Source organism: Streptomyces achromogenes (assembly GCF_030816715.1).
Classification (GTDB): domain Bacteria; phylum Actinomycetota; class Actinomycetes; order Streptomycetales; family Streptomycetaceae; genus Streptomyces; species Streptomyces achromogenes_A.
Genome location: NZ_JAUSYH010000001.1, coordinates 2,743,226 through 2,973,911, shown reverse-complemented (window position 1 = coordinate 2,973,911; position 230,686 = coordinate 2,743,226). Strand labels below are relative to the sequence as shown.

186 protein-coding genes, 4 tRNA genes and 12 pseudogenes (2 of these 202 cut by a window edge) are annotated in these 230,686 nt (G+C 70.3%); 98 read left to right on the top strand and 104 right to left on the bottom strand.

Annotated features, from left to right (window positions below; genetic code table 11):
- Nucleotides 1–137, top strand: partial view of an oxidoreductase gene (locus QF032_RS13415; RefSeq protein WP_307056079.1) — the end only. The gene continues 802 nt to the left of window position 1, outside the view; the window shows 137 of its 939 coding nt (coding positions 803–939); its start codon lies off the left edge, out of view; the stop codon is at nucleotides 135–137.
- A 175-nt stretch (nucleotides 138–312) separates the two neighbouring features.
- Here the strand turns inward: QF032_RS13415 and nirD are convergent, their stop codons facing one another.
- The 6 genes from nirD to QF032_RS13385 all read right to left on the bottom strand — a co-directional run bounded on the left by nirD (nucleotide 313) and on the right by QF032_RS13385 (nucleotide 6,714).
- Nucleotides 313–672 (bottom strand): nitrite reductase small subunit NirD, encoded by a 360-nt coding sequence (gene nirD / locus QF032_RS13410; RefSeq protein WP_306952410.1) that lies wholly within the window; start codon nucleotides 670–672, stop codon nucleotides 313–315.
- Nucleotides 669–3,275 (bottom strand): nitrite reductase large subunit NirB, encoded by a 2,607-nt coding sequence (gene nirB / locus QF032_RS13405; protein WP_307056078.1) that lies wholly within the window; start codon nucleotides 3,273–3,275, stop codon nucleotides 669–671. The genes nirD and nirB overlap by 4 nt, the downstream gene beginning before the upstream one ends.
- Nucleotides 3,275–4,486: an NAD(P)/FAD-dependent oxidoreductase gene (locus QF032_RS13400; protein ID WP_306952412.1), complete on the bottom strand. Its 1,212-nt coding sequence runs from the start codon at nucleotides 4,484–4,486 to the stop codon at nucleotides 3,275–3,277. The genes nirB and QF032_RS13400 overlap by 1 nt, the downstream gene beginning before the upstream one ends.
- Before the next feature lie 149 nt (nucleotides 4,487–4,635).
- The gene (locus QF032_RS13395) at nucleotides 4,636–5,262 is read right to left on the bottom strand and encodes a class F sortase (RefSeq protein ID WP_307042757.1); all 627 of its coding nucleotides are present in this window, start codon (nucleotides 5,260–5,262) and stop codon (nucleotides 4,636–4,638) included.
- 243 nt (nucleotides 5,263–5,505) lie between these two features.
- Entirely contained in the window at nucleotides 5,506–6,066 is a 561-nt protein-coding gene (locus tag QF032_RS13390) for a hypothetical protein (protein ID WP_307056077.1), read from the bottom strand.
- 216 nt (nucleotides 6,067–6,282) lie between these two features.
- Nucleotides 6,283–6,714, bottom strand: coding sequence for a gamma-glutamylcyclotransferase family protein (locus tag QF032_RS13385; protein ID WP_307042754.1), 432 nt, complete (start codon nucleotides 6,712–6,714; stop codon nucleotides 6,283–6,285).
- A gap of 153 nt (nucleotides 6,715–6,867) precedes the next feature.
- Between QF032_RS13385 and QF032_RS13380 the strand changes: the two genes are divergently transcribed.
- Together QF032_RS13380 and QF032_RS13375 are read left to right on the top strand one after the other, a co-directional pair.
- Nucleotides 6,868–8,514, top strand: coding sequence for a M4 family metallopeptidase (locus QF032_RS13380; protein WP_307056076.1), 1,647 nt, complete (start codon nucleotides 6,868–6,870; stop codon nucleotides 8,512–8,514).
- A gap of 166 nt (nucleotides 8,515–8,680) precedes the next feature.
- Nucleotides 8,681–9,382 (top strand): DUF6215 domain-containing protein, encoded by a 702-nt coding sequence (locus QF032_RS13375; protein ID WP_307042750.1) that lies wholly within the window; start codon nucleotides 8,681–8,683, stop codon nucleotides 9,380–9,382.
- Between the two features lie 203 nt (nucleotides 9,383–9,585).
- On the opposite strand, the gene QF032_RS13370 is transcribed toward QF032_RS13375, so the two are convergent.
- Entirely contained in the window at nucleotides 9,586–11,091 is a 1,506-nt protein-coding gene (locus QF032_RS13370) for an MFS transporter (RefSeq protein ID WP_307056075.1), read from the bottom strand.
- Nucleotides 11,092–11,291: 200 nt separating this feature from the next.
- Between QF032_RS13370 and QF032_RS13365 the strand changes: the two genes are divergently transcribed.
- Nucleotides 11,292–12,044, top strand: coding sequence for a TetR/AcrR family transcriptional regulator (locus QF032_RS13365; RefSeq protein WP_307042748.1), 753 nt, complete (start codon nucleotides 11,292–11,294; stop codon nucleotides 12,042–12,044).
- A gap of 151 nt (nucleotides 12,045–12,195) precedes the next feature.
- Here the strand turns inward: QF032_RS13365 and QF032_RS13360 are convergent, their stop codons facing one another.
- Entirely contained in the window at nucleotides 12,196–14,331 is a 2,136-nt protein-coding gene (locus QF032_RS13360; RefSeq protein ID WP_307042746.1) for a molybdopterin oxidoreductase family protein, read from the bottom strand.
- A 434-nt stretch (nucleotides 14,332–14,765) separates the two neighbouring features.
- On the opposite strand from QF032_RS13360, the gene QF032_RS13355 reads away from it, so the two are divergent.
- From QF032_RS13355 to QF032_RS13345, 3 genes are all read left to right on the top strand, one after another.
- A complete protein-coding gene (locus QF032_RS13355; RefSeq protein ID WP_306952421.1) occupies nucleotides 14,766–16,283 on the top strand; it encodes an amino acid adenylation domain-containing protein in 1,518 nt (505 codons plus the stop codon).
- Nucleotides 16,280–17,617 carry a hypothetical protein gene (locus QF032_RS13350; protein ID WP_307056074.1) on the top strand — a complete coding sequence of 446 codons (1,338 nt, stop codon included), beginning with the start codon at nucleotides 16,280–16,282 and terminating at the stop codon, nucleotides 17,615–17,617. The genes QF032_RS13355 and QF032_RS13350 overlap by 4 nt, the downstream gene beginning before the upstream one ends.
- Before the next feature lie 80 nt (nucleotides 17,618–17,697).
- Nucleotides 17,698–18,465, top strand: coding sequence for an enoyl-CoA hydratase-related protein (locus QF032_RS13345; protein WP_306952422.1), 768 nt, complete (start codon nucleotides 17,698–17,700; stop codon nucleotides 18,463–18,465).
- Nucleotides 18,466–18,557: 92 nt separating this feature from the next.
- Here QF032_RS13345 and QF032_RS13340 read toward each other — a convergent pair whose 3' ends face one another.
- Nucleotides 18,558–19,235: a SanA/YdcF family protein gene (locus tag QF032_RS13340; RefSeq protein ID WP_307056073.1), complete on the bottom strand. Its 678-nt coding sequence runs from the start codon at nucleotides 19,233–19,235 to the stop codon at nucleotides 18,558–18,560.
- 180 nt (nucleotides 19,236–19,415) lie between these two features.
- Between QF032_RS13340 and QF032_RS13335 the strand changes: the two genes are divergently transcribed.
- The 5 genes from QF032_RS13335 (at nucleotide 19,416) to QF032_RS13315 (ending at nucleotide 26,340) form a co-directional block, all read left to right on the top strand.
- Nucleotides 19,416–20,195 carry a sirohydrochlorin chelatase gene (locus tag QF032_RS13335; RefSeq protein ID WP_307042736.1) on the top strand — a complete coding sequence of 260 codons (780 nt, stop codon included), beginning with the start codon at nucleotides 19,416–19,418 and terminating at the stop codon, nucleotides 20,193–20,195.
- Between the two features lie 160 nt (nucleotides 20,196–20,355).
- Complete coding sequence (locus tag QF032_RS13330) at nucleotides 20,356–21,639, top strand: deoxyguanosinetriphosphate triphosphohydrolase (RefSeq protein ID WP_307056072.1); 1,284 nt, start codon at nucleotides 20,356–20,358, stop codon at nucleotides 21,637–21,639.
- Nucleotides 21,640–21,782: 143 nt separating this feature from the next.
- Nucleotides 21,783–23,048, top strand: coding sequence for an NAD(P)/FAD-dependent oxidoreductase (locus QF032_RS13325; RefSeq protein WP_307042732.1), 1,266 nt, complete (start codon nucleotides 21,783–21,785; stop codon nucleotides 23,046–23,048).
- A gap of 29 nt (nucleotides 23,049–23,077) precedes the next feature.
- Nucleotides 23,078–24,976 (top strand): DNA primase, encoded by a 1,899-nt coding sequence (dnaG, locus tag QF032_RS13320; RefSeq protein ID WP_306952427.1) that lies wholly within the window; start codon nucleotides 23,078–23,080, stop codon nucleotides 24,974–24,976.
- 56 nt (nucleotides 24,977–25,032) lie between these two features.
- Nucleotides 25,033–26,340 carry an RNA polymerase sigma factor gene (locus QF032_RS13315; RefSeq protein ID WP_373430332.1) on the top strand — a complete coding sequence of 436 codons (1,308 nt, stop codon included), beginning with the start codon at nucleotides 25,033–25,035 and terminating at the stop codon, nucleotides 26,338–26,340.
- A gap of 106 nt (nucleotides 26,341–26,446) precedes the next feature.
- On the opposite strand, the gene QF032_RS13310 is transcribed toward QF032_RS13315, so the two are convergent.
- The 4 genes from QF032_RS13310 to QF032_RS13295 form a co-directional block, all read right to left on the bottom strand.
- Entirely contained in the window at nucleotides 26,447–28,375 is a 1,929-nt protein-coding gene (locus tag QF032_RS13310) for an ABC transporter ATP-binding protein (protein ID WP_307042728.1), read from the bottom strand.
- Nucleotides 28,375–30,108 carry an ABC transporter ATP-binding protein gene (locus tag QF032_RS13305; RefSeq protein WP_306952430.1) on the bottom strand — a complete coding sequence of 578 codons (1,734 nt, stop codon included), beginning with the start codon at nucleotides 30,106–30,108 and terminating at the stop codon, nucleotides 28,375–28,377. The genes QF032_RS13310 and QF032_RS13305 overlap by 1 nt, the downstream gene beginning before the upstream one ends.
- A gap of 163 nt (nucleotides 30,109–30,271) precedes the next feature.
- Nucleotides 30,272–31,726 (bottom strand): xylulokinase, encoded by a 1,455-nt coding sequence (locus QF032_RS13300; RefSeq protein WP_307056070.1) that lies wholly within the window; start codon nucleotides 31,724–31,726, stop codon nucleotides 30,272–30,274.
- A 104-nt stretch (nucleotides 31,727–31,830) separates the two neighbouring features.
- Nucleotides 31,831–32,136 (bottom strand): hypothetical protein, encoded by a 306-nt coding sequence (locus tag QF032_RS13295; protein ID WP_057574869.1) that lies wholly within the window; start codon nucleotides 32,134–32,136, stop codon nucleotides 31,831–31,833.
- Nucleotides 32,137–32,293: 157 nt separating this feature from the next.
- On the opposite strand from QF032_RS13295, the gene QF032_RS13290 reads away from it, so the two are divergent.
- From QF032_RS13290 to QF032_RS13270, 4 genes and pseudogenes are all read left to right on the top strand, one after another.
- Nucleotides 32,294–32,366 (top strand) — tRNA-Asn (locus tag QF032_RS13290).
- A gap of 5 nt (nucleotides 32,367–32,371) precedes the next feature.
- Nucleotides 32,372–32,444 (top strand) — tRNA-Asn (locus QF032_RS13285).
- Nucleotides 32,445–32,611: 167 nt separating this feature from the next.
- Nucleotides 32,612–32,685 (top strand) — tRNA-Ile (locus QF032_RS13280).
- A 949-nt stretch (nucleotides 32,686–33,634) separates the two neighbouring features.
- Nucleotides 33,635–33,906 (top strand): annotated as a pseudogene (locus tag QF032_RS13270) (transposase); the annotation flags it as partial.
- A 73-nt stretch (nucleotides 33,907–33,979) separates the two neighbouring features.
- Here the strand turns inward: QF032_RS13270 and QF032_RS13265 are convergent.
- Complete coding sequence (locus tag QF032_RS13265; RefSeq protein ID WP_307060571.1) at nucleotides 33,980–34,810, bottom strand: hypothetical protein; 831 nt, start codon at nucleotides 34,808–34,810, stop codon at nucleotides 33,980–33,982.
- Between the two features lie 1,071 nt (nucleotides 34,811–35,881).
- Between QF032_RS13265 and QF032_RS13260 the strand changes: the two genes are divergently transcribed.
- Nucleotides 35,882–38,779 (top strand): NACHT domain-containing protein, encoded by a 2,898-nt coding sequence (locus QF032_RS13260; protein ID WP_307056069.1) that lies wholly within the window; start codon nucleotides 35,882–35,884, stop codon nucleotides 38,777–38,779.
- Nucleotides 38,780–39,641: 862 nt separating this feature from the next.
- On the opposite strand, the gene QF032_RS13255 is transcribed toward QF032_RS13260, so the two are convergent.
- The 10 genes and pseudogenes from QF032_RS13255 to QF032_RS13210 all read right to left on the bottom strand — a co-directional run bounded on the left by QF032_RS13255 (nucleotide 39,642) and on the right by QF032_RS13210 (nucleotide 48,098).
- The gene (locus QF032_RS13255) at nucleotides 39,642–39,854 is read right to left on the bottom strand and encodes an LUD domain-containing protein (protein ID WP_307056068.1); all 213 of its coding nucleotides are present in this window, start codon (nucleotides 39,852–39,854) and stop codon (nucleotides 39,642–39,644) included.
- Between the two features lie 254 nt (nucleotides 39,855–40,108).
- Nucleotides 40,109–40,835, bottom strand: a pseudogene (locus QF032_RS13250) ((Fe-S)-binding protein); the annotation flags it as partial.
- The gene (locus QF032_RS13245) at nucleotides 40,826–41,737 is read right to left on the bottom strand and encodes an amidohydrolase family protein (RefSeq protein WP_307060242.1); all 912 of its coding nucleotides are present in this window, start codon (nucleotides 41,735–41,737) and stop codon (nucleotides 40,826–40,828) included. The gene QF032_RS13245 and the pseudogene QF032_RS13250, both read right to left, overlap by 10 nt.
- Nucleotides 41,709–42,776, bottom strand: a complete 1,068-nt coding sequence (locus QF032_RS13240; RefSeq protein WP_307056067.1) for an aldo/keto reductase — start codon at nucleotides 42,774–42,776, stop codon at nucleotides 41,709–41,711. The genes QF032_RS13245 and QF032_RS13240 overlap by 29 nt, the downstream gene beginning before the upstream one ends.
- A gap of 59 nt (nucleotides 42,777–42,835) precedes the next feature.
- A pseudogene (locus QF032_RS13235) lies at nucleotides 42,836–43,126 on the bottom strand (fumarylacetoacetate hydrolase family protein); the annotation flags it as partial.
- Nucleotides 43,127–43,193: 67 nt separating this feature from the next.
- Complete coding sequence (locus QF032_RS13230; RefSeq protein ID WP_307056066.1) at nucleotides 43,194–43,532, bottom strand: L-rhamnose mutarotase; 339 nt, start codon at nucleotides 43,530–43,532, stop codon at nucleotides 43,194–43,196.
- A 95-nt stretch (nucleotides 43,533–43,627) separates the two neighbouring features.
- Entirely contained in the window at nucleotides 43,628–44,512 is an 885-nt protein-coding gene (locus QF032_RS13225) for a carbohydrate ABC transporter permease (protein ID WP_307060240.1), read from the bottom strand.
- A 77-nt stretch (nucleotides 44,513–44,589) separates the two neighbouring features.
- A complete protein-coding gene (locus QF032_RS13220) occupies nucleotides 44,590–45,510 on the bottom strand; it encodes a carbohydrate ABC transporter permease (protein WP_307056065.1) in 921 nt (306 codons plus the stop codon).
- A 12-nt stretch (nucleotides 45,511–45,522) separates the two neighbouring features.
- Nucleotides 45,523–46,887: an ABC transporter substrate-binding protein gene (locus QF032_RS13215; RefSeq protein ID WP_307056064.1), complete on the bottom strand. Its 1,365-nt coding sequence runs from the start codon at nucleotides 46,885–46,887 to the stop codon at nucleotides 45,523–45,525.
- A gap of 95 nt (nucleotides 46,888–46,982) precedes the next feature.
- Nucleotides 46,983–48,098 (bottom strand): enolase C-terminal domain-like protein, encoded by a 1,116-nt coding sequence (locus tag QF032_RS13210; protein ID WP_307056063.1) that lies wholly within the window; start codon nucleotides 48,096–48,098, stop codon nucleotides 46,983–46,985.
- Between the two features lie 128 nt (nucleotides 48,099–48,226).
- On the opposite strand from QF032_RS13210, the gene QF032_RS13205 reads away from it, so the two are divergent.
- From QF032_RS13205 to QF032_RS13195, 3 genes are all read left to right on the top strand, one after another.
- Nucleotides 48,227–48,994: a FadR/GntR family transcriptional regulator gene (locus tag QF032_RS13205; protein WP_307056062.1), complete on the top strand. Its 768-nt coding sequence runs from the start codon at nucleotides 48,227–48,229 to the stop codon at nucleotides 48,992–48,994.
- 212 nt (nucleotides 48,995–49,206) lie between these two features.
- Entirely contained in the window at nucleotides 49,207–52,350 is a 3,144-nt protein-coding gene (locus tag QF032_RS13200; protein ID WP_307056061.1) for a right-handed parallel beta-helix repeat-containing protein, read from the top strand.
- A 392-nt stretch (nucleotides 52,351–52,742) separates the two neighbouring features.
- Nucleotides 52,743–55,835: a DUF1349 domain-containing protein gene (locus tag QF032_RS13195; RefSeq protein WP_307056060.1), complete on the top strand. Its 3,093-nt coding sequence runs from the start codon at nucleotides 52,743–52,745 to the stop codon at nucleotides 55,833–55,835.
- A gap of 156 nt (nucleotides 55,836–55,991) precedes the next feature.
- On the opposite strand, the gene QF032_RS13190 is transcribed toward QF032_RS13195, so the two are convergent.
- Nucleotides 55,992–56,873: an SPL family radical SAM protein gene (locus tag QF032_RS13190; protein ID WP_307056059.1), complete on the bottom strand. Its 882-nt coding sequence runs from the start codon at nucleotides 56,871–56,873 to the stop codon at nucleotides 55,992–55,994.
- Nucleotides 56,874–57,399: 526 nt separating this feature from the next.
- Between QF032_RS13190 and QF032_RS13185 the strand changes: the two genes are divergently transcribed.
- Together QF032_RS13185 and QF032_RS13180 are read left to right on the top strand one after the other, a co-directional pair.
- Nucleotides 57,400–58,059, top strand: a complete 660-nt coding sequence (locus QF032_RS13185; RefSeq protein ID WP_307060238.1) for a response regulator — start codon at nucleotides 57,400–57,402, stop codon at nucleotides 58,057–58,059.
- A complete protein-coding gene (locus QF032_RS13180) occupies nucleotides 58,056–59,168 on the top strand; it encodes a sensor histidine kinase (protein WP_307056058.1) in 1,113 nt (370 codons plus the stop codon). Before QF032_RS13185 ends, QF032_RS13180 begins: the two co-directional genes overlap by 4 nt.
- A 372-nt stretch (nucleotides 59,169–59,540) precedes the next feature.
- Here the strand turns inward: QF032_RS13180 and QF032_RS13175 are convergent.
- Nucleotides 59,541–60,035: pseudogene (locus tag QF032_RS13175) on the bottom strand (ATP-binding cassette domain-containing protein); the annotation flags it as partial.
- A 104-nt stretch (nucleotides 60,036–60,139) separates the two neighbouring features.
- Here QF032_RS13175 and QF032_RS13170 point away from each other — a divergent pair.
- Nucleotides 60,140–61,402 (top strand): DUF418 domain-containing protein, encoded by a 1,263-nt coding sequence (locus QF032_RS13170; RefSeq protein ID WP_307056057.1) that lies wholly within the window; start codon nucleotides 60,140–60,142, stop codon nucleotides 61,400–61,402.
- A gap of 257 nt (nucleotides 61,403–61,659) precedes the next feature.
- Here the strand turns inward: QF032_RS13170 and QF032_RS13165 are convergent, their stop codons facing one another.
- The 5 genes from QF032_RS13165 to QF032_RS13145 form a co-directional block, all read right to left on the bottom strand.
- On the bottom strand, nucleotides 61,660–62,175 hold the full coding sequence (locus QF032_RS13165; protein WP_307042537.1) for a MarR family winged helix-turn-helix transcriptional regulator: 516 nt from the start codon (nucleotides 62,173–62,175) through the stop codon (nucleotides 61,660–61,662).
- A 125-nt stretch (nucleotides 62,176–62,300) separates the two neighbouring features.
- Nucleotides 62,301–63,497 carry a N(5)-(carboxyethyl)ornithine synthase gene (locus QF032_RS13160; RefSeq protein WP_307056056.1) on the bottom strand — a complete coding sequence of 399 codons (1,197 nt, stop codon included), beginning with the start codon at nucleotides 63,495–63,497 and terminating at the stop codon, nucleotides 62,301–62,303.
- Nucleotides 63,498–63,589: 92 nt separating this feature from the next.
- Entirely contained in the window at nucleotides 63,590–63,862 is a 273-nt protein-coding gene (locus QF032_RS13155; protein ID WP_307042534.1) for a hypothetical protein, read from the bottom strand.
- A gap of 401 nt (nucleotides 63,863–64,263) precedes the next feature.
- Nucleotides 64,264–67,290 (bottom strand): MGH1-like glycoside hydrolase domain-containing protein, encoded by a 3,027-nt coding sequence (locus tag QF032_RS13150; RefSeq protein ID WP_307042532.1) that lies wholly within the window; start codon nucleotides 67,288–67,290, stop codon nucleotides 64,264–64,266.
- A 94-nt stretch (nucleotides 67,291–67,384) separates the two neighbouring features.
- Entirely contained in the window at nucleotides 67,385–68,815 is a 1,431-nt protein-coding gene (locus QF032_RS13145) for a glycoside hydrolase family 43 protein (RefSeq protein ID WP_307042530.1), read from the bottom strand.
- A gap of 1,151 nt (nucleotides 68,816–69,966) precedes the next feature.
- Here QF032_RS13145 and QF032_RS13140 point away from each other — a divergent pair.
- Nucleotides 69,967–71,451, top strand: a complete 1,485-nt coding sequence (locus tag QF032_RS13140; protein ID WP_307042528.1) for a ricin-type beta-trefoil lectin domain protein — start codon at nucleotides 69,967–69,969, stop codon at nucleotides 71,449–71,451.
- A 37-nt stretch (nucleotides 71,452–71,488) separates the two neighbouring features.
- Here the strand turns inward: QF032_RS13140 and QF032_RS13135 are convergent, their stop codons facing one another.
- From QF032_RS13135 to QF032_RS13095, 9 genes and pseudogenes are all read right to left on the bottom strand, one after another.
- On the bottom strand, nucleotides 71,489–72,550 hold the full coding sequence (locus QF032_RS13135; protein WP_306952659.1) for a LacI family DNA-binding transcriptional regulator: 1,062 nt from the start codon (nucleotides 72,548–72,550) through the stop codon (nucleotides 71,489–71,491).
- A 48-nt stretch (nucleotides 72,551–72,598) separates the two neighbouring features.
- Nucleotides 72,599–73,021 (bottom strand): FAD-dependent oxidoreductase, encoded by a 423-nt coding sequence (locus QF032_RS40605; protein WP_373430331.1) that lies wholly within the window; start codon nucleotides 73,019–73,021, stop codon nucleotides 72,599–72,601.
- A gap of 167 nt (nucleotides 73,022–73,188) precedes the next feature.
- Entirely contained in the window at nucleotides 73,189–74,037 is an 849-nt protein-coding gene (locus QF032_RS13125) for an LLM class flavin-dependent oxidoreductase (RefSeq protein WP_307050065.1), read from the bottom strand.
- Nucleotides 74,038–74,254: 217 nt separating this feature from the next.
- Nucleotides 74,255–75,335: pseudogene (locus QF032_RS13120) on the bottom strand (glycoside hydrolase family 5 protein).
- 278 nt (nucleotides 75,336–75,613) lie between these two features.
- Nucleotides 75,614–76,651 carry a rod shape-determining protein gene (locus tag QF032_RS13115; protein WP_256912005.1) on the bottom strand — a complete coding sequence of 346 codons (1,038 nt, stop codon included), beginning with the start codon at nucleotides 76,649–76,651 and terminating at the stop codon, nucleotides 75,614–75,616.
- A gap of 442 nt (nucleotides 76,652–77,093) precedes the next feature.
- Nucleotides 77,094–78,599 carry an FAD-binding protein gene (locus tag QF032_RS13110; RefSeq protein ID WP_307056055.1) on the bottom strand — a complete coding sequence of 502 codons (1,506 nt, stop codon included), beginning with the start codon at nucleotides 78,597–78,599 and terminating at the stop codon, nucleotides 77,094–77,096.
- A gap of 266 nt (nucleotides 78,600–78,865) precedes the next feature.
- Nucleotides 78,866–79,192 (bottom strand): CU044_2847 family protein, encoded by a 327-nt coding sequence (locus tag QF032_RS13105; protein ID WP_307042522.1) that lies wholly within the window; start codon nucleotides 79,190–79,192, stop codon nucleotides 78,866–78,868.
- Between the two features lie 107 nt (nucleotides 79,193–79,299).
- Nucleotides 79,300–80,688 carry a carboxyl transferase domain-containing protein gene (locus QF032_RS13100; protein ID WP_307042520.1) on the bottom strand — a complete coding sequence of 463 codons (1,389 nt, stop codon included), beginning with the start codon at nucleotides 80,686–80,688 and terminating at the stop codon, nucleotides 79,300–79,302.
- Nucleotides 80,685–82,226 (bottom strand): acyl-CoA synthetase, encoded by a 1,542-nt coding sequence (locus QF032_RS13095; RefSeq protein WP_307056054.1) that lies wholly within the window; start codon nucleotides 82,224–82,226, stop codon nucleotides 80,685–80,687. The genes QF032_RS13100 and QF032_RS13095 overlap by 4 nt, the downstream gene beginning before the upstream one ends.
- A 188-nt stretch (nucleotides 82,227–82,414) precedes the next feature.
- Between QF032_RS13095 and QF032_RS13090 the strand changes: the two genes are divergently transcribed.
- Nucleotides 82,415–83,371 carry an ATP-grasp domain-containing protein gene (locus QF032_RS13090; RefSeq protein WP_307056053.1) on the top strand — a complete coding sequence of 319 codons (957 nt, stop codon included), beginning with the start codon at nucleotides 82,415–82,417 and terminating at the stop codon, nucleotides 83,369–83,371.
- Here QF032_RS13090 and QF032_RS13085 read toward each other — a convergent pair.
- Nucleotides 83,361–83,960, bottom strand: a complete 600-nt coding sequence (locus QF032_RS13085) for a hypothetical protein (protein ID WP_307042514.1) — start codon at nucleotides 83,958–83,960, stop codon at nucleotides 83,361–83,363. The genes QF032_RS13090 and QF032_RS13085 overlap by 11 nt on opposite strands.
- Before the next feature lie 132 nt (nucleotides 83,961–84,092).
- Between QF032_RS13085 and QF032_RS13080 the strand changes: the two genes are divergently transcribed.
- Nucleotides 84,093–84,866, top strand: coding sequence for an IclR family transcriptional regulator (locus QF032_RS13080; RefSeq protein ID WP_306952674.1), 774 nt, complete (start codon nucleotides 84,093–84,095; stop codon nucleotides 84,864–84,866).
- Nucleotides 84,863–85,714, top strand: coding sequence for an SMP-30/gluconolactonase/LRE family protein (locus tag QF032_RS13075; protein ID WP_306952675.1), 852 nt, complete (start codon nucleotides 84,863–84,865; stop codon nucleotides 85,712–85,714). The genes QF032_RS13080 and QF032_RS13075 overlap by 4 nt, the downstream gene beginning before the upstream one ends.
- Nucleotides 85,715–85,774: 60 nt before the next feature.
- On the opposite strand, the gene QF032_RS13070 is transcribed toward QF032_RS13075, so the two are convergent.
- The 3 genes from QF032_RS13070 to QF032_RS13060 are packed head-to-tail and all read right to left on the bottom strand — an operon-like array spanning nucleotide 85,775 to nucleotide 89,218.
- Nucleotides 85,775–87,115: an NAD(P)/FAD-dependent oxidoreductase gene (locus tag QF032_RS13070; RefSeq protein ID WP_307056052.1), complete on the bottom strand. Its 1,341-nt coding sequence runs from the start codon at nucleotides 87,113–87,115 to the stop codon at nucleotides 85,775–85,777.
- 52 nt (nucleotides 87,116–87,167) lie between these two features.
- Nucleotides 87,168–88,601: an MAB_1171c family putative transporter gene (locus QF032_RS13065; protein WP_307042510.1), complete on the bottom strand. Its 1,434-nt coding sequence runs from the start codon at nucleotides 88,599–88,601 to the stop codon at nucleotides 87,168–87,170.
- The gene (locus QF032_RS13060) at nucleotides 88,598–89,218 is read right to left on the bottom strand and encodes a toxin-antitoxin system, toxin component family protein (protein WP_306952678.1); all 621 of its coding nucleotides are present in this window, start codon (nucleotides 89,216–89,218) and stop codon (nucleotides 88,598–88,600) included. Before QF032_RS13060 ends, QF032_RS13065 begins: the two co-directional genes overlap by 4 nt.
- A gap of 292 nt (nucleotides 89,219–89,510) precedes the next feature.
- On the opposite strand from QF032_RS13060, the gene arfA reads away from it, so the two are divergent.
- From arfA to QF032_RS13045, 3 genes are all read left to right on the top strand, one after another.
- Nucleotides 89,511–91,025, top strand: a complete 1,515-nt coding sequence (gene arfA, locus QF032_RS13055; protein ID WP_307042509.1) for an arabinosylfuranosidase ArfA — start codon at nucleotides 89,511–89,513, stop codon at nucleotides 91,023–91,025.
- A gap of 65 nt (nucleotides 91,026–91,090) precedes the next feature.
- A complete protein-coding gene (locus QF032_RS13050; protein ID WP_107444117.1) occupies nucleotides 91,091–91,549 on the top strand; it encodes an RrF2 family transcriptional regulator in 459 nt (152 codons plus the stop codon).
- A gap of 261 nt (nucleotides 91,550–91,810) precedes the next feature.
- Nucleotides 91,811–92,461, top strand: a complete 651-nt coding sequence (locus QF032_RS13045; protein WP_306952681.1) for a DUF4360 domain-containing protein — start codon at nucleotides 91,811–91,813, stop codon at nucleotides 92,459–92,461.
- Nucleotides 92,462–92,480: 19 nt separating this feature from the next.
- Here QF032_RS13045 and QF032_RS13040 read toward each other — a convergent pair.
- Together QF032_RS13040 and QF032_RS13035 are read right to left on the bottom strand one after the other, a co-directional pair.
- Nucleotides 92,481–92,661 (bottom strand): annotated as a pseudogene (locus QF032_RS13040) (DUF397 domain-containing protein).
- 216 nt (nucleotides 92,662–92,877) lie between these two features.
- Complete coding sequence (locus QF032_RS13035) at nucleotides 92,878–94,995, bottom strand: protein kinase domain-containing protein (protein ID WP_307056051.1); 2,118 nt, start codon at nucleotides 94,993–94,995, stop codon at nucleotides 92,878–92,880.
- 127 nt (nucleotides 94,996–95,122) lie between these two features.
- Here QF032_RS13035 and QF032_RS13030 point away from each other — a divergent pair.
- Nucleotides 95,123–95,362 (top strand): annotated as a pseudogene (locus tag QF032_RS13030) (DUF4360 domain-containing protein); the annotation flags it as partial.
- A gap of 48 nt (nucleotides 95,363–95,410) precedes the next feature.
- On the opposite strand, the gene QF032_RS13025 reads toward QF032_RS13030, so the two are convergent.
- Nucleotides 95,411–95,689, bottom strand: a complete 279-nt coding sequence (locus tag QF032_RS13025) for a DUF397 domain-containing protein (RefSeq protein ID WP_307056050.1) — start codon at nucleotides 95,687–95,689, stop codon at nucleotides 95,411–95,413.
- Nucleotides 95,690–95,732: 43 nt separating this feature from the next.
- Between QF032_RS13025 and QF032_RS13020 the strand changes: the two genes are divergently transcribed.
- Nucleotides 95,733–96,863 carry an FAD-dependent monooxygenase gene (locus tag QF032_RS13020; protein WP_307056049.1) on the top strand — a complete coding sequence of 377 codons (1,131 nt, stop codon included), beginning with the start codon at nucleotides 95,733–95,735 and terminating at the stop codon, nucleotides 96,861–96,863.
- Nucleotides 96,864–96,897: 34 nt separating this feature from the next.
- Here the strand turns inward: QF032_RS13020 and QF032_RS13015 are convergent, their stop codons facing one another.
- Nucleotides 96,898–97,665 carry an intradiol ring-cleavage dioxygenase gene (locus QF032_RS13015; protein WP_307056048.1) on the bottom strand — a complete coding sequence of 256 codons (768 nt, stop codon included), beginning with the start codon at nucleotides 97,663–97,665 and terminating at the stop codon, nucleotides 96,898–96,900.
- Between the two features lie 404 nt (nucleotides 97,666–98,069).
- Between QF032_RS13015 and QF032_RS13010 the strand changes: the two genes are divergently transcribed.
- A complete protein-coding gene (locus QF032_RS13010; protein WP_373430330.1) occupies nucleotides 98,070–99,005 on the top strand; it encodes an arabinan endo-1,5-alpha-L-arabinosidase in 936 nt (311 codons plus the stop codon).
- Nucleotides 98,987–100,420, top strand: a complete 1,434-nt coding sequence (locus QF032_RS13005; RefSeq protein WP_307056047.1) for a family 43 glycosylhydrolase — start codon at nucleotides 98,987–98,989, stop codon at nucleotides 100,418–100,420. Before QF032_RS13010 ends, QF032_RS13005 begins: the two co-directional genes overlap by 19 nt.
- Nucleotides 100,421–100,472: 52 nt before the next feature.
- Here QF032_RS13005 and QF032_RS13000 read toward each other — a convergent pair whose 3' ends face one another.
- The 8 genes from QF032_RS13000 to QF032_RS12965 form a co-directional block, all read right to left on the bottom strand.
- Nucleotides 100,473–102,338 carry a pyridoxal phosphate-dependent aminotransferase gene (locus QF032_RS13000; RefSeq protein WP_307056046.1) on the bottom strand — a complete coding sequence of 622 codons (1,866 nt, stop codon included), beginning with the start codon at nucleotides 102,336–102,338 and terminating at the stop codon, nucleotides 100,473–100,475.
- A gap of 187 nt (nucleotides 102,339–102,525) precedes the next feature.
- Nucleotides 102,526–103,575 carry an aldose epimerase family protein gene (locus QF032_RS12995; protein WP_306952690.1) on the bottom strand — a complete coding sequence of 350 codons (1,050 nt, stop codon included), beginning with the start codon at nucleotides 103,573–103,575 and terminating at the stop codon, nucleotides 102,526–102,528.
- Between the two features lie 85 nt (nucleotides 103,576–103,660).
- Nucleotides 103,661–104,908 (bottom strand): multiple monosaccharide ABC transporter permease, encoded by a 1,248-nt coding sequence (gene mmsB, locus QF032_RS12990; protein ID WP_306952691.1) that lies wholly within the window; start codon nucleotides 104,906–104,908, stop codon nucleotides 103,661–103,663.
- Nucleotides 104,905–106,458 carry a multiple monosaccharide ABC transporter ATP-binding protein gene (gene mmsA, locus QF032_RS12985; RefSeq protein ID WP_306952692.1) on the bottom strand — a complete coding sequence of 518 codons (1,554 nt, stop codon included), beginning with the start codon at nucleotides 106,456–106,458 and terminating at the stop codon, nucleotides 104,905–104,907. Before mmsA ends, mmsB begins: the two co-directional genes overlap by 4 nt.
- A gap of 32 nt (nucleotides 106,459–106,490) precedes the next feature.
- Nucleotides 106,491–107,597, bottom strand: a complete 1,107-nt coding sequence (chvE, locus tag QF032_RS12980) for a multiple monosaccharide ABC transporter substrate-binding protein (RefSeq protein WP_306952693.1) — start codon at nucleotides 107,595–107,597, stop codon at nucleotides 106,491–106,493.
- A 141-nt stretch (nucleotides 107,598–107,738) separates the two neighbouring features.
- Nucleotides 107,739–108,710 (bottom strand): hypothetical protein, encoded by a 972-nt coding sequence (locus QF032_RS12975; protein WP_307042492.1) that lies wholly within the window; start codon nucleotides 108,708–108,710, stop codon nucleotides 107,739–107,741.
- Nucleotides 108,711–108,831: 121 nt separating this feature from the next.
- Complete coding sequence (locus QF032_RS12970) at nucleotides 108,832–109,836, bottom strand: zinc-dependent alcohol dehydrogenase (RefSeq protein WP_307056045.1); 1,005 nt, start codon at nucleotides 109,834–109,836, stop codon at nucleotides 108,832–108,834.
- Entirely contained in the window at nucleotides 109,833–110,993 is a 1,161-nt protein-coding gene (locus QF032_RS12965) for a mandelate racemase/muconate lactonizing enzyme family protein (protein WP_307042489.1), read from the bottom strand. Before QF032_RS12965 ends, QF032_RS12970 begins: the two co-directional genes overlap by 4 nt.
- Before the next feature lie 257 nt (nucleotides 110,994–111,250).
- On the opposite strand from QF032_RS12965, the gene QF032_RS12960 reads away from it, so the two are divergent.
- The 6 genes and pseudogenes from QF032_RS12960 (at nucleotide 111,251) to yjfF (ending at nucleotide 118,546) form a co-directional block, all read left to right on the top strand.
- Nucleotides 111,251–112,084 carry an SCO2400 family protein gene (locus QF032_RS12960; protein WP_307042487.1) on the top strand — a complete coding sequence of 278 codons (834 nt, stop codon included), beginning with the start codon at nucleotides 111,251–111,253 and terminating at the stop codon, nucleotides 112,082–112,084.
- 509 nt (nucleotides 112,085–112,593) lie between these two features.
- Nucleotides 112,594–113,641, top strand: a pseudogene (locus tag QF032_RS12955) (LacI family DNA-binding transcriptional regulator).
- Nucleotides 113,642–113,774: 133 nt separating this feature from the next.
- Nucleotides 113,775–114,779, top strand: a complete 1,005-nt coding sequence (locus tag QF032_RS12950; protein ID WP_307042484.1) for an ABC transporter substrate-binding protein — start codon at nucleotides 113,775–113,777, stop codon at nucleotides 114,777–114,779.
- A gap of 94 nt (nucleotides 114,780–114,873) precedes the next feature.
- Nucleotides 114,874–116,406 (top strand): sugar ABC transporter ATP-binding protein, encoded by a 1,533-nt coding sequence (locus QF032_RS12945; RefSeq protein ID WP_306952704.1) that lies wholly within the window; start codon nucleotides 114,874–114,876, stop codon nucleotides 116,404–116,406.
- A complete protein-coding gene (locus QF032_RS12940; RefSeq protein ID WP_307042482.1) occupies nucleotides 116,403–117,524 on the top strand; it encodes an ABC transporter permease in 1,122 nt (373 codons plus the stop codon). Before QF032_RS12945 ends, QF032_RS12940 begins: the two co-directional genes overlap by 4 nt.
- Nucleotides 117,524–118,546: a galactofuranose ABC transporter, permease protein YjfF gene (gene yjfF / locus QF032_RS12935; protein ID WP_306952707.1), complete on the top strand. Its 1,023-nt coding sequence runs from the start codon at nucleotides 117,524–117,526 to the stop codon at nucleotides 118,544–118,546. Before QF032_RS12940 ends, yjfF begins: the two co-directional genes overlap by 1 nt.
- Nucleotides 118,547–118,641: 95 nt before the next feature.
- Here the strand turns inward: yjfF and QF032_RS12930 are convergent, their stop codons facing one another.
- Entirely contained in the window at nucleotides 118,642–119,064 is a 423-nt protein-coding gene (locus QF032_RS12930) for an ATP-binding protein (RefSeq protein ID WP_307042480.1), read from the bottom strand.
- Between the two features lie 182 nt (nucleotides 119,065–119,246).
- On the opposite strand from QF032_RS12930, the gene QF032_RS12925 reads away from it, so the two are divergent.
- Nucleotides 119,247–119,789 carry a UTRA domain-containing protein gene (locus tag QF032_RS12925; RefSeq protein ID WP_306952711.1) on the top strand — a complete coding sequence of 181 codons (543 nt, stop codon included), beginning with the start codon at nucleotides 119,247–119,249 and terminating at the stop codon, nucleotides 119,787–119,789.
- Nucleotides 119,786–120,598 (top strand): GntR family transcriptional regulator, encoded by an 813-nt coding sequence (locus tag QF032_RS12920; RefSeq protein WP_307056044.1) that lies wholly within the window; start codon nucleotides 119,786–119,788, stop codon nucleotides 120,596–120,598. The genes QF032_RS12925 and QF032_RS12920 overlap by 4 nt, the downstream gene beginning before the upstream one ends.
- 95 nt (nucleotides 120,599–120,693) lie before the next feature.
- Here the strand turns inward: QF032_RS12920 and QF032_RS12915 are convergent, their stop codons facing one another.
- Nucleotides 120,694–121,167: a MarR family winged helix-turn-helix transcriptional regulator gene (locus QF032_RS12915; protein ID WP_306952714.1), complete on the bottom strand. Its 474-nt coding sequence runs from the start codon at nucleotides 121,165–121,167 to the stop codon at nucleotides 120,694–120,696.
- Nucleotides 121,168–121,301: 134 nt separating this feature from the next.
- Between QF032_RS12915 and QF032_RS12910 the strand changes: the two genes are divergently transcribed.
- Nucleotides 121,302–122,321, top strand: a complete 1,020-nt coding sequence (locus QF032_RS12910; protein WP_307056043.1) for an NADP-dependent oxidoreductase — start codon at nucleotides 121,302–121,304, stop codon at nucleotides 122,319–122,321.
- A gap of 262 nt (nucleotides 122,322–122,583) precedes the next feature.
- Here the strand turns inward: QF032_RS12910 and QF032_RS12905 are convergent, their stop codons facing one another.
- Nucleotides 122,584–123,759, bottom strand: a complete 1,176-nt coding sequence (locus QF032_RS12905; RefSeq protein WP_307042472.1) for a serine hydrolase domain-containing protein — start codon at nucleotides 123,757–123,759, stop codon at nucleotides 122,584–122,586.
- A gap of 254 nt (nucleotides 123,760–124,013) precedes the next feature.
- On the opposite strand from QF032_RS12905, the gene QF032_RS12900 reads away from it, so the two are divergent.
- Entirely contained in the window at nucleotides 124,014–124,874 is an 861-nt protein-coding gene (locus QF032_RS12900; RefSeq protein WP_307042470.1) for an EI24 domain-containing protein, read from the top strand.
- On the top strand, nucleotides 124,871–125,203 hold the full coding sequence (locus tag QF032_RS12895; RefSeq protein WP_307042468.1) for a YrdB family protein: 333 nt from the start codon (nucleotides 124,871–124,873) through the stop codon (nucleotides 125,201–125,203). Before QF032_RS12900 ends, QF032_RS12895 begins: the two co-directional genes overlap by 4 nt.
- Before the next feature lie 275 nt (nucleotides 125,204–125,478).
- Here QF032_RS12895 and QF032_RS12890 read toward each other — a convergent pair whose 3' ends face one another.
- Entirely contained in the window at nucleotides 125,479–126,456 is a 978-nt protein-coding gene (locus QF032_RS12890) for an aldose epimerase family protein (protein ID WP_307042467.1), read from the bottom strand.
- A gap of 99 nt (nucleotides 126,457–126,555) precedes the next feature.
- A complete protein-coding gene (locus tag QF032_RS12885; RefSeq protein WP_307042465.1) occupies nucleotides 126,556–127,449 on the bottom strand; it encodes an SGNH/GDSL hydrolase family protein in 894 nt (297 codons plus the stop codon).
- A 280-nt stretch (nucleotides 127,450–127,729) separates the two neighbouring features.
- Here QF032_RS12885 and QF032_RS12880 point away from each other — a divergent pair, with 280 nt between their 5' ends.
- The gene (locus tag QF032_RS12880; RefSeq protein WP_306952724.1) at nucleotides 127,730–128,224 is read left to right on the top strand and encodes a DUF3145 domain-containing protein; all 495 of its coding nucleotides are present in this window, start codon (nucleotides 127,730–127,732) and stop codon (nucleotides 128,222–128,224) included.
- 133 nt (nucleotides 128,225–128,357) lie between these two features.
- Here the strand turns inward: QF032_RS12880 and QF032_RS12875 are convergent, their stop codons facing one another.
- The 5 genes from QF032_RS12875 to QF032_RS12855 all read right to left on the bottom strand — a co-directional run bounded on the left by QF032_RS12875 (nucleotide 128,358) and on the right by QF032_RS12855 (nucleotide 133,324).
- Complete coding sequence (locus tag QF032_RS12875; protein WP_306952725.1) at nucleotides 128,358–129,638, bottom strand: beta-ketoacyl-[acyl-carrier-protein] synthase family protein; 1,281 nt, start codon at nucleotides 129,636–129,638, stop codon at nucleotides 128,358–128,360.
- A 102-nt stretch (nucleotides 129,639–129,740) separates the two neighbouring features.
- Nucleotides 129,741–129,989, bottom strand: a complete 249-nt coding sequence (locus QF032_RS12870) for an acyl carrier protein (protein WP_057583001.1) — start codon at nucleotides 129,987–129,989, stop codon at nucleotides 129,741–129,743.
- An 81-nt stretch (nucleotides 129,990–130,070) separates the two neighbouring features.
- Nucleotides 130,071–131,102 (bottom strand): ketoacyl-ACP synthase III, encoded by a 1,032-nt coding sequence (locus QF032_RS12865; protein ID WP_306952731.1) that lies wholly within the window; start codon nucleotides 131,100–131,102, stop codon nucleotides 130,071–130,073.
- A gap of 9 nt (nucleotides 131,103–131,111) precedes the next feature.
- Nucleotides 131,112–132,029, bottom strand: a complete 918-nt coding sequence (locus tag QF032_RS12860; protein WP_307042462.1) for an ACP S-malonyltransferase — start codon at nucleotides 132,027–132,029, stop codon at nucleotides 131,112–131,114.
- A gap of 89 nt (nucleotides 132,030–132,118) precedes the next feature.
- Nucleotides 132,119–133,324 carry a PucR family transcriptional regulator gene (locus QF032_RS12855; RefSeq protein WP_057583007.1) on the bottom strand — a complete coding sequence of 402 codons (1,206 nt, stop codon included), beginning with the start codon at nucleotides 133,322–133,324 and terminating at the stop codon, nucleotides 132,119–132,121.
- 168 nt (nucleotides 133,325–133,492) lie between these two features.
- On the opposite strand from QF032_RS12855, the gene QF032_RS12850 reads away from it, so the two are divergent.
- From QF032_RS12850 to QF032_RS12825, 6 genes are all read left to right on the top strand, one after another.
- Nucleotides 133,493–134,149 (top strand): pirin family protein, encoded by a 657-nt coding sequence (locus QF032_RS12850; RefSeq protein ID WP_307060234.1) that lies wholly within the window; start codon nucleotides 133,493–133,495, stop codon nucleotides 134,147–134,149.
- Between the two features lie 95 nt (nucleotides 134,150–134,244).
- The gene (hsdR, locus tag QF032_RS12845; RefSeq protein WP_307056042.1) at nucleotides 134,245–136,743 is read left to right on the top strand and encodes an EcoAI/FtnUII family type I restriction enzme subunit R; all 2,499 of its coding nucleotides are present in this window, start codon (nucleotides 134,245–134,247) and stop codon (nucleotides 136,741–136,743) included.
- Between the two features lie 113 nt (nucleotides 136,744–136,856).
- Nucleotides 136,857–137,456 (top strand): type IV toxin-antitoxin system AbiEi family antitoxin domain-containing protein, encoded by a 600-nt coding sequence (locus QF032_RS12840; protein ID WP_307056041.1) that lies wholly within the window; start codon nucleotides 136,857–136,859, stop codon nucleotides 137,454–137,456.
- Complete coding sequence (locus QF032_RS12835; RefSeq protein WP_307056040.1) at nucleotides 137,453–138,334, top strand: nucleotidyl transferase AbiEii/AbiGii toxin family protein; 882 nt, start codon at nucleotides 137,453–137,455, stop codon at nucleotides 138,332–138,334. Before QF032_RS12840 ends, QF032_RS12835 begins: the two co-directional genes overlap by 4 nt.
- Before the next feature lie 46 nt (nucleotides 138,335–138,380).
- Nucleotides 138,381–139,889 (top strand): class I SAM-dependent DNA methyltransferase, encoded by a 1,509-nt coding sequence (locus tag QF032_RS12830; RefSeq protein WP_307056039.1) that lies wholly within the window; start codon nucleotides 138,381–138,383, stop codon nucleotides 139,887–139,889.
- On the top strand, nucleotides 139,886–141,025 hold the full coding sequence (locus QF032_RS12825; RefSeq protein ID WP_307056038.1) for a restriction endonuclease subunit S: 1,140 nt from the start codon (nucleotides 139,886–139,888) through the stop codon (nucleotides 141,023–141,025). The genes QF032_RS12830 and QF032_RS12825 overlap by 4 nt, the downstream gene beginning before the upstream one ends.
- Nucleotides 141,026–141,038: 13 nt before the next feature.
- On the opposite strand, the gene QF032_RS12820 is transcribed toward QF032_RS12825, so the two are convergent.
- The 4 genes from QF032_RS12820 to QF032_RS12805 all read right to left on the bottom strand — a co-directional run bounded on the left by QF032_RS12820 (nucleotide 141,039) and on the right by QF032_RS12805 (nucleotide 144,521).
- Complete coding sequence (locus QF032_RS12820) at nucleotides 141,039–141,701, bottom strand: JAB domain-containing protein (protein WP_307056037.1); 663 nt, start codon at nucleotides 141,699–141,701, stop codon at nucleotides 141,039–141,041.
- 22 nt (nucleotides 141,702–141,723) lie between these two features.
- A complete protein-coding gene (locus tag QF032_RS12815) occupies nucleotides 141,724–143,427 on the bottom strand; it encodes a DUF262 domain-containing protein (RefSeq protein ID WP_307056036.1) in 1,704 nt (567 codons plus the stop codon).
- A 91-nt stretch (nucleotides 143,428–143,518) separates the two neighbouring features.
- A complete protein-coding gene (locus tag QF032_RS12810; protein WP_307056035.1) occupies nucleotides 143,519–143,713 on the bottom strand; it encodes a DUF397 domain-containing protein in 195 nt (64 codons plus the stop codon).
- Nucleotides 143,697–144,521: a helix-turn-helix domain-containing protein gene (locus QF032_RS12805; protein ID WP_307056034.1), complete on the bottom strand. Its 825-nt coding sequence runs from the start codon at nucleotides 144,519–144,521 to the stop codon at nucleotides 143,697–143,699. Before QF032_RS12805 ends, QF032_RS12810 begins: the two co-directional genes overlap by 17 nt.
- 83 nt (nucleotides 144,522–144,604) lie before the next feature.
- Here QF032_RS12805 and QF032_RS12800 point away from each other — a divergent pair, with 83 nt between their 5' ends.
- Nucleotides 144,605–145,066: an ATP-binding protein gene (locus QF032_RS12800; protein ID WP_307056033.1), complete on the top strand. Its 462-nt coding sequence runs from the start codon at nucleotides 144,605–144,607 to the stop codon at nucleotides 145,064–145,066.
- Nucleotides 145,067–145,167: 101 nt separating this feature from the next.
- Here QF032_RS12800 and QF032_RS40885 read toward each other — a convergent pair whose 3' ends face one another.
- From QF032_RS40885 to QF032_RS12790, 3 genes are all read right to left on the bottom strand, one after another.
- Nucleotides 145,168–145,431, bottom strand: coding sequence for a hypothetical protein (locus QF032_RS40885; RefSeq protein WP_444875847.1), 264 nt, complete (start codon nucleotides 145,429–145,431; stop codon nucleotides 145,168–145,170).
- Entirely contained in the window at nucleotides 145,398–146,876 is a 1,479-nt protein-coding gene (locus QF032_RS12795) for a serine/threonine-protein kinase (RefSeq protein WP_444875846.1), read from the bottom strand. Before QF032_RS12795 ends, QF032_RS40885 begins: the two co-directional genes overlap by 34 nt.
- A 114-nt stretch (nucleotides 146,877–146,990) precedes the next feature.
- The gene (locus QF032_RS12790; protein WP_307056032.1) at nucleotides 146,991–147,821 is read right to left on the bottom strand and encodes a serine hydrolase domain-containing protein; all 831 of its coding nucleotides are present in this window, start codon (nucleotides 147,819–147,821) and stop codon (nucleotides 146,991–146,993) included.
- Nucleotides 147,822–147,996: 175 nt separating this feature from the next.
- Here QF032_RS12790 and QF032_RS12785 point away from each other — a divergent pair, with 175 nt between their 5' ends.
- On the top strand, nucleotides 147,997–148,485 hold the full coding sequence (locus QF032_RS12785) for a MerR family transcriptional regulator (protein WP_057583016.1): 489 nt from the start codon (nucleotides 147,997–147,999) through the stop codon (nucleotides 148,483–148,485).
- Entirely contained in the window at nucleotides 148,482–149,498 is a 1,017-nt protein-coding gene (locus tag QF032_RS12780) for an aldo/keto reductase (RefSeq protein WP_306952734.1), read from the top strand. Before QF032_RS12785 ends, QF032_RS12780 begins: the two co-directional genes overlap by 4 nt.
- On the opposite strand, the gene QF032_RS12775 is transcribed toward QF032_RS12780, so the two are convergent.
- The 3 genes from QF032_RS12775 to QF032_RS12765 all read right to left on the bottom strand — a co-directional run bounded on the left by QF032_RS12775 (nucleotide 149,499) and on the right by QF032_RS12765 (nucleotide 152,372).
- Nucleotides 149,499–150,350, bottom strand: a complete 852-nt coding sequence (locus tag QF032_RS12775) for a DUF4429 domain-containing protein (protein ID WP_306956122.1) — start codon at nucleotides 150,348–150,350, stop codon at nucleotides 149,499–149,501.
- A 58-nt stretch (nucleotides 150,351–150,408) separates the two neighbouring features.
- Nucleotides 150,409–151,626 (bottom strand): alpha/beta hydrolase, encoded by a 1,218-nt coding sequence (locus QF032_RS12770; protein WP_307042457.1) that lies wholly within the window; start codon nucleotides 151,624–151,626, stop codon nucleotides 150,409–150,411.
- A gap of 116 nt (nucleotides 151,627–151,742) precedes the next feature.
- Complete coding sequence (locus tag QF032_RS12765) at nucleotides 151,743–152,372, bottom strand: TetR family transcriptional regulator (protein ID WP_306952737.1); 630 nt, start codon at nucleotides 152,370–152,372, stop codon at nucleotides 151,743–151,745.
- 66 nt (nucleotides 152,373–152,438) lie between these two features.
- Between QF032_RS12765 and QF032_RS12760 the strand changes: the two genes are divergently transcribed.
- Nucleotides 152,439–154,058: an MFS transporter gene (locus tag QF032_RS12760; protein ID WP_307056031.1), complete on the top strand. Its 1,620-nt coding sequence runs from the start codon at nucleotides 152,439–152,441 to the stop codon at nucleotides 154,056–154,058.
- 231 nt (nucleotides 154,059–154,289) lie between these two features.
- Nucleotides 154,290–154,595 (top strand): small hydrophobic protein, encoded by a 306-nt coding sequence (locus QF032_RS12755; RefSeq protein ID WP_306952740.1) that lies wholly within the window; start codon nucleotides 154,290–154,292, stop codon nucleotides 154,593–154,595.
- A 167-nt stretch (nucleotides 154,596–154,762) separates the two neighbouring features.
- Here the strand turns inward: QF032_RS12755 and QF032_RS12750 are convergent, their stop codons facing one another.
- Both QF032_RS12750 and aceE read right to left on the bottom strand, forming a co-directional pair.
- Nucleotides 154,763–155,548: a potassium channel family protein gene (locus QF032_RS12750; protein WP_306952742.1), complete on the bottom strand. Its 786-nt coding sequence runs from the start codon at nucleotides 155,546–155,548 to the stop codon at nucleotides 154,763–154,765.
- A gap of 96 nt (nucleotides 155,549–155,644) precedes the next feature.
- Nucleotides 155,645–158,392: a pyruvate dehydrogenase (acetyl-transferring), homodimeric type gene (aceE, locus tag QF032_RS12745; protein ID WP_306952743.1), complete on the bottom strand. Its 2,748-nt coding sequence runs from the start codon at nucleotides 158,390–158,392 to the stop codon at nucleotides 155,645–155,647.
- Between the two features lie 449 nt (nucleotides 158,393–158,841).
- Here aceE and QF032_RS12740 point away from each other — a divergent pair, with 449 nt between their 5' ends.
- The 6 genes from QF032_RS12740 to QF032_RS12715 all read left to right on the top strand — a co-directional run bounded on the left by QF032_RS12740 (nucleotide 158,842) and on the right by QF032_RS12715 (nucleotide 163,427).
- A complete protein-coding gene (locus QF032_RS12740) occupies nucleotides 158,842–159,279 on the top strand; it encodes a DUF3052 domain-containing protein (protein ID WP_057583034.1) in 438 nt (145 codons plus the stop codon).
- 111 nt (nucleotides 159,280–159,390) lie between these two features.
- Nucleotides 159,391–159,849 carry a peroxiredoxin gene (locus tag QF032_RS12735; RefSeq protein ID WP_107444157.1) on the top strand — a complete coding sequence of 153 codons (459 nt, stop codon included), beginning with the start codon at nucleotides 159,391–159,393 and terminating at the stop codon, nucleotides 159,847–159,849.
- A 113-nt stretch (nucleotides 159,850–159,962) separates the two neighbouring features.
- Complete coding sequence (locus tag QF032_RS12730; RefSeq protein WP_057583419.1) at nucleotides 159,963–160,538, top strand: TerD family protein; 576 nt, start codon at nucleotides 159,963–159,965, stop codon at nucleotides 160,536–160,538.
- 143 nt (nucleotides 160,539–160,681) lie between these two features.
- Complete coding sequence (locus QF032_RS12725; RefSeq protein WP_306952748.1) at nucleotides 160,682–161,257, top strand: TerD family protein; 576 nt, start codon at nucleotides 160,682–160,684, stop codon at nucleotides 161,255–161,257.
- 183 nt (nucleotides 161,258–161,440) lie between these two features.
- On the top strand, nucleotides 161,441–162,589 hold the full coding sequence (locus QF032_RS12720) for a DUF475 domain-containing protein (protein ID WP_307042453.1): 1,149 nt from the start codon (nucleotides 161,441–161,443) through the stop codon (nucleotides 162,587–162,589).
- 100 nt (nucleotides 162,590–162,689) lie between these two features.
- Complete coding sequence (locus QF032_RS12715; protein WP_306952751.1) at nucleotides 162,690–163,427, top strand: TerD family protein; 738 nt, start codon at nucleotides 162,690–162,692, stop codon at nucleotides 163,425–163,427.
- A 66-nt stretch (nucleotides 163,428–163,493) separates the two neighbouring features.
- On the opposite strand, the gene QF032_RS12710 is transcribed toward QF032_RS12715, so the two are convergent.
- Nucleotides 163,494–164,240 carry a TerD family protein gene (locus tag QF032_RS12710; protein ID WP_307042451.1) on the bottom strand — a complete coding sequence of 249 codons (747 nt, stop codon included), beginning with the start codon at nucleotides 164,238–164,240 and terminating at the stop codon, nucleotides 163,494–163,496.
- Nucleotides 164,241–164,415: 175 nt separating this feature from the next.
- On the opposite strand from QF032_RS12710, the gene QF032_RS12705 reads away from it, so the two are divergent.
- The 3 genes from QF032_RS12705 (at nucleotide 164,416) to QF032_RS12695 (ending at nucleotide 169,067) form a co-directional block, all read left to right on the top strand.
- Nucleotides 164,416–165,582 carry an HpcH/HpaI aldolase/citrate lyase family protein gene (locus QF032_RS12705; protein WP_307042449.1) on the top strand — a complete coding sequence of 389 codons (1,167 nt, stop codon included), beginning with the start codon at nucleotides 164,416–164,418 and terminating at the stop codon, nucleotides 165,580–165,582.
- 81 nt (nucleotides 165,583–165,663) lie between these two features.
- Complete coding sequence (locus tag QF032_RS12700; RefSeq protein ID WP_307056030.1) at nucleotides 165,664–168,249, top strand: phosphoribosyltransferase; 2,586 nt, start codon at nucleotides 165,664–165,666, stop codon at nucleotides 168,247–168,249.
- Nucleotides 168,249–169,067, top strand: a complete 819-nt coding sequence (locus QF032_RS12695) for a hypothetical protein (protein WP_057583051.1) — start codon at nucleotides 168,249–168,251, stop codon at nucleotides 169,065–169,067. Before QF032_RS12700 ends, QF032_RS12695 begins: the two co-directional genes overlap by 1 nt.
- A gap of 51 nt (nucleotides 169,068–169,118) precedes the next feature.
- On the opposite strand, the gene QF032_RS12690 is transcribed toward QF032_RS12695, so the two are convergent.
- Nucleotides 169,119–169,337, bottom strand: a complete 219-nt coding sequence (locus QF032_RS12690) for an FmdB family zinc ribbon protein (protein ID WP_079041556.1) — start codon at nucleotides 169,335–169,337, stop codon at nucleotides 169,119–169,121.
- Nucleotides 169,338–169,622: 285 nt separating this feature from the next.
- On the opposite strand from QF032_RS12690, the gene QF032_RS12685 reads away from it, so the two are divergent.
- The 3 genes from QF032_RS12685 (at nucleotide 169,623) to QF032_RS12675 (ending at nucleotide 174,432) form a co-directional block, all read left to right on the top strand.
- Complete coding sequence (locus QF032_RS12685) at nucleotides 169,623–171,800, top strand: transglycosylase domain-containing protein (RefSeq protein ID WP_307050061.1); 2,178 nt, start codon at nucleotides 169,623–169,625, stop codon at nucleotides 171,798–171,800.
- Nucleotides 171,801–171,849: 49 nt separating this feature from the next.
- Nucleotides 171,850–173,136 carry a hypothetical protein gene (locus tag QF032_RS12680; protein WP_306952760.1) on the top strand — a complete coding sequence of 429 codons (1,287 nt, stop codon included), beginning with the start codon at nucleotides 171,850–171,852 and terminating at the stop codon, nucleotides 173,134–173,136.
- 138 nt (nucleotides 173,137–173,274) lie between these two features.
- Nucleotides 173,275–174,432, top strand: a complete 1,158-nt coding sequence (locus QF032_RS12675) for an amidase domain-containing protein (RefSeq protein WP_307056029.1) — start codon at nucleotides 173,275–173,277, stop codon at nucleotides 174,430–174,432.
- Here QF032_RS12675 and QF032_RS12670 read toward each other — a convergent pair.
- The 3 genes from QF032_RS12670 to QF032_RS12660 form a co-directional block, all read right to left on the bottom strand.
- On the bottom strand, nucleotides 174,420–174,998 hold the full coding sequence (locus QF032_RS12670) for a DUF4383 domain-containing protein (RefSeq protein WP_307042439.1): 579 nt from the start codon (nucleotides 174,996–174,998) through the stop codon (nucleotides 174,420–174,422). The two genes, QF032_RS12675 and QF032_RS12670, sit on opposite strands and share 13 nt — an antisense overlap.
- Nucleotides 174,999–175,120: 122 nt before the next feature.
- Nucleotides 175,121–176,503: a hypothetical protein gene (locus QF032_RS12665; RefSeq protein WP_307042436.1), complete on the bottom strand. Its 1,383-nt coding sequence runs from the start codon at nucleotides 176,501–176,503 to the stop codon at nucleotides 175,121–175,123.
- 74 nt (nucleotides 176,504–176,577) lie between these two features.
- Nucleotides 176,578–177,351: a DUF4097 family beta strand repeat-containing protein gene (locus QF032_RS12660; RefSeq protein ID WP_307042434.1), complete on the bottom strand. Its 774-nt coding sequence runs from the start codon at nucleotides 177,349–177,351 to the stop codon at nucleotides 176,578–176,580.
- 169 nt (nucleotides 177,352–177,520) lie between these two features.
- Between QF032_RS12660 and QF032_RS12655 the strand changes: the two genes are divergently transcribed.
- Nucleotides 177,521–177,595 (top strand) — tRNA-Val (locus tag QF032_RS12655).
- Between the two features lie 74 nt (nucleotides 177,596–177,669).
- Here QF032_RS12655 and QF032_RS12650 read toward each other — a convergent pair.
- A complete protein-coding gene (locus QF032_RS12650) occupies nucleotides 177,670–178,035 on the bottom strand; it encodes a hypothetical protein (protein ID WP_307056028.1) in 366 nt (121 codons plus the stop codon).
- 72 nt (nucleotides 178,036–178,107) lie between these two features.
- Nucleotides 178,108–178,992: a serine hydrolase domain-containing protein gene (locus QF032_RS12645; protein WP_307056027.1), complete on the bottom strand. Its 885-nt coding sequence runs from the start codon at nucleotides 178,990–178,992 to the stop codon at nucleotides 178,108–178,110.
- A gap of 127 nt (nucleotides 178,993–179,119) precedes the next feature.
- Between QF032_RS12645 and QF032_RS12640 the strand changes: the two genes are divergently transcribed.
- On the top strand, nucleotides 179,120–179,662 hold the full coding sequence (locus tag QF032_RS12640; RefSeq protein ID WP_307056026.1) for a GNAT family N-acetyltransferase: 543 nt from the start codon (nucleotides 179,120–179,122) through the stop codon (nucleotides 179,660–179,662).
- Here QF032_RS12640 and QF032_RS12635 read toward each other — a convergent pair.
- Nucleotides 179,637–180,587 (bottom strand): ketopantoate reductase family protein, encoded by a 951-nt coding sequence (locus QF032_RS12635; protein WP_307050059.1) that lies wholly within the window; start codon nucleotides 180,585–180,587, stop codon nucleotides 179,637–179,639. The genes QF032_RS12640 and QF032_RS12635 overlap by 26 nt on opposite strands.
- A gap of 98 nt (nucleotides 180,588–180,685) precedes the next feature.
- Between QF032_RS12635 and QF032_RS40600 the strand changes: the two genes are divergently transcribed.
- Nucleotides 180,686–180,985, top strand: coding sequence for a DUF2277 family protein (locus QF032_RS40600; protein ID WP_373430329.1), 300 nt, complete (start codon nucleotides 180,686–180,688; stop codon nucleotides 180,983–180,985).
- 2 nt (nucleotides 180,986–180,987) lie between these two features.
- Nucleotides 180,988–181,227: a DUF2277 domain-containing protein gene (locus tag QF032_RS12625; RefSeq protein ID WP_307042429.1), complete on the top strand. Its 240-nt coding sequence runs from the start codon at nucleotides 180,988–180,990 to the stop codon at nucleotides 181,225–181,227.
- 214 nt (nucleotides 181,228–181,441) lie between these two features.
- On the opposite strand, the gene QF032_RS12620 is transcribed toward QF032_RS12625, so the two are convergent.
- The 4 genes from QF032_RS12620 to QF032_RS12605 all read right to left on the bottom strand — a co-directional run bounded on the left by QF032_RS12620 (nucleotide 181,442) and on the right by QF032_RS12605 (nucleotide 185,382).
- Nucleotides 181,442–182,053 (bottom strand): DedA family protein, encoded by a 612-nt coding sequence (locus tag QF032_RS12620; protein ID WP_307056025.1) that lies wholly within the window; start codon nucleotides 182,051–182,053, stop codon nucleotides 181,442–181,444.
- A gap of 243 nt (nucleotides 182,054–182,296) precedes the next feature.
- Nucleotides 182,297–182,746: a DoxX family protein gene (locus QF032_RS12615; protein ID WP_307042424.1), complete on the bottom strand. Its 450-nt coding sequence runs from the start codon at nucleotides 182,744–182,746 to the stop codon at nucleotides 182,297–182,299.
- A gap of 230 nt (nucleotides 182,747–182,976) precedes the next feature.
- Nucleotides 182,977–184,659 (bottom strand): alkaline phosphatase D family protein, encoded by a 1,683-nt coding sequence (locus QF032_RS12610; RefSeq protein WP_307056024.1) that lies wholly within the window; start codon nucleotides 184,657–184,659, stop codon nucleotides 182,977–182,979.
- Between the two features lie 78 nt (nucleotides 184,660–184,737).
- Nucleotides 184,738–185,382: an HNH endonuclease family protein gene (locus QF032_RS12605; RefSeq protein ID WP_307042419.1), complete on the bottom strand. Its 645-nt coding sequence runs from the start codon at nucleotides 185,380–185,382 to the stop codon at nucleotides 184,738–184,740.
- A gap of 386 nt (nucleotides 185,383–185,768) precedes the next feature.
- Here QF032_RS12605 and QF032_RS12600 point away from each other — a divergent pair, with 386 nt between their 5' ends.
- Nucleotides 185,769–186,350 carry a TMEM165/GDT1 family protein gene (locus QF032_RS12600; RefSeq protein WP_307042417.1) on the top strand — a complete coding sequence of 194 codons (582 nt, stop codon included), beginning with the start codon at nucleotides 185,769–185,771 and terminating at the stop codon, nucleotides 186,348–186,350.
- 268 nt (nucleotides 186,351–186,618) lie between these two features.
- Entirely contained in the window at nucleotides 186,619–187,275 is a 657-nt protein-coding gene (locus QF032_RS12595) for an HAD-IA family hydrolase (protein WP_307056023.1), read from the top strand.
- Between the two features lie 86 nt (nucleotides 187,276–187,361).
- Here QF032_RS12595 and QF032_RS12590 read toward each other — a convergent pair whose 3' ends face one another.
- Nucleotides 187,362–188,468: a peptidoglycan-binding domain-containing protein gene (locus QF032_RS12590; protein WP_307056022.1), complete on the bottom strand. Its 1,107-nt coding sequence runs from the start codon at nucleotides 188,466–188,468 to the stop codon at nucleotides 187,362–187,364.
- Nucleotides 188,469–188,638: 170 nt separating this feature from the next.
- On the opposite strand from QF032_RS12590, the gene QF032_RS12585 reads away from it, so the two are divergent.
- Nucleotides 188,639–190,678, top strand: coding sequence for an MFS transporter (locus tag QF032_RS12585; protein ID WP_307056021.1), 2,040 nt, complete (start codon nucleotides 188,639–188,641; stop codon nucleotides 190,676–190,678).
- Here the strand turns inward: QF032_RS12585 and QF032_RS12580 are convergent.
- On the bottom strand, nucleotides 190,671–191,252 hold the full coding sequence (locus QF032_RS12580; RefSeq protein ID WP_307056020.1) for a GNAT family N-acetyltransferase: 582 nt from the start codon (nucleotides 191,250–191,252) through the stop codon (nucleotides 190,671–190,673). The genes QF032_RS12585 and QF032_RS12580 overlap by 8 nt on opposite strands.
- A gap of 280 nt (nucleotides 191,253–191,532) precedes the next feature.
- Here QF032_RS12580 and QF032_RS12575 point away from each other — a divergent pair, with 280 nt between their 5' ends.
- On the top strand, nucleotides 191,533–192,243 hold the full coding sequence (locus QF032_RS12575; RefSeq protein ID WP_306952790.1) for a hypothetical protein: 711 nt from the start codon (nucleotides 191,533–191,535) through the stop codon (nucleotides 192,241–192,243).
- A gap of 5 nt (nucleotides 192,244–192,248) precedes the next feature.
- Nucleotides 192,249–193,085, top strand: a complete 837-nt coding sequence (locus QF032_RS12570; RefSeq protein WP_307056019.1) for a hypothetical protein — start codon at nucleotides 192,249–192,251, stop codon at nucleotides 193,083–193,085.
- A gap of 40 nt (nucleotides 193,086–193,125) precedes the next feature.
- Here QF032_RS12570 and QF032_RS12565 read toward each other — a convergent pair whose 3' ends face one another.
- The gene (locus tag QF032_RS12565) at nucleotides 193,126–193,551 is read right to left on the bottom strand and encodes a DnaJ family domain-containing protein (RefSeq protein WP_307042406.1); all 426 of its coding nucleotides are present in this window, start codon (nucleotides 193,549–193,551) and stop codon (nucleotides 193,126–193,128) included.
- Nucleotides 193,552–193,668: 117 nt separating this feature from the next.
- Here QF032_RS12565 and QF032_RS12560 point away from each other — a divergent pair, with 117 nt between their 5' ends.
- On the top strand, nucleotides 193,669–194,055 hold the full coding sequence (locus tag QF032_RS12560; protein ID WP_307056018.1) for a hypothetical protein: 387 nt from the start codon (nucleotides 193,669–193,671) through the stop codon (nucleotides 194,053–194,055).
- Nucleotides 194,056–194,117: 62 nt separating this feature from the next.
- On the opposite strand, the gene QF032_RS12555 is transcribed toward QF032_RS12560, so the two are convergent.
- Nucleotides 194,118–194,789 carry an O-methyltransferase gene (locus QF032_RS12555; RefSeq protein ID WP_307042402.1) on the bottom strand — a complete coding sequence of 224 codons (672 nt, stop codon included), beginning with the start codon at nucleotides 194,787–194,789 and terminating at the stop codon, nucleotides 194,118–194,120.
- A 672-nt stretch (nucleotides 194,790–195,461) separates the two neighbouring features.
- Here QF032_RS12555 and QF032_RS12550 point away from each other — a divergent pair.
- The 6 genes from QF032_RS12550 (at nucleotide 195,462) to QF032_RS12525 (ending at nucleotide 201,597) form a co-directional block, all read left to right on the top strand.
- Complete coding sequence (locus QF032_RS12550) at nucleotides 195,462–197,576, top strand: bifunctional glycosyltransferase 87/phosphatase PAP2 family protein (protein ID WP_373430328.1); 2,115 nt, start codon at nucleotides 195,462–195,464, stop codon at nucleotides 197,574–197,576.
- Nucleotides 197,577–197,656: 80 nt separating this feature from the next.
- Nucleotides 197,657–199,696 (top strand): CHAT domain-containing protein, encoded by a 2,040-nt coding sequence (locus QF032_RS12545; protein WP_307056017.1) that lies wholly within the window; start codon nucleotides 197,657–197,659, stop codon nucleotides 199,694–199,696.
- An 11-nt stretch (nucleotides 199,697–199,707) separates the two neighbouring features.
- On the top strand, nucleotides 199,708–200,139 hold the full coding sequence (locus tag QF032_RS12540) for a hypothetical protein (RefSeq protein WP_307042398.1): 432 nt from the start codon (nucleotides 199,708–199,710) through the stop codon (nucleotides 200,137–200,139).
- 31 nt (nucleotides 200,140–200,170) lie between these two features.
- Nucleotides 200,171–200,563, top strand: a complete 393-nt coding sequence (locus QF032_RS12535) for a CD225/dispanin family protein (protein WP_307042397.1) — start codon at nucleotides 200,171–200,173, stop codon at nucleotides 200,561–200,563.
- Nucleotides 200,560–200,955, top strand: a complete 396-nt coding sequence (locus QF032_RS12530; RefSeq protein WP_306952804.1) for a DUF2752 domain-containing protein — start codon at nucleotides 200,560–200,562, stop codon at nucleotides 200,953–200,955. Before QF032_RS12535 ends, QF032_RS12530 begins: the two co-directional genes overlap by 4 nt.
- 195 nt (nucleotides 200,956–201,150) lie before the next feature.
- On the top strand, nucleotides 201,151–201,597 hold the full coding sequence (locus QF032_RS12525) for a hypothetical protein (RefSeq protein WP_307056016.1): 447 nt from the start codon (nucleotides 201,151–201,153) through the stop codon (nucleotides 201,595–201,597).
- Between the two features lie 6 nt (nucleotides 201,598–201,603).
- Here QF032_RS12525 and QF032_RS12520 read toward each other — a convergent pair whose 3' ends face one another.
- On the bottom strand, nucleotides 201,604–202,731 hold the full coding sequence (locus tag QF032_RS12520) for an acyltransferase family protein (RefSeq protein WP_307056015.1): 1,128 nt from the start codon (nucleotides 202,729–202,731) through the stop codon (nucleotides 201,604–201,606).
- 348 nt (nucleotides 202,732–203,079) lie between these two features.
- Here QF032_RS12520 and QF032_RS12515 point away from each other — a divergent pair, with 348 nt between their 5' ends.
- From QF032_RS12515 to QF032_RS12500, 4 genes are all read left to right on the top strand, one after another.
- Nucleotides 203,080–206,772 (top strand): LamG domain-containing protein, encoded by a 3,693-nt coding sequence (locus QF032_RS12515; protein ID WP_307042391.1) that lies wholly within the window; start codon nucleotides 203,080–203,082, stop codon nucleotides 206,770–206,772.
- 178 nt (nucleotides 206,773–206,950) lie between these two features.
- Complete coding sequence (locus QF032_RS12510) at nucleotides 206,951–213,862, top strand: toxin C-terminal domain-containing protein (RefSeq protein ID WP_444875861.1); 6,912 nt, start codon at nucleotides 206,951–206,953, stop codon at nucleotides 213,860–213,862.
- A gap of 104 nt (nucleotides 213,863–213,966) precedes the next feature.
- A complete protein-coding gene (locus tag QF032_RS12505; protein WP_307056013.1) occupies nucleotides 213,967–214,722 on the top strand; it encodes a hypothetical protein in 756 nt (251 codons plus the stop codon).
- A gap of 160 nt (nucleotides 214,723–214,882) precedes the next feature.
- Nucleotides 214,883–215,209: a hypothetical protein gene (locus QF032_RS12500; protein WP_307056012.1), complete on the top strand. Its 327-nt coding sequence runs from the start codon at nucleotides 214,883–214,885 to the stop codon at nucleotides 215,207–215,209.
- Nucleotides 215,210–215,296: 87 nt separating this feature from the next.
- On the opposite strand, the gene QF032_RS12495 is transcribed toward QF032_RS12500, so the two are convergent.
- The 7 genes and pseudogenes from QF032_RS12495 to QF032_RS12465 all read right to left on the bottom strand — a co-directional run bounded on the left by QF032_RS12495 (nucleotide 215,297) and on the right by QF032_RS12465 (nucleotide 221,113).
- Entirely contained in the window at nucleotides 215,297–216,604 is a 1,308-nt protein-coding gene (locus QF032_RS12495) for a tyrosine-type recombinase/integrase (protein WP_307056011.1), read from the bottom strand.
- Nucleotides 216,604–216,828, bottom strand: coding sequence for a helix-turn-helix domain-containing protein (locus tag QF032_RS12490; RefSeq protein WP_298555313.1), 225 nt, complete (start codon nucleotides 216,826–216,828; stop codon nucleotides 216,604–216,606). Before QF032_RS12490 ends, QF032_RS12495 begins: the two co-directional genes overlap by 1 nt.
- Nucleotides 216,828–218,258, bottom strand: a pseudogene (locus QF032_RS12485) (replication initiator). Before QF032_RS12485 ends, QF032_RS12490 begins: the two are co-directional and overlap by 1 nt.
- Nucleotides 218,259–218,410: 152 nt before the next feature.
- Nucleotides 218,411–219,145: a DUF2637 domain-containing protein gene (locus QF032_RS12480; protein ID WP_307056010.1), complete on the bottom strand. Its 735-nt coding sequence runs from the start codon at nucleotides 219,143–219,145 to the stop codon at nucleotides 218,411–218,413.
- A gap of 36 nt (nucleotides 219,146–219,181) precedes the next feature.
- Nucleotides 219,182–220,573 (bottom strand): cell division protein FtsK, encoded by a 1,392-nt coding sequence (locus tag QF032_RS12475; protein ID WP_307056009.1) that lies wholly within the window; start codon nucleotides 220,571–220,573, stop codon nucleotides 219,182–219,184.
- A gap of 1 nt (nucleotide 220,574) precedes the next feature.
- Entirely contained in the window at nucleotides 220,575–220,763 is a 189-nt protein-coding gene (locus QF032_RS12470; RefSeq protein ID WP_307056008.1) for a hypothetical protein, read from the bottom strand.
- Complete coding sequence (locus tag QF032_RS12465; RefSeq protein WP_307056007.1) at nucleotides 220,760–221,113, bottom strand: SCO3933 family regulatory protein; 354 nt, start codon at nucleotides 221,111–221,113, stop codon at nucleotides 220,760–220,762. The genes QF032_RS12470 and QF032_RS12465 overlap by 4 nt, the downstream gene beginning before the upstream one ends.
- 164 nt (nucleotides 221,114–221,277) lie before the next feature.
- Between QF032_RS12465 and QF032_RS12460 the strand changes: the two genes are divergently transcribed.
- Nucleotides 221,278–222,156 carry a GntR family transcriptional regulator gene (locus QF032_RS12460; protein WP_307056006.1) on the top strand — a complete coding sequence of 293 codons (879 nt, stop codon included), beginning with the start codon at nucleotides 221,278–221,280 and terminating at the stop codon, nucleotides 222,154–222,156.
- A gap of 100 nt (nucleotides 222,157–222,256) precedes the next feature.
- Here QF032_RS12460 and QF032_RS12455 read toward each other — a convergent pair whose 3' ends face one another.
- Nucleotides 222,257–224,065 carry an IS481 family transposase gene (locus QF032_RS12455; RefSeq protein ID WP_373430469.1) on the bottom strand — a complete coding sequence of 603 codons (1,809 nt, stop codon included), beginning with the start codon at nucleotides 224,063–224,065 and terminating at the stop codon, nucleotides 222,257–222,259.
- Between the two features lie 764 nt (nucleotides 224,066–224,829).
- On the opposite strand from QF032_RS12455, the gene QF032_RS12450 reads away from it, so the two are divergent.
- The 7 genes and pseudogenes from QF032_RS12450 (at nucleotide 224,830) to QF032_RS12420 (ending at nucleotide 228,981) form a co-directional block, all read left to right on the top strand.
- Nucleotides 224,830–225,213 carry a type II toxin-antitoxin system RelE/ParE family toxin gene (locus QF032_RS12450; RefSeq protein WP_215034078.1) on the top strand — a complete coding sequence of 128 codons (384 nt, stop codon included), beginning with the start codon at nucleotides 224,830–224,832 and terminating at the stop codon, nucleotides 225,211–225,213.
- Complete coding sequence (locus QF032_RS12445) at nucleotides 225,210–225,548, top strand: helix-turn-helix domain-containing protein (RefSeq protein WP_307042381.1); 339 nt, start codon at nucleotides 225,210–225,212, stop codon at nucleotides 225,546–225,548. Before QF032_RS12450 ends, QF032_RS12445 begins: the two co-directional genes overlap by 4 nt.
- Nucleotides 225,549–225,583: 35 nt before the next feature.
- A pseudogene (locus QF032_RS12440) lies at nucleotides 225,584–225,799 on the top strand (helix-turn-helix domain-containing protein); the annotation flags it as partial.
- 539 nt (nucleotides 225,800–226,338) lie between these two features.
- Nucleotides 226,339–226,617 carry a DUF6959 family protein gene (locus tag QF032_RS12435; RefSeq protein ID WP_306952809.1) on the top strand — a complete coding sequence of 93 codons (279 nt, stop codon included), beginning with the start codon at nucleotides 226,339–226,341 and terminating at the stop codon, nucleotides 226,615–226,617.
- 285 nt (nucleotides 226,618–226,902) lie between these two features.
- Nucleotides 226,903–228,437, top strand: a pseudogene (locus QF032_RS12430) (ISL3 family transposase).
- 36 nt (nucleotides 228,438–228,473) lie between these two features.
- Nucleotides 228,474–228,770, top strand: a pseudogene (locus QF032_RS12425) (DUF5753 domain-containing protein); the annotation flags it as partial.
- Between the two features lie 16 nt (nucleotides 228,771–228,786).
- Nucleotides 228,787–228,981 (top strand): DUF397 domain-containing protein, encoded by a 195-nt coding sequence (locus tag QF032_RS12420; protein ID WP_307042379.1) that lies wholly within the window; start codon nucleotides 228,787–228,789, stop codon nucleotides 228,979–228,981.
- On the opposite strand, the gene QF032_RS12415 is transcribed toward QF032_RS12420, so the two are convergent.
- Nucleotides 228,965–230,134: a steroid 3-ketoacyl-CoA thiolase gene (locus QF032_RS12415; protein ID WP_307042377.1), complete on the bottom strand. Its 1,170-nt coding sequence runs from the start codon at nucleotides 230,132–230,134 to the stop codon at nucleotides 228,965–228,967. The genes QF032_RS12420 and QF032_RS12415 overlap by 17 nt on opposite strands.
- Nucleotides 230,135–230,327: 193 nt before the next feature.
- On the opposite strand from QF032_RS12415, the gene QF032_RS12410 reads away from it, so the two are divergent.
- Nucleotides 230,328–230,686: the beginning of a cytochrome P450 gene (locus tag QF032_RS12410; RefSeq protein WP_307042376.1), read on the top strand. It continues 880 nt past the right edge of the window; only the first 359 of its 1,239 coding nucleotides appear in the window; the start codon lies at nucleotides 230,328–230,330; the stop codon falls past the right edge of the window.

Sequence of the window (230,686 nt, the reverse complement as noted above, 5' to 3'; positions counted from 1 at the left end):
CGTCCGTCGCGATGTGGCGCGGCGCTCCAGGACGCTCGTGGCGCGCGCCCTGGACCCTCGACGACCGGGTGGCGGCACGGCTGTGGACCGCCTCCGAGGAACTGACCGGGGTGTCGTACGACGCCCTGAAGGTCTGATGCGTCGATGGCCGGACGTCCTGAGCGCTCCAGGGGCCGGAACCCCGTTCGGGTGCCGTTGCCGGTGTCGCTGCCGGGCTGCTCGGTGTCCGAGGCCGCCCCCGCCTTCGGCGGCGGTCCGGTGAGTCACCGGACCGGTCGGCATCCGTGCCGCCGGCCGGGCCGGACCGCTTCCTCAGGCCGTGCGGACCTGGTACGTGTGGATGCGTACCGTCTCGTCGTCCAGGCAATCGCCGCTGGTCAGGTCGAAGCGCTGCTTGAGCAGGGGGGAGGCGACGAACGGGCGGCCCTGGTGGGTGCCGGTGAGACCGCGGGAGAGGACGGCCGCGCCGCTGAACGGGTCGCGATTGTCGACGGCGTACAGCTCGCCGGCGCGGTCGCGGAACAGGGCGACCTGGCGGCCGTCCGGCAGCAGGGCGGCCACGCCCCGGCCGGGGACGAGCAGGCTCAGGTCGCAGACCGTGAACCACTCGTCCGCGTGCTGCGCCAGCCGGAGTTGAACCTTCAGGTCGGTGGTCTCGGGCGCCAGGGTCATCGCTGGGCACTCCCTTCCAGGGGTCGGTGGCCGATGGTCAGCAGCGGCAGGTCGGGCTTGATCTGGTCGCGCTCGGGGACGAAGCCGACGACCGGGTCGGGGGTGTCCGGCGCGTTCACGAAGGACACGAACCGGGCCAGCTTCTCGGGGTCGTTGATGGTGGTCGCCCACTCGTCGGCGTAGTGCGCGACGTGCGCCGTCATCAGGGACTCCAGCTCCTCGCAGATGCCGAGCGAGTCCTCCACCACCACGTCCCGCACGTGGTCGAGGCCGCCGGGGATGCGCTCCAGCCAGGTCGAGGTGCGCTCCAGGCGGTCGGCGGTGCGGATGTAGAACATCAGGAACCGGTCGATCAGCCGGACGAGTTCGGCGTCCGACAGGTCCTGGGCGAGCAGGTCGGCGTGGCGCGGGGTGGCGCCGCCGTTGCCGCCGACGTAGAGGTTCCAGCCGTTGGAGGTGGCGATGACGCCGAAGTCCTTCGACTGGGCCTCGGCGCACTCGCGGGCACAGCCCGACACCGCCGACTTGAGCTTGTGCGGCGACCTGAGCCCCCGGTAGCGCAGCTCCAGGTCGATCGCCATGCGGACGGAGTCCTGGACGCCGTAGCGGCACCAGGTCTGGCCGACGCAGGACTTCACGGTGCGCAGGGACTTGCCGTAGGCGTGGCCGGACTCGAAGCCGGCGTCGACCAACCGGGTCCAGATCAGCGGGAGCTGCTCGACGCGGGCGCCGAACATGTCGATCCGCTGACCTCCGGTGATCTTGGTGTAGAGGCCGAAGTCGCGGGCGATCTCACCGATCACGATGAGGCCCTCGGGGGTGATCTCGCCGCCGGGGATGCGCGGGACGACCGAGTAGGAGCCGTTCTTCTGCAGGTTGGCCAGGAAGTGGTCGTTGGTCTCCTGCAGCGCCGCCTGCTCGCCGTCCAGGACGTAGCCGCTCGCACCGATGGTCGGGGCGAGGGACGCGATGATCGAGCCGATCGCGGGCTTGCAGACGTCGCAGCCGTCGCCACCCCGGGCGCCGTCGCGGCCGTAGCGGTCCAGGAGGCCCTGGTAGGTGTTGATGCGCAGGGCGAGGACGATCTCGTACAGCTCCTCGCGGGTCTGCGAGAAGCAGCCGCACAGGCCCTTGTCGACCTCGACGCCGCTGGCCTCCAGCTCGGCGGTGACCAGCTGGCCGAGCACCTTGACGCAGCTGCCGCAGCCGGTGCCGGCCTTGGTGCACTTCTTGACCTCGGGCACGGTCGTGCAGGAGTGCTCCGTCACCGCGCCCCGGATGGCGCCCTTGGACACGTTGTGGCAGGAGCAGATGATCGCCTCGTCGGGCAGCGCGGACGGGCCGAGCTGGACGGCCTCTCCGGAACCGGCCGGCAGGACCAGCGACTCGGGGGAGACGGGCGGCACGGACCCGGTGAACGCCCGCAGGGTGCCGTAGGCCTCCGCGTCGCCGACCAGGATGCCGCCGAGCAGGGTGCCGTCACGGCCGATGACCAGCTTCTTGTACAGGCCGGAGCGGGAGTCGGAGTAGACGACGTCCAGGCAGTCCTCGGCGGTGCCGTGCGCGTCGCCGAAGGACGCCACGTCCACGCCGAGCAGCTTCAGCTTGGTCGACAGGTCGGCGCCGGTGAAACTGGCCTCGTCGGCCGCGATCGTCGCGGCCGCGGTCTCGGCCTGCTCGTAGCCCGGCGCGACCAGGCCGTACACCCGGCCGTCGGCGGCCAGCGCGCACTCGCCGATCGCGAAGACGTGCGGGTCGGCGACGGTGCGGCACTGCTCGTCGACGGTGATGCCGCCGCGCTCGCCGACCGTCAGTCCGCAGTCGCGGGCGAGCTGGTCGCGGGGGCGCACACCGGCGCTGAACACCACCATGTCGGCGGCGAGTTCGGAGCCGTCGGAGAGCTTCATGCCGGTGACGGCGCCGTCCTCGCCGACCAGGATCTCCTGGGTGCCGACGCCCGTGTGCACGGACAGGCCCATGTCCTCGATGGTGCGCAGCAGGGCCGCGCCGCCGCCCGCGTCGACCTGGACGGGCATCAGCCGGGGCGCGAACTCCACGATGTGGGAGGTGAGTCCGAGGCCCTTGAGGGCGCCCGCCGCCTCCAGTCCGAGGAGCCCGCCGCCGACGACGGCGCCGGTCGTGGCGCGCGTCCTCGCGTACTCCTCGATGGCGAGGAGGTCGTCGATCGTGCGGTAGACGAAGCAGCCCTCGGCGTCCTTGCCGGGCACCGGCGGGACGAACGGGTAGGAGCCGGTGGCCAGCACGAGGACGTCGTAGTCGACGACCAGTCCCGAGCGGGCGGTCACCCGGCGGGCCTCGCGGTCGACGGTCTGCGCGGGGTCCCCGACGTGCAGCTCGATGCCGTGCGCGGCGATGAACTCCAGGTCGGTCAGGGACAGGTCCTCGGGCGTCTTCCCCGAGAAGTACGAGGTGAGGGCGACGCGGTCGTAGGCGGGACGCGGCTCCTCACAGAGCACGACCACGCGGTGGGTGGCGGTCAGGCCGCGTTCGGCGAGCGCCTCGAGGAAACGCTGGCCGACCATGCCGTGGCCGACGAGCACGATCGTGGGGGTGGCCTCCGTGGCCTCCGGGGTGGCGGTCATCAGGAGCCTCCATCGTTGGTGAGCAGGTGGAGCAGGGGGCCGCCGTCGGAGGGCAGCGGCTCTGCTCCCTCCCAGGCGCGGGCGAGCGCGCCGACGGTGCCGAGTTCGCCGACGAGGACCCCGCCGACCAGGCGGTCGTCGCGGACGACGACCTTGCGGTAGGTGCCTCGGGTGGCGTCGGCGAGCTGCACGACGTCGTCGCCGGGGAGCGGCTCGGTCTCGCCGAAGGCGGCGAGGTCGAAGGCGCTGTTGCCGGCGAGGGTGAGCCGGGTGAGGACGCGGGTGCCGGTGTAGCGGGACGGCCGTCCGGCGAGCGACTCGGCCAGCGCGTCGGCCTGTTCCAGGGCGGGCGCGGCGAGGCCGTACACGGTCCCGTCGTGCTGTGCGCAGTCGCCGATCGCGCGGATGTGGGGGTCGGAGGTGCGCAGCTCGTCGTCGACGAGGACGCCCTTGTGGACGGCGAGTCCCGCGTCCTTGGCGAGACCGGCGCGCGGCGAGACGCCGCAGGCCAGCACCACCAGGTCGGCGTCGAGGGCGTAGCCGTCGGCCATCTCCACCGAGCGGACGGCGCCGCCCAGGCAGCGCACGTCGCGCACCCGGCACTCGGTGTGGACCTCGACGCCGAGGTCCTTCAGGTGCCGCAGGACCAGCCGGGAGGCGTTCGGGTCGAGCTGGCGTTCCATCAGGCGCTCGGCCTGCTGGGCGAGGACGACCTGCGCGCCGCGCACGGCGAGCGCACGGGCCGCCGAGACGCCGAGCAGCCCGCCGCCGATGACGACCGCCCGCACACCCGGCCGGACCGCCTTGGACAGGCCGAGGCAGTCGTCCATGGTCCGGAAGGCGTGGACGCCCTCGGGCAGGACGTGGTCGGGGGTGAACAGGCCGCGCAGCGGCGGCAGCACCGGGTTGGAGCCGGTAGCCAGGACGAGCGTGCCGTACGCGATCTCGGAGCCGTCCGCGCAGGACACGGTCCGCCGGTCGCGGTCGATGCCGGTCACCCGGGCCCGGACCAGTCCGGCGGGCGCGGGCAGCGCGATCACCTCGGGGGCGTACCGGCCGGCCAGCACCTCCGCGAGCAGGACCCGGTTGTACGGCCGGTGCTCCTCCTCGCCGACGAGCAGTGCGGGCGTGCCCAGCTCGCCGAGCCGGCGGGCGAGTCGGGCGCCCGCGAGGCCGGCGCCGATCACCACCACACGCGAATTCGAGGTCATGTCCAGGAGCGTGCGGTGCCGACGTTACCCGTCCGCATCACGGTTGTTTCCCGCGAGGAACGCTGCCCTCAGCGGGGCCCGGGGCGCGGTGTGAGGGTTCCGGCGGCCCGGCGGCTCCCGGGGGTGAGGGCCCCCGGGGCGGGCGGCGGTCAGCCGCGTGCGGACGTCAGATGGGCGAAGACGACCACGTTGCCCTGGTAGCCGGTGGCCTTCGAGTAGCCCCCGCCGCAGGTGATCACCCGCAGCTCGGGCCTGCTCGCCGCCCCGTAGACCTTCTCGTCGGGGAAGTCGCGGGCCGGGTAGACCTCGACGGCGTCCACGGTGAACACGGCCACGCCGCCGTCACGCCGGTCCACCTCGATGGCGCTGCCCCTGCGCAGCGCGCCGAGGTCGTAGAAGACGGCGGGACCGTCGGCGTTGTCGACGTGGCCGGCGACGATCGCGGTGCCCCTTTCGCCGGGGGTGGTGCCGGCCTCGTACCAGCCGGCGAGGTTCTCCTTCTCGGCGGGCGGGACGTCGAGGCTGCCGGACGGGGTGAGGGCGAGGCCCGTCAGGGGGGCGTCCACATGGATCGCGGGGATGCGGATGCGGTCGGGTGGGGAGGGTGGCAGCACCGGGGCGGACCTGGCCGGGGCGTCCGGGCCGGCCGTGTGGGCCTGGGCGGCGGACGGCTGCGGCGGGGCGTGCGTCTCGGCGCCGCTGTGCAGCAGCCACGCGCCGCTGCACAGGGCGGCCGCGGTGACGGCGGATATGGCGGTGTTGCCGACCCTGCGCATCGGGAGACCCCGTTTCTGTGACGTCCGGCGTGGTGATGTCCGGCGTATGGCGTCCGGCTTGGTGACGTCCGGCTTGGTGACGTCCGATGTGGTGATGTCCCGCGTGGTGGCGGCCGCCGTGGTGGCGGCGGGCGTGCGGGAGCGTGCGGGAACTCCCGTGTCCCCCTCCGGGCCGCGAGGGGCGTCGGACCCGGAGGGGGAGGGGACATGCGGTACCGGCGGACGGACAGCGGAGGGTGTCCGTCAGATCCCGTCGCCTCTCGCCCGGCGATGCAGGAGCCAGGTACCGCCCGCGGCGGCGACGGCGAGACCCGTCACACCGGCCGCGGTCTGTACGGGGTCGGGGCCCAGTGCGCCGCCGACCCCCGTCTTCACACTTCCTCGCGGATGGGTCTGCTGCCGGTCCGAGGCCAGCACGACCACCAGGTCACCGGTGATCCGCCGGCCGTCCGCGGCGCACTCCGCGACGATCTCGTACGTGCCCGGCTGCGCGCTCGGCGGCACCCCGAACCGTCCGGCCGCCTCGCCCTCGTGGGCGACGGGCGCGAGCGGGAAGCGGCCGGCGCCCACGGCTCCGGCGTCGCCGGCCGCCGCGCCCGCCCCGCAGTCCGCCGTGTTCACCGAGACCTGTCCGCCCGGCACCGCGGTGGCCGGGTACACCTCCAGGTGTCCCGCGTCGGTACCGGTGCTACTGCTGCCGGCGACGGCGTGCGCGGGCGCGGCGAAGGCGGCCGCGGCGGTGACGGCGAGCGCGGTACCGGTCAGCAGACGGGCGGTCAGCAGACGGGCGGTCCGTCGTCGCATCGATGCTCCTTCGAGCTCGCTCCTCGAGATTCCCTGCCCTTCCGAGGTAAGTCGCAGCGGGGCGGACGCGCTTGCTGATGATGCGTCAGGAATGGGTTGAACGGGTGTCAGATGTGCTGCGGCCGGGGTGGTCCGCGGTCACGTTTCGCCAGGTCACGTGCGTGTGGCGGGAGTCGCGCGGAAAACCGTCCGCAGGGCGTGTGAACGGGTGACCGGTCAGTGCCGGGTGAGCCAGTCGCCGCCCTCGATCGGCTTTCCGCGCACCCGCAGACCGGCGGCGACGGCGGGTGCGGCCACGTACACCCAGGCGCGGACGGGAGTGGCGCCGGCCGGCCTCGTCACCTCGCGCGCGACGCGCTCGTAGAGGTTGCGCGGGTCGCCGGGTGAGTACTCCTCCAGCCGGTCGAGGTCGGCGAGCAGCCGGGCGTACGTCTCGGGGCGGGCCGTCACGAGGTCCCCGGCGACGGTCGCGCCGGCTTCGCCCGGGGCCTCGACCGCGTAGGGATATCCGGGCCCGTCGTACAGCACCGCGCCCGGCAGCCGGGCCGGCTCCTCGCGCAGGGTGCGGCCGTGCAGGAAGAGGTCGTGGTTGACCTGGCCCGGGCGCAGGGTGCCGTAGACGAAGAAGGGGAGTGCGGGTGCGGTCACGGAACCGATTCTCTCCCCTCACCGCCCCTGCACCGGTCCCTCGCGTCGATGCTATGGACATGACATGTCGAGGCCTCTTAAATGCCAGGACGACGTCAGCGCCATCCCCACGCGCGCCCCCACGGCGCCTTCCTGAGGAGACCGAAGAGACTGATGAGTCGGATACGGCAGCACGTCCGAGGTTCCCGTCTCACCACCACCGGCATCGCCGTCACCACGGCCGCACTCCTGGCCGCCGCGCTCTCCCCGGCCGCCGGTGCGGCCGACAGACCGACCCGCGCCACCGCCCTCGACAACGCGGCGGAGGTCCTCGCCGACCGGGCCGCGGCCCTGGGCGTCACCGCCGGGCAGGCCACGTCCGTGCGTGACGTGGTGGTCGACAAGAACGGCGCCCAGCACGTCCGCTACGACCGCACCTACCGGCAACTCCCGGTGCTCGGCGGGGACTTCGTGATCCACCTGGCCCCCGACGGCACGTACCGCAGCGCCGACCGCGCGACCGGGGCGGCGATCGAACTGCCGAGCATCACCCCGAAGCTCTCCGCGCCCAAGGCCGCCGACGTCGCCGTGAACGCCCTGCGCGCGGCCAACCTCGGCGACCGTCTCCAGCAGGTGAAGGCCAAGCCGCAGCTGGTCGTCGACGCCCTGCACGGCGCCCCGAGACTGGCCTGGCGGACCAACGCCGTCGGGCTGGACTCGCTCGGCAACCCGGTCGCCCGCACCGTGCTGACCGACGCGCGCACCGGCGCCCAGATCGACGCCTGGGACGCCCTGGAGACGGTCACCGGCGACGGCAAGTCCCTGTACGGCGGCACGGTCGCGCTGGAGACGACCCAGTCGGGATCGACGTACCAGCTCAAGGACCCGACGCGCGGCAACACGTACACCGGCGACGCGGAGAACAAGACCGACCTGTGCTTCTTCGGCATCTGCTTCAGCCGGGCCCCCGCAACGCTGTTCACGGACGCCGACAACCACTGGGGGACGGGAGCCGCGGCCGACCGCGCGACGGCGGCCGTGGACGCCCAGTACGGCACCAACGTGACCTGGGACTACTACAAGAACGTGCACGGCCGCAACGGCATCGGCAACGACGGCAAGGGCTCCTACAACCGCGTCCACTACGGCAACAACTACGCCAACGCCTTCTGGGACGACAGCTGCTTCTGCATGACGTACGGCGACGGCAACGCCACGCAGCTCGGCCCGCTGGTGGGGCTGGACGTGGCCGGCCACGAGATGTCGCACGGCGTGACGTCCAAGTCGGCGAACCTGACCTACTCGGGCGAGTCCGGCGGCCTGAACGAGGCGACCTCCGACATCTTCGGCTCGCTGGTGGAGTTCTACGCCAACAACTCCTCCGACGTCGGCGACTACCTCATCGGCGAGAAGATCGTCCGTTCCGGATTCGGCCGGGACGCCCTGCGCTACATGGACAAGCCGAGCAAGGACGGCAATTCGGCCGACTCCTGGAGCAGCTCGGTCGGCAACCTCGACGTGCACTACTCCTCGGGCGTCGCCAACCACTTCGCGTACCTCCTCGCGGAGGGCAGCGGAACGAAGACGATCAACGGCGTCACCTACAACTCCCCGACGTCCAACGGCTCGACGGTCACCGGCATCGGCCGCGACAAGCTGGGCGCCATCTGGTACCGGGCGCTGACCGTCTACATGACGTCCTCCACCAAGTACGCGGGTGCGCGGACGGCGACCCTGAACGCCGCCCGTGACCTCTACGGCGCCGGCGGCACGGAGTACAACGCGGTGGCGGCGGCCTGGAGCGCCGTCAACGTGAACTGACCTCCGCCGCTCCCCGACGCCGCGGCCCGCCCCGAAGACTTCCGGGGCGGGCCGTGGCGCGATCACGCTTCCCCGTGGCCTGGTCACCCGCTACGCTCCCTGCGCGCGCATCCCGCGCGAGCAGGGGGTACCGGGGGTAATGGGGACAGTGGGGACAGTGGGGGACATGACCGAGGAAGTCGCCGCGGCCGAGAAGGGCCCGAACGCATGGGCTCAGGCCATCGCGGCGCTGGTGGTGGTCGGCGCGCTGGGGGGCGCGCTCTACGTCCTCCAGCAGAACGACGCGAAGGCCGCCGACAAGCCGGCCACGTGCCGGGTCGACGACGAGGACGAGAAGGCCGCCGAGGCCGCGAAGGCGGCGCAGCGCGTCTCCGGGACGCAGTTGTGCACGGCGCTCAACCGCAAGGACCTGCCGACGCTCCTCGGCACGCCGGCGGAACGCGCGCTGACCGCATACGGCAGTGACGGCTCGGTCGAGACGGGGGACAAGACGATCCCGTCCCCCGAGGGGACCGTCCAACTGGACACCTACACGGTGAAGTTGTCGCGGTCCTACGACGGCCTCCCGATCGCCGGGATGCAGGATCTGCTGAACGAGGCGCAGACGAGGACGGTCGCGGGTCACCCCGCGGTGCTCTACTCGAGCCCGACGATCGCCATTCGGTTCAACCTGGGCGGCGGCAAGTCGCAGAGCGCGCCCGGCGGCATCGCCCGCACCCTGGTCGTCGCCCCGGACGCCAAGGATCGCGGCGGCTCCTACGAGCTCTCCATCTGGCGCCAGGACGACGTGCGGCCGGACGACGCGGCACTGCTGCGCATCGCCCAGCAGGTCCTGCCCACGATCCCGGGCTGGGCCGCCGCCCGCTGACCTGCCGCCCGGCGTCGTCGCACGCCGTCCGGTCGTGCCGCGGTCCAGCAGCACGGTGATGGCGGTCGGAACATGGCGATGGCGGCCAGGAACACGGTAAGGGCGGCCGGAACACGGTGATGGCGGCCGGAGTCCGACGGACACGCCGAAGGCCGACGTCCCCCCGTGGGGCGCCGGCCTTCGCGGTGCGGGAGTCGCGACGGTCAGGCGACCGGCTGCGGTTCCTCCGCGCGCGCCTCGGCGACCGGCTGCCGCGGCGTGGTGTCGCGCATGACCAGGGCCGCCAGCACGGCCGCCGCCAGGACACCGATCGCACTGATCGTGAAGGTCGTCGTCATCGAGGCGGTGAAGGCCTCCCGGGCCTCCCGGACCAGAGTGCGGTCGCCGCCGGCCGCCGCCAGCGCCCCGCCGATCGACTGCCGGGCCGCCTCGGGGGCGTCGGCCGGCATCCCGGCGGCGAAGCCGCTGGTCAGCAGGGAGCCGAGGATCGCGATGCCGAGCGCGGTGCCGGCCTGCTGGACGGTGTCGTTCAGGGCCGAGCCGACACCCGCCTTGTCCGCCGGGATGGTGCTCATCAGCGCGGCGACGGCGGCGGGCATCGCGAGTCCGGCGCCGAGTCCGAGCAGTCCCAGGGCCACGGCCGGGACGGTGAAGCCGGAGTCCGCGCCGACCGTGGCGAGGAGCGCGAAAGAGGCGGCCATCACGGCCATCCCGGCCAGGACGACGAACCGGTTGCCGATCCTCCCGGCCAGGTGCGCGCCCGCCCCGTTGCCGGCCAGTGCCGCGAGGGCGAACGGCAGGAAGGCGAGACCGGCGCGGACGGGGGAGTAGCCGAGGACGAACTGCAGGTACTGGGTGAGGACCAGCAGCAGGCCGCCGTTGCCGATCTGCACCAGGGCCAGCGAGAGCGAACCGCCGCTGAAGTTGCGGTGCTTGAAGAGGACCAGCGGGACCATCGGCGAGGGGGTGACGTTCTCCCAGACCACGAACCCGGCCAGACCGAGGACGGCGACCGCGAGGCTGAGGGCGGAGCGCCCGCCGAACGCGCCGTGCAGCGGAAGCTCGATGATCCACCAGACCAGCGCGGTCATGCCGACCGCGGAGAGCACCGCGCCCAGCGGGTCGGGCTTCTGCCAGGGGGCCCTGGACTCCGGCATCAGGGTCACGGCGGCGACGACGGCGAGCACGACGACCGGGACGTTGATCAGGAAGATCGAGTGCCAGGAGAAGTGGTCGATGAGGACGCCGCCCAGGACCGGACTGCCGACCAGGCCCAGCATGGACACCGAGCCCCACGCCGCCATCGCCCTGCCGCGCTCCTCCTCGTCGAAGACGGTGATGAGGATCGACAGCGTGGACGGCATGATCAGCGCCCCGCCGACGCCCATCGCGGTGCGGACGGCGATCACCTCGCCGGGGTCGGTGCAGAACGTGGCGGCCAGTGAGGCCGCCCCGAACAGCGTCAGGCCGATCAGCATGACCCGCCGGCGGCCGAAACGGTCACCGAGGCTTCCCGAGGTCAGCAGCAGGCCCGCGAAGACCAGGATGTAGGAGTCGAGGATCCACTGGGTGTCCTGGGCGCTCGCACCGATGTCCTCGGTCATCGAGGGCACCGCGACGGTCAGCGCCATGCTGTCGATCGTCAGGACCAGCGTGCTCAGGCACAGCACGACCAGGATCCACCAGCGACGGGGAATACGGGTTTCCATGACGTCCTGTCCTTTCGTCGTGCGCACGGTGTTCTCGTGATGCGCACACTGTTCCGGTTACGGCGCCGAGTGATGCGTACGGCGTTCGGCGTTGCGCACACTGTACGCACAGCGGAACGATGTGCGCAACGAGGGAACTCTGTACGCTGGAAGCGCACGATGTTCGCCCGTCGTCAGTCGACCCCTTTGGGAGCAGAGCCGTGGCCGCCGAGACGAAGAATCCCCGCCCCGTCCCCTCCGTGTGGGCCCGCGGGCGCCGCGAAGCCGACCAGCCCGCGCTCAGCCGGGACGCGATCGTCCGCGAGGCGGTCGCCATGCTGGACGCCGACGGCATCGAGGCGCTGAGCATGCGCAAGCTGGGCGCCCGACTGAACGCCGGCGCGACCTCCCTCTACCGGCACGTCGCCACCAAGGACGAGCTGATGGAGCTGGCCGTGGACGAGGTCGCCGCCGAGATCCACGTCCCGTCGGCCGACGGACCCGCCGGACCGGACGGACCCGACTGGCGCGCCGTCGTCGCCGAGGCCGCGGGCTCCTTCCGTGCGACCGCGCTGCGCCACCCCTGGCTCGCCTCGGTCCTCGGCCAGGCGGGCCTCGCCTACCTCGGCCCCAACCTGATGGCCTTCTCGGAGCGGCTCGCCGCGCTGTTCACGGCCGCCGGGTTCGCCGAACCGGGCCGCGTCATCGAGCCCCTGCTGAGCTACGTCATCGGCGTGAGCACCACCGAGGCGGCCTGGCTCACCACGGTCGCCCGTTCCGGCGAGACCGAGGCGGATTTCGTCGCCCGCCTGATGCCCGCGGCCCAGCAGGCCGCCGCCCCCTATGCCCACCTGGCCGCCGAGTACGCCGCGAGCGCCGCCGAGTCGGCCGACCCGGCGGCGCTGCGCGAGGGCAAGTTCGCCTACGGCCTGGACGTCGTGCTGGACGGCCTGGCCCTGCGCCTGCCGGAGTAGGGGTTCGGAACAGGGCCAGGAGCAGGAGTTCGGCGTGGGGGGCTTCGGAGCAGCAGTCCGGGGCGGGGCTTCGGGCGCTCGGAACAGGTGGCCGGTGAGCCGGAGCAGGTGGCCGGCGAGTCGGAGCGCGCGATCCCTGGACGGACGGTCCCTAGACGGGCGGTCCCGAGACGGACGGTCCATTGGCGGACGGTCCCGAGACGGACGGTCCAGCGAGCTCCACCCGCACCGCGCACACCTTGAACTCCGGCATCCGCGACGTCGGGTCCAGGGCCGGGTTGGTCAGGGTGTTGGCCCGGCCCGCGCCCGGCCAGTGGAACGGCATGAAAACGGTGTCCGGGCGGATGCCCGTGGTGATCCGGGCCGGCGCCACCGCCCGTCCCCGCCGGGACACGACGGCCAGCGGATCGCCCTCGGCCGCCCCGAGCCGCGCCGCCAGGCGGGGATGCAGTTCCACGAACGGGCCGGGCGCGGCGGCGTTCAGCTCGGCGACCCGCCGGGTCTGGGCGCCGGACTGGTACTGCGCGACCACCCGCCCGGTGGTGAGCAGCACGGGGTAGTCGTCGTCCGGTTCCTCCGCGCTCGGCCGGTGTGAGACGGGCGCGAACCGGGCCCGGCCGTCCTCGGTGGCGAACCGGTCGAGGAACAGGCGCGGCGTGCCGGGCGCCGGACGGCCGTCCTGGTCGGCAGGGCAGGGCCAGAACACCCCGTCCTCCTCCGCCAGCCGTTCGTAGCTGATCCCGGAGTAGTCGGCGATCCCGCCCGCGCTGGCCCGCCGCAGCTCCTCGAAGACCTCCTCGGGCTCGACGGGGAAGCCCTTCTCGACGCCCAGCCGCGCGGCCAGTTCGTGCAGCACCGCCAGGTCGCTGCGCACGCCGTCCGGAGCGGTGACCGCCTGCCGGCGCAGCAGCACCCTGCCCTCCAGGCTGGTCGTCGTCCCCGTCTCCTCCGCCCACTGGGCGACGGGCAGGACGACGTCCGCGAGGGCCGCCGTCTCGGACAGGACGACGTCGCAGACGGCGAGGAAGTCGAGGGACTTCAGGCGTTCCTCGATGTGCGCGGCGCGCGGCGCGGACACCACCGGGTTCGACCCCATGAGCAGCAGCGACCGGACGTCGGACCCCAGCGCGTCGAGGAGCTCGTACGCGCTGCGCCCGGGGCCGGGCAGCGAGTCCGGGTCCACGCCCCACACCTCGGCCACGTGCCGCCGGGCCGCCGGGTCGTCCAGCTTGCGGTAGCCGGGCAGCTGGTCGGCCTTCTGGCCGTGCTCGCGGCCGCCCTGCCCGTTGCCCTGCCCGGTCAGACAGCCGTAGCCGCTGAGCGGCCGCCCGGCCCGGCCCGTCGCCAGGCACAGGTTGATCCACGCGCCGACGGTGTCGGTGCCCTTGGACTGCTGCTCGGGCCCGCGCGCGGTGAGCACCATCGCGGCCTCGGGCTCGCAGAACAGCCGTACGGTCTCCCGGAGTTGTGGAACGGACACCCCCGTGATCCGTTCCACGTACTCCGGCCAGTGGGCCATGGCGGCCGCCCGGGCGTCCTCCCAGCCGACGGTGCGCTCGCGCACGTACTCCTCGTCGACCCGTCCTTCGGCGACGATCAGGTGCAGCAGGCCGAGGGCGAGCGCGAGGTCCGTCCCGGGCCGCGGCGCCAGATGCAGGTCGGCCTGCTCGGCGGTCTTGGTGCGGCGCGGGTCGATGACGATCAGCGTGCCGCCGTTCTCCCGCAGTTCGCTGAAGAACCGCAGGGCCGGCGGCATGGTCTCGGCGAGGTTGGAGCCGACCAGGATCACACAGCCCGTGCGCGGGATGTCCTCCAGCGGGAAGGGCAGCCCCCGGTCGAGTCCGAAAGCCTTCATTCCGGCCGCCGCCGCGGACGACATGCAGAACCGGCCGTTGTAGTCGATCTGCGAGGTGCCGAGCACCACCCGGGCGAACTTGCCGAGCGCGTACGCCTTCTCGTTGGTCAGCCCGCCGCCGCCGAACACACCGAGCGCGTCGGCCCCGTGCGCGGCCCGCACCCGGCCCAGCTCGCCGGCGATCCGGTCCAGCGCCTCGTCCCAGGAGGCCGGCACGAGCGAGCCGCCGGACCGCACGAGAGGCGAGGTCAGCCGGACGCCCGGGGCGAGCACCGCGGCCGCTGTGCGCCCCTTGCCGCACAGCGCTCCCCGGTTCACCGGGAAGCCGGTGCGCTCGACCACCTCGACGCCCCCCGCGGGCAGAGGCGACAGGGCCATCCCGCACTGCAGGGCGCAGTACGGGCAGTGGGTGGGCGTCGAGGCGGTCAGCATGCCCCCCAGAGTGCGTCGCCCGTGTTACGCGCCGTGCGGCCTCCTGTTACGGCGGTGTGCTGGCACCCTCCCCGGGTGCCGCGTCCCGGAGTGAGGCACAGGGCGCCCCGCCCTTGAGTCGTCGCCGACCCGCCCGAACGTTGCCCCTGTGGACGAAGACGCCACAAGTGACTCATTCCGTGCAGTGGATGTCCGGTTGCGCATGCTTGAAGCTTGAAAGGCCGCCGTTACAGTCGAGTGCGCGAACGACCCCGCACGGCGAACGACCCCGCACAGCGCACCACCCCTGCACGGCGCACGACTCCGCACGGCGTCAGACCGCACGGCGCGCGACCCGCACCGCGTCCGCCCCCGCACCGCGTTCGCACCCCGGGCGAGCCGTCACCGCCGGCCATGTCACCTGCATCCCGAAGCAGCCTGGAGGTCACCCCACCATGCCTCTGCGCCATCTCGCCCCCCGTGACCAGGATCTCTTCTGGCGCTACGGCCGCGGCCCCGCCGTCGACGTCCCGGACCCGCTGGTCCACCGCGCCGTCGAACGGCACGCGGCGGCCACCCCGTACGCGGTCGCCGCCGAACACCACGGCACGACCCTGACCTACGGCGAACTCGACCGGTACGCCGACGCCCTCGCCGCCCGGCTGATCCTCGAGGGCGTCCGCCCCGGCGACCACGTCGGCCTCTTCGTCCGCCGCTCGCTGCCGATGCTCGTCGGCCTGCTCGGCATCCTGAAGGCGGGCGCGGCCTACGTCCCCCAGGACATCGGCCTCGCACCCCCCGCCCAGCTCGCCCACGTCGTCCGGGCCGCAGCCACCCGCGTCGTGCTCACCCAGCGCGCGCACGCCGCCCGGATCCCGCGCGGCCCCCGCGTCCTCGCCCTCGACGAACCCCTCCCGCGCGCCCGCGCGCCCCGCCCCCGCATCGACCCCGACGACGGCTGCTACGTCCTGTTCACCTCCGGCACGACCGGCTGCCCCAACGGCGTGAAGGTCACCCACCGCAACGTCGCCAACCTCCTGTGCACGGAACCCGGAGGCCTCGGCATCCGCCCGGGCGACCGGGTGGCCCAACTCCTCAACATCGCCTTCGACATGGCCGCCTGGGAGATCCTCGGCTGCCTCGCCCACGGCGCCACCCTGGTCGTCCGCGGCAAGGACATCGCGGCGGCCGCCCGCACCGCCACCGTCCTCGTCGCCACCCCGACCGTGCTCGCCGGCATCGACCCGGCGGCCTGCCCCCGGGTGCGCACGGTGGCCGTCGCCGGCGAGCCCTGCCCGCGCCCGCTCGCCGACGCCTGGGCGGCCCGGGCCGCCTTCCACAACTGCTGCGGCCCCACCGAGACGACCATCGTGAACACGATGAGCCGCCACACCCCGGCCGCCCCGCTGCTCACCATCGGCCGCCCCACCCCGAACAACACCGTCTACGTCCTCGACGCCGACCGCCGCGCCCTGCCCATCGGCGAGGTCGGCGAGATGTGGGCCGGCGGCGACTGCGTCTCGGCCGGCTACCTCGGCAACGACGAGCTGAACGCCGAGCGCTACGCCCCCGACCCCTTTCTCGGCAGGGGGCACCGGATGTTCCGCACCCGCGACCTCGGCCGCTGGACCCCCGGCGGCGAACTCGAACACCTCGGCCGCACCGACGACCAGGTCAAGGTACGCGGGTTTCGCGTCGAGCTGGACTCCGTGTCGTCGGTCCTCGAAGGCGTTCCGGGCTGCACCCGGGCGGTGACCCTGCGGCGCGACGCCCGCAGCCTGGTCTCCTTCGTCTGCCCGGCCGACGTGGACCCCGACGCGGCCCGCCGAGCGGTGGCGGACGCACTGCCGTACTACTGCGTGCCCGACGATGTCATGCCCATGACAGCATTGCCGGAGACCGACCGCGGAAAGATCGACAAGCCGGCGCTGCTGAAGCTGGCCCGCGAGCGGACGGCGGTGGCCTCCCGATGACGACGTCCTCCTCCCCGCCCCCGCCCGCGTCCCCGGCACCGCCCCCAGCGCCCTCCGCCTCTCTCTCTACCTCCACCTCCACCTCCACCTCGCCGTCCCCGGACCGTCGGTCCGTCGAGCTGCCCCCGCTGCTCTCCGCGCCCCGTCGTCTGCTCAAGCACCCGCGTCTGATGCACCACAACCGCCTCGCGGCGCTGGTGCTGCTGGCCAACCTGGCCTACGCGTACGGGAGTCGGCCCCTGTCCATGGAAGCCCTGGCACACGCGTCCCTCGCCAACCTCGCCCTGGCCGTCCTCGTCCGCCAGCAGTACGTCATCAACCTGCTGTTCCGGCTGGCGACTTCGGCCCCGACGCACTGGCCGCTGCGGCTGCGCTGGACGCTGGGCAAGGTGTACCACTTCGGCGGACTGCACGTGGGCGGAGCGCTGGCGGGGGCGGCCTGGTTCCTGGCGCTGACGCTCCGGACGACCGACGGCTCGCTGCGGGCCGTCGGCTGGACCCTGGTGGCGCTGCTCGCCGTGATCGTCGCCACCGCCCTGCCGCCCTTCCGCTCCCGGCACCACGACCACTTCGAGAAGATCCACCGCTTCGGCGGCTGGGGCGCCCTCGCCCTCTTCTGGACGCACACCCTGATGGCGGCTCCCGGCCCCGGGCCGGTGTCCGTGCTGGCCCTGGTCACCTTCAGCGTCGCGCTGCCCTGGCTGCGGCTGCGCAAGGTGGACGTGCGCCTCGAACGCCCCTCCCGCCATGTGGTGTTGGCCCGCTTCGACCACGGCGTGACACCCTTCGCGGGCTCCTCGACCGCCATCAGCCGCAGCCCGCTGAAGGAGTGGCACTCCTTCGCCAACGTCCCGGCCCCCGGCGAGTCCGGTTTCCGCCTCACCGTCTCGCGGGCGGGCGACTGGACCGGCGCGTTCATCGACGACCTGCCGCGGAAGGTGTGGACGAAGGGCATCACCACCGCCGGGGTCGCCAACATCGAGGTCCTGTTCACCAAGGTGGTGTACGTGGCGACCGGCAGCGGCATCGGCCCCTGCCTGCCGCATCTGCTGGCCGCCGAGGTCCCCTCCCGGCTGGTCTGGGCGACCCGCGATCCACGGGCGACCTACGGCGACGCCCTCGTCGACGAGATCCTCGCCGCCCAGCCCCACGCCGTCGTTCATGACACCTCCCGGAGCGGCAAGCCCGACATGGTGGCGCTCGCGTACGCCGCCTACCGGGACTTCGGGGCGGAGGCGGTGATCTGCATCTCCAACAGGAAGCTGACCTGGCAGGTGGTGCACGGCCTGGAACGGCGCGGCATTCCGGCATACGGCGCGATCTGGGACTCGTGAGCCCCGGACAGAGCCCGGACGAGGGCCCCCACAGAGCCCCGACGAGGTCCCGGACAGGGAAAGGGAAGGCAGGCAACACGATGGACAACCTGAAGCTGGAACGCGCGGGCGGGGTCGTGACGGTCCGTCTGCACCGACCGCACGTGCTCAACGCGCTGAACACGGAACTGCTGGGCGAACTCCTGCACGTCCTGCGCCCGTTGGACGCGGACGACGCCGTCGGATGCGTCGTCGTCACCGGTTCCGAACGGGCCTTCGCGGCCGGCGCCGACATCAGGGAGATGGCGGGGAAGTCGGCCGTGGAGATGGCAAGGGAGGACTACTTCTCCGCCTGGGAGGACTTCGCGGACCTGCGCACCCCGCGGATCGCCGCGGTGAACGGCGTCGCGCTCGGCGGCGGCTGCGAACTGGCGATGATGTGCGATCTGGTGATCGCGGGGGAGTCGGCGGTCTTCGGGCAGCCGGAGATCAAGCTGGGGGTGATCCCGGGCATCGGCGGCACCCAGCGCCTGACCCGTCTGGTGGGCCGCGCGAAGGCGATGGACCTGGTCCTCACCGGCCGCACGATGGACGCCCTCGAGGCGGAACGCGCGGGCCTGGTCTCCCGGGTGGTCCCCGACGACCGGGTACTGCCCGAGGCGTGGGAGGCGGCGGCGGCCGTCGCGTCGTACGGGGGCGCTGCGGTGCGGGCGGCCCGCGAGTGCGTGGACCGGGCCCTGGAGACCGGCCTGCGGGACGGTATCCGCTACGAACGCCGTGTCTTCCACGCCCTGTTCGCGACGGAGGACCAGAAGGAGGGGATGGCCGCGTTCCTGGAGAAGAGGCCACCCCGCTTCACCGGACGCTGAGGCTCCCCGGGCGGCGGGCACGGCGGGCACGGCGAGTGCGGCGGGCCCGGGGCGCGCACCCTCGCGCCCGCCCGTCCGCCCCCGTCACGCCGTCACCTGGCCGCCGCCGACGCCCGGGCCACCCCCTGCTCCTTCGGCCCGAGGAACCGGGGATCCGGCTCGAACACCGCGTCAAGGGCCGCCTTGCCCGCCGCCAGGACCTCCCGGGCGCCCCCGTAGAGCCAGGTGACGTCGTGCTTGGCGGCGACGCCGACACCGTAGGAGTCGACGCCCGCCGCCTCGCACAGCGCGACCGCCCGCCGGATGTGGAAGTCCTGGCTGATCAGCACGGCCCGGTCGACGCCGAAGATCTTCTTGGCGCGCACACACGAGTCCCAGGTGTCGAATCCGGCGTAGTCGCTGACGATCCGCCGGTCCGGCACGCCGTGCCGCGTCAGATAGGCGCGCATCGCGTCGGGCTCGTCGTAGTCCTCGCGGCTGTTGTCTCCGGTGACGAGGACGACCTGGATCCGGCCGGCCCGGTACAGCTTCGCCGCCGCGTCCAGCCGGTGCGCGAGGTACGGCGACGGCTCGCCGTCCCACAGCCCCGCCCCGAACACCACGGCGACCTCGCGGCTCGGCGCCTGAGCCGTCGTGCCGATCCGGTCGGACGTGGACACGTACAGCCAGGTGGCCGGCAGCAGCCCGAGCACGCACCCGGCCATCACGGCCTGCACCAGCCGGCGCCGCCCGGTGCGGGTGCGCGGCAGCCGCGGTCGACGGATGTCCATGAGATCCCCCTGGTCGAAAAACCCCTTCGACCAGGAAGGACGCGGCGGGCGGTGATCCGGTTCGCCCTCCCGGCGTGTGTCCCGCGCCTCACACCCGTCCCGCTCCGGCGGTGAAGCCCCGGAAAACAGTCGTGACGGTCAGGCAACGGGGGTGCAATCTCGGCCGGGCAGGATGGGTGCATGAGCCAGCCACGTCTCGTCCACCTCGACGGCCGCCGGCGGCCCGGCCCGCCCGCGCTGGTCGTCGTCGCCCACGGCAGCCGTGACCCGCGCGCCCTGAGCACCGTCCGCGCGCTCCTGGACGTCGTCCGCGCCGAGCGCCCCGGCCTGGCGGTCCACCTCGGGCACATCGAACTGAACGAGCCCCTGCTCACGGACACCCTGGCCGCTCTGGACGACCGCGGCACGACGGACGCCGTCCTCGTCCCGCTCCTCCTCGCCCGCGGTCACCACGTCAAGCACGACATCCCCGAGACGGCGGCGCGGGCCCGGGTACGCACGCGCGTGGCGGCACCGCTGGGGCCGCACCCGCTGCTGGCGGAGACCCTGCACGCACGCCTGACCGAGGCCGGCTGGCGCACACCGGCGACCGGGCGGGAGCGCAGGGCGAGCGCGGTGGTCCTGGCGGCCGCCGGGTCCCGCGACCCCGACGCGGCGACCGACACCCGCCGTACGGCACGGCTGCTCGCCGACCGGCTGGGCGTGCCGGTGGTCCCCGCCTACGCGTCGACTGCGGCCCCGACGGTCGCGACGGCGCTGCGGGCCCTGGCCGCGCGAGGACGCGACCGGGTGGCGGTGGCCTCCTGCTTCACGGCCCCCGGCCGGTTCGCGACGGAGGCCGCGCAGGCGGCCCCGTGGATCGCCGCGGCCCCGCTGGGCGTCCACCCCCTGATGGCGAGCCTCCTGCTCCACCGCTACGACCGGGCCCTCGCGGCCGACGGCCGGAGCGACGCCGCCTGAGAGGCGCGCGAGAAGCACGCGAACGGCTGCGGACGGGTGGGGCGCGCGAACGCACGCGCCCCACCACGCACGCCACGCACGCGCCCCGCAGTGAAGCCCGCGGAGAACCCCGCAGGCGAGTACCGCCCCGATTGTCACTCCCGCCGCTTACTGTCGAATCATGGAAGGCACCGCACACCCCGACACCGCCTATGACCCGACGTCAGTCGCCCGCTGGGCCCCCGAGCCCGACAAACGCCCCGGCCGTACCGCCTTCCAACGCGACCGCGCGCGCGTCCTGCACTCGTCGGCGCTCAGAAGGCTCGCGGCCAAGACGCAGGTGGTCACCCCGGGAGAGCGCACCCCGGAGTGGGACGCGACGCCGCGCACCCGCCTCACCCACTCCCTCGAGTGCGCCCAGGTCGGCCGGGAGCTCGGGGCGGCCCTCGGCTGCGACCCGGACCTGGTCGAGGCGGCCTGTCTCTCCCACGACCTCGGCCATCCGCCGTTCGGCCACAACGGCGAGCAGGCCCTCAACGACTTCGCGCGGGACTGCGGCGGCTTCGAGGGCAACGCCCAGTCGCTGCGCCTGCTGACCCGGATCGAGCCCAAGCGCTTCACCGAGGAGGGCTCCGTGGGCCTCAACCTCACCCGGGCCGCCCTCGACGCCGCCACCAAGTACCCCTGGCCGCGGGGCGGCCACCCCACCGACCCCGGCTCGCCCAAGTTCGGCGTCTACGACGACGACCGGCCCGTCTTCGACTGGGTCCGCGAGGAGGCCCCCGGCACGCGCACGTGCTTCGAGGCCCAGGTCATGGACTGGGCGGACGACGTGGCGTACTCCGTCCACGATGTGGAGGACGGCCTGCACGCGGGCCACATCGACCCCAACTGCCTGCACGCCGAACCGGAACGCCAGGAGATCTTCCGGGTCGCCGTCGGCCGCTACGTGCCCGCGGGCACCGATCCGGCCGAGCTCGCCGCCGCCCTCGACCGCCTCCAGGACCAGGAGTGGTGGCCGCACGGCTACGACGGCACGGCGGTGGCCCAGGCCCGCCTCAAGGACGCCACCAGCCAGCTCATCGGCCGCTTCTGCCTCGCCGCCGAGGGCGCCACGCGCGCGCGGCACCACGCCGGCCGCCTCACCCGCTACGGCGCCGAACTCGTCGTCCCGCACGAGACGCGCCTGGAGTGCGCGGTCCTCAAGGCCGTCGCCGACCGGTACGTCATGCAGCGCGCCGAACAGGAACGCCTGCGCGCCGACCAGCGCGTCGTCATCGGCGAACTCGCCGAGGCCCTCACCGCACGCGCTCCCGACGGCCTCGACCCCCAGTTCCGCGCGCTGTTCGACCGGGCCGCCGACGACCGCGCCCGCAAGCGCGTCGTCGTCGACCAGATCGCGTCGCTCACCGACGCCTCCGCCCGCTCGATGCACCGCCGTCTGACGACGCGCACCGGACGCTGACCGGGAGCGCCCGGTCCCGCCGGGTGCGCCCAAACGGCCGACAACGCGCCACGGCGTGCCGTGATCGGGCACGTCCCCCTTCCCCCATCACGCCGCGTGCGGGACGCTCGCATATGGCGGCACGCTCAACGAGGAGGCATCACGTGGTCGACGCGGATCAGACATTCGTCATCGTCGGAGGAGGCCTGGCCGGCGCGAAGGCGGCCGAAACGCTGCGAGCGGAGGGCTTCACCGGCCGCGTGATACTGATCTGCGACGAACGCGACCACCCCTACGAGCGGCCGCCGCTCTCCAAGGGCTACCTGCTCGGCAAGGAGCCGCGCGAGAGCGTCTTCGTGCACGAGCCCGCCTGGTACGCGCAGAACGACATCGAGCTGCACCTCGGCCAGACCGTCGACGCGATCGACCGCACCGCGAAGACGGTCCGCTTCGGCGACGACGGCACACTCGCCCACTACGACAAGCTGCTGCTGGCCACCGGCGCCGAGCCGCGCCGCCTGGACATCCCGGGCACCGACCTGGCCGGCGTGCACCATCTGCGCCGGCTGGCGCACGCCGAGCGCCTCAAGGGCGTCCTCGCGGCCCTCGGCCGGGACAACGGCCACATCGTGATCGCCGGCGCCGGCTGGATCGGCCTGGAGATCGCGGCGGCGGCCCGCGAGTACGGCGCCGAGGTCACCGTCGTCGAACCCGAGCCGACGCCGCTGTACGGGGTCCTCGGCCCCGAGCTCGGCAGCGTCTTCGCCGACCTGCACCGCGAGCACGGCGTCCGCTTCCACTTCGGCGCCCGGCTCACCGAGATCGTCGGGCAGGACGGCATGGTCCTCGCCGCCCGCACCGACGACGGCCAGGAGCACCCGGCGCACGACGTCCTCGCCGCGATCGGCGCGGCCCCGCGCACCGCCCTCGCCGAGGCGGCCGGCCTGGAGATGACCGACCGTGCCCACGGCGGCGGCGTCGCCGTGGACACGACGCTGCGCACCTCGGACCCCGACATCTACGCCGCCGGCGACGTCGCGTCCTTCCCGCACGGCCTGTTCGACACCCGGCTGCGCGTCGAGCACTGGGCGAACGCCCTGAACGGCGGGCCGGCGGCCGCCCGCGCGATGCTCGGCAAGGAGGTCGCGTACGACCGTGTGCCGTACTTCTTCTCCGACCAGTACGACCTGGGCATGGAGTACAGCGGCTGGGCGCCGCCCGGCACGTACGACGAGGTCGTGATCCGCGGCGACGCGGCCAAGCGCGAGTTCATCGCGTTCTGGGTGAAGTCGGGCAGGGTGCTGGCCGGGATGAACGTGAACGTGTGGGACGTCACGGAACCCATCCAGAAGCTGATCACCGCCCGGACGCCGGTGGACACGGAGGCACTGGCCGACCCCCACGTCCCCCTGGACGGTCTGCTCCCTTGAGTGTCGGTGCGCCCCCGTAGAATCACCACGTGGCAGGACGGATCAACGACGAGGACGTGAAGGCTGTTCGGGACGCGGTCCCGATCGACGCCGTGGTGTCCGAGTACCTCCAGCTGCGCGGCGCGGGCGGCGGCAACCTCAAGGGTCTGTGCCCGTTCCACGACGAGAAGTCGCCGTCCTTCCAGGTCAGCCCGAGCAAGGGGCTCTTCCACTGCTTCGGCTGCCAGGAGGGCGGCGACACCATCACGTTCGTGATGAAGGTCGACCACCTCACCTTCTCCGAGGCGGTGGAGCGGCTCGCCGCCCAGGCCGGCATCACCCTGCGTTACGAGGAGGGTGGCTACAACCCCTCCCACCAGCGCGGCGAACGCATCCGCCTGGTCGAGGCCCACAAGATCGCCGCCGAGTGGTACGCGGAACAGCTCGCCCTCAGCCCCGAGGCCGACACCGGCCGGCTCTTCCTCGCCGAGCGCGGGTTCGACCAGGCCGCCGCCGTCCACTTCGGCGTCGGCTACAGCCCCCAGGGCTGGGACCACCTCACCCGCTTCCTGCGCGGCAAGGGCTTCACCGACAAGGAACTGCTCCTGTCCGGGCTCGCCCAGGAGGGCCGCCGCGGGCCGATCGACCGCTTCCGGGGCCGTCTGATGTGGCCCATCCGCGACATCGGCGGCGAGGTCGTCGGCTTCGGCGCGCGCAAGCTCTACGAGGCCGACAACGGGCCCAAGTACCTCAACACGCCCGACACGGCGATCTACCGGAAGTCCCAGGTCCTCTACGGCATCGACCTCGCGAAGAAGGAGATCGCCAAGTCCAGCCGCGCGGTCGTCGTCGAGGGCTACACCGACGTCATGGCCTGCCACCTGGCCGGCGTCACCACCGCCATCGCGACCTGCGGCACGGCCTTCGGCGGCGACCACATCAAGATCCTGCGCCGGCTGCTGATGGACAACGGCAGCGCCCGCGTGATCTTCACCTTCGACGGCGACGCGGCCGGCCAGAAGGCGGCCCTGCGCGCCTTCGAGGACGACCAGAAGTTCGCCGCCGAGACGTACATCGCCATCGCCCCCGACGGCATGGACCCCTGCGACCTGCGCCTCGCCAAGGGCGACGAGGCGGTCGCCGACCTGACCCGACCCCGCACCCCGCTCTTCGAGTTCGCGCTCCGCCAGATCGTCGTCCGCTACGACCTCGACACCCCCGCGGGCCGCGCCGCCGCCCTCGACGAGGCCGCGCCCATCGTCGCCCGCATCAAGAACAGCGGCGCCCAGCACGAGGTCGCCGTCCAGCTCGCCGGCATGCTCGGCATCCTGGACACCCAGTTCGTCGTCAAGCGGGTCGCCCAGCTGGCCCGCTGGGCCCGCGACCGGGGCGGCAAGGGCCCGGCGCCGGCCGGCCGCGGCCCCCAGGAGTACGACGCCTCCCCCCGGCAGGCCTCGGGCCCGGCCCTCACCCTGCGCAACCCCGTCTACGCGACGGAACGCGAGCTGCTCAAGCTCGCCCTGCAGCGCCCGGAGCTGGTCTCCCCGGCCTTCGACGCGTACGGGGCCGACGAGTTCACCGCCGCGCCCTACTCCGCCGTCCGCCAGGCAGTCCTCGACGCGGGCGGCGCCGAACTCGGCGTCCAGGACGGCTCGGAGTACCTGGTCCGCGTCCGGGACATGGCCCCCGACGACGCCGTCCGCGCGATGGTCACCGAACTCGCGGTCGAGCCGATCATGCGCCGCACGGTCGACGAGGTGTACGCGGGCAACGTCCTGGTGCAGGTCCGCCGCCGGGCCGTCGAGCGCCGCGTCCGGGAGATCCAGATCACCGTCAAACGGCTGGAGGCGGGCGGCGACCCGGCGCAGCTGGCCGCCGCCAAGAACGAGCTGTGGGTCCTCCAGCAGTACGACCAGGCGCTGAAGGTGCACGGCCCCGACGCCCTCTGAACAGCACGTCACCGGCCGGACTCAAAAAGTCACCGCACGCCCCTCGTGGCGACGATGTGCCGTACGCCACACTGGGTCCGGTGCCTGAGTCCTCGGAGCGGCCCCCAGTACCTCCGCCGCTCACCTCAGCAGCGATCATCCTGGAGGTCGCCCCCGTGCAGACCCGGACCCTCACCCCGACCGACAGCACCGCCGAGAGCGCGCCCGACGGTAGGGAACCGGACGCCGAGACCGACGTCCTGGTCGCGGTCCCGCCGCAGAACCGAGCCGCGCACCACCCGGAGACGCGGACCGGCGCGGACGCGGCGACCGGGACCGGCCCCGACACGGCCGCCGACACGGCCGCCGAGTCCGACGCCGAGCCCGCGGACCCGCCGCCCGAGGCGCTCGCGGACGGCCCCGAGCCCGAGCCCGTCGAGGCCCCGCGCCGCGCCCGCGTCACCGAGAGCGCCGGCCCGTCCTCCGACCTGTTCCGCCAGTACCTGCGCGAGATCGGCCGCATCCCGCTGCTCACCGCGGCCGAGGAGGTGGAGCTGGCCCGTCGCGTGGAGGCCGGCCTGTTCGCCGAGGAGAAGCTGGCCGGCTCGGCCGACCTGGCCGGCGAACTCGCCCTCGACCTCGACCGGCTGGTCGTCAGGGGCCGGATGGCCAAGCGCCGCCTCATCGAGTCCAACCTGCGGCTCGTGGTGTCCGTCGCCAAGCGGTACGTCGGCCGCGGGCTCACCATGCTCGACCTCGTCCAGGAGGGCAACCTCGGCCTGATCAGGGCGGTCGAGAAGTTCGACTACGCCCGCGGCTACAAGTTCTCCACCTACGCCACCTGGTGGATCCGGCAGGCCATGTCCCGCGCGCTGGCCGACCAGGCCCGCACCATCCGCGTCCCGGTCCATGTCGTCGAACTCATCAACCGGGTCGTCCGCGTCCAGCGCCGGATGCTCCAGGAACGCGGCTACGAGCCCACCGCGGAGGAGGTGGCCGCCCAGCTCGACCTGCTGCCGGAGCGCGTCGGTGAGGTCCTGCGGCTGGCCCAGGAGCCCGTCTCCCTGCACGCGCCCGTGGGCGAGGAGGACGACGTGGCCCTCGGCGACCTCATCGAGGACGGCGACGCGGCCAGCCCCGTGGAGTCGGCGGCCTTCCTGCTGCTGCGCGAGCACCTGGAAGCCGTGCTCTCCACGCTCGGCGAACGCGAGCGGAAGGTCGTCCAGTTACGTTACGGACTGGCCGACGGCCGCCCGCGCACCCTGGAGGAGATCGGCCGCATCTTCGGCGTGACACGCGAGCGGATACGGCAGATCGAGTCGAAGACCCTCAACAAACTGCGCGACCACGCCTTCGCGGACCAGCTCAGGGGCTACCTGGACTGAGCCGCGCCGACCGGGCGAGGCCGCTCGCAGTCACCCGTTGCGAGCGGCCCCCACGGCACGGCACGGCGCGGCAAGGCATGGCGCACGGCCGACCGTCCGTCCCCGGTCAGTCGACCTCCGCCACCGCCTCCGCGAACTGCGCCTTGTACAGCCGGGCGTAGGCCCCGTCCGCCGACAGCAGGTCGCTGTGCGCGCCCTGCTCCACGATCGAGCCGTTCTCCATCACCAGGATCGTGTCGGCGTCCCGGATGGTCGACAGCCGGTGCGCGATGACGAACGACGTGCGCCCGTGGGCCAGCTTCGCCATCGCCTTCTGGATCAGCACCTCGGTGCGGGTGTCGACGGAGCTGGTGGCCTCGTCGAGCACCAGGATCGTCGGGTCGGACAGGAACGCCCGCGCAATGGTGATCAGCTGCTTCTCACCCGCGCTGACCCCGCTGCCCTCGTCGTCGATCACGGTGTCGTAGCCGTCGGGCAGGGTGCGGACGAACCGGTCCGCATGCGCGGCCCGCGCCGCCTCCTCGATCTCGCCCCGGGTGACCTCCCGCGACGCGCCGTACGCGATGTTCTCCGCGATGGTGCCGCCGAACAGCCAGGTGTCCTGCAGCACCATGCCGATCCCGGCGCGCAGCTCGTCACGGGACATCCGCGCTATGTCGACGCCGTCGAGGGTGATGCGTCCGCCGGAGACGTCGTAGAACCGCATGAGCAGGTTCACCAGCGTCGTCTTGCCGGCGCCCGTCGGACCGACGATGGCGACCGTGTGGCCGGGCTCCACCGACAGCGACAGGTCCTCGATCAGCGGCTTCTGCGGGTCGTAGCGGAAGGAGACGCCCTCCAGCGCCACCCGTCCGCGCAGCTCCGCGGGCCGCTCGGCGACCACCGGGTCCGCCTCCTGCTCCTCCGCGTCGAGGATCTCGAAAACCCGCTCGGCCGAGGCCACGCCCGACTGCACCAGGTTCGCCATCGACGCGACCTGCGTCAGCGGCATCGAGAACTGACGGGAGTACTGGATGAACGCCTGCACGTCGCCGATGGACAGCGAACCCGACGCGACGCGCAGCCCGCCGACCACCGCCACCAGCACGTAGTTGAGGTTCGACACGAACATCATCAGCGGCTGCATGACGCCGCTGTTGAACTGCGCCTTGAACCCGGCCTCGTACAACGCGTCGTTCTGCTCGGCGAACTGCTCGGCCGACTGCTGCTGACGACCGAACACTTTCACCAGGGTGTGACCGGTGTACATCTCCTCGATGTGCGCGTTGAGCTTGCCGGTGGAGCGCCACTGCTGCACGAAGTGCGGCTGCGACCGCTTGCCCACGCGGGTGGCCACGACCGCCGACAGCGGCACGGTGACGAGGGCCACCAGCGCCAGCAGCCACGACACCCAGAACATCATCGCCAGCACGCCGACGATCGTCAGCAGCGAGTTGACGAGCTGCCCCATCGACTGCTGGAGGGTCTGCCCGATGTTGTCGATGTCGTTGGTCGCGCGGGACAGCACCTCGCCGCGCTGCCGCTTGTCGAAGTACGACAGCGGCAGCCGCGACAGCTTCGTCTGCACGTCCTCGCGCATCCGGAACATCGTGCGGTTGACGGCCCTGTTGACCAGGCGTGTCGCGCCCGCCATCAGCAGCCCGGCGACCAGGAACACCCCGACCGCGACCAGCAGGACCTCGCCGACCGAGCCGAAGTCGATGCCCTTGCCGGGCGTGAAGTCGGTGCTCCTGAGCATGTTGGCGACACTGGTGTCGCCGCGCTCCCGCATCGCGTCGAGGGCCTGCTCCTTGGTCGCCCCGGCAGGCATCTCCCGGCCGACGATGCCCGCGAAGACGAGGTCGGTGGCCCGGCCGAGGATCTTCGGTCCGACCACGTTGAGGCCGACGCTGAGCACGACGCAGAACAGCATCACGCAGAGCGTCAGCCGTTCCGGCTTGAACTGGGCGAGCAGCCGCCTGCCGGACACCTTGAAGTCCAGCGAGCGGTTCTCGGGACCGGTGCCGGCCATCATGCGCCCCATGGGCCCGGCCATCAGGCTGCCTCCGCTTCCGTGAGCTGGGAGAGCACGATCTCCCGGTAGGTCTCGTTGTCCGCCATCAGCTCGCGGTGGGTGCCCGTGCCGACGACCCGGCCCTCGTCGAGGACGATGATCCGGTCGGCGTCGCGGATGGTCGCCACCCGCTGGGCGACGATCACCACGGTCGCCTCGGCGGTCTCCCGGCCGAGCGCCGCCCGCAGCGCCGCGTCGGTGGCGTAGTCGAGGGCCGAGAAGGAGTCGTCGAACAGGTAGATCTCCGGCCGCTGCACGAGCGTGCGGGCGATCGCCAGCCGCTGCCGCTGACCGCCGGAGACGTTCGTGCCGCCCTGCGCGATGGGGGAGTCGAGGCCGTTCTCCAGCTTGCTGACGAAGTCCTTGGCCTGCGCCACCTCCAGCGCGTGCCACAGCTCCTCGTCGGTGGCGTCCGGATTGCCGTAGCGCAGGTTGGTGGCGACCGTGCCCGCGAACAGGTACGGCTTCTGCGGCACGAGACCGACGGTCCGCGCCAGCAGCACCGGGTCGACCTCGCCGACGGCGACCCCGTCCACGAGCACCTCGCCCTCGGTGGCGTCGAACAGCCGGGGCACCAGCCCGAGGAGCGTGGACTTGCCGCTGCCGGTCGAGCCGATCACGGCCGTCGTCTCACCGGGTCGGGCCACCAGCTCGACGGCCTTCAGGACGGGCTCCTCGGCCCCGGGGTAGCGGAAGCCGGCCCCCCGGATCTCCAGGTGCCCGCGCCGGCGCAGCTCGGTGACGGGCGCCGCCGGCGGCGTCACGGACGACGAGGTGTCCAGCACCTCCTGGACGCGCTCGGCGCACACCTCCGCACGCGGCACCATCATGAACATGAAGGTGGCCATCATCACGGACATGACGATCTGCATGAGGTAGGCCAGGAACGCGGTCAGGTCGCCGATCTGCATTCCGCCGCTGTCGATCCGGTGCGCGCCGAACCACACCACGGCGATCGACGACAGGTTCACCGTCGTCATGACCACCGGGAACATCAGCGCCATCAGGTTGCCGGTCTTCAGCGAGACGCCGGTGAGATCGGCGTTGGCCTCCCGGAACCGCTGCTGCTCGTACTCGTCCCGCACGAACGCCCGGATGACCCGGTTGCCGGTGATCTGCTCGCGCAGCACCCGGTTCACGGTGTCCAGCTTCATCTGCATGGACCGGAACAGCGGCCGCAGCCGGCGCACGATCAGCGTCACGCAGATGCCCAGGGTCGGCACGACGGCGACGAGCACCGCGGACAGCGGCACGTCCAGGCCGAGCGCCAGCACGATGCCGCCCACGCACATGATCGGCGCCGACACCATCAGCGTGAACGTCATCAGGGCCAGCATCTGGATCTGCTGGACGTCGTTGGTCGTCCGGGTGATCAGCGAGGGAGCGCCGAAGTGGCCGACCTCCCGGGCGGAGAAGGACTGCACCCGGTCGAAGACGGCCGCCCGCACGTCCCGGCCCAGGGCGGAGGCGGTCCTGGCGCCGTAGTAGACGGCGCCGATGTTGCACACGACCTGCGCCAGCGAGACGGCGATCATCACGCCGCCGAACGTCAGGATGTATCCGGTGTCTCCCTCGACGACGCCGTTGTCGATGATGTGCGCGTTCAGAGTGGGCAGGTAGAGGGTGGCGCAGGTCTGCAGGAGCTGCAGCAGCACCAGAAGAGCGATGGGTTTCCTGTAGGGCCTGAGATAGGTCCGCAGAAGTCGTATGAGCACGCTACGTCTCTCGGAGTCGGCGGGAGGGGCATGGGGTAGCCGGGAGGGCATTGGTTGCCCCTGGCCCCTATCGTCCGACACCCCACCCGTGTTACCTCAACCGATTAAGCCGACAGCAGTGTTTTCCCGGCCGCCGGGCGACCGATGTGCACCGTCTGCTCACTCATGACCGGAAAGCTCCGGGATGGGTCTGCTCCCGCACCGACACGAACTGCTGGCGCACCGCCTGGCCCACGGCCAGGTCCTCACCCGGGTCGAGGACCTGTGCCGCCGCCCCCTGCCAGGCCGGCGGCGTCCGCGGGTCGAGCGTGCCCTGCGAGGCCCCGAGCGCCCACGCGGCCTGCCGGGCCGCCCCGATCGCCGCGTAGTCGGCCGGCTGCGGCACCACGACCTGCGCGCCGAACAGCGCGGGCGCCGCCGACTGCACCGTCGGCAGCTCGGCCGCCGCCCCCAGCAAGAAGACCCGCCGCACGTCCACGCCCCGGCCGCGCAGCACGTCCAGCGCGTCCGCGAGCCCGCACAGCATGCCCTCGAAGGCGGCCCGCGCGAAGTGCTCCGGCTTCATCGACTCGCGTCGCAGCCCGGCCAGCGTGCCGGCGGTGTGCGGCAGGTTCGGCGTCCGCTCGCCCTCCAGGTACGGCAGCATGACCAGCCCGTGCGATCCCGGCGTCGACTTCATCGCCAGGTCCGACAGCGCGTCCAGATCGGGCGCCCCGACCAGCTCGGCCGCGCCGCGCAGGGTCCGTACGGCGTTCAGCGTGGTGACGACGGGCAGATGCATGCCGGTCGCGTCCGCCAGTGAGGTGATCATCCCGCTCTGGTCGACGAGCGCCTCGGGGTGCACGGCCATCACGGACCCGGAGGCCCCGAGTGACACCACCGCGTCGCCCATCCCCAGCCCGAGCCCCAGCGCCGCCGCCATCGTCTCGCCGGTCCCGGCGGAGATCAGCAGCCCCTCCGGAGTGGTGCCGGCCGCGTCGGACGGTCCGATCACCTCGGGGAGCATCGCCTGGTGGCCGAGCGCCAGCTCGACGAGATCGGGCCGGTATCCGCCGGTGGCGGCCGACCAGTACCCGGTGCCGGAGGCGCCGCCGCGGTCGGTGGTCCGGCGCACCGGCCGCCCCAGCAACTGCCACACCAGCCAGTCGTGCGCCTGCAGCAGCACGGCGCTGCGTGCGGCGGCGTCGGGCTCGCTCTTCGCCAGCCAGCGCAGTTTGGTCACCGGCTGCGCCGCCTGGGGCACGCATCCCACCGCCTGCGCCCACGCCTCGCGCCCGCCGAGCGCGTCGACCAGGTCGGCCGCCGCGACCTGCGCCCGCTTGTCCCCGCCGACCATCGCCGGCCGCACGGTGTTGCCCTGCGAGTCCAGCGGCACGACCGCGTTCTGCTGCGCGGACACGCCGATGGCCTGTACGCCTTCGAGCAGCCCGCCGCCCGCGGCCTCACCCAGGGAAAGCAGCCAGGCCTGCGGGTCGACGTCGGACGGCCGGCCGCCGCCCTCGGCGCCCTCCACCGGATGCGGCGCGTATCCCTGCCGGAGCACGGCTCCGGTGTCCGCGTCGCAGACGACGATACGAGTGAAATCGGGCGAACTGTCCAACCCGGCGACTATCCCCATGCCGAAAATTCTGCCGCACGCCGGGCCCGGATGCGGCCGTCGGTCGCTTCCGGGCCCGGCGGGAGGGCCGAACGGGGCCGCCGCCCGCCGTCACGGGAGCGTCGTCAGGTGTTGCTCGTACCCCAGTCGTCCCCGCCCGCGCCGTTGACGTTGCGGTCGCGCAGCGAGCGCACCCGGCCCGCCACCGACTCCGGCATCCGGTCGCCGACCTTGTCGCTGACCGCGTGGTACGCCTTGCCCGCGTACTGGCGGCCCTGGTGGGCGGCGGTCTCGGCGGTGTTGCGCACGGCGGGGTTCTGGGCGACCTGCCGCGCCGACTTCTTCAGCTGCTCGTAACGCTCGCGCCCGGCGCGCGTGCCCAGTACGTAACCGACAGCCAGTCCGACGACGAACGTGAGCTTGTAGCGCATGACGGCCACCCTTCCTCGAGTAGGTCCCTGGCACGACACCGGCGCCGGGGGGAACCGATTGGCGGAGCACCCCCCTGCTTGCGCTAATGTATGTGTCGCAGCGAGCGAGCGCTTCCTGGCGAATACCCAGCTAGGCACGTTCGATGCGACGAGGCATTCCCCTGTAGCTCAATTGGCAGAGCAGCCGGCTGTTAACCGGCAGGTTACTGGTTCGAGTCCAGTCGGGGGAGCTCGGTCCCCTGTAGCTCAATTGGCAGAGCAGCCGGCTGTTAACCGGCAGGTTACTGGTTCGAGTCCAGTCGGGGGAGCATCGTGAACGAGGACCCCGTCGGGGTCCTTTTTCATGTCGGCGGGACGTGCAGGCCAGGGCGCAAGTCCTCCCGGGCGTGCAAGGTCGACCAGCCGGAGCGTGAGATCGTATGAGCGGCTATGCTGCGGCAGACGGCGCGCACACCTGTACGCGACACGCCGCTATGGGGCGGTAGCTCAGCCGGTTAGAGCAGCGGACTCATAATCCGTCGGCCGTGGGTTCGAGTCCCACCCGCCCCACCTGTGCAGGCTTCTGACCTGCGGAAACGTTCCTCGTGAGGTGTCGGGCCGTCAACTTTCGCTGAACGGACTGAATCCGCTGCTCGCGAGTTCGGAGCGGGGCGAGGATCTTGCTCCCTCGCTGGGCAGACGTCGTGCTGACCTGCGGGAATGCTGACGAGCGGAGCTTGAGCCGACGAGCCGGCAACATCTCCTCGACCTTACTTTCATGATCGTGGGGACGTGTTGGGGACGCGGGGATTCAGTGGGGTCCGTCGGCTACCGTCCGCAGGCCCTCTGTTTGCCGTCCGGGAGGCCTCTGGGCGGGGCTACTGACCGGGTCCGACCACAACTTCGAGGAGCCCGATCACGTCGGCACCAGGCCGTGAGTGGCTGGTGCGCGCGGACGGAAACTGCCCGAACTGAAACGGCCCAGGTGTTCCGATGAGTGGCTCGACCGTGGGGCCGCCGTCGCTCACGCTGTGATGCGGTCCCCGCAGAGGCATGGACTGCGGAGAGCGCGCCGACGCCCGTGGCGAGGGTGCCCAGCAGGATCCGGAGCGCGGTTTAGGGTAGGAACGGTTGCAGGCGGGCGTAGAGGTAGCCGCCAGCGCTCCTCGGCCGACGAGGATCGGGCCGAGCAGGGGACCGCCACCCATCCCGTAGATACCCCCAGTGACGCCGACGGCCAGGGAGAGCGATGTCGTCGCGTCAGGTGATGACAGGCGGGTGCCGTCGGCTGGCGCTGGGTGCACGGTCCGCAGCCGCAACCCGAGCGGCAGCGCGGCAATGAGGAGGCTGAAGATCCGTGGGCCCGCAGTTCGAGGCCCTCCTGGCACGGGAGAAGAGGCGTACGACGGCCGTTCCGGATCCGCAACACGCCTACCTGCTGATCGACGGTGCCGCCGTTTGTGGCAAATGCGCTCACGCTCTCCATGCGCTCGCTCCAACGCGGAGACTCCCGGATACCGGTGCCGTCACCAAGGCTCCCGCAGGCGGCGAGGCTGCCGGGCGTCCCCGGTCGACCGCGGCAAACAGGGCCTGAAACGCTCGGGCATGATGGACGGATACGGCATTCCGCTGGGCCGTGGCCTGGCCGGTGCTAACCGTCATGACTCCCCACTGCTCGCCACGACCCTGGACGCCCTCGGGCCGTTGCCCGAGGACATCACCGTGCACCTGGACGCCGGCTACGACTCGGAGAGGACCCGCGCTCTGCTCGACGAACGCGGCTCTCACGGCGGGAAGGCAAGAAGGCGCCGAAGAGCACGCTGGCTCGGTGTCCCTTTGCTCAGACCGCGGGCGGTGTCGCGGCTCAGCCGTGATGCTGCTGGGGCTTGGCCAGGTCACCGGTTTCCATGTAAATTTCCTGCACCGCCTCGACCTTCACGCCGAACCCGTGGAAACCGCTCGGTGGCGCAGTGGCAAAGAAGTCCCCGTCAACGGTTTCCGGGGGAACCACCCGCTGGTCACGACGGTCGTTCCGCCCGCCGATGCGGACCGGTTCGGCCACAGCGAAGCGTTCCCCGAAGAACCTCTCCAGGGTGGCGTCGTCGTCGGGTAGCCGTTCTCCGGCCATGTTGGTCGCGGTGCCGGGGACGGGCCGAACGGTAAGCAGATGGTCGAAGTTGGGTGCCCCGGTGATTCTGTGGGCGAGATGCAACTGCCCTCCATGACCGAAGCAGAGGCAGGCAAGCTCGTTGTCGTCCGAGTGCTCCGCCAGCACATCGAGCTGATCGAAGTACACGACACTCTGGACGGTCACGACCGTACGTTCGGCGAGTGGGGGGTGTTGTCCTCCCTCCCGCTCGAAGTGACCACAGCAGATCTTGCCAGTCATCGACGTCCGCCGCGGGCCATCCCCGTGCGGGTCGAGGTGGCTCATGGGGAAGGCATCGGGAACGAACGTGTCGTATGGCTCATCGGGCACGACATGCCGATGCGAGCGGACCACCGAGCCGACAGCGCCGTCCAGACCAACCTCCAGGATGACCTGGAAATTGTGCGGTGCCATGAACATCGGCAGATGCGACATATAGAGCACCTCTTTGCCGAAAAGCAGCATGCCGTGGGTCCCGAGGGTCCCGTCGCCCTCATGGCCGTCATGGCCATCGTGGTGCGCCTGGGGTCCGTGATGCATGTCCATCGTTGCCCCTTCGATCAGCGGTGATGCGTTGAAGTGACGGCTGCCCAAAGGCCCCGGTCGCGGAGAACCACCGGTTTCCGGAGGGGCCACCCGTGGACAGACAGCTGCTCTCCGGTACCGACTTGGTGCTGCACCGGCTGTGGCCGGGCCCGCATATGGTCAGGCCGCCTGGCGCCCTACGGCATTTCACCGATTACGCCCAGCTCCGGCCGATTTGGTGGCCCGTGGTCTTGGACCATCTGGTCGAGCCATGGGTGTCCCTGAAGGCAAACTACGTGAATCGCCTGACGGACTTCCCTGTTGTGTAGGTCTTCCGCGGGCCTTCTCGCGTCGTGGCGCGCGTATGCATCGGGCGACCGAGCAACGGAACGGAAAGCGGAGATCCGCCCCTGGTGGTTTGCGGCGAGGGGCGAGGCTTGCGTCGGCGGTCAGTAGAACCAACGCCCGCTCCCTGAATCATTACATACGTTGATATTATCGCCGTAGTCGGTCTGATGCTGGCCATCGCCAATCGGCAGTCATCAGAAGTCGCGCCCTGGCGCGCTCGAGAGTGGCCTGGGCGGTGGCTGGGGCGCCGCCGTAGTGGCTTTCCGGGGCGCTGGACACCGTGCGGACCGTCATGGCGATGTTGAGGGTGTCACCATCGGTGACGCTCAAGAACCGGTAGTCGTTGGCGGCTGGCTGGGGCCCATGAAGTCGAGATCGACCACAGCTGCGATCCCAAAGGTTGGCCCGAGGCCGCGAGGGTGGCAACCGACAGAGATATCACGGCTGATCACGGGCTTTTCGATGGGGACCGTCTGCCGGTGCCATAGCGATTCCTGGCTCCGGCCATCGTCAAACCGTCGGGGACGATGTGTTTGCGGCACCGCGTGTTGCGGGCTCGGTCCGGTCGAGGCCGACGAGAACTTCCACCCGTACGCCGCCAAGCCAATCCCACCGTGCCCAACCAAAGCTCTGCAGCGGCGCGCCTCCCTTCTGGAGGTGGTTACGGAGAGTACTCTCCGAGTGACCTGGCGAGACCGTAACGGGGGCTGCGTGAGGCGATATTGGCGGCATGGCTTCTGGGTAATGGCGGTGATCGTCACCGGATTGGTACTCGTCGTGGCGGCACGCAACGGTGGACTGGGTGACGCCACCAAGTTGACCACGGTGCTGGGTTTCGGTGTATCCGTGATGGGCCTGGCGATCAATTTGTTTCGCACCAGCGCGCCAGAGGCTGGCAGCCCGACGTCCGCCGAACTGCTGGACCGCTACTGCGATCAGTTGGCGGTTGCCGTCAGAGAACAGTGGCAGACCGAGTGGCGGCTACGGCGATTGCAGGACCCGGATCCCTTGCAGGTGTCCTGGGCCCTGGCGGAACCCTGGCTCGCCGACCAATGGGACGATGCCCAAGACCGGACGGCATTGGACGACCGCTTGGAGCACATCACAACGGTTTTCAACCGAGTACCGGCCAAGCGGCTGGTCTTACTGGGCGGCCCCGGAAGCGGCAAGACCGTTCTGGCGGTCCGCTTCACCCTTGATCTCCTACAGTATCGTCAGTCCGGCGAACCCGTGCCGGTGATTTTCTCCCTCTCCAGCTGGCGGCCTGACCACGAGAGTCTGCACGACTGGATGGCGGCCACCCTCGCGACCACCTACCCAGGGGCCACATGGAGTGGCGAGCTTCTGAGCGCGCACCGTGTACTTCCAGTCCTTGACGGGCTCGACGAGATCCCCGAACCCCTGAGGGCACAGGCCATGCACCGGCTGAACGCGGAACTCGATCCCGGCAGCCCCGTCCTCCTGACCTGCCGCACCCAGATCTACGCGGAGGGAGTCGAAAGCGGCGACGTGTTCACCTCAGCTGCTGTGGCCGAGCTCCGGCCACTGCCATTCGACGACGCATGCGCCTATCTCGTCCGGACCGCCCGCCCTGTTCGCGGCGTCGACGGCCAGCGCACCACACGTTGGGACCCGGTGCTCGCCCACGTCCGCGCCCACCCTGGCAGCCCACCCAGCCGAGCGTTGCGCCAGGTCCTGAAGACACCACTGATAGTCGCAATGGCACGCTCGGTATACGGCGAATCCGCAGCCGACCCTGCGGAACTACTCGATCCACGCTTCAGCGACCCCACAGCACTGGAAGCGCACCTGCTCGAAGCGTTCGTGCCCGCTGCTTTCCGTGACTCTCCTGACGCGGACCAAGCTTGCCGCTGGCTCGGCTTCCTGGCCATTCACTTGGAACGGCACCACCTTCGCGACCTGGCATGGTGGCAGCTGGTTCTGGCCCTCCCATGGCCGATTCGCACGCTCGGCCCCATCCTGCTCCTGGGATGCCTGGCCATGGTGATCAGCCTCGCCGCGGTGAAGACGACAGGCCCCATGGTGCCCGTCGTCACGGCCTCGGTCCTGGCCGGCGTGACTATCGGCTACCTGGTCCTTTCTCGCAGCCGGACGCCACCATCCCAAGGCCCCCCACCCCACCAGCGTCGCATTCCGCTCGGATTCTTCCTGGCCCTGACGATCGCCGCTTGCCTGGGCGTCGTCGCCGGCTCGACAGGGAACCTCAGCTTCCCCTACGGCACCTTCACACCCACAGGAGGTGGGTGGCTCAATTCAGTAGCCATGGCAATCACCGCAGGCCTGGCCGCCGCCGTGGTCCTAGCCGTCATGGGCATCACCGGCGTCCCCCTGCCCTCCACTGCCTCTTTCGCGCGAAACCCACGGACACGTTCCCCGTTCCACCGGACCCTGAGCACAGCGGCTCTTCTACTCTTCGGCTGCGCCGCGTGCCTAACCCCAGCACTTTTCCTTCCCTTCGGGTTCGGCTTTATTGTCTGGGCTCCGAGCGCGGCTCTCATCACACTCTCCGCTGCGGCCGGCCTCGGCCTGCTGTCCGGGCTGCTGACCGTACGTGACCGGCGCCACGCCTCACGGGTCCGGGCGGCAGGTCTCCACGTAACCACGCAAGACCGTCGTCCACGTCGCCGTGCTATCCGGGCGATGAGCCGGGCGGTCGCCGTTGGTCTGGTCTCGGGATTATTTCTCGGTATCGCTTTCGGCCTGGCCCAGGCCAGCGCACTGGCGATTCGAGCCGACAGACAGGGTGATTTCCCCAAGCAGGCCGTTCTGCACTCCTTGCCGGACGGAACTCGGTACACGGTCACGCCGAACGGCTGGTGGAACGGCCGACTACCGGGCGGAGGCAAATTCGTCCGTACTCCCGGCTCCGTTCACGGCGTCGTCGCTCACGACCCCGACGGCAGCCGGTACGCGGTTACGGCTTCCTCCGCCGACGATGCCTGCACCGGTCGGACACTATGCACACCCTTCTACGGCCCCATCGAGCTCCACCTTGCTCATGGCACATACGACGACGAGCGGGTGAAGTTGCCCAATGGCGACTTCGTCGGCGAATACGACTTCGAGAATGAGCTGCCCTCGGAAAATGAACACTGGCTGTACGCAGGCGACCCCGGCCCCCTGTTTCGTGATGCCTCCGTGTCCGGCTTGTGGGCAGGCCTCGCCATCGGCGTGATCAGCGGCGTCGCAGCGGGTCTGCATCGCTGGCTGATCACGCCCGTCGACATCTCACGGGCCCTGAGCCCGATCGCCAGCCTGCGCACCGACCGCACGACTGCAGCCACCAGAGGCATCATCGTCTTCTACTTCGGCATCTTTGCCACGGGGTTTTTGATCACGCTCATGCACTGGCCAGACAGCACCTACGAGGCGCTGGTCATCTGGGGCCTGGCCGGGCCGCTGGCCCTCATCCTGAGCGCCTGGGGATGGCTGCTAGCAGCCCGCCTGTGGCTGTGCGGGTCCAGCCGACTGCCTTGGCGTCTCATGGCCTTCCTCAACGAGGCCCACAGTCGGGGAGTACTACGGCAGGTGGGCGGGGTGTACCAATTCCGCCACGCCCGACTGCAGGAGCAACTGGCGATCACTTCCAACCACCTGACATCGCCTGAAAGAGGGCAATAGTGGTTTCGCCGCAGCTTTCGGGGAGGATCCTCTCCGCGGTGGAAGGGAAGACCGCTGCGAACGAGTTCGAACCCCCGTCTCAAGGTGGCGCGATGGCCGTCCGATGCCTCCGCCGGGTACTTGTGAGGCCTGGTGAGGACGCGTTGGGGACGCAAGGATAGGAACAGACTGACAAGGATCAACTGACGCTGACATCGTGCACGGCGTTTGACCTGCGGAAACGCCATGGATCGGCGTAGAAACGCAAAGGCCGCCAAGATCCTCAAAGGACTCATAATCCGTCGGCCGTGGGTTCGAGTCCCACCCGCCCCACCTGTGCAGGCTTCTGACCTGCGGAAACGTTCCTCGCGAGGTCTCGAAGCGTCAACTCTGGTTCAACGGACTGAATCCGCTGCTCGCGAGTTCGGAGCGGGGTGAGGATCTTGCTCCCTCGCTGGGCAGACGTCGCGCTGACCTGCGGGAATGCTGGCGAGCGGAGCTTGAGCCGACGAGCCGGCAACATCTCCTCGACCTCATTTTCATGATCGTGGGGACGTGTTGGGGACGCGGGGTTGCAGTGGGGTCCGTCGGCCCCCGTCCGCAGGCTCTCCGTTCGACGTCCGGAAGGCCTCCGGCCGGGACTGCCCACCGGATTCGACCACAGCTTCGAGGAGCCTGATCGCACCGGCACCAGGACGTGAGGGGCCGGTGCGCGCGGACGGAAACTGCCCGAACCGAAACGGCCCAGGTGTTCCGACGAGTGGCTCGATCGCGCGGCCGCCGTCGCTGCCGCCATGAAAGGCGTGACCGTGTGCCGGGTGAAGGCCCCGCCGCGCACTGGGCGCTGTCCACGCGTCGGCGCGCCATGCTCTGGGGGACCCCATCACAGCGTCCTGCAGGGCGGGGCCCACTCGTCTGCGATCACGATGCGGATGCCCGCTTCGGCGAGCGCCTCGTTGAGGCCGATCTCCTGTGTGGCCATCGACTTGACCTTGACGACCTCGCTCTCGCCGGTCGCCTGAACCAGCCGTGTCACGATGGCGTTCGCCTCGGCCGCGTTCGACGCCCAGTGGACCGTGCCGCCGGCGACGGTCACCGTTTCCTCCAGCCGAAGCAGATGTTGGTCGAGGTGACGCAGGGTGCGGCGCTTGAGGGCTGCCGCAGTCTCCCGCAGTTCCTCCCAGTCGTCGAGCTCGGCGGTGGCCGCCAGCCGCTTGTCCCGGATGGTGCCGGTAGCCCTGCGCAGATTCGCCCGCAGCCGCGTGTCGGCGAGCGCGGTGCGTGCCGCCTCGGGGGAGGCCGGGGTACCCAGCCATACGACGTTGTCCGCGCCGCCCATCGTCCGTCTCCTTCCGTGGAGGCCAGGATCTCGGCCAGGTGCAGAGTGGCGACGCCGGTACGCAGCCGGGACAGGCCGCCGCCGATGTGCGTCAGGCAGGAGTTGTCGCCCGCGCACAGGTACTCGGGCGCCGGTGTCCAGGACATGACGCATCTTGTCGGCCAGCATCGCGTTGGACACGTCCGCGTTCTTCAGCGCGAAGGTGCCGCCGAAGCCGCAGCAGGACTCGGCGTCCGGCAGTTCGAGGAGGTCGATGTCCTTCACGGCGCGCAGCAGCCTGAGCGGCCGGTCGCCGACACGGAGCATGCGCAGGGAGTGGCAGGTCGGGTGGTAGGTGACCCGGTGGGGGAAGCGGGCGCCGACGTCGGTGAGGCCGAGTACGTCGACGAGGAGTTCCGACAGCTCGTACACCGTCGACACCACCTGCTCGACCGCGCCGACGAGTTCGCGGTCCCCGAACTGGGCGGCCACCACCCGATGGTGGTCGCGCACCATGCCCGCGCAGGACCCGGAAGGGGTGACCACGGCGTCGTAACCCGCGAAGACCTCCGCGAATCGGGACACCATGGGCAGGGTCTCGGGGCGGTACCCGGTGTTGAAGTGCATCTGGCCGCAGCAGGTCTGGCCCTGCGGGAACTCCACGGTGTGGCCGAGCCGTTCCAGCAGTTCGGTCACCGCCTGGCCGGTGCGGGGAAACATCATGTCGTTGAAGCAGGTGATGAAGAGAGCTATGCGCATGGTGCTTCCTGGGTGGCCGGGGGGCCGGTGACGGTCAGGCCGTAGGTCCGCAGGGCGGTTCCGGTGAAGACCTCGTGTCGTTCGGAGGGGGCGAGGGAGGCTGTCAACTCCTTTGCCGCGGCGATGACCTCGGCGTAGGTGGCGGCCAGTCGGCAGACCGGCCAGTCGGAGCCGAACATCAGCCGCCGCGGTCCGAAGGCGTCCAGGATCGTGTCCGCGTACGGCCGGAGGTCCTGGACGCTCCACCGGTCCGGGTCGGCCTCGGTCACCAGGCCGGAGAGCTTGCAGACGGTGTTGGGCAGCGAGGCCAGCAGGCGTACGGGGTCCGCCCATGGCCGCAGCTCGCCCGAGGTGATGGGGGGCTTGCCCGCGTGATCGAGGACGAAGGTGAGGCCGGGAAGCAGCCGGGCGGCATCAAGCGCGGCCGCGAGCTGATGAGGCCTGACGACCAGGTCGTACACGAGACCCGCTTCGGCCACCGCAGCGAGCCCGCGCAGTACGTCCGGCCGCAGGAGCCAGCGTGGATCGGATTCGCCCTGCACCTGGTGGCGGATGCCCACCAGGTGCTCGCCACCCGACCCCTCCCGCAGTGCCACGAGCGCGCGGGCGACATCCGGTGAGGTCAGGTCGGTCCAGCCCACGACGCCGGCCACCAGGTCGCTGTTCTTCGCCAACGCCAGGAACTCGGGCGTTTCCTCCGGCACGTCGATCGTCTGGACCAGGACCGTCGCGGTGACGCCGGCCGCCCGGGCCTCGGGCTCCAGGTCAGCGAGCAGGAAGTCGCGGCGCAGCGGGGCGAGTTCCGGTCCGGTGATCCAGCCCTGGTCCCGGACGGAGAGGTCCCACACGTGGTGGTGCGCGTCGATGACACCCTCAGCGATGGTCTCCTCCACAGCGGTCACCTCCACGACTGCTCGACTCCTGCGCCGGGCGACCGGCTTCGCCGACCGGTGTGGATACGGGGACGGGGACGTGCGGCGGCAGCAGTCGCTCGGCGCTCAGTCCGTCCCAGAGCGCGGCCGGTACCGGTCGCCGCATCTGGTCCACCGTGTCGCGGACCTCCTCGGCGGAACGCGCGCCGGACAGTACGCTCGCGACCGCGGGATGGCCGAGCGGGAAGCGCAGAGCGGCAGCGCGCAGCGGTACGCCGTAGCGTTCGGTGACCGCCTTCATCCGCAGGGCCCGGTCCAGTACCTGCTGGGGGGCGGGCGCATAGTCGTACATGGACCCGGGTTTCGGGTCGGTGAGCAGGCCCGAATTGAACACCCCGCCGACGATGACCTTTTTTCCCCGGGCAGCGGCCTGCGGCAGCACTTCCACAAGCCCCTCCTGCTCCAGCAGGGTGTAACGGCCGGCGAGCAGGATCACGTCGATGTCGGTCTCACGCAGGAAACGGGCGGGAAGTGGGCACTGGTTCACGCCGATGCCGATCGCCTTGACGACGCCTTCACCGCGCAGCCGTTCCAGCGCGGGGTACGCCTCGGTGAGAGCCTGCTCGGCGTGGTGGTCCGGGTCGTGCAGCAGGGCGATGTCCACACGGTCCAGGCCGAGGCGGTCCAGGCTCGCTTCGAGAGAGCGCAGGACGCCGTCGGAGCTGAAGTCCCAGACGCGGCGGTGAGTGCCGGCCACGGCGAAGCCGTGGGCGAGATCGTCGCCTTGGCGGTTTTCGAGGTTGGGTTGGAGCAGCCGCCCGACCTTGGTGGAGACGGTGTACGTGTCACGGTCGCGGCCGCGCAGCGCGGCCCCCAGGCGTCGCTCCGACAGCCCGAGTCCGTAGTGCGGGGCGGTGTCGAAGGTGCGTACACCCGCGTCCCAGGCCGCCTCGACCGTGGCGAATGCGGCCTCGTCGGTGACCGGTCGGAAGAGGTTGCCGATGCCGGCGGCCCCGAACGACAGCTCGGTGACCTTGACACCCGTGCTGCCCAGCGTCGTCTCTCTCATGCGCCGGCCGCCGGGCGCAGCCGGAGCCCCTGCATGCCACCGTCGACGGCCAGGGCGATGCCGGTGACGGACCCAGCCGCCGGGCTCGCCAGGTAGACCACGGCCGCCGCCACCTCGTCCGCGGTCACCATGCCGGGGCGGGCCACGGGTGCTCCGACCCGTACACCGTCCGTGTCCAGCTCGGGCAGACTTCCCGCCGCGACCGCCGCCCGGGCCCGCTCGATTCCGTCCGAGGCGAGGAAGGCGCCGTCGATGTCGGAGGTGACGGAGGACAGATCGAACAGCCGGCCCTCCTCGATGCGGACGGCGGGCCGCTCCTCGCCGGGCGCGCCGACTCGTACAAGTTTCACTGGGTGTTCCTTGCCATGGGTGGGTGTCAGGTGGCTCGGGCGAGGGACGGAGGACAGGGGACGACCGTCACGGTGTGCCGGACTCGCTCAGATGCCAGATCTCGTTCAGGTCCGACCATGTGCCCCCGGTGCCGGTGTCGGCCCAGGACTCCTGGCAGGGGTCGGTGAGCTTCCACCAGGCCTGGGTGGTTGGGTCGGCGGCGATGGTGGCCATGTCGGCCTCGAAGTCGTCGCCGTGGTACTCGAAGTAGGCGAACAGAGTGTTCTCGCGCAGGAAGATGCTGTAGTTGCGGATGTTCGCGGCCCGCAGCGCGGCCTCGACGCCCGGCCAGACCGCGGAGTGCAGGCGCAGATACTCCTCACGGTGCTCGGGCCGCAGGCGGACCGTCTGGGCAACCCGCTTCATCAGGTTCCTTCCGGTAAGGATGGTCGGCGTTGCCGGGCAGCCCGCCGCGGAACGCCGGTTGGATACGGGGCGGCGCCAGGGGAGTGGCCGCCGCCTCACTCCTTCGTCGCGCCGGCGAGCATGCCGGCCACCAGGGCTCGCTGGGAGAAGAGGAAGACGATCAGGACCGGCACGATGGTCACGAGGGTGGCCAGGGCCAGTTCGGGCCGCATGATCTGGTTTCCCGTGCCGCTGGAGGTGTTGAACAGCGGGGAGGCGGCGAGCAGGTTGTTCAGCCCCACCTGCGCCGGATACTGGGAGCTGTCGGGCAGCATCACGAACGGCAGGAAGAAGTTGTTCCAGTTGCCGACGAAGTTGAAGAAGCCGACCAGGGCGATCACGGGCTTGGCGAGCGGCATCGCGATGAGACGGAAGACCTGCCATTCCGAGCAGCCGTCGATCCGTGCGGCGGACAGCAGGTCGGAGGGGACGTTGGAGGAGAAGTAGATGTAGGTGAGGTAGACCCCGAACGGGAAGAAGGAGAAGGGCAGGATCACCGACCAGATCGTGCCGTCCAGGTGCACGGCGTTCATCCCCAGGTACAGGGGCAACACCATCGCGGCCGTCGGCATGAGCATCACGAGCATGGTGATGGTCAGCAGCATCCGGCGCCCGATGAACTGGGTAAGGGCCAGCGCGTACCCGGCGGGGACCGATGTCACCAGGGTGATGGCCAGTGCGCCGAATGTGTAGAGCGCCGAGTTCTGCAGCCAGGTGAGGATCGCGCCGTCCTGGAATGCGTACAGGTGGTGCCAGGCGTCGGCGACTTTGCCGAGCGAGCCGAACGAGAACGGGTTGTCCCGCACGATCTGGCTGTCGGTCTTGGTCGTGGCCAGCAGGAGCCACGCCACCGGTACGCAGAAGAACAGCGTGAACAGGCCCATGACGATGAGCCAGGTCAGCCGGGCGGCCAGTGAGCGTGGGCGGCGCGTCCGGCGCATGGGTTTCCTCGGGCTGGTGCGGTCGTCGGCACGGTGGCCCGGCGGGGTTCGGCGGGCTGTGATGGTGGGAGCTGTGGTCATCCTGTGTCCCTGTCGAACAGGCCGGTGCGGAAGACGACGAGCACCGCGCAGGCGAGGCCCAGGATGAGGAGGTCGACGGAGAGCGCCGCCGCGCCGTTGAAGTCGCCTGCCTGGAAGGCGTACTGGTAGGAGAGCTGGTTCGGTGACCAGCTGTCGGGGATCATGCCCCAGCTGGCGAGGGAGACCAGTTGCGGCTCGACGAAGAGCTGGGTGCCGGCCGCGAAGGCCAGGATCAGCATGTAGGCGATCCACTTGGTGATCATGGGGATCTGGATGCGCAGGGCGATCTGGAGCGTGCTGGCGCCGTCGATGCGAGCGGCCTCGAGGATTTCGTCGGGGATGCTGTTGAGCGCGCCGTACATGACCACGATCCAGCCGCCGGCCCCGGTCCAGAAGGCGATGACGGTGAAGAGTGCCGGCAGGTGACCTGGGGCGTTGACCTGGGCGAGGCTGTCCCAGCCGAAGCTCTTCAGCAGCCAGCCGACGGGACTGGCGGCCGGGTCGAGGAGGATCAGGAAGAGCAGTACGCTCGCCACTCCGGCGAGGGCGCCCGGCAGGTAGAACAGGAACCGCAGGCTGGTGGAGGTCCTGCGCATGCGGCCGTGCAGCATCAGCGAGAGCAGCACCACCAGGATCATCAGGCTGGCCAGCCACACCACCAGGTACAGGCCGATGTGGAGGAAGGCCGGTCCGAAGCGGTAGTCGGCGAACGTCCGGGTGAAGTTGCCGATTCCGACGAGTTGGTTGCGGGAGTTGGACAGCGCCAGCCATACCGCGTAACCGGTGGGCAGGACGCCGAAGGCGAGGAGGAGAAGGACGTAGCCGGAGACGAAGGCGTATCCGGCGCGTCCGACCGGGTTGCGGGCCGAGCGGCCGCCGCGGCGGCCGCTCCGCTCCGTTGCGGGGTGGGTGGTCATCGGTCCGCTTCGCTAGTTGACGGTGTATCCGAGGGACTTGGCCTTGTCGGTGATGGCCGTCTGCCAGGTGTCCAGGGTGTCGATGAGGGTCTTGCCGGAGTTCAGGGCTGGGATCACGGTGGAGGAGTAGATCGCCTCCTGGCTGTACTGGGTGGCGGACCAGCCGGGCCAGATCAGTTCCGCGGCTTCCTCGAAGACGGGGCTGATGTCGTTGGCGAAGTAGCCGGTGCTGCGCTGGTTGACGAGCCATGTGGTGGCCGCCGGCTTGTACGCGGGATACGTGCCGGCGGTTGCCTGGTAGTCGTCGGAGGTCGTCATCCAGGTCGCCAGGTCGGAAGCGGCCTTGAGGTTCTTGCTGTGCGAGGAGACGAACCACAGGCCGCCGCCGACGTTGCCGGTGTAGTTCTTGGCGTCACCCTCGAACTTCAGCGGCGAAGCAGCGGCGATCTTGCCCGCGGGGATCTTGAACGTGGAGTTGAAGAGCACCTGGCCGAACCAGGACGGGCCGGGGAGCATGAGGACCTTGCTCGCCTGGTTCTTGATGAAGCCGGCGCTGAAGACGGTGTCCTTGGCGACCGATCCCTTGGCGATCAGGCTGTCGAGCAGCTTGGCCATCCGGGTGCACTTGGAGTCGTGCAGGTCCACGGTGACCTTCTTGGCGCCGGTCGTGGTGCTGGCGGTGCACTGGCTCGCCCAGAAGTACACCTCGGGCGTCCAGGCGTCCCCGGCGGTTCCGACCAGGTATCCGGGGTGTTCCTTGGCGACCCGCTCACCGAGAGCCTGGTAGTCCTCCCAGGTGGTCGGGACGGAGTAGCCCCACTTGCCCATGAGCTCCTTGTTGTACCAGAGCACGTTCTGCGCCAGGTCGTTGCGCAGACAGTAGGTGCTGCCGTTGGCCTTGCACGGGTTCAGCGCGCCGTGCGCGAAGCCGTTCAGGGTCGACAGCGGGATCAGGCCCTTGTCGACGGGAGCGGCATAAGGGGTCTTGCCCTGGGATGCCCAGGTGCCGTCGTTGACGTTGGCGCTGAAGGCGACGTCCGGCCACCCGCTGCCGGAGCGGTCGAACAGCTGGACCTTGGTCTGCAGGTCGTTGGCGCCGTTGGCGTCCCCGCTGTACGTGACGATCTTCAGCTTCACGTCCGGGTGCGTCTTCTGGTACGCCTGCACGCCCGGCACGCGGGTGGCGTCGGCCCAGACCGTGATCTCACTGCCCTTCTCCTGGGCGACGGGCTTGAAGGCCGCCGGGGAAGAAGCCGTCGTGGGGGTGGGGTCCGCGCTGCCGCAGGCAGCGAGCGCGAGCAGGGAGACGGCGCCCAGGGCGGCGACGGCGGTGTGTCTGAGCGGTCGGCGGGAGGAAACCGGAACGTCGTTGTTCATGACTGACCTCGGATCTTGGAAAAGTGGCGCACCGCCGTGAGGGGCGCCGCGTTCGGGGTGTTGGGGATGGGGGGTCGGGTCTGGGGTTCCGGTCGTCATGCCCGGGGTGGGGTGACGGTCTCCTTGTCGACAAATGACTGGAGGACGGGAGGGTAATCCAACCCCGCCGGGAGGGCGACGCCCGGACCGGTGGGAGCGTGAACGAGGCCATGGGCGTCGATGCCGCTTTCACGGCTGATGGGATTGCCCATGACCAGCGACTCGTAGTACGTGGTGTTCGAGATGGCCATGCACAGGTGCCGGTTGGGGATCTCCGGCCCGTGCACCTCGGCGCGCAGCCGGTAGGCGTCGGCGAGGTGGGCGGTGCGCATCGCGCCGGTGAAGCCGCCGCGCAGTTGGGTGGAGGCGCGGACTCCGAAAGTGGCGGCGCCGGCCTGGATGAAATCGGCCGAGTTCATGTGCGCCCCGTCGGAGGTCTCCGCCACGAGGAGGGGAACGGCCACCGCGTCGGCGAGACGCTTGTACGCGGTGACGCTGAACTCCCTCATCGGCTCCTCGTACCAGAGGTAGCCGGCGTCCGAGAGGGCGTGCCCGAGATAGGTGGCGTCGGGGAGGTCGAAGCCCGCCGACCCGTCGAACATCAGCGGGACGTCGTCGCCCACATGCTCGCGCAGTGCCACCGACAGGCGGGCGTCGCGGCGGGCATCACCCCAGGCATGGAGCTTGATGGCGGGGTAGCCGAGCTCCAGGGCCTGGTCGGCGATGTCCAGATACTCCTCCACCGAGGAGTACGTGACGGTGGAGGCGTACGCCGGTATGGAGGTGCGGTAACCGCCGAGCATCTGCCACGTGGGCCGGTCGGCGAGCCGTCCGGCCAGGTCCCACAGCGCGGTGTCGACCAGTCCCAGCAGGTAGAGCGGTAGCTCCTCCGTGCGGTCCAGCTCCCACATGCGGTGCCAGAGCCATTCCCGTTGCAGGGGATCCTGCCCCACCAACTCGTTGCGGAGCACCCGGTTCAGCAGGTCAGCCAGGATGACCCCGCTGCCCCGCCGGGGGGCCATTGCCACCCCCTCGGCCCCTTCGTCCGTGCGGATGCGCAGCACCGCGGCCTCACCGTCGGCCGGGCTGCCCAGGAGTCCGTCCCGCCAGACGAAGGACGGGCTGGCTCCCGGCACCCGGACCGGATGGCATTCGACTGCGGTGATGTGCACGGCTTGCACTCCTTGGGAGCGGGAAGTACTGCTGCGAAATTTTCGTGTAACGTAAGTCGTCATACGAATGCTGTCAAGAAGTTCCGCCCAGTAGACTCGCCGTCATCCGCAGCAGCAAGGGGGTCCGCATGGCCAAGGACAACGTCGGCAGAGCAGGGGAGTCGGCCGTTCTCAAGCCCTGGCCCAAGCGTCCGGCCCGGCTGGCGCAGGCCGTCATGGAAAGCCTTACCGAGACGATCGTGTCGGGCGCCATTCCTCCCGGATCGACCCTGCCGGTCGAACCCGAGCTCTGTGAGACGTTCGGCGTCAGTCGCATCACCATCCGCGAGGCGGTCAAGTCCCTGGAGGCCAAGGGGCTGGTCCTCGCCCGGCAGGGTTCCGGCACCACCGTGACCCCGCCCGAGGAGTGGAACCTCCTCGACCCCGTCGTGCTCGCCGCCACCGTCCAGCACGACGACCAGCTGGTCGTTCTCGACCAACTGGTCGACATCCGCTCGACGCTGGAAGCCCAGATGACGGCACAGGCCGCGGCGCTGGCCGCCGACGACGACCTGCGAGCCATCGAGCGGCTGCTCGCCCGCCTCGACGAGGAGACTGCGGTCCCGGCACGCTTCATCGAGACCGATGTGGTCTTCCACGACCGGATCATGCAGGCATCCCGCAACAGGCTCGGGCGTTCCATCATCCGGATCCTGCACGCCCAGGCGCGCACGACGTACCTCTACAACGGCACTCCGGACGCGACCGCGTGCGAGCGGGCCAACGCGGAGCACCGCGCGGTCGCCGAGCGGCTGCTGGCCCGGGACTCCGAGGGGGCCGCGCAGGCCATGACGGCGCACATCCAGACGGCGTGGAGTCGCCGCCGCTTGCCGAATGTGAGCTCCCCCGCCTCCTGAGGGCATTCCGCCCACCCCGCCCCCGTGCCGATCGGCCGGGGGCTTTCGCATGCCCGAGCCGACTGCGGCCTCCCTCTGTGAGTGCGATCTATTGACGAAATTCGTATGACGTCTAATGTTGCAGCCCTCTTTCCCTTCCCCTCTGGGCCCTCGGCTCTTTCCCTGGCCTCCATGGGCACGGCAGTCCCTCTGAACCACCAGGAAGGTGTCACGTGCGAACAGACCGCATCCGCCCCGCGGTTCCCGACCGTTTCAGATCATGGCTGGCCGCAACTGCTCTCATCGGTGCCTCGGCCGCCGCGGTCCTCGTCCCGGCCGGTCCCGCCTTCGCGGTCGGCACGACGCTCTATGCCTCGCCGAGCGGTTCCGGCACCGCCTGCTCCGCGAGCCGGCCGTGCTCCCTCACCCAGGCCAAGACCACCGTGCGGGCGATCAACCACTCGATGAAGGCCGACATCACCGTCGAGCTCGCCGACGGCGTCTACCGGCTTTCCGCGCCGCTCACCTTCGCCTCGGCGGACTCCGGCACCGGCGGCCACACGGTGACCTGGAAGGCCGCTCCCTTCGCGCACCCGGTGGTCTCCGGCGCCAAGAAGGTCAGCGGCTGGACCGTGCAGGACTCCACCAAGAACATCTGGAAGGCCTCGGTCGGCAAGGGGATCGACACCCGGCAGCTCTTCGTGGACGGGCTCCTGGCGACTCGCGCCCGCACCGCGGTGCCACGCTCCAGTCTGACGCCCACCGCCACCGGCTACACCTTCACCAGCAGTTCGCTGAGCTACCTGAACAGCCTTGCCGACCCCGGCCGGGTCGAGGTGGAGGGCGCCGACTCCTTCACGAACCGGTATTCGCCTGTCTCCGGCATCAGCGACAACGTGATCACGATGGAGCAGCCGGCCTGGAACAACAACACCTTCGGCTACGACACGATCACGAGCCCGTACCAGGACACCGCGTTCTATCTGGAGAACGCCTACGAGTTCCTCGACACGGCCGGTGAGTGGTACCTCGACCCGACGACCGGCACCCTGTACTACAAGCCGCTGCCCGGGCAGACCATGTCGAGCGCGGACGTCGAGCTTCCGCGGCTCGAGTCCCTGCTGGACATCGGCGGCACGTACGCGAAACCGGCGCACGACCTGGCGTTCTCCGGAATCCAGTTCTCGCACACCAGCTGGCTGCAGCCCAGTGGCCCGCAGGGCTATGCCAGCCAGCAGACCGGCGCCTTCATCTACGGCAGCTGGGACCGGCCCTCGGACGCGCCGGCCTCGTGCCAGTCCGGTTGCAAGCTCTTCGAGGCCACCCGCCCGCACTGGCACCAGATGCCGGCCGCGGTGCAGGTCTCGGCCGCCCACGACATCGCCTTCACCGGTGACCGATTCACCCAGCTCGGCCAGGTCGCGGTGGGCATCGGCAACGACGCCAATGCCCACGCCTCGGGAGTGGGGCTGGGCGCCGACACCGTCAGTGTCACGGGCAGCGTCTTCACCCAGAACGCGGGCGGCGGGGTCGCCGTGGGGGGCGTACAGGCCGACGCCCATCACCCCAGTGACAGTCGGATGACCAACCAGAACATCACCGTCTCCAACAACGTCTTCCACGACATCGCGCTGGACTACCGCGACATGTCGGCGGTGCTGGCCACCTACGTCTCGACGATCGACATCACGCACAACGAGATCTACAACATGCCCTACTCGGGCATCACCATCGGCTACGGCTGGGGCTCCAACGACCCAGGCGGCAGTCCCGACTACCAGAACCGGGGCCTGTACGACTACCAGCCCGTCTACACCACGCCCACCACGGCGAAGAACAACCACATCGACGGCAACTACATCCATGACGTGATGCAGTCCATGAACGACGGCGCCTGCATGTACACCCTGTCGGACTCGCCGGGCAGCACCCTGGACGGCAACTACTGCACGATCAACGACAACTATTTCGGGTTCTACTTCGACGAAGGCTCCCGGCACTACAGCGCGAGCGGCAACGTCTTCCGCCAGACCGGCACCTGGGCGCATGAGAACAACCAGGGCGGCAACTACACCGGTGCCCTCACACTGACCGGCAACTGGACCTCCAACACAGGCACCGACGTCTTCGACGGGCAGCGCGGCAACACGGTCACCGGGACCGTGAACGTCACCAACGGCAAGTGGCCCAGCGGCGCCAGGGCCGCCATGGCGGCGGCCGGAGTCCAGCCCGCCTACCGGGCGATAACCGCGGGCCCCGTCACCACCCCCTACTCCACCTACTCCTCCGTACCCGCCGACATCGGCCAGTCCGGCACCACCCTCACCCTCACCGACACCGGCAAGGACATCTGGGCGAAGCGTGACTCCTACAGCACCGCGTACCTGAAGAAGGCCGCCACCTCGGGCACCACGATCACCGCTCGGGTCGACCACCTCGACGCCACCGATCCCTGGGCCAAGGCAGGTGTGGTCCTGCGCAACAACCTGCGCGGCAGCGGCTCCGCTTCCGGCTACGCGGTCATGGTGTCGACCCCCGGTCACGGAGTCGCCTTCCAGTACGACTCCAACGGCGACGGGCGACTCGACAAGAGAGCCACGGTCTCCGGCACCCCGGCCGCAGTCTGGGTCCGCCTGACCCGCACCGGCAGCAAGGTCAGCGGGTTCTACTCGACAGACGGCACCACGTTCACCCAGGTCGGCCGCACCGTCGCCCTCGCCTCGGCGGCCACCGCTCAGGACGTCGGCGTGATCCACACGGCGAACTCCAGCACTGTGGGCAGTGCGGTGCTCAGCGACCTGACCGTCACCACCTCCCCTTACCAGGCGTACTCCTCCATCCCTGCGGCCCTCGTCGACCGCGGCGGCAGCTACTCGCTGACCGGCGCGGGAGTGGACACCTGGGCATACGGCACCCAGTACGACGACGAGTACGGGGCGATCTACCGTCCGGCGGCCTTCGCCAGCGGCAACACCGTGACGGTTCGCGTCGACAGTCAGAAGAGCGGCAGTGGCTGGAGCAAGGCCGGCATCATGATCCGCAACAGCGTCAGCGGCACGGGTTCCTCGCCGGGATACGCGGTCTTGGCCATCACCCCCGGCAATGGCGTCACCCTCCAGTGGGACGACAACTCCGACGGCTATCTCGACCAGTACACCTCTGGCGCGGCCACCACGACGGCACCCGTCTGGCTCCGGCTGACCCGCGACGGCACCACCCTGACCGGCTCGTACTCGACCGACGGCACCTCGTGGACCACCGTGTCCTCGACGGCAACCCTCACCGGAGCGGCGGCCATCCAGGACGCCGGGATGTTCTTCACCGCGCACAGCGGCGTCGCCGGTGCCGCCGACATGAGCGACTTCACCATCACCTGAACCGACGGCGGACAGGGGCGGAGCCCCGACGGCGGCGGCCGACCAGATACCGGCCGGCCGCCGCCCAACCAACGTTGCAGGCTCAGCAAGAGGGGATCACGCCAGGGAACCTGGAGCCGCGATATCGCCTCGCCCCCGCGCCGGCCGGCCCGGGGGCGTTCGCATGGCCGCGCTGACCTCCGGCCAATTCCGCGTGCGCAATCTATTGACGAAATTCATATGACGTCTAATGTTACAGCCCTATTTCCCTTCCCCTCCTGTGCCGCTGGGCTCTCCCCGCCCGCGATGGGCACCGCAGGCTCCCTGAACCACCCGGAAGGTGTCACGTGCGAACAACCCGCATTCGTCCCTCGGTTCCCAACCGGCTCAGATCATGGCTGGCCACAGCCGCCGTGCTCACCGCCTCAACCGCCGCGGTCCTCGTCCAGGCCGGACCGGCCTTCGCGGCCGGCACGACGCTCTACGCCGCGCCGAGCGGCTCCGGCACCGCCTGCTCCGCGAGCCAGCCGTGCTCCATCACCCAGGCCAAGACCAATGTGCGGGCGATCAACAGCTCCATGACGGCCGACACCACCGTCGAGCTCGCCGACGGCACCTACCGGCTCTCCGCGCCGCTCACCTTCACCTCGGCGGACTCGGGCACAGGCGGCTACACGGTGAACTGGAAGGCCGCGCTCGGCGCCCGTCCCGTCATCACCGGAGCGCAGAAGGCCACCGGCTGGACCGTGCAGGACTCGGCCAAGAACATCTGGAAGACCAACGTCGGCACCGGCTTCGACGCGCGCCATCTGTCCGTCGACGGCGTCCTGGCCACCCGGGCCCGCACCGCGCTCACCCGCTCCTACCTGACCGCGACCAGCAGCGGCTACACGTTCACCAACAGCTCGCTGAGCTACCTCAACAGCCTTGCCCAGCCCGGCCGGACCGAGATCCACGGCATCGGATCCTTCACCGACCGCTATGCGCCGGTGACTGGCATCAGCAGCGGCACCATCACGATGGCCCAGCCTTCGTGGGACAACAACACGTTCGGCTACGACACCCTGACGAGCCCCTTCCGGTCCGGCCCTCTCTACATCGAGAACGCCTACGAGTTCCTCGACGCGGCCGGCGAGTGGTACCTCGACACCACCACCGGCACCCTGTACTACAAGCCGCTCTCCGGGCAGGACATGAGCACGGCCGATGTCGAGGTGCCGAAGCTGCAGTCGATCATCAACGTCGGGGGTACCTACTCCTCACCCGCCACCCACATCGCCTTCTCAGGGCTTCAGTTCTCGGGCACCAGCTGGCTGGACCCCACCACCCAGGGCTACGCCAGCCAGCAGACCGGCGCCTACCTCACCGGTACCTGGGACCGCCCGTCGGACGCGCTGACCTCCTGCCAGAGCGGCTGCCGGCTCTTCGAAGCAACACGCCCTCACTGGGAGCAGATGCCCTCTGCCGTCCAGGTCTCGGCCGCCGACCACATCACGTTCACCGGTAACCGGTTCACCCAGCTCGGGCAGAGCGGCCTCGGTATCGGCAACGACGCCAACGCCCACACCACCGGCGTGGGTCTCGGCGCCGACACCGTCACCGCGACCGGCAACGTCTTCACCCAGGACGCGGGCGGCGGCATCGTCGTCGGCGGTCTTCAGGCGGACGCGCACCACCCCGGTGACAGCCGGATGACCAACCGGAACATCACGCTGAGCAACAACCTCATCCATGACGTCGCGCTGGAATACCGTGACATGTCGGCCATCCTCGTCACCTACGTGAACGGCGCGACCGTCGCACACAACGAGGTGTACAACCTGCCCTACTCCGGCCTCACCATCGGCTACGGCTGGGGCGTCAACGACATCGGCGGCAGCCAGGACTACGTCAACCGGGGCCTGTACAACTACCAGCCCACCTACACGACCGCGACCACCGCCGCGAACAACCACGTCACCGACAACTACATCCACGACCTCATGCAGCAGATGACCGACGGCGGCTGCATGTACACCCTGTCGGCGTCACCGGGCAGCACCTTCGAACGCAACTACTGCCACAGCAACAACGGCTACTTCGGCTTTTACCACGACGAGGGCTCCCGGAACTTCACGGACACCAACAACGTCTTCCGCAACACCGGAAGCTGGGGCCACGAGAACGCCAGCTCGACCAACAACACCGGCGCCCTGACCCTGACCGACAACTGGACGAACAACAGTTCCGCGAACATCACCAACACCAACGGCCGCGGTGACGTGGTGAGCGGCACCGTCGTCGTCAGCAACGGCAGCTGGCCGTCAGGTGCCAAGACGTTCATGGAGAGTGTCGGTATCCAGCCGCTGTACCGTCCGCTGACCACCGACCCCGTCACCTCGCCCTACAGCGCCTACTCCTCCACTCCGGCCAACACCGGCCAGAGCGGCGGCCGCTTCACCATCACCGACGCGGGCGCGGACATCTGGGGCGCCGGCGGACAGCACGACGACGCCTACGGCACCGTCTTTCGAAACGGGGCGGCCGCCAACGGGACCTCGGTGACCGCCCGGGTCGACAACCTGGACAACAGCAACGGCTGGGCCAAAGCCGGCGTCGTCCTGCGCAACGACCTCACGGGCAAAGGCTCTTCCGCCGGATACACGGTCGTCACGGCGACCCCTAGCAACGGCGTCAACTTCCAGTGGGACTCCAACGCCGACGGCTACCTCGACCAGCTCACCTCCACGGCTTCCGCCGTCAAAGCGCCGGTCTGGGTGCGGCTCACCCGCACCGCCACCCAGGTGTCCGCCTACTACTCCACCGACGGATCCACCTTCACCCAGGTCGGCTCGACGGTGACCCTGCCGTCCATGGCGACCACCCAGGACGTCGGTGTCATCCACACGGCCCACAGCACCACCGCCGGCAGCGCGACATTCAGCAACCTGCAGATCGTCACCTCTCCCTTCAGGGCCTACAGTTCGACTCCGGCCGCCGTCAGCCAAAGCGGCGGAGTGACCTCCCTGACCAGCGCGGGCATCGACGTATGGCGCTCCGGCACGGCATACGACGACGAGTATTCGGCCGCCTACCAGACGGGGGCCGCTGGAACGTCCTCGACCGTCACCGTCCGCGTCGCCAGTCAGGACAAGACCAACAGCTGGGCCAAAGCCGGCCTGATGCTGCGCAACAACATCGCCTCCGCCGGCTCGTCCGCCGGGTACCTCGTCCTCGCCACCACCCCCGGCAACGGAATCGCCCTGTCGTCGGACTCCAACGGTGACGGCTACCTCGACGCCAACACCATCAAGACCGGAAGCGCCACCGTCGCGCCTGTCTGGCTCCGCCTGGTCAGGAGCGGCACGTCGGTCACAGGCTCCTACTCCGTCGACGGCACCACCTGGACCACTGTCGGCACCGCGACACTGACCGGGGCGAACAGCACCGAGGACGCGGGCATGTTCTCCACGGCCCACGCCGGAACCATCGGCACCACCCACTTCAGCCAGTTCTCCGTCAGCTGACGAAGCGGTCCGGGTCACGATCTCCGAAACGAGCTCTGTGTGCCGGTGCGGCCTCCTCACCGGCACACGGAGCTTCGCCATGTCCACATGAAGGGTGGCCAGTCGGGTACCTGGTCGGCGCTCCATCGCCTGAACGCTGCCGCCGCTGCGACGCGCTCACGCCGGGTCGGCCAACCTCTGCCGCAGGGCGTCATTGTCATCGTGGTGGACGACCTCGTCGAAACGCAGCCGCAGCCCGTGCTTGGCCAGTAGGCCGGCCACGATCGCGTCGAGCTGTTCGCGGTGTTCGTTGGATCGGGCCTGTACGTACGCCTCGCGCACCTCGTCGGGTTCGTCGGCGAGGACTTGGTCCATGCGCTCGCGGATGTACCGCTTGAGGTTGATGTGTTCCATGAACACCTCGGTGATGCCCGCTTCGACGAGCTGTCCGAAGAGGTGGTCCAGGAGTTCGGGCTGGGCGGCGAAGTGGGGCAGGAGCGGGCCGACGAAGGCGAAGGTGGGGATGCCGGCCTCGCGTAGTTCCGTGAGGGTGCGCAGGCGGCGGGAGGCGAGCGGGGCGCGGACCTCCAGCCAGCGGCTGATCTTGTCGTCCGCGGTGGTCACGGTCATGCCGACCTCCGCCCGGGGGAGGCTGGTGAGCAGGTCGATGTCGCGGGTGACGACGGGCGACTTGGTCAGGATGCGGACCAGGCCCGGGTACTCGACGGTCTTCAGTTCGCGCAGGATGCCGCGGGTGAGCCGGTACTTGGTCTCGTGGCCCTGGTAGGGGTCGGTGACCGAGCTGAGCAGCATCGTGCCGTGGCGCTTGTGCTCAGGCATCCTGGCCAGTTCCTTGCGGGCGAGTTCGACGGCGTTCTTCTTCACGTACAGGTAGTCGCCCCACTCCGTGACCGACCGGCCGAACTGCCGCCCCGCGAAGGAGGCGAAGCAGTAGGCGCAGCCCAGAACGCAGCCGGTGTAGGGGTTGATCACGTAGTCGTTCGACGGGGTCTTCGACTTCTGGATCAGGGTCTTCGCCTCGATCTCGACCGGTTCCATGACGGGCGTCCTCTCTGGTGTCGGCCGCCCGCGAGCGGGCGGCCTCGTTCCTTTGCTGTGCGCGGGGCGAGGCGACTGGACGCCTAACCTGCATCCCATGGAACAATAATCTCTGGAAGTTGATTCCATGGAATCTAAATGGTTTGCTGGGTGGGCGGCTGATCCGGTCCCTTGATCGTCCGCCTCCGACGGGCGGGCCCCGTGAGCCGTTCCGGCGGAGCGCGGCCATCGACTTCCTGAGGCGCGCCGGTCGAGGACTCACTGCGCTCGCGTTCGGGGGACGGCGCGTCGGCCGCAAGGGGCCCGGAGTCTGGGTGATGGGTCATGGCCCTCAGGGTGGAAACTCGGGCCGATCATGGACTATCCGGCAGAAGGCTGCCGTGTCCCTGCCGAGTGGTGGGTGGCACCCCGCCGTGTGGCTGGAGCTGCCGCTCGCCGGGTCGCAAGGGCTCTACGTGGCTTTAGGGTCGAGTCGGCATGGGCCGTAGACAGGAACGAGGGTGAGGCGGAGCGCGTGATCCGGGTAGTGGTGGTCGACGACGAGGCACTGGTCCGCTCGGGCTTCGAACTCATTCTGGGCGCGTCCGAGGACATCGAGGTCGTCGCGACCGCGAGCGGCGGCGACGCGGTGGAGACCGTCCGGCGGGAGCGGCCGGACGTGGTGCTGCTGGACATCCGGATGCCGGACGTCGACGGGCTCACGGTCCTGCGCGAGTTGCGGACGATGCCGGGTCCGCCGGTGGTGGCGATGCTGACGACGTTCGACGCCGACGAGTACATCCTGACCGCGCTGCACTCCGGTGCGGCCGGTTTCCTGCTCAAGGACACGAAGCCGGAACAGCTGGCCCACCTGGTGCGGACCCTGGTCGCGGGCGGTGTGGTGCTGTCGCCCAAGGCGTCGCGGACGCTGCTGCACAGCCACCCCGGCACCGAGACGGCCGTCGACGAGGAGGCCGCGCGGGTCCGGCTGCTCACCGCGCGGGAGCGCGACGTCCTCGTCCTGGTGGCGGAGGGGCTGTCGAACGCCGACGTCGGGGCGCGCATCCACCTGGGGGCGGGCACGGTGAAGGACCACGTCAGCGCGATCCTCACGAAGCTGCGGGTGACGAGCCGGGTGCAGGCCGCGCTGCTGGCGCAGCGGGCCGGGCTGCTCGACGAGCGCCCGCGGTCGGACGCCGGTCGATGAGCCGTGCCCGTGCCGTGTGGCAGCGGGTTCCCGCGCCGGTCGTCGACATCGTCCTGGTGGCGGTGGCGGCCGTGGACGTGCTGGTGGTGGACATGTGGGAGCACACGCGCCCCGAGGTCGCGCTGGCCGCGGTCGGCTGCGCCGCGTTGGCTTTCCGGCGCAGGTTCCCGCTCGGCGTCCTCCTGCTCACCCTGCCCATCGCGCTGATGCAGGATGTCGCCGTCGCTGTGCTCGCGGCGCTGTTCACGCTGGCCGAACGCTCCCGCAACCGCCGTCTCCTCGCGGTGTGCGTCGTGCTGGCCGCCGTCGCGAGCAGTACCCCGTGGCCCCTGGCAGAGGCGGACCGGACCATGACGCTGGTCTTCTTCGTGTACGGCCTGGCAACCAGCGTCGCCCCGGTCCTCTTCGGCCAGCTTCTCCAGGCACGACGGGACCTGGCGCGGCGGCTGGCCGAGGTCGAGGAGGCCAGGGAGCACGAGCGGACCCTGCACGCCCAGGCCGTGCTCGCCCGTGAACGCGCCCAGCTGGCCCGCGAGATGCACGACGTGGTCTCCCACCAGGTCAGCCTGATCGCCGTACGGGCCGGGGCGTTGCAGGTCGCCGCCAAGGACGCGGACGCCAAGGAGGCCGCCCGCACGATCCGTTCGCTGAGCGTCACCACCCTCGACGAGCTGCGCACCATGGTCACGCTGCTGCGCGCCTCAGGCGGCAAATCCACCGAGCTGACGCCGCAGCCCACCTTGGCCGACCTGCGTAAACTGGTGGAATCCAGTGGCACTCACACGGAGCTGACGGGTGAGCTGCCGCCCACCGTGGGCACACCCGCCCAACGCGCCCTTTACCGCACGGTTCAGGAGGCGCTGACCAACGTCCGCAAGCACGCCCCCGGCGCCAACGCTCGCGTGGAGCTGTGGCAGGACGGGGACGGTATCGGAGTGACCGTCACCAACACCCCTCCCACGCGCCCCTCCCTCTCCCTGCCCGGATCGCAGCAGGGCCTGGTCGGTCTGCGCGAACGGGCCGAGATCCTGCACGGCACCCTGGACGCGGGCCCGACCGCGCAGGGCGGCTACCGGGTGCGGCTGAGGGTTCCCCTCAGCGCGGACTGACATGCTGTTTCGTCGGCTTGCGGCTCACAAGACCCACCCGTGAGCCGCGGCCCGCAACGCGAGCCGGCGCGCCCCTGGACCGTGCTCCGCCGGCTCGCCCCCTCGTCCAGCCCCGTCCCGACCGTGCCCGGTGCCGCGTCAGCCCGGTGAGGATCCCGGCACCAGGCGGACAGTCCGAGCCCGTACACGCCGCCGAACAGCGCAGTCGGCTGGGCCAGCCAGTCCAGTCCCCTAGCCCATGTCTGCAACCGATGGCGGACTCGGTGCGCATCAGGCTGCCTTTCGGGGTCTTGGTTTCCGTGGGTGTCGGTGCGTGGGTTGTCCGGCCGGGACTGGGGCAGTGGACGGCCGGAGAACCCTGCGTGTGGGGGCTCATCGCGCGGGGGTCAGGAGCTGGGAGGCCGCCAGCCGCGCGTACAGCCGGTCCTGGTCCACCAGTTCCTGATGGGTGCCCACGGCCCGGACCCGGCCGGCGTCCATGACGACGATCCGGTCGGCGCCTGTCACCGTCGACAGGCGGTGGGCCACCACCAGCACAGTGGTCTCCCGGGCCACGTCCGCGATGACGTCCCGCAGCGCCAGCTCGCTGACGGCGTCGAGTTGCGAGGTCGCCTCGTCCAACAGCAGCAGCTGGGGCTTGCGCAGGACGGCGCGGGCGATGGCGACGCGCTGCCGCTCACCGCCCGACAGCTTCGAGCCGCGATGGCCGACCGGGGCGTCCAGGCCGTGGGGCAGACGCTCCACGAGAGTGTCGAGCTTCGTACGGGTCAGGACGTCGCGGAGGGCGTCGTCCGTCGCACCGGGCGCCGCGAAGACCAGGTTCTCCCGTAGCGTGCCGGCCAACAACGGAGCGTCCTGCTCCACGTAGACGGGACTCCGCCAGTCGGCAGGGCGCTACCCGCCGATCGGCGGGGGAGAGCCCGAAGACTGCCGGATGGTCCGCCCCCGGACGCCCACGCGAGGTTCTCCGTATGACACAGACACAGCCGCGGCAGGAGACGTCAGCTCCGCAGGAGAACTCGCCTCCGCCGCCCCAGACCTCCCCCGAGTCCCCGGCCTCGCCCGGTCCCTCGATGGGACGCCTCGTCGGGGTGGACCTGGCCCGCGCGCTGGCGGTGTTCGGCATGTACGTCGTGCACATCGGCCCCCCGCTGTCCGCCACGACCGGCGTCGCCAGCTGGATCCGATACATGTCGGACGGTCACTCGTCGGTCCTGTTCGCCACCCTCGCCGGGTTCTCACTGATGCTGCTGGCCGGCCGCCGCGAGCCCAAGACCGGCCAGGCGGGCCGGCAGGCGAGGGCCCGCATCGCGATCCGCGCCGTGATCCTGCTGGCGCTGGGCACCGTGCTGGCGATGGAGTACGGGGGCGTGATCATCCTCGGCTTCTACGGCGTCTACTTCCTCCTCGCCCTGCCCCTGGTGCGACTGAGCGCCAGGACCCTCGCGATCATCGCGGCCGCGTTCGCCCTCGTCACACCGCAGCTGGCGTTCGTCCTCACCTCGCTGCTGACCCCGTCGGTCCAGCAGAGCATCAACACCTACGACCCGCTCCGCCACCTCGGCGAGGTCGGCGTCCTCGATCTGCTGCTCACCGGCTTCTACCCGGCGCTCACCTGGATGTCGTTCGTCCTCGCGGGCATGGCGCTGGGCCGCCTGGACCTCTCCTGCGGCACCATCCAGAAGCGCCTGGCCGCGCTCGGCGCCACCCTCACCGCGACCGCCTACGGCGTGTCCCTGCTGCTCGCCGGCAAGGGCGCGTTGCGGAGCCTCGCGGAAGACGGGCCGTCGTCCGGCGGCTCCGGTTCGATGCCCACCGGCAGCGGGTCGATGCCCGCTGATGCAGGGTCGTTCCCCGACATGTCCGCGTCGTCTCTCCTGAAGGCCGGGCCGCACAGCGGCACCACGTTCGACATCATCGGCAGCGTCGGAATCGCGATCCTCGTGATCGTGGGCGCGACGGTGGCGATGGACCGCCTGCCGCGACTGCGCCGCCTGGCCAAGCCGGTCATCGCCGTGGGCACGATGTCCCTGACCGCCTACGTCGGCCACTTCCTCGCACAGACCGCACTGTCCACGCCCGCCGGAACCGGCACCCAGCAGTCCTGGCTGCCCCTGATCATGTACGTCCTCGCAGCCATCCTGTTCGCCGCGATCTGGTCCCGCTTCTTCCGCCGCGGCCCCCTGGAGTACCTGCTCAACGCCGCCACCAAGCCTGCGAAGCACATCCGATGAGACTCGGGCCGGGGTGTGAACCTCCACACTCCACCCCGGCCCGGGCCGCTCATGGATCCAGCATCTGCCGCTGCCCCGACGCCCATCCGGACAGGTGGTGCTGGAGCAGCCTGCGAACAACCCGGACCAGAGGGTTTCGAGACCCTCTCATCAGCTGGAAAGGGGATCCTTGGAGGAAGTCCCGCGGCGGCACGTACGAGCCTGGTCTCCTCCGGCACCTCGCACGCGAGCACGCCCTCCTGGCGGCCCGGCGTGGCTCACGGTGCGGGGCGGCCGGGCTGCTTCGGCGCCCGCGCAGCCGGTACCGGTGTCCGCGCGGCGGCCTTCCGCTCCGCGTCCAGGGCGCGTCCGGCTGCCCGCAGCGTGCTGAGGACCGCGGTCACCTCGCGCACGGACCGCTCGGGAATCACCGACCCGATACGCAGTTCCAGCTCCTCCTCGAAGACCTTCAGCGCGCCGTCCACCAGTGTCCGCCCCTCGGGTGTCAGCTCGACGATCGAGGAACGGCGGTCGTTCGGATTGGCCCGCCGCTCGCACAGGCCCGCCGCCTCCAGGCGGTCGACCACCTTGCTGGTGCCGCCCACCGTGATCGAGAACTTCTCGGCGATGTCCTGGATCCGCCGCCCGGGCCGCCGCAGCAGCAGGTGCAGCACCTCGAACGAGGTCAGCGGCAGGTCGTACTCGGCCCTCAACCGCCTCTCTATGCCGTCCCACAGCTCGATCTCCAGCGAGACCAGCTCCCGGTACAGCAGTTTCAGGTCAGCGTCAGCCATCACTCGTCTTCCGAAGAACCATCTTCCATGGAGAGTTAATTGTAGGCCACCGCCATTCCCGTCGTGCGGACCGGATTCCCCGTACGGTCCGCTTCCGGCTGCGGCGCAGCCGCGTACCCGCTGCGTCAGGCCGCCGGCCGGGTGGCGGAGCGCGGCACGGGGGCGGGGGCCGGGGGCGGGGTCTCGGGGGCGTGGGGATAGGAGGCCCTGCGGTGCTGGAAAGAGAGGATCTTGGGGTTCAGGACGACGCCGTCGCGGATCTCGACGGCCTTCCCGACCGTGGGGTCGTCCTCCCAGGCCGCGGGGCCGCTCATGACCTTGCGCAGGTAGGGGAGGAGCGCCTCGCTGATCTCCCACGTGGCCGAGTTCCACAGGTGGGACGGGCTGTGGTCCACCCCGTAGTAGTGGCAGCCCGGCCCCACCGTGGGCATCGGGTCGCTGAAGGTGGTCGGACGGGCCCAGGAGAATCCCATGCCCTGGTCGCAGGAGACGTCGACGAAGAAGGAGCCCGGCCGGAACAGGGCGAGTTCCTCCTCGGTGACGAAGGTCAGCGGCGCGTCGGTGTCCTGCCGGACGCAGTTGACGATGATGTCGAAACCGGCGAGGTACTCCGCGAGCGGCACGGGTCCGGCCGGGGTGAGTGCCTGGAGGCGCGAGGGATCGTCCTCCTGCTCCTGGAAGTGGTTCATCACGACCGACGGCATCGGTGAGGCCACCGCCGCCGCGGCGCGCTGGGTGAGCACGGTGACGTCGGAGACGCCCATGGCGCCGAGGCCGGTGACCGCTCCGCGCGCCGTGGCGCCGAAACTGATGACCACGGCGCGCAGACGCCGCCCGTAGCTGCCGGTCAGCCCGCCGAGTTGCAGGGCGTGCAGCACCGAGCAGTAGCCCGCGAGCTCGTTGTTCTTGTGGAACACATGGACGCTGAAGGCGCCCGTGGACGTCCAGTGGTTCATGGCCTCCCAGGCGATGAGCGTCACCTGACGCTCGATGGCGAGCTGCGTCACCCTCGCGTCCTGCACACAGTGCGGCCATCCCCACAGCACCTGGCCCCGGCGCAGCGCGGCGACGTCGTCGGGCAGGGGCTTGGGCAGCAGCAGCACGTCGCACTCGTCGAGGAGCCGCTCGCGGGAGCGCAGTCCCGCCACGAGCGGTCGCAGTGCGTCGTCGGCGACGCCGAACCGCTCGCCGTAGCCCTGTTCGAGGAAGATCCTCTCGCGTACGTCCGAGGCGATCCGGTGGAGGTGGGCGGGGTGCAGGGGCAGGTGGAACTCGTTCTCCTTGCGGGAGGAGGCGAGTACTCCGAGACTCAACAGGCTCATACGTTTCCTCGTCATGTCGTTCATAGCGTTCGCGTCGTTCGCGTCGCTGGCGCCGTTCGTGCTGCGCTTGCCGTGGCTGACCGGGGTACGGGTCAGGAGCCGCCGGACCGGTGCCCGCGGACGCGCTCGGCCAGCGGCGGCGGCGTCTCGTCCAGACCGTCGACCGCACCGCACGCCATGCGGGCGCACGTTCCGCGGCAGGCGAGGAGCTGCCTGCCGTCGCGGTGGGAGACCACCACCGCCTCCGTGCCGGGTGCGTCGCGGTAGTCGGTCGTGCAGATGAGGCAGGCCAGCCCGGAGAGCATCTCCGGGGTCGGTTCGGGACGGCCGCGGCGGTGGCCGGAGATCGAGTCCTGTGAATACATGCGTCCGCATCCTCTTGATCGGTTGGGGGCGTACGCCAGATGCCGGGATGCCTCGGAGGCATCCCGGCAACCGGGGAATTCAGATTCGCGCCGCGCGGGACCTGACGCGCGAGGGGGCGTGGCTGTACGAGCCAAAAGGCATGTGCGGCTCTCTTCCGGCCGGATCCCGATGGGCGCCGGCCTGTGCCGTTCTCCGAGGGCGACGCCGAAACGGGTGACGGCGTGCGAGATGCACTCAGTGCCGCAACCGTACTCCCCCGGGCACCCGCGTGGGCCGGACCCGGACCCGGACCCGGACCCGGACGCCGGGACCGCCGCCGGGAGCGTCACCGAGGCTCCCGCCCTGTTCCTGGTCCGCCGCGGCGGCGTCGGGGGACGCCGCCGCGGCGGGGGAGGGCCGGTCAGGAGGAGGCGAACGGTGTGGAACCGTCGTCCGTGGCGATACGCCACAGGTGGTCGGCGGTGCCGTTGTCGTCCCACTGCACGACCGGGGCGCCGGACGCGGTGGACATGCCCTGGACGCCCAGGGCCATGCCGCTGTTCTTGTTGACGATCTTGCTGTAGCCGCCGCCGGCGTCCACCAGGGACCACAGGTGGTCGGAGGTGAGGGTGTCGCCCCACTGGAGTGCGACGGCGCCGGCCGTCTTGGAGGCGTCCTTGATGCCGAGGACCTGGCCGCTGTTGCTGTTGAAGATCTTGTAGTAGCCGTTCTCGGCGGGGACGATCGTCCAGCGGTGGTTGGCCGTGGTGTCGGCCGTCTGCTGCTGGGCGGCGCCACCGGCGTTGATCGAGGAGCCGGAGATGCCGAGCTCCAGGTTGCTGTTCTTGTTGACGATCTTCACGGCCGGGGTCTCCGGGTACCAGGACTCCAGCTCGGTGACGCCGACGAACTTGCCGGCCTGGGGTGTGAAGACGACCCGGAACTGGGACGTCGTGACCGTCGGGAACGTCACCTCGTTGGCGTTGTTCGCGGCCGGTGCGGCCGGGCTCCTGGTCTGGTTCGGGACGTTCACCCATGAGCCGTTGTCGAGGTACTGCACGGTGTAGCTCGCCGGGACGCGGATGTTCGCGCCGTCGTCGTAGGTGTAGAACTTCACCTCGTTGATCTTGCGGGGTGCGCCGAAGTCGACGCCGAGGTGGTCGGTGCCGTTCGGCGAGCCGGAGTTGGTCCACCGGTCGTCGGGGGTCTTGTCGTAGCGGATCCAGCCGTCGGTGGCCCGCAGCGGGGCGTCGAAGGTGGTGGGCTTGCAGGTCTGGCCGCTGTGGCAGTGCGGGCCGTTGGAGACGGTGTTGGTGTAGGAGGCGAAGGCCTTCGGGTAGGGCTGCGTGACGGCGCGGCCCAGCCAGTCCTGTTCGGCGGTCAGCGGGTTCGCGGCCACGTTCATCATCCGCGCCGGCTGTGCCGGGGTGACCGGGGCGGCCACGTTCACGGTGGTGTTGCCGAGGGTCGCCGACTGCAGGACGCGCTGGCCGTCCTGGAAGACCTGCAGACCGCTGCCCTTGCCGTAGTGGGTGCCGTCGCGGTCCCAGCGGATCGAGTAGGTGTGCCCGTGGTAGGGCAGGCTCTCCACCGCGAAGTAGTCCCAGGCCGCCGGGATCAGCGGCTTCAGGACCAGCGTGTTGCCCGCCTGCGGCTTGATGCCCAGCAGACCGGTGAGCACGAGGTCGTTGAAGCTGGAGTGGTTGTAGTTCTCGCTGAAGTTGAGACCGTCGTAGATCCAGTCGCCGGTGTCGCCGTTCGCGGCCTCGGCGATGTAGGGCTTGCCGTCCTTGTGCTGGAGGTCGGCGAACTGGGCCAGCATGGTCGCGTAGTCGGCCTTGGTGACGTAGCTCTGCGCCGGGTAGTCCTGGAGCAGGTTCGCCATGCCGGTGAGGACCTGGCTCGTCTGGTAGGGCCAGCTCGGGCCGTTCCAGTGGCAGCAGTTGGCGTCGTCGCGCTGCTGCGTGGCGGGGATCGCCTGGTAGTTGAAGTACGGGTTCGCCGTGATGCGGTCGAGCTCGGCGAAGCTCGTGCCCTTGGCGAACTTCAGCGTGTTGGCCCCGGCCTTCAGCGGGACCTGCACGGTGACGGCCTGCGACTCCGAGAACTTCTGCCAGGCGCCGGTGGGGGCGTAGCTGACGGTGATCGGGTGGGCGGTGTCGTCGTTGACCACGAGCTGGTGGGTGGATGTGCCACTGGTGCCGTTGGCGTAGTAGACGGTCACCGGGTACGTGCCGGCGCCGGGCGCGTCCACGGTGAACGTGACATAGCTGTCGGCGAAGTCGATCTGCCCGATGTACTGGCCGTTCGAAGCCGTCGACGAGTTGAACAGGTTGGCGTGGTTGCGGGTGGCCTGTTCGGCCTCGAAGTCGTGCGTCCGCTCCAGGGTCGTGGGCCCGAACGGCGCCTTGAACCTCTTGGCGTCGTTCAGGAACTTCCAGGCCGACGAGTACTGCGCGTCCGGCAGCTCGAACGCCCAGGGGGCGTAGCCCATCAGCTCCCGCCAGGTCGTCCTGGTCTCCTTCAGGGTGCCGTTGGTGCCGTCCGTGTTGTAGACCTGCATGAAGAACTGGCGCTGCGGGTCCCAGAGCGAGTTCTGCACGGCGGTCTTGAGCTGCGCGGCCTTCGCGTCGTAGTCGTTCGCGGTCGCCGTGTCCCCGGTCATGGTGGCGATCTTGCTGATCGACTGGGCGGCGGCGTACATGTACGCGTTGATCGTGGGCCGGTAGCCGCGGCCGCCGCTGAACCAGTTGCTGCTGTGCATCGACGTCTCGGTGTACTCCGTGGCGTCGGACAGCGGCGTCTGGTGGTAGAGGTCGCTGGTCGACTGGGCGCCGTTCACCGTGATGTCGGCGGTGAAGTTGGAGTCCCACCGCTTGTACAGGGCGATGAGGTGGGGGAGAGCCGACTTGATCTGTGCGGCGTCACCGGTCGCGAGATAGCGCTGGTAGGCGGCGCTCGTGATCCACTCGCTGAAGTTCCGTGCACCCGAATTGCCCGCACCGCTCAGCCAGAAGTTCAGGTAGTCGCCCGCGTAGTCGCGGTTGTGCAGCCAGCGTCCGTCCAGCAGGTGGTAGCCGGTAGCGTCCGGGAGAGCCGTGTACGGGTTGCCGGCGTAGCCGATCGGCACGTCGTACTCGGTCGACACGTACCCCGTGCCCGGCACGGTGTAGCGGAGCGCCCGCTTGTAGGTGCTCCACCGGTAGTAGTAGACGTCGTCGATGTCGTTGTCGGGGGTGTCCACGAACGGGATGTTGTCCTTGTACCACTGCCGCTCGTCGAGCTGGTTGGCGGCGAGGATCGCGTCCTTGTCGAGCGCGACCGCGTTGGGGTCGTCGGCGGCCTGGGCGGCGGTGGCCCCGGGCCCCACGGCCAGCAGGGTGGTGCACAGCATCGAGCCGCACAGTGCGGCCACCAGACGGTTGCCGGGTCTGAATCGGTGACGCATTGAGGTGACCTCCATCGGGCACTGATGCGGTGGGTTCGGAGTGCGTGGCGCGGCATGCCGGCGCTCGCTGCGGAGCGCCGGCATGCGGGTCGGGTCAGCTCGTGACGCGGAAGGTGGCGTCGCTGCGGCCGGTCGCGTTGGTGATCGGGTCCAGCCGCAGTTCGTAGGCGTAGTGGCGGATGTAGCGGTCGGGGTAGTTGTACGACTGGAAGGACGACCAGGTGGAGTCGGCGAGTCCGGCGACCTGGCGGAAGGTCGCGTCCGCGGCGAACTGGGCGGTGCCGTCGTTGTAGGCCAGCTGGAAGTCGAAGTTGGAGTGGCGCAGGAAGTGCCCGGGGAAGTTCACCGACTCGAAGGAGACGGTGCCGGTGCCGGCCAGGCCGGGCCTCATCCGGAACTTGGCGTCCTCGCTGGTGACGTTCTGGTCGATGCGCACGTCCATGTTCGTGTGCCGCACGTACCGGTCCTGGAAGTTGTACGACTGGAGCCGGTTGGCCGGGGTGTTGGGCCAGCGGGCGAGGACGCGGCTCTCCTCGGCGGCCGTCAGGTTCATGATCCAGCCGTGGCGCTTCTTCGTGCCGCCCATGTTGTAGCTGCTCGACGTCTGCTTCTGGTACGCGGCGGGGTCGGACGGGTCGGTCGTCAGGACCGGCATGTAGCCGCCACTGGTGGCGTACTGGTCGAGGTAGAGCGCCCACTTGTTGGTGCCGTTGAACTTCATCCACATCGGGCCCTCGACCATCGACCCGGTCAGGCCGATGCCGGAGAGGTTGCCGAGGTTGGTCCACGTCCCGAGGATCGAGTTGCTGCCCTCGAGGGTGATCTGACCGTCGCCGGAGGCCCGCACGTAGCGGTAGTTGCCGACACCGGCCGGGACCTCGATGATCTGGGTGTCGATGATCTCCTGGGCGCCGGGGCGGTCGATGTAGATCTGCGGGGTGCTGATGGTGCGGAAGTCGCTGGTGTGGGCGTAGAAGATGCGGTGCTTCGTCGCGCCGTTGAGGGGCACGTTCGTCGCCCAGTACAGGATGTAGTCGTTGCTGGCCGGGTCCCAGATGGCCTCCGGCGCCCACGCGTTGCGCCCGTCGGGGATGGCGCCGGCGACGTTCAGCAGCCGCGGCTGCGACCAGGTGACCAGGTCCGTCGACTCCCACACCACGAGGTTGCGGCTGCCGTCGTTGATGGACTGGCTCCAGCTCTGTCCGCAGGAGATGCACAGGTCGGTCGCGATGATCCAGTACTTGCTGCCGTCGGGGGACCTCACGAACGCGGGGTCGCGCACGCCCTTCGTACCCACGGTGGAGCGCAGGACCATGCCGCCGCCGTTGAGGTCGTTCCAGTGCACGCCGTCCGTGCTGTGCGAGAGGTACATCTGCTGGTTGGTGGACCCTTCCCCGGTGAAGTGCACCATCAGGTAGCCGGGGTCGGCGGCGGCGGCCGGTTGCGGCGAGGTGAGGGCTTGGCCTGTGAAGAGCAGGCACGCGGCGAGCAATATCGCCGACAGCCGTGCGCGCAGCGCGGACATGTCGTCTCCTGTCGGTTCTGCGGAATGACTCCGTCGGCCTGGCGGTGACCGCTGTCGCGTACTGCGGGGATGCCGTCGCGGTCCTCGGGCCGGGAAACCTGCGCGGCCGAGTCCCATGCGGCCGAGGCAAGTTGTCCGAAATATCGCACAGTGTTCGTATGTTCGGGCAGACGTTAAGTGGGGGAAGCAGGATGCGTCAATACCTCCGACGTCCGTGAATCCAGGGAGGTCGGAGCGGGGGTCGCGCCCGGCGGATGCGCCCCGCCCCGGGCCGCCGCCTCTGCCCGGCCCCGTGCCGCGGTGAGCCGCTTCGGCGATGGTCGGCGCGCTCTGTTCTGCCTGGTGGACGCGGTGACCTCGGAGGCAGGGAGTGGGGGGCGAGGTCGCGGCCACAGGTTCCCGGTGCGCGGCGGACGGCGTGCGAGAGGTATTGACACCCGCGCAGCCGCCTCTTACCTTCCCTTCACCCGAACCGTCCTCACCGCCCGGGCGCCCCGGCTCGCCGGCCCCCCGACTCGTTAGCCCCGGCTTGGCAGCCCCGCCCCGACTGCCCTGCCCTGCCTCGGCGCGGACGGCCCCGGCTCGGTCTCCGTAGCGGGCGGTGGCTGGCGGGTGCGCGTCGGGTCCGGCCGTGAGTTACCCGCCGGTCGTGGCCGCCGCGCGCGCCCGGTGGGCGCAGCCCGGACCCGTGGCCCGCGCGGCTCTTCCCGCGGGTGTCGCGGAGATGACGGACGCCGTCTGGCCACGGGACCGTCGGCCTTGACGTTCTTCACGTCGGGGCCGGCCTCTCGCGCCGGCCGGCACACCGGTCCCCGGGTTTACGCGCTCATCCAGCCGCGCCTCGCCGGCCTTGTGCGGCACCACTGCGCCGACGTCCTGGTTCTCCTTCCTCCGTGTGCGGTGACGCATCGGGCCGGGCAGGGTCCGGCGCAGGCGCGGCGGCGGTGGCGCCGGGGCAGGCAACCCCACGCGGTCGCGGGTCTTGTCACCGGTGCGGGTACCGTGCCAGTGTCCGGCCATGGTTACGTAACCATGGCCGGTTCACACGGATCCGAGCGCCTGTATCCGGACCCGGACCCTGGTTCCTCACTGCCTCGGCTCAGGTGACGAACCCGCACTCCGCCCCCGCGATTTCCGTCACTGGAGACGACATGACCAAGACCCCGACGAGGTCGAGAAGACTGGCCAGTGTGCTCATGGCCGGCTTCGGCGCGACACTCATGTTGGTGACCGCCCCCGCACCCGCCGTCGCCCGGCCGGCCGCCCCGACGTCAGCCGCCTCGTACGCGCCGGCCAAGCCCGCTCCCAAGGGCGGTACGAGTGACTTCCGCGGGGTGAACTGGGCGGACCCGAGGGACAACTACGCCAGTGACGCCGTGGTGCCCAGCGGGCTGAAGGCGACCGACGACTACCGCACGGTGTACCGCACCACGGTCCGTATGGTGAGCGGCTTCAAGAAGAACCTGGGCGCCAACACGCTGCGCCTGCCGATCAACCCGGCGACCGTGGGCACCACCTGGTGGAAGTCGTACCGGGCGACGGTCGACGCGGCCACGGCCCACGGTGACAAGGTCATCGTCAGCTACTGGGAGGCCGACACCAGCAAGGACGGCCTGGTCGACGACACGGCCGCCTGGAAGAAGATGTGGAACACCGTGGTGCGGGAGTACAAGCACAACCCGCGGGTCTACTTCGAGCCCATGAACGAGCCGCACGGCTACACCCTGGACCAGTGGGTGTCCGTCACCAGCGGCTGGCTGGCCCAGCACAAGGACGTCCCGCGCGGTCGTGTCGTGATCAGCGGTACCGGCTACAACGACAACGTCACCGGGGTCGGCGCGGCCCGCGCGCTGCGGGGAACACTGCTGTCGCTGCACTTCTACGGCTTCTGGAACAGCTACACCCAGCAGTCGGACTGGACCGCCGACCTGGAAGCCCGCCTCGGCAAGTACGCCGGCCGGACGATCATCGACGAGGCCGGCGCCCCGATGACCATCGGTCTGAACTACGGCGCGTGGAACGGCAACATCTACACCTCGTATCTCGCGGCCGTGGCGAACACCGCCCGCAGCAAGGGGATGGGACTGGTGTACTGGCCGGGCCTGAGGTTCGGCGACGCCTACTCGATCGAGTCGCTGGACTCCAAGGGCAACCTGGTGGACAACAGCGCCACCGGAGTCGCGCTGCTGCGCTGGGGCTACGGCTTCGGCAAGACCCCGCCCGTGAACAACCTGCCGCCCGCGCCTCCCGGCGAGGTCCTGCGCGGAGTGGGCTCCGGCCGCTGCGTCGACGTGCCCGGCTTCAGCACGTCCAACGGCACCCAGCTCGACCTCTGGGACTGCAACGCCGGCGGCAACCAGTCGTGGAACTGGAACGCGGCCGAGCAGCTCACCGTCTACGGCAACAAGTGCATGACGGTGGGCGGCACCGGAGCCTCGGCGGGGGACCCGGTGGTCATCTCCGACTGCACCGGAGCGACGGCACAGCAGTGGAACGTGAACGCGGACCTCTCGGTCACGAGCGTCGCGAACCCGGCGCTGTGCCTGGATGCGGCCGGAGCGGGCACCGGCAACGGCACGTCGGTCGACGTCTGGTACTGCAACGGAAGCACCAACCAGCAGTGGGCCAGGAGCTGACTCCTGCGCCCGAGGACCGCGCCGGTCGCCGTACCGGTCAGCGCCGCCGTCCTTCGCCTTCCGGCGAGGGCGGCGGCGCTCCCGTGCTCGCGCGGACGATCAGCCGGGTCGGGACCAGGGTCTTGTCGACCAGGTCGGGTCCGGTCCGGCCGATCTTGGTCAGCAGCTTCTGCAGGCTGAGCCGGCCGACCGCGGCGAAGTCCTGCCGCACGGTGGTCAGCGGCGGCCAGAAAGCCTGGGTCTCCTCCATGTCGTCGAACCCCACGACGCTGACGTCCTCGGGAATCCGGCGGCCGAGCTCGTGCAGGGCACGCATGACGCCGAGCGCCATGTGGTCGTTCGCGGCGAAGATCGCCGTGACCTCCGGCCGCCGCCCCAGAGTCAGCCCGTGCAGGTATCCGGAGCGGGTGGTCCAGTCGCCGTACAGGACCGGGGGCGGGACGGCGCCGGCCTCCTCCAGGGTGCGCCGCCAGGACTCGACCCGATGCGCCGCGGAGAACGAGGTCGGGGGGCCGGCGATGTGCCACACCTGCCGGTGGCCGAGTTCCAGCAGGTGTTCCGTCGCCTGACGGGCGCCCTGCGCCTGATCGGTGTCCACCACGGTGTAGCCGGGGCCGGTGTCGGAGTCGACGACCACCATCGGCACCCCCGGCGGGAGACTGAACTCCGCGTCGTCCAGGAGATGGGCCTCGAAGACGAGGATCACCCCGTCGACGGCCGCCTCGCTGAGCCGGTCGTAGGCACCGGAGAGCCTGCCCATCGTCGGGTCCGGCACGGGGATGAGGGTGACCGCGTACTTGGCGAGCGCGGCTTCCTTGGCGATGGCGTCGAGCGTGCGCGTGTTCCCGAACGTCCTGAGCGTGAAGGTGATGACGCCGATCGTGTTGAACCGGCCGCTCTTGAGCGCGCGCGCGGCTCCGTTCGGCCGGTAGCCCAGCGCCTGCATCGACTCCACGACCCGCTGCCTGGTCGCCGGGTCGACGTTGGTGTGGCCGTTGGACACGCGCGACACCGTCTGCGGCGCGACACCGGCGTGACGGGCGACGTCCGCCATCGACGGCCGGGGCCGTCCGGACCTGGACCTTTCCCCCATCGCCATGATCCCCTGTTTCCTTGCTTCCCCTGTTTCCCGGGCCCTGACGACAGCCTAGGCCCACTCCCCGGGGGTCCGCGGCGCGAGGTCCGGGCCGCCCGGTCGTGCGGGACGCGTACGACCGTGGGTCAGGGCCGGCCGCCTTCGCCGAGGACGTGCCGGTAGGCCTGTTCGTCGTCCTCGCCGAACACGGTGAACACGACGCGGTCGAAGCGCCCGGGATGGGCGTCCAGCCGTGCCGGTCGCGTCCACGACGCGCATCGAGGTGAGCGGGAAGCCGAGGGAGGTCACCGCGTCCGACGCGTCGATCTGGGCGAGCGCCCGCAGGCCGTTGCTCGCGAGGGTGAGGAACGCGCCGACGTCTTCGGCGGAGTCGGGGTGCGCCTCGTGCACGACGGCCCGCTGCCCCGCCTTCCGCAGCGCCAGCGCCGCCGCGGAGCCGGCGATCCCGCCGCCGATGACCAGCACCCGCGCCATCCCTGTCCCCGTTCTCTCCGTGTCCAGATATGTACAGATGAGTTTGGGTGTGTTCTGGTGTGTTCTGGTGTGACCGTACGCATGCGGACTGTCTGGACGTGCACGGACCGTCCTGCCCGCGATCCTGTGCGGGGGAACGTCCGGGCGGCGGCCGGGAGTTCCCGGCCTCAGCGCCCGAGGGACGCCAGCAGCGCCGCGAGCTGCCCGAGCGGCTCGGGGCCGACGACACGCAGGACGACGGTGTCCGCGCCGGAGGCGTGCAGGGCGCGGACGTCGTCGGCGGCCTGTGCGGGTGTGCCGGAGACGGTGAACACCTCGTCCTGCGGGCGGCCGAGCCATGCGCCGTGGCCCTCGGTGTGCGGGTGCAGGGTGCGCGCGACCTCGTCGGTGTCGTCGCCCACGCAGGTGAACGACAGCACGGTCAGCGTGTGCTCGGGGCCGGTGCCGCCCTTGGCAATCAGGGCCCGGGTGTTCTCCAGGTCGCCCGGCCCGTGGCCCTCGGCGATCAGGACGCCGTCCGCGACCCGTCCGGCGAGCTCCAGGGAGCGGGGGCGGACGACGCCCGCGACCACCGGCGGGACCTGGGCCGGCGGATGCACCAACGCGACTCCGTCCAGGCGCACTTCACGGCCGTCCAGCTCGACCCGCTCGCCGCGCAGCAGCGCGCGCACGGAGGTGATCGTCTCCTCCAGCAGGGCCAGCGGCGACCGGGGTGCGACGCCGACCGACTCCATCCACTCCCGCACCCCGTGGCCGATCCCGGCGACCAGCCGTCCGGGGAACACCCGGGCCAGCGTGGCCAGTTCCATGGCCAGCAGCGCCGGGCTGCGCAGCGGGGCGGGGGCGATGCCGATGCCGACCCGGACGCGTTCGGTGGCTCCCAGCGCCACGGCGGCCGCGGACACCCCGCCGTTCCATCCGAGATCCTCGACCACCCACAGGTCGTCCACGCCGAGCGCCTCCGCCTCCCGCGCGAACCCGGGCAGACCCTCGGGCGCCCAGTCGCGGTCGTACATGACGCCGATGCGTACGGGCGCCTCGTTCACCTTCTCCGCCTCATTCGTCCGGTTCGAATCGTTCGGGTCGTTCGTCATGGCTCGGAACCTACTTCCTGTCAGGCCGCGGAGGCTCCGCACCGACGAGCGTCGGGACGGAGCCTCCGGGGTGGGGGGAGTGGGGGGAGCGGGGGTGGTGGACGGGGGTGGGGAGCGGGGTGGACGGGCCGCCCTGGGGTCAGTTCTCGACCGGCTTGCCGCGGCCCCAGGCCCAGGCGAGGCGGTCGGCGCCGGACTGGTTGGTGGTGGCCAGCCAGGGGCGGGCGGCGGGGCCGACGAGGGTCTGCACCGAGTAGATGTCGTCGGTGCGCAGGCCCGGCCAGTACACCGAGCCCATCTTCAGCTCGCGGAAGGTGTCGGTGACGGCCTGGATGAAGTTGACGAAGTTGTCGTCCGGCGTCTTCACGTTGTAGTTCAGACCGGTCGTCATCGGGGCGCCGAACTCGTCCGCGACGGTACGGCTCGCGCAGTCGCCGATGCGCACCTTCAGGTCGGCCACCCACTGGTCGTAGGTCGCGTAGTCCTTCCAGAAACCGTAGTGGTGCAGGGAGAGGTACGTGCCCTTCAGGCGCGGGTCCGCGCAGACCGTGGTGACGTGGTCGTTGTAGCCGGCGCCGCTGACGAAGACGCTTGGAGTACGTCGACAGCCACTTCGCCGCGATGTCGGCCCACTGGGCGTCCGTGTAGCCGTGCGGCTCGTTCATCGGCTCGAAGTAGACGCGCTTGTCGTTCCTGTACGTCTTGACGACGGTGTTCCACATCGGCCAGTAGGCGGCCTCGTCGTCGATGAAGCCGTCCTTCTGGGCGCCCGTGCCCTCCCAGTAGGAGACGATGACCTTGAAGCCCTGGTCGGAGGCCGCGTCGATGACTCCGCGGTACGACTTCCAGTACGCGCCGTTGACCGTGTACGGGTTGACCGGCAGCCGCACGGTGTTCGCGCCGAGGTTCGCGCGGAACGCGGCGATGATCCGGCTCGCCTTGGCGTAGGTCTGCCGGTAGGTGTCCTTGGTCGACAGGCCGGACAGCTGCAGGTAGTCGTCGGCGAAGTTGTCGCGCGGGTCTGCCCAGTTCACGCCCTTGAACTGGGTCGTGTCGGCGGCCGGCCGGGATCCGTGCGCCGGGGAGGCGGGGGCGGTGGGGGAGGCGGAGGCCGGGCTGCCGGCCAGGGTCGCGCCCGTGACGGCGGCGACGGCGACCGCGGCGAAGGCGGCGCGCAGGCGGGGGGAGACGGAGGACGCTGCGGTGGGGGACTTGCGCATCTACGTGCCCTTTCGAGACGATGTTTACGCAACCATCGAGCTCCGCGGTGGACCCGCGGCACCCCCGAGGCGGCCCTGCGGTGGCGGATGTTTACGTAAACATGGCGGCGCCGGAATCGTGGCACCCGGCCAGGTGATCGTCAAGGTTTCGCACATGTGACCCGGGTAAAGCCGTGGGGCCGCCGGGTCGCTGGGGCCGTTGGATGGCTGCACCGCCGGGGCGCCTGGAGCGAGGCGCCCGCAGCGGGGCGTGCGGCGCGAGGGGATCCCGAGTCGCCTCAGGCGCCCAGCGGGTCCAGGGTCAGCGGTTCGATCTTGCCCTCCAGCATCGCGCCCAGGCCCTGGGCGGCGCAGATGTCGGGGCGTTCGGCGATGTGCACCGGCATCCCGGTGGCCTGCCGCAGCATCTGGTCGAAGCCGGGCAGCAGAGCGGAGCCGCCGACCATCATGATCCCGCGGTCGGCGAGGTCGGCCACCAGGTCGGGCGGGCACTCCCGCAGCACCCTGCCGATGCCGTCCAGGACCGCGGTCAAAGGGGTCTCGATGGCGTCGCGGACCGCCGCGGTGTCGACCTGCACGGAACGGGCGAGGCCCGTCGCGACGTCCCGTCCGTGGATCTCGGTGGACGCGGGGCCCTGCGGGGTGAGGCCGTTGCCGGAGAGGGCGAGCTGCAGCGGCCGTACGGACTGGCTGGGCAGCATCAACTCGTGTTCGTGGCGAAGATGCTGGACGATCGCGTGGTCCACGGCCTCGCCGCCGACCGGGATGCGCTCGGCGGTCACGATCGAGCCGAGGGAGAGGACGGCGACCTGGGTCGCGGCGGCCCCGCACACCATGATCATGGTGGCCTCGGGCCGCTCGACCGGCAGCCCGCAGCCCACGGCGGCGGCGATGAGGGTGTCGACCAGCTCGACGCGCCGGGATCCGAGGCCCACCAGGGTCTCGATCGCGGCACGCTGGGCGAGCGGGTCGGCGTCGTGCGGGGTGCAGGCGGCGGCCCGCAGGAACGGCTTGCGGCGCAGCTGACGGCGGATCTTGTCACCGATGAGATGGCGCAGCATGCGCTGCGCCATCTCGATGTCGACGACCGTGCCGCCGGAGACCGGGCGCACCACACGGATGTAGTGCGGGGTGCGCCCGGTCATCTTCTCGGCGAACTCGCCGACCGCGATCAGCGCGCCGGTGCGGGTGTTCACGGCGGCGGCGGACGGCTGGTCGACGACCAGCCCGGCACCCTTCACATAGACCCGCGTCCGCGCCGCTCCCAGGTCGACGGCGAAGTGGCAGCGGCGCAGCTGCTCCAGACTGGCGGTCATGGCAGGTCCTCCCGAGAGCACAGACCGTGGGGGCCGCCGGTCGGCAGGCCTCCCTACGCATCGTGCGGGCGCGCGGAGGGGGCCGCCTTTTCAGGTGGGCCGGGCGGGGCGCGGCTGAATGGGGGTTGTTCCGCACACCCCGCGTGGGGAGGAGGCGAGGGGCCGCCGCCTGCCGCCTGCCGCCTGCCGCCTGCCGCCTGCCGCCCCGCCGCCCGCCGCCGGCTGCGGGCCGGGCCCCGGGTTGCGCCCGCAGCCCGCTGCCGGAGGCGGGCCGGGCCCCGGGGCTGCGCACGGGCCCTGGGGCCCGCGCTGCCTCGCCCCTGCAACCCCTGCGGCCCCAGCGCCGCGCCGCGCCGCATGGCGCCTCCCCCTGCCCCCTGCCCCCTGCCTTTGTGCCTCGCCCCCGCCCCCGGCCCCGGCCCCCGTGCTCGTGCCTGTTCTGTCAGTCGAAGATGCCCTGGCCCGGGACCAGGATTCCCCGCGGGTCGTAGGTGCACTTGGCCGACTGCAGGCCTGCCCACGCCGGCCCGAAGTGGGCCTGCCAGTCCGCGGGGGTGAGGGGGATGCTGCCGACGGGGTAATGCGTGCCACCGGCCGCGGCGACCGTGTCGTAGGCGGAGCGGTTGACCGCCAGGAGGCGGTCGACGGCGGTCGTGTCGTCGGGCGCGGCCGCGCTCAGGATGTCGAAGAGGTACGACATCTCGTCGTCGGAGGTGCGCAGCAGCGGGGTGGTGAGGCGGTCGCGCAGCAGGGGGTAGAAGAGGATGACGGCACCGGGGCCGACGTCCGCCGGGGTGAGCCCGTTCAGCACCTGCGCGCCGAGCGCCGCGGCGGAGGCGCCGGGGAGCATCAGGTTCAGCCACGGGTGGGCGAAGCCCCAGATGCCCGCCTCCTTCATGGCCGCGATGACGGGGGCGAGGCGGTCGAGGAAGTCGTAGTAGGGCTGGTCGGCGATCTGCACGGTGGCCGGGTCGTGGCGCAGGCCGCGCAGCAGAGCCGCGTCGTCGGGGGCGGGGCCGACCGGCGGGCCGTAGGCCACCGCCTCCAGGACGTGGACGCCGAACGTGCCGGCGGCGTCCGCGTGGACCTGGCCCTCGACGTAGTCGAAGCGGCCCTCCCGGACGAGGACGCGCTGGTCGTCGAGGAAGGTCGCCAGGTCGCCGTAGGTCAGCTGGTAGCGGCGGACCGTCGTGGGCGCGGGCACCAGGCGCAGTGTGGCCTCGACGATGACGGCGCACTGGCCGAGGCCGGCCAGGACGGCACGGAAGAGGTCGGCCCGCCGGGAAGGTGAGCAGCGCACCAGCTCGCCCGCGCCGGTGACGACCTGCAGTTCCGTCACGTTGTCGACCTGGGCGCCGACCCGGTGGGCCTGGCCGCCGAGGCCGCCCACGGACAGCGTGCCGCCGACGGAGAGCTCGAGGTAGTCGGTGAACACGGGAGGGGTCAGGCCCTGGGCGAGGGTGGCCCGGGCGACCGCGCTCCACTTGGCGCCGGCGCCCACGGTGACCGTCCTGGACGCCGTGTTCACGGAGCCGATGCCCGAGAGCGGGGCGGTCTCGATGACGAGGCCGCCCTCGGCCTGCGCCTGGCCGAACGGGGAGTGCCCCTGGCCGCGCGGCGCGACCGGCAGCCGGTGGTCGTTGCAGAAGCGAACCATGGCGACGACGTCGCGCACCGAGCCCGGGCGCAGGACCGCCGCCGGGCGGCGGTGCACGATGTGCCCGTAGTCGTCGGCGGCGGCGGTGAGCGACGAGGCGTCCGTGAGGAGCGTTCCGTCCAGCCGCGGGACCTTGGCGAGGGTCGTGGACGTCGCCGACGCGGAGGAGGCGGTCTCGGACTCGGCGGCGGTCGCGGCCCAGGAGCGGGACGCGGTGTCGAAGGCGGCCACTGCCGCTCCGGTGACCGTGAGTCCGCGCAGAACGGTACGTCGGGACGGTGTGCGGGGCATGCGCAATTCCACCTCTCGATCTTCATGAAATCTTCAAAACCCCGACAGCCTAAGCCAGTTCACCGCGTTCCGGTGGTCCGCCCGCGCCCGTCCGGCGGCGGGTTCCCGATCCGCGCCCCGCCGCGACATGGTGCGGGCGGGCATCTTCCGCGGGGTGACGGGGAAAGCCCGCGTCGGCCGCCTGCCCGCCGGCTGCCCGCCGCCTGTCTGCCGCTTGCCCGCGTCCTGCCTGCCGCTTGCCGATCGGGCGGGCGCTTCCGCGCTGGTCAGGAGCCCGCGGAGGGCGACCAGGTCAGTTTCACGACGAGATGCCCCTCCGCCGTGCCCTTGGCGATGATCGCGCCCGTCTCCGCCGACAGCTTCACGCCGAACTCGATCTCGACGCCGTCGGGTTGCAGCGTCCCGTCCCGGAACACCCGCAGCGCGGACTCGGCGGCCGCGCGCACGCCCTCCAGGGCGCCCTCGAAGGTGCGGGCCGCCTGCACGGTCCCGTCGCCGCGGGCCACCAGCCGGGAACCGGGGCGACCGTCCGCGCCCGCCTCCACGGCGACCACGGTGCCGTCGTCGGTTCTGAACTCCACCAGTCCGTCCACGGTCTCCCCCGTAACCCCTTCGCTTCTCTGCTGCTCTGCTCTGCCCCGTGTCTTCGCCCGTCCGCCCGTCCATCCGGCCCGTGTCGCGGCGCTGTGTGTCTCCATTGTCACGGACGGTGCGCGCGATTGTCCTGCGTTCCGTGTGACTGTTCGGTGCGGATCACCCCGAGCTCCGCCAAGTCCTGTGGCCTCAGGCGTAGTTGGTCCGCCGTCGCGTCCGTCTCCTGCGGGGGCCGCTTCAGGATCGCGGCCGCCGACTCCGGCGCGATGACGGAGAAGTAGCTGTCCGGGGTCGCCCAGGTGCGCCCCGGCGCGGCCAGCGCCAGCGCGCCGCCGGAACCGCCCTCGCCTATCACCAGCGTGGTGAGCGGCGTGCGGGCGGTGGCGACCGCGCCGAACAGGTCCGCGATCGCCGCACCGGCGCCCTGTCGCTCCGCCGCCGCGTCGTTGGCCGCGCCCGGCGTGTCCACCAGGGTCAGCACCGGGATGCCGAGCCGGCCGGCGAGCCGGATCAGCCGGGCGGCCGTGCGATAGCCGGCGGGCCGGGTCGCCGCGCCGGTCTGCGCCGCGTACGCGACCGTACGGCCCCGGTGCAGGCCGAAGCCGCACAGCATCCCCTCCGGGTCGGCGCCGCCGCACCGGTCGCCGGAGATCGCCAGCCGGTCGGTGAAGTAGGCGTCCAAGTAGGCCCGCGCACGGGGCCGTTCCGGTGCGCGGGCCCGCCGCACGGCGTCCCGGCCGGTACGCGGCAGATCCCTCGCCCCGAGGGCGTCCGGCACGGGGGCGGCGGGTTCCGCCGGTCGCCCTGCCGCTTCCGGCGTCCCGCCGGTCAGGAGGCGCAGCCAGCGGCCCAGTACGTCCCGCAGCTCCGTCACGGGCACCACCGCGTCCGCCGCCCCCGCCGCGAGCTGCGCCTCCGCCGTGTAGGCGGCCGGGTCGGCGTCCGGCGGCCGCACCCGTGAGCCGGCGAAGCCGACCTGCGCGCCCGGCAGTGCCAGCACCACGTCGGCGCCTGCGCCCAGGGTGGCCCACCCGCCGCCGGTCGTCGGATCCCGCAGGACCGCGATCTGCGCCAACCCGGCCTCCCGGGTGAGCGCCGACTCGTGTGCCACGCGCTGGAGTTGGGTGAGGGCGAGCATGCCCTCCTGCATCCTGCTGCCGCCGGTGGCGACCAACGGCACGACCGGCAGCCGGTGTTGACGGGCGTACGCGTACGCCGCGACCAGGCGGTCGCCGGTGCGTTCGCCCAGCGAGCCGCCGAGGAAGCCGAACTCGAAGGCGATCAGCACCGCTCGGACGCCCTCGACGCGGGCGACGCCGCAGACCACGGACTCCGACTCGCCGGTGCGCCGGGCGGCACGCTCGCGCGAGGCGTCGTAGCCGGGCCAGCCGAGCGGCCCGTCCGGCCGGGACTCCCGCTCCACGTGCGGGAGTTCGTGGAAACCGTCGGCGACCAGGGCGATGAACTCCCGCGCGCTCGCTCGCCGCGCCGTCATGCCGGCAGCGCCCGCTTCATGATCTTCCCCATGTCGTTGCGGGGCAGGGCGTCCAGGTAGCGGACCGTGCGGGGCCGCTTGTGCGGGGCGAGGCGGCGGGCGACGTGGTCGGCCAACTCACGTTCGTCGGGCGGCGACTGCGGATCGTCGGGCACCACCCAGGCGACGATCCGCTCGCCGAGGTCCGCGTCCGGCTCCCCGGTGACGGCGGCCTCCCGTACCCCGGGATGTTCCAGCAGGGCGTTCTCGATCTCGCCCGCGCCGATCTTGTAGCCGCCGCTCTTGATGAGATCGGTCGCCTTGCGCCCGACGATCCGCACGTATCCGTCGGGGTCGCGGACGGCCACGTCGCCGGTGCGGAACCAGCCGTCGGCGGTGAAGGCGGCGGCGGTCGCGTCCGGCCGGTTCAGGTACGCGGTGAAGAGGTTCGGCCCGCGCACCTGGATCTCGCCGACGCTCTCCCCGTCGTACGCCTCGACGGCCGACCCGTCCTCCTCGACGAGCCGCAGCTCCACCCCCGGCAGCGGCACCCCGACGGTGCCCGCCCTGGCTTCCCCGTCGGCCCGCACGGAGGTGTTCATCAGCGTCTCGGTCATGCCGTACCGCTCGATCACCCGCCGTCCGGTGGCCGCCGCGATCCTCTCGTGGTCGTGCACGGGCAGTGCGGCCGAACCGGACACCAGCAGCCGCGCCCCGGCGAGCGCCCGGGCGAGCCCGGGGTCGGACGGCAGGGCCTCGGCGATGCGGTGGTACATCGTCGGCACCCCGAACAGCATCGTCGCGCCGTCGGTCAGCTCCCGTGCGACGCCGCCCGTGTCGAAGCGTCCGAGGTGCCGGACCGACCCGCCCCGGCGCAGCGGTCCGAGGACCCCCAGCACCAGTCCGTGCACATGGAACAGCGGCAGTCCGTGCACGAGGACGTCCTCGCCGGTCCACTGCCAGGCGTCGGCGAGCGCGTCCAGGGTCGTGGCGATCGCGCGGCGGGGGATGACCGCGCCCTTGGGCGGTCCGGTGGTGCCGGAGGTGTACACGACGAGGGCGGGCTCCTCGTCGTCCGACGGCTCGTCCGACGCCTCGCCGCCCGACGCCTCGCCGCCCAGCGTCGCGCCGCCCAGCGTCGCGCCGGCCGCCGCCCGGCCCGCGTCGCCGCGCTCGTCCACGTCGACGTCGATCCGCGGCAACGCGCGCAACGGCTCGGGCAGTTCGTCGCCGGGGGCCGCCAGCACCGCGCTCGGCGCGCTGTCGGACAGGATGTGCCCGAGCTCCTTCTCGCCCGACTTCGGGTTCAGCGGCACGGCCGCCGCTCCGGCGAGCAGCACGCCGACCACGGCCACGGCGGTCTCCAGGGCGGGCGTGGCCCACACGGCGACCCTTCCGCGCTCCCGTCCTCCCGCGAGCGGGCCCGTCGCCTCCCGCACGCGTCCGCCGACGGCGCGGGCCGCCCCGGCGAGCTGCGCGTAGGACAGGGAACGCTCACCGAACCGCAGGGCGGGGCGGCCGGACGGATCGTTCGTCAGGGCGGGGAAGAGAGGCGACACGGGACGGGCTCCTTGCACGGCTGAGGTGGGCGACAAGCAGCTTCCTACCCCACGCGCCGCGCCCGCACCTCCCCGCGCCGCCCGTTCCACCGCGCCTCGACCGCGCGGCCCACCGCGGCCGGGCGGGTGCGGGGGTCGGCTTGTTAGCCTTCCGAGGATCGGACAGTCGTACGAACAGGGAGTCCGTCGTGGCCCGTATCGCGCTCGTCACCTACGACCCCCGGCCGGAGCCGAGCAAGGACGCCGACTTCCCGGTGCTGCTGAGCGCGCTGCGCGAGGCCGGCGTGGAGGCCGACGGCGTCTTCTGGGACGACGCGGACGTGGACTGGGCCGCGTACGACCTCGTCGTCATCCGCTCCACCTGGGACTACAGCTGGCGCGCGGACGAGTTCGCGGCCTGGACGCGGAAGGTCGAGGCCGTCACCCGGCTGGCCAACCCGGCCGACGTGGTCCGCTGGAACGCCGACAAGCGGTATCTGGGGGAGCTGGCGGCGGCCGGGGTGCCGACCGTGCCGACGCGCTACGTCGCGCCCGGCGAGCCTGCCGGGCTGCCCGAGGGCGGCGAGTACGTGATCAAGCCCGCCTCCGGGGCCGGCGCGCGCTACGCCGCCCGCTACACACCCGACGGCCACGGGACGGCCGTCCGCCACCTCGCGCGGATGCACGCCGAGGGGCTGACGGCGATGGTGCAGCCGTATGTGCGCGGCATCGACGCCGGCGGGGAGCGCGCCCTGCAGTTCTTCGGCGGCCGCCTCCTGCACGCCAGCCGCAAGCGTGCCGTCCTCGCCCCCGGCACCGCCTTCGACGCGGACAAGGTCGCCCACCCCGGTCTGGAGCCCTGGACGCCGTCCCCGGCCGAGCTGGCCGTCGCCGAGCGCGCCCTGGCCGCCGTACCGGACGCGCCCGAACTGCTCTACGCCCGGGTCGACCTGGTGGACGGCGACGACGGGGAGCCGCGGGTGATGGAGCTGGAACTGGTCGAGCCGAACCTCTTCCTGTTCCTGCACCCGCAGTCCCTGCCGCACGTCGTCGCAGGCATCCGGACGGCGGCCGCGGCCGCAGCCGCGACGGTGGCTCCTGCTCAGGCCGCGGCTCCTGCTCCTGCTCCGGACGGCGCGCGGAATCCGGGAGCCGTCAATCCCTGACGGCCGTCCGCTGGAGCAGGCCCCAGGTGAACTCGGCGACGACGTCCTGCCGCCCCCCGCGCCCGTCCGGCGCGGCGAAGGCCAGTCCCCACCGGTTGGGGGCGGTGCCCTCCAGGGGGTGGGCCGGGGAAAAGGCGTGGGCGGCCTCGTCGACCGTGCAGGACCAGGGGGTGAGGTCGGCGAGGGACTGCAGGAACGGCGGCCGTGCCCCCGGGGCGCGGACCAGCCACTCGTTCCAGACCGAGCCGTTCGGAGCGAGCAGCACCTCGAAGCGCAGGTCGGGCCAGAGCGTGAGCGGCCAGAGCCACGCCTCGCAGTCGAGGTCGCCGACGCGCCGGGCTGTTCTCGACTCGGGTTCGCCGAGGACCGAGCGATACCGTGAGAGGGAGCCCCGCGCGTGCGGGGAGTGGACCATCGCCTGCCAGCGCTTGTTGGCCTCCCTCATCTGTGTGAGGGAAACGCCCAGTTCGTGGCGGGCGTTGTCCACCAGATCCGGATTGTGATCGGCCATGCGGCGCAGCAGGACCAGCTGGAAGTCGAGCGGCGTGAACGAGCCCGCGAGGCGTTTCTGGGTCGGCATGCGCCCCATCCTGGCCCACCGCGCGGCTCACGACCATTGCCCGCCGCAACACCTTATGACAGCCTGTGTTCGTCATGCCGATCGCCTGTTGATATCTCGAACGCGGGCACTGAGACTACAGACTAAGGGAGGGGGCCGGTCGTGGGACGCCTTGTACCTGCCGTGACCCGAGCTCTCGACATCCTCGAGCTCTTCCTCGACGGGGACGGTTCGCTCTCCGCCCCCGACATCGTGCGCAAGCTCCAGCTTCCGCGCACCACCGTGCACGAACTTGTGACCACCCTCTCCGCCCGGGCGTACATCGTGCCCGTCCCCGGACAACCCGGACGGTACCGCCTCGGGGTGCGTCCCTACCAGCTCGGCAGCCGCTATGCCGAGCAGCTGGACCTCGCCGCCGAGGGTCAGCAGGTCGCCCGCACCGTCGCCGAAACGTGTGACGAGACGGTGCACGTGGCGATCCTGGAGGGGGCCGACGTCATCTACATCGCGAAGGTCGACTCCACGCACGCGGTCCGGATGGTGTCGGCCGCGGGCCGCCGCCTGCCCGCCCACTGCACCTCCGTCGGCAAGATGCTGCTGGCCTCGCTCCCCGAGCAGGAGCTCACGGCGCGCATCCCCGACGACGCGGACCTCGTGCGGATGACCCCGAACAGCATCACCGAGCCGAAGGCGCTGCGGGCGGCCCTGGCCGAGATCCGGGAGCGGGGCGTCGCGGTCGAGAACCGCGAGTCCAACCCGGACGTCAGCTGCGTGGCCGCCCCGGTGCGCGACCGGACGGGGCAGGTCGTCGCGGCCCTTTCCATCTCCGTCCCCATGATCCGCTGGAGCGAGGAGCGCCGCGCGGGTCTGGAGGCGCTCGCCCTGAAGGGAGCCGGCGAGCTGTCCGAGCTGCTCGGCTACCGGAGCGCGGTGTGACCGGGCGGTACGAGGTGGCCGTGCCGGCCGGGGCGGCCCTCGGCGAGGGGCCGACCTGGGACCCGGCCGCCGGCCGGCTGCTCTGGACGGACATCCTGGGCAGCCGTCTGCACACGTACGACCCCGCCTCCGGCCGCCGCACGGTCCGCACGACCCACCAGCACGTGGGCGCGGTCAAGCCCCGGGCGGGGGGCGGCCTGGTCCTCAACCTCCGGGACGGCGTGGGTCTCCTCGACGCGGACGGAGGCTTCCGCTGGCTGCGCCACGAGCCCGTCCCGGGCCGCCGCGCCAACGACGCGGCCGTGGCTCCGGACGGCTCGCTGTGGGCCGGCACCATGCGCTACGACGAGGCCCCCGGCGGCGGCACCCTGTCCCGCCTCGCCGGCGACGGGTCGGCCGAGGTGATCCTCGACGACGTGGCGGTGAGCAACGGAACGGGCTGGAGCCCGGACGGCACGCTCATGTACTACGTCGACTCGCCGACCCGCCGCGTCGACGTCTTCGACTTCTCGGCGGACGGGCGGGCGTCCGGTCGTCGTCCCTTCGTGGGGATCGAGGACGGGGCCGGGTTCCCCGACGGACTCACCGTCGACGCCGACGGCTGCGTGTGGGTGGCGCTGTGGGACGGGGCCGCGGTACGCCGCTACACCCCCGCGGGCGTCCTGGACCGGCAGATCGACCTGCCCTGCCCACGCGTCACCGCCTGCGCCTTCGGCGGCCCGGACCTCACCGACCTGTACGTCACCACGGCCCGCGTGGGCCTGGACGCCCCCCACCCGACGGCGGGCTCCCTCCTGGTGATCCCGAACGCCGGCCAGGGCCTTCCCCAACCGGCCTTCGCCGGCTGACCGACACCCGCCGGCCGGGAAGGCGTGGGCCCCCGCCGGAAAGGCGCGGCCCCCGCGTGGCTACCGCAGGCCCGCCCGCTGCCGTTCGTCCACCGTCAGCGGGGGGCCGGGCAGGGGCGGCCGGAGGGGCCCGACGACGGCCGCCGCCAGCGTGGAGGGGCTCAGCAGTACCTGCGGGCCGCGTTCCAGGGACGTCACGTCCGTCACCCGGCGGGCCATGCGGCCGTTGCCGGTGGCGGTGAGCATCAGGCGGCCGACGTACGCGGCCACGAGCCGGTCCCGCCGGGTGGGGCCGGTCTCGGTCGCGCCGGGGTAGAACACGTCCTGGCCGACGGCGAGGTCCCACGCGGTCGCGACGGGCCGGGCCACCGCCTTCTGCGCGCGCCGGGACAGCCCCGCCGCACCCCACCCGTGCCGCCGGACGGTGTCGCGCAGGAGCACCGCGCTCTGGGCGGCTACCGCGAGGCCGTGCCCGTAGAGCGGGTTGTACGCGGCGAGGGCGTCGCCGAGCACGACGAAGTTGTCGGGCCAGGCCGGCATCCGCTCGTAGAAGTGCCGGCGATTGACGGTGGACCGGGTGTACGCCACGTCGGACAGCGGCTCGGCCTGTTCGAGGAGTTCCCCGATGACGGGGTGGCGCAGTTCCTCGCGGGCGAAGCGCACGAAGTCGTCGCCGTCGTGGGAGGGTTCGCCACCTCGGGTGCCGTTGAGGGTGACGATCCAGCGGCCGTCCTCGATGGGCAGCAGGAACCCGGCGCGGCCGGGGCCGGCGTCCCGCGGGTCGGGCTGCACGTTGACGATCGGGTACCCGGACCGGGCCGGTTCGGGCGCGAGGTACAGCCGGCTGGCGTAGGCGAGTCCGGAGTCCACCTCGCGCCGTTTTGCGGCGGGCAGCCCGAGCTCCGCCAGCCAGCCCGCCGCCCGCGACCCGCGCCCGCTCGCGTCGACGACCAGGCCAGCCCCGACGACCCGCTCCGCGCCGCCCACCCGCACCCGCACGCCGGTGACCGCGCCCGCGTCCCCCACCAGGCCCAGGGCCTCGGCCCCCGAGCACAGCTCGACCCGCTCGTCGGCCAGCACCCGGGCCCGGACCGTCGCGTCCAGGAGGTCGCGGCCGGCCAGGATCACGTGGTGCGACTCGGGCCAGCGGCGGAACCAGCCGCGCGGGCCGAGGACCACCATGTCCGTCGTGACCGGCGAGCGGCGCGCCCCGGCCGCCCGGAGCGCACCGGTGACGTCCGGCAGCAGGTCCTCCACCGCCCGCACCCCGCCCGACCACAGCATGTGGGCGTGACGTGCCTGGGGCAGCCCCTTGCGAGGTGCGGGGCCGTCGGGCAGCACGTCCCGCTCGATGACGACGACCCGGTCGGCGAGGCCGGTCAGGGCGCGTGCCGCGAGCATGCCCGCATGGGATCCCCCCAGGACTACGGCGGTTCTGGCGGGGTTGGAGGGTTCAGTCATGCGTGGAAGTGCTCTCTGCCGGGGCGGCCGCGAGGGCGCGGACCGCCTGGATGTCGTCGGGGTGGCGCAGGGCCTGGGACACGGCCTGGATCTCCCGCAGGAGATACGTGGTGTCCGGGCCGGAGGAGGAAGGAGCGGAGGCGGGGGGTGCGGCGGACGCGGAAGAGGCAGGCGAAGCGAGGGGAGCCGGGGAGGCGGCAGAGGGGGGAGCCGGGGTTGCGGCCACGGGCCCCGGTGCCGGCGTGGCGGCCGTGAGGGGCCCCGGGGCAGCCGCCGGGAGGGGACCCGGGGTCGCGGCGGGAGCCGGGGACACGGCCTCGGCCCCGGCGTCGCTCCGCGGGGACCGCGCCGCCTCGGGGGCCGTCGGGCGGGGCTGCCGGGCCCGCTCCCGCGCCTCCACGACGTCCAGCAGCGCCACCGCGGCCGCCAGGGCCTGGGCCCGGCCGCGTTCGACGCCGAGGGCGACGGCCGCGTCGTAGGCCCGGGCGCGAAGATCGTCGTCCAGGCGGCGGGCCAGCGGGAGGAGGGCGTCGCGGATGAACGTCTCGCGGCGGATCAGCCGCAGTTCCGGGGTGGCGCGCAGGTCGAAGGGCTCGCGGCCGCCGGCGACGGTCCGCATCAGCCGGGACAGCGGCTGCAGGCTCCGGTGGCGGCGGCGCACCCGCCACCGCTCCTGGAGGTACTGGCCGGCGTGCGGCACGATGAAGCCGATCGCGACGAGCGTGGCGGCGACGCAGGCGGCCGACGGCGCGATGCCGGTGTTCAGCCAGTCCAGGTCGTGCCCGGTCCAACGCGCGCCGACCGCCGTCAGTTTGGCCGCGCTGAACAGCAGGTTCGTCACATAGCCGGCCCCCAGGAAGCGCAGTCCCCAGCGCAGCCACGCGTCGAGGCCGTCGGTGCGGCTCCAGTTCCACACCAGGCGGGCCGTGACCGAGCAGGCCACGGTGTGCGCGACCAGGTAGAGCAGGATCTCCTCGCGCATGAAGGGCGTGTTGGCGTAGTACGTGTCCAGGTCCCGGATCCGCTCCACGGGGACGTCGGCGAGCGCGAACAGCACCCACAGCGCCACCACCACCGCCGCGTAGACGCAGACCACCAGGCGGGTCGTCCGCCGGGTCTGGGCCGAGCGCTCGGTACGGCCGTTGCGCCAGGCGATGATGAGCAGCAGCCAGGACGCGGACAGCGCCGTGAGCAGCGAGTACACCCAGGGCGCGGCGATGTTCGGCACGCCGGTGACCCGGTTGGTCCAGGCGATGGTCTTCGGGGCCGCGAAGACGAACACCGCGCAGCCGAAGACGAGCAGGCCGCCGACCGCGCGCAGCAGCGGGTCCCGCCAGAGCTTGACGATGCTGGGCAGCTTGATGGCGAGGGCCGCGCCCAGCACCACCGTGGGCAGCCAGAAGGAGATGTACAGCCCGTCGTTCACCGCAGCGTCCCCCTGCGTCCGCGGTAGCCGAGGGTGCGCTGGACCGCGGCCGTGTCCGCGGTCCCCGGGGCGGCGGCCGGCCCGTCGGCGAGGTAGCGCCGGAAGCGGGCCGCGAGCCGGTGGCCGAAGTCGTCGGCCTCGGCCTCGTCGTCCTCCCGGGAGCCGTTGCGGGCGGCGAAGGCCAGGGCGGCGGACTCCCAGCCGGAACGGCCCGCCAGGACGCCCGCGGCGACCGTGCCGAGGCCGTGGTGGTGGTGCCGGTGCCCGGCGTGCAGATGCCACAGTTCATGGCCGAGGATGACCAACTGCTGGACGGCTTCGGCCCGTTCCTCGACGATGACCAGGTCGAAGTCCTGGAACTCCACCCAGAGTCCGGTCACGTCGATCTCGTCGGGGAACCGCTCGAAGCGCACCTCCACCGGCCGACCGCCACGCCGCTCGGACAGCTCCTCGCACAGCGCCCGGCACAACTCCCGTACCCCTCGGGGCCGTTCGGTGCGCGCCCGCAGCGCGGCGGAGAGATCGCCGGTCAGCTCGCGCATGGCCGGGCCGGTCCTCGCGCGCCGCAGCGCCGAGGCGATCCGGGCCGCCGTCCCGCGCGCGCCCGCGACGTCCATCGGCTCCCCCTTCCGGCCGCCCGGCGACGGCCGGTCCGAGACTACGCGGCTGGTTGTGTCCGCGTCACGAGAAGTCGTTGCACGGTCAAGGACAGAAAGCGCTGTCAGAAGTCACGCCGAAGGCATTGACGAGCGGCCGTTTGGAAATCTACGGTCCGTTCGAAGTAGCGATCACATTCCGGCATGTCGAACCGAGCGGCCCACCGGCCCACCAGGCCGCGACGCGACGGAGGAGGTCCGGGGAGGGCCGGCCGCCCGGGCGTCGGGGCGAGACCGAACCCGAAAGGCCAAGATGAGCACCGCCCGCTTCACCCTCGACCCCGCCTTCACCGTCGGCGAGGTCGCCCCCCGCCTCTTCGGCAGCTTCGTGGAACACCTCGGCCGCTGCGTCTACACCGGCCTCTACGAACCCGGCCACCCCACCGCGGACGCCGAGGGCCTGCGCACCGACGTACTGGACCTCGTCCGCGAACTCGGCGTCACCGCCGTCCGCTACCCCGGCGGCAACTTCGTCTCCGGCTACAAGTGGGAGGACTCCGTCGGCCCGGCCGCGGAGCGTCCTCACCGCCTGGACCTGGCCTGGCACTCGACGGAGACGAACCGCTTCGGCCTCTCCGAGTACATCGGCTTCCTCCGCAAGATCGGCCCGCAGGCGGAGCCGATGATGGCGGTCAACCTCGGCACGCGCGGCGTCGCCGAGGCCCTGGAGCTCCAGGAGTACGCCAACCACCCCTCCGGCACGGCCCTCTCCGACCTCCGCGCCGCCCACGGCGACAAGGAGCCGTTCGGGATCAGGCTGTGGTGCCTGGGCAACGAGATGGATGGCCCCTGGCAGACCGGCCACAAGACGGCCGAGGAGTACGGCCGCGTCGCCGCCGAGACCGCCCGCGCCATGCGCCAGCTGGACCCGCGCGTCGAACTCGTCGCCTGCGGCTCCTCCAGCCAGTCCATGCCGACGTTCGCCGAGTGGGAGGCGACGGTCCTCGCCGAGACGTACGACCTCGTCGACTACATCTCGCTGCACGCCTACTACTGGCCCGAGGACGGCGACATCGACTCCTTCCTCGCCTCCGCCGTCGACATGGAGTCCTTCATCGACAACGTCGTGGCGACCGCCGACCACGTCGGCGCGCGGCTCAAGTCGAAGAAGCGGATCAACCTCTCCTTCGACGAGTGGAACGTCTGGTATCTGCGCGAGTGGGAGGAGCACGCGAAGGGCCTCGAGCAGGGGGACTGGCCGCAGGCCCCGCGCCTGCTGGAGGACAACTACAGCGTCACCGACGCCGTCGTCTTCGGCTCGCTCCTCATCGCGCTGCTGCGGCACGCCGACCGGGTGACGGTCGCCTGCCTCGCCCAGCTCGTCAACGTCATCGCGCCGATCCTCACCGAGCCGGGCGGCCCGGCCTGGCGGCAGACGACGTTCTTTCCGTTCGCGCAGGCGTCCCGGTACGGCCGCGGCACCGTCCTCGACGTGCGGGTGGACTCGCCGACGTACGAGACGCGCAAGCACGGCACGACGGACCTGCTGCACGCCACCGCGGTCCGCGCGGAGGACGGCACGGTCACCGTCTTCGCCGTCAACCGCGGTCGCACCGACGCGCTGCCGCTCCAGGTCGCCCTGCACGGGCTGGAGCTGACCTCGGTCGTTGAGCACAGCGTGCTCGCGGACGCCGACCCGGACGCCCGCAACACCCTCGCCGACCCCGAGCGGGTCGCCCCGCACCCGGCCGAGGGCACCGCGCTGACGGACGGCACACTGACGGCGACGCTGGAGCCGCTGTCGTGGAACGTGATCCGGCTGGCGTAGGCCCGTCCGCCGCAGGGACGGGGTCGGCGGCGGGCACGGCCGGCCGCTGACCTCACAATGGACGTATGAGGATCTCGGCAAGAGCGGACTACGCGGTGCGGGCGGTGCTGGAGCTCGCCGTGCGGCAGGGCGGCGACCCGGTGAAGGCGGAGGCGATCGCCGCCGAGCAGGACATCCCGCACAAGTTCCTCGAGGGGATCCTCGGCGACCTGCGGCGCGGCGGCATCGTCGACAGCCGGCGCGGCGGCGGCGGAGGCTACCGGCTGGCCCGCGACCCGGCGGCGATCACCGTCGCGGACGTCATCCGGGCGGTGGACGGCCCGATCGTGTCCGTGCGCGGCGAACGCCCGACGGGACTGTCGTACACGGGGACCGCGCAGCCCCTGCTGCCGCTGTGGATCGCGCTGCGGGCCAACGTGCGCCGCATCCTGGAGGGCGTCACGATCGCCGACATCGCCGCCGACGCGCTGCCGGCCCCGGTGAAGGAGCTGGCGGCTGAACCGGCGGCCTGGGAGAACCCGTGAGCGTGGTGGTCCGGGGCCGGGTTCTGCTCTGAGAGGTACGGAAATCCGTGGCCCCGGGCTGTCCGGATCCCGCCGTGGACGCAACGGTCAACTCCCGTTGTTTCCAGGCGAGTTCGGGCATCCCGGTGGTGGTGTGAACGGGACTGGGTGAATGGCCGGAGTTCTACCTGGCCGCGTCTCAATGGCCTCCCTACGATGCGATCGCCCCCCAGTTCTTCACAGGAACTCCACAGGTTTTCCGTTGGACCAAGGAGAGTGACCATGGCAAGTGGGCTGCTTCTGGGCGGCGCTGTCGCCGCTCTGATCACCGCGGCGGTTCCCGCGCACAACTCGTCCCCCGTGTTCGACAACCCGCCGCCGGACAAGATCGTCATCGACGTCGCCACGGTGAACGGCTCCGGCTGTCCCGCGGGCACGGCCGCCGTCGCCGTGTCCGAGGACAACACCGCCTTCACCGTGACCTACAGCGACTACCTGGCCCAGGTCGGCGGGGGCTCCAACCCCACGGCCTTCCGCAAGAACTGCCAGCTCAACCTGGTCGTCCACGTCCCCTCGGGCTTCACGTACGCGATCGCCAAGGCGGACTACCGCGGCTACGCCTCACTCCAGTCCGGCGCGAGCGCCGTGCAGCGGGCCTCGTACTACTTCCAGGGGTCGTCGCAGACGGTGTTCAAGAACCACAACTTCTCCGGCTCCTACAACGACAACTGGCAGGCCACCGACACCACCGACTGGGCCCAACTGGTCTGGGCCCCCTGCGGAGTCCAGCGCAACTTCAACATCAACACCGAACTCCGCGTCAACGCCGGCTCGTCCTCGCCGAGCAAGGTCAGCTTCATGACGATGGACTCGACCGACGGCGACCTCAGCACCGTCTACCACATGGCCTGGCAGCAGTGCCCGGCGAAGTGAGCGGTCCGCGACCCTAGGGTCACTTCGCCGCGTGGGCCACGAACCCGGCCCACGCGGCGGGGGAGAGAGCGAGCTCGGACCGCTCGACCTTGGAGTCACGGACATGGATTTTGCGCGAGGCAGGCGGCGACCTCGACACACTCGCCGGAGCCGCTGCTGCTGTGGCTGCTTTTGAACCATGTCAGTTCGGAGGTGCTCACAGGTCTCCTCGCATCCGCTGCAACAGGCTCACGGAGTCCTCGTGGGAGAGGGCCTCAGCAACGCGATGGGCCCGCGCAGCCCGGCGTGTGACTTCTGGACTATCGGCACGATCCGGATCGTGACATGACGCAAGCTCGTTGTCTCCGGCCGGTGGAAGTCCGGTCCGTAGCATCACGCAAAGCCTGCGGCGTCGTTAGCCACACGGGTCGGTACACCTAGTTGATGCCCCGGCGGCGGAGAATTTCCAGTCGCTGTCCGGCTGAGAAGGCACGTGCGATACTGCCGCAGACTGCTGGGCCGGCGGCCACACACTTGGTTCCGTAGTGCACCCCGACGGTGATCACGACCAGGATGAACACGTACGCGGGCGTATCCTTTAGCCGTCCCGTCTGGACTCCGGCACCGATCGTGGCGATGATCACGGCGTAGAGCAACATCGTCCACCACCACTGCTCATAACCACGAGCGAAGCGACGGCTCGCGTCAGGTGTGGTCGACAGGAAGTCCTCGGACTTCTGCAGGAGATCATTCGCTGTCGACCAAGTGGCCCAATTGCTCAGCGCGACAGCCACGGCACCTCCCGTACAGGTCCAGGGCCACACCCAGTACCAATCGGGGCTGAAAGTGGAGAGCACGGTCGTCGGAACCGCCACCAAAGCCATGGAGCGCATCGCGATCTCGGTACAGCGGGCGCGAAGACCCGGTATCCCACGCGTCGTCACCCGGGCAAGGACCGTCTGGTAGAACTTGGCCGCCACCAGCCCTTGGGACAGGGCGATGACTTTGGCGTAGAGCTCGGACCCGGTGGGTAACCCGTCCGCCTCACCGACGGCGATGTCCCCCGCGGTGGCCAAGGCGGTCTTGGACACGATGAACCACCACGCCAGTGAGGACAGCGCCGTGAAGAACAGCAGGTATCTGTCATGGGGCCCCCGGAACGCGGATTCGTCACGCCACTGTCGCCACTGCTCGAACTGGGTGGAGAACTCGCGTGAGGTGGGAGCCATACGGGATGCCAGGTGCTTGAAGGATTTCTCCTCAGCCACCGGTTCCTGATGGACGAGTTCGAAACAGAAGGCCAGCCGCCGGCGGAGGACGTCATAGGCAAGGCCCTGTGCGTGGGGCACGGCGAGCAGCCGACACTCGGGACGTTCTTCTATCAGATCCTCCAGCAGACGCCCCAGATTGGGGCTGGTGGACCAGATGATCTCTGGTGTCCGCCCGTCACGCGGTGGTGCGCCGGCCAGGATCTGCATGAGGATGATGCCGAGGGAGTAGACGTCGGCGGTCTTCGATGCCTTCTTGCTGTTTTTGATCTCGGGAGCGACGTAAACGGCGTCGTCGTGTTCGGCGATTCCTACTTGCCGGCTGTAAAGGTGATTGATGCCCAGGTCGATGAGCTTCGCGTTGCCCTGTGGGTCGATGATGACGTTGTTGGGCGACAAGTCGAGATGCTGGCGCTGGGGATCTGCGTCGACGACAGGCGTCCGGCAGGCGAGTTCGTGCAGGGCCGTGGTGATTTTGTGCGCCACGTCCTCCGCCATGGCGATCCTGGCGGCCATGATCGGAGACCCTGCCTCGAACTCGGCGAGGATCTCTCCGAGGGTCCTTCCCTCCTGGAAGGGCATCAGCACCCACTGCCCGGAGGAGGCCGTGGGTTTGACCACTTGCTGTGAAACGGATTGGTCGCCGTAGCGCTGGGCGTACTGGTCGGTTGCCCGGGAAATGGCGGCCAGCTTGTTCCAGGGAAACAGGACGCACTTGACGGCCAACGGGCTGCGGGAACCCGCTTCGTTGTCCGGAACCCGTTTCATGCCTCGCAGAATGAACGAAGTGGTCCCTGCCTTGTGGTAACGCAGGCTCGAAAAGTCCACGAGCGACCAGAAGGCCGCTTCATCGGGGCTGATGGCCGGATGCCCGAGAGGGCCGTAGACCAGCTCGATCGCCCGGCCGATCGCCGGGGCGGGGAACAACGACTCGGCATAGAGATCGGCGAGGCGCTGCTTCTCGGCATCGGGTGACTCGAAACGCCGGGTCAGGAGAGTCACGTTGAGGCTGATCAGTGAGACGAACCCGATGACAGGTGCCGTAGGCCCGTCCGGTTCGTCCAACAGGCGTCGGCGCGCCGCACGGCAGGCTTCGGAGAATTTGCTGTTGTCCGTTCTCTCGAAATCGTAGTCGGTGATGTGGTCCAGAATTTCTCGGAGGATGGCCACAGTCGCGGCCGTCATCACCGACTCGTCGACGGTTTCCACGAGGCGGCGCCTACCTTCTGGCGTTGTGCGGCCATTCAGTTCCGCCAGCAGCACATCAGCAAAGGCTTCGTCCGGCATCGCGCTCACAGCACCCCCGTGTTTCCCGTCTTCGACCTGCCCTGTCCGCATGCGTACGACTCGCGGGAGGGGCCCCTGTCCCCGCCCGGGCCGCGGGCCTTCCCCCATGCGGAAGTGACGTCCCTGAGAGAACCACAACTTCTCCGGCTCCTACAACGACAACTGGCAGGCCACCGACACCACCGACTGGGCCCAACTGGTCTGGGCCCCCTGCGGAGTCCAGCGCAACTTCAACATCAACACCGAACTCCGCGTAAACGCCGGATCGTCCTCGCCGAGCAAGGTCGGCTTCATGACGATGGACTCGACCGACGGCGACCTCAGCACCGTCAACCACATGGCCTGGCAGCAGTGCCCGGCTGAGTAGGCGGAGAAAGGGTCGCCCGGCTCTTTCCGGAGGGGGCGGCCCCGACGCTCATCTCCCCGCGTAGGCGATGAAGTCGGTCCACGCGGTGGGGGACAGAGCGAGTTGCAGGCCTGCCTTGTCCTTGGAGGCACGGACATGGATTTGCGCGAGGCAGGCGGCGACCTCGACATCACCCCCGTCGCCACCGCCGCTGTAGCTGCTCCTGCTCGCCGCCCGCTGGGAGGTACTGGACGGTGGCCCGGCACCCGGCAAGACGGTGCGAGCGGAAGTCGACGTCCCCAACTGGCGGACCCTGGCGAAGAGGTCGCCGGTCTCCTGGGCGAGCATGGAGCCTCGGTCCGCCACGGCGGCGGGCGGAGGGGCGTGGGGCATGGATCGCGGTCGCGGTGCGGTGGTCGTCGGCGGGGGCATCGGCGGGCTGGCCGCCGCGATCGGGCTGCGCCGGATCGGCTGGGACGTGACGGTCCTCGAACGCGCGCCCGCCTTCGCCGACGTGGGCGCGGGCATCTCCCTGCACGCCAACGGAGTGCGGGCGCTGGACGCGCTGGGCGTCGGCGAGGCGATCCGCACCGTCGTGCGCCCGCTGTACACGGGCGGCACCCTCACCCCCGACGGCCGCCTGCTGTCCCGGATGGACGGCGCGGCCCTCGAGCGCCGGCTCGGCGCGCCGGTCGGCGGTGTCCTGCGCGCCGACCTGCACCGCGTCCTGCGCGAGGCGCTGCCCGCGGGATGCGTGAAGACCGGGGTGGAGGTGACCGGCGTCGACGGCGCGGGCGGGGACGCCGATCTCGTCGTGGCCGCCGACGGTGTCGACAGCCGGCTGCGCGCGGAGCTGTTCCCGGGGCATCCGGGGGCGGTCCACAGCGGCTCGACGGTCCTGCGGGCCATCACCGCGCGTCCGCTCCGCGACCTGCCCGCCGACCTGGAGCTGACCTGGGGCGCGGGGGCCGAGTTCGGGCACATCCTGTTCGCCGACGGGCGGGCCGAGTGGCACGCGGTACTCACCGCACCGCCGGGCGTCCGCCACCCCGATCCCCTCGCCGAGATGCGCCGGCGCTTCCACGGCTGGCATGACCCCGTCCCGGCGCTCCTGGCCGCGACCCGGCCGCAGGACGTCCTGCACCACGACATCAGCGAACTGCTCACCCCGCTCCCCACGTTCACCGTCGGCCGGGTCGCGCTCCTCGGCGACGCGGCGCATGCGATGACCCCGAACCTCGGCCAGGGGGCCAGTCAGGCGCTGGAGGACGCGGCCGTGCTCGCCTCCTGCCTCGCGGCCGAGCCCACCACCGCGTCCGCGCTGCGCCGCTACGACGCCGTAAGGCGACCGCGCAGCCAGTCCGTGGCCCGCGCCGCCCGGCAGGCCGGCCGGATGGGCCACCGGCTGACGCATCCCGCCGCCATCGCGCTGCGCGACGCCGCTCTGCGGCTGGTGCCGTCCGCGCTGATGCTGCGCGTCGCCCTCCGGCACGCCGACTGGACGCCACCGCACCTCGGGTGACGTCCGGTCGGACGGGGTGATCACATGGCGGGCGTCAGCGCTCCACCCCGAGGGTGAGCGTTCCCGCGTAGCCGGACGAGGTCGAGCTGCCCAGCGCCGTCAGGGTGAGCAGGCCGGAAGCGGCCCCTCCGTCGTCGTAGACGGAGTCCTGGGCGAGGGTCGTGCGGGTGACCCTGTTGGTGGAGTACGGGGAGACCCGCGCGACGGCGGTCGTGATCGTCTCGTCGAAGAAGAGCTGGCCGGTGTGCAGTTCCTGACCGCCGCTGAAGGAGCCGTCCGCGGTCAGCGTGACGTTCGTGTGCACCTTGACGTGGATGTGGACGCAGCGCCCGCGGTACCAGCCGGGGTAGACCGTGGTGATCGAGGCGACGCCGGACGCGTTCGTCAGGACGCCGCCGCGCAGGAAAGTGCCGCTGTCCGGCTCGGTGTGGCCGTTGTTGCCGACGAAGCCGGAGTACTCGCCGAGGGCGTCGGCGTGCCAGAGCTCCACCAGCGCGTTGCCGAGCGGGACACAGGTGTCGTCGTCGACGACCGTGAGGGTGAGCTTCAGGGGGATGCCCGCCTTGCCTTCGGTGATGTCGGCGCGGACGTACTGTCCGTCCAGGTAGTAGGGGCCTTCGGTCATCTCCTTGGTGAGGGTGCAGACGGCCGCGGCGGCGACGGGGGCGGTGTCGGCCGCTTCGGCGGTGGGGGCCTCACGCCTGGGGACGGCTCCCACGGCGAGGGCCGCCGCGGTCGCGCCCGTGGCGACCAGCACGGTGCGGCGTCCGACAGAGGTACGTGCGTCTGAGGTGTCTGTCATGGGCACGGCACCATAGGAACGGTTTCTGTCCGGACGCTGTCAGTTGGGCAAACCGGCGGAACGTCAAGGGCCTTGCAGGACAGGGCGGGATGCCCGGGGTCGCCCTCATGGGCCCGGAATGCGGAGGCCGTCGTGGCTTTCCGACGCTTTTCGAAGACTTTCGCGGTGACGTGAGAACCATTGACGCGCAAAGCGTTCGATTCTACGGTCACCGTCCGGCGACGCGACTGTTGTTCGGTATAGCGAACGACGAAACCCCCCACTGAAGGAGCGTTCGCATGAGCCGCACGCCCTGCACTTCACACCCGTCCCGCCCCACCCGCCCGTCACGTACACCCCGCCCGTCACGGACACCCCTCCTGTCAGGTACGTCCCGCAGGTCACGGAGAGCGGCACTGCTCTGCGTGCCGGCCGCGATCCTGCTCGCCCTGACGCCCTCCACCGCCTCCGCCTACCCCGACCCCGGCACCGTCACAGGGGCCACGGTCGTGCACGACCCGACGATGATCCGGACCTCAGGCGGCCGGTACCTGCTCTACGCGACCGGTGGCGGACTCTCCTACCGCACCTCCACCGACCGCAGGACGTACAGCGCGGGCGGCGACGCCTTCGCCGGGAGGCCGGGCTGGTGGTCGTCCTACGGCACCACCGAGGCCTGGGCGCCCGACATCTCGTACCAGGGCGGCAAGTACCTGATGTACTACGCCGTCTCCACCTTCAGGACCAACCGATCGGCGATCGGCCTGGCCGTGTCGAGCACCGGTCTGCCGGGCTCCTGGACCGACCGCGGGACCGTGTACACCTCCACTGCCTCGAGCGACTACAACGCCATCGACCCGAATCTCTTCGTGGACGACGATGGCAAGTGGTGGCTGTCGTTCGGGAGTTTCTGGACGGGGATCAAGATGATCCGGATCGACCCGTCCACCGGCAAGCAGCTCTCCTCGGACACCGCCCGGCGCTCGATCGCCACCCGCAGCACGGCTCCGAACGCCGTGGAGGCGCCCTTCGTCGTGAAGCGCAACGGCTTCTACTACCTCTTCGCCTCGTACGACACCTGCTGCGCCGGCGTCAACTCCACCTACAAGGTCAAGGTGGGCCGTGCCACCAGCGTCACGGGGCCCTACCGCGACAGGAACGGCGTCGCGATGACCGACGACGGCGGCACACCGGTCCTGGAGTCGCACGGGCGTTACATCGGCCCCGGCGGCCAGTCGATCCTGCATGACACGGACGGCGACGTGATCGTCTACCACTACTACGACGGCAACAGCAACGGCACGCCCAGACTGGGCGTCAACCTACTGGACTGGAGCAGCGGATGGCCCGTCGCCTTCTGACCCTGCTGACCGCGCTACTGCTCGCCCTGGCGATCGGACAGCCTTCCGCGAGCGCGGCCACCTTCACCAACCCGGTCAAGACCCAGAAGGGCGCCGACCCCTGGATCTCGTACTACGCAGGCAACTACTACATGGTGACGACCAGTTGGACGAGCGCGATCACCATGCGCAGGTCCGCCACCCTGGCCGGCCTCGCGACCGCGCCGAGCGTGCAGGTGTGGACGGGCGACGCCGCCTCGCGATGCTGCAACATCTGGGCACCGGAGATCCACTTCCTGAACGGCCGCTGGTACCTGTACTACGTCGCCGGCCAGAACATCGCCGACTACAACGCCACCCAGCGCACCCACGTCCTGGAGAGCGCGGGATCCGACCCCACCGGGCCGTACACGTACAAGAACCAGCTCAACTCCGCCTGGATGCTCGACCCGACGGTCGCCACCGTCAACGGCCAGCTGTATCTGTTCGGCAGCGCGAGCGGCGGGACGCAGAACCTGGTGGCAGCCCGGATGAGCAACCCGTACACGCTCGCCACCGGGTTCTCGACCATCTCGACGCCCACCAACTCCTGGGAGAAGTCAGGCGGTTCTGTCAACGAGGGGCCGGAGATCCTCCAGCGCGGCGGGAAGACGTTCCTGATCTACTCGGCGAGCGGCTGCTGGACCCCGGACTACAAGCTCGGTCAGCTCACCCTCACGGGTTCCGACCCGCTCTCGGCGTCCTCCTGGACGAAGAAGTCCACACCGGTCTTCCAGCGGAACGACTCCGCGGGGGTGTACGGCCCCGGTCACAACGGCTTCTTCACCTCGCCCGACGGCACCGAGAACTGGATCGTCTACCACGCCAACGACTCGGCTTCGGACGGCTGTGACAACGGCCGGACGACCCGGGCCCAGAAGTTCACCTGGAACGCGGACGGGACGCCGAATCTCGGCACCCCGGTCGCCCTTGGATCGTCGGCGGGCGGTCCCTCCGGCGAACCGTCGGCCGCCTCCACCACCTACACGCTCACCAACCGCAACAGCGCCAAGTGCCTGGAAGTGGCCGGTGGTTCGACAGCGGACGGCGCCGATGTCCAGCAGTTCACCTGCAACGGCGGCACCAGGCAGCGCTGGCGGATCGAGGACCGGGGCGACGACACGAGCCGACTCGTCAACGTGGCCACCGGCAAGGTGCTCGACACCGCCGACTGCTCTGCCGCCGACGGCGCCGACCTGCGCCAGTGGACGTGGCTGGACAACGCCTGTCAGCGCTTCCGCTTCCTCGTCACGGACGGCGGCTACGTCCGCGTCGTCAACCAGTCCACCGGCAAGGTCGCCGAAGTCGCGAACTGTTCCACGGCGGACGCGGCCGACGTCCGCCAGTGGACGTGGCTGAACAACACCTGCCAGCAGTGGAAACTCAACCCGGTGTAGGGACTTCGGCGACGGCGGGTCCGCAGGTCCGCGGGCCCGCCCGAGCCGACGATCAGCCCGCCTGGCCCATCCCCGCGGCGTTCGGCCAGCTCTGGGCGTTGGGCCAGCCGGTCGCCGCGGCGGGGGAGAGGCCGTTGGTGCCCCTGACCTGAGCGGCCGTGAGGCCGCCGCGGGCCGGGACGCCGGGCGGGGTCGGACCCATCGGCGGGGCGGGAGCGACCGGCGCCATGGGCGGGGCCATCGCGGGGGCCATCGCCGCGGGAGACATGGCGGCCGGCGACATGGGCGGAGGGGCCATGGCGGCCGGAGACATGGCCGCCGGAGACATGGCCGCCGGAGACATGGGCGGAGGCGCCATCGCGGCCGGAGACATGGCGGCCGGCGACATGGCTGCCGGGGACATGGCTGCCGGGGACATGGGCGGAGGTGCCATGGCCGCCGGGGCCATCGCCGCCGCCGGGGCCATGGGGGCCGGCGCCGGAACGGGGGCCGGGGCGGGCGCGGGTGCCGGGGCCGGGGCGGGCACGGACTGGGGGAAGATCTGTGCCGCGGCCGGCAGCGGCACCCCCGCGCCCTCGGACGGCGCGGGCTGCGTCGGGACCGGGACCGGAGCCGCCGGGGCGGGCATCGCCGCGACCGCGGCGGCGGCCGGGGCGGCTGCCACCAGTCCCGGCTGCGCGACGCCCATGGCCTGAGCGGCGAGGCCGGGCATGCCGGCCCCGTTGGTGACCAGCCGGTCCACCGCCGCCGTGCCCGAGCTGTAGCCGGCGCCGGGGCTCAGCTCGGGCACGGGGGCTCCCCGCCTGGTCCCGTAGAGCACCTGCTCCATGCCGGACACCAGGCGGCGCACGTCCACCTGGGGGCGCACCACGAGCCTCAGGAAGCGGCTCGACGAACCGATCTTGTTGCCGCACTCACGGACCAGGATGCGGTGTTCGGCGAGCAGCCGGTCGCGGACCACGGTGCCCTCGGCGCCGACGGGCAGGCGCACGAAGAGGAAGTTCCCCTGGGAGGGATAGACGGTCAGGCCCGGCAGGGCGCTGAGCTGGCTCGCCATGTCGAGGCGGTCCCGGCGTATCTGCTGCAGGCTCTGCGCGTACTCGGCGCCGTGCTGCTTGAGCATGAACACGACGTGTTCGGCGAAGGAGTTGAGGTTCCACTTCGGGAGCATCGAGCGGACCCGGCCGGCCAGCGCCGGGTTGGCGACCAGATAGCCGAAGCGGATGCCGTGCAGGCCGAAGTTCTTGCCCAGGCTGCGCAGGACGATCACGTTGGGCCGCAGCATCGCCTCCTGGACGACGCTCGGCTCGGCCTCGGCGTCCGCGAACTCCAGGAACGACTCGTCGATGACGATCAGGTCCAGGTCGGCCATCGCGTCCATGAACTGGACGATGGCGTGCTTGTGCAGGAAGCCGCCGTCGGGGTTGTTCGGGTTGCAGATGACGGCGGCCCTGGTGCCGCGCGCCCGGATGAACTCGGCGTACTGCGCGAGGTCGAGGGCGAAGCCGCTGGACTCCTGGAGCGGGAACATGTCGACCCGCTTGCCGGTCTCCATGGGCTGGTCGGTCCAGCGGCCGAAGGTGGGGACCGGGACGGCGAGGGACTCGCGGACCAGCAGATGATCGATCCAGGTGATCAGCTCGGTCGAGCCGTTGCCCATGGCGACGGCCTGCGGCGGGAGTTGCAGCAGGCTGCACAGTTCCGCGGTGATGGTGTCGGCGCTGCTCGGGTAGTACGTGATGATGTCGCGCAGCCGGGCCGCCATCTCGTCGAACATCGCCGGGGTGGGGAAGTAGGGATTGCAGGGTATGCAGAAGTCCACCGGGCCGACCCCCTCGCCGCCCTCCCGTGTCAGCGCCGCCATCGACGGGCTGTGCGCCGCGTTGTTGCGGAACAACGAGGAGACGTTGTCGGCCATGGAACCTCCGTATGGGGCGGGCCCGGCGGGGACGACCGGGCCCGTCGTCATGGGACGGCACGCGCGGAGAGCACGGGCCGTCCTTACATACGGGGGTTCGGGTGACGGTGTTCAACCGACGGGAAGTCGGTGAGAAATTGTGGTTTAACTGTGAAGCAGGTGTCAAACGGCGGTGCGTGCGGGCGGGTCAGGAGCGGCCGAACGAGTGGACCGTCGTCGTCCGGTACGTCTGCCCGGGCCGCAGCACCGTGGAGGGGAACGACGGCTGGTTCGGCGCGTCCGGGAAGGCCTGCGTCTCCAGGCAGAGCGCGTCCCCCTGACGGTAGGTGCGGCCGCCGGTCCCGACGAGGGTGCCGTCGAGGAAGTTGCCCGAGTAGAACTGCAGCCCCGGTTCGGTGGTCGCGATGCCCAGGGTGCGGCCGGAGGCGGGGTCCCGCAGGACGGCGACCGGCTCGGGCCGGGCGGTGACGCCCTTGTCGAGGACGTAGTTGTGGTCGACGCCCTTGCAGTGCAGCGACTGCTCGTGGGCGACGCGCAGGTCCCGGCCGACCGCCTTGGCCGTGCGGAAGTCGAAGGGGGTGCCGGCGACGTCGGCCAGTTCGCCGGTGGGGATGAGGCTCTGGTCCACGGGCAGGTAGCGGGCGGCGGCGATCTCCAGCTCGTGGTCGTGGACGGAGCCGCTGCCCTCGCCGGCGAGGTTCCAGTAGACGTGGTTGGTGAGGTTGACGACGGTGGCCCGGTCGGTGGTGGCCTCGTAGTCGATGCGCCAGTCGCCGCCGCCGGTGAGGGTGTACGTCACCGTCACCTCGAGCGTGCCGGGGTAGCCCATCTCGCCGTCGGCGCTCGTCAGACGCAGGCGCAGACCGACGTCCGGGCCCTCGGTGAACGGCTCGACGTCCCACACGCGCCGGTCGAAGCCCTCGGTGCCGCCGTGCAGACTGCGGTCCCCGTCGTTGAGGGGCAGCTGGTGGGTCTCGCCGTCCAGGGTGAAGCGGCCCGCGGCGATGCGGTTGCCGAAGCGGCCGATGAGCGCCCCGAAGTACGGGCTGCCCGCCACGTAGTCGTCGAGGGTGGAGAACCCGAGGGAGACGTTGGCGTACCGGCCGTCCCGGTCGGGGATCTCCAACGACTGCACGATCCCGCCGTAGTCGAGGACCTTCAGCCGGGTCCCGCCGTTCTCCAGCGACCAGCTGGATACCTCGGTGCCGTCGGCCAGCACGCCGAAGAGCGTCCGCACTGTTTGCCGCCTTTCCTTTCCCGTTGCCGCCCGACCCTGGAAACACGAGCGGGCCCCGCCTTGAAGGCGGGGCCCGCTCGTCGGATCAGGAACCGGACTTGCGCTTGTTCCAGACGTCGAACCCGACCGCGATCAGCAGGGCGAGGCCCTTGATGACCTGCTGCCAGTCGCTGCCGACGCTGAGGAGGTTCATGCCGTTGTTCAGCACACCGAGGACGAGACCACCGATGATCGCGCCGAGGACCGTGCCGACGCCGCCGCTCATGGACGCGCCGCCGATGAACGACGAGGCGATCGCCTCGAGTTCGAAGCTGAGGCCCGCCTTCGGCGAGGCCGCGTTCAGACGGGCGGCGACCACGAGACCCGCCAGGGCCGCGAGCACGCCCATGTTCAGGAAGACCAGGAAGGTGACCTTCTTGTCCCTGACGCCGGACAGCTTCGCCGCCGGCAGGTTGCCGCCGATCGCGTAGATGTGACGGCCGAAGACGGCGTTGCGCATGATGTAGCCGTAGCCGACGACCAGTGCGCCGAGGATGATCAGGATGATCGGCGCGCCCTTGTAGCTGGCGAGCAGCATCGTGACCGTGAGGACCGCGGCGGCGATGGCGACGAGCTTGAGCAGGAAGAGGTTCCGCGGCACCACGTCGAGCGCGAACTCCTGCTGACGCTTGCGGTCCCGGACCTCCTGGAGGACCACGAAGGCCAGCAGGGCGAAGCCCAGCAGCAGCGTGATGTTGTGGTAGTTGGTGTTCGGGCCGACCTCCGGCAGGAAGCCGTTGCCCATCTTCTGCAGACCGTCCGGGAACGGGCCGAGGGTCTGGCCCTCCAGGAGGATCTCCGTCAGACCGCGGAAGAGCAGCATGCCCGCGAGGGTGACGATGAAGGAGGGTATGCCGAGATAGGCGATCAGGAAGCCCTGCACCGAGCCGGCCACCGCGCCGACGATCAGGCACAGCACCAGCGCGACGGGCCACGCCACGTCGTGCTGGACGGTGAGGACGGCCGCGAAGGCTCCCGTGAACGCCGTCACCGAACCGACCGAGAGGTCGATGTGACCCGCGATGATCACCAGCATCATGCCGATCGCGAGGATCAGGATGTAGCTGTTCTGCAGGACCAGGTTGGAGACGTTGCGCGGCAGCAGCAGGTCGCCGCCGGTCCACACCTGGAACAGGACGACGAGCAGGCCCAGCGCGATCAGCATGCCGTACTGGCGCATGTTGCGGCGCAGGCCGTCGAGCATCACCTGCAGCAGCCCGCCGCCGGAGGCGGAGCCCCCGCTCTTCCCGGGCGGCGCGGCCGCCGGGCTCTTGTCGGTCACGTCCGTGCTCATCGCGTTACCTCTTTGTCCTTCGTCATCTGACGCATCAGCACTTCCTGCGTGGCCTCGGCCCGCGGGAACTCGCCCGTGAGCCGTCCGGCGGCCATCGTGTAGATGCGGTCGCACATGCCGAGCAGTTCCGGCAGCTCGGAGGAGATGAAGACGACCGCCTTGCCCTGGGCGGCCAACTGGTCGATGACCGTGTAGATCTCGAACTTGGCGCCGACGTCGATACCGCGCGTCGGTTCGTCCAGGATCAGCACGTCGGGACCCGCGAAGATCCACTTGCTGAGGACGACCTTCTGCTGGTTGCCGCCGGACAGCTTGCCCACCGGCTCGAAGACGGTCGGGGCCTTGATGTTCATCGACTTGCGGTAGCCCTCGGAGACCTGCCGCTCCTCGTGCTCGTCGACCACGCCCCGCTTCGCGACCTTGTTCAGGGCGGTCAGCGAGATGTTGCGGTTGATCGTGTCGATGAGGTTGAGGCCGTAGTGCTTGCGGTCCTCGGTGACGTACGCGATCCCGTGGCCGATGGCCTCGGCGACCGTCTTCGTACGGATCTCCTTGCCGTCCTTGAGGACGGTGCCGCCCGCGTGCCGGCCGTAGGCGCGTCCGAAGACGCTCATGGCGAGCTCGGTACGGCCCGCGCCCATCAGGCCGGCGATACCGACGATCTCCCCGCGGCGCACCTGGATCGACACGTCGTCGACCACCTTGCGCTGCTGGTCGATCGGGTGGTGCACGGTCCAGTCGCGGATCTCCAGGGCCGGAGCCGCGTCCTTCTCCGCCGCCTCGTGCGGGGTGCGCTCGGGGAAGCGGTGGTCGAGGTCGCGGCCGACCATGCCGCTGATGATCCGGTCCTCGGTCGTCTCGGCCGACTTCACGTCGAGCGTCTCGATGGAGTGCCCGTCGCGGATGATCGTCACCGAGTCCGCGACCTTGCGGATCTCGTTGAGCTTGTGGGAAATGATGATCGAGGTGATGCCCTGCTTCTTCAGCTCCAGGATCAGGTCCAGGAGCTTGCCGCTGTCCTCGTCGTTCAGCGCCGCGGTGGGCTCGTCGAGGATGAGCAGCTTCACCTTCTTGGAGAGCGCCTTCGCGATCTCCACGAGCTGCTGCTTGCCCACGCCGATGTCGGCGACGCGGGTCTCCGGGTGGTCGCTGAGACCGACCCGGCGCAGCAGCTCGGTGGCGTGCCGCAGGGTCTCCCGCCAGTCGATGAACCCGCCCTTGGCGTGTTCGTTGCCGAGGAAGATGTTCTCCGCCAGGGAGAGGTACGGCGACAGCGCCAGCTCCTGGTGGATGATCACAATGCCGTGCTGCTCGCTCGCCCGGATGTCCTTGAACTGGACGACCTCCCCCTCGAAGAGGATGTCGCCGTCGTAGCTGCCGTGGGGATGGACGCCGGAGAGCACCTTCATCAAGGTGGACTTTCCGGCGCCGTTCTCACCGCAGATGGCGTGGACTTCGCCCTGACGGACGGTCAATGAGACGTCTGACAGCGCCTTGACGCCGGGAAAGGTCTTGACGATCGAGCGCATTTCCAGGACGGGTCCCGCCATGGTCGTGCCTTCCAATCCGTAAGGTTCGACGCTTACTTGAGCTGGTCAGCGGTGTAGTAGCCGCCGTCGACGAGCTCCTTCTGGTAGTTCGTCTTGTCGACGCTCACCGGCTGCAGCAGGTAGGCGGGGACGACCTTGGTGCCGTTGTCGTACGACTTGGTGTCGTTGATCTCGGGCTTCTTGCCGTTCAGGGTGGCGTCGACCATGTCCGTGGCGACCTGGGCGAGCTTGCGGAGGTCCTTGTAGACGGTCATCGACTGCTGGCCGGCGATGATCGACTTCACGGAGGCCAGCTCGGCGTCCTGACCGCTGATGACCGGCAGCGGCTTGGCGGCGGTGCCGTAGCCGTCCGACTTCAGCGCGGCGATGATGCCGATGGAGATGCCGTCGTAGGGCGAGAGCACGGCGTCGACCTTGCCGCTCTTGTACGACGAGGTGAGGATGTCCTCCATGCGCTTCTGGGCGGTGGCGCCGTCCCAGCGCAGGGTGGTGACCTGCGTCATGGCGGTCTGGCCGGACTTGACGACGAGCTTCTTGCTGTCGATGTACGGCTTGAGCACGCTCATCGCACCGTTGAAGAAGTACTTGGTGTTGTTGTCGTCGTTGGAGCCGGCGAAGAGCTCGATGTTGAAGGGGCCCTTGCCGGACGCCACGCCCAGCTTGTCCACGAGGTAGGTGGCCTGGAGCTTGCCGACCTTCTCGTTGTCGAAGGACGCGTAGTAGTCGACGTTCTTCGAGCCGAGGATCAGGCGGTCGTAGGAGATGACCGGGATCTTGGCGTCGGCGGCCTGCTGGAGGACGTTGTTCAGCGACTTGTTGTCGATCGCCGCGATGATCAGCGCCTTGACGCCCTGGGTGATCAGGTTCTCGATCTGCGAGACCTGCTGGTCGGGGTCGTCCTCGCCGAAGACCAGCTTGGTCTTGTAGCCCTTGGCCTTGAGGTCCTTCTCGACGTTGGCGCCGTCGGTGATCCAGCGCTCGGAGGACTTGGTCGGCATCGCGATGCCGATGGTGCCGCCCTTGGCGTCGCCGGCCTTCTCCTCACTGCCGCCCTCACCGGACTGTCCGCAGGCGGACAGGGTGAGGGCGAGGGAGGCGGCTCCGGCTATGGCGGCGAGGGCGGCTCTGCGGTTACGCATGATCAACATCCTTGATGTGTGTGCAGGGATCGGTCTCGCGCTGCGAAGTACGCTTCCGGAGCGACGCCGGAAAGACCGAGAAGCGATGTGTGGGATTCTGCGCGCCTGTGTCGGCTTGTGTGAAGCAAGGTTTCCGGAACGTTATGACCCGGCGTCGAACCTGTTCAGTTCACCGGGCAGTCGCGAGCCTAGAGGGGCCATGTCACCGTCCGCCCGGTGACGGGCGAGCAGGTCGAGGGCCAGACGGCCACGACGCACCCGTTCCCGGGCTGTGGCGAGCGCCACGTCGCGCATGTGATGGCCGTACGGGTAGATGCCCGGCGCTTTGGACAGGCCGAACTTCAGGTAGAGCGGTGCGCCGCGCCGGATCAGCTCGGCGACCTCGTACATCCGAATGTACCCGCCGAGATCGTCGGGGGCCTCGATGTACATGTCCATGGGGGCGGCCGACACCCGCCGGATCTCCGTGAGATGATCCAGCGTCAGGTCGCTGGGCACGTTGACGGAGTCGGCGCCCAGACGCTCGTACACCGCGTACGCGGCCGGGTTGACGGGGCCGATGAGCGCCGACACCTTCAGCGTCGTGTCGGCCGGGATGACGCCCGCCGTGCGGGCGCGGTGCAGCGTCCACAGCACGCCCTCGTCGGCGACGAGCAGACACTTGACGCCCAGCTCCGTCGCGCGCAGGGCGTCCTCGACGCACCCGGCGACGGCGTCGTGGCCGCGGGCCCGCAGCCCGCCGCCCCGGGAGTCGGTACGCGTCGAGCCGCCGATGTCCCAGGTGCCGCGGGGGCCGGTGAACAGACACAGCTCGATGTCACGCTCGGCGGTGGAGTCCACCATGTCGGTGATCTCGGAGTCGGTCAGCATCCACACACCGCTGCCCTGGCTGATCCGGTGGATCGGCACGTCGAGGCGTGAGGCCTCTTTCAGGATGACGGCCAGCGCTTCGGGGCCCTCGCACGAAGGGACCTCGGTGCGCCAGCGGCCGCCGCCCGGGAACCCGTGGGGTGAGGCGTCGGCGGGATCGAGAGCGGGCGCGCCCAGGCCGAGCGTGGCGAGCGCCTGCTCACCAGGTCGGCGAGCTGCCGTGGTGGAAGCGTCGGTGGTCACATGCCGTCCTTCGTGTTCGATATATCGGTCAAGGTTCGCGGCTCAGGTCGTACGGGGCTGGGTGTACACCGGCCCGGGGCGCGTCAGGACGCCCCGAGCCGGCGTACGGCTTGGCGGGGGCCTACGGCCTGAGCAGCACCTTGCCCACCTTCGGATCACCGGAGCCGACCAGCTCGATGGCATCGGCGAACGCGGTCAACGGCAGCTCGTGCGTGATGAGCGGCAGCGGATCGAGCAGAGCGGCCCCGAACACCCGGACCGTGTAGGCCCAGGCGTCCGGTGGAGCCCCGAAGACGGTGTGCACCTCCAGTTGCCGCACGACGAGGTCCGTCGGGTCCAGCCCGGCCGCTCCGGGCGCCGGGATCCCCGTCAGGACCAGCCGGCCGCCGCGCCGAAGGAGCGAGGCGGCGGTCCGTGCGGCGGTCGTGGACCCGGCGGTCTCGATGACGACGTCGATGTCGTCCGGGAGCTCCTGGTCACAGGTACGGAAGTCGGTGGCGCCGAACTGCCGGGAGAGCGTCTCCCGGTCGCCGCGCGTGCCCACGACCAGCAGTTCGGCGGGCGAGCCCGCCTTGAGGAACTGCACGGCGAACATGCCCAGCGTCCCGGTGCCGACGACGGCCACCCGCTCGCCCGGCAGGGCGTGCGCCTTGATCGCGGCGGCCGCGACGCAGGCCGCCGGTTCCAGCAGGGCCGCCGCGGTGAGGTCGGCGTCGTCCGGAAGGGCGTGCAGCAGCCGGGCCGGGAGCGTGAGGGTGGCGGCCATCGCCCCCGGCTGGGTGAAACCGGTCTCCTCGTAGCCCTCCGTGCACAGCGTCGTCGCGCCCGTGTGGCAGCGGTCGCAGACCTGGCAGTTGCGAAAGCCCTCGCCCACCACCTTGCGGTCGAGGAGCGAGGGGGGGACGCCGGCGCCGACCGCCTCGACCGTCCCGGACCACTCGTGGCCGGGGGTCACCGGGTAGCGCACGTACCCCTCTGGCCGGTTGCCGTGGTACACCTCGCGGTCGCTGCCGCAGATGCCGGTCGCGTGGACGCGGACCAGCGCCTCCCCGGGTTCCGGCTGCCGCGGTGAGTGCGGGACGATGCGATGCTCGCCCGGCGCCTCGACCACGACGGCGGTGCTCACTGCTCGGCGGCCTTCGGCTTGCGCTGTTCCCAGCCCTCGGCCCAGAGGTCGAAGCGCGCCTGCTGCTGCGGGAACTCGGCGGCCGCCTCCACGTCCAGCTCGACGCCGAGGCCGGGCTCGTCGGAGAGGTGGAAGTAGCCGTCGATCACTTCGGGCGCGCCCTTGACGACCTTCTTGATCTCCGCGTCGGCGAAGTCGTTGAAGTGCTCGAGGATCTTGAAGTTCGGGGTGGTGAACCCGACCTGCAGGGAGGCGGCGGTGAGGACCGGCCCGCCGACGTTGTGCGGGGCGACGAGCACGTAGTGCGCCTCGGCGGTGGCGGCGAGCTTGCGGGTCTCCCAGATGCCGCCGATGTGACCGACGTCCGGCTGGATGATGTCGACGGCCTGGCTCTCGAACAGCTCGCGGAACTCGATGCGGTCGTGGATGCGCTCGCCGGTGGCGACCGGGATGTCGACCTTGGCGGCGATCTTCTCCAGGGCCTTCAGGTTCTCCGGCGGGCAGGGCTCCTCCAGCCACGCGGGCTTGAAGGGCGCGAGCTCCTTGGCCAGCCGTACGGCGGTGGCGGGGGAGAAGCGGCCGTGCATCTCCAGCATCAGCTCGGCGTCCGGCCCGATGGCGTCGCGCACGGCCTCGATCAGCGAGACGGCGTAGAGGCTCTGCTGGTGGTCCAGCTCGAAGTGCCCGGTGCCGAAGGGGTCGATCTTGAGCGCCCGGTAGCCGCGCTCCATGACGCCCCTGGCGGCCTTGTGGTAGGCCTCCGGGGTCCGCTCGGTGGTGTACCAGCCGTTGGCGTAGGCCTTGACCTTGTCGGTGACCTTCCCGCCGAGGAGCTGCCAGACCGGCACGCCGAGCGCCTTGCCCTTGATGTCCCAGCAGGCCATCTCGACGACGGCGATGCCCGACATCACGATCTCGCCGGCCCGCCCGTAGTCGCCGTACTTCATGCGGCGCGCGAGATCCTCGACAGCGAACGGGTCGGAGCCGAGAATGTGGTTGGCCTCGGCCTCCTTCAGATAGCCGATCAGCGCGTCGGTGTGGCCCAGCATGCGGGTCTCGCCGACGCCCGTGAGGCCCTCGTCGGTGTGCACCAGGACGTAGGTCAGGTTGCGCCACGGCGTCCCGACCACATGCGTGCTGATTCCGGTGATGCGCACGGAAGTTAACCCTTCGAAGCTGTTCGAGATTTCGTCACGCGTTCGAAATGCTGACCAGACAGTAGGGACCGCGTGAGCGGGGTGTCAATGGGGTGGCCACGTACGCTTTCGATAGTTTCGATGACGGTTTCGGACGGTGAACCGAGTTCATGTGGGGTAGGTCACTCTACTTGACGCGTCGTATGGCCTGTTTCCCACACAACTTTCACACGTGTGCTCGGGAACGGTCACTTCCGGGAACTTAGTCTCTCCGCGTCATGGACTACTGCCACCCGTGCCGACGGCACCTCAATGGCGCCCTCGCCTGCCCGGGGTGCGGCGCACCTGCCGACCAGCTACGCGCGTATCCGTACGACGCGCACCAGCCGGAGCAGTACGAGCCGGAGCCGCTCCCCTACGAGCCCGGGCCGTACGGCGACGCGTGGCCCACGGACTCGCCGGACGACCGCACCGCTCACGACGAGCCCGGCGATCACGACGAGCCCGGCGACTTCGGCGACGAGGCGCAGGGGCGGGCCGCGCGCCGCCGGGAACAGGGCCGGGGCGGCCGGCGGGGGCCGGGTGGCGCGCCTGCCGCACCGGACGCGAGCCGTCGCGACCGCAAGGCCTCCGCCCACCGCCGGCGCCGCAGGCGCGTGGTGCTGATCGGCGTCGGTTTCGTGCTGGCGGCGGGCGGCCTGAGCCTGGCCGAGCTGGGCGTGGACGCTCCGGGCTTCTCCTCGCCGGCCAACCCGGCGGCGGCCGGCGGGGAGTCGGCCGAGGTCGACGGGTCGGCGGTGGAGCCGAGCGCGACCGGGCGGCCCCTGGGCGACCGGACGGACACGGGAAAGGCCTCGCCGTCCCCGGATCCCTCGGCCTCGTCGTCCTCCTCCGCCTCCGCGTCGGCCTCCCCGTCCCCGACGGGCCCGACCGCCACGCCGGGCCCGGACAAGGAAGCCCAGTCGGGCGCCCGCCCCGGCTCCTCCGGGTCGAAGGCGCCCTCGGACGACGACTCGGGCTCCACCCCGACCTCCGGCGCGTCGGCCCCGGCCCCGGCCCCCAAGCCCTCGCCCTCGGAGACCTGTACCCGGTTCCTGTGGTGGTGCTCCTGAGGCTCCGGCCGAGCGTTCCGGCGGCCCCTCGATGGTTGATTCTGTGCGCAGTTGTGCGGTTCGCCGGCCTGTTTGGACATCCCGTCCAGGGCTACGTGCGGGACGTCCCCCGTGGGGCGAATGGCGTCCCGTGCGGCCCCGCCGAGGTCCGCGCCGGCCGCGCGGACCCTCTTCGGGCCTCCGCCCGGCATCACCGCCCGGACCCGCCCGCAAGGCTGTGACCTGGTGCGATGCACAATTCGGCCAAATCGCGTTATGGAACCGTGACGACCATTGGTCGCAACCCTCTTGACCGCCATGAATTGTTAGCGCTCACAATGACCTCCGCGTTCACCAGTCAGCGCCCAGCGTCGGCAGGGAGGTCGAGCGTCGTGCGCTCAGCGTCCCGACTCGTCATTTCCGTCGCTTCCGCCGGGCCCTCCGGGAAGCCGGAGTGACATCCGCGGAGCGCAACAGTCCGCAACGCATCGCAGGTCGTACCCACGAACGAGAGCCAAGGAGGGGCGCACGTGGCACACACCGGGCTTCGGCCCCCCACCATGGCCGACGTGGCACGCCAGGCCGGCGTGTCCCACCAGACCGTGTCCCGTGTGCTGGGGGATCACCCCAACGTGCGGGAGGAGACACGGGCCAGGGTGCTCCGGGCGATCGAGGAGATGGGCTATCGCCGCAACTTCTCCGCCCGGGCCCTGGCGACCCGGCGCACCCGGACACTGGGCGTGGTCGCCTCCGACACCACCCTCTACGGGCCGGCCAGCACGCTGTTCGCGCTCGAGGAGGCGGCACGTTCCGAGGGGTACCTCGTCTCGACGGTCAGCCTGCGCAAACTGACCATGGAGACGCTCTCCGAGGCCATGGACCACCTCAGCGAGGGCGGGGTCGAAGGCGTGGTCGCCATCGCCCCGCAGCGGTCCGCGGTGGACGCGCTGGCCGAACTGCGCCACCCGTTCCCCGTGGTGGTCGTGGGAGGCGGATCGGGGGTGGAGATCCCGAGCGTCAGCGTCGACCAGCACCTGGGGGCGCGGCTGGCGACGGGTCATCTGCTGGCCGCCGGCCACCGCAGCGTCTGGCATCTCGCCGGGCCCGAGGAGTGGCAGGAGGCGGCCGACCGGGCCGCCGGCTGGCGGGCGACCCTCGAGGAGGCGGGCGTGGAACCGCCCATGACGCTGTGCGGCGACTGGAGTCCGCTGTCGGGCTACCGTGCGGGCCAGGAACTGGCCGGCTGGGTGGGCCGCGGGCTGACCGCGGTCTTCGCCGCCAACGACCAGATGGCGCTGGGGGTGTTGCGGGCCCTGCGGGAAGCGGGGGTCCGCACGCCCCAGGACGCTGGCGGTGGTCGGCTTCGACGACATCCCGGAGTCGGAGTACTTCGCACCTCCTCTGACCACCGTCCGGCAGGACTTCGCGGCGGTGGGCAGGCGCGGCATCGCACTGCTCCTGGAGCTGATCGAGGGGCGGCCGCCCGCCGCCGCGCCCCGCATCGCGATCGAACCCCAACTCGTGGTCCGCGCGAGTACGTTCCCTCAGGCCGCTCAACCGGAGGGCGTACCCCGCTGACCTACCGTCGGCCGACAAGCACAGCCGTATGGCCGACATTCCGAACAATGATCGACAGGCTGGACGCACTGCAGCCGGTCCCCTCAAGTACCAGCAGGTCCGTCCCCGGACCGGCTCTTCAAAGGAGAAGAACATGCTCAGCAGAAGGAACTTCCTCACCGTTGCGGTCGGCGTGGCGGCGGCGGGCGGTCTGACCGCCTGTGCCAAGAAGGACGACAGCTCCTCCGACTCCTCCTCCGGCGGCAGCAAGACGATCACGCTGGGCTTCTCCCAGGTCGGCTCGGAAAGCGGCTGGCGCAGCGCCAACACGGACTCGGTGAAGTCGGCCGCCAAGGAGGCCGGCTACAAGCTGCAGTTCTCCGACGCGCAGCAGAAGCAGGAGAACCAGATCTCCGCGATCCGCAGCTACATCACCCAGAAGGTCGACGTCATCGCCTTCTCGCCGGTGGTCGTCACCGGCTGGGACGCGGTTCTCAAGGAGGCCAAGGCCGCGAAGATCCCGGTGGTCCTCACCGACCGCTCCGTGGAGACCTCCGACGACTCCCTGTTCGTCACGCTCGTCGGCTCCGACTTCACCGACGAGGGCCGCCGCGCCGCCAAGATCCTCGAGAAGGTCATCGCCAAGGCCGGCCTCAAGGCCCCGGTGAAGATCGCCCAGCTGGAGGGCACCACCGGCGCCGCCCCGGCCATCGAGCGCGCCAAGGGCTTCAAGGAGGTCATGGACGCCGAGCACAAGGACGACTGGAAGGTCGTCGTCAGCCAGACCGGTGACTTCACCCGCGCCGGCGGCAAGCAGGTCATGGCGGCCTTCCTGCAGTCCAACCCGGACATCAACGTCCTGTTCGCGCACAACGACGACATGGCCATCGGCGCCATCCAGTCCATCGAGGCGGCCGGCAAGAAGCCCGGCAAGGACATCCTGATCGTCTCGATCGACGGCGTGAAGGACGGCTTCGTGGCCATGTCCGAGGGCAAGATCAACGCCATCGTCGAGTGCAACCCGCTCCTCGGCCCCCAGCTGATGGACGTCGTGAAGAAGGTCAAGAACGGCGAGACGGTCGAGCGCTGGATCAAGACCAAGGAGGGCGACTTCATGCAGGACCAGGCCAAGGCCGCGCTCCCGAGCCGCAAGTACTGACCGACGCACCCACCGGCAGGGAGCCTCCGGCCGACCGAGCGCCATCGGTCCCGGGGCTCCCTGCGGGCCTGAACCAATGAAGAGGAGCGCTGCCATGGCAGAGCCGCGGCCCGTCCTGGAGATGGCGGGCATAGTCAAGGAGTTCCCGGGGGTACGGGCTCTGTCGGGCGTCGACTTCCGGCTCTTCCCCGGCGAGATACACGCCCTCATGGGCGAGAACGGGGCAGGGAAGTCCACCCTGATCAAGGTGCTGACCGGGGTCTACTCCCTGGACGGCGGCACGATCACGCTGGACGGCGCGTCCGTGCGCATCGCCAGCCCGCTGCAGGCCCAGCAGGCCGGCATCAGCACGGTCTACCAGGAGGTCAACCTCTGCCCCAACCTGTCGGTGGCGGAGAACATCTTCATCGGCCGTGAACCCACCCGCATGGGCCGCATCCAGTGGAAGCGGCTGCGCCGGGAGGCCGCGGAGCTGGTGGACCGGCTGGGACTGGACATCGACGTCTCCGCCCCGCTGTCGTCGTACCCGCTGGCCGTGCAGCAACTGGTCGCGATCGTCCGGTCGTTGAACACCGGCGGCGGCGACGGACCGGGCACCAAGGTGCTCATCCTCGACGAGCCGACCTCCAGCCTCGACCGCGACGAGGTCCTGCAACTGTTCGCGCTGATGCGCCGGTTGAAGGACGAGGGCGTGGCGATCCTGTTCGTGTCGCACTTCCTCGACCAGATCTACGAGATCTGCGACCGGATGACGGTGCTGCGCAACGGCACCCTGGTCGGCGAGCACATGGTGAGCGACCTCGACCAGGTCGGCCTCGTCCAGCTCATGCTCGGCAAGGCCATGGGCCAGCTCGACGAGCTCCAGGAGCAGCAGCAGCGCGCCGAAGCGGGCGAGGCCCTGGTGCAGGCGGAGGGCCTCGGCAAGACCGGCCGTATCGCGCCGTTCGACCTGGAGATCAAGAAGGGCGAGGTGATCGGGCTCGCCGGCCTGCTCGGTTCGGGACGCACCGAACTCGCCCGGCTGCTCTTCGGCGCCGACCAGCCGGACACCGGCACGGTGTCCATCGACGGCAAGCAGGTCTCGATGAGCGCCCCCAACGACGCGATCGGCGCGGGCGTCGCGTTCTGCTCCGAGAACCGCAAGAGCGAGGGCCTGGTGCCCGATCTCACGGTGCGGGAGAACATCATCCTGGCGCTGCAGGCCTCACGCGGCTGGACCCGGCCCATCCCGGCCGCCCAGCGCGACGAACTGGTCGCCAAGTACATCAAGGCCCTGGACATCCGCCCCGCCAACCCCGAGGCCAGGGTGGGCCAGCTCAGCGGCGGCAACCAGCAGAAGGTGCTGCTGGCCCGCTGGCTGATCACCCAGCCGAAGCTGCTGATCCTGGATGAGCCGACGCGCGGCATCGACATCGGCGCGAAGGCGGAGATCCAGAAGCTCGTCGTCTCCCTCTCCGAGGACGGGATGTCCGTGCTGTACATCGCGGCCGAGCTGGAGGAGGTACTCCGGCTCAGTCACACCATCGGAGTGCTGCGCGACCGCCGGCTGGTGGCGCAGATCGCCAACGGGCCGGAGATCACCACGAGCCGGATCCTGGAGACCATCGCGAGCGGAGAGCACCAGTGACCACGTCTTCGACCACCTCTTCCCGGTGGCGGGCGCTGACCCGGCACCATCTGTTCTGGCCGGTGGCGGTGCTCGTGCTCCTGCTGCTCGTCAACGTCCCGTTTACGCCCGACTTCTTCTCGATCAAGATGGCGGACGGCCACCTCTACGGCAGCCTCGTGTCGATCGTGCTGTTCGGGTCGCCGCTCATCCTGGTGGCGGTCGGCATGACGGTGGTCATCGCCACCGGCGGCATCGACCTCTCCGTCGGCGCCGTGGTCGCCATCACCGGAGCACTGGCCTGCTCCTACATCAGCGACCAGAAGGACCAGGGCGCGCTGTCCGGAGTGCTGCTCGCCATGGGCCTCGGTCTGCTGGCCGCGGTCGTCTGCGGTCTGTGGAACGGCTTCCTCGTCGCCCGGATGGGCATTCAGCCGATCATCGCCACCCTGATCATCATGGTCGCCGGCCGCGGTGTCGCCCAGCTGATCACCGACGGCCAGATCATCACCATCAACAGCGAGCCGTACAAGCTGATCGGCGGCGGCTACTGGCTGACGCTGCCGTTCTCCATCTTCGTGGTGGCCGCGGTCGTGGCCGTCACCGGCGCGCTGACCCGCCGCACGGCGCTCGGCCTGCTGGTGGAGGCGGTCGGCGGCAACGCCGAGGCGAGCCGCCTGGTCGGCATCCGGTCCCGTCGCATCAAGATCCTGGTCTACATGTTCTGCGCGCTCTGCGCGGGCATCGCCGGCTTGATGATCAGCTCCAACACCTCGGCCGCCGACGGCAACAACGCCGGCCTGTGGATCGAACTCGACGCGATCCTCGCCGTGGTGATCGGCGGCACCTCGCTGCTGGGCGGCCGGTTCTCCATCGGCGGCACGGTGGTCGGCGCCCTCGTCATCCAGACGCTGACCACCACGATCTACACCATCGGCGTGCCGACCCAGACCAACCTGGTCTTCAAGGCGGCCGTCGTCATCGTCGTCTGCCTGCTGCAGTCCCCGAAGTTCCGCGACAAGGTCTTCGGCGCGAAGTTCGCCGCCCGGTTCCGCGCGCAGGCCGGCGCCAAGACGGCCGCGACCCCGGCGGACACCGCCGCGCCGACCGAGGCCGCTCCCAAGATGGAGGTGTCGTGATGAGCGCGACCACCCAGAGCCCCACGGCCTCCGAAAGCCGTATCCCGTCCAAGGCCGCGCGGCTGCTCGGTGACCGGCGGCTGCCCGTCGGCGTGACGGCCCTGCTCTTCCTCGTGATGTACGGGGTGGGCCTCGGCCGCTACCAGTTCTACGGGTTCGCCGAACCGCAGGTCTTCCTGAACCTGTTCATCGACAACGGCTATCTGCTGGTCGCCGCGGTGGGTGTCACCTTCGTCATCCTGTCCGGCGGAATCGACCTCTCCGTCGGGTCGATGATCGGCTTCACGACGATGTTCACTGCCTGGCTGGTCGAGCGCCAGGGGCTGCCGATCGTGATCGTGATCCCGATGGCGCTGGCGGTGGGGGCCTTCGGCGGGTTCCTGATGGGCTATGTGATCCACAACTTCGAGATCCAGCCCTTCATCGTGACCCTCGCCGGCCTCTTCCTCTTCCGCGGTCTGTGCCTGGTCATCAGCAAGGAGTCGATCTCGATCGGTGACGCCTCGGTGAGCAGCATGGCCCAGGCGCAGGTGTCGCTGGGCGTGGGCTTCGTGTCGATCGGCGCGATCGTCTCGCTGGTGGTCCTCGCCGTGGCGTTCTACGTCCTGCACTACACGCGCTTCGGGCGGCGGGTGTACGCGATCGGCGGCAACGAGCAGTCGGCCATGCTGATGGGCCTCCCGCAGGGCGGCACCAAGATCGCCGTGTACACGGTGAGCGGGTTCTGCTCGGCGCTCGCCGGTCTCCTCTTCACCCTCTACATCCAGTCCGGCGACCCGCTGCACGCGACCGGCATGGAGCTCGACGCGATCGCCGCGGTCGTCATCGGCGGCACGCTGCTGACCGGCGGCTCCGGCTATGTGGTGGGCACCCTGTTCGGCGTGCTGGTGCTCGGTCTCATCAAGAGCATCATCCAGTTCGAGGGCACGCTGAGCTCCTGGTGGACGAAGATCGCCACCGGTGTGCTGCTGTGCGCCTTCATCCTGGTCCAGCGCTTCATGACGACCCGTAAGAAGACCTGAGCCGAGGAGCGGTCCCCCAGCGGTCCCGCACTGCCTGAAGCGGTCCCGAGCGGTCCCGAGCGAGCTGTACCGGCCGCTCGGGGCCGCTTTCGGCGTCACCCGTCCGGCGACAGGCGGGCGGCGCCGTCCGTCTTGAAGACGACCCACACCGTCTTGCCGACGGCGTGCTCGGTGACGCCCAGGTCGTCCGACAGCTCCCGGGCCAGGTACAGGCCCCGGCCCGAGCAGGCGTCGTCGGTGGGCGGGGCCGCGGTCGCGGGCCGGTCGCCGGTGTCGCGTACCGCGAGCCGCAGCACCGGGCCGTCGAGGGTCAACGTCACGCAGTACTGCCTGCCCGGGGGCGCGCCGTGCAGCAGGGCGTTCGTGGCGAGCTCCGACGCGCACAGCGTGATGTCGTCCAGCCGGTCGACGCAGCCCCAGTCCGTGAGGGCCTGACGCACGAAGGCGCGTGCGGCCCGCACGGAGTCGCGCGTGCGGGGGAAACGACGTTGCCGTGACTGGTGCCGGGACAGGGGCACGGGGGCACCTCCATGGTTCAGGGGGGCGTCCTGCGGCGTGACCTTACTGTTGTTCGCGAAAGGCGACAAGGTCGTCAGGGGTGGCTGAGGGTGGCTGAGGGTGGCGGTTGGCGGATGAGGCAAGTCGCCTACCGTGTAGGGCGGCAGGGTCGCAGGAACGGTCGGCCGTACAGGAGGACGTCGTGGGTGGGAGCGGTTGGGTCAGCACGTCGTTGCCGTATCTGACGCCATGGGGCCCCGGACGGGGCGACGCGTGGGCGGCCGAGGCGGCGGCACAGGGGCGGCGCGGCGGTCAGCGCATCGTGCACGCAGGTGAGACGCCCGCCCCCGCCGAGATCGCGGCGCTGCTCGGCGTGCCGGAGGGCGATCCGGTCGTGGTGCGCCGGCGGCTGATCCTCCTCGACGACGAGCCCAGCGAGCTCACCGACACGTACTACCCCGTCGAGATAGCCGGGGGCACCCGTCTCGCCGGCATGGCCAAGATCCCCGGCGGCGCCCTCACGCTGCTCGCCGAGCTCGGCCACGTAGGCGTCCTCGTCCGGGAGGACGTGACGGCCGGGATGCCCGACGAGGAGGAGCGCCGGGCTCTCGGCACCGCCGCCGGGGAACCGGTCCTGCGGCTGGTCCGGCTCACGCTCGACCGCGACGACCGGCCGATCCAGGTCGACCGTATGGTGATGCCTGCCCTCCGGCAGAGGCTGCGCTACCAGATCAGGATCGGATGACCGTGCCCAAGGCAGAACCGGAAGCCGTCGACCGCCGCTCCCTCCATGAGCGCATCGCGGCCGATCTGCGCGACGACATCATGAGCGGAGAGCTCGCTCCCGGCGCCAACCTGCCCACCACCGCCCAGCTGAAGGAACGGTTCGGGGCGTCGAGCGCCACGGTCCAGAAGGCCCTGCGACTCCTCAAGGAGGAGCTCCTGGTGGTCGGCCGCGCGGGCGCCGCCGTCACCGTCCGGGCGCACCGCCGGCGCACGGTCCGGCCCGCCGCCCTCGCACGGCCCGCGGAGTCCGGAACGCCCTACCGCTGGCTCACCGAGGCCGCCAAGCACGGCACGCACGCCCGCAGCGAGCTGCTCGAGGTCGCAGAGCGTCGCCCGCCTGCCGACGTCCGCGCGGCCCTGGACCTTCCGGCGGACGGCGCCGCCCTGCTGCGGAGCCAGATCCTCCTGGTCGACGACGAGCCGGCCGAGCTGGTCGAGTCCTACTACCCGCTGGACATCGCCCGCGGCACGCCCCTGGCCGAGCGCCGCCGGATCAGGGGAGGCGCCCCCGCCCTGCTGACCGAGCTCGGCCATCCGCCCCGGGTGAGCACGGACCGCGTCTGCGCCCGCGTCCCCACCCAGAACCAGTACCGGGCGCTCCGGCTCACCGGCGGCATGCCGGTGCTGCGCACCCTGCGCGTGGTCCGCGGCGACGACGGCCGTCCCGTCGAGGTGACCGTCATGGTGAAGGCGGGCCATCTCTACGAGCTGCAGTACGAGTTCACCTCGCAGGAGCCGCAGGAGCCGCAGGAGCCGCAGGAGCCGTAGGGGTCTCAGGGGACACAGGAGCCGTAGGGGTCTCAGGGGTCTCAGGGGTCTCAGGGAACACAGGAGCCACAGGAGGCGCGGGGGCCGGACGGTCCCTAGGGGCGGTCGCCCTCCGCCGCCAGCATCCGCCGCAGCAGCCCCCGCAGCACCACCCGTTCCTGCTCCGCCAGTCCCGCCAGCGGCTCCCGGGCGAACCGCAGCGACTCGCGCAGCCCCTTGGCGATGTCGCGGCCCTCGTCCGTCGCCGCCGCCAGCTTCACCCGGCGGTCGGCCGGGTCGGGACGGCGTTCGACCAGGCCGCGGGATTCCAGGCGGTCGACGATGCCGGTCACGTTGGACGGCTCGCACTTCAGCTTCTGGGCCAGCTTGCGCATCGGCAGCGGCTCCAGCGACAGCAGACTCAGCAGCCGGGCCTGCGCCCCGGTGAGGGAGTGGCCGGCGGCGGCCTCCTCGTAGTCCTCGTAGAAGCGCGCCACGACCTCGCCGATCAGCTCGACGACCTCCATGGTCAGGGCGTCGGGCAGCGGGGTCGGACCAGCGGGACGAGAGGTCGGATGTGAGGCGGCCATGGATCCAGGGTACCCGTTTACTTGACATCCTGAAATATTCAGGAGCATGGTTGTTTCAGGTAGTGAAGCATTTTCGTACCGAAGCGATCTCCCGAACGTCCCCGAACGCTCCCGCACGTGAAAGGCAGCCCCCCATGACTGACTCGGCCCTCCCCGCCACCGGCCGCGAATGGCGTCTGCTCAGCCGTCCCGTCGGCTGGCCGAAGCCCGAGGACTTCGAGCTGGCCGAGACGGAGATCCGCCGCCCCGGGCCGGGTGAGGTGCTGGTGCGCAACGCGTACGTCTCCGTCGATCCCTACATGCGCGGCCGCATGAGCAGCGCCAAGTCCTACGTGGCCCCCTTCGAGCTGGGCAAGGCCATGCAGGGCGGGGCGGTCGGCGAGGTCGTCGCCTCCGAGGCCGAGGGCATCGCGCCCGGCGACCACGTCCTGCACTTCGGCGGCTGGCGCGAGTACGCGGTGTTCGACGCCAAGCAGGCCGTCAAGGTCGACCCCGACGCCGCGCCCCTGTCCACCTACCTCGGCGTCCTCGGCATGACCGGCCTCACCGCCTACGCCGGACTGCTGCGCACCGCCTCCTTCAAGGAGGGCGACTCCGTCTTCGTGTCGGGCGCGGCCGGCGCCGTCGGCGGCCAGGTCGGCCAGATCGCCCGGCTCAAGGGCGCCTCCCGGGTCATCGGCTCGGCCGGCTCCGACGAGAAGGTCAAGCTCCTGGTCGAGGAGTACGGCTTCGACGCCGCCTTCAACTACAAGAACGGCCCCGTGGCGGAGCAGCTGCGCGCCGCCGCCCCCGACGGGATCGACGTCTACTTCGACAACGTCGGCGGCGACCACCTCGAGGCGGCCATCGGCTCCCTCAACGAGAAGGGCCGCATAGCGATCTGCGGCATGATCTCCGTCTACAACAACACCGAGCCGGCCCCCGGCCCGAAGAACCTCGCCCGCCTCATCCAGACCCGCGGCCGCATCGAGGGCCTCCTCGTCGGCGACCACTACGACCTGCAGCCGCAGTTCGTCCAGGAGGTCGGCGCCTGGGTCCGCTCCGGCGAGCTGAAGTACCGCGAGACGGTCGTCGAGGGCATCGAGAACAACCTCGAGGCGTTCCTCGGCGTCCTGCGCGGCGACAACACCGGAAAGATGATCGTCAAGCTCTGACTCCGGCCGCCCCTTCCGGCTACGCCGACGAGGCCGCGCCTTCCGCCGGCCGGGCCGTCACGCGCCGCGCGGGCCGCACCCCTGGACGTAGGGTGCGGCCCGCGCTCCGCCGTACGCGCCAGAGCCCACCCCACCGGCCACCGCCGCCTGTGGGCCCACCGGCCACCGCCGCGCCCCGCCGAGCCGGGCGCCGCCGTGCTGGGTCGCGTGCCGCCCGTTCTGCCGATTCCACCGTCGCGTCCGCCCCCGCCGGCCCCCGCGGTCAGGCGTGTGCCAGGGCCGCGGTGTGCGCCGCCTTCGCCAGCCGGTCGTTCTCCGGCGCCGCGCCGCCCGGGAAGGCGAACCTGCGGCGCGTGTAGCCGTAGGCCAGCCCGCTGCGCGGGTCCGCGAACGCCTGGCAGCCGCCCGCCCCGCTGTGCCCGAACGCCCCGGCGCCCAGGAACGGGTACCAGGTGTCCGCGGTCGCCTGGAAGCCCAGCCCGTACGCCTTGTGCGAGCGCGCCACCACGTCGTAGCCCACCGAGTGCAGCTGCCCGAACTCCGCCGCCGTGTCCTCCTTCAGCAGCGGCGCCTTCCCGTCGGTCTCGCTGATCGCCGCCGCGTACATGCCGGCCAGCCCGCGCGCCGATGCCACCCCGCCCACCGAGGCCGGGCCCCGGGCCCGGACCAGCGGGTCGTTGGGCAGCAGCTCGAGATCGGTCGGCTGGGCGCCGTGCCGGTTGAAGGCGACGGCGGCCAGGGTGTGCGGCCCGTCGGGCAGGGCGTCCAGCAGTGCCCGCTGCTCGGCGGTCGGCGCCATCGGCCGCGCGGTGCGGAAGCGCGGTTCGTGCGCCGTGGGCAGCCCCAGGAAGAAGTCCAGCCCGTACGGGACGCGCACCCGTTCCGTGTACACCTCCTGGAGGGTGCGGCCGGTGGCCCGCCGGACGACCTCGCCGGTCAGCGCCCCGATGACCAGCGCGTGGTAGCCGAAGGCGGTGCCCGGCCGCCAGAACGGCCTCTGGTCGGCCAGGCGTTCGGCGAGCTGCCGGTCGTCGGCCAGCTCCTGCGGCGAGAACCCGCCGTCCGTGCCCACCACCCCCGCCCGGTGCGCGAGCAGCTCCCGCAGGGTCAGCGCACCCTTGCCCTCGGCGGCGAACTCCGGCCAGTAGTAGGTGACTTTGCGGTCCAGTTCCAGGGTGCCCTCCTGGACCAGCAGCGCGACCACCAGATGGGCGGCGCCCTTGGTCGAGGAGTAGACGCCGTAGAGGGAGTCGGGTCCGGCGCCGTCCGCGGACGCCCAGAGGTCGACGACCCGCCGGCCGTGCACATACGCGCACAACTGGCCTTCGTAGTCGGGCTGTTCCTCCGCCACGAACGCGGCGAACTCCTCCCGCACCGCTTCGAATCCGGCGGCGACGCTGCCGTGGATCTCCTTCGTCGTCCGAGTCAACCGAGTCATCCGTTCTCCTCAACCAGCCCGCTGCTTGCGTGTGTCCTGGTGATCGACGCCTGTGCGACCTGCGGGAACTGCCCTTCGGACGATCCCGGACAAGAGCTTCCGGGATCGTTGCTTCCGGAGATCGGTACGGCGAGGTGTGCCTGTTCGACTCAACTGCGGCAGGAGGGCGTTGGTGTCACCGATGCCCCGGATGGCCCATCGGGGTCCCCTCGGGCGCCCGGTTGTGAGGTGAGCATGGCCGATAGAGTTCGGTCATGCGCGATCTCGGGGTGGGTTTCCGATACCTGTTGAAGGGCCAGCGGTGGGTGGCTCGGCACGGTAGGCAGTACGGGTTCGGGCTGGTCCCCGGCCTGATCACGCTCGTCCTCTACCTCGCGGCCCTGGTGGCGCTCGCGGTGTGGGGCGAGGGGTTCGTGGGGTGGGCGACGCCGTTCGCCGACGACTGGTCCAGCCCCTGGATCGGCCTGTTCCGCGGCTTCCTCACCGCCGTGCTGTTCGCTCTCGGCCTTCTCCTCGCCGTCCTGACCTTCACCGCCGTGACTCTGCTCATCGGGCAGCCCTTCTACGAGAGCCTCTCCGAGCGGGTCGACCGGGACGTCTCGCCCGACGGCACGGCCCCCGAGTCCGGGCTGCCGCTCTGGCGGGAACTGTGGATCTCCGCCCGGGACAGCCTGCGCGTCCTGGCCCGCGCGCTGGTGTGGGCGGTGCTGCTGTTCGCCCTCGGGTTCGTCCCGGTCGTCGGCCAGACGGTCGTGCCGGTGCTCGGGTTCTTCGTCACCGGCTTCTTCCTCACCGAGGAGCTCGCCGCCGTCGCCCTCCAGCGCCGCGATGTCGACCTGCGCGCCCGGCTCGCCCTGTTCCGCTCCCGCAAGACGCTGATCTGGGGCTTCGGCACACCCCTGGGACTGGCCTTCCTGGTCCCCTTCGTCGCCGTGTTCCTGATGCCGGGCGCGGTCGCCGGCGCCACCCTGCTCGCCCGCGAGCTGCTCGGCGAGGAGATCTCCGAAGGCGACGGGCCGGCCGACGCGGACACGGACGCGGCGCACGCGAGGGACGACGGGGACGGCGCCGGCGCGTCCCACGCGGCCGGGCGTCCCGGCACGACGAACCGGTGACACCTCCGCCCGTGAAGGCGGCCAACCTGGGCGTCCTCTTCCTGATCGAGCTGGGCGCCCTCGCGGCCGTCTCCTACCGGGGCTTCTCCACCGCCCACCCCTGGCTGCTGGGGCTCGCGGCCCCGGCGACGCTGATCGCGCTCTGGGCGCTGTGCGGATCGCCGCGGGCCCGGTTCAAGACGCGCGGCTGGGGCCGGGCGGGCTTCGAACTGGCGTGGTTCGGCAGCGGTGTCGTCGCCCTCTGGGCCGCGGGCGCGCACGGCCTCGCCCTCGGCTTCGCGCTCGTCTGCGCGGCGAGCAAGGCGCTCGCCCTCAAGTGGGGCCAGTAGCGGGCGCGTTCGGCGGGTCCGTTCCGGGGGAGGAGGCGGACGACCGGTGGTTCTTTGTGAAGGGTTCGTACGAAATCCAGGGGGGCTGCTCGAACGCCGACCGCAGGGTCACCGTGACGATTAACGTGTGATCAGGCGATCGTCGCCCCCTTGAACAGCCCCGGTCCGGGACCTGACCCCTGGACCGGGGCAATGTCGTTCCCCGCCCTTCGCCGGAGTCTCCCCGGTCGTTCCCGGGCCTGACAGGCCGGACAGGCCCCCCGGCCTCCGTGGGCCTACCGGGCCGAGAAGCCGTACACCGTCTGCGACCGGTAGACCCCGCCCGGCCGCAGGACCGTGCTCGGGAACTCCGGGCGGTTCGGCGAGTCGGGGAAGTGCTGGGTCTCCAGCGCGACGCCCTCGCCGGGCGTGAACGGCTCGCCGAGGTGGTCGGCGGTGTACAGCTGGAGCCCCGGCTCGGTCGTCGCCACCGTCAGCACCCGCCCGGACGCCGGGTCGTGCAGCTCGGCCACCTCGGCCGGCGTGTCCGTGACGCCCTTGTCGAGCACGAAGTTGTGGTCGTAGCCGGCGTCGACCTTGCGCGGCGCGCGGAAGTCGAAGCGGGTGTCCGCGACCGGCGCGAGCTCCCCGGTCGGGATCAGGTCGGCGTCCACCGGCGTGTAACGGGAGGCGGCCAGCCGCAGCTCGTGCCCGCCGGCGCCGCCGCTGCCGGGGCCGCCGAGGTTGAAGTAGCTGTGGTTGGTCAGGTTGACCGTCGTCGGCGCGTCCGTGACCGCCTCGTACGCGAGGCACAGCGCCCCCGACGCGTCGAGCGTGTACGTCGCCGACACCTCCAGACGGCCGGGGAAGCCCTCCTCGCCGTGCGCGCTGACCCGGCTCAGCCGCAGCCCGTGCTCGACCGGCTCCACCTCCCACACCCGCTTGTCGAAGCCGCGGGCGCCGCCGTGCAGGGAGTTCGGCGCGTTGTTGGGCTCCAGCGCGTACGTCAGGCCGTCCAGCTGGAAGCGGGCGTGCGCGATCCGGTTGGCGTACCGCCCGACCAGCGCGCCGAGGTAGGGCTCGGGGTGGGCGAGATAGCCGTTCAGATCCGCGAACCCCAGGACCACGTTCGCCGGGCGGCCGTCGCGGTCCGGGACCTCGACGGACTGCACGATCCCCCCGTAGGACAGGACCCGTACCCGGGTGCCCGCCCGCTCCAGGGTCCAGCGGTGCACCGCGGTGCCGTCGGAAAGTGTTCCGAAGTGTTCGCTCATGGGCGGAACTTTAGGGCCTGTGGTTTGGATCAGCTCGCAGGGCATCGGCGGGGCTTGTCGACGCCGGGGAACGGAGGGATCCAAACGACAGGCCCTGGGTCACGAGGTCTTCCCGGTGACGTTGCGATACGCCATGTCCGCGAGCCGCGCCTGCCCGTCCTTGCTCGGATGGAACCAGTCCCAGTGACTCAGCTGGTCCGTGCCGAACCGGAAGTCGTACACCGCGCCGCCGTCGAACCGGCACCGCGCGTCCTTCGCGCAGACCTCCTTCAGCACCGTGTTGTAGGCCTCCACCCGCTTCTGGACGGTCGCCCGCCGCAGGGTCGCCGCCGAGTCCAGCGCGTCCGCGTCGCCCAGCATCGACGGGCAGATGCCCAGCTTCCACACCTGCTTGCCCAGCGCGTTCGTGCGTCCCTGCGACCACAGCCGCTTGAGGTTCGGCACGCTCGCCACGTACACCTGCGTCTTCGGCAGCGCGCGCCGCAGCGTGCGGAGCGCCTCCTCGAACTGGGCGCGGAAGTCCGCCACCGGCGTCATCGCCGCCGTCGACTGCCGGCACGCGTCGTTCGCGCCCGCCATCACCGCCACCAACTGCGGCTTCTGAGCCGCCGCCCGCACCATCTGGGCCGGCAGGTCCGCCATCCGCGCCCCGGTCTCGGCATGGTTCCAGCTGTGCGTGACCGCCTTCGCCGCGCCCAGCAGCCGGACGGCGAGACTGTTCACCTCGGCGCTGCTGCCGGTCGCCCAGGACACCTCGGGACAGTCCGCGAGGATGCCGCAGGCGTCGAAGCCGCGGGTGATCGAGTCGCCCACCGCCGCCACCGAGTCGGGGCTGGAGTCCCACAGCGACGTCGGCGACGGTTTCGCCTGCCGGGCCGGGGCGCCCGACGCCCCCGCGCCGTCGCCCCCCTGGGCGTCACAGCCGGCCAGCCCCAGGACGGCCGCCGTCGTGCCCGCGAGCAGGGCCCGCGCGTGCCGGTTCCGCATCCGCATCCGCTGGTGTTCCCCTCGACTCGCCGACTCTGTCCGATCTTCGAACACGCTCTCCTCATGACAACGCACGGGAGTTCCCCGCGAATGACACCCACAAGATGGAACGCTCCATGCCCGCACAGGCGTCCTGCCGAGTGAAAGGCGGACGTTTCACGGCACCGGGACCGACGGTACGTCACACTCCTTGCGCCGCCGCACGGTAGCCTCGCCATCAGCGCGGCTGCCTGCCACCGCCGCCATGTCAGCCTGCAAGACTGTCCCGCTCTGCCCGGAGGTCCCGGTGACGACACGTGGAGTTCTGTACGTGCACTCCGCGCCGCGCGCGCTGTGCCCGCACGTCGAATGGGCCGTCGCCGGGGTGCTCGGCACGCGCGTCAGCCTCGACTGGATCCGGCAGCCCGCCGCGCCCGGCACCTGGCGCTCGGAGTTCTCCTGGAAGGGCGAGGCCGGCACCGCCTCCAAGCTGGCCTCCGCGCTGCGCGGCTGGCAGATGCTGCGCTTCGAGGTCACCGCCGAGCCCTGCGCCACCGCCGAGGGCGAGCGTTACAGCTGCACGCCGGAGCTCGGCATCTTCCACGCCGTCACCGGCATCCACGGCGACATCCTGATCCCGGAGGACCGGCTGCGCGCCGCGCTGCTGCGCAGCCGGCGCGGTGAGACGGACCTCGAGGCCGAACTCGCCAAGCTCCTCGGCAAACCGTGGGACGACGAGCTGGAGTCGTTCCGGCACGCGGGTGAGGGAGCTCCGGTGCGCTGGCTGCACCAGGTGGTGTGACCCGCCCCGTCCCCCCCGGGGGCGCGCGGAACCGCGTGATCAGCCCCGCCGGCTCTCCGCCGGCCCCGTCCCAGACGCCGAGTGGCCCGGACCCCCAAGGGGGGTCCGGGCCACCGCGCGTTCACGGCGCCGATCAGACCGTCCGGAACGCCAGGACGACGTTGTGCCCGCCGAACCCGAACGAATCGTTCAGGGCGGCGATACGGCCCTCCACGGGCAGCTTGCGCGCCTCGCCGCGCACGATGTCCGCGTTCGCCTCGGCCTCGGGGTCGAGGTTCTCGACGTTGATGGTCGGCGGAGCGACCCGGTTGTACAGCGCGAGCACCGTGGCGACGGACTCGACACCGCCCGCGCCGCCCAGCAGGTGACCGGTCATGGACTTGGTCGCGGAGACCGCGAAGTGGTCCGCGTCGTCGCCGAAGACCTTGCGCAGCGCCTTCAGTTCGGCCACGTCACCGGCCGGCGTGGAGGTGGCGTGCGCGTTGACGTGCACGATCTCCGCCGGGTTCAGGTCGGTGTTGTCCAGCAGGTTCTGCAGGGCGTGCGCGATGCCGCGGCCCTCGGGCTCCGGCTGCACGATGTCGTGGCTGTCGGCGGAGATGCCCTGGCCGACGGCCTCGGCGTACACCCGGGCGCCGCGCGCGGCGGCGTGCTCCGCGGACTCCAGGACGATCACGCCGGCGCCCTCGCCCATGACGAAGCCGTCGCGGGCGACGTCGTAGGGACGCGAGGCGGCCTGCGGGTTCTCGTTGTTCTTGGACATCGCCATCATGTTGCCGAACGCGGCGATGGGCAGCGGGTGGATCGCCGCCTCCGTGCCGCCGGCCACGACGACGTCGGCGCGGCCCGTGCGGATCATCTCGATGGCGTAGCCGATGGCCTCCGCGCCCGACGCGCACGCCGAGACCGGCGTGTGCACGCCCGCGCGGGCGCCCACGAGCAGGCCCACGTTGGCGGACGGGCTGTTCGGCATCAGCATGGGCACGGTGTGCGGGGAGACGCGGCGGACGCCCTTCTCCTTCAGCACGTCGTACTGGTCGAGCAGGGTGGTCACGCCGCCGATGCCGGAGGCGATGACCGCGCCGAGCCGGTCGGGGTCGACCTTGCCGTCACTGCCGTCCTCACCGGCCTTGCCGGAGAACCCGGCGTCCTTCCAGGCTTCCTGGGCCGCGATCAGCGCGAACTGCGCCGAGCGGTCCAGCTTGCGGGCCTGCGGCCGCGGAATGACCTCGAGAGGCTCCACCGCGACCGGGGCCGCGATCTTGACGGCCTGATCGGCCGCCCACTCCTGGGACAGTGCCTTGACGCCGGACTTGCCGGCGACGAGGCCCTCCCAGGTAGAGGCTGCGTCGCCACCCAGCGGTGTGGTTGCGCCGATACCGGTGACGACCACGGTGCGATTGGTCGGGCTCACGGATTCTTTCTCCAACGTTGCGAGGAGGACTGCCCCCGCCTCAGCGGGGAGAACGGCGCCACCGCCGGGTGGCGGGGCAGTTCAGCCCAGGTGATCGGTAGATCAGGCCTGGTGCTTGAGGATGTAGCTCGTCGCGTCGCCGACGGTCTTGAGGTTCTTGACGTCCTCGTCCGGGATCTTGACGTCGAAGCGCTCTTCGGCGGCGACGACGACCTCGACCATGGACAGCGAGTCGACGTCCAGGTCGTCGGTGAAGGACTTGTCCAGCTGGACGTCCTCAACCGGGATGCCGGCGATCTCGTTCACGATGTCGGCGAGACCGGCGACGATCTCTTCCTGAGTGGCGGCCATGTGGCGCTCCTTCTTTACTGTTCCAGAGGGTGTGGCATGGGCTGTTTCCCGTCCCGGACCGGATGATCCGGCACGGAGTGCCTAGGGGAGGGTAACGACAGTGGCGGCGTAGACGAGACCCGCCCCGAATCCGATGACGAGCGCGGTGTCGCCGCTCTTCGCCTGACCGGTCGCCAGGAGCCGCTCCATCGCGAGCGGGATCGAGGCGGCCGAGGTGTTGCCGGTGGTGCGCACGTCACGGGCGACCGTGACCGTCTCCGGCAGTTTGAGAGTCTTCACCATCGAGTCGATGATCCGCTCGTTGGCCTGGTGCGGGATGAAGACGTCCAGTTCGTCGGCGGTGATGCCGGCGGCGTCCAGCGCCTCCTTGGCGACCTTCGCCATCTCGAACACGGCCCAGCGGAAGACCGCCTGGCCCTCCTGCGTGATCGCCGGGAACTTGACGTTGCCCTTGCTGTCGAGCGGGAGGTTGGTCACGTCCCCGATGTGGAACTCGTTCCACGGCACGGTCTGCTTGATGGTCTCGGACTTGTCGCCCTCCGAGCCCCACACGGTCGGGCCGATGTGCGGTTCGTCGGACGGACCGACGACGACCGCGCCCGCGCCGTCACCGAACAGGAAGGCCGTCGCACGGTCCTCCAGGTCGGTCAGGTCGGACAGCCGTTCCACGCCGATGACGAGCACGTACTCGGCGGAACCCTCCACCACCATGCCCTTGGCGAGGGTCAGGCCGTAGCCGAAGCCCGCGCAGCCGGCCGAGATGTCGAACGCGGCGGCCTTGTTCGTGCCGAGCTTGTCGGCGATCTCGGTCGCCACGGCCGGGGTCTGCTTGAAGTGCGAGACGGTCGAGACGACCACCGCGCCGATCTGCTCGGCGGTGATCCCGGCGTCGGCGATCGCCTTGCCGGACGCCTCGACCGACATGGCGGCGACGGTCTCCTCGTCGTTCGCCCAGTGCCGGGTCTCGATGCCGGAGCGCGAGCGGATCCATTCGTCGGACGAGTCGATCGTCTCCAGGATCACCTCGTTGGGCACCACCCGGGTCGGCCGGTAGCCGCCGACGCCGAGGATCCGCGCGTACGGGGAGCCCTTACTGGGCTTGATCTTCGCCATCAGGGCTCCTCAGCCGACGCCGTGCTCGGCGATGAGCTCGCGAGCGGCGTCGAGATCGTCGGGGGTCTTCAGCGCCAGCGTCTTCACGCCGGGCAGGGCGCGCTTGGCGAGGCCGACCAGGGTGCCGCCGGGGGAGACCTCGATGATCGCGGTCGCGCCGAGCTCCTTGAAGGTCTCCATGCACAGGTCCCAGCGGACCGGGTTGGCGACCTGGCCGACCAGCCGGTCCAGGATCTCCGCGCCGGTGGACACGGCCTGCCCGTCCTTGTTGGAGACATAACGGACCGTCGGGTCGGCCGGCGTGAGCTCCGCGGCCGCCTTCGCCAAGGACTCGACGGCCGGCGCCATGTGGCGGGTGTGGAACGCGCCGGCGACCTTCAGCGGGACGACCTTGCGGACGCCCTCCGGCTTGTCCTCGTTCAGCGCGGCGAGCTGCTCCAGCGTGCCCGCGGCGACGATCTGGCCCGCGCCGTTGATGTTCGCCGGGGTCAGCCCCAGCTTCTCCAGATGCGCCACGGAGACCTCGGGGTCGCCGCCGAGCAGCGCCGACATGCCGGTCTCGGTGATCGCGGCGGCGTCGGCCATGGCCAGGCCGCGCCTGCGGACCAGGGCCAGCGCGGCGGTGTCGTCGAGGACGCCCGCGAAGACGGCCGCGGTGATCTCGCCGACGCTGTGGCCCGCGACGGCGCCGGGCGCGACGTCGCCGAGCGCGGAGGCGGAGACGAGCCCGGCCGCCACGAGCAGCGGCTGGGCGATCGCGGTGTCGCGGATCTCGTCCGCGTCGGCGTTCGTGCCGTAGTGCACCAGGTCGAGGTCGATGGCCGTCGACAGGGCACGCAGACGGTCCTCGACACCGGGAAGGTCGAGCCAGGGAGTCAGGAAGCCGGGCGTCTGGGCGCCCTGGCCGGGAGCGACGAGTACGAGCACTCTCACACTCTCTCTTGGGGACGGCCGAAGCCGCCCGTGGGGACAGGGACGAAGAACGGCAGGGGGTTTTGTGGACCCCCGACAAAAAGCTAGCTCTGAGGATCTCCGTCGACCAGACGCCCCAAGATCAGCGCGATCCGGAGCGTGAACGCGGAGCGTACATCCGAAGGCGACCAGCCGGTGACGTCAGTCACACGTCGAAGCCGGTAGCGCACGGTGTTCGGATGCACGAAGAGCATCCGGGCGGCCCCTTCGAGACTGGACGCCTGTTCGAGATATACGGAGAGCGTCTCCAGGAGCGCCGACCCCGCCTCCTCCAGCGGTCTGTAGATCTCCTCCACCAACTGCTCACGCGCGCCGGGATCGCCGGCGATCGCGCGCTCCGGGAGGAGATCGTCCGCCAGGACCGGCCGGGGTGCGTCCTGCCAGGCGGAACACGCCTTGAGCCCGGCCGCGGCGGCCTGTGCGGACCGGGTCGCGGCGAGCAGGTCGGGCACGACGGGCCCGGCCACCACCGGGCCGGCGGCGAACGGCCCGATGAGGGACTTGGCGACGGCCAGCGGGTTGTCGCTGCCGCCGGCGATCACCACCAGCCGGGAGCCGAGGACCCCGGTGAGCACCTGGAGCTTGGAGTGCCGCGAGGCCCGCCGGATGGCCTCCACGGTCAGTTCGGAGTCGCCGTCCGGGGCGGTGCCGAGGACGACGCAGACGTGCTCCGGCGAGTTCCAGCCGAGCGCGGCGGCCCGGCTCACGGCTCCCTCGTCGGCCTCGCCGCTCAGCACGGCGTTCACGACGAGCGACTCGAGCCGGGCGTCCCAGGCGCCGCGGGCCTCGGCGGCCTGGGCGTAGACCTGGGCGGTGGCGAACGCGATCTCCCGGGCGTACACCAGCAGCGCCTCGCGCAGCACGTTCTCGTCACCGGGGGCCGCGACCTCGTCGATCGCGGACTCCATGACCTCGATGGTGGTGCGCACCATCTCCACCGTCTGCCGCAGCGTGATGGCCCGGGTCAGCTCGCGCGGCGCCGTGCCGAACACGTCCGTGGAGATGGCCTGCGGGGCGTCCGGGTGCCGGAACCACTCGGTGAAGGCGGCGATGCCCGCCTGGGCGACCAGCCCGATCCAGGAACGGTTCTCCGGTGGCATCGCCCGGTACCACGGCAGTGTCTCGTCCATCCTCGCGATGGCCTGGGCGGCGAGGCTCCCGGAGGACTTCACCAGCCGCTTCAGCGTCGCGGGGTGGGAGTGGACGGCGTGCGCCGCGGGTTCGGGATGACTGGTTTCGGGTTCGGGCACGGGACAAGACTGCCTCATCGGGGCGGCGGCGTGTGCCGCCGGGTCGCAGGTGGGGACGTCCCGTCGCGGCCGGAAGGTCCTCTCCCGGCCCTCTCCCGGCGTTTCCCTCCGCGCGCCCCTCGCGGCCCGGCCCCGGCCGCCCGGCGGCGGGTCTACCGTGGTCGCGTGATGCACGTACGGCGCGCCGACGCGCGCTTTCGGGGCGGGGACCGGGCGGCCGGGATCGACACCCGGCACGCCTTCTCCTTCGGCCCCCACTACGACCCCGACAACCTGCGCTTCGGCGCGCTGATCGCCTGCAACGAGGAACGCCTCGCGCCCGGCGCCGGCTTCGACGAGCATCCGCACAGCCACACCGAGATCGTGACCTGGGTGATCGAGGGGGAACTGACCCACCGCGACTCGGCCGGCCACGAGACGCGGGTCCGCCCCGGCGACGTGCAGCGGCTCAGCTCCGCGGCCGGCGTACGGCACGTGGAGCGCAACGACGCCGACGTCCCGCTGGTCTTCGTGCAGATGTGGCTGGCCCCGCTGGATGCCGGCGGCGACCCGGCCTACGAGATCGTCCGCGGCATCGCCGACTCCACCCCGTACGCCGTCCCCGAGGCCGGCGCGATGCTGCACGTGCGGCGCCTCGGCGCGGGGGAGCGGACGGCGGTCCCGGACGGGGAGCACGTGTACGTGCACGTCGTGCGCGGAGAGGTCCGGCTGGACGGTGAGAAGCTTGGCCCCGGCGACGCGGCCCGCGTCACGGACGCGAAGGACCTCGAGGCGCTGGGGGTCAGCAACGCCGAAGTGCTGGTCTGGGAGATGGCGGCAGGGTGAACGGCTCGTCGGCAGCGTCGCAGGCCTGCCCTGATGCAGCAGCTGATTCCGTTGTTCGGGCACCGTTGTCAGAGGCATGAAGTACACCTGTCTTCATGGGGATCGATGCGTACCAGTTGAACGAGGACGAGACGTGCAAGCGGTTCGTCCTTCCTGCTCTGCGGGCAGCGGGGTGGAGCGAGAAGCAGATCCGTCCGCAGTACCGGATCAACGACGGCCGGTTGGTACCGACGCGCAGGCGCCACAAGCGAGGGGCGGCGCTCGCCGCCGACTATGTGCTCGAGTACATCCCCGATGTACCGATCGCTGTGGTGGAGGCCAAGCGCTACCGGCTCAGCGAGGAGAACGGGGTGGAACAGGCACGCCGTTACGCGCGCAAGCTGGGCCTGTCCTTCGCGTACGCCACCAACGGCCGCAACATCGTCGAGATCGACTTCAGCGGAGACAGGCCGGCGATTCGTTCTGTCGACCGCTTCCCGTCGCCCGGTGACCTGTGGGCGCGCTTCCTGCGCGATCAGGGTGTCCGTGGCACCGAGGCGGGCGAGGAACTGATGTCGGCGCCGTACGACTACACCCTCCGGAACACCGACAATTCTGTGAAGCGCCCGCGTTACTACCAACGGGTCGCCATCACCCGAGCGCTTGCGGCGCTTGCCCGTGACGAGCGCCGCATCCTGCTGGTACTGGCCACCGGGACGGGCAAGACCATGCTCGCACTCCAGTTGGTGGCCCGGCTCTCCAAGGCTCCGGGGGCCTTCGGCGGACGCAAGCCCCGGGTGCTGTACCTTGCCGACCGCAACATGCTGGTCGACGACCCCAAGGACCGCTACTTCCTGCCGGTCTTCGGCGAGGACGACGTCCACAAGATCGGTGGCGGCGAGGCCAAGCGCGGTCGGAAGATCTACTTCGCGCTCTATCAGTCACTGGAACAGGGGGAGGCCCAGGCCGAGTTGTTCCGGGAGTACGAGCCGGACTACTTCGACCTGGTCATCGTCGACGAGTGTCACAGGGGCAGTGCGAGCAGCGACTCTCGGTGGCGCAAGGTACTGGAGCACTTCAAACCCGCCGTGCAGATCGGGCTGACCGCTACGCCGATCAGGGATAGCGGCAAGAAGACCGACACCTTCGAGTACTTCGGAAACCCCGTCTATACGTATTCGCTCCGAGACGGCATCGAGGACGGTTTCCTCTCGCCCTACCGGGTGCGCAGGGTCCGGCTGAACGTGGACGTGGAGGGCTACCGTCCCGAGCCGGGCAAGAAGGACGTCTACGGCCGGGAGATCCCTGACGATCTCTACGGGCCCAAGGAGTTCGAGCGGGTCATGGTGATCCTGGAGCGGACCGAGACGGCGGCGCACTATCTCATCGACTACCTCCGGAAGAACGCCGAGGACCGCCGGTTGGGCAAGACGCTCGTCTTCTGCGAGAACAACGAGCACGCCGGCCGGATGCGCACCGCGTTGCACAACATCGCCTCTGAGGAGGTCGCCGTCCTGCCGGACTTCGTCAAGCGGATCACCAGTGCCGACGTGTCCGATGCCGGAGAGTCCCTGGAGGAGTTCCGGAAGGCGGACTCCAGCCAGCCGGTCATCGCCGTGACGTCCAAGTTGCTGTCCACCGGTGTGGATCTGCCTGCGGTGCGGAACGTGGTGCTGTTCCGGCGGATGGCCTCCATGCCCGAGTTCAAGCAGGTCATCGGGCGCGGCACCCGGCTGTGTCCGGAGATCGGCAAGGAGTCGTTCGACATCATCGACTTCGTGGAGGCGACCCGGCTCTTCGAGGACAAGGCGTTCGACGGTCCGCCCCTGAAGCTGCTTCAGGAGACGGCTGACGAGCAGGGTGCGCTGGTGGACGTCGAGGACATCACCCCGCCGGCCGAGGAAGCGGGCGACGACGGGGAGTCGGTCGCCGAGCCGCAGGCGGAGTACGAGCAGCAGGAGGGTGGATCGTTCGACCTGGGCGGGGACGACGGCGACACGGTCACCGACCAGGACGAGGTCGATCGCATCCAGGCGCGCGGCAAGCGCTACCGGGTGCGTGGTGTCGATGTCTACAAGCTGGGCGAGCGGCGCTATCAGCTCGCTGACGACGGTGTGACGATGCGGCTGGTGAGCGTCGAGCAGTGGGTGCACAACCAGGTGCTCGAACTGGATCTGGACCCGGCCCAGTTGCGTACCCAGTGGGCACGGGCCAAGAGCCGTGCCGTCCTCATGGAAGCGCTGCGGGAGGCCGACATCGACGTGGAGGAACTGCCGGAGGAACTGGGCAAGCCCGACGTGGACCCGGTGGACTTGCTGGTCAGCGCGGCCTGGGAGGGACTCGCCGTGGTGAGCCGGGACGAGCGGCTGACCTGGTTCCGCCGGGAGCACGGGGATTTCCTGGACTCCTTCGGGGAGCAGGCCCGTGAGGTGCTGGAGGCGATGCTGGTGAAGTTCGCCGAGGCGGGGTCTCCGCAGCTGAAGGTGGACACGCTGAAGGTTCCGCCCTTCGACTCGATGGGCCGTGTGGTGGACCTGACCCGACGGTTCGGTGGTCCCCGCGAGGCGCGCGAGGCCATAGACCAGCTGGCCGCCCGGCTTCTGTCGGTCGTGTAGGAAGAGGCATCGGAAGCGAAGCGCTAAAAGCTAAAAGAAGACTTTAGTTTTGCGTAAACTTGCACCTATAACTAAAGTCGACTTTGAGTTTTGCGCTCTGCTAGAGTGGTGAGGTGCTCAGAGACCGTACGGACAGTCGCGCAGCTCTTTGGCGGACCGCCGCCGGGCAGCGTGGCTATTTCACCGCCGCGCAGGCGCTCGAAGCCGGCTATTCCTACCAGGCTCAGCGCTATCACGCTCAGCACGGCAACTGGCTGGTGATCGACCGAGCCCTCTACCGGTTCCGGGAGTTCAACGACCTGCCGGGTGAGGGAGATGAGCAGTTGGTGCGCTGGTCGCTGTGGAGCAAGGGGAGGGCGGTCGTCTCGCACGCCACCGCCCTCGCCGTCCATGACCTCGGTACGGCCAACCCCTCCCGTATCCACCTCACTGTGCCGCACGGCTTCCGCCAGAAGTCAGATGCGGTGATCCTGCACCGTGCGGAGCTGGCGGAGTCGGACGTCGAGGATCGGACGGGGTACCGGGTGACGGCCCCGCTGCGCGCGATCGCGGAGTGCGCGGCGGACGGTGACGATCAGGACGTGATTGACGGGGCCGTGGCCGACGCACTGGAGCAGGGCATCGTGACCCGTCGAAAGCTGCTGAACGCGGCTCAACTGCTGGGAGCGCGTGCCGAACTGGGCGTGGAGCGGGCATTGGTGGCGCTGACGTGACCGGCCGATACCGCGACGCCACGGACCTGCGCCGGGCGCTGGAGGCGCGACTGAAACACGACGCGGACGAGTCCGGCACCGACCTGGCCCGCCGCCGTCGCCTTGTCGTCTTCGATCGCATGGCGGTACGTCTCGCGGAGGACCCGGCCGGCGGCTGGGTCCTCAAGGGCGGTGCGGCGATGGAGTTCCGGCTGACCGGCCGCGCCCGCACCACCAAGGACCTGGATCTGGCCTTGCGACCCGAGGACGGCTCGGACGCTGACGGCGACGAGGTCCGGGAGCTGCTGATCGAGGCCCTGTCCGTCGACCTCGACCGGGACTGGTTCCGCTTCCGTGTCGGTGCGCCCGTCTCGTTGACCGCGGACACGGCAGGGCGGGGCGGCTGGCGGTTCTCCGTCGAGGCCCACCTCGCGGGGAAGCTTTTCGCGGGCGTCCGCGTGGACGTGGTGGACCGGGGCGAGGAGATCGCGCGGACGGAGCGCCTTCCACTTCCCAACTCCCTGGCGTTCGCCGGAACTCCGCAACGGACGATGGAAGCCGTCGACCGCCGCCAGCACTTCGCGGAGAAGCTGCACGCCTTCACCCGCGACTACGGCGACCGTCCTAACACGCGGGTCAAGGACCTGGTGGACCTTGTCCTGCTAACCGAGGACGGCCTGCCGGGGGACGCGGCGCTGGCATCGTCCGTACGACATGTCTTCACCGTCAGGGGGACGCATGACGTCCCGGTCGAGCTCCCCGATCCGCCGCCCCGGTGGCGCGACAGCTACCCGGAGCTGGCGCGGGAGCTGACCACGGACATTCCGCCGACGCTGGACGCGGCACTCGCGCTGGTGCGCGGCCTGTGGGCGGCGGCGCTCGCTGATGAATCACGTTGACTCATTGACTCAGTACCCACCGAACAGAGAGACCGGCTTAGCTGACATGGCAGCGACCACGAAGAAAACGGCGGAGAAGTCCCCCGGTACCTCCCAGGCGCGCCTCGCGTCCCTGATCAAGTCCGCGCGCGACACGATGCGCAAGGACGCGGGGATGAACGGTGACCTGGACCGTTTGCCCCAGCTCTCCTGGCTGCTCTTCCTCAAGGCGTTCGACGAGCGCGTCGAGGAGGAGGGCGAGGCTCTTGACCCGGACGGGTACCGGCGGGCAATCGAGGAGCCGTATCACTGGGGAGGCTGGGCCACCAACCCTGACTTCAGCGGTGAGGAGCTGAAGACGTTCGTCAACGAGAAGCTCATCCCGCACCTGGCGGGACTGGTCGGCGACAATGCGGACGACCCGCGCAACGTCATCTCGACCATCTTCAAGAACGTCGTCAACCGCATGCAGTCCGGCACGCTGCTGCGGGATTTGGTCAACATCGTCAACCAGATCCACTTCGTCTCGACCGACGACATCCACACCATGGCATTCGTCTACGAGTCGATCCTCAAAGAGATGCGGGACGCGGCCGGCGACTCGGGTGAGTTCTACACGCCACGTCCGGTCAACCGCTTCATGGTTCAGCAGTCCTTTCTCGACCTCAAAGATTCGATCCTTGACCCGGCGAGCGGGACGGGTGGTTTCCTGGTCCAGGCGTACGAGGAGCTGAAGGGGCAGGTCAACACCGATACCCAGCGCAGGCGGCTGCACAAGAACATCCGGGGCATCGAGAAGAAGCCGCTGCCGTATCTGCTGGGTGCGATGAACCTGCTGCTGCACGGGATCGACGCACCGCATGTCCGGCGCGACAACGCGCTGCTGGCCATGCGGAATTCCAATGCATCGGACAAGGCGGACGTGGTCCTCACCAATCCCCCCTTCGGGGCTGCAGAGGAAGCGACGGTTGTTAAAGCCTTCCCGGAGGGTTTCCGTATCCAGGAGACCTCGTGGCTCTTCCTGTACTCGATCCTGGACCAACTAAAGCTGGGCGGCCGGTGCGCGATCGTCCTGCCCAACGGAAATCTCTCTGCCGACAGGGAGAACTCCATCGGCGCCAAGATCAAGAAGAAGTTGATGAAGGACTGCCACCTTCACACCATCGTCCGCCTCCCGTCGGGAGTTTTCGCGCCCTACACTCAGATCCCGTCGAACATCCTCTTCTTCGAGAAGACCGGTCCCACGCAGGAGGTCTGGTTCTACGAGATCCCGCTGCCAGAGGGCCGCCGCGGTTACACCAAGACGAAACCGATGCGGTTCGAGGAGTTCCAGTCCTGTGCAGACTGGTGGGGTGGCAAGCAGCGCGAGGGGCGGCAGGTTGGCGAACACGCGTGGGTCGTCCCGGCGTCGGAAATTGCTGCCTCCGGCTTCAACCTCGATATCGCCAACCCGCATGTGGGGGACGAACTGGCGCACCAGACGCCGGAGGAGTTGGTGGACGAGCTACTGAAGACGGAGACGGAGATCCTGGAGGTTCTGAAGGTGCTGCGGGCGGGGCTGGGAGAGCAGGCATGAATCTCACTGACTATGCCGTGGAGGACGTGATCACCCTGGTTAGGCGGCCAGTTCTTCCAGAGGCAGACGCGGAGTACCGAGAGATCGGAATCCGGTCCTTCGGTAACGGTATCTTTCACAAGGAGCCCGTTTCTGGATACGAAATCGCCGCTAAGAAGGTGTTCAGGGTTAAGCCGGGCGACCTTATTTTCAGCAACGTCTTTGCTTGGGAGGGGGCAGTTGCGCATGCTTCCGATGCTGAGGAAGGCCTGATCGGTTCACATCGGTTCATGACGTACCGGGTGAACGAAGAGGTTGCCGATCCGCGGTACCTACTTCCGTACTTCTATGGAGGGCCCGGGCTGGACGTGATCCGCCAAGCTTCTCCAGGGTCGGCTGGCCGCAACCGAACGCTTGGTATCAAAACCTTTGGCGCAAAGCGAATTTCACTACCCGGCGTGACTGAACAGCGCCGCGTTGCCGGCAAGCTCGACGTGGCCGCGGCAGGTATGGGGAAGATCGCCCAGAAGAAGGATCATTCGCGCATCCTGAACCTTCAACATGCGGATTCCCTGTTCTATTCTGTTGAGGCACAGGTACCCCTGTCTAAGGTGCTGTCGGAGAGCAGCGACTTCGTTGCTGTTGACCCCGACTCTAGCTATCAGACCGCTGGCATCCTCAACCGAGGGCGTGGACTGTTTAAGAGGCCGGTAATAGACGGTAGTGAAACGAAGTATCCGCGTTACAACAGGCTGCACAAGGACCAGTTCGTATACAGCAAGCTGTTTGGATGGGAGGGTTCTCTTGCTGTGGTTCCCGAGGAATTTGACGGGGTCCACGTCTCACACGAATTTCCGACATTCGATATCAACGTGGCAGTCGCCGACGTGGAATACATGACTCACCTGGCACGTTGGCGCGGGCTTCACGAAGGTCTCAAGGACCAAGGTACGGGTATGGGTTCTCGGCGGCAGCGGGTGAACGTTGATCGTCTGCTTGCTACCGAAGTCCCCCTTCCTGCTCTCTCGGAGCAGCGGCGCATCGCCAGGCGGCTCTCCCTCGCTCGCAAGGTGGCCGAAGCCAGCACCGGGCAGGTGGAGCAGCTGGCTACCCTCCGCCGTACCCTGCTCGACGCCGCCTTCTCCGGGCGGCTGTAGCCCCGCCGCTCCGTCAGTCCACTGGCACCCTCCGCCACCCCCCATCGGTAACGACCACATGGTCCAGGAACCGCAGACCGACCGTCGCCGCGCCCGCCGTCAGGCGGGTCGTTGCGCGGCGGTCGGCCTCGCTGGGGTCGGTGCAACCCGTGGGGTGGTTGTGAGCGACGCCGAAGGATGTGCCGCCCGCCGCGAGGACCAGGGCCAGGACATCGCGGACCGGGAGCAGGCTGCGATCCGTCACGCCTTCCGTGAGGACGGTCGTGCGGATGACCGAGCCCGACCCGTCGCAGACGACCACGACGACGCGTTCGTGCCGCAGGCCGTGAAGGTGGGGAGCCGCGATCGTCGCCAAGTCGGCTGATCCACGGATCCGTTGACGGGCCGAGGATGAGGGCGGCGCCACTCGGCGGCCCAGCTGGAACGCCGCCGCGACCCGTGCCGCCTTCGCAGGGCCGATCCCGGCCAGGCCCGCCGCCAGCTCATGTGCCGGGAGCCGGGACAGTTCGTACAAGCCGCCGTGCCGGTGGATCAGCTGTCCGGCCAACTCCACCGCATCCTGGCCGGGGAGTCCCGCGCCCAGCAGCAGCGCCAGAAGTTCACGGTCGGACAACGCCTCCGCGCCCCGCGCCAACAGCCGTTCGCGTGGTCGGTCCCGGGCCGGAACGTCCCGCATCCGTACCACCGCCTCGCCCTCCTCAGTCCACCGAGTCTCGGTCGAGAGGTTCTGAGCCAGCGGCTACCGGGGGGTCGGGTTCCGGGTCGGGTGAAGGGGCGAACGCCTCTGCGTCTCCGCTGCTTCCCGCCGCCGAGCCGATGAGTTCCATGAGCCGCCGGTGCAGCGTCTCCGAGCGGGCCCGGAGGAACGCGTCGTAGTCGTCGCGCAACGCGGCCTGGTAGGCGTCCTCTTCGATCAGGCAGGTACGCAGCCGCTCCCGCAGCTTGTCCTCGCCGTGCCAGCCGGCCAGGTCCCTCAGGTAGGCGGAGGGGCGTCGGTCGGAGATCCAGTTGTTCGTGATCGCGCTGAGCATGATCAGGTTGCCGCAGACGTTGTCCTTCCCTGCCTTCACCCCCTCCTTCCTCAGGTACGCACGCGGGAAGAAGTGGTGAAACTGCTTCCCGTTCTGCCAGGACAGCGCGTCGGCCACGTCGATGACGAGACCCGTGTTCAGGTCGACGGGCTTCTCGTAGGACATCAGCAGCACCAGAAGCTTGCTGGGAGCGTTCTGCCGGGAGAACTGCGCGCGCTGCCACAAGACGCTTCGAGGCAGCGCGGCCGCTGTCTCGACCTCCGACGAGCGGCCCGCCGCGAACTCCGTCACGGCCGTCAGGTCCGGCCCCATCTGGGACTCACGCCAGCCCTTGAAGTACTCGCCGCTCGCCGTCAGCCAGAACCAGCGCGTCACGGCCTCGTACTGGGCCGCCGTCGGCTTGGGTAGTTGCCTGAACAGCTCGACCAGGACGGCGAACTGGTTGTAGTAGGGCAGCGCTTCGGCCTGCGGGGTGTGGATCTGTGTGGAGAGGAAGTCCACGGCTCGGGCAGCAGCCTTGCCGGCGTCGCCGACGGCTGCCTGGAGCTGCTGACGGTCCAGCCCGCGCAGCTCGTGGATGGACTTGGTGGAGAAGCCGAAGCCCGCTGCCGCCGAGATCGTCCGCAACATGGTTTTGGCGTCGACCCGGCCGTACTTCTTGGTGTCGAGGACTTGGAGAAGCTGCTCGATCTCGTCCTTGAGGTCGAAGTCCTTCGACCAGGTGCCGGCCCGGATCAGGTCGACGATGTCCATGGACGTGCCCGTACTGTTGATCCGCTCGAAGATCCGGGCCGAATCCTCTTCGGAGACGTCGAGCAGTGTCACCAACGGCACCTGATAGTGCGCGAACTGTTCGCTCAGCGCTTGCGCGCGCCGCTGAAGCTCGTCGCTCGGCTTGTCCCGCTGGATCCACGACAGGATCGCGCCGACCGAGGTGAGATCCCGGACGGGGATGATGTGCGGCCCTGTCGGGGTCTCCTCCGTGAGGTGCAGGAACTCCTCGCGATCCAGGTCGTACGCGATCTCCCAGATCGCCCCGGAGCCGTGCAGCGCGCCGACCAGGCTTGCCAGCCGCTGCTGCCCGTCGAGGACGTAGTGCACCGGGGCGCCCTCGTGCTGCGGCACGGTGTCCAGGCCCGCGATCTCATGTCCGCTGGCCAGCTTGGCCGTTGTTCGCCACATGAGCAGGCTGCCGATGGGGTAGTTGCGGCGCACCGAGTCGAGCAGATACAGGATCTGCTGCGGGGTCCAGACGAACGCCCGCTGGAACTTGGGTAAAACGATGTCGCCGCTCAGGACGCGCGAAGCGAGTGAGGTGATCGGCGCGATCGTCGGCTCGGGCGCGCGCATCTTCGCCGATGACGTCCCCATTGCGTACCCCCTGATCGCCGGACCCGACAGCTGGAACAGCTGCGAGAAACGATCGTAGGGGGCACCACTGACAATCGAACGAGTTCGCCTCCTAGCGGAGCCCGTCCACGAAGGCCCGCCAGGCGTTCGGGCGGATGAGCAGCGCGGGTCCGGTGGGATTCTTGCTGTCGCGGACAGGTATGACGCCGGGGAAGCCGTCGGCCACCTCGACGCACTCACCGCCGGTACTACCGCTGTAGCTGGACTTACGCCACCGTGCGTTCCTCAGTTCAAGGTAGGTCTCCATAGTGTTCCTCCATCACGCGGGCGATCAGTGCCGCCGAATCCTCCACGGAAAGGGCGGCGGCCTGCAAGCGAGCGTAACGGCGTGCGGCATCCCTGACAGTCTCGGGATTGGCCGTCATGTGGCCGGAGATGAGGTCCTCCGTGTAGATGATGTCGGGGTCGTCGTCGAAGCGCATGGCAGTGAACGATCCATCCAGGCTGGCGTGTTCACCTGCTGATCTCGGCAGTACCTGCACATGCATCCACCGGTGCCCCGTGAACTCCAACAACCGCGCCAGTTGCCCCCGCATGACCTCCCGGCCACCGATGGGCCGGTGCAGCACGGCTTCGTCGAGGATCGCCCAGGCCAGCGGGGGCTGCTCCCTCTCCAGGATGCGCTGGCGCTCCATCCGGGCCGCGACCAGCCCGTCGAGATCGTCGGGCATGCCCGTGGCCAGCACCGCCCGCGCGTACTCCTCCGTCTGCAGCAGTCCGTACACCACCTGTGCCTGGTACGTGGAGATGTACGTGGCCTTCGCCTCCATCTCCGCGTACGGCTGGAACCAGTTGGGCAGTTGACTGCGGAGCACGAGGCCGATCAGTCGGGAGAACACCCCGTCCGTGCCGAGCGCCGCGTCCACCCGCTCGGAGAAATCGCGGGTGGGAATCTTCTTCGTGGTCTCGATCTGACCGACCAACGAGCCAGTGCAGAAGATGATCTCTCCGAGCTGGCCCTGTTTGAGGCCGTGCGCCTCGCGTTGCCGACGCAGCTCCCACCCGTAGTAGTCGAGTGGGGAAGCGCTGGGGTCGAGCGATTGGATGTTGGCCACTGCGGTACCTCCGGCCTGCAACATCTCGCGGTGTTCGCTTCATTGCGTAGCTGAGGGTAATCGTTCCGTCGCATCCTGGTGACGTGAATCAAGCAACTGGTCCGCGGGCGACGGACTTCGAGACCGGGTACCGCGCCGAGTTCGCGGTCGGCGAGCACTCGGCACGGCATCTGCGCCGCATCCTGCGGCTGTACCTCAGTGGCTCGGGCCTGAGCGAGCTGGCCGACGCGGCCGAACTTGCGCTGACGGAAGTCGTCGGCAACGTCGTACGGCACGTACCCGACCGCCGCTGCAGCATCTGCTTCCTGTTCCGGCCCGAAGGGGTACGGGTGGAGGTCGCTGACAGTTTCGCGCGACGACCTGCCAGAAGGGTCGGGGACCTCCTGGCCGATGGTGGGCGCGGCCTGCTTCTGGTCGAGACGGTTGCCGATCGGTGGGGTGTGGCCCCGCGCCCCAGCGGCGCCGGCAAGACGGTGTGGTTCGAGTGCCTGACCAAGACGCCGGACGTGGAGCGAGACCGCGCACTGAGCGCCTGCGGCGAGTAGCCCCTCGCCCTCGTCGCCGGCTTCGGCGAGCATCCCGGAGCGCCGTCCCACACTGGGCCCGGCCGAGGGGCTGATCTGGGAACTCGCGACCTGAGCGGGCGTCAGTCCGCTGATGCGGGCTCCTCCGCGTTGCGCCACACCGTGATGTCCACCGAGACGTAGTCACTGGGGTCGGACTTCGGGGCGGTGCCCCGGAAGGTGACCAGCGCGATGTGGCCGGAGCCTGTGTGCACGCAGAACTGGGAGCCCTTGGACAGCTGAGAGAGCGACACCTGCTTCGCGTACCGGGTCTCCTCACGGCAGGTCTTGAGCGAACCCGGCTGGGCGTTGTTCAGCAGGACGACCTTCTCGCCTCGGCTGCCCACAGCTTTGGTGTCGCCGAAGCCGCTGCCTTCGGCGTAGTACAGGTCGGCGTCGTCCACGTATTGGGCGCCGATATCGTCGTACAGCGGCTTCGGGGGCGAGTCCGCGAACCGGACGTAGTAGTCCAGGGGATGTTGATGCCTTTGAAGTTCACGGGCTTGGGGTCGGGGAGCGGCTTCGCGGCGGCCGAGCTCGTCGCCCCTGAACCGGCCGTCGAGCCGGTGTCGCGCGAGGTGCCGACGGCGTACAGCAGCCCCGTGCAGCCCGCGAGCGGCAGCAAGACTCCTGCGATGACGCCGAGCGCACGCCGGGAGCCGCCCGGTCGAGCCGGCCGCCAGGCGGGCGGCGGCGGACCGTATGAGCTGGGATGGGGCGGGTATGGCGTGGGCGGGACGTACAGTCCTGGAGTCGGATGACCGTAGGCCGTGGTCACCCGCTGTGGCGCGGGAGGCTGCGGCGCGAGCGGGTGGGGTACGGGCGGCTGCGGTACGGATGGCGCGGTCATCGTCGGATGGGCGTGTGGGGCTGGCGGGGCGACCTGGGTGACCGGTGCCGTTGCCGGTGTCGCCGCCAGCTCGGCCGACGCGGACACCCGCCGGGTGATCTGCTCGCTGATCGCTTCCGGTAGCCACGCCCCGGACTGTCGTAGCGGAGTGGGCGACGCCTCTTGGCACAGTGCCACGAACTCGGTCGGAGAGGGACGCTGCGCGGGGTTCTTGGACAGGCAGCGCGCCAGGAACCCGAGCTGCTTCGGGAGCCCGGTGAGATCGGGCTCCTCGTGGACGATCCGGTACAGCACCGCGTGGGACGGGCCGTCCCCGTACGCTCCTGTGCCTCGTGCCGCGTACACAGCCACCTGGCCGAGCGCGAACACGTCCGAGGCGGGGGCGATGTCCTTCCCGGCAGCCTGCTCCGGCGACATGAAGGCCGGGGTGCCGATGGAGACGCCGGTGCCGGTCAGCGCCGTGGCGTCGGCGGCACGGGCGATGCCGAAGTCGATGACGCGGGGGCCGTCGGAGGCGAGCAGTACGTTGGCGGGCTTCAGGTCGCGGTGGACGGTGCCCGCGGAGTGAATGACCGACAGAGCCTCGGCCACTCCCGCGAGCAGCCGCAGAACCGTCGGTACGGGCAGCGGTCCGTGCTCGGCGACGGCCGAGGCCAGCGAGGGGCCCGGCACATATGCGGTGGCCAGCCACGGCTGCGAGCCCTCGACGGAGTAGTCGATGACGGGAGCGGTGTAGGGGCCCTGTACGCGCTTGGCGGCCTGGACCTCCTGCTGGAACCGGCGGCGGAACTCAGGGTCCTCGCTCAGTTCCGGTCGGATGGTCTTCAGGGCGATCGGGTGCCCACCGGGTGTGTACGACAGGTACACGGTGCCCATACCGCCCGAGCCGAGCCGTGCCGCGAGCCGGTAGCCCGCCACCGTCGTCGGGTCGTTGCTCTCCATCGGGCGGCACTGGCCGCCTTGTTGAACTGAGCCCATAGCCATCCCCCGTGATTCGAGCCTGTCTGCGGCACGAGGCTATCCGAGCTGATCATTCTTGCGCGCGGAGAGCGCGGTTCAGCGGCCGCTGCTCCGTACCTCGGCCAGCACCGCGTCCGTGAACGGGGGCCAGGCCTCGACGGCCCACGGGCCGAAGGCGCGGTCGGTGAGCGCGACGGCCGCGACGGCCGCCTCGGGGTCCACCCACAGGAACGTGCCGGACTGGCCGAAGTGCCCGAACGTGCGCGGCGACGACGAACTCCCGGTCCAGTGCGGCGACTTGGAGTCGCGGATCTCGAAGCCGAGTCCCCAGTCGTTGGGGTTCTGGTGCCCGTACCCCGGCAGGACGCCCTTCGTCCCCGGGTACTGCACCGTCATCGCCGCCGCCACCGTCCGCGGATCCAGCAGCCGCGGCGCCTGCAGTTCGGCCGCGAACCGCAGCAGGTCCGTGACGGTCGACACGCCGTCCTTGGCCGGCGAGCCCTCCAGGGAGGTCTGCGTCATCCCCAGCGGCTCCAGCACCGCCTGCCGCAGGTACTCCGCGAACGGGATGTCCGCCGCCTTCGCGATGTGGTCGCCGAGCTGCTCGAAACCGGCGTTGGAGTACAGCCGCCGCTCACCCGGGGCCGCGGTCGTGCGGTGCTCGTCGAAGGCCAGCCCGGAGGTGTGCGCGAGCAGATGACGCACCGTGGAACCGGCCGGCCCCGCGGGCTCGTCCAGCTCCACCGCCCCCTCCTCGTAAGCGACGAGGGCGGCGTACGCGGCGAGCGGCTTGGTGACGGAGGCCAGCGGGAAGCGCCGGCCGGCCGGCCCGTGGGTCCCGAGGACCGTGCCGTCGGCCCGTACGACGCCCGCCGCGGCGGAGGGAACCGGCCAGTTGTCGATCAACGCGAGGCTCTTCAGCGACATGCGGACGAGCCTATGCCGTCCGCTCCGCGCGCCCCACAGCAGCAGCTCCCTCAGCGGGTCCGGCTGGGGGCGCAAGCCGAGCGACGCGTACAGCGGCGTGATCTCGCCGCGTCGCCCGGTTTTCTTACCGGGTTCGCTTGCTTCGAGCGCACTCCAAGGCCATAGCGTGGTGGTCATGACGGTGTTGCAGACCACGCCCGTGACCATCGAGCAAACCCCGAGCCCCGCAGACGTCTGCTCCGCGCCACCCCCGCGGCACCCGCGCCCCGACGGACAGGACAGCTACACGATCAGCGAGGTCGTCGCCTTCACCGGGCTCACGGCCCACACCCTGCGCTGGTACGAGCGGATCGGGCTGATGTCCCACATCGACCGCTCGCACACCGGCCAGCGTCGCTACAGCAACCGCGACCTGGACTGGCTGGACCTCGTCGGCAAGCTGCGGCTGACCGGCATGCCGGTCGCCGACATGGTGCGGTACGCCGAGCTGGTGCGCGAGGGCGAGAGCACGTTCGGCGAGCGCCACGAGCTTCTCGAGGCGACCCGGCGGGACGTCCGGGCCCGGATCGCCGAACTCCAGGACACGCTGGCCGTGCTCGACCGGAAGATCATGTTCTACGCGGACGCCACCCGCGTCCCCGAAGGCGAAAGGACCGCCCGATGACCGACCGCAGGATACCGACGGCACCACTCGGCGAGAACGGCCCCGAGGTCGGCGTCCAGGGACTCGGCTGCATGGGGATGAGCTTCGCGTACGGCCCCGCGGACGCCGACGCGTCCCGGGCCGCCCTGGAACGCGCCCTCGAACTCGGCGTCACGCTCTACGACACGGCGGACGCGTACGGCGCGGGCGAGAACGAGAAGTTCCTCTCCCCGTTCTTCAAGGCGCACCGCGACGAGGTCGTGATCGCGACGAAGTTCGCCCTGGCGATCCCGCCGGACGACCCGACGCGCCGGGTCATCCGCAACGACGCGCCGTACATCCGCGAGGCCGTCGAGGCGAGCCTGCGGCGCTTGGACGTCGACGTCATCGACCTCTACTACATGCACCGGCGCGATGTGAGCGTGCCGATCGAGGACACCGTCGGCGTGATGGCCGAGCTGGTGCGCGAGGGCAAGGTCAAGCAGCTCGGCCTGAGCGAGGTGACCGCCGCCGAACTGCGGGCAGCGCACGCCGTGCACCCCATCGCCGCCGTCCAGTCGGAGTGGTCGCTGTTCAGCAGGGACATCGAGGCGCAGGTCGTCCCGGCGGCCCGCGAGCTCGGCGTGACGCTGGTGCCGTACTCGCCGCTCGGCCGGGGGTTCCTCACGGGCTCCTTCGCGGACGCCGCGACGGACCTGACCGCCGGTGACTTCCGCCGTCAGCAGCCCCGCTACCAGGGTGCGAACGCGGCCGCCAACGCCGTCCTGCTGGAGCCGATCCGCGCGGTGGCCGAGGCACATTCCGTGACACCGGCCCAGATCGCCCTGGGCTGGGTCCAGCAGCAGTCCCGGGTGCACGGCCTGCCGGTCGTCCCCATCCCGGGCACCTCCAAGCCGGGCCGGGTCGAGGAGAACGCGGCGGCGACGGCCGTCGAGCTGACGGGGCAGGAGCTGGCGCTGCTGGAGCCGATCGCGGGCAAGGTGGCCGGCGACCGCTACGCGGACATGTCGTTCACGTCCGCCGGCCGCGAGTGATCACAGCTCCGACAGCAGCTCCGCCTTCTTCACGGAGAACTCCTCGTCCGTGACCAGTCCGGCCCGGTGCAGCTCGCCGAGGTGACGGATGCGTTCGGCGATGTCGGAGGGATCGCGACGGGGGACGGAGGCCGGCACCATGGCCGCGGGCCCCCGGTTGCGCACGGCCGCCAGGACCGCCGCCGCGAACGGCAGCGACTCGTGGACCGGCCCGTAGCCGAGACCGAAGACGACCGTCGCAGGGTCCTGGTCGGCCGGCTCCGTGGTGGGCTCGCCGCCCAGCAGCCGCAGATGCCCCTCGAACAGCTCCGGCGAGCGCCACTCCACCCCGGTCAGCTCGGACACGGCGAAACTCTGGTCGCCGGCCTTCCACTTCGCCGACGACGCGCCCGTCCAGAACCACCGGAAGCGCACCGTGCGCCCGTCGAACGAGGCCTTGCCGTCGTACGCCTTGAACGACAGCGGTCCCTCGGGGGCGTCCACCAGGAAGCGGTCCGCGGGACCGGAGCCGGTCAGCCGCGCCCGCAGCTCGTCGGCGTAGTACTCGGCGAGCGTCTCCCGTTCGGCGGGCAGCACCAGCCGGTACGGATCGCACCCCTCCTTCAACTGCCCCGCGGCCGCCTCCATCAGCGGATCGGCGCCGGGCCGCGGCTCCGCGCGCAGCACGACCGTCCCGCGCCGCCCCGGGGTCAGCGTCACCCGGGCGATGGCCGCCACCGGGATGCGGCGCTCTCCCAGCGCCGACAGCAGCTTGGGCGTGCGCAGCCCCCGTTCGTGACGGATGAGGACGGAGTCGGAATCGAACTCCCAGGCGGCATGAAATCCGGCCAGTACGTCACCCATGCGGCTCATCGTATGCGGGACACCCATTCTTCGTCCCCTCCCCGCGCGCACCGCAATTCCTGCGTCTCTACGCGCGTCCGGCCTTCGTCGTGTCGGACAAACCCACCGTGCAGGCGTCATCGTCGTGGGCGCACTCCACCGCGTCGTACGCGCCGGCGCCGATCTCGGCGAAGTTGCGCAGGCTGTCGGTCCCCGGTTCGAAGTAGCCGCCGTGGCCCTTGGCCTCCCGTGCGGACAGCACCCGCGCGCCGAACTCCCGCGCCATCGGGTCCTCGCCGTGCCCGAGGCCGCCGACCTCCAGGTGCGGCACGTCCTGGATCCAGTCGTCGGCGTCCCGCATCGCCCACACCCGGGCGTCGGTGCCCAGCTCGGCGGCGTTCTCCGCGCGCATGCCGGGGCTGCCCGCCACCGCGATGTCGGCCACCCGCTCCGGCATCGTGCGAGCGGCGACCCCGCAGACCACGGAGCCGTAGCTGTGGCAGAACATCGCCACCGGCGCGCTGCCCGGCAGCGCGCCGACGAGGGCGTTCAGCCGGACGGCGCCGTTCACCGCGCGCATCGCGGTGGCCGAGTCGATGCCCAGCCCGTCGGGGGAGGTGTAGTCGGCCCAGGCGATCACGGCCGTGCGCGTCGAGGGGCTCGCCTCGCGCTCGGCCGCGTACAGCGCCTGGGCCATGCCGACCGGCGCCGAGTACCTGCGGTTGGTGCGCTGGAAGGTGAGCAGGTCGGTGTCGACGCCGGGGACGACGATCGAGATGCGGTCCGCCTGGTCGAGGCCGCCGAACACCTCCGCGGCCCGGCCCGAGCCCTCCGGGTCGAAGGCGAGGATCTGCCGGCCGGGGGCGCTCAGCGCCTCGTAGCGGTGCATCCGGCGTTCGGCCAACTGCTGCCCGGCGGGCGAGAGTCGGCTGTCGTGCGTCCGGGTCCGCTCGATCGCCACCTGCCGCAGCAGCGCGAGGCGGTTGGCGCGATAGCGCAGCCGGGTGGGGGCGCCGTTCATGTTGCCGACGGCGAGCGCGTACTCCCGCGTGAGCGCGGTGCGCTGCGCCGCGGTGAGCGAGGCGAAGAAGCGGGCGAGTCGCGCGGGGCCGGAGTCGAGGTCCGGCAGCGCGTGGCCGGCGAGCCTGCCGTGTTCCCAGGCGGTGCGCGAGGTGTGCAGGGCGCTGGTGTCGCGCTGCTGGCGGACGGCGGTCCAGCCGGTGGTCGCCAGCATCACGAACACCACGGCCAGGGTGGCGAGGGAGCGCCAGACGCCGAGTTGCGGAGAGGTGTCGAAGGAAGTCACTGAAAGGACACACTAGGAGAACGAGACGGTCTCGAGTGACCCAAGTGACGGGGATCACGTTTCGTTCGGCGTGGGAATGGTCATAAAGACCCTCAGGCCTTGCGCCGGGGGACCGTTCAGGCCGTGCGCCAGTCCCCCAGCAGTGCGGGTCCCACCCCGTCGAGGTAGTCCGCGGTCAGCGCGCGGATCCCCTCCAGGCTGAAGTCGTCGCCGGTGGACCACTGACGCTCCGTCACCCGCATCACGCCGCTGAAGACGGCCACCGCCAGCCGGGGCCGGGGATCGCCGTCCACGTCGAGCCCCTCGCGTCCGGCGATCACCCCGGCGAGGTCCTCCTCGACCTCCGCGGACCGCCGCAGATGCGCGGCGAGCAGTACCGGTGTCGACTCGATCACCCGGTACATGCGCAGATACAGCTCCACCGGCGCGACCGACTCCACGACCTCGTTGATCGAGTCCCAGCCGTCCAGCACGGCCTGTCGCAGCGCCTCCAACGGCGGCTCGTGCGGCGGACGTTCGCGCACCGCCTCGACGAACCGGCCCACCGTCATCTCCACCAGGGCGAGCGCCGCCTCCTCCTTGCCGGCGAAGTAGCGGAAGAAGGTGCGCTGCGAGACGTCGACCGCCTCGGCGATCTGGTCGACGGTCGTCTCGTCGTACCCCTGGGAGGTGAACAGCTCCACGGCGGCCCGCAGCAGCGCGTCCCGGGTGCGCTGCTTCTTGCGTTCGCGCAGTGTCGTCGGCATATGTGTCAGTTACCGCCTTGTGAACTCGTTTGTCAATTGTCAGCGGCTGTCACTAGCCTCGAACGCATGACTAGTCAGACCACCATCGACTCGACGGGTCCGGGGGGCAAGGCTCCGGCGGACCGGTCGGACGGACCGCCCGCCCAGGGGCTGCGCGGCCACCCGTGGCTCACCCTCATCACCGTCGCCGTCGGCGTCATGATGGTGGCCCTCGACGGCACCATCGTGGCCATCGCCAACCCGGCCATCGCCAGCGACCTCGGCGCCACCTTCGCCGAGGTGCAGTGGATCACCAACGCCTACTTCCTCGCCCTCGCGGTCTCCCTGATCACCGCGGGCAAGCTCGGTGACCGCTTCGGCCACCGCCAGACGTTCCTGATAGGCGTGGTGGGCTTCGCCGCCGCCTCCGGCGCGATCGGCCTGTCCTCCAGCATCGGCGCGGTCGTCGCCTTCCGGGCGCTCCAGGGTGTGTTCGGCGCTCTGCTCATGCCGGCCGCCCTCGGCCTGCTGCGCGCGACCTTCCCGGCGGAGAAGCTCAACATGGCCATCGGCCTGTGGGGCATGGTCATCGGCGCCTCCACCGCCGGCGGTCCGATCCTCGGCGGCGTCCTCGTCGAGCACGTCAACTGGCAGTCGGTGTTCTTCATCAACGTGCCGGTCGGCGCCCTCGCCCTGGTGCTGGGCGTGCTGATCCTGCTCGACCACCGTGCGGAGAACGCCCCGCGCTCCTTCGACGTCCCCGGCATCGCCCTGCTCTCCGGCGCGATGTTCTGCCTCGTCTGGGCCCTGATCAAGGCTCCGGCCTGGGGCTGGGGCGACGGACGCACATGGGCGTTCGTCCTCGGCTCCGCGGTGCTCTTCGCGGCCTTCGCCGTGTGGGAGTCGAAGGTGCGCGAGCCGCTGATCCCGCTGGCGCTCTTCCGGTCGGTCCCGCTCTCGGCGGGCGTGGTCCTCATGGTGCTGATGGCGATCGCCTTCATGGGCGGCCTGTTCTTCGTGACGTTCTACCTCCAGAACGTGCACGGCATGAGCCCCATCGACGCGGGTCTGCACCTGCTTCCGCTGACCGGCATGATGATCGTCGGCTCCCCGGTGGCGGGCGTGCTGATCACCAAGCTCGGCCCGCGCATCCCGTTGGCCGGCGGTATGGCGGCCACCGCGATCGCCATGTACGGCATGTCCACGCTGGAGACGGACACCGGCAGCGGTGTCATGTCCGTGTGGTTCGCGCTGCTGGGCTTCGGCCTCGCACCCGTCATGGTCGGCGCGACCGAGGTCATCGTCGGCAACGCTCCGATGGAGCTGTCGGGCGTGGCGGGCGGACTCCAGCAGGCCGCCATGCAGATCGGCGGCAGCCTCGGCACGGCCGTGCTGGGCGCCGTGATGGCCTCCAAGGTGGACGGCGACCTGCCGGGCAACTGGAAGGCCGCGGGCCTGCCCGAGCTCACCCCCGCTCAGCTCGACCAGGCCTCCGAGGCGGTCCAGGTGGGCGTGGCGCCGGTCGCGCAGGGCACCCCCGAGGCGGTCGCCGCGAAGATCGCGGACGTCGCCCACGACACGTTCATCTCCGGCATGAGCCTGGCCTCGCTGGTCGCGGCCGGGGTGGCGGTCGTCGCCGTCTTCGTCGCGCTGCTCACCAAGCGCGGCGAGAACGCGAAGGCGGGCGCGGGCGTCGGTCACATCTGACGGGATTCCGACGACTTTCCCCTATCAGGGTGACAACGCTAAAGGTTTCTCGCCTCCGGCACGCGTCACAGGTCACAGTGGGTCAGGCCCTCCGGAAGGCAGGGCCTGCCAGGGCCGTGGCGCGCTGTCGGAGGGGGACAGCGCGCCGACCGCCCGGCGACTGCGGGGCATGGACCGCGTCCCGCGGGTTACCCGTTCATCGAAACATCCCCGGGATCCAGGGAGTTGACGATGGCCGGATTCGGAAACGGCGCCCGCAGGTACCCCCGCTCGCCTGGCCGCACCAGGTCAGGGACCGGGCCGGACAGCGCGACGCTCGGCATCATCGGCCTCGTCTGCGCGGTCGCCGGATTCTTCGCGCTGGGGATCGTCCTCGGCCCCGCGGCGATCGTCTGCGGCTGGCTGGCCATGGGCCGCACCTGGGCGGGCCCCCGCCCGGTACCGGCCCTGGTCGCCGTCGTCCTCGGAGCGATCGACACCCTGCTGGCCCTCGTCTGGCTGGCGGGAGCGGCCGGCCCGGGCAACGGGCTGCTCTGACCCCGGTCCGCCCCGATTCGGGGCTCGGCCTCCGGCCCGGCCCGGTTCCCGCGCCGATCTCCGGCCCGCCCCGGCCTCCGGTCCCCGCCCTGCGGCCGTGAGCGGTCGCCGTGGCGACCGTGTCCCCGGGGCGGCTTCCGGCCGACGGGGCGGCCTTCGGTTCCCGGCTAGTGGGGCGGGTGGCCGGCGGTCAGGGACGGGGCCTTCCGGGCGCCGTCCCGCAGCGCCGCGACCTCGCTCCGCAGCGCCCTCACCTCCTCCGTCAACGCCAGGATCGCCTCCGTCTGCGCGCGTTCCTCGACGTCGTCCTTCTCGAACCGCTCGATGAACCACGCGGCGATGTTCGCGGTCACCACACCCAGCAGGGCGATCCCGGAGAGCATCAGTCCCACGGCGATGATCCGCCCCAGGCCGGTGGTCGGCGAGTGGTCCCCGTACCCCACGGTCGTCATCGTGGTGAACGACCACCACAGCGCGTCACCCAGTGTCCGGATGTTCCCGCCCGGCGACTCGCGCTCGACCGACAGCACGGCGAGCGAGCCGAACATCAGCAGCCCGACGACCGCGCCCACGACGTACGTCGTCATCCGGATCTGCGAGGCCATCCGGGCCCGCCGGCCCACCAGCAGCAGCGTCGAGACCAGCCGCAACAGCCGCAACGGCTGGAGCAGCGGCAGCACGACCGCGCACAGGTCCAGCCAGTGCGTACGGACGAACCGCCGCCGCCCGGTCGTCAGCGCCAGCCGGATCAGATAGTCCGCGGCGAACGCCCCCCACACCGTCCACTCGACCGCGGTGCACACCACCGTCGTCGAACGACCGGCGGAGGTGTCCACGATCGGCACCGCGTAGGCGACGGCGTACATCACGGCGAGGGCCAGCAACGGCCGTTGCGTCCACTGCTCCCACCGGTCCTGCCGGTCCCATCGGGGCTGCGCCGTTCCTTCGTGCATGGTCGCATCGTAAAGAACGGGTAAGGGCGGTGAAGCCCGAAGGGCGGTGGAGCCCGAAGACTCCACCGCCCTTCGTCCGCTCAGGTCGTGCGGAGGCTACGCGTCGCCCCCGGCGGCCCCCGGGTCCGCCGCAGCGACGTCCAGCAGTTGGTACCGGTCGATGGCCTGCTTCAGCAGCGACCGGTCGACCTTGCCCTCCCGAGCCAGCTCGGTCAGCACCGCCACGACCACCGACTCGGCGTCGATGTGGAAGAAGCGGCGCGCAGCACCGCGGGTGTCGGCGAAGCCGAAGCCGTCCGCGCCCAGCGACTGGTACGTGCCCGGCACCCAGCGGGCGATCTGGTCCGGCACCGACCGCATCCAGTCCGAGACGGCCACGAACGGCCCCTCGGCCCCGGAGAGCTTGCGCGTCACGTACGGCACCTGCTGCTCCTCCTCGGGGTGCAGCAGGTTGTGCCGCTCGACCTCGACGGCCTCGCGCCGCAGCTCGTTCCAGGAGGTCGCCGACCAGACGTCGGCCTTGACGTTCCAGTCCTCGGCGAGGATCTTCTGCGCCTGGAGCGCCCACGGGACGGCCACACCGGACGCGATGATCTGCGCCGGAATCGACCCCGAGGTGCCCTCGCTGAAGCGGTGGATGCCCTTGAGGATGCCCTCGGCGTCCACGTTCGCCGGCTCGGCGGGGTGCTGGATGGGCTCGTTGTAGACGGTGAGGTAGTAGAAGACGTCCTCGCCGTGCGGGTGCTCGGCGGAGCTGCCGTACATCCGGCGGAGCCCGTCCTGCACGATGTGCGCGATCTCGAAACCGAAGGCGGGGTCGTAGGCGACGCAGCCCGGGTTGGTCGAGGCGAGCAGCTGGGAGTGGCCGTCCGCGTGCTGGAGGCCCTCACCGGTCAGGGTCGTGCGCCCGGCGGTCGCCCCCAGGACGAAACCGCGCGCCAACTGGTCCGACATCTGCCAGAACTGGTCACCGGTGCGCTGGAAACCGAACATCGAGTAGAAGACGTAGACCGGGATCAGCGGCTCGCCGTGCGTGGCGTAGGCCGAGCCGGCCGCGATCAGGGAGGCCGTGCAGCCCGCCTCGGAGATGCCGTCGTGCAGCATCTGCCCGGTCGGCGACTCCTTGTACGCGAGCAGCAGCTCCCGGTCGACCGACTCGTACTGCTGGCCGAGCGGGTTGTAGATCTTCGCACTCGGGAAGAAGGAGTCCATGCCGAACGTGCGGTACTCGTCCGGCGCGATCAGCACGAACCGCTTGCCGATCTCCTTGTCCCGCATGAGGTCCTTGAGCAGCCGGACGAACGCCATCGTCGTGGCGATCGACTGCTGACCCGAGCCCTTCTTCACGGACGCGTACGTCTTGTCGTCCGGCAGTGCGAGCGGCTCGGAGCGCACCACACGGGTCGGGACATAGCCGCCGCAGCTCTTGCGGCGGTCGTGCATGTACTGGATCTCCTCCGAGTTCCGGCCGGGGTGGAAGTACGGCGGCGCACCGCCCTCCAGCTCCTTGTCGGAGATCGGCAGGTGCAGCCGGTCGCGGAAGCCCTTGAGGTCGGCGACCGTCAGCTTCTTCATCTGGTGCGTGGCGTTGCGGCCCTCGAAGTTCGGCCCCAGCGTCCAGCCCTTGACCGTCTTGGCGAGGATGACCGTCGGCTGGCCGGTGTGCTCCACGGCCGCCTTGAACGCCGCGTAGATCTTCCGGTGGTCGTGACCGCCGCGGCCCAGGTGCAGGATCTGGTCGTCGGTCATGCCCTCGACCATCGCGCGCAGCCGGTGGTCGTCGCCGAAGAAGTGGTCCCGGATGTAGGCGCCGGACTCGGTGGCGTACGTCTGGAACTGACCGTCCGGCGTCGTGTTCATCCGGTTGACGAGGGTGCCGTCGCGGTCCTGGGCGAGCAGCGGGTCCCACGACCGGTCCCAGATCAGCTTGATCACGTTCCAGCCGGCGCCCCGGAAGACCGACTCCAGCTCCTGGATGACCTTGCCGTTGCCGCGCACCGGCCCGTCGAGCCGCTGGAGGTTGCAGTTGACCACGAAGGTCAGGTTGTCCAGGCCCTCACGCGCGGCGATCGTCAGCTGGCCGAGCGACTCCGGCTCGTCCATCTCGCCGTCCCCGAGGAACGCCCACACGCGCGACTTCGACGTGTCGGCGATCCCGCGCGCGTGCATGTAGCGGTTCATCCGCGCCTGGTAGATCGCGCCGATCGGGCCGAGGCCCATCGACACCGTCGGGAACTCCCAGAAGTCGGGCATCAGGCGCGGGTGCGGATACGAGGACAGCCCGTGCGGCGCCTTCGACTTCTCCTGGCGGAACCCGTCGAGGTTGTCCTCGCTGAGCCGGTCGAGCAGGAACGCGCGCGCGTAGATGCCCGGCGAGGCGTGGCCCTGGAAGAAGACCTGGTCGCCGCCGTCGCCCTCGTCCTTGCCGCGGAAGAAGTGGTTGAAGCCGACGTCGTAGAGGGACGCCGAGGAGGCGAAGGTGGCGATGTGACCGCCCACGCCGATGCCCGGCCGCTGGGCCCTGGACACCATCACGGCCGCGTTCCAGCGGGTGGCGTTGAGGATCTTGCGCTCGATCTCCTCGTTGCCCGGGAAGAACGGCTCGGCCCTGGTGGGGATGGTGTTGACGTAGTCCGTGCTGCGCATCTCGGGCACGGCCACGCGCTTCTCGCGGGCCCGCTCGATCAGGCGCAGCATGAGATAGCGGGCCCGATCCCGGCCGCGCTCGTCGATCGCGGCGTCGAGGGAGTCGAGCCACTCCTGGGTTTCCTCGGGATCGAAGTCAGGAACCTGACTCGGAAGGCCGCCAATGATGATCGGGTTGCGATCGGATCCGGAAGCCACGCTGTTCCTTACCTGTCAGAGGGGCGGTGTGGGGGCTGGGTGGGGCTATGGGTCTCGCTCCGTGCCTCGCGGGCGTCACGCGGATGGCTCCGCCGGTCTCTCGCGCGCCTGCACCGCCCCATCGTGTACCTACGCGACGCAAACGTCATCTCTACCCCTAGGTAACAGCAGCCCGTTCGGATCTCGTACCCTTGGATGGTTCTCAAATGCGCAAACAGGGCAGATAGGTGTGGTGTACGTCACGATCCGTCCGCACCGTGTGCCTGGAGTTGCGTCGAGACGGCCAGGATCGTCACCGTTTCGGCGGTCCGAACCGCCGGGTACTTGCGCGATCCGTCCCGTCCGTGTGGACTACGGCCAATGCCTCGCGCACGCGCGTGGCTGAGTTTCCCCCCAGTCCTGGACGGGCCCGGGGGAACCCCATCCGAATCAAGATCAGGAGGCAACCCGTGAGCGCGACCGCGGACCACGCGGAGGAGCGGACCAGCCCTGCCGTCAGGCTGGGTTTCCAGCCCGAGCAGGTGGTCCAGGAGATCGGCTACGACGACGACGTCGACCAGGAGCTCCGCGAGTCCATCGAGGAAGTCATCGGCAGCGATCTGGTGGACGAGGACTACGACGACGTCGCCGACGCCGTGGTGCTCTGGTTCCGCGACGATGACGGAGACCTGACGGATGCGCTGGTGGACGCCACCACGTACATCGAAGAAGGCGGGTCGATCCTCCTCCTGACGCCGAAGACCGGCCGTACGGGATACGTGGAGCCGAGCGACATCTCCGAAGCCGCGACGACTGCGGGTCTGTCGGCCAGCAAGAGCGTCAGCGTCGGCAAGGACTGGAGCGGCAGCCGGCTGGTGACGCCCAAGGCGGCCAAGTCCAAGAAGTGATGTGACGTGCGGACGGGCCGGGCTCACGCCTTCGGCCCGTCCGTCGGCCTTCGGCGGCCGCTGCGTAGGGTGGGTCTCACCCAGACAGCCCACCCGAAGGGACATCCAGGCATGGCGATCCAGGTCGGCGACAAGGCCCCCGACTTCGAGCTCAAGGACAACCACGGCCGGGCCGTGAAGCTCTCCGACTTCCGGGGCGACAAGAACGTCGTCCTGCTCTTCTACCCCTTCGCCTTCACCGGCGTGTGCACCGGGGAGCTGTGCGAGGTGCGCGACCACCTGCCGCAGTTCGCCGACCGCGACACCCAGGTGCTCGCCGTGTCCAACGACTCGATCCACACCCTGCGCGTCTTCGCCGAACAGGAGGGCCTGGAGTACCCGCTGCTGAGCGACTTCTGGCCGCACGGCGAGGTGTCCCGCGCCTACGGCGTCTTCGCCGAGGACAAGGGCTGCGCGGTGCGCGGCACCTTCGTCATCGACAAGGAGGGCGTCGTGCGCTGGACGGTCGTCAACGCCCTGCCGGACGCCCGGGACCTCGGCGAGTACGTCAAGGCGCTCGACACCCTGTGATTCTTCGGTCCCAGGGCCTGCGAGCTTCGGGAACCCGTCACTAGGATCGACTCGTTGATCCGATATCCGACGCATCACGGGGCTCCCCGCCCCAGAAACCAATGGAGGAGCTCGTGGGAGTCAGCCTCAGCAAGGGCGGCAACGTATCGCTGACCAAGGAGGCCCCGGGCCTGACCGCGGTCATCGTCGGTCTGGGGTGGGACGTCCGCACCACGACCGGCACCGACTTCGACCTGGACGCCAGCGCGCTGCTGGTGAACAACGCCGGCAAGGTCGCCAGTGACGCCAACTTCGTCTTCTTCAACAACCTGAAGAGCCCCGACGGCTCGGTCGAGCACACCGGTGACAACACCACGGGTGAGGGCGAGGGCGACGACGAGGCGATCAAGGTCAACCTCGCCACGGTCCCGGCCGACGTCGACAAGATCGTCTTCCCGGTGTCGATCTACGACGCCGAGAACCGGCAGCAGTCCTTCGGCCAGGTCCGCAACGCGTTCATCCGTGTCGTGAACCAGGCCGGCGGCGCCGAGATCGCCCGCTACGACCTCAGCGAGGACGCCAGCACGGAGACCGCGATGGTCTTCGGCGAGCTGTACCGGCACGGCGCCGAGTGGAAGTTCCGGGCCATCGGCCAGGGCTACGCCTCCGGTCTGCGCGGCATCGCGCAGGACTTCGGCGTCAACGTCTGAGTCACCCGCACCACCCGAGTCACCTGATCGTCCGACCCCAGGCGCCGCACCGTTTTCACGGGCGGCGCCTGGGGGTCCCCTCCGGGGGAGCGCAGGACAACCGAAGAGACTGCCTGAGCATGACCTAGGGGAGGACCAGCAATATGGGCGTCACGCTCGCCAAGGGGGGCAACGTCTCCCTGTCCAAGGCCGCGCCGAACCTCACTCAGGTGATGGTCGGCCTCGGCTGGGACGCGCGCTCCACCACCGGAGCCCCCTTCGACCTGGACGCCAGCGCGCTGCTGTGCACCGGCGGGCGGGTCATGGGGGACGAGTGGTTCGTCTTCTACAACCAGCTCCAGAGCCCGGACGGCTCGGTGGAGCACACCGGCGACAACCTGACCGGCGAGGGCGAGGGCGACGACGAGTCGCTGATCGTGAACCTCCTCAAGGTGCCGCCGCAGTGCGACAAGATCGTCTTTCCCGTCTCCATCCACATGGCCGACGAGCGGAGCCAGACCTTCGGTCAGGTCTCCAACGCGTTCATCCGCGTCGTCAACCAGGCCGACGGCCAGGAACTCGCCCGCTACGACCTCAGCGAGGACGCCGGCACGGAGACCGCGATGATCTTCGGCGAGTTGTACCGGTATCAGGGCGAGTGGAAGTTCAGGGCCGTGGGGCAGGGGTACGCGTCGGGTCTGCGGGGCATCGCGCTCGACTTCGGGGTGAACGTCTCCTAGAAGTCCCGGATTCCGCACGGAGGCCGGCTACCGATCGGTACGGGGCCCGCCCGCCCCCTACGGAGCAGTCGACCCTTAGACTTCGCAGCTGAAAGTCAATGTTTCGTAAAGCCGAGGACGGCGCGGGGGAGACCCGCCCTCAGATCCGTCTGAGGGGACCCCCAACACAGGATTGGGTAGCCAGTGCTTCTGAAAACTTTCGGCTGGTCGTTCGCGATCACCGCGCTCGGCCTGGTCGCAGCGGCCTTCTACGGGGGGTGGGAGGCCCTCGGCATCGTCGCGATCCTCTGCATCCTGGAGATCTCGCTGTCGTTCGACAACGCGGTGGTCAACGCCGGGATCCTGAAGAAGATGAGTGCCTTCTGGCAGAAGATCTTCCTCACCATCGGCGTGCTGATCGCCGTCTTCGGCATGCGGCTGGTCTTCCCCGTCGTCATCGTCGCCATCAGCGCCAAGATCGGTCCGATCGACGCGGTCGACCTCGCGCTCAACGACAAGGACCAGTACCAGCAGCTGGTCACCGACGCCCACCCGTCGATCGCCGCGTTCGGTGGCATGTTCCTGCTGATGATCTTCCTCGACTTCATCTTCGAGGACCGGGACATCCAGTGGCTGCGCTGGCTCGAGCGCCCGCTCGCCAAGCTCGGCAAGGTCGACATGCTGTCGGTCTGCATCGCGCTGGTCGTCCTGCTGATCACCTCCTTCACCTTCGCCACCCACGCCCACCAGCACGGCGGGGCGCACGTCGACAAGGCGCAGACGGTCCTGATCTCCGGCATCGCCGGCCTGATCACGTACATGGTCGTCGGCGGTCTCTCCGGCTACTTCGAGGACAAGCTCGAGGAAGAGGAGGAGCGGGAGCACGAGGCGGAGGAAGAGGCCGCGCGCAGCGGCAAGCAGCGCCCGGCGATCGTCCTCGCCGGCCAGGCCGCGTTCTTCATGTTCCTCTACCTCGAGGTCCTGGACGCGTCCTTCTCCTTCGACGGAGTGATCGGCGCCTTCGCCGTCACCAACGACATCGTCCTGATGGCCCTCGGCCTCGGCGTCGGCGCCATGTACGTCCGGTCCCTCACCGTGTACCTGGTCCGCCAGGGCACCCTCGACGACTACGTCTACCTGGAGCACGGCGCCCACTACGCGATCGGCGCCCTCGCCGTGATCCTCATGGTCACCATCCAGTACCAGATCCACGAGGTCATCACCGGCCTCGTCGGTGTCCTCCTGATCGCCTGGTCCTTCTGGTCCTCCGTACGCCGCAACAAGGCGCTGGCAGCGGCAGAGGGAAAAGCCACGGCCCCGGACGAGAAGACTGAGGTCCCGTCCGGGGTGTGATCACCTTCTGCGGGAGGAACGCTCTGAGCGGGGCGGCCGGTGAGGAAACTGTCCTCCACGGCCGCCCCGCCGGTTTTCATCGTGGACGTGGGGGCGGGGAATGGGCATCTTCGACGGGCTGCTGGGCAGCCGCGCGACCGACTTCGACTCGGGCAACGCGGCCACGAACGCGATCGAGCTGACCAAACGGCACAGCCAGGTCTCCCTCACCAAACAGGGGGCCGCCACCGGCAACCTGCGCGTCAACCTGGCCTGGCGGATGCGGACGTCCGACATCGGCGGCCCGCAGCGGGAGAGTCTGCTGCGCCACCCCTTCAAGGCGCTGCGGCCCCCGGAGGTCGTCGGGCACAGCCAGAGCATGGTCAACGTCGACCTCGACCTCGGCTGCCTGTACGAGCTGGCCGACGGCACGAAGGGCGTCGTGCAGCCGCTCGGCGGACTGCTCGGGGACGTGAACGCGGCGCCGTACGTGAAACTCAGCGGCGACGACCGGTTCGGGTCGGCGTCCGGCGAGACGATGTACGTCAACCTCGACCACCGGGACGAGATCAAACGACTGCTCGTCTTCGTGTACATCTACGACCAGACGCCGGCCTTCGACCGCACCCACGCCATCGTCACGCTGTACCCGAGCAATGGGCCGCGGATCGAGATCGGCCTCGACGAGCGGCACCCCGAGGCCCGCTCCTGCGCGGTGGTGATGATCGAGAACGTCAAGGGGGAACTGATGGTGCGACGCGAGGTGCGGTTCGTCTACGGCTTCCAGGCGGAGCTGGACCGGCTGTACGGCTGGGGGCTGCAGTGGGGACGCGGTTACAAGACGAAGGCCGAGCGGTAGGGGACGGCCCCCTGGGGCCCACCCGGAACCCTCGGCCGCTCGGCGTCCTCCGCGTCCTCGGCGCCCTCAGCGTCCGACGAACTGCGGTCCCTGCGGCGGCAGCCGGAACGAGCCGTCCGGGTAGCCGTAGCCGTAGGTCGGCAGGCTGGCCGGGTAGCCGTAGGCCGGCGGCTGCTGCGGGACGGCCGACGTCGGCCGCTCCGGCGGCAGCGGCTGCGACAGGCTGGGCGTCCGCGGAGCCGGCGTGGCGGCCTCGGGGACGTCGGCCTCCTCGGACTCGTCGACCGAGATGCCGAAGTCGGTGGCCAGCCCCTTGAGACCGTTGGAGTAGCCCTCGCCCAGCGCGCGGAACTTCCAGCCCTCACCGCGCCGGTACAGCTCGCCGCAGATGAGAGCCGTCTCCTGGCCCGTCTCCGGGCGGATGTCGAAGGTGGCCAGCGGCTCGCCGTCGGTCGTCGCGTCGTACAGCGCGATGGTGAGGGAACGTACGCGGTCGAAGGTGACGCCGTCCGCCGAAGCGGTCAGGAGAATACGGCCGACGCCGGACTCGACACCGGACAGATCGGTCTGGATCGTGTCGGTGAGGCCCTCGGCGACCCGCTTCTTGCCGAGCCGCCACACCTTCCCGGAGGGGTGCCGGGGCTGGTTGTAGAAGACGAAGTCCTCGTCGGAGCGCACACGACCGTCGAGACCGAGGAGCAGCGCGGAGGCATCGACGTCCGGGACCCCCTGCCCGGGGGTCCAGCGCAGCACGGCGCGCACCGTGGTGGCTTTCAGCGGGACGTTCGACCCCTTCAGCATCGCGTGCGTCATGCGGTCATCCTGCCTTCTCGGGCCTGCTCACGACAACGCGGGGTACTCGGCGACCTACAGGGTCGAGTTACCTGAAATTCATGCCCTGGGGGAACCTGGGACATGGATCCCTACGTACTATTACCGGCCACCTCTTGCCGAATCCATGCCATACCTTGCACCACGGGGGAGATTTATGCGTCATTTCGGGCACCTCGCCCCTGAGGTGCGACAGCGCCTCTTCCACCGGGAGCCGTGCGTCTTCACCGCGGACTCGCCGGCCAGGCTGCTCTCCGCGGCCCTGGGCGCCACGCTCTACAGCCCGGCCACCCGGCCCCGGCTGGCGGACGACGTCGTCAAGCAGACCGGGCGCGGCGTGGTGTCGATGGTGCTGTGCCTGGAGGACTCCATCGGCGACGAGGACGTCGCGGCCGGCGAGGAGAACCTCGTCCGGCAGTTCGCCGAGCTCGCGCAACGGCCGGGCGGCGAGCTGCCGCTGCTCTTCATCCGGGTGCGCACGCCCGAACAGATCCCCGACCTGGTCCGGCGCCTCGGCGGCACCGCGGGGCTGCTCAGCGGGTTCGTGTTCCCGAAGTTCACCGAGGAGCGCGGCATCCCGTTCCTGGAGGCGCTGGCCGGCGCGGAGGCGGCGAGCGGGCACCGCCTGTTCGGCATGCCCGTGCTGGAGACGCCGGAGCTGATGTACCGCGAGTCGCGGGTGGACGCCCTGGAGGGCATCGCCCGCGCCGTCGACAAGTACCGCAGCCGGGTCCTCGCGCTGCGCCTCGGCGTGACCGACTTCTGCTCCGCGTACGGACTGCGCCGAGCGCCCGACATGACCGCCTACGACGTCCAGATCGTCGCCTCGGTGATCGCCGACGTGGTGAACATGCTGGGACGGGCCGACGGCAGCGGGTTCACCGTGACCGGGCCCGTGTGGGAGTACTTCCGGGTTCCCGAGCGCATGTTCAAGCCGATGCTGCGGCACAGTCCCTTCCTGGAGGGGCAGGCGGTGGAGCTGCGCGAGAGACTGATCGAGCACGCGATGGACGGTCTGCTGCGCGAGATCTCCCTCGACCAGGCCAACGGCCTGCTCGGCAAGACCTGCATCCACCCCTCGCACGTGCCGGCCGTGCACGCACTGTCCGTGGTCAGTCACGAGGAGTACAGCGACGCGGCGGACATCCTGCGGCCGGAACGCGGCGGCGGGGGTGTACTGCGGTCGCAGTACACGAACAAGATGAACGAGGTGAAGCCGCACCGCGCCTGGGCCGAGCGCACCATGCTGCGCGCGGAGGTCTTCGGCGTCGCGCACGAGGACGTCAGCTTCGTCGACCTGCTCGCAGCCGGCATTCCCGGCTAGGGTCTTCCGTTTGGGTCAGGCCCGCGAGCCCGGCCTGACCCAAACGAAAGACCCTATACACACCTCACGATCTAGGGACGCATGAGAAACGCAGTGAACAACGGGGTCTGGTCCGGGACCTGGGTCGCCGAGCGGCTCGGCCTGGAACTGGTGGGGGACGACGCGCTGCCGGAGATGCTGGGGCTGGCCCTGCGCCGCAACCCCAAGCGGGCGCATCTGCTGGTCTCCCACGTCCTGGGCAAGCACGTCCCGCAGTCACCGGCGGTCGTCCACGGCCACGGCCTCGCCCTCGGCCGCCGGGTGCGGGAGCTCCTCGGCCCCGAGGAGGCGGCGAAGGCGGTCGTCCTCGGCTACGCGGAGACGGCCACCGGTCTCGGCCACTGCGTCGCCGACGGCGTCGGCGTCGCCCCGTACCTGCACTCCACCCGGCGTCCGGTCCCGGGCGTCGCGACGGCGGGCGGCTTCGAGGAGTCCCACTCCCATGCCACCTCCCACCTGCTGCTGCCGGAGGACCCGACGCTGCTGGTCGGCGACGGCCCGCTGGTGCTGGTGGACGACGAGTTCTCCACCGGCAACACGGTGCTGAACACGATCCGGGACCTGCACGGGCGCTATCCGCGGGGCCGGTACGTCGTCGTCGCCCTCGTCGACATGCGCTCGGCGGCCGACGCGGGCCGCCTCGACGACTTCGCCCGCGAGATCGGCGCCCGGGTGGACCTGGTCGCCACCGCCTCGGGCACGGTGCTCCTGCCGGAGGGGGTGCTGGAGAAGGGCCAGGCCCTGGTCGCCCGGCACGAGGCCGAGGCCGCCGCGAACGGTGAGCGGTCGGCCGCGGGTTCGTCGGGGCCGGTCGCGCAGTTCCCCGCGCCCCTTGAGGACGTTGCGGCCGAGGCCCGCTGCGACACCCCGGGCGCGCACCCGGCAGCCGACCGCACCGGGCAGACGCCTGCCCGGGGCACCGCGACCCGCGTGGACCTGCACTGGCCGCGCGGCCTGCCCGACGGCGGCCGGCACGGGTTCACCCCGGCCCACCGGGACCGGCTGGAGGCCGCTCTCCCCGCCATGACGGCCCGCCTCGCGGAGGCGATACCCGTCGACGCCCAAAGCGTCCTCGTCCTCGGCTTCGAGGAGCTGATGTACACCCCGCTGCGGCTGGCGCGGGAGCTTGCGGAGACCGTGCCCGCAGAGGTGCGCTACTCGACCACCACCCGCTCGCCGGTCCTCGCGGTCGACGACCCCGGCTACGCGATACGCAGCCGAATCGTTTTCCCCGCCCACGACGACCCCGCCGACGGCCCCGGCGAGCGCTATGCCTATAACGTCGCAGGCGGCGGCTTCGACGCCGTCGTCGCCGTGGTGGACTCGGTGGCGGACACCCCGCTGCTGCACGCCCCCGACGGCCTTCTGTCCCGGCTCGCCGCGCACACCCCGCACGTCGTCCTCGCGGTCGTCCCCTCGTACGTCCCCGAGCCGCTGTACGCAGCCGCACTGCCCGAAAAGAGACGCCTCATGCTGCCCGAGCCCCTTCGCGGCCCCGCCTTCTCGTCGTACGCGCCCGAGGAGGTCGGCTGGCTGCTCCAGGACCTCTCGGACGTGACGCTGGAGGCGCCGACCGAAGAGCGGGAGGAGGCCATCCAGAGCGGCGGCGCGCACTACGCCGAGTCGCTGCCCGTCGAGTACCAGCCCAGCGAGCAGTACCAGGAGCTGTTCCACGCGGCGCTTCAGACCTCGGCGGAGCGGATCGCGCAGGCCGTGGGCGTCGTCACGGAGACCGTGATCGCCGAACGGTCCCCGCGGCCCGTCCTCGTCTCGCTCGCCCGCGCCGGGACCCCGGTCGGCGTGCTGATGCGCCGCTGGGCGCGGTTCCGGCACGGTCTCGACCTGCCGCACTACGCGGTGTCGATCGTGCGCGGCCGGGGCATCGACGCCAACGCGCTGCGCTGGCTCGCGGCCCATCACGACCCGCGGGACGTCGTGTTCGTCGACGGCTGGACCGGCAAGGGCGCGATCACCCGCGAACTGGCCGCGGCGATCGAGGAGTTCGAGGCGGGCGGCGGTGCGGCCGGCTTCGACCCGGAGATCGCGGTGCTGGCCGACCCGGGGTCCTGCGTGCGGACGTACGGCACCCGCGAGGACTTCCTCATCCCGTCCGCCTGCCTCAACTCGACCGTCTCGGGCCTGATCTCACGGACCGTCCTGCGCGCCGACCTGGTCGGGCCGGACGACTTCCACGGCGCGAAGTTCTACCGCGAGCTCGCCGGCGTGGACGTCTCGACGGACTTCCTGGACGCCGTGGCCGCCCGCTTCCCCGAGGTCGCGGAAGCCGTCGGCGGCGCGGTGAAGGAGCTGCTCGCCGGTGACCGCACGCCGAGCTGGGAAGGCTGGGCGGCGGTCGAGCGGATCAGCGAGGAGTACGGCATCCACGACGTCAACCTGGTCAAGCCCGGCGTCGGCGAGACCACCCGGGTGCTGCTGCGCCGGGTGCCGTGGAAGATCCTGGCGCGGGCCGGGGCGGGCGCCGACCTGGACCACGTACGGCTGCTCGCCGGACAGCGAGGGGTCCCCGTCGAGGAGGTCGGCGACCTGCCGTACACCTGCGTGGGGCTGATCCACCCGCAGTTCACCCGCGGCGCGACCGGCGCCGACGGCAAGGCGGTGACGGTCTGATGCCGGTTCTGGTGGCGAGCGACCTCGACCGTACGCTCATCTACTCGGCGGCGGCGCTGGCGCTGACCATGCCGGACGCCCGGGCGCCGCGGCTGCTGTGCGTGGAGGTGCACGAGGCGAGACCGCTGTCGTTCATGACCGAGACGGCGGCGCAGCTGCTCACCGACCTCGGGGACGCGGCGCTGTTCATGCCGACGACGACCCGGACGCGCAAGCAGTACCAGCGCATCAACCTCCCCGGGCCGCCGCCGAAGTACGCGGTCTGCGCCAACGGCGGCCATCTCCTCGTCGACGGGGCGACCGACCACGACTGGCACGCACGCGTGCTGGCGCGGCTGGCCGACGAGTGCGCGCCGCTCGCGGAGGTGCAGGAGTACCTGGCGAAGACGGCGGACCCGCTCTGGCTGCGCAAGCAGCGGGTCGCCGAGGACCTGTTCGCCTACCTCGTCGTGGAGCGCGAGCTGCTGCCGGAGGAGTGGGTGAAGGAGCTGGCGGCCTGGGCGGAGAACCGCGGCTGGACCGTGTCGCTCCAGGGCCGCAAGATCTACGCCGTGCCGAAGCCGCTCACCAAGAGCGCGGCCGTGCGCGAGGTGGCCCGCCGCACCGGCGCCGAACTGACGCTGGCGGCGGGAGACTCGCTGCTCGACGCCGACCTGCTGCTGGCCGCGGACCGCGGTTGGCGTCCGGGCCACGGCGAGCTCGCCGACGCGGCCTGGGCGGCCCCGCAGATCACCGCCCTTCCGGAGCGCGGCGTGCTGGCCGGAGAGCGCATTCTGCGGGAGTTCCTCAGGGACTGCCGCGGAACCCGGCCCGCGTAAAGGGCTGCCGCGGCACATGGCCGACGCAAAGGGTTTCCGTCGGTAACACGGTCAGGAGCAGCAGCCCCCGCCGCAGCAACCGCCTCCGCCCCCGCCGCCCGCTTGTGGCGCGGGGGCGGATTTCGTGCCGCCGACGGCCACCGTGGACAGAAGTTTGACCGTATCGTCGTGCCCGGCGGGGCAGTCCGCGGGGTCGGCGGACTGTGCCATGGGACGGCTCAGTTCGAAGGTGTCGCCGCAGGTCCGGCAGCGGTACTCGTAGCGAGGCATGCCGTCAGACTAAGCCCCTATGCTCGGAGACGGTGTCAGCAGTTTTAGCTCTGTTCACTTCTGTCACTTTCTTATGTGGAGAACTTGCGAAGAGCGCTGGTAATTTGAGAGCGCCGCGCTGAACCCCGAGGTCGAAGGGTTCACTGTTTGCGGCCGCGTCAACGGCAACCATGTCAGGCCCTCGGAAGTCTGTACGTCTGCCTGCGAGCAATACGGAGTGCGGGAGGGAGACGGGTCGTGACCCAGGCGGGGCAGGGGGAGGAGCCCCAAGAGCCGGATGCCACCATGCAGTTGAAGGTGCCGGCCGCTTTCCAGGCGGACGAGACCATGCAGCTGCGCGTGTCGGACATACCGGTCGAGCCGGATATGTCCCAGGGGGAAGCCGACGACGGGGCACGCTCGTCGAAGAATCGGCGCAAAGCCCCCCGGCCTCCCCTGCGTGTCCGTATTTCTGCCGCTCTGGGCCCTCGGCTCGCCCCGCTCCTCGCGGTGCTGGCGCCATATGTGTCTCGTATCACTCCGTACGTCCGCAGACTGCGTCCGCAGTACCCGCGGCCCGGCCGTGACGACTGGCGGCGCTGGATACCCTCCTGGCGGCAATGGCTCGGCGGGGTCCTCACCTCCATAGGCCTGAGCAGCATGTTCCTGGTCGTCGCCTACGCCGCCACCGACATCCCGGACAATCTCAACACGTACGCCACACAGCAGGACAACGTGTACTTCTGGGCCGACGGGACGCCGATGGCCCGCACCGGCTGGGTGCAGCGGCAGGCGATGCCGCTGAAGGACATCCCCGAGGACGTCCGCTGGGCCGTGCTCTCCGCGGAGAACGCGAGCTTCTACAGCGACCCCGGCATCTCCTTCAAGGGCATCAGCAGGGCCCTGTTCCGCACCATCGGCCAGGGCGACACCCAGGGCGGCTCCACGATCACCCAGCAGTACGTGAAGAACGTCTACCTGAACCAGAACCAGACGATCAGCCGCAAGTTCACCGAGGCGATGATCTCCCTCAAGCTCGACAACCAGATGAGCAAGGACGACATCCTCGAGGGCTACCTCAACACCAGCTGGTTCGGCCGGGGCACCTACGGCATCCAGCGCGCCGCCCAGGCTTACTACGGCAAGGACGTCGGCGAGCTCAACGCCAGCGAGGCCGCGTTCCTCGCCTCGCTCCTCAAGGGCGCCGGCCTGTACGACCCGACCCTCAACTCGGCCAACCGCGCCCGCGCCGTCGAGCGCTGGTCGTGGACCCTGGACCGGATGGTCGAGATCGGCAAGCTGTCGAAGGCCGAGCGCGCCACCTACACGAAGTTCCCCGAGCCGCTCAAGGCCAACCCGCTGTACGACACCGGTGAGCAGAGCGACTACCTGGTGGAACTCGCCGCCCAGTACGCCAAGAAGGCCGGGAACATCTCCGACAAGGACTTCGACCTCGGCGGCTACCAGATCTACACGACCTTCGACAAGAAGCGCGAGGCCCAGCTCACCGAGGCCGTCACCAAGGCCCGCGACAAGGCCCTCAAGGACGATCCGAAGAACGCGAAGGCCGCCCACTACGGCGCTTCCTCGGTGGCCGCCGACGGACGGATCCTCGCCGTGTACGGCGGCCCCGACCACCGCACGCAGGGCTACAACGAGTCCAACGCCACCACCGTCCCGGCCGGCAGCGCCTTCCTGCCGTTCGTCTACGCGGCCGGGCTCGAGCACGGCGTCCACAAGTCCCGCGACGGAGCCACCACGCCCGTCACCGGGGAGTCGCTGTACGACGGCAACGACAACGTGCCGGTGAAGACCCCCGAGGGCCCCTACTGGGACCGCAGCGGCAAGCAGGTGGCCGCGAAGAACGACGGGGGGAGGTCCTACGGGCAGATCTCCCTGCACCGGGCGCTGGCGCAGTCGGTGAACACGCCGTTCATGCAGCTCGGCATGGACACCGGCCTGGACCTGGTGCGCGCCACCGCAGAGAAGTCCGGGCTGCTGCCCTCCAGCTTCGGGGCGCAGGTGCCGGCCCTGACCATGGGCAGCGCCACGCCCAGTGCGATCCGCATGGCCAGCGGCTACGCCACCTTCGCCGCGGACGGCAAGCACACCGAGCCGTACTCGGTGCGGCTGATCACCAAGAACGGCACCAAGGCCGTCCTGGACACCCCGACCGCCGACCGGGCGATCAGCCCGCGCGTGGCCAGGGAGGTCAGCTCCGCGCTCGCCGACTCCTTCCGCACGGCCCACCCCGGCGACACGCCCGCCACGCCTTCCCGGGTGGCCGGGAAGGCCGGCACCACCCAGGGCGACACCGCGGCCTGGTTCGTCGGCACCGCCAAGTCCGTGTCCACGGCGGTCGTCGTCTACCGCATCGACCTCACCAAGAGCCTCGAACCGCTTCCCCTGAAAGGCATCGCAGGAACGTCCCAGAAAAGCGTCCCGTACGGCATCTGGTCAGGTGCCATGAGCCCGCTCGGCTGACCACCGAGCAGGCCGCCCGCGTCCCCAGAATCCGGAGAATGAGCCGCACATGAAGTCACCGTCGGGCCGCCGCCGCAAGGCCCCGGCAACAACGCGCCGCCCCGCTGCCACGCACCCGGGGTTCCTGACGCTGGCGGCGCTGCTCGTCGTCGCGTCCCTGGTGGCCGGGTATCTGGTGCTCAACCGCACGGCGAACACCGAGCCGACCGCGTCGTCCGGGGACAGCAAGAAGGCGTCGGCGGGGGCCACCGAGGAGCCGGCGTGGGACGGCAAGACGCATGTCCTGGGGGACGGATCCACCTCGTACACCGGTCCGCAGACGGGCGGGCTGAAGGCGGTCCCGCTCAAGCCCGGGGAGAAGCCGCCCCAGTTCGTGGTCTTCTCCTGGGACGGCGCGCTCATGGGCGACGACGGTCTCTTCGAGCACTACCGGAAGATGGCCGAGCAGTACAAGGCGCACATGACCTTCTTCCTCACCGGCATCTACCTGCTGCCCAAGAGCAAGAAGGACCTGTACTCCCCGCCGCAGCACCCCAAGGGCTCCGCGGCGATCAGCTTCCCCACCGACGAACACATCCGCACCACGCTGGAGCAGCTCGGCGAGGCGTGGAAGGAGGGGAACGAGATCGGCACCCACTTCAACGGCCACTTCTGCGGCGCCAAGGGCGGCAAGGACTGGAGCGTCGAGGAGTGGAAGAGCGAGATCGACCAGTTCTACAAGTTCGTGGAGAACTGGAAGACCAACACCGGCTACCGGGACATCGCCCCGCTGCCCTTCGACTTCAAGAAGGCGGTCGTCGGCGGCCGGGCGCCCTGCCTGGAGGGTCAGGCCAACCTGCTGAAGGCCGCCAAGGGCTACGGCTGGCGCTACGACGCGTCCTCCGCCGGCGACTTCCAGATCTGGCCGACGAAGAAGGACGGCATCTGGGACTTCCCGCTGCAGATGCTCCCGTACGAGGGCGGCAAGTACCAGGGCCTGTCCATGGACTTCAACTTCCTGTACAACCAGTCCAAGGGGGAGGTCGAGGGCAACCCGGCCGAGTACCCGCAGTGGGAACAGGAGACCGCCGACGCCTACATGGCGGGCTTCAACCGCGTGTACTACGGCAGCAGGGCCCCGCTCTTCATCGGCAACCACTTCGAGGAATGGAACGGCGGCATCTACATGAAGGCCGTCGACCAGACCATCGAGAACGTGTGCACCAAGAAGGACGTCAAGTGCGTGTCCTTCAAGGAGCTCGCCGACTGGATGGACGTCCAGACGCCCGCCACCCTGGAGCGGTTGCGCACCCTGGACCCCGCACAGAGCCCGGACTGGTCGACGGTCGTCAAGTGACCGCCGGGGGACGGCGGGTGAAGTAACCAAACCTCAACCGCAACCCCCTTCACAACAGCCACACACCCCGTGCAAGGATGCCCTCCTCGGCATCCCATCGCCGGGGCAAGAGGGGAAACATCAGTGAAGTCAAGGAAATTGAAGGCGACACGCCGCCGCGTCGCGATACTCGGGGCCGCCGCCACCTCGGTCGTCGCCGGAGTGGCGTTGCTGCCCAACTGGTCCGCGGGCGCCGCGGTCGTCGACGACCCCAGGGTCGACGCCAAGACGAAGGCCACCTTCCAGAGGCTGGCCGACGCGGTCTTCACCGACCGTACCGACGCGCTGGTCACCGGCGCGCAGGGCGACCGGTCGAAGCCGCTGACCAACGGTTTCTCGGGCGACGTCAAGCTGAGCTCCGGCACGGCCCGCACGGAGGACGCGGCGCTGTCCAAGCTCGGCGAGCGCAAGGACAAGCTGGCGAAGGCCGGCGAGAAGTACAGCAAGGCCGTCACCACCGTCACCCTGAACGCCACGCGCGTGACGGGCCGCACGGCCAAGGCCGCAGTCACCGAGACGACGACCCTGACCTACGCCCAGACGCGCGGCAACGCCCCGAAGAGCACCGGGTTCCAGGCCAAGCACGAGCTGACGTTCAAGGCCGACCGGCAGGGCAACTGGCAGCTCACCACCATCCGGGACACCGACCAGGGTGGCCTCGCGGTGAACACGCTCTCCAAGCCGACGCCCACGGTGAAGGTGACGACCGCGGACGACACCATGCCGAACGCCCCGCGCGCGGCGACCACCCGCAACCCGGCCGCCGTCCCGAAGACCGGCACCGCCTACGACTACAAGGCGATGGCGGCCTACGCCGAGAAGTACGTGTACACGTACAACAAGGACTACCCGGACTACAACGGCCACGGCGCCGGCGGCGACTGCACCAACTTCGTCAGCCAGTCCCTCAAGGCCGGCGGCTGGAAGCACGTCCCGGGCTACGTGTACGACTACACCAAGTGGTTCGGCAACGCCGACATCCAGTCCGACTCGTTCGTCGGCGTCAACGAGTGGTCCTGGTTCGCCCAGAACTCCAAGCGGACCACCCCGCTCGCCAACGTCTACCAGCTCGAGGTCGGCGACGTCCTCCAGATGGACTTCGACCGCGACGGGTCCAAGGACCACACGATGATCGTCACCGCCAAGAGCAACGGCGTGCCGTACGTGACGTACCACTCGAACAACACCCTGCGCAGGTCGGTGGCGAGCCTCGTCGCCTCCTACCCGACGGCGTACTACTACGCCTACCGCACCTGATCGGGGCCCACCGCCCCCGATCCGTCCGGCCCGTCGCTCCCCGGGGTGACGGGCCGGCCCCGTCCCTCCTCGGGGTGACGGGCCCGCCAGTAAGGGTTGTCGTGCGGCAGGGCGGACCCCACCCTGCCGTACATCCCGAACACCATCAGCAGGATGCCGATCACAAAGCTGAGCATGCAGTTCTGGATCTCGAAGGCCAGGAAGTTGTAGTCCGTCTCCAGCAGGGCCATGTTCAGGAACCCGCTGAGGATGAACAGCACGCCGAAGACCATGTTCAGCGTGGACGCGACGTTCCCGCCGATCACCATTCCCACGACGAGCACCAGCCCCACCGCGACCGACAGCCAGCTCAGCGCGCCGTTGGTGTTGAGGCTCCACACCTCGTCCCCGCCGGTGTCGAAGAAGCCGATCCGGTCGATGATCCCGAAGACGCCGAAGACGATCAGACCCAGGCCCATCAGCCCGGCGCCGATCCGGTAGACCAGGTTCAGCCGGTGGTCGACGGGCAGATGGTCGTCGATCCTGATCCGCCGTTTCGAGCCGGAACGCAGCGCGTGCGTCGCCATCTCCGCCTCCCGATGGGTGAGACATATGGGTGAGGCATGCCGACAGAAGGACGTCACGTGCCCGGAATGTCCGCACGTGCCCTCGTCATCCAATATCCGCCCGTCGCGCGGCGGGGGCAATGTCAGTGCCCGGTGCCGCGCTCCTCGCGGATCCGGGCCACCGTGCCGGCGACCGCCTGACGCACGGCCTCCGTCTCGGTGAGGAAGTGCCAGTAGTCGGGGTGCCGGCCCTCCAGCGTGGCGATCGCCCGCTCCAGCCGCGCCACCGACTCGTCCAGTGGACGCGCGTGCCGGGGGTCGGGCGTGTTGCGCCCCGCCATGGCCAGCCGCTGGGCGTCCCGGATCGCGAACCGGGTCCGGTCGATCTCCGCCCGCGGATCCTTCTGCACCGCGTTCAGCCTGGTCAGCCGATCACCGGCGGCCGACACCGCCTCGTCCGTGGTGTTCAGCAGCGCCCGCACCGTGGACAGCAGCGCGGTGGCGTCCGGCCAGCGCTGCTCGTCCCGTGCGGCCTGCGCCTCGGCCAGCTTCTCCTCGGCCTGCCGGACGTTCTCCCCGGCCTGGTCGGGAACATGCTGGAGATCCTGCCAGCAGGCCGCCGTGAACCGCCGGCGCAGCTCGCTGAGCACCGGATCCACCTGTCCCGAGCGGGTCGTCAGCGCCTGCGCTCGGGTACGCAGCGAGACCAGCCGGTGGTCGATCTCGGCGGCCCGCTCCGGCAGCCGCCCGGCCTCCGCGCGGACCGCCTCCGCCTCCCGCGCGACCCGCTCGGCACGCTCCAGGGTCTGCGGCACCCCGTGCTTTCCCGCACCCTGGTTCAGCATCGTCAGCTCCGGCGCGAGCGCCGCCAGCCGGGTAGCCAGATCGTCGGCCCGCAGGCCGCTTCCCCGGGCCGCGTCCAGTGCGCCGGAGGCGGCCAGCAGCGCCTGCCGGGCCCGCTCCACGGCCGGCGCGAGCCGGGCCAGCTGCGTCTCGGCCTTGCCGAGCAGCGGGCCCAGTCCGGCGGCGAACCGGTCCAGCTCCTGCTTGACCCGGCCCAGCTCCTCCTTGGCGCGGGTCAGCAGGTCGCGCGCCTGGGCGGCCGCCGACGCCTCCAGGTCGTCCCGGTCGAGATCGTGGGCGTCCACCGCTTCGATGTACTGGTGGCTGGCCTCGTCGATGCGCCTGCCGACGGCCTCGAAGTCGGAGACCGCGCGTCTGGCGGCCGGCGAGTCGTCCACCGCTTTGATGGTCTCGATCGAGATGCGCAGATCCCGCTGGGCGCTGTCCAGTTCGTAGAACGCGGCGGCCGCCGCGTCCTTCGCGGCCTGGGCCTCGGCGCGCTGCTCCTCCGAGCGCCCGCCGAACCAGCGCCGGGTGCCGCCGCCGGCGAACGCGGCGGGCAGCGCCAGCGCGGCCGCCAGCGGGAGGGCGACGAGGATCAGGGAGTCCTTCAGCGCGGTGAGCGCGGGACGGTCCGCGCGCGGCGGCGACGGCGAGTACGGCCGTGCTGGTGTCGCCGTCACATCCCTCTCCCGTGCTGTGATCCACCCTGCCCGGTGTCATTCTCCCACCGGTTAAGGACGAACACACGGGCCGGTCAGTTCGCGTTCCGGACGGTGACTTTGCCGTCGGCGGTGCGCGCGTTCACCACATGGGCGCTGGACTCGTCGCGCGGCACGGACACGTCCACCCCGCCGTCGTCCGTCTCGGTCGTCACCCGGTACGAGGCCGCGGGCAGCGCGATGGTCACCGATCCGTCGTCGCTGACGGACTCCACCCGGTCCGGGACGGTGCTGAGGGTGAGGCGCACCGAGCCGTCCTGGGTGTGCGTGATCACCGAGCGAGAGGCGACCTCGGCGCGGACCGAACCGTCGTCCGTGCGCAGCTCCAGCGGCCCCGTGGAGTCGGTGACGTGCACGGAGCCGTCCTGGGCGTGCACGCTCAGCGCGTCCCGGAAACCGCGCGCCCGGACGCTGCCGTCGTCGTCCTCGACCTTCACGGCGATCCCCCGGGGCACTTCGATGCGGTGCTCGGCCGCGCAGTCGGCGACCAGGCCGGAGCAGTGCGTCCGCAGCGTCAGCCGGTCGTCCTTCATCGACCAGGTCACCTCCGGTTTCCCGCCGACGACGACCGAGCCCTCGAACCAGCGGGTGACGTCCACCTTGCCGGCCTCGGCGTCCTGCGACGCGACGATCTCGAGCGCCGAGTCGTCGGAGTCGATGGTGAGGGTGCCGCCGGAGATGCCGAACGTCCGGTGGTCGGGATGGTCGTCGTCCGCGGCGGAGGCGCCGCAGGCGGTCGCGCCTGCCGCGAGGGCCACGACGGCCCCGGCGACGAGGACCGAGCGGGCGAAACGGGTGGTGCGGACCATGGCGATCTCCCCCTGGGCTGCCTGACGCTGCACTGACGACGGTAGGCAGCCGCGGGCTCCCGGACGATCCGGCACACTCCCGGATCCGGGGTGGGGGTAACCCCCCATGACCCCGATACGGGTTTGCGGGGCATGGGCCGCGGCGATGTAGGCTGTCGGCTCGTGTCCTGGGTGCGTAGCTCAGGGGTAGAGCGCCTGCCTTACAAGCAGGATGTCGGCGGTTCGAAACCGTCCGCGCCCACCAAGGACGACGCCCCGGTCTCCGGCGCGTCGCCACCGACGGCCCTCCGTTTCCCGGGGGGCCGTCGTCGTGTCGGGTCAGGCCTGCCCGGCGGCGGGGCCGGGAGGCGGGTCGAGGGGCGGCTCGGGGGTGTGCTTGAGGGCCATGCGGGCCTCGACGCGGTCCACCGACGCGACCTCCGCCCAGAAGCGGTGGCAGGTCACGAACACCGCGAGCTCGTGCTCCCGCCGCCGCAGCTTCTCCACCTCGGCCTGCTCGTCAGCCGTCCAGCCGGGCGAGGCGGGCCGCTCGGCCTTGCGCCAGCCGCCCGTGTCGCTGTAGCCGTCCAGGGGCTCCACCGACCAGGGAAGCCGCTTCAGCAGGGCCGACAGCTCGGCCCGGACCTGATGCAGCTCCTCCTGACCGGCGCGCAGGTCGCTGGGAAAGTCATAGGTCGTAGCCACACGCCAATGGTACGCCTGTTCGATTTTGAGTAGCGAGCTTCTTCGGGGTGTTCGTGTGAACGAGTGTTCGAATTAACCCGGTCGGCGGCCCTGGCCGAGCAGCGTGACGCCCAGCCGGTCCGTCTCCTCCGGTTCCGCGTTCAGGCGGTGGACGACCACCCAGCTCCCGTCGTCCCCGGCCCCGGCGAACAGCGACGCGAGACGGGTCGCCCCGTTGTGCCATACCAGCGAGCCGGTCCGGATCCAGGAGGGCGCGGGGTCGCCCAGTCGTCGCTCCACGAGGAGCCGCACGACCAGGTCGGCCACGGCGCGGGGAGTCGCCCACAGGCCTCCCGCCGGCAGGATCGCCCCGTCCATCGTCCAGGGCCTGCGGGACCCGCCGAACAGCCCCGGGGCCTGCAGACACCGCTCGGGGGCGGGGTGCGCGGTCATCTCCGCGATGTCCAGAGGACGCAGCACGTACGCCGTCGCCAGCTCCTCGTAGGTCGTCCCGGCCGCGGCGGTCAGGGCCGCGCCGAGGATCGCGTAGCCGAAGTTGGAGTACTCCTCCCCGCTCCCCGGCGGACCGACGGCCAGCGTGTCCAGCCGGGGGAGGAGCGCGTGCAGCGCGGGGAGGTCGAACGCGGCGTACGGATCCCGGTCCGGAAGGGGGCCCGGTGGCAGCCGCGGGAGGCCGGAGGTGTGCCGGGCGAGGTCGAGCAGGGTGATCCCGGTGGCGGGGGCCGCGGGCAGCCACCGTTCGACCGGATCGTCGAGGCCGAGCACCCCCGCCGCGGCCATCCGGGTCAGCGCCGTGCCGGTGACGACCTTGGTCAGCGAGGCGATCGGCACATAGCGGTCGACGGCGTGCCCGTCGCCGAGGGACGGCGGGCCGGCGTGGCCGAGCACGCAGGTCGGCACGCGGCGGCGCACGAGCGACGCCGCCCGCGACACGGCGCCGGGGACGGCAACGGGCATACGTCCTTCTTCCGTCGGTCGGTCGTGAACGGGGCGGCGTCGGGGCCGAGTTCGCCCGGGGACGTCATGATCGTACGTCCGGCTTCGGCGTCCGTCCGTGTCATACCCCGGCTCTACGATGACGGACATGGAGGACACGCAGGCGGAACCGGTACGGCTGGTGCCGTGGTCGGAGGGCGACTTCTGGCTGCTGCGGCGGACCAACAGCCCGGAGATGACCGGCCATCTGGGCGGGCCGGAGAGCGAGGAGAAGCTCGCCGACCGGCATCGGCGGTACCTCGAACTGCCCGCCGGGCGCATGTACCGGGTCGTGTCGGCGGCAGACGGCGCGACCGTCGGCTCGATCGGCTACTGGGCGCGCGAGTGGCGGGGCGAAGCGGTGTGGGAGACGGGCTGGACGATCCTGCCCGAGTTCCAGGGCAGAGGGCTCGCCGCACAGGCCGCCCGGGTCCTGGTGGACGCCGTGCGCCGGGCCGACGGCGGCCGCCCGGCCCTGCACGCCTACCCTTCCGTGGACCATGCCGCTTCCAACGGGGCCTGCCGCAGGGCCGGGTTCACGCTGCTCGGGGAGGTCGGGTTCGAGTACCCGAAAGGGAACCGGATCACGTCCAACGACTGGTACGTCGATCTTCGCCGCCCCGCTCCTACCGGGGGTCGCCGGGCCGAATGACGTCCGGTCGGGTGGCGACCGCCGTGTGCGCGTCCGTCAACTCCCTCACCAGGCGCGCCGTCAGCGGCGCCGGCACCCCGTGCCGTTCGGCCGCGCGCAGCAACGCCCCGCCGATCGCGTCGAGTTCGAGAGGCCGGCCGGCCTCGGCGTCGCGCTGCATGGAGGACTTCATGGCGGGGGCGAAGGCGTCGTAGCGTGCGAGGGCCGTGGCCGGGTCGACGGGTGCGCCGCACGCGGTGCTGACGGCGGCGGTCTCCTCGACCAGCGCGGCCAGCTCCTCGCGGTGCCGGGTGCGCACCTCGCCCAGTGGCAGCGCGTGGCGGGTGGTGAGCAGCGCGAAGGGCGCGAGAAACGACATCTTCGCCCACAGGACGGCCGTCTCGTCCGGCAGGACGCGGACCGTCGGGCCGGCCGCCGTCAGCGTCCGGGCGAGCGCGTCCAGGCGCGGGCGCGGCACGGCGTCGCCGGTCAGGTCGATCTCCGCGAACGAGCTCCCGTGCTCGATCGCTCCCGGGGCGACCCGGGTGGACTCGACGCGGATGACGGCGGGCGCGACCCCGTCGGGGCGGTGGTGCGCGCGCAGGGCGGCCGGATGCTCGACGCCGTTCAGCAGCGGCACGAGCAGGGTGTCGTCGCCGAGCACCGGGGCGGGGACACGGGCCAGAGCGGCGTCGAGCGCCGTGTGCTTGACGGCGATCAGGACCGCGTCGACCGGAGCGCGCAGCTCGGTGTCCGCGTCGACGGGGGCGGTGAACTCGCCGAACGCGGCACTGCGGACGCGGATGCCCCGCGTGCGCAGAACTTGCGCGGTGTCCTCGCCGGCCAGGCAGGTGACCCGGAGCCCGGCGCGGGACAGCAGGGCGGCGAGCAGTCCGCCCACCCCGCCGGGGCCGAGGACGGCGACGGTGCGTATGTCGTGCGGCATGGTGCTGTCGTCCCTCTCGTCGGTCGGCCCCGCGGGAGCGGTGGCCGCCACAGAGATGATCGTGGCACAGGAGGGGGGCGCGGGGGCAGACTGTGAGCATGTGCCGGAGTATCAAGACGTTGCGTCCGCCCGCGTTGCCCGAGGAGGCGACCGAGGACGAGGTACGCGCCGCAGCCCTGCAGTACGTCCGCAAGGTGTCCGGTTTCCGGGCCCCGGAGCCCGGCGCGGGACAGCAGGGCGGCGAGCAGTCCGCCCACCCCGCCGGGGCCGAGGACGGCGACGGTGCGTATGTCGTGCGGCATGGTGCTGTCGTCCCTCTCGTCGGTCGGCCCCGCGGGAGCGGTGGCCGCCACAGAGATGATCGTGGCACAGGAGGGGGGCGCGGGGGCAGACTGTGAGCATGTGCCGGAGTATCAAGACGTTGCGTCCGCCCGCGTTGCCCGAGGAGGCGACCGAGGACGAGGTACGCGCCGCAGCCCTGCAGTACGTCCGCAAGGTGTCCGGTTTCCGGGCCCCGGCCGAGCACAACCGGGAGGTGTTCGAGCGGGCCGTGGACGCCGTCGCCGCGGCCACGGCGGAACTTCTGGACGGCCTCGAGGTGCGCGGCGCGTCCCGCAGCGGCGCCGCTGCGCGGGCGTAGCCGGGCCGTCCACGGCCGTCGGCCGCCATGACCCGTCCTGGCCGCCGTGACCGACCCCGGCCGCCCTGGGGCGCACGGGCGGGGCCTGTGCCCGCACGGGCGGGACCTGTGGCGCGCTGATCGGCCCGGGTCGCCCCGCTTGGTCTGCCCGGGGTCACGCAGGGCAGTCCGGGCGACCTGACGCTCCGCCGCGGCGGCGCGTCCGGCCGGGTCGTTACGCCGGCTGGCGGCGCATGACGAAACCGGCGGCGGCGCCCGCGCCGAACAGGGCGAGGACCGACACCCCCGTCGCCAGCCAGGTCGTGCCCAGCCAGTGGGCGCCGAAGTAGCCGAGGGCGGCGCTGTAGGCCGCCCAGGAGAGGCCGGCCAGCGCGGACCACGGGAGGAACTCGCGCGGGCGGCGGTGCGCGGCGCCCGCGATCAGCGAGACGACGGAGCGGCCGGCCGGGGCGAAGCGGGCCAGCACGACCAGGGCGCCGCCGCCCCGGGCCAGCGCCTCGCCGAGACGTTCCTGCGCGGTGGTCAGCCGGCGGGAGCGGGAGATCGCCCGGTCCAGGCGCTCACCGCCGCGCCAGGCGAGCCGGTAGGCCACCAGGTCGCCCAGCACCGAGGCGGTCGCCGCGGAGAGGATCAGGACCATGATGTCGGGCACGTCGTGCGGGACCCGTCCCGTCGCCGCGCCCGAGCCCGCCGCGGCGGCCGTGGCCGCCGTGATGACGAGCACCCCGCTGGGCAGCACCGGCAGGAACACGTCGAGGAGGACCGACAGGCCCACCACCGCGTAGATCCAGGGGCTGCCGAGCAACGCCCCCACACTGTCGAACACCGCGAACTCCCCGTGTCTCCCCCGTGACGACCGACCGTGCCGCTGTGTCGCGGGGGAGCGGCAGGTGCGGCCAATGACAGCCATACAGCGTACGCCCGGGGTGTGACAGCGGATTCACGGGGGGCTCGTGTGTTCGGCACAGCACGTTCACCCGCGGGATGCCCATGACCGCCCGGCGGACGCGCGGCCGGGCGGTCATGGGGGGGGGCGGTGTGTGCCCTGGAGCGTGGCGGGGCGGCCGGGTCAGACGGAGACCGTGGCCTGCTGCGTCGCGGGCTCCCGCTTCGTGGCCGTGCGGCTCGCGACCAGGCGGTCCAGGCCGAGGGCGCCGGAACCGGTGAACACCAGCAGCAGGAAGGCCCAGCAGAACATCGCCGACGCCTCGCCGCCGTTCTCCATCGGCCACAGGGCGTGGGGCTGGTGCACCTTGAAGTACGCGTACGCCATGGAGCCCGAGGCGAGTAAGGCGGCGGGCCGGGTGCCGAGGCCGACCAGCACCAGGCTGCCGCAGACGAGTTGGATCACGGCCGCGTACCAGCCGGGCCAGGCGCCGGCGTCGACGGTGCGGCCGGCGGCCTCGGCGCCGAGGACGCCGAAGAGCGAGGCCGCGCCGTGGCAGGTGAAGAGCAGGCCGACGACGATGCGGTAGAGGCCGACCGCGTACGGCTGTGCGGTGTCGAGACGAGCGGACATGGTGGGGGGTGCTCCTTCGGTGTCGGGCGGGCCGATCCTGAAAGGGGAGTGGACCGGCCCGGTCGTCGGGGGCGGCGGTACCGAACGAGCCGTCACGCTAGAGGGAGCCGACTGATGCTTGCTAGTTCAACTTGAGCCATCACTGACGCATAAGAGAGCAACCACCTTGCGGATTACCCTTTTTGACGGGTAATCAGCTGGCTGCTCGGCAACTCGGCGGGGCGAACCCGTCAGGAGGTGAGGTCGGATTCCTCCACCGTGGCGAGCGACCCGTCCTGCTGCGCCTGCTCCAGCCGCAAGCGGGCGGAACGGCCGCGCAGGGTCAGCGACATGAGCTGGTTGCCGAACCACGGACCGCCCTTCTTGCGCCAGGTGACGGGAAGGCGCGGGCAGCGGCCGTGCCGGCGCAGCCGCCGGCCGAGCGCGCGGGCCAGGGCGCTCCAGCCGAAGCGGAAGCCCACCCGGATCGTCAGGGGGACGGAGTTGTGGACGGGCGAGCAGGTGAGCTGCAGCACCCGGGCGTCCGGCCCGGGCGTGTCGCGCCAGCGCGCCTCGGCCACGTAGGCGTGGTGCACGTCCCCGGAGAGCACCAGCACGCTCGCCGGCGCGTCCGCCCCGGCCCCCGTGTCGGCGATCAGCTCCGCCAGCTCGGCGAAGGACTCGGGGAAGGCCGCCCAGTGCTCCAGGTCCGCGCCGCGCCGCAGCTTCTCCCCGAAGCGGGCCCAGCGCGCGCCGCGCTCACCCCGGCACAGCGCCGCGTCCCACTCCTCGGCGTCGTGCACCAGGTGCGGCAGCAGCCAGGGCAGCGAGGAGCCGAGGAGAAGGTGGTCGTAGGAGCCGGGACGGTCGAGGACCTGGGCGCGCAGCCACGCCCGCTCGCCCTCGTCGAGCATCGCGCGCCGGTCCTCCTCGAGGACCCGCGCCGCCCGGCTGTCCACGATCAGCAGCCGGACCCGCCCGAAGTCGCGCCGGTAGCTCCACCGCACGGACTCCGGGTCGGTGTCCGCCCGGTCGGCGAAGGCGCGCAGCACGTCGGTGCCGTCGGGCGCGTCGCGTACGGCCGCGTAGAGCGGGTCGGTGGCCAGTTCGGCCGGTGAGAGGTTCCCGAGGTGCTGGTGCACCCAGTACGACATCAGGCCGCTCAGCACCCGCTCGCGCCACCAGGCGGTGCCCCGCATGTCGGCCAGCCAGGCCGCGGAGGTGTTCCAGTCGTCGATCACGTCGTGGTCGTCGAAGACCATGCAGGTCGGTACGGTGGACAGCAGCCAGCGCACCCCGGGGTCGCGCCAGGACTCGTAGTAGAGCCAGGTGTACTCCTCGTAGTCCGCGACCTCGGCGCCCGGCGGATCGGTCAGGCCGCGGCGGGCGTCGATCCGCTCCCGGGTCGCGTCGGAGACCTCGTCGGCGTACACCTGGTCGCCCAGCAGCAGCAGGACGTCCGGGCGTTCGGCGGCCGGGTCGGCGGCGAGGCGCGCCGCCAGGCCGTCCAGGGCGTCGGGGCCGACCGGGTCGTTCCCGCCGGCCGGGGGCGCCGCCCAGCGGCAGGAGCCGAACGCCACCCGGACGGCGTCGCCGCCGTGCGCGCCGCCGTCCCCGTCCCGGTTCCCGCCCCCGCTCCCGTCGCGTTCGGCGGCGGGGGAGTGGATCTCGGAGGGCGGGAAGGGGGAGTCGGGCGGCGGCCACACGTGTGACCCGTCGAGGAAGACCTCGTAGGCCGTCGAGGTGCCCGCCGTCAGGCCGGTCACCTCGACCAGCGCGTAGTGGTGGCCCGCCACCTGGAAGGTGCGGGCGGCGCCGGCCGCACCGTCGGCACAGCGCACCTCGGCGGCGCACGGACGGCTCGCCTCGACCCATACGGTCGCGGACGAGCCGTCGGCGTATCTCAGCAGTGGTCCCAGCCGCAGTCCGGCCACGTGATCGCCCTCCTCCGTCGCACCGTACGGTACGGAACGACGAGGGCCCGCGGGGAGTGCCGGGCGGCCGCGGACCGGTCAGCAGCCGGCGAGATAGCTCGTCAGCGCGCTCTTCTCGGCGGAGTCCACCGAGAGGCCGTAGTAGTACTTCACCTGCACCCAGGCGCGCACGTAGGTGCAGCGGTACGAGGTGACCGACGGCATCCACTCGGCCGGGTCCTGGTCGCTCTTGGACTGGTTCACGTTGTCCGTGACGGCGATGAGCTGCGGGCGGGTCACGTCGTTGGCGAAGGACTGGCGCCGGGCGGTGGTCCAGGCGCTCGCCCCGGAGTCCCAGGCCTCGGCGAGCGGGACCAGGTGGTCGATGTCGAGGTCGGAGGCGGCGGTCCAGGTGGCGCCGTCGTAGGGGGAGAACCAGCTGCCGCTGGTGGCGGTGCAGGCGGAGTTGGTGACGACGTTCGTACCGTCCCGCTTGAGGATGTACTCACGCGTGTTGCACGTGCCGCTGATGGTGATCCAGGTGGGGAACAGGTCGCGGTCGTAGCCGGTGCGGCTCTCGGCCTTCACGGTGAGCGAGGCGAGGTAGGTGCGGGCGGTGGCGGCGGAGACCGGGGTGGGCAGGGCGGCGGAGGCGGTCGGGGCCTGGAACAGCCCGACCGAGGCTATGAGGGCGGTGAGGGCGGCTGTTGCGCTCAGCCGTCCACGCGCGTAGAACTTCGACATGCGAACTCCGTTGGGGAGGCGGGGTGTTGCAGCACGGGCGTGGGAATGCTCGCGCCGCCGCGTTGCGGGGAGATGTGCGTCCGATGAGAAGTTAGTGACGAGTGCATGACACGACAAGGTCTACGGCGGAACGATCTCGTACACTGGACGGCGCAGAAGGGGAGTAGCTCTTCGCCGGACCGTCGACATACTGCTCAGCTCGTCTGAGCCGGCGCCCGGAGGCGAGTCCGTGATGACGGGGCCCGCCGGCGAGACCTTCGGCAAGCAGTGCCCATCCGTGCCGCACGGCACGGATGACGTGTGCTGCCGTGCCGAGGCGTCTTCGTGAGGATCTTCGCAAGGACTGCAGCACTCTCGGCGGGGCGGCCCCGACCGATAGAGGAACCTTGATCAGCATCACCGTGACGGCGCTCGTCTTCGGCGTCGTCTTCCTGGCAGAACTGCCGGACAAGACCGCCCTGGCCGGACTCGTCCTCGGCACCCGCTACCGCGCCTCGTACGTCTTCGCCGGCATCGCCGCCGCCTTCGCCCTGCACGTCACGCTCGCCGTCGCGGCGGGCAGCGTGCTCACCCTGCTGCCGCAGCAGATCGTGCACGCGCTGACCGGCGTCCTCTTCCTCGGCGGCGCGGCCGTGCTGCTGCTGAAGAAGGACGAGGACGACGAGGAGGTCCGGCGGCCGGAGGACCAGTCCTTCTGGAAGGTCGCCGGCGCGGGCTTCATGCTGATCCTCGTCGCCGAGTTCGGCGACCTCACCCAGATCATGACGGCCAACCTGGCCGCCCGCTACGACGACCCGCTCTCCGTCGGCCTGGGCGCGGTGCTGGCGCTGTGGGCGGTGGCCGGCCTCGGCATCGTCGGCGGCAAAGCCCTGATGAAGCGGGTGCCGCTGACGCTGATCACCCGGATCGCGGCCCTGTTGATGCTGCTGCTGGGCGTGTGGAGCCTCTGGGAGGCGATCACCGGCTGAGGCGGGCGGCGGGACGCGGGCTGCGGGCTGCGGGAGGCGGGGTGCCGGGCGTGGGGCGCCGGGCGGACCGGGGTACCCGGGGCACCCGGCGGACCGGGGGCACTCGGCGGACCCGGGCCCGCTGGGCGAGGTGGGCCGGGTGGCGCCGGGGGATCCTTGTTTTGTACCGTGGGGGAACAAAGTGGCTCCCGCTCGTTTTCCCTGACCGGCGGGCGGGGCCGCCTTGTCCTTGCGTACGAGAGCCACCGATGACGTACGGGAGCCACTGATGCCGGTCCTCACCGCCCACGCCCTCCTTCTCGACATGGACGGCACCCTCGTGAACTCCGACGCCGTCGTGGAGCGGATCTGGCGGCGCTGGGCCGACGCGCACGGACTCGACGGCGACGAGGTCATGAAGGTCGTCCACGGCCGGCAGGGGCATGCCTCGATGGCCGTGCTGCTGCCCGGCCGGCCCATGCGGCTGAACCTCGAGGACAACGCGCGGATGCTGGCGGCGGAGACCGCCGACCTGGACGGCGTCGTCCCGGTGCCCGGCGCGCCCGGGTTCCTCGCCTCCCTGCGCGGCGTCCCGCACGCGCTGGTCACCTCGGCGGACGTCCCGCTGTCGACGGCCCGGATGGCCGCGGCGGGGCTGGAACTCCCCGAGGTGTGCGTGACCGCGGAGTCGGTGGGCGCGAGCAAGCCGGACCCCGAGGGCTTTCTGAAGGGCGCGGCGGAGTTGGGGGTCGACCCGGCGCGGTGCGTCGTCTTCGAGGACTCCGGCGCGGGCATCGAGGCGGGGCGGGCCGCCGGGATGCGGGTCGTCGGTGTGGGACCGCGAGCGGCGGCCCACGGGCCGGACGCGGTCGTGCGCGATCTCCGCGAGGTGCGCGTGGAGGCCACGGGTGCGGGGGAGGCGGGGGTACGGATCCGGATCGGCTGAGCCCGTACGGCCTCGTCCGGCTCCGGGTGTCCACCGGTTCCGGTTGTCCTCCGGGCTTCCGGGTGTCCACCGGTTCCGGGTGGCGCCTACGGCTCCTTCGTCTCTGATTCCAGGCAGGCCCGGGTCACCGGGCCGTACACGCCCAGGCCGTCCTCCGTCGCGCCCCGGGACCGCTGGTAGTTGCGCAGGGCGTCCTCGACCTCTCCGCTGAAGGAGCCGTCGGCCTCGCCGTCGTAGAAGGACACCGCCTTCAGCCGCAGTTGCAGTTCGGTCACCTCGGTCCCCTGGTCGCCGCGCCGCAGCGGGACGGCGCCCACGGCGCCGTTCTGGACGGCGTCGGCCGCCTTGTCGGGGCCCGAGGCGCGGGAGGCGTCGGCGGTCGGGGTCGCCGGGCTCGTCTCGGTCGACGGCGACGCGGACGGCGAGGCGCTCTCCGGTGTCGCGGACGGCGACGGGCGCTCGGTCTCGGGGGCCGGCGGCGGGGCCTCGGAGGCGGACGGGGACGCGGAGCGGCTCGCCGACGGCGACGCGGAGGACGCGCCGACGCTCGGGGCGGGCACAGCGGCCCGCACGTCCTCGGGGGTCGCGCTCTCGCGGGTCGGCTTCTCGTAGGAGAACAGCCCGGCGGCGAACCCGGCCGCCGTCACCACGGCGACGACGGCGCCGGTCGTCGCGACCAGCAGGAGCCGGCGGCGGCGCGGACGGGGGGGTTCCTCGTGGGCGCGTGTCGCACCGGCGTAAGCCGTCTCGAACAGCCGTAGATCGGTCGTACCGGGCTCGGAGCCCGCAGGGGGGAGCGCAGTGGGCAGGGCCGCCGTGACGTCCCGTGGCGGGCCGGCGGGGTCCACGCGGCGCAGGGGCATCGTCGCGTCGGCCGGAACCGCCGCCATCGGCATCGTCACGTCGGTACCCCGGGGAACGCCGCTCGCGCCGGTCGTGCCCGGCCCGTTCGCGCCCCGCCCGTTCGTCCCGTCGGGTTCCGCTTCGTCGAGTTCCACGTATGGCCGTATGCGCAACGGATCGAAGTCCTCCGCGGCGGCCGCCTCCGCCGTGCGCGTGTCGCGCAGGGCGTCGGAGACCCGCCGGGCGCAGGCGCAGGACGGGGTGTTGTCGGGTGCCCGGAGCGCTCCGCACTCCGGGCACGGCAGTCCCTGCCGTTCCGTCCGCCTCTGCCGCCCCGTCGGATCGATCACGTGTTCGGCCCTCCCCTTCCAAACTCCAGAGATTATGCAGATCCTCCACACAACCGGTCGTCCACGGCCCCCGGAACGTCAAATTCCGTCTGGAGGCGGGAGGACTCAAGAGGCCATAACGGGTCACACCGATCACGATGGAAAGGGTCACCGAGCCTCAGGAGGCATCCATGGCGTTGGACGCGCACAGCCGTACGGCGGATCCGCGTCAGGAACACGTGTCCGGAAACGTTCTCGTCTCGATCGGCGCCCTGCTGCTCGGCATGCTCCTCGCCGCCCTCGACCAGACGATCGTGTCGACCGCCCTGCCGACGATCGTCAGCGACCTCGGTGGTATGGAGCACCTGTCCTGGGTGGTCACCGCGTATCTGCTGGCGTCGACGGCCGCGACCCCGCTGTGGGGCAAACTCGGTGACCAGTACGGGCGCAAGCGGTTGTTCGAGGCGGCGATCGTCCTCTTCCTGATCGGTTCGGCGCTGTGCGGAATGGCGCAAAACATGCCGCAGTTGATCGCCTTCCGCGCGCTCCAGGGCCTGGGCGGCGGCGGGTTGATGGTCCTGTCCATGGCGATCGTCGGTGACATCGTGCCGCCGCGCGACCGGGGCCGCTACCAGGGCCTGTTCGGCGCGGTGTTCGGCGCCACGAGCGTCCTCGGCCCGCTGCTGGGCGGCCTGTTCACCGAGCACCTGAGCTGGCGCTGGGTGTTCTACGTCAACCTTCCCGTCGGCGTCGTGGCCCTCGCCGTCATCGCGGCCGTGCTGCACATCCCGCGCAGGTCGACGAAACACGTCATCGACTACCTGGGCACCTTCCTCATCGCCTCCGTCGCCACCTGTCTGGTGCTGGTGGCCTCGCTCGGCGGCACCACCTGGGACTGGGGCTCGCCGCAGATCGTCGCGCTGGTGCTGCTGGGAGCCCTGCTGGCGGTCGCGTTCGTGGCCGTGGAGCGGCGGGCGGCCGAACCGGTGCTGCCGCTCAAGCTGTTCCGCGTCCGCACCTTCACCCTCTCCGCCGTGATCAGTTTCATCATCGGCTTCGCGATGTTCGGCGCGATGACCTACCTGCCGACCTTCCTGCAGGTGGTGCACGGCGTCTCGCCGACCATGTCCGGCGTGCACATGCTGCCGATGGTGGTCGGCATGCTGCTCTCCTCCACAGGGTCCGGCCAGATCGTCAGCCGCACCGGCCGCTGGAAGGTGTTCCCGGTCGCCGGCACCGCTGTCACGGCGCTCGGTCTGCTCCTCCTGCACCGGCTCGACGAGCACAGCTCCACGGCCGAGATGAGCGTCTGCTTCTTCGTCTTCGGCCTCGGCCTCGGCCTGGTCATGCAGGTGCTGGTGCTGATCGTGCAGAACGCGGTCCCCTACGAGGACCTCGGCGTCGCCACCTCCGGCGCCACCTTCTTCCGCTCCATCGGCGCCTCGTTCGGCGTCGCGATCTTCGGCACGATCTTCGCGGCCCGCCTCGGCGACAAGCTCGCCGACGCCTTCGCCGGCGTCCGCCTCCCGCCCGGGGTGTCGGCCGACGCGCTCGAGTCCGACCCGCGCGGCATCGCCGGCCTGCCGTCCGACCTGCGTCCGAGCGTCCTGGACGCGTACGCCTCCGCGATCACCGACGTCTTCCTGTACGCCGCGCCCGTCGCCGTCGTCGGCTTCGTCCTGGCCTGGTTCCTGCGGGAGGACCCGCTGCGCGCCTCGGTCACCGCCCCCGACGTCACCGAGACCCTCGCCAGCAACCCGGTGGAACGCTCCTCGTACGACGAGGTGTGCCGGGCGCTGTCCGTCCTCGGCACCCGCGAGGGCCGCCGCGAGATCTACCGGACCATCACCGCACGCGCCGGCTACGACCTCGTCCCCGCCGCGAGCTGGCTGCTGCTGCGCATCAAGCGGTACGGCAGCGTCGAGCCGTCGATGGTGGCCGAACGCAGCTCCGTCCCGCTGCCGGTGGTCATCGAGGCGGCCCGGCAGATCGAGGGACGGGGTCTCGTCGTCCGCCGGGGCCTGGACATGGTGCTGACCGACGAGGGCCGGGTGACCGCCGAACGGCTCGCCGCGGCCCGCGAGGAGTCGCTGGCCGAACTGCTCGGCGACTGGTGGGGACCGGACCGGCCCACCGACCTGGCCCAGCTGGTCAGGGAGCTGACCGGCGAGCTGTGCGGCTCGGACCGGGAGCAGCCGCACGACGTACGGCCGGTGAACCGGCTCAACTGAGCTGTGGCGAGAGGGTCTTCTCGAACCAGTGGTCGGCGTAGGGGGCGTCGTTGTACGGCTCGGTCTCGGTGTATCCCAGCCGGGTGTACAGGGCGCGGGCCTCGACCAGGTCGGCGCGGGTGTCGAGCACCAGCCGGTCCGCGCCGAGAGCGCGGGCGGCGCCCTCGGCTGCCCGGACGAGCAGCGGAGCGCCGCCCCTGCCGCGCACACCCTCCCGCACGAAGACCCGGGTGAGCTCGGCGGTCGACGCGTCCAGCAGCCTTACGCCCGCGGTGCCCGCCGGTTCGCCGCCGTACCGGCCCACCAGCAACTGCCCGGCGGGCGGCGAGAGTTCGGCGCCGGTGTGGGCGGCGATCTCCCGGTCCAGCTCGGCGGGTGCGGTGCGGCGCCCCTCGTGCAACAGGTAGTAGCGGTCGCTGACTTCGGTGTAGTACGCCCGCCAGAGCGCCACGGCGTCGGGGGAGTCGAAGGGCTCGGGGGCGATGGTCCACGGCGCCGCTGCCGGGGAGGGGGCCGGGGCCGAGCTGGGGGTTGGGGTCGGGGTCGAGCCGGGGGACGGTGTCGGGGTCGTCATGCGGACATTGTCGGGAGGGGGCCCGGCCGCCCCGCAATCGAATTTGCCCGACCGCCGGCTCGGCTCGGCCCGGCCCGGTCCGGCTCCCCGGCTCGGCCCGGCCGTGGGGGTCCGTTCCGAAGGACGTGGGCGCCCGCGTCGGGCTCGCGCCGAGCCCGTTCGAGCCCGCGCCGAGCTCGTTCCGGGGCCGCGCTCCCCGGTCCGCGTCGTTTGGGAGGGGCCGTCCGGGCAACCCGGGTCAGGAACCGGCCCGTGGGGCCGACACACCGGAAGGCAAGGCATGTCCACAGGAGTGATCATCGCTCTGATCGTGGTCGTGGCGGCCGTAGTCGCCGTCGCGGCCGTCCTGGCCGTGCGGGCCCGCGGCTCGCACGGCGGACGCAGCCTGAAGCAGCGCTTCGGGCCCGAGTACGACCGGGCGGTAGCCCGGCACGACGGAGACGTCAAGGCCGCGGAGCGGGAGCTCGACGCTCGCGTGGAGCGGCACGGCGGACTGCGCGAACGTCCGCTGGAAGCCGCCGAACGCGAGCGGTTCGAGGCTCGTTGGACGGCCGCCCAGGAGCGGTTCGTCGACTCCCCCCGCGAAGCGGTGGCCGAAGCGGACCGGCTGATCGCGGAAGTCGCCGGCGCCCGGGGCTTCCCGGACAGCGGCCAGTACGAGGAGCAGCTCGCCGCGCTCTCCGTCCACCACGCGCACCGCGTCGACGGCTACCGCCGCGTCCACCGCGTCGCCCGCTTCTCCGCGGGCGGGGACGGCACGAGCCACCCGGGCTCGGCCGACGCCCCGGGGACCGGCGGCGGGCAGGCGCCCGGTACCGAGGACATGCGGGCCGCCATGGTCGAGGCCCGCGCCCTCTTCGACGACCTGGTCGGCCCGGCCGGCCGCGATCCCGGCCATCACCGCGCGGCGCAGCCCGCGACCCGGGAGCGCTCCGGCTCCGGCCACCACCTGCCGTGGGGCTTCCACCGCCACCAGACGAAGGAGGGCTGACCGTCATGCCGGACATGACACCGAGCACGGGCTCCGCCCCGGAGAACCGCGAACGGCCCGACGACCGCCGGTCCGCCACCCCGGTCGGCGAAACCCCGCCGGCCCCCGAGACGGCCCTGCCGGGCGAGACGGACCGGGCGCCGAGGGAGGCGACGGAGGAGCGCGCCCGGGCGGCGACGGCCTCCGGCGCACCCCTCACGACAGCACCCGGCGCCACCGGCACCACCCGCAGCACTGCAGCGCCGGGCAGCCCCGGCAGCACCGGCTCGACCGACGCACCGGGCGCGGTCGGCATCGGCGGCTCGTCCCGCGCGGCAGCGGGTACGGCGGCCGTGGAGCCGAAGTCGCTCCGCCCCGAACCCGGTGCGACCGCGAACGAGGCGGGCGGCACGGGAGTCGCCGACGGCACGGGCACAGGCCGTACGGGCACGGGCGGTACGGGCACAGGCCGTACGGGCACGGGCGGTAAGGCGGTGGAGGCCGGTGAGCGGGCGGCCACCGCCGGGCACCACGACACCCGCGGCGCGTCGTCCCTGCTCCCGGACGAGGAGTGCGACCGGATAGCCACCCGTCTGCGGCATGCCGTCGTCGGGTTCGTCGACGGTCCCCGGGACGCCGTGGTGGAGGCCGACGAGGTGCTGGAGGAGCTCGCCGGACGCCTCACCGAGGCCGTGGACCGCCGCCGCAGCACCCTGCGCGGCTCCTGGCAGCAGGAGGGCGGCGGAAAGACGCACGGCGGCAAGGACCGCGGGCCGACGGCCGCCACGGCCGTCGACACCGAACAACTGCGGCTGGCCCTGCGGGACTACCGCGAGCTCACGGAGCGGCTGCTGCACCTCTGACCGCTCCTCTGCACTGCCGGTTCAGTCCCGGCACCGCTGCTCAGTCCCGCGGCACGTCCTCGGCCGCCGCCCGGCGCTCCCGCCACTGCTGTACGACCGTTTCGACGTCGTACGGCTTCATGCCCAGCGGGGGGCCGGGCGGCGGCTTGAACATCATGTCGCGCAGCTTCACGTTGACGTCCGTGATGATCTTCCGGACGAGGCGCTCCGACGGCGCCGCGTAGGCGGCCGCGAGCGCGTCCTCCGCCTCCTTGCGCAGGGCGAGGGTCGGCGGCAGCACGGAGAGGCCCTCCCGGGCCAACTTCCGCTTGATCCACCAGAGTTCGTCGTAGGAGGTGTCGGTAACGGCAGGCAACGGCTTTCCCGCGCCCGGCAGTCGGTCGAACTCGCCGCGCCGCTCGGCGTCGCGGATCTGCTTGTCGACCCAGGACTCGAACGGGACACCCGGTGGCTTTCGCTCGGTCATGCGTCCATTGTGCCGGACGCCATGGGCCCGGGCGATTTACCATGCGTCGGCTGTACACGCACACTTAGGACACAGGACGCCGACAGGCATGCCGAAGACACCTCAAGGGGAGCGCACGTGCTCGAACTGACCATGGCCACCGTCTCCGGGACGGAAGAGGGCGCCACGGCCGGCATGCTGATGGCCGACTCGCCGAGCGACCCGGGCGCCCTGCTGCGGGTGGGCCGGGACAGGTCCGTGTGCCGTCTCGCGACGCCCGACGACTGGCTGTTCGTCTCCCGTGTGCACCTGGAGTTCCTGTGCGGCGCCGACGGCACCTGGCAGGTGTCGTGGCTGCGCGGCTCGCAGGACGAGCCCTCGTCCGAGGTGCGGCTGGTGATCGGGCAGTACACCCAGTCGCTCGTGTACGGCGGGACACTGCCGCTGGCGGGCTCCGGCGAGATCATCGTGTACGACCGCACCGGGCCGCGCAGCGTCAACGTGGGCTTCTACCACGAGGGCTGAGCCCTCCGCCCCCGCCGTCGCACAACCCGGCAGGGGCCGCGGAGCAGCTGCGCAAGGAAGGGCTACGCCAGGACGCGCGCCAGTGCGAAACCGTCGTAGCCCTTCGCCCCCACCGTCTGGATCGCCGTGCCGCTCAGCCTCGGATGCGATCCGATCAGCTCGATCGCGCCGCGACTGCCGCGCACGTCCTCTGCGTCACTGTGCGCCTCGGCGACCCGGCCGCCGCGGACGACGTTGTCGACGACGATCAGACTGCCGGCGCTCGTGAGCCTCAGCGCCCACTCCAGATAGTGGACGTTGTTTCCCTTGTCGGCGTCGATGAAGACCAGGTCGAACGGGGGCGGGTTCTCGTCCGCCAGCCGCGGCAGCGACTCCAGCGCCGCGCCGACCCGCACCTCGACCACCTTGTCGAGGCCCGCGCGGGCGATGTTGCGGACGGCGACCTCCGCGTGCCCGGGGTCGTACTCCAGGGAGATCAGCCGGCCGTCGGCGGGCAGCGCGCGGGCCAGCCAGATGGTGCTGTAACCGCCGAGCGTGCCGATCTCCAGGATCTGCCGCGCCCCCTGCACCTCGGCGAGGATCTGCAGCAGTTTGCCCTGGTTCGCCGTCACGTTGATGTGCGGCAGCCCGGCGGCCTCGCTGTTCCGCAGCGCGGCCGCCATCACCTCGTCGTCCGGGGCGAGACGGCCGGTGAAGTAGGCGTCGACGGCGTCCCAGACCTGCGACTCGCTCATGCGCTCAGCCTCTCGTGTGCCTGACATGTCGGGCGGCATGTCGGTGACAAATGGTTAGACACGCTAACAAGCCGTGTCAATGGCACCCGTCACGGACGACGCCAGTCCGCCCGCGCCGCACGGCTCCGAGCGGCTGAATTCACCCGTTCGGAGCAGGGGAGGCGGCCGACTGTCCGAGGGGCCGCCCGGGGACCGCCGGAGGGACCGCCGGAGGGACCGCCCGGGGACCGCCTGAGGGACCGCCGGAGGGACCGCCCGGGGACCGCCCGGGGACCGCCGGAGGGACCGCCCGGGGACCGCCGGAGGGGTGTCCGCCCAGGGGGTCGCCCGATGTGGTTCCCGCCTGACGTCGCGGGGGCGAGGCGGCGGGCGTGCCGCCGTAAACACACCGCACCCCGCATCACCCCGGCACTCTCCGTACGCCCCGACGCGTGGGGTGCCATGAAGGTACGACGTGAGAGGCCATTTCGGGTCGCACGGCGATCCGGATTCCGCCGCCTGCGGAGGCGATCCGTCCGATGGACGCACTATCCTCTACCGGGCAAAAGGAGAGAAATCGTCGGGTGGATTGGGGGCCGGCGTCTTCGTGTGCGGGGGGAGACGTGCGCCTCATGAGAGGCGCCGGACGATCCCGCGCGGCGCGCGTGGACGAACGGGCGGAGGCCACAGAGCGTGGCGAATGCGGAACACGGCGGGCGGACGACGGAACCCCTCGCACCGGCGGCCGGCAGAACCGACCCGGCCGGGGCGCGTCTGCGCGCCGCCCGCCTCGGCCTCTGGCTGGTGGCGGCCTTCCTCGCCGTACGCCAGGTGGCCGTCGTCCTCGGCACCCCGCGCGGAGAACGGCTGACGGACCTGGAGACCTGGGCCGGACCCGACGGCGTGCTGCACGTCAACGGCTCGCTCTACGACTCCACGCGCTTCACCGGCACCCCCTTCGGCGGGCTGGTCCTCAAGCCCCTCACCCGGGCGGCCGAACAGGCCCTCGGCTGGGGCTGGACCTTCGGCACGCTGCTGCTGGTCGTCGCCCTCGGCGTGATCGCCGCCCGCAACCTGCCCCGGCCGCTCGGCAGACGGACCTCGCTGCTCGCCGCACCGGTCGCGACCAGCCTGCTCATGCTGTCGCTGCCCGTGCGCAACGCGTTCTGGCTCGGCCAGACCAGCATCATCCCGGTCCTCCTCGTCGTTCTCGGCTGTTTCGTCGCCCGGGACTGGCGGTCCGCCGGCGTCCTCATCGGCGTGGCCGCCGCCCTCCAGCCCGCGGTCCTGCTCTTCGCCGCCCTGCTCTGGTTCACCGGCCGCCGCCGTGCCGCGGCCGCCTCGGGGGCCGCCTTCGCCGGCGTCACGCTGCTCACCTGGGCGTCCATGCCACGCGACTCGTACATCTACTGGGTGCACCACCTGGCGGGCGCCGGCCTCGGCGGCGAGGCGGACGCCCTCGCCAACCAGTCCCTGCACGGCGCCCTGCTGCGTTTCGGCCTCTCCGGGCCGCTCGAGATCGGCCTGTTCCTGTCGCTCGGCGCGGCCGTCGCGGTCCTCGGCGTGCGGCGGGCGGTCCGCTACGCACGCGACGGCCAGCTGCTCCTCGCGGTCGCCGTGACCGGCTGCGCGGCGATCGCCGTCTCGCCCGCCACCTGGCAGCACCAGCTGCTGTGGGTGCTGCCGGCGGTGGTCGGCCGAGTCGGTAGGCGTGCCTGCGACCGCCATGTCTGGCCGGTGGCGGTCATCGTGGTGATGACGCTCCCCGGTGCCATGGCGCTGCCCCACATGGCGGCCCTGTACCCGCTGCGCGACAACGCGGTGCTGCTGACAGCGGTCGCCGCCGCCACGGTCGTCCCCTTCCTGCCGCGGACGTCCCCCTGCTACCGGACGCCGATTCCGGCCGAGCACGCCCCGCCGGTCCCCGCCCGCTTCAGGCGCGTGCAGCTGCTGCCGTTCCTCAAGCGCGTCCTGACCCGCCCCAACCTGCTCCTGGAACTGCTGCTGATCCGCGTCACGTACGCGGCCTACCAGCAGGTCCGGCTGGCGGCGACCGGCGGCACGAACTCCGGCGGACGGGCGCGCGCGGAGACGCACGGACAGCAGATCCTCGACATCGAGCGGTTCCTGCACCTCGACGTGGAGCGCGCGGTCAACCACTGGGCGGCCGGCGTCGGCCGGCTGCGGGACTTCTTCGACTTCTACTACACGTCCTTCCACTTCGCCGTCCCGCTGACCGTCCTCGCGGCGCTGTACGTGCGCCGCCCGGCCGACTACCGCTGGGCCCGCGCGTCCCTCGGCTTCGCGACCCTGCTGGCCCTGGTCGGCTTCTGGCTCTATCCGCTGGCGCCGCCCCGCCTGATGCCGGGCCTGGGCGTCATCGACACCGTCCACGGCGTCCAGGACTTCTCCAAGCCGGACTACGGCACCCTCACCGCGCTCACCAACCAGTACGCGGCGATGCCGTCCCTGCACTTCGGCTGGTCTCTGTGGTGCGGCATGGTCATCGCGATCGTCGCCCGGAGACGGTGGGTGAAGGCCCTCGGCCTGCTGCACCCGCTCCTCACCGCCTCGTCCATCGTGACCACCGGCAACCACTGGGTACTGGACGCGGCCGGCGGCGCGGCGGTGGTACTGGCCGGCTTCGGCCTTTCCTACCTGCTCACGGGCCCCCGGGCGCAGACGGTGACGGCGGCCAGGACGACGGGGGCGGCAGCGGCGGCAGGGTCGGCGGCGGCCGGGTCGGGGGTGAGGGAGGAGACGGCCGAGTCGGCGTCGGCCCCGCGGAAGGATCCTGCCCGGAGGTAGTTCCATGCCCCCGCCCACCAAGTGGACGCCCCTGAGTATCGGGTGTGCAATTGTCATTGTGGGGTTCGGAGGTGGCGAGAATGGAGAGCCTACCGTTTCGGCTCGAAATTATTGAAACCGATACCGAGTGGATTATCGGCTGCTCCTCCGAGCTGGGTGAAGCGAGTCTGCGGGTCCCGCCGCCGTATTCGGGAGGCGAACTGGAATCGGCCTTGCGCAGGGTGGAGAAGTCCCTGGAGAGGTCATACACGATGAACATCGTGCGTGGTGCGTCGGCATCGGCGCCGGAGAGGTCCGTCCGAGAATTCGGAAGTGTCCTCACCAGGACGGTCCTGCGAGATAGAATACTCACCCAGTTCGACCGGTGCCGAATACGGGCGAAAGAGCAAGGGAAGTCTCTTCGGGTATTGCTGCGCTCGGACGGCCCCCGGGTGGGAAGTATTCCGTGGGAGTACATGGTCGATCCGTCCCGTGATGACTATCTGGCCCTTCACGTGCCGGTCGTGCGGAACCTGCGGCTCATGGATCCCGTCAAGCCGATGGACCTTTCGCTCCCGCTTCGTGTGCTCGGCATCTCGGCACTCCCGGCCGATCTTCCCCCGCTGGATGCGCGACGGGAGAGAGAGCGTATCGCGGAGGTCCTCCGGCAGGAGAGTTCCGAGAACGTCGACGTGAACTGGCTTCCCGGCGACCGGTACCAAGATCTCAAGAGCGCGTTGCTCACCGATACCTGGCATGTTCTCCACTGCGTCTGCCACGGCGGATTCGACGACGGATGCGCCGAGGGATACATCCAACTCACCGGGGACGACGGGTCGGCGATGCGCGTCCACGCGAGTGCCCTCAGACGATTGCCGCACAGTCCCCAACTGCGTCTGGTCGTGCTGAACGCCTGTGAGTCCGCGGTGAGCGGATCGGACGACGTCTTCACGAGCACGGCCGCCGCCCTCGTGGCCTCGGGAGTGCCGGCCGTGGTCGCGATGCAGTACGAGATCACCGACCGGGCGGCGTTCACGTTCGCGTCCTCGTTCTACGAGCGGGTCGCCGAAGGACTTCCGGTCGACCGGGCGGTGACGCTCGCCCGAGATGACGTCAAAGTGCGTCTGGGCACCCTGGAGTGGGCCACCCCGGTGCTGTTCCTCGCCTCCGACACGGTACAGATCTTCGCTCCGCCCAAAGTGCCGCTGGACAAGAAGCCACGACAGTCGACCGAACCGACACCCGAAGCCAGCGCCGTGGTCGCCGAGGTCGGCCCCTGCGGGCATGTGGCACTCGGGCCGGGGAACCTGGCGGCCGCGGCCTGCGACGACGGAGTCATCAGGGTCGTCGAAACCGCGAAGGGGAAACTGGTCGCCCAGTGCCTCGCGGTGCAGCGCGAGAAGCCGGTGCGTATCGCCTGGAGTCCCTGGCGACGGCACCTCGCAAGCCGGTACCAGGACGGCACCGTCGTCCTGTGGGACCTCAAGACCGAGATGCCCGTGCGCGTCATGACGGCAGAGGGGCAGGGCGAAGGCGTCGCCTTCAGCTCGGACGGCCACTGGCTCGCGGTGACCGCGGGAAATCACCTCCACGTCTACGACGCGCACGGCGCACGGGTGCGGGACCTGACGGTGTGTTCGCCGAAACAGGCAGCACTCTGGGCGGCGGGGCAGAACGCCCCGCTCGGGCCCGTCTGCTTCGCACCAGGCGACCGGCACATAGTCGCTGCCTGCGGAGACGGCCGGCTGAGACAGCTGAACGTGCGGGGGCTGCCCGTCATGGAATGGCCGCATCCCCAGCCCATCGTCAGCCTCGCCGCCACGAACGGCCTTCTCGCCACAGGCTGCCTGGACGGCCGGGTGCGCCTGTGGACCTGGGACGGCGACCTGCTCTGGCGCACCCAACCCAAGCGCCCCGCGCAGCAACTCGCGTTCGCCACCGGTCGTTCCGCGGTCGCGACGGCACATCAGCGAGGGAAGGTGTCCATCCGGAACGTGCACACCGGAAGGGGCACGTCCGTGACGAGACTGGCAAGCCGGCCCGTAGGCCTCGCGTTCCTCGACGACGGCGAGGGACTCGTCACCGCCACCCGCACGGGCGTGGTCCAGCGATGGGAACTGCCTGACTGGATGGCCGAATAAGGAGTCGCTCCATGACAGACCCCGAGGTCGAGATCCTCTGGCCCTCGTCCCTGCCGTCCAGCCCGGCCGAAGAAGGGCAGGACGTTCTGCGTGCGGCCGGGATCGACGCCGACTGCATGCTGCTGCCGACCCGGCGGGGGGCGGCCGACATCGTGCTGGTGCTCCTCACGACGGCCGTCATGGAGCCGTTTCTGCGAACCGTCTTCCAGAAACTCGCCGAGGATGCTCATCAGGGGCTGAAAGCGTTCACGGATCGTCTGCTGAAACCGACATCGGACGCGACACCGGCACCCCAGTGCGTGGTCTACGAGTTGCCGACCGGTGGTCGGGTCACGTTCACCGGCGACGTTCCGGATCAGGGGTACGAGCAGGCCGTCGGTCTGGACGCCCGCAACGAGAACTGGACCTGGGACTCCCGGCACGCGATGTGGGTTCCCAGCTGAGGTCGGGGACAGTGGAGGAGGTCGGTCAGCCATGGCAGGCAAGAAGCGTGAACCGTCGAGCGGGGAGAACTGGGGGCCGGACCCTCTGAACCAGGAAGGCCAGGAACCCCCTCAAGAGCCGAACAGGCCCCCCGACTTCAGCCAACGCCCCACCCTGCAAAGGCCGCCGCCCGAGTCCTACATGACGCCGGCCATCCTCGTCACACTCCTGTGCTTCCTGCCGACCGGGATAGCAGCCATCGTCTTCGCCTCACAGGTCTCGGCCAAGAACACCTCAGGCGACTACGAGGGAGCCGTGCAGTCCTCACGGAAGGCTCGGATCCTGGTCCTCGTGAGTGTGGGGGTCGGAGTCGTGTTCTGGCTGTTCATGATCATAGCGGTGAGCGCCTCGGACAGCTCCGCGGCCATCATGCCTGGGCCATGACGCCACCACGCCTGCACGGCGTCCGTGAAGCATGGCTCGGTGGCGCGGTCCTGGCGGCGCTCGCCCTCGCCACAGCGCTGTTCGATCCCACGCGCCCCGGGCGGTTCCCCGCCTGCCCGTTCCGGGCGGTCACGGGGTGGGACTGCCCGGGCTGTGGAAGTCTGCGTGCACTGCACGAACTCACCCACGGCCAGGTGGCGGCGGCGATGGACTACAACGCGCTCCTCGTCGCCTTCCTGCCGTTCGGCGCCGTGATCTGGCTCCGTGCCGTCACCCGCCGATCCCGACCGCGAGTGCTCCCCGCGTGGGCCGCGCGCGCTTTGGCGGTCGGGGTCGTTCTGTGGGCGGTGATCCGCAACCTGCCCCTCTTCGGCGGCGTGCTGGCCTCTTGAACGGTGGCCGACCGCATCGAGGAGCCTCGGACCGACCGGAGTCGGTGGCCCAGCACGGCCGGCCGTTTTCGGAGTCGGGTCGGAGCGGCGGGCGGCAATCGGCGGGCGGCCGGACGCCACCGGAACCGCCGCCCACCGCGATACCCTCGCCCGGGTGACGGCGGGTCTGGCAGGGTGCGTTCGAGGGGCGACAGCATGAGCGGCGGCGCGAGCGACGACAAGACCGCCGCCCGTGCCGCAGGTGTCCCGGTCTCCGGCCCCGTCCCTGCCGCTGCCGGCGGAGAGAGTCGCGGGCAGCGGCATCACCCCGTCCGCTGGCTGCTGCTCTGCGTACTGTCCTGCGTCGTCACGTTCTTCGTCTGGGTCTGGGGAGCCTTGTCCGGCGGCCTGGACGTGGGAGAGGCGTGCGCCCTGCGCGGACAGCCCTATGACGGCGCCTACCGCGGCGAGCACTTGCGCGAGTTGGATCAGATCTTCCCCCTGCACGACAAGTGCAACGAGTCCTACGACCTGGTCCCGGTCTGGGTCAATCCGGCGCTCGTCCTTCTCTCCCTCGTCGCCGTGGGCAGCCTCCTCGCGTCCTGCTGGACCACGTTCGTCCGGGTCCGGCGGTTCTGGCGGAGGCGGCGGGCCGTCCGCTGACGTCGATCAGCGGGCGGCGGTCACGTCCGAGGACGGGCGGACGGCTGAGGAGGGCCGGCCCACGAGACGTCGCAGCCGGCGTTCCGCGGGGTGCTCGACGCAGTGGTAGGCCACGGCGGCCAGGGCCAGGCTGGTGACCAGGACACCGGCCCAGAACACGAGCGTGTCGCCGCCCGGAGCGGGCTTGCCCCAGCGGAAGACGGCCAGGCGGAGCACGATCTCGTGGAGGAGGTACCAGGCGAACGACCAGTGCCCGAGCCTGATCATCCAGGTCCCGCCGAGCCCGGTGCGCCGGCCGTCCAGGTCGGCACGGGCGGCGGCGCAGATCAGGGCCGCGAACACGGGCGCGGAGAGCAACTGGGAGGCGGAGTAGGGGCTGTACCAGAGGGCGTCCGGCACCGCCTTCGACCAGGGGAGCAGTGCCAGGTGCCAGGCGACGACGAGTCCGGCGGCCACCGGCAGCGACACGGGCGGCCGCCAGCCCCGCTTGAGCGCCAGCCCGGCCACCACGCCCAGCACGAACTGCAGGAAGCGGGTCAGCGGGAGGTAGTCGAGCGCCCAGCTCCGGGTGGCGGGCGGCAGACCGGACAGGGCGGGCCACAGCACGAGGGCCGCGCAGGTGACGCCGACCGCGGTCCAGACCCACACCCGGGCACGCCGGCCCGCGAGGAGCGCCAGCAGAACGGGGAAGGCCAGATAGAAGAAGGCCTCGTCACTGAGCGACCAGGCCGCCGGGTTGCCTCCCGCGTTGATGACCCGCTGCGGGAACCACGCGTGCACCAGCAGCAGGTTCGCGACGACGCCCTTGGCCGACACGGCACGGTCCATGTACATGTAGGCGGCCACGGACGCCGCGACGCCGACCGCGAGCAGCGGCCAGATCCGGGCGAAGCGCCGCCAGAAGAAGACCCGGGCGGGCACGTTCGCGCCGTCGTACGTCCAGGCGAGGACGACACCCGACAGCACGAAGAAGAACGTGACACCGCTGCGCCCGTACCAGACGGCGTCGCTCACCCCCGGCACCTTCCCCGCCTGCCGGGACAGGTGATACAGCACGACGAGCAGAGCCGCCCAGAAGCGCAGCCCCGTGAGCGAGGGCAGCCGATCACGTCCGGCTCCCGGTCTGGAGATCAACGGCGGCCCTTCGTCGACGGAGGCGGCATCACCTGCGCGGGACGGGAATCGGACCGAACACGGCCGCGTCCATGCACAAAGGGCAGAGGCTAACACCGGCCTCGTACAGGAATCTTGGCAGACAGGGCCGGTTCGGTTTCGGCCAACGGGTCTCCGTCCGGCGTTGCCTGTGCTGGACCTTGTTCGCTTTTGTTGTGCGTATTCAAGCCAAGTGGAGCTCCGGAGGCGATTGCGCAAGGTCATATGACCTTGACGCAAGGTGAGAGGGAGGTTTGAATTCGCTTGATTTTGAAGATCTTGTGACTCTGGGGGCGGGGTTCTGTGCGGTTCGTGCGGGGGAAGTCAGGCATGCCCAGAAGCCCAGGCCCGGAGTGGGGCAGGCGTGTGTCAGCCGCCACGGCCGTGTTGGTCGTGCTGTCGGGTGTGCTAGTGCTGCCAGGCCAACTGGCCGCTGCCGCTCCCGCCGAGGCGGACTCCGCACCCCTGACCGAAGCGCAGCAGGCGTTGGCCGATGCCGAGAAGTCCGGGCAGCGTGTGGAGGTGACAGGCGAGCGTACGGACCGTACGACGACCTTCGCCAACCCCGACGGGTTCACCTTGACGCTCGAGCAGTCGGTCGTCCCTGTGCGGGTCGGCAAGCCGGGCGGTGGCTGGCAGGCGCCGGACGCGACACTGGAAAAACGTTCCGACGGCTCGGTGGGGCCGAAGGCGGCCGCAGTGTCGATCGCCTTCTCGGCAGGCGGCGAGAAGGATCCCCTGGCGCGGATCGCGGGCGAGGGCACCTCACTGGAACTGCAGTGGCCGGGCAAGCTTCCCGCGCCGCGGCTGGACGGGACCAAGGCCGTCTACGACGATGTCCTGCCGGATGTCGATCTGCAGGTGACCGCGACCCCGGAAAGCTTCCAGCCGGTCTTCGTCGTCAAGACGCCGGAGGCGGCGGGCAGTGAGGAGCTGAAGAAGCTCACGTTCGGGCTCAAGGCCCACGGTCTGGACGTCCGTAAGGGCGCCGCCGGCAACCTGGCAGCCGTGGACGGCAGCGGTCGCACCGTGTTCAGGGCGCCGCCCGCACGGATGTGGAACTCGGCAGGAGAAGCGTCCGGACAGACCGGAGCGTCCGCGAAGACGACGCAACTGATGCGGGCGCAGACCCTCGCCGAGGAGACGGCGGTGCCGTCCGACCCGTCCGAACTGGCGCCATCCGGTTCGGGTCTGGAGCCGGGCCAGGGCGACAAGGTCGCCAAGATGGACGTGGCCGTCACCAAGGACTCGCTTTCCGTCGTCCCGGACGCGACCATGCTCTCCAAGACCGAGGCGTCGGCCTTCCCCCTCTTCATCGACCCGACCGTGGGCTGGGGAGGCTCTGAGCGAACGCTCCTGCGCAGTGACGGATACGAGTCCTACGGCTGGAGCAACGGCGACGACGGTCAGGGCAAGGGCGCCGGCAAGTGCGGCACCTGGAAGGGCTATTACTGCGGTCCGGGGTACGTGCAGAAGCTGTACTACGAGTTCTCACCGGCCAGCCTGAAGGGCAAGAAGGTCCTCGACGCCACCTTCCGGGTGACCGAGCCCTGGGCGTTCCAGTGCGACCCGCGCTGGGTGGACCTCGTCCGCACGAACAACATCTCCTCGGCGACTACCTGGTCGTCACGGCCGGCCGAGCTGGACCTGATGGTGGACCGCAACGTGTCGGCGGGACGCGGTTCACTGTGTGACCCGGATGCGCCCGACGCTCCGATCGAGTTCAACGACAGTGCGGACGAGACGAACGAGAACCTGACGTCGACGGTGGCGAACTTCGCGGCGGGCAAGTTCGCCCGGCTGACCCTGGAGATCAAGGCTCACGACGAGTCGGATCCGTCGGCGTGGAAGCGTTTCAAGAACGACGCGGTGCTCGCGGTCAAGTACGTGGCGGTCCCCGCCCTTCCGACGGAGGTCGGGCTCGTCACCGGAACTGGCTTCGTTTGCACCACCAACGCGGCTGACCCGGCCGTCGTGTCCGATCCGACCCCGCTGGTGCAGGGCAGACCGCGCACCGCGTCCGGTGGCTCGGTGGGCGCAAGTCTGCGTATCCGGTGGCGGACGGAGAAGTCCGCGGGCACGTCGTGGACGGTCGCGCACACGGACGTCGATGGTCCGACCTCCGGTTACGTCGGGAACCTCGTCAAGCAGGCTCGCAGCCTGCCCGCTCTCCAGGAGGGCGTGCTGTACCGGCTGAAGGCGCTGACCCTGTCCTACTACCAGGACGGCACCAGTCGCCAGAACACGGGCTACACCACGCCCTGCTATTTCAAGGTCGACCCCACCGCGCCGAAGCTGCCGCAGGTCACCGTCGGCGCGCCGTACACGCAGTGCCTGCCCAACGACTGCACGGCGCACGGTGGGCCCGGGGTGCAGGCCAAGTTCTCCTTCAACCCGGCGACAGGTGACACCAACATCGTTGCCTACCAGTACCGGCTCTCCACGGTTGCCGGGTGGTCGTCGGACCAGACCGGCCCGTCTGTCTCGGTAGGCGTGACACCGCCGGCGGAAGGCACGTATCGCCTGATCGTCCGGGCAAAGGACAAGGTCGGCCGTTACGGCGCGGAGTCCGTCGTGGACTTCCTGGTCGCAGATGGCCAAAAGCCCGTCGGGCAATGGAACTTCACCGAGGGCGACGGCGCGGCATTGGACTCGGCGACGTGGGACGGCGCGGATGACGCGACCCTGGCCGGCAGCGCGGTTCGCGACGACCGCGGCCGTCGTGGGCTGATCACGCACGACACGTCCGGTGCGGCCTTGGAAACGCCGGTGACGGACAAGGGCCTGACCCTTGACGGCACCACGGGCTATGCGGCCACGGCCGGGACGGTCCTTGACACCTCCGACTCCTATACCGTCTCCGCCTGGGTGCGCGTCGACAGCGCTGCCTCGCGAACCTTGACGGTACTGAGCCAGGCGCCCAACAGCGCAAGCCCGTTCACCCAGAAGTTCACCCCGTTCGGGTTGTCGTACGCGGGTGGAGGCACCGACACCTGGAGCCTGAGCGTGATGGGCACGGACGGTGTCCTACGAAAGGCCAGTGCCTCGCAGGCGTCGCCGCGTGGTGTGTGGACCCACGTAGCCGGCGTCTACGACGCGGAGGCGAAGAAGGCCAGCCTCTACGTGAACGGGACACTGCAGAGCGCTGTCGAGGCAGGAACGGCATGGAAGGGCTCGGGTCCGCTGCAGATCGGCAGAGCCGTTTGGGCCGATGCCTACACCGATTACTTCAAAGGCAGCATCGACGAGCCGACGACGTGGCAGCGGGCTTTGTCGCAGAAGGAGATCGCGACGACGGCACGGGCATTGACGTCGAAGAACTACGCCGGAGTGGAACTGGTCGCCGACTGGTCGGCCGACAGGGGTGTCGGTACCGCCGTTGCCGACACCACGTCCGGCTACGGCCGGTCGCTGGCCCTCAGCGGTGGAGCCTCGCTGGACGGTGAGTCGATCGTGCTGGACGGAGTGGACGACGCGGCAGCCACGGCCGGTCCCGTCGTGGACGACACCGGTTCGTTCACCGTCACGGCCCTGGCGGCCTTGGACGGTGCCAAGTTGCTCGACAAACAGGTGGGTTACACAGGTCAAGTGGTCGGCCAGCGGACGGTCGACGGCTCGGCCTGGGGATTCTGGTACGAGCTGACGGACAAGGTGGCTGTCTTCGATGAGGAAGCCGGGGATGAGAAAACCGTCCCGCAGGGTTTCTGGCGCTTCGGCCGGCTCAACGCCGACGGCACTTTCAACGCGGTGGCCTCCGAGGACAACGCGCTGTTGGACGGCATGGTCAGGATGACCGGTGTCGTCAACGCCCAGGACGGCACGATCGGCCTTTATCTGGGAGCCGTTCCCAACGGTGACCAACAGGCCTTCACCGCCAAGATCGGCACCGGGGACTTCGCCGTCGGCAAGGGGTTTAGCGGTAACGCGTGGAAGCACTACCTGCCCGGACGGATTGCCGAGGTCCGTCTGTGGGCGGGCGCGATGGCAGGACCCGATCAGGTCGCAGAGACGGTCGGTGACTGACAGGCAGAGGTGGTGGGGGCGGCCTCGACGGCTGCCACCACCACAGCAGGCACAGCGGGCCGTGGACGCGCGGACTGAAACTTCTCTCAACGGGACCGGTGGGGCGGAAGAAATGAACCTTGGCAGGGGCACCTCAGGGATTGCCCGGGATGTGAAGCGCCGCACCGGCCGGATCCTGGTGCAGTCGCTGGCACTGGCGCTTGTCGTGCCCTTGGGCGTGGCGCAACTGGCACAAGCCGCGGAATCCCCAGGTCTCGGGCGCTCCGACGTGCCCGCGTCCCGGGTGAGCAAGGTCAAGGAGTTCGAGGGCCTCGGCGCGGAGAAGGCCCGACGGCAGGTCGGGCGGGACAAGAAGGCCAACAAGGCACAGGCCGACCAGGCCCGCACACAACAGAAGGCGATCTGGCCCGGAAGGGGCGAGGCGACACTCGGTCTCTCGCAGGGCAAGGCAGTCGGCGCCAAACCGGCCGGCGTCCCGGTCACCATCGCGCCGCTCACCGCCGGGAAAGCCGCCGCGGGCGGCGAGACGCGCCTCACGATGCTGGACCAGAAGGCAGCCCGTGCGGCAGGCATCACCGGAGTGCTGCTGACCGCCGACACGGACAGCGCCGGGGACGCGAAGGTCAGCATCGACTACAGCGGCTTCGCTTCCGCCGTCGGCGGCGGCTGGTCCCAGCGGCTGCGTCTCGTGCAGCTCCCCGCCTGCGCGTTGACGACGCCCGAGAAGCCGGAGTGCCGCAAGCAGCGTCCGCTGGTGTCGGACAACGACCTCGAGCGTCAGTCTGTGTCAGCCAACGTGAGCCTTGCCGAGGCCGGCAGCGGAACTGCCACGCAACTCATGAAGGCGTCGGGCAGTGCTGCTGCTCCCGCCGCCACCGTGCTGGCCGTGACGGCCGCCGCACCCGGTTCCGGAGCGTCCCCGAAAGGTTCCGGAAACTACGCGGCGACGCCGCTGTCGGCGTCCTCGTCCTGGGAGTCCGGCGGCAGTTCGGGCTCCTTCACCTGGTCGTACGACTTCACGCTGCCTCCGGCGGCCGCAGGCCCGCAGCCGCCGCTGTCCCTCTCGTACGACTCGGGCAGCGTGGACGGCCGTACCGCCACCTCCAACAACCAGGGCACCTCGGTCGGCGAGGGCTTCGGCATCACCGAGTCCTACATCGAGCGCTCCTACGGATCCTGCGACGACGACGGTCACGACGACGTCTTCGACTCCTGCTGGAAGTACGACAACGCGCGCATCGTGTTGAACGGCAAGTCCTCAAGACTGGTCAAGGACGACGATGACGGCCTGTGGCGGCTGGAGAACGACGACGCCTCGAAGGTGACGCGCTCCACCGGCGCGGACAACGGCGACGACAACGGTGAGTACTGGACCGTCGTCACCGGCGACGGAACCAAGTACGTGTTCGGCCAGAACAAGCTCGACGGGGCGGACGCCCAGCGCACCAACTCCGTCTCGACGGTGCCGGTGTTCGGCGACGACTCCGGCGAGCCCGGCTACTCCGGCGGCGACGCCTTCGCCGACCGCGCCCTCGACCAGGCCTGGCGGTGGAACCTCGACTACGTCGAGGACACCCGAGGCAACGCGGCCACCTACTGGTACGCGAAGGAAACCAACTACTACAAGAAGAACAAGTCCGAGACGGCCAACGCGGCCTATACACGCGGCGGTTACCTGAGCCGGATCGAATACGGGCTGCGCAAGGGGGCTCTCTTCACCGACAAGCCCGACGCGAAGGTCACCTTCGGCTACGCCGAGCGCTGCACCGCCGCGGACTGCTCCAGCCTGACCAAGGACACCTCCGAGAACTGGCCCGACGTCCCCTTCGATGCGATTTGCTCCAAGGACGACGACGATTGCGACGCGGCCGGCCCGTCCTTCTTCTCCCGCAAGCGCCTGACCGGGATCGACACCTTCTCCTACAACGCCACCACGACCGCGTACGACGCCGTGGACTCCTGGGACCTGACGGAGGAGTACCTGGACGGTGGGGACATCGGTGACAGCTCCGACCAGGTACTGACCCTGAAGTCCCTCAGGCGCACCGCGAAGGCGGGCGACACGGCCATCACGCTCGCGCCGGTGACGTTCACCTACCACATGCGCCCCAACCGGGTCGACGCCACGGACGACATCCTGCCCCTGACCCGCCCGCGCATCAACACCGTCACTTCCGAGACCGGTGCGATCACCACGGTGACCCTCTCGGGCGAGGAGTGCGTACGCAGCCAGGTGCTGAACGCGGCGCCCGACACCAATACCCGGTCCTGCTACCCGCAGTTCTGGCACATCAACGGCGCCGAGAACGCCTCCATCGACTGGTTCCACAAGTACCGGGTACTGGCCGTCACCGTCTCCGACCCGACCGCCGCCAACGAAACGGTCGAGCACGCGTACGCCTACAGCGGCGCCGCCTGGCACCACAACGACGATCCGATGACGAAGAAGGCCGAGCGCACCTGGTCCGAATGGCGCGGATACGCCCAGGTCACGGCATGGACGGGCGCGACAGACAGAACCCGCTCGAAGACGGTCTCCCTCTATCTGCAGGGTATGCACGGCGACGAGAAGAGCGACGGCACCACGAAGTCCGTCTCCGTCGCACCGCTGCCGGCACCGGCCCTCGGAGCGGCCTCGGTCACCGACAAGGCCGAGTACGCGGGGCAACTGCGCGAACAGGTCACCTACGACGGCTCCACGGCGATCGCGGCGACGCTGAACGATCCCTGGTCACAGGAGACGGCCCGGCAGACCCCGCCCGGCGCCGGCGTCCACATCGCACGCTACGTCCGCACGGAGAAAGTGCACGGCTACACCTACCTGACCGCCTCCAAGACCTGGCGTGAGCGCCTCACCAGCACGTCTTTCGACAGCTACGGCATGCCGGTGACGGTGGAGGACGCCGGGGACGTGGGCAAGGCATCGGACGAGACCTGCACGCGCACCTGGTACGCCCGCAACACCGACCTCGGCCTCACCAGTGCGGTGTCACGCACCCGTGCGGTCGCCCGCACCTGTGCGACGGCGGACAGTTCGTTGGTTCTGCCCGCGTCCATGGACCCGGCGAAGCCCAAGCGCGGCGATGTGATCGCCGACGTCAGCACCGTGTACGACACCGCCACCGTCACGGCCTGGTCGGCGTCCCAGAAGCCCACCAAGGGTCTGGCGACCTGGACCGGCCGCGCCACCGGCTACGCGGCCGCCGCGGACGCCAACGGCGACCGGTTGCCGAGCGCATGGCAGAAGACCTCCGCCACGACATACGACACTCTGGGTCGGCCCCTGAGCGTCAGCGACGCGACCACCAACTCTCCCACCCTGCTCGCGTACACCCCCGTCGACGCGGGACCGCTGACCCGGACCATCACCACCGACCCCAAGACCTACAAGACGGTCAGCTACCTCGACCCGCGCCGAGGCCAGCCACTGCGCGTCTACGACGTCAACAGCAGGAAGACCGAGCTGAGCTACGACGCGCTCGGCCGCACGACACAGGTCTGGCTGCCGAACCGGACGAGCGGGAGCCAGGCGCCGAACCAGAAGTTCGCCTACCACCTGGACAACACCAAGGCGTCGTGGGTCTCGTCCTCGTCCCTGAAGAAGGACGGCGAAACCTACAACACCACCTACACGCTCTACGACGCACTCCTGCGTCCCCTCCAGTCACAGTCACCGACTCCCAACGGCGGTCGGCTGCTGACCGACACCCGATACGACACGCGTGGTCTGGCGTACGAGACGCACGCCGACATCTTCGACAACACCAGCACGCCCGACGGCACGTACACCAGGGCCGAGAACGGTGAAGCCCCCACGCAGGCAGAGACGGTGTTCGACGGCGCGGGCCGCGCCACCAGCACCAGCCTGTACATCTTCGGGGTCAAGAAGTGGACAACCGCCACCAGCTACACCGGTGACTCCGTCGCGACCACGGCGCTCGAGGGTGGCTCGGCGCACCGCACGATCACCGACGTGCGCGGCCAGACGACCGAAACACGTGAGTACGCGAGCACAAGCCCGGCCGACGCCTCCTTCGGCAGCACTGTCGGAGCCTCGTACACCCGCACGAAGCTGAGCTACGGCCTGGACGGACAGCAGGAGACGATCACCGGACCGGACGACGCCACATGGTCATACGGCTACGACCTGTTCGGTCGCCAGGTGACCGCAGTCGACCCCGACAAGGGATCCACCACCACCGAGTACGACGTCCTCGACCGCCCGGTGAAGACCACGGATTCACGAGGCAAGTCGGTCCTGACCGCCTACGACGAACTGGGCCGCCCCACCGGTACCTGGGAGAACTCCCAGACGGACGCCACCCAGCTCACCGCCTTCGCCTATGACGCCCCCCTCAAGGGTGAGCCCACCTCGTCCACCAGGTACCTGGGCGGCAAGTCCGGAGCGGCGTACACGCAGACCGTCACCGCGTACGACAATCTCAACCGCGCCACCACCACCCAGCTGCAAGTGCCGGCGAGCGACCCCTTCGTGAAGGCCGGAGCGCCGACCACCTTGGCGTTCGAGACGTACTACAACATCGACGGCACGTTGAAGATGACGAAGGAGCCGGCTCTCGGAGGGCTGCCGTCCGAGTATGTCGATTACGACTACGACTCCCTGGGGCATGTGAAGTCGATCGGCGGCGCGACCGGCTATCTGCTGAACGTCGACTACTCGGCTCTCGCGCAGCCCATGCAACTGGAGTTGGGAACAGGCGGCACGGACGCCAAGAGCTTCTTCGTCGCCAACACCTTCGAGGAAGGCACCGGCCGCCTCCGTAACAGCCACGTCACGGACAAGACCCACGGCTACATGCTGCAGGACCTCAACTACTCCTACGACGAGACCGGCAACGTCACGGCGATCAGCGATCCGACTCTTCTGGGCGGCGCGAGTTCCGCCGACACGCAGTGCTTCGCGTACGACGGCCACCAGCGCCTGACGGAGGCGTGGACCCCCGCTTCGCAGAAGTGCTCCGACGCCCGAAGCGCGTCCAGCTTGTCGGGCCCGGCCCCGTACTGGTCGTCCTACACCTACAACCAAGCGGGTCAGCGGACCAGCGAGACGGTCCACAAGAGCACCGGCGACACGAAGACGACCTACTGCTACACCAACGCAGCACAGCCGCACACCCTGACCGGCACCACGACCAAGCCCGCGTGCACGGCTCCTGAGCGGACCTATACGTACGACAAGTCGGGCAACACGTCGCTGCGCCCCGGCGCAAAGGGAACCCAGACCCTGGCGTGGTCTACCGAGGGTCAGCTGAGCAAGCTCACCGAGAACGGGGCGTCGACGGACTACGTGTACTCCGCCGACGGCTCCCTGCTGATCCGCAACACGCAGAACGGCGAGCGAGTTCTGTACGCCGGCGCCACGGAACTCCACCTCCGCGCCAACGGCACGATGTGGGCCCAGCGTTACTACGCGGCAGGCGACGTCACGGCGGCCGTCCGCACGAACCAGTCGGGCACCAACAAGCTCAGCTACCTGACGGGCGACCGACACAACACCTCGTCGCTCTCCCTCAACCCGGACGCCAACCAGACCTTCACCAAGCGCTACACGACGCCGTTCGGGAACGACCGCGGCGCACCGCTGTACGGCCCCTGGCCCGACGACAAGGGCTTCCTCGGCAAAACACGGGACGCCACGACCGGCCTGACGCACGTCGGCGCCCGCGAATACGACCCGTCCATCGGCCAGTTCATCAGCGTCGACCCCGTCCTCATCCCTGCCGACCCGCAGAGTCTCAACGGCTACAGCTACAGCGACAACAACCCCGTCACCCATAGTGACCCCACCGGTCTTTGCATGGCCGACCAGTGCGGCATCGGCTACCCCATTGGCGGAACAGGTTCCAACGGGGGCAAGAAAGAATACGTTACCCACGCGCCTTCCGGTGCTGGCGGAGTGGGAGCTCCCTCATACAGCGGGGCTGGATACGTTGGCGATCTCCCAGCAGCTGCTCATGGTGACTCGAACAATGTCGTCAAGAGCAATGGAGAATGGAACGTCAAGGTTTACCCGGGCGTTTATATTCCCGTCAATAATCCACATGTTGATGCGGTTGCTGAGTCATTCCAGGAGTGGGTCGAGTACGTTTGTGACCCAAATCTGGGCTACAGCTATGACTGCATGGCCCCGGGGGCGGACGGATCTGATCCGAATGGCTATCAAAGAGTCAAGGGGAAAATGTATGCGTGCCCCTCAGGGTGGGATTGCGGTGATGACTGGTTCAATCCCGTCGACTTGGTAACTGCCGGAGCCGAGTCCGGCTTGGTCGCCGGCAATGGGAGGCTAGGCGGTCTGCGCGGACGGGGATCCGGGAAAAGCTCGGCAGCGGGTGGGCCGTGCAGTTTCGACCCGGAGACGCAAGTCCTTATGGCGGACGGTGAAACCAAGCCCATTGACAAGGTCAAGCAGGGGGATCGCGTCGAGAGTGCCGATCCCGAAACTGGAAAGCATCAAGGCCCGCACGAGGTCACTGCCGTTTTCGTACACCATGACGACGACTTGACCGACGTGGTGATCCGAGATCTCAAGGGCAAGGATCTGACGCTCCGGACCACATCCCGCCACCCCTTCTGGGACGACACCACCCACTCCTGGGTGCAGGCTCGCAGCCTCCGGCCTGGCCACGTCCTCAATACCGCTACCGATGAACACGTGCGGGTCATCGCGGTTGTGGACCGACCCGGTGACGCCGACATGTACAACCTCACCGTCGAGGAACTGCACACGTACTATGTACTCGCTGGGCAGACGCCGGTCCTCGTTCACAACAGCAACTGCAACTCGCTCACGCGTGCACAGTCCGACGATGTTGCGAATTTCTTGGGGTACACGAAGACCAAAATGAAGTCTGCAGGCGGGGCCCCAATTTGGGAGAACAAGAAGGCTGGAGGTGGTCAACCTCGATATATCACCTACGATCGGACCGGGCATAACAAGCAGGCGGTATTCAAGGGTGCCAGCTTCCGTAATCCTTTCCAGTCGACGAAGGATTCGGCTCGGGACGGAACGTATGGGCTGGATGTATCCCCGACAGGAGAGGTGTTGGGTCTCAAGTGGCTAGCCAAATGACAGCCGAGCTAGTCGTCAGCCCGAGCGACCAGCATGTGCGCGCCTCCCTGGCAGAGGCGCCGGCCTGGAGTGCCTACGCGGCGGATTTGCGGAGGTTGCTCAACGTGGTGATCGAGGAATGCGGAGCTGACCATCTTGAGGTCGGTGAGCTGCTGGTCAGCGAACCGCTCCCTGACCGGTACTGGAGGCTCCGCAACGGGATGCAGGCCAGCCCGGCGGAGGCGATAGATCTCGCTGAGCGGATGGCGGCTGGGTTCGGGCCGTACTGCCGACTGATCACGCCGGGGCGGCTTCGCGTCGAGTCGGGATGGGATGGGGCCATCCATCTCTCAATGGATCCAGCGGTATCCAATTCGCTTACCGGGCTCACTGGCGACAACCTGTCTCTTGAGTGGCGCACATCGGAACCGGACCCGGAGGAGGAACCAAGACTTGTCGATGGCGTCGTGGATGACGAGTTTTGGGACTCGGTTCGCGCGGCGGCTGATGGGCTAGTGCTCTTGTGTGAGCGCTGGGCGCACGGCGCTTACGGCTGCCGATGGTTCCGGGTGACTGTGGGAAATGTGACGGAGGTGGCACAGGTTGTACGGTCTCGCTCGCTCCTCTGCGTCGTCGCAAACCCGGACCTGCGGCTCGATGCAGGGCTATTGGACGAAGATTTCACTGCGTTCGAAGCCCCGCTCACGCCTGGCCAACTCATTTACCGCGCCCACCCAGGAGGGGCCGATAGTCTCGCCGAAGTAGCTGGCAGCGGATTTTCGTTCATGCTGGCGGATGCGGTCTTGGCTGGGTGGTGCGCCGTGGTGCCAGATTCAGATGGCGTAGTCAGAGCAGCATGGGAGAGCCCTGGTGAGGGGTGAGGCGGAGTAGCAGCTCTTTCAAGGAATAGCCGATTCGCGATCGAAGTGATCGGTGATCCCGCCTCGGAGGGTGGCGTCTCGTCGCCTTCCGAGGCTGCCGGTAAGGTCACGGTCGGGGATTTCTCAGAATCATTCCCGATGGACCTGAGCTTCTGAAACGGTGGCTGACTACTCTCGAAGTTGGGAGAGATCCCTGAGGGAGCTTGAGGCGAGCGACAATTCGACCTCGTGCCTCATCTCTTCGATCACAGACCCGGAGACCGCTAACTTCATCTTCTGCTGGCCCATTTACCGGGAAGGGGAATCTGTCCACGTGCAAAATTCGATCATCTTCCTGGATGGCCTCGAAGAAGAGTTCAATCCGCAAGAGCCTTGGCGATATGTGGAGGGTCGGAGTTTGGTTGACGAGGACGGGAACCAAATTTCTGAGTGGTCGACGACCGTTTCTGAGGTGCGGCGGTTCCGCGAGTCCATCGGGGGCCAGTAGCTCACGTACACACGCAAATCTGAAGCCCCGCCAGGCAGTGCCCGGCGGGGCTTCAGCGTGCCGTGACGGCAGTAGTTGACGGCAACGTCAGCGGACGGGGGCCGCGCAGAGCGGTGGTTCGTCGCCATCGTCGGGCTTGCCGGTGATCTCGGCGGGGTTGCGGAGGGCGTGGCCGAGGAGGTCGATGGCGTCGCGCTGGAGACGGAGCCGGACGTGGGCGTAGACGGTAGCGGTGACGCCGATGTGGGCGTGGCCCAACAGTTCCTTGATCACGACGAGTTCCACTCCTTGCTCCAGGAGGAGGGTGGTCGCCGAGTGTCGGAGGTCATGGAACCGGATGCGGCGGAGCCTTGCCCGGCGGAGCAGGGCGTTGAAGTGGCGGGTGAGGGTGGACCCTTCGACCGGTTCGCCGTCGGGGCGGGTGAAGACGTAGCCGCTGTCCTTCCAGCCCGTCCCCGCCACTTCGCGTTCCTGGAGTTGGCGGTCGCGGTGCTGTTCGAGGGAGCGCAGGCACCGCGTCGGCAGAGCGATGCGCCGTTCGGAGCTCTTGGTCTTGGTCGGGAGGGCGGTCAGGCCGCTGGAGTTGGTGCGTTGGAGGGTGCGTCGGATGCTGGCGGTTCCGCCGGCCAGGTCGAGGTCTTCCCAGCGTAGGCCGAGGAGCTCGCCCTTGCGGAGTCCGGTGTGCAGAGCGAGTTCGAACAGTGCCTGCAACCGGTGCCCACTGGTCGTGGTCAGGAACGTGCGCGCTTCGACGGCGGTGAGGGGTTCGAAGCGGCGGGGGCGGGGTGTACCGGTGCGGACGTTGCGGGCGACGTTGCGCGGGATCTCCTCCTCACGCACGGCGTGCTCCAGGGCGGACTTGAGGACAGAGTGCACGTAGGCCAGGGTCAGGGGCGAGAGCCGCTTGGAACAGCACTTTCCGGCGGCACAGCAGAGGGGCTCATCGCGAGCGGTGTCGAGGCCGCGGGTGCAGCACTGGCAGGTGATGCGGAGCTGGTTGAGCCAGGTACGGACGTCCTTGGCGGTGAGCTTGGCAAGCTTCCTTTTGCCCAGTCCGGGGACGAGGTAGAGCCGGGCGACGGCGGTGTAGCGGGTGTGCGTGTTCTCACGGAGCTGATGGACGGCGACAGCGTCGAGCCAGTACGTCAGATACGCAGCCACGCTGCCCTGCGCAGACGGGACGGGGACACCACGGTTGCTGGCGGCGATCTTCTCCGTGAGATTCGCCAGGGCCTCCCTCCTGGTGGTGCCGTAGACGCGGACGCGCTTGCGGGTGTTGCCGGGAGCGAGGACGTATCCAGCGGCTTCCCAGCGGCTGTCCTTGCGCTGGTAGACAGTCCCATCGCCGTTGGCGCGGACACGGCGGGAGGCGGGGGTGTCGCGGGGCGTGGTCATCAGGCGGCTTCCTGTTCGAGTCGGGCGTGGATGAAGTCGGTGAGCGCGTGGGTGGGGATGCGGCGGGCGCGGCCGAGAGTGATCGAGGCGAGCTGACCGGAGCGCAGCAGGTCGTAGACGGCGGAGCGGCCGAGCTGGAGGCGGGCCATCACCTGGGGCACCGTCAGCAGATCCAGCACCGGGACCGCTTCCGTGCCGAGGACGGTCGGCGGTGGCGAGGTCATCAACTGCCGCCTTCCGCGATGAACCGTCGTTCCAGTTCCTTGCGATGCCACACGCCGGCGGCGAGGAGTGCGGCGCCGGGGCTGTAGCCCGCGCCCAGGTAGTCCCACCGACCGACGACGAGCGTGGTCGTCGGGTCCGGCTCGGGCAGGCCGGTGTGGGCGCGGGCCTGTTCGGTGCGCCAGGCGAGGCGGGCATCGCGCAGCGCGCCGAGCGTGACGGAGTAGCGGCGGGACTTGGTGGAGAAGTGGCCCCGGAAGCCGAGCATGTGCGCCCACTTCCAGAGCTTCAGGTGGTCGAACTCAGGCAGCCTGCCCAGCTCCCAGCAGGTACGGATTATCTGCCGCACGTGCCGGGCGACGGCGAGCTGGGGCAGCGGCCGGGCCTGTCCGGTTCCGTCGCATGCGGTGCACGGGAGTGGAGTCCCGTGGGGCAGCACGGTGGCGCCGCGGCCCTGGCAGGGGCGGCAGAACAGGGAGCGGTCGAGGGCGCCGGAGGCGTCGGCGGACTTGGTGGCGTACTTCGCCACGTAGGCGGCGACGGCCTGGTCGGTGAGTTCGCTGTCGGTGCCGAAGGCGGCGATCTCGCGTACGTCGAGTTGCTGGCCCCAGGTGAGTTCGCGTTCCCCGATCGCGTCCGAGGTGACTGAGATGCGGGCGCGTGGTGCGGCGGCCCTGATGGCGTCGGTGAGCACGGCGACTGTGGCGTACGGGGGCGGGGGCTGTGTGCTGCCGTCGGGGCCGTCGAGTCGGATCACGGCGTGGAAGTGGACCAGGCCGCGCTTCTGGTACTCGGCGACCTTCGCGAAGGACACCCGCAACGCCGCGCGTGCAGCCTTCTGCGTCATACCGAGCCGGGTGGCGATCTCCCGGCGCAGGTAGGTGGTGAAGCGGGCCCACAAGACTCCGGCGTGGGCGTTGAACAGGACCGCGCCGACGTAGTCGTACGTTGCCGGGTTGAGCGGCGTACCGAGCAGCGGGTCCGTGGGGTCGTGGCGGGTGCCGCAGCGGCAGGGCCGGGTGTCGGGGCGGTTGTGGACGGGGCCGAAGGAGGGTGCGGTGAGGGTGGCGAAGACGCGGGGGTGGGTGCGGACGGTGTCGGGGACGGTCTTGCCGCCGGTCAGGCCGGCGCGGATGAGGTGGTAGGTGTCGGTGGCGTAGAGGCGGGAGCAGGCCGGGCAGCGGGAGGCGCGGCGGTTGCCGCAGGTGGTGAGCAGGCTGCCGGTGGGCTCGGTGTCGGTGGAGTAGCGATGCAGGACTTCACCGGTAGTGGTGTCGACGGTGGTGGTGTGGCCCGTGAGGCGGACGGGTTAGGTGCAGCCGCCGAGGCGTTCGATCTGCTGCTGTGCGCGGTCGAAGTCGGGGTGGTTGACCAGGTGGAGCAGGTCCCGCACGGCGGGGCTTGCCACGTGGCGCAGGTCCAGGGTGATCATTTGAGGCGTGTCCCTTCTGTCGGGTGGGTAGCCCCCGAGCAGCAACCGGCCAGTCGGCAAGGCATGTTGGTGCTGCTCGGGGCATGACGAACCAGGCCCAGCGGGTGGGCGTGGGGTTGAGCGAGGGGGATGCGGCCGATGAGGGCCGGGGCTCAGAGCTGAGCGAGTGCGGCGGTGGCCACCGGCAGGGCGATGCCCATGCGAATCCCCAACTGGGCCGCTGTGATCGGCGCTTCGTGCTCGGCACGGTGGGTGTCCGCGATGCGCCGGGCCGCGTTCAGCAGGGCCGCCGGCAGCGCCGGGCCGGAGGCGGAGTGGGCTGTCTTGGAGATGGCGGTCGGAGCTGGGATGGGCTTCGGATCTTCGACCGGCGAGGCCGCGGTGACCGGGACGGGGACCGTGGGTGCTGATTCGGGTGCGGATGCCTCGTCGGGCACCGGCTCGGAGAGAGGAGCGGCAATTTCCTCCGGGTGCGGGGCGGGGACGATGGGTGTGTGGAACTGGGCGAGAAAGGCGGGGCCGACGTGGCCCCAGCCGAGGAGCAGGAGCGGGGCGACGGTGTCCAGGCAGGCGCGGCCGTAGCGTCCGGTCAGCAGGGGTTCGGCGGTGTTCAGGGCGAGGGTGAGCAGTCCGCACAGGTGCAGCAGCCGGGTGCCGGCCCGCAGCTCCGCCTTGGGTGCGCCGCGCAGGGCCAGGAAGCGCAGTGCGACCAGGAGTCCGACGACGGACAGATCCACCATGGGGGCGATGAGCGGCGCGATCGGACGCGGGACGCCGAGGCGTAGGGCGAGCGCCCAGACGTTGCCGAAGGAGAAGACGAAGGCCAGGGCCGCGATGACTGCCATGACCACGGTCACGGTGCGCCGGGTGAACCGTTCCTCCGCCATGATCTCAACCTCCTTTCTGGCGTGGGCGTTTCGGGATCACTTGGTGAGCGAGGGTGTGGGCGGTGCCGTCCGGCCGGTCGTACGGAGGAGAGCGTCCAGGCACAGGTCCGGGTCGGCGGTCAGGTGCGAAGTGGCGTCCGCGACGCGGGCGGCGTCGGCGTCGGAGACGTAGGGGGTGCGGATGCGGGTGTAGCCCGGGCGGCCCTGCATCGCCATCACCGCGACGCCGACGTAGGCGGGGTCCTGCAAGGTCACCGGGCTGGAATCGGGCCAGTTGCGGATGTCCTCGCCGAGTGCGGCGACCGCGGCTTCGACGGTCTTCTGTGCGAAGGAGAGTCCGATGGGGCACACGTCGCGGATGAAGGTGGGGATGGCAACACCGGTGGTCTTCTGGCTGATCAGGATCACCAGGATGCCGACGCTGCGGCCCTTCTTGACCAGGTCCTCCACCAGTCGGGCGTTCTCCGCCGTCAACGCGGCCAAACGTTTCGTCTCGGCGTCGCTGCCCTTGTACTCGCGGAAGTACGTGTGCGCCTCATCGATGATCAGGACCGTGAGCGGCCACTCAGGGGAGGGTCCGACGTGCCACATGTTCTTGACGCCCAGCACGTCGCGGATGGTCGCCGAGCGCCGCTTGCGCAGCTCCACCAGGCGCTTGAACAGTGCGTTCGCTTCGTCGAGGTCGTCGCCGCAGAACGCGAACATCCGCTTGACCAGGTCGGCGTAGTCGCCCTCCGATGCCCGCGACACCTTCCCGTCCGCAGCTGCGATCTGCACGGCGGCCGACGGTGCGAAGTCGCAGACGAACTTGTTGACCCCCGAGGTCTTGCCCGCACCCGGGACGCCGGCCACCGTCACACCGGGCACGTTCGCCAGGGACACGCACACCCGGGCGGCGTACTCGTCCACGCCCAGCTCCCAGCGCGTCAGGTCCGTGAGTGGTCGGCCGGTGGGCCGGTGGGTGGTCGGCGTGGTCAGCGGGTCGGAGCGCACGCCCCGGATCACCACCTTGCCGGGGCCGTCCGGCAGCACGGACACCCGCGTGCACCGCCAGGCATCGGCCAGGAACCGCGCCGACTTCTGGTACTCCTCCAGCCCGACCTGCGGCAGCGTCCGGGCCCGCACGATCACCCCGAACTGGTCGGGCTTGACCTTGATCTTCGGAGTCAGCACCCGGGGAGCGGGCGGGGGACTGTCCTTCTGGGCGGTGATCTGCGAGAGCAGGCTCGGTGTCTTGTCGGTGACCGTCAGTCCCGCCATCCGCGCGAGCCGTACCCAGCCCCAGCGGACCCGGACGGCCTGCCGCATGCTGACCCGCGTGCGCCGGTCGGCCCGTACGTAGCGCACCACCGTCCACACCAGCCACACACCGATGAGCGCCGTAGCGATCGGCAGCACGTACGACGCGTATCCCGTGACGGCTTCCACGTCAGGCCCCCTCTTCGCGTATCAGGCGCAGGGCGTGGGCCAGGTCGAGGTGGGCCGCCTGTTCCGGGTCCAGGCCGAGCAGATCGAGCACGGCAGCCGAGACGGCGAAGGTGGCCTTGCCCTCGGTCCCCGGCAGGGGCCGGAGCGGGTACAACTCCCGCTCCGACAGGTGGCGTTCGAAGCGGGTCACTGGTTCGCCTCCACCGTCACCAGCTCCAGGCGAGCAGCACGGTAGGCGACACCGTCGGAGAGCTGACCATTGAAGATCCGCGCCCACGGGGTGGCGAACAGCTCCACAGGCCGCACCATCGCCCCCGGCTTGAGCCCGGCCGCCAGGCCCGTCTCCGGAACGGTGATCTTCAGGACTTCGGCGCGGCCGTCCTCCATGAGCATCACGGTCACCGTGTACAGCGACGCGCCGGTCTCCCGGTCGGTGGCGACCTCCCCGGTCTGCTGGTCCTTGATCTTCAGCACCGGCTCGGTGCCCGCGATGCACACCGCCGACGGCAGCAGGGCAACACGGATTCGAGTCATGGCCATGCCATCACATCCTCGTTCGATGGAGTCGCTTGATCGACTCGCCATGACCATAGCGGCACACTCGCTACACCCGCAACACTCGATTCGTATCGCTACAGCGATACGTCTGGAACGCCGAGGACGCCCGGGTGTGCCGCGAGTGCCGACGCCGCTACCCTCGTGCCATGAAGCTGCCCCTGGGAGAGGACCCCCGGCCGCCGTACGTCCAGGCCGCCGACGTCCTGCGCACCGCCATCCACGACGGCGAGCTGCGCCCAGGTGAACGGCTCCCCGCCGCGCGCGAGCTGCAACGACGCTTCGGCATCGCCAGCTCCACGGTCCAAAACGCCCTGCGGGTCCTCAAGGAGGAGGGGCTGATCTACTCCGTCCTCGGCCGGGGCAGCTACGTACGCGCGCCGAAGCCGATGGTGACCACCGAAGCAGAGGAAGACGAAGTCGATCTGGGCGAGTCCGATCCTGAGTACACCGGTCTCGGTGACCTCCGGCGCGGTTGGCAGACCGCCGACAGCCCCGCTGACGATCCCCGACCCCCGTACGTGCGGACCGCGGACGCGCTCCGCAAGCAGATCCAGGACGGCCGGCTCGCACCTGGGGCCAAGCTCCCCTCCGCCCGCGACCTGCAAGCCCATTACGGCATCGCCAACTCCACCGCGCAGAACGCCCTGCGGGTCCTCAAGGAGGAGGGGCTGATCTACTCCGTGCAGGGCCGGGGGGTCTTCGTCCGACAGCTCAGCCCGCGCGATCAGTTCCTCAAGCGCTACAACGAGGGGCTGGAGGAAATGGCGGCGCAGCGTCGAGCGGACGAGGAAGCGGTACGGCTCAGCGGAAAGAGCGATGACGAGGTGGCCGCCGAACTCGCCGCCGCCGAGGAGCGGTTCACCAAGGCCAGCACCGAGTTCGAAGCCGCTACCGCCCACCGTGACGCCATGCGCGCCGTCATGGAGCAACGCAAGCGCCTCAGTGGCAACTACACGCCTGAAGAACAGGCCGCCAGCGTCCAGCGCCTGCACGACCGGCTGAACGAAGGCAGACGCCGGCGCTGAACCAGCCGCACCAGACGGAGCAGCAGAAGACGCAGCGCAGGGTTGTCGGGTCCCAGCTGATGCACGACGTTCTGGTCCCACCTGAGGCTTGACGGTAGGCCTAGGAAACGTGGGAAGCCCCGTGGGGCTTGTTCGCTTTCACGTTACGGACCGGGACATCGGTCGTGCGGCGGATCACGCGGATCTGGCCGTCCAGCTCGACCGTGATCGTCGTGTCCGACACGTGCACGGTCACGGTCTGACCGGCATAGGGGCGGCCGAGCGGGATGGTCTGCCGGCAGACCATGACGGTGCCTACCGCGCTGATCCGCCGCTGCACGCTGACCGGCTCCACGCGCGGCCGCGGCGGCGGACCGGCCGGACGCAGACCCCGCAGCCGTCTGACTTCCTCGCTGGTCAGCGGGTTGGGCCGCACCCGCAGCAGCTCCCGCGAGGCCGGATCGAAGAACGACAGCGTCTCATCGTCGATCCGGATACCCACCGCACGGCCGCCCAGGATCTCCGCCGCCAGCACCTGATGCCCGGCCAGGCCCACCAGGCCGCTGTTGTTCACCACCCGGTCCACCTCGAACGCGGCCCCGTCCCCGGCAGGCAGCGGCGGCGGACCGGCCGCACGTCCACACCGGGCGGCCAGCTGCGCGAGATCCGCCACCGACAGGTGCGAACGCACGCTCTTGATCCGCGTCCCGGCGATCAGCAGATGGATCACCGAAGTGTCCGCCCAGAACGTCACCGTCAACCCCGAACGGGCCGGACCGAGCCAGAACTGCTTGCCCGCGACCTGCAGATTCCCACTCGCAGGCACCACCCGCTCGAACTCCACCGGGCCGCCCTCGTCCACCTGCACCACGGCCGGGACCGGCTCAGGCGGAGGGGCAGGGGCAGGCACCGCCCCGACCGGATCCGGCACCGCAGCGCGAGCCGTCCGCTGCTGCGGCACCAGGGAGAGCACCCCGGGGATCTTCAGGCCCAGCACATCCCGTTCCTGCTCGGGGACCGGCATGAACCGGTCGCCCGGCGACTGCATGTCCAGCGCCTGATGCGGCCGCACCGAGTTGTACTCCTGCACCCACTCGTCCAGTGCCGCCTGAGCCTGCTCGATGCTCTCGAACGGACCGCAGTCGTCGAGGAGTTCACGCCGCAGGGTCTGGTGGAACCGCTCGACCTTGCCCGTCGTGGTCGGCGACGCCGGCTGGGTCAGCCGGTGCGCGATCCCGTTCTCCCGGCAGATCCGGTCGAACAACACCTCACCACCGTGACCGAACCGGTCCGTGAACTGCTTGCCGTTGTCCGTGAGCACCTCTTCCGGCACCCCGAACGCCTGCAGGGCCCGGGCAAAGGCCGCGCAGACCGCCCGTCCGGTCGCCCGCTCGACCACCGACGCGATCACGCAGTACCGGGAATGATCGTCCACGCCGGTCACGATCTTCGCCTCGGTCAGCTCGCCAGTGACCGTGTTGACCAGCATCACCCCGCCGACGATGTCCATCTGCCACAGCTGCATCGCACGGTCGCGCTGCCAGCGCTTGTAATCCGACCGCTTCCGCCGCCGGACCCCCGGCTCGACCAGCCCATGACGGACCAGGATCCGATACACGGTCATCCGCGACGGCACCGGCGCCACCGTCCCGGACCGCTCCAGCACATGAGCGATCCGCCGCGGACCCCACCGAGGGTGCTTGCGCCGCAGCTCACACACGGCCGCTTCCACCTCGGCGGACGCCTGATGCGGACACGACGCCGGCCTACGTGACCGGTCTGCCAGACCTGCCAGGCCCGCGGCCGCATACCTCGACTTCCACCCGCTCACCGTCTGCCGCGAGACCCCCAGCTGAGCGGCCACCTCGGTCACGGTCGCACCCGCCAGCACGGCCAGGACCGCCCGGTATCTCTGCTCGACAACCGACAACTCCACCAGCGCCAATCCCGGCCTCCTGCCACACGCCGCAACGACGTGCACAGAAAAGCCGATCACGGCCACTGTCAACCATCAGCTGGGACCGAAGTGTCAAGCATCTCCCGGGACCGGACAAGGGCGGTCCGGGAGTGTGCGTTCAGATTTTCTCTACGAGGTTCAAGGCGGGCCCCGTCCGTCTGAGCTGGCCGAACGTCGCCGACCGGCCCACCGTCGGGCGAGCAGTCGACGCTCGTGCCGAGTGTCGGCGGGCGGCCGGTCCCGGGCGTGAGCGGGGCTCAACCTGGTGCCGCCGGGAGCGAGTTGTGGGCGTGAGGCCTTGCGTGTCGCACAGCAAGTTGTCGCCTACGACCGTCCTACGGCCGGATCGCAGGCAAGGGCCGACCAAGGGGCCGACCCTCACGCCCGTAGCCGGACCCACCGAGGGCGGTGGCTGGCGTCGCCTCCGGCGGGGAGCGAAGCTCCCGGCCGCCCGTCGCAGGCCGCCCCCTCCCGCCCCGGTCCCCGCGCCGCGAGACTGGGCGACGCGCCGGCCCGGCCGCACGCTGCCTCTCCGCTCGGGCCCGATCCTGTCGAAAGAAGCCGGCCCTGCGCCGCCTCGGCCGGTTGCCGCTGGTTCGCGGCGGCGCCGTGGCATCAGGACGAAGGGGGGAGTATGGGGGGTGAGCGACGCTGGAGTGGCCGCGGTTGTGGCGACGGCACACGACCTGAGCTACGAAGTCGCGCTCTCGCACCCCGTGCCATATATCATCGGTGCTATGGACAGCGGGCGGTACTCGATCGAGATCGAGCCGGAGGTGCGGCTGTGGCTGGAGAACATTCCCGCCCATCATTACAAGCAGGCCGAACGCGTCGCCGACCTGCTCGCCGAGCAGCCCACCACGCTCGACGAACCGCACTCCCGCCACCTGGGCGGCAAGCTCCGCGAGCTGCGCTTCCGCCTCGGCGATGCTCACCAGCGCATTACCTACTGGCTCGCACCCGACCGTCGCGTCGTGCTGCTCACCGTGTTCCGCAAGACCAAGATGCGCGAGCAGGCCGAAGTGGACCGCGCGCACGCCGCTCAACGGCTGTGCGAAGCCGAGCACCAGGCAGCCGCCGAACACGACCTCTACAGCCGCGACCTCAAGGAGAACCGATGAACCACAGCGAATGGAGGACCCGCCGCCACCGCCAGCTGATCGGTGAACACCTCGACGCCGACCCCGAGTATGACCGCGTCTACGAAGAAGCCAGCCTGGCCATGACGCTGGGCAAAGCCGTCTACGACCGGCGCAAGCAACTCGGTCTGAGCGAGGCCGATCTGGCCGAGCGCCTGCACACCACCACCGACGAGATCGAAGGCATCGAGACCGCCACCGAACTGCCGCCCATCGCTGTCATCATGCGCCTGGCCCGGGCCTTGGACCTCACCGTCGACATGCACCTCGCCCCTGGGGATGAGCCCACTGTCACTATCGTTGCCCCGGCCGCCTGAACCCGGGAGGAGCCATGCATGACGCCTCCACAGCACTCGCCCGCGAGCTGGGCAGACTCGTCCACGACCGGCGCACCGAGCTCGGGCTGTCCCAGGCCGAGCTGGCTGAGCGGTGCGGGATGAAACAGCCACAGATCTCCCGCTTCGAAGCCGGCGGAACGGTGCCCACCCTTCCGATGCTGCGCCGCCTGGCCCGTGCCCTTGGAGCCGACTTGAGCATCAGTCTCACTCCGCACGACGAGGCCGCTTGACGTGGATCTCAAATCCCGAGAACTCCCTGAGTGGTCTAGACCGTTGACGGCAGTAGTGACGGCAACACCGGTGGACTTCAGTGCACACGCACGGACGTGGAACGGCTGTCAAATCGGAGCCTGACCAGCGAAGTTGCAGCTGACGGCGACCCCGCCCGCACACGTACTATGTGCTGGCGGGGCGGACACCGGTACTTGTGCACAACTCGACTCCCTGTGCCCCATCCGCCGGAGCAGGCGCGAACCTGGCGAATCTCTCGGGGAGAGGGCTCGGATCCAGAACGCCGCGAACCGGATCGGGAAGCCGATATCGGTAGCCGGACACTGGGGCCGCGATCGTCGTCGAATCCGGATGGATGGCACGGCGAGTCCGACTGGGACTACGTGATCACGGGAATCAACAGCCGCACCAAGCACTCTGTGTCCAGTTCGCTGCCGAAGGCCGACGTCAGTGTAGGCGTCGGGCGGCGGCAGGACATCTTCACCGGGCCGCTTGACACCACCAGGCCCCACGTCACCTTCTATCCACAGGGTTAGGGATGAACGAACAGGAAAGCTCAGCCACAGTCCTCGCAGCTTCGGGAAACTTTGCTGTAGTCCGTCTGCCGGACCGCCGGTATCCGGCACTGGCCGTACAGGGAGACTCCCTGAAGGTGCTTCAGGAGACCGTCGAGGAGTTGGCAAGTTATCTGGGTTCGGGGGACCTGGAAGAGGCTGGTTTCTCTCTGGCGGAGATCCGGTCGACGGTGTCGTCCATGTTGTCGACGTATGAAACGGCTTCGAACGAGGCCGGATTTGACCTCCCCTACGTGCGCTGAGACGAAATCCGTCTGTCACGGCTGCCTCGCCGGATTTATTTCGGCGAGGCAGCTCCGGTTCTTGACTGCGGTGGTGTGGAAGGAGTGGCACGTCAACATCGATTCTTGAGCCGGGGATCTCGTGATCGAGTGAGTGCGTTGCGGCAAAGGGAATCCCTGTTCGATGAGCAGAGCTTCTTCGTGTGCGGGGCATGACTGTGACGGGGTAGGGCAGAGGGTGTGTCAACTTAACGGCCCTGTCTCGCATTCGGTGGTGACGGAGAGTTGTCAGGGTCGTTGACCTTCATGTCGATGGATGTCAACGAGCTTGTGCAGACGGTGTTTTCGGGTCTGTCTCCGCTGGTCATGGAGGATGTGGCCGACGAGGGTGCGGATCGTGGTGCGGGCCCGAACGCCGCTGGACACCGCGGTCTGCCCGGTGTGCGGGGCCTCGTCGGGACGGGTGCGCGGCTATCACTGGCGGACGGTGGCCGACGTTCCGGTCGACGGGCGACGGGTGGTGGTCCGTGTGCGGGTGCGCGTCTGGTGTGTCCCACGCGAGGCTGCCGCCACACCTTCCGCGAACAGGTGCCCGGGGTGCTGGAGCGATACCAGCGACGCACGGCCCGTCTGACCAGGCAGGTCAAGGCCGTGGTGAAAGAGTTAGCGGGCCGGGCGGGATCACGTCTGCTGGCGATACTCGCGGTGGGCCTGTCCCGTCACACAGCCCGGCGCACCCTGCTGCGCATCCCGTCGCCCACCGGGCGAACGCCCCGCGTGATCGGCGTCGACGACTTTGCTCTGCGTCGGCGGCACCGCTATGCCACCGTGGTGATCGACGCCGAGACCCATGAGCGGATCGACGTGCTGCCCGACCGCACCGCCGACACGCTGGAAGCCTGGCTGCGCGATCATCCGGGCGTCGAGGTCGTGTGCCGTGACGGTTCCGCGACCTACGCCGAGGCCATCCGCCGCGCTCTGCCGGACGCGGTGCAGGTCGCGGACAGGTGGCATTTATGGAAGAACCTGTGCGAAGCCGCCCTGAGCGAGGTGAAGGCACACAGCACCTGCTGGGCCACCGTACTGGACGCGCCGATCTACGACGGGCCCCGCGCTCAGAACACCCTCGAACGCTGGCATCAGGTTCATTGCCTGCTCGAGAAGGGCGTGGGCCTGCTCGAATGCGCCCGCCGCCTGCAAGTGGCCCTGAACACCGTCAAACGCTACGCCCGAGCCGACCGGCCCGAGCGCATGCTCCGCGTCCCCAAGTACCGTGCCAGCCTGGTCGATCCCTACCGCGAGCACCTGCGCAAACGCCGAAGTGAAGACCCCGGCGTCCCCGTCCAGCACCTCTTCGATGAGATCAAGACCCTCGGCTTCACGGGCTGCCTGAACCTTCTGCACAAGTACATCAACCAAGGCCGCGCGGACGCCGACCGCAGCCACATCTTCCCACGCCGGCTCGCCCGAATGCTGCTGACCAGACCCGACAACTCAAGCCCGAGCAGCACGAACTCCTGGCCAAGCTCACCGCCGCCTGCCCCGAGATGACCCAACTGACCGCAGGTGTCAGAGACTTCGCCCCGCTCCTTACGCCACACACCGACAACGCCGATGCGCTCACGCACTGGATCGCCCAAGTCCGAACAGCCGACCTGCCCCACCTACACGCCTTCACCCGGGGCCTGGACCGGGACATCGACGCCGTAAACGCCGCCCTCACACTTCCGCACAGCAACGGCCCCACCGAGGGCGTCAACACCAAGACCAAACGGATCGCGCGCCAGATGCACGGACGAGCAAACTTCACCCTGCTCCGGCACCGCATCCTCCTCGGATAACAGCACACTCCGTCACCACCGAATGCGAGACAGGGCCAGGAGATCGGTGGTCGAGCAGTCATGCAGGAGCAACTGGCCCACCTGTTGTCCTTCGAGAGCAATCCGCGGATCAACGTTCAGGTGCTGCCCTTCTCGGCGGGTGTGCACGCGGGGCTGCAAGGCGCGTTTGACATCTGTCGCTTCGCGGGTGATGCCCCCGTCGTCTATACCGAGGGCTACAACAGTGGGCATCCGACGGCCAACCCGGACACGGTTCAGGACTGCTCACTCCGTTACGATCATCTTCAAGCTGCTGCGCTCTCCTTGAGGGACTCGGCGGCTCTGATCCGGTGAGTGATGGAGGACCGCTATGGAGAGCAGCATCTGGCGTAAGTCCAGCTACAGCGGCGACCAGGGCGGGAACTGTGTCGAGGTTGCCCAGACCCTCGGCGGGGCGGCGGGCGTTGTCGCTGTTCGTGATTCCAAGGACCCGGCGGGGCCGGTGTTGACTGTTGAGCCCGCCGGGTTCTCGCGGTTTCTGGGGTGGGTTACAGCCGTTGGATGATGGTGCCCGTGGCCAGGGCTCCGCCCGCGCACATGGTGATCAGGGCGAACTCCTTGTCGGTGCGCTCCAGTTCGTGCAGGGCCGTGGTGATCAGGCGGGCGCCCGTCGCGCCGACCGGGTGGCCGAGGGCGATCGCGCCGCCGTTCACGTTGACCTTGGACAGGTCGGCGTCGAAGACCTTCGTCCAGCTCAGCACCACCGACGCGAACGCCTCGTTGATCTCGACCAGGTCGATGTCCTTCAGCGTCATGCCGGCCTTGCCGAGCACCGCACGCGTCGCGTCGATCGGGCCGTCCAGGTGGAAGTGGGGGTTCGCGCCCACCAGGGCCTGGGCGACGATCCGTGCCCTCGGCTTGAGCTTCAGGGCCTTCGCCATCCGTTTGGACGCCCACATGATCGCCGCCGCGCCGTCGCTGATCTGCGACGAGTTGCCGGCCGTGTGGATCGCCGTCGGCATCACGGGCTTGAGGCCCGCCAGGGCGTCCAGTGAGGTGTCGCGCAGACCCTCGTCGCGGTCGACCAGGCGCCACATGCCCTGGCCCGCCGCCTGTTCGTCCTCCGTCGTGGGGACCTGCACGGCGAAAGTCTCGCGCTTGAAGCGTTCCTCCGACCAGGCCGTCGCCGCCCGGTTCTGGGAGAGGACGCCGAGCTCGTCCACGTCCGTACGCGTCAGGCCGCGGTGTCGTGCGATGCGTTCCGCCGCCTCGAACTGGTTGGGGAGGTCGACGTTCCACTCGTCCGGGAACGGTTTTCCCGGGCCGTGCTTCGAGCCCGAGCCGAGCGGGACGCGGCTCATCGCCTCGACGCCGCAGCTGATGCCGACGTCGATCACGCCTGCCGCGATCATGTTCGCGGTCATGTGCGAAGCCTGCTGCGAGGAGCCGCACTGGCAGTCGACGGTGGTCGCCGCCGTCTCGTAGGGGAGGCCCATGGTGAGCCAGGCGGTGCGGGCGGGATTCATGGACTGTTCGCCGGCGTGGGTCACCGTGCCGCCGACGATCTGTTCCACGGCGTCGGCGGGGATGCCGGTGCGGCCGAGGAGTTCGCGGTAGGTCTCGCCCAGGAGATAGGCGGGGTGCAGGTTGGCGAGCGCGCCGCCGCGCTTGCCGATGGGGGTGCGGACTGCTTCCACGATCACGGGTTCGGCGGCCATGGGTGCGGATCCCTTCGGAACTAGTACGTGTTCTAGTTCTGCTGTGTGCAGTCTGCTGACGTGATGTGCGTCACCGCAAGGGTCTTGCAGCCTCGAGGCTCCTGAACTACCTTCTCGGCAATCTGTTTCTGATGACACGTCAGATTCTGCGGATGCCGACGTAACCGGCGTCGTCAGATGGCTGGAGCCGCCGATGCACTGTCCAGCGCTTTCCGACGGGTTCGACTTCACCGACCCCGACCTGCTGCAACACCACGTGCCCCTGCCCGAGTTCGCCGCGCTGCGGCAGGCCGAACCGGTCCGCTGGATCCCGCAGTCGGGCAATGTCGCCGGCTTCCAGGACGAGGGATACTGGGCGGTGACCCGGCATGCGGACGTGAAATACGTGTCCACGCATCCCGAGCTCTTCTCCTCCTACCTCAACACCGCGATCATCCGCTTCAACGAGCGCATCGAGCGCGCCTCGATCGACGCTCAGCGGTTCATCCTGCTGAACATGGACCCGCCCGAACACACCCGTGTGCGGCAGATCGTGCAGCGGGGGTTCACTCC

Excerpts from the sequence above, each read along its gene's own strand:
- QF032_RS12495 (WP_307056011.1), bottom strand. The coding sequence starts at position 216,604 with ATGACCACGCCCCGCGACACCCCCGCCTCCCGCCGTGTCCGCGCCAAC.
- QF032_RS12525 (WP_307056016.1), top strand. The coding sequence starts at position 201,151 with ATGAGCGGCGGCGCGAGCGACGACAAGACCGCCGCCCGTGCCGCAGGT.
- QF032_RS12580 (WP_307056020.1), bottom strand. The coding sequence starts at position 191,252 with ATGACGACCCCGACACCGTCCCCCGGCTCGACCCCGACCCCAACCCCC.
- QF032_RS13370 (WP_307056075.1), bottom strand. The coding sequence starts at position 11,091 with ATGGAAACCCGTATTCCCCGTCGCTGGTGGATCCTGGTCGTGCTGTGC.
- QF032_RS12910 (WP_307056043.1), top strand. The coding sequence starts at position 121,302 with ATGACTGACTCGGCCCTCCCCGCCACCGGCCGCGAATGGCGTCTGCTC.
- QF032_RS12735 (WP_107444157.1), top strand. The coding sequence starts at position 159,391 with ATGGCGATCCAGGTCGGCGACAAGGCCCCCGACTTCGAGCTCAAGGAC.
- QF032_RS12915 (WP_306952714.1), bottom strand. The coding sequence starts at position 121,167 with ATGGCCGCCTCACATCCGACCTCTCGTCCCGCTGGTCCGACCCCGCTG.
- QF032_RS12820 (WP_307056037.1), bottom strand. The coding sequence starts at position 141,701 with ATGCGGGACGTTCCGGCCCGGGACCGACCACGCGAACGGCTGTTGGCG.
- QF032_RS12605 (WP_307042419.1), bottom strand. The coding sequence starts at position 185,382 with ATGTCGAAGTTCTACGCGCGTGGACGGCTGAGCGCAACAGCCGCCCTC.
- QF032_RS13300 (WP_307056070.1), bottom strand. The coding sequence starts at position 31,726 with ATGGGGATAGTCGCCGGGTTGGACAGTTCGCCCGATTTCACTCGTATC.
- QF032_RS13205 (WP_307056062.1), top strand. The coding sequence starts at position 48,227 with ATGGCCAAGGACAACGTCGGCAGAGCAGGGGAGTCGGCCGTTCTCAAG.
- QF032_RS13190 (WP_307056059.1), bottom strand. The coding sequence starts at position 56,873 with ATGGAACCGGTCGAGATCGAGGCGAAGACCCTGATCCAGAAGTCGAAG.
- QF032_RS12815 (WP_307056036.1), bottom strand. The coding sequence starts at position 143,427 with ATGGGGACGTCATCGGCGAAGATGCGCGCGCCCGAGCCGACGATCGCG.
- QF032_RS40605 (WP_373430331.1), bottom strand. The coding sequence starts at position 73,021 with ATGGCGCGGGTGCTGGTCATCGGCGGCGGGATCGCCGGCTCCGCGGCG.
- QF032_RS12570 (WP_307056019.1), top strand. The coding sequence starts at position 192,249 with ATGCCGGACATGACACCGAGCACGGGCTCCGCCCCGGAGAACCGCGAA.
- QF032_RS12575 (WP_306952790.1), top strand. The coding sequence starts at position 191,533 with ATGTCCACAGGAGTGATCATCGCTCTGATCGTGGTCGTGGCGGCCGTA.
- QF032_RS12950 (WP_307042484.1), top strand. The coding sequence starts at position 113,775 with ATGCTCAGCAGAAGGAACTTCCTCACCGTTGCGGTCGGCGTGGCGGCG.
- QF032_RS13400 (WP_306952412.1), bottom strand. The coding sequence starts at position 4,486 with ATGACCTCGAATTCGCGTGTGGTGGTGATCGGCGCCGGCCTCGCGGGC.
- QF032_RS12445 (WP_307042381.1), top strand. The coding sequence starts at position 225,210 with ATGAACCACAGCGAATGGAGGACCCGCCGCCACCGCCAGCTGATCGGT.
- QF032_RS12885 (WP_307042465.1), bottom strand. The coding sequence starts at position 127,449 with ATGCGGATGCGGAACCGGCACGCGCGGGCCCTGCTCGCGGGCACGACG.
- QF032_RS40600 (WP_373430329.1), top strand. The coding sequence starts at position 180,686 with ATGTGCCGGAGTATCAAGACGTTGCGTCCGCCCGCGTTGCCCGAGGAG.
- QF032_RS13025 (WP_307056050.1), bottom strand. The coding sequence starts at position 95,689 with ATGCTCGCCCAGGAGACCGGCGACCTCTTCGCCAGGGTCCGCCAGTTG.
- QF032_RS13215 (WP_307056064.1), bottom strand. The coding sequence starts at position 46,887 with ATGAACAACGACGTTCCGGTTTCCTCCCGCCGACCGCTCAGACACACC.
- hsdR (WP_307056042.1), top strand. The coding sequence starts at position 134,245 with ATGGGGATCGATGCGTACCAGTTGAACGAGGACGAGACGTGCAAGCGG.
- QF032_RS12890 (WP_307042467.1), bottom strand. The coding sequence starts at position 126,456 with ATGAGCGAACACTTCGGAACACTTTCCGACGGCACCGCGGTGCACCGC.
- QF032_RS13330 (WP_307056072.1), top strand. The coding sequence starts at position 20,356 with ATGGAAGGCACCGCACACCCCGACACCGCCTATGACCCGACGTCAGTC.
- QF032_RS12725 (WP_306952748.1), top strand. The coding sequence starts at position 160,682 with ATGGGCGTCACGCTCGCCAAGGGGGGCAACGTCTCCCTGTCCAAGGCC.
- QF032_RS12785 (WP_057583016.1), top strand. The coding sequence starts at position 147,997 with ATGACGGTGTTGCAGACCACGCCCGTGACCATCGAGCAAACCCCGAGC.
- QF032_RS12535 (WP_307042397.1), top strand. The coding sequence starts at position 200,171 with ATGGCAGGCAAGAAGCGTGAACCGTCGAGCGGGGAGAACTGGGGGCCG.
- QF032_RS12415 (WP_307042377.1), bottom strand. The coding sequence starts at position 230,134 with ATGGCCGCCGAACCCGTGATCGTGGAAGCAGTCCGCACCCCCATCGGC.
- QF032_RS12780 (WP_306952734.1), top strand. The coding sequence starts at position 148,482 with ATGACCGACCGCAGGATACCGACGGCACCACTCGGCGAGAACGGCCCC.
- nirB (WP_307056078.1), bottom strand. The coding sequence starts at position 3,275 with ATGACCGCCACCCCGGAGGCCACGGAGGCCACCCCCACGATCGTGCTC.
- QF032_RS13000 (WP_307056046.1), bottom strand. The coding sequence starts at position 102,338 with ATGGCCGACAACGTCTCCTCGTTGTTCCGCAACAACGCGGCGCACAGC.
- QF032_RS12705 (WP_307042449.1), top strand. The coding sequence starts at position 164,416 with ATGCGTCATTTCGGGCACCTCGCCCCTGAGGTGCGACAGCGCCTCTTC.
- QF032_RS13265 (WP_307060571.1), bottom strand. The coding sequence starts at position 34,810 with ATGGACATGCATCACGGACCCCAGGCGCACCACGATGGCCATGACGGC.
- QF032_RS13035 (WP_307056051.1), bottom strand. The coding sequence starts at position 94,995 with ATGCCGGACGAAGCCTTTGCTGATGTGCTGCTGGCGGAACTGAATGGC.
- QF032_RS12595 (WP_307056023.1), top strand. The coding sequence starts at position 186,619 with ATGCCGGTCCTCACCGCCCACGCCCTCCTTCTCGACATGGACGGCACC.
- QF032_RS12870 (WP_057583001.1), bottom strand. The coding sequence starts at position 129,989 with ATGGCCGCCACTCAGGAAGAGATCGTCGCCGGTCTCGCCGACATCGTG.
- QF032_RS12760 (WP_307056031.1), top strand. The coding sequence starts at position 152,439 with ATGACTAGTCAGACCACCATCGACTCGACGGGTCCGGGGGGCAAGGCT.
- QF032_RS12920 (WP_307056044.1), top strand. The coding sequence starts at position 119,786 with ATGACCGTGCCCAAGGCAGAACCGGAAGCCGTCGACCGCCGCTCCCTC.
- QF032_RS13220 (WP_307056065.1), bottom strand. The coding sequence starts at position 45,510 with ATGACCACCCACCCCGCAACGGAGCGGAGCGGCCGCCGCGGCGGCCGC.
- QF032_RS13020 (WP_307056049.1), top strand. The coding sequence starts at position 95,733 with ATGGATCGCGGTCGCGGTGCGGTGGTCGTCGGCGGGGGCATCGGCGGG.
- QF032_RS12615 (WP_307042424.1), bottom strand. The coding sequence starts at position 182,746 with ATGTCCGCTCGTCTCGACACCGCACAGCCGTACGCGGTCGGCCTCTAC.
- QF032_RS13050 (WP_107444117.1), top strand. The coding sequence starts at position 91,091 with ATGAGGATCTCGGCAAGAGCGGACTACGCGGTGCGGGCGGTGCTGGAG.
- QF032_RS13260 (WP_307056069.1), top strand. The coding sequence starts at position 35,882 with ATGGCGGTGATCGTCACCGGATTGGTACTCGTCGTGGCGGCACGCAAC.
- QF032_RS12540 (WP_307042398.1), top strand. The coding sequence starts at position 199,708 with ATGACAGACCCCGAGGTCGAGATCCTCTGGCCCTCGTCCCTGCCGTCC.
- QF032_RS12660 (WP_307042434.1), bottom strand. The coding sequence starts at position 177,351 with ATGGTCCGCACCACCCGTTTCGCCCGCTCGGTCCTCGTCGCCGGGGCC.
- QF032_RS13360 (WP_307042746.1), bottom strand. The coding sequence starts at position 14,331 with ATGCTGACCGCCTCGACGCCCACCCACTGCCCGTACTGCGCCCTGCAG.
- QF032_RS12490 (WP_298555313.1), bottom strand. The coding sequence starts at position 216,828 with ATGACCTCGCCACCGCCGACCGTCCTCGGCACGGAAGCGGTCCCGGTG.
- QF032_RS13240 (WP_307056067.1), bottom strand. The coding sequence starts at position 42,776 with ATGAGAGAGACGACGCTGGGCAGCACGGGTGTCAAGGTCACCGAGCTG.
- QF032_RS12435 (WP_306952809.1), top strand. The coding sequence starts at position 226,339 with ATGAACGAACAGGAAAGCTCAGCCACAGTCCTCGCAGCTTCGGGAAAC.
- QF032_RS12465 (WP_307056007.1), bottom strand. The coding sequence starts at position 221,113 with ATGGCCATGACTCGAATCCGTGTTGCCCTGCTGCCGTCGGCGGTGTGC.
- QF032_RS13045 (WP_306952681.1), top strand. The coding sequence starts at position 91,811 with ATGGCAAGTGGGCTGCTTCTGGGCGGCGCTGTCGCCGCTCTGATCACC.
- QF032_RS12685 (WP_307050061.1), top strand. The coding sequence starts at position 169,623 with ATGCAGTTGAAGGTGCCGGCCGCTTTCCAGGCGGACGAGACCATGCAG.
- QF032_RS12810 (WP_307056035.1), bottom strand. The coding sequence starts at position 143,713 with ATGGAGACCTACCTTGAACTGAGGAACGCACGGTGGCGTAAGTCCAGC.
- QF032_RS13170 (WP_307056057.1), top strand. The coding sequence starts at position 60,140 with ATGACACAGACACAGCCGCGGCAGGAGACGTCAGCTCCGCAGGAGAAC.
- QF032_RS13005 (WP_307056047.1), top strand. The coding sequence starts at position 98,987 with ATGGCCCGTCGCCTTCTGACCCTGCTGACCGCGCTACTGCTCGCCCTG.
- QF032_RS12515 (WP_307042391.1), top strand. The coding sequence starts at position 203,080 with ATGCCCAGAAGCCCAGGCCCGGAGTGGGGCAGGCGTGTGTCAGCCGCC.
- QF032_RS13225 (WP_307060240.1), bottom strand. The coding sequence starts at position 44,512 with ATGCGCCGGACGCGCCGCCCACGCTCACTGGCCGCCCGGCTGACCTGG.
- QF032_RS12645 (WP_307056027.1), bottom strand. The coding sequence starts at position 178,992 with ATGCCCGTTGCCGTCCCCGGCGCCGTGTCGCGGGCGGCGTCGCTCGTG.
- QF032_RS12945 (WP_306952704.1), top strand. The coding sequence starts at position 114,874 with ATGGCAGAGCCGCGGCCCGTCCTGGAGATGGCGGGCATAGTCAAGGAG.
- QF032_RS12775 (WP_306956122.1), bottom strand. The coding sequence starts at position 150,350 with ATGAGCCGCATGGGTGACGTACTGGCCGGATTTCATGCCGCCTGGGAG.
- QF032_RS13140 (WP_307042528.1), top strand. The coding sequence starts at position 69,967 with ATGACCAAGACCCCGACGAGGTCGAGAAGACTGGCCAGTGTGCTCATG.
- QF032_RS12790 (WP_307056032.1), bottom strand. The coding sequence starts at position 147,821 with ATGTCGCTGAAGAGCCTCGCGTTGATCGACAACTGGCCGGTTCCCTCC.
- QF032_RS13085 (WP_307042514.1), bottom strand. The coding sequence starts at position 83,960 with ATGGGGCGCATGCCGACCCAGAAACGCCTCGCGGGCTCGTTCACGCCG.
- QF032_RS12420 (WP_307042379.1), top strand. The coding sequence starts at position 228,787 with ATGGAGAGCAGCATCTGGCGTAAGTCCAGCTACAGCGGCGACCAGGGC.
- QF032_RS13395 (WP_307042757.1), bottom strand. The coding sequence starts at position 5,262 with ATGCGCAGGGTCGGCAACACCGCCATATCCGCCGTCACCGCGGCCGCC.
- QF032_RS13310 (WP_307042728.1), bottom strand. The coding sequence starts at position 28,375 with ATGGCCGGGCCCATGGGGCGCATGATGGCCGGCACCGGTCCCGAGAAC.
- QF032_RS12750 (WP_306952742.1), bottom strand. The coding sequence starts at position 155,548 with ATGCACGAAGGAACGGCGCAGCCCCGATGGGACCGGCAGGACCGGTGG.
- QF032_RS13350 (WP_307056074.1), top strand. The coding sequence starts at position 16,280 with ATGACGACGTCCTCCTCCCCGCCCCCGCCCGCGTCCCCGGCACCGCCC.
- QF032_RS13165 (WP_307042537.1), bottom strand. The coding sequence starts at position 62,175 with ATGGCTGACGCTGACCTGAAACTGCTGTACCGGGAGCTGGTCTCGCTG.
- QF032_RS13340 (WP_307056073.1), bottom strand. The coding sequence starts at position 19,235 with ATGGACATCCGTCGACCGCGGCTGCCGCGCACCCGCACCGGGCGGCGC.
- QF032_RS12545 (WP_307056017.1), top strand. The coding sequence starts at position 197,657 with ATGGAGAGCCTACCGTTTCGGCTCGAAATTATTGAAACCGATACCGAG.
- QF032_RS12640 (WP_307056026.1), top strand. The coding sequence starts at position 179,120 with ATGGAGGACACGCAGGCGGAACCGGTACGGCTGGTGCCGTGGTCGGAG.
- QF032_RS12670 (WP_307042439.1), bottom strand. The coding sequence starts at position 174,998 with ATGGCGACGCACGCGCTGCGTTCCGGCTCGAAACGGCGGATCAGGATC.
- QF032_RS12865 (WP_306952731.1), bottom strand. The coding sequence starts at position 131,102 with ATGGCGAAGATCAAGCCCAGTAAGGGCTCCCCGTACGCGCGGATCCTC.
- QF032_RS12480 (WP_307056010.1), bottom strand. The coding sequence starts at position 219,145 with ATGGCGGAGGAACGGTTCACCCGGCGCACCGTGACCGTGGTCATGGCA.
- QF032_RS12830 (WP_307056039.1), top strand. The coding sequence starts at position 138,381 with ATGGCAGCGACCACGAAGAAAACGGCGGAGAAGTCCCCCGGTACCTCC.
- QF032_RS12710 (WP_307042451.1), bottom strand. The coding sequence starts at position 164,240 with ATGACGCACGCGATGCTGAAGGGGTCGAACGTCCCGCTGAAAGCCACC.
- QF032_RS13015 (WP_307056048.1), bottom strand. The coding sequence starts at position 97,665 with ATGACAGACACCTCAGACGCACGTACCTCTGTCGGACGCCGCACCGTG.
- arfA (WP_307042509.1), top strand. The coding sequence starts at position 89,511 with ATGAGCACCGCCCGCTTCACCCTCGACCCCGCCTTCACCGTCGGCGAG.
- QF032_RS12960 (WP_307042487.1), top strand. The coding sequence starts at position 111,251 with ATGGACTACTGCCACCCGTGCCGACGGCACCTCAATGGCGCCCTCGCC.
- QF032_RS12765 (WP_306952737.1), bottom strand. The coding sequence starts at position 152,372 with ATGCCGACGACACTGCGCGAACGCAAGAAGCAGCGCACCCGGGACGCG.
- QF032_RS13355 (WP_306952421.1), top strand. The coding sequence starts at position 14,766 with ATGCCTCTGCGCCATCTCGCCCCCCGTGACCAGGATCTCTTCTGGCGC.
- QF032_RS13155 (WP_307042534.1), bottom strand. The coding sequence starts at position 63,862 with ATGTATTCACAGGACTCGATCTCCGGCCACCGCCGCGGCCGTCCCGAA.
- QF032_RS12700 (WP_307056030.1), top strand. The coding sequence starts at position 165,664 with ATGAGAAACGCAGTGAACAACGGGGTCTGGTCCGGGACCTGGGTCGCC.
- mmsB (WP_306952691.1), bottom strand. The coding sequence starts at position 104,908 with ATGAGCACGGACGTGACCGACAAGAGCCCGGCGGCCGCGCCGCCCGGG.
- QF032_RS13115 (WP_256912005.1), bottom strand. The coding sequence starts at position 76,651 with ATGACCGCCAGTCTGGAGCAGCTGCGCCGCTGCCACTTCGCCGTCGAC.
- QF032_RS12695 (WP_057583051.1), top strand. The coding sequence starts at position 168,249 with ATGCCGGTTCTGGTGGCGAGCGACCTCGACCGTACGCTCATCTACTCG.
- QF032_RS13160 (WP_307056056.1), bottom strand. The coding sequence starts at position 63,497 with ATGAGCCTGTTGAGTCTCGGAGTACTCGCCTCCTCCCGCAAGGAGAAC.
- QF032_RS13150 (WP_307042532.1), bottom strand. The coding sequence starts at position 67,290 with ATGCGTCACCGATTCAGACCCGGCAACCGTCTGGTGGCCGCACTGTGC.
- QF032_RS13390 (WP_307056077.1), bottom strand. The coding sequence starts at position 6,066 with ATGCGACGACGGACCGCCCGTCTGCTGACCGCCCGTCTGCTGACCGGT.
- QF032_RS12795 (WP_444875846.1), bottom strand. The coding sequence starts at position 146,876 with ATGGAGAGCAACGACCCGACGACGGTGGCGGGCTACCGGCTCGCGGCA.
- QF032_RS12530 (WP_306952804.1), top strand. The coding sequence starts at position 200,560 with ATGACGCCACCACGCCTGCACGGCGTCCGTGAAGCATGGCTCGGTGGC.
- mmsA (WP_306952692.1), bottom strand. The coding sequence starts at position 106,458 with ATGGCGGGACCCGTCCTGGAAATGCGCTCGATCGTCAAGACCTTTCCC.
- QF032_RS13060 (WP_306952678.1), bottom strand. The coding sequence starts at position 89,218 with ATGGACGTCGCGGGCGCGCGCGGGACGGCGGCCCGGATCGCCTCGGCG.
- QF032_RS13180 (WP_307056058.1), top strand. The coding sequence starts at position 58,056 with ATGAGCCGTGCCCGTGCCGTGTGGCAGCGGGTTCCCGCGCCGGTCGTC.
- chvE (WP_306952693.1), bottom strand. The coding sequence starts at position 107,597 with ATGCGTAACCGCAGAGCCGCCCTCGCCGCCATAGCCGGAGCCGCCTCC.
- QF032_RS12460 (WP_307056006.1), top strand. The coding sequence starts at position 221,278 with ATGAAGCTGCCCCTGGGAGAGGACCCCCGGCCGCCGTACGTCCAGGCC.
- QF032_RS13125 (WP_307050065.1), bottom strand. The coding sequence starts at position 74,037 with ATGTACGACCGCGACTGGGCGCCCGAGGGTCTGCCCGGGTTCGCGCGG.
- QF032_RS12565 (WP_307042406.1), bottom strand. The coding sequence starts at position 193,551 with ATGACCGAGCGAAAGCCACCGGGTGTCCCGTTCGAGTCCTGGGTCGAC.
- QF032_RS12715 (WP_306952751.1), top strand. The coding sequence starts at position 162,690 with ATGGGCATCTTCGACGGGCTGCTGGGCAGCCGCGCGACCGACTTCGAC.
- QF032_RS13335 (WP_307042736.1), top strand. The coding sequence starts at position 19,416 with ATGAGCCAGCCACGTCTCGTCCACCTCGACGGCCGCCGGCGGCCCGGC.
- QF032_RS12625 (WP_307042429.1), top strand. The coding sequence starts at position 180,988 with ATGTGCCGGAGTATCAAGACGTTGCGTCCGCCCGCGTTGCCCGAGGAG.
- QF032_RS12900 (WP_307042470.1), top strand. The coding sequence starts at position 124,014 with ATGCGCGATCTCGGGGTGGGTTTCCGATACCTGTTGAAGGGCCAGCGG.
- QF032_RS12690 (WP_079041556.1), bottom strand. The coding sequence starts at position 169,337 with ATGCCTCGCTACGAGTACCGCTGCCGGACCTGCGGCGACACCTTCGAA.
- QF032_RS13135 (WP_306952659.1), bottom strand. The coding sequence starts at position 72,550 with ATGGCGATGGGGGAAAGGTCCAGGTCCGGACGGCCCCGGCCGTCGATG.
- yjfF (WP_306952707.1), top strand. The coding sequence starts at position 117,524 with ATGAGCGCGACCACCCAGAGCCCCACGGCCTCCGAAAGCCGTATCCCG.
- QF032_RS13100 (WP_307042520.1), bottom strand. The coding sequence starts at position 80,688 with ATGACGGCGCGGCGAGCGAGCGCGCGGGAGTTCATCGCCCTGGTCGCC.
- QF032_RS13295 (WP_057574869.1), bottom strand. The coding sequence starts at position 32,136 with ATGCGCTACAAGCTCACGTTCGTCGTCGGACTGGCTGTCGGTTACGTA.
- QF032_RS13070 (WP_307056052.1), bottom strand. The coding sequence starts at position 87,115 with ATGCTCGCGGCACGCGCCCTGACCGGCCTCGCCGACCGGGTCGTCGTC.
- QF032_RS12555 (WP_307042402.1), bottom strand. The coding sequence starts at position 194,789 with ATGAGCGAGTCGCAGGTCTGGGACGCCGTCGACGCCTACTTCACCGGC.
- QF032_RS12825 (WP_307056038.1), top strand. The coding sequence starts at position 139,886 with ATGAATCTCACTGACTATGCCGTGGAGGACGTGATCACCCTGGTTAGG.
- QF032_RS12755 (WP_306952740.1), top strand. The coding sequence starts at position 154,290 with ATGGCCGGATTCGGAAACGGCGCCCGCAGGTACCCCCGCTCGCCTGGC.
- QF032_RS12450 (WP_215034078.1), top strand. The coding sequence starts at position 224,830 with ATGGACAGCGGGCGGTACTCGATCGAGATCGAGCCGGAGGTGCGGCTG.
- QF032_RS12680 (WP_306952760.1), top strand. The coding sequence starts at position 171,850 with ATGAAGTCACCGTCGGGCCGCCGCCGCAAGGCCCCGGCAACAACGCGC.
- QF032_RS12585 (WP_307056021.1), top strand. The coding sequence starts at position 188,639 with ATGGCGTTGGACGCGCACAGCCGTACGGCGGATCCGCGTCAGGAACAC.
- QF032_RS12850 (WP_307060234.1), top strand. The coding sequence starts at position 133,493 with ATGCACGTACGGCGCGCCGACGCGCGCTTTCGGGGCGGGGACCGGGCG.
- QF032_RS12905 (WP_307042472.1), bottom strand. The coding sequence starts at position 123,759 with ATGACTCGGTTGACTCGGACGACGAAGGAGATCCACGGCAGCGTCGCC.
- QF032_RS13375 (WP_307042750.1), top strand. The coding sequence starts at position 8,681 with ATGACCGAGGAAGTCGCCGCGGCCGAGAAGGGCCCGAACGCATGGGCT.
- QF032_RS13145 (WP_307042530.1), bottom strand. The coding sequence starts at position 68,815 with ATGTCCGCGCTGCGCGCACGGCTGTCGGCGATATTGCTCGCCGCGTGC.
- nirD (WP_306952410.1), bottom strand. The coding sequence starts at position 672 with ATGACCCTGGCGCCCGAGACCACCGACCTGAAGGTTCAACTCCGGCTG.
- QF032_RS13230 (WP_307056066.1), bottom strand. The coding sequence starts at position 43,532 with ATGAAGCGGGTTGCCCAGACGGTCCGCCTGCGGCCCGAGCACCGTGAG.
- QF032_RS13380 (WP_307056076.1), top strand. The coding sequence starts at position 6,868 with ATGAGTCGGATACGGCAGCACGTCCGAGGTTCCCGTCTCACCACCACC.
- QF032_RS13110 (WP_307056055.1), bottom strand. The coding sequence starts at position 78,599 with ATGCCCCGCACACCGTCCCGACGTACCGTTCTGCGCGGACTCACGGTC.
- QF032_RS13345 (WP_306952422.1), top strand. The coding sequence starts at position 17,698 with ATGGACAACCTGAAGCTGGAACGCGCGGGCGGGGTCGTGACGGTCCGT.
- QF032_RS12635 (WP_307050059.1), bottom strand. The coding sequence starts at position 180,587 with ATGCCGCACGACATACGCACCGTCGCCGTCCTCGGCCCCGGCGGGGTG.